This window comes from Cupriavidus taiwanensis (assembly GCF_900250115.1).
GTDB classification, from domain to species: Bacteria; Pseudomonadota; Gammaproteobacteria; order Burkholderiales; family Burkholderiaceae; genus Cupriavidus; species Cupriavidus taiwanensis_B.
On record NZ_LT984803.1, the window covers coordinates 220,233 to 444,667 of the forward strand.

205 protein-coding genes, 2 tRNA genes and 1 pseudogene (2 of these 208 cut by a window edge) are annotated in these 224,435 nt (G+C 68.0%); 125 read left to right on the forward strand and 83 right to left on the reverse strand.

Annotated features, from left to right (window positions below):
* Positions 1-1,208: the 3' portion of a multifunctional CCA addition/repair protein gene (locus CBM2586_RS01100; protein WP_115688590.1), read on the forward strand. 43 nt of this gene lie to the left of the window's left edge; only the last 1,208 of its 1,251 coding nucleotides appear in the window; the start codon falls outside the window, past its left edge; its stop codon occupies positions 1,206-1,208.
* A gap of 38 nt (positions 1,209-1,246) precedes the next feature.
* Here CBM2586_RS01100 and CBM2586_RS01105 read toward each other — a convergent pair whose 3' ends face one another.
* Both CBM2586_RS01105 and CBM2586_RS01110 read right to left on the reverse strand, forming a co-directional pair.
* A complete protein-coding gene (locus CBM2586_RS01105; RefSeq protein WP_012351539.1) occupies positions 1,247-1,441 on the reverse strand; it encodes a DUF2905 domain-containing protein in 195 nt (64 codons plus the stop codon).
* A gap of 16 nt (positions 1,442-1,457) precedes the next feature.
* Positions 1,458-2,654, reverse strand: a complete 1,197-nt coding sequence (locus tag CBM2586_RS01110) for a class I SAM-dependent methyltransferase (RefSeq protein ID WP_115686654.1) — start codon at positions 2,652-2,654, stop codon at positions 1,458-1,460.
* Between the two features lie 15 nt (positions 2,655-2,669).
* Between CBM2586_RS01110 and CBM2586_RS01115 the strand changes: the two genes are divergently transcribed.
* The 3 genes from CBM2586_RS01115 (at position 2,670) to ttcA (ending at position 5,028) form a co-directional block, all read left to right on the forward strand.
* Positions 2,670-3,509 carry an SDR family oxidoreductase gene (locus CBM2586_RS01115; protein ID WP_115686655.1) on the forward strand — a complete coding sequence of 280 codons (840 nt, stop codon included), beginning with the start codon at positions 2,670-2,672 and terminating at the stop codon, positions 3,507-3,509.
* A 69-nt stretch (positions 3,510-3,578) separates the two neighbouring features.
* Complete coding sequence (locus tag CBM2586_RS01120; RefSeq protein WP_082818824.1) at positions 3,579-3,980, forward strand: dihydroneopterin aldolase; 402 nt, start codon at positions 3,579-3,581, stop codon at positions 3,978-3,980.
* A gap of 109 nt (positions 3,981-4,089) precedes the next feature.
* Positions 4,090-5,028: a tRNA 2-thiocytidine(32) synthetase TtcA gene (gene ttcA / locus CBM2586_RS01125; RefSeq protein WP_115686656.1), complete on the forward strand. Its 939-nt coding sequence runs from the start codon at positions 4,090-4,092 to the stop codon at positions 5,026-5,028.
* Positions 5,029-5,095: 67 nt separating this feature from the next.
* Here ttcA and CBM2586_RS01130 read toward each other — a convergent pair whose 3' ends face one another.
* Complete coding sequence (locus tag CBM2586_RS01130; protein WP_115663848.1) at positions 5,096-5,923, reverse strand: DUF6279 family lipoprotein; 828 nt, start codon at positions 5,921-5,923, stop codon at positions 5,096-5,098.
* A 302-nt stretch (positions 5,924-6,225) separates the two neighbouring features.
* On the opposite strand from CBM2586_RS01130, the gene glmU reads away from it, so the two are divergent.
* Together glmU and glmS are read left to right on the forward strand one after the other, a co-directional pair.
* Positions 6,226-7,590, forward strand: coding sequence for a bifunctional UDP-N-acetylglucosamine diphosphorylase/glucosamine-1-phosphate N-acetyltransferase GlmU (gene glmU, locus CBM2586_RS01135; RefSeq protein ID WP_115686657.1), 1,365 nt, complete (start codon positions 6,226-6,228; stop codon positions 7,588-7,590).
* Between the two features lie 89 nt (positions 7,591-7,679).
* The gene (glmS, locus tag CBM2586_RS01140) at positions 7,680-9,518 is read left to right on the forward strand and encodes a glutamine--fructose-6-phosphate transaminase (isomerizing) (RefSeq protein ID WP_115663238.1); all 1,839 of its coding nucleotides are present in this window, start codon (positions 7,680-7,682) and stop codon (positions 9,516-9,518) included.
* 89 nt (positions 9,519-9,607) lie between these two features.
* On the opposite strand, the gene CBM2586_RS01145 is transcribed toward glmS, so the two are convergent.
* Positions 9,608-10,243, reverse strand: a complete 636-nt coding sequence (locus CBM2586_RS01145) for a TetR/AcrR family transcriptional regulator (protein ID WP_115663237.1) — start codon at positions 10,241-10,243, stop codon at positions 9,608-9,610.
* 156 nt (positions 10,244-10,399) lie between these two features.
* On the opposite strand from CBM2586_RS01145, the gene CBM2586_RS01150 reads away from it, so the two are divergent.
* Genes CBM2586_RS01150 through CBM2586_RS01165 form a run of 4 tightly spaced genes read left to right on the forward strand, consistent with a single transcriptional unit; the run spans position 10,400 to position 14,503 of the window.
* The gene (locus CBM2586_RS01150; protein ID WP_115663847.1) at positions 10,400-11,455 is read left to right on the forward strand and encodes a phosphotransferase family protein; all 1,056 of its coding nucleotides are present in this window, start codon (positions 10,400-10,402) and stop codon (positions 11,453-11,455) included.
* A 2-nt stretch (positions 11,456-11,457) separates the two neighbouring features.
* Positions 11,458-11,844, forward strand: a complete 387-nt coding sequence (locus CBM2586_RS01155) for a DUF6285 domain-containing protein (RefSeq protein ID WP_115663236.1) — start codon at positions 11,458-11,460, stop codon at positions 11,842-11,844.
* Positions 11,841-13,142: an acyl-CoA dehydrogenase family protein gene (locus tag CBM2586_RS01160; protein ID WP_115663235.1), complete on the forward strand. Its 1,302-nt coding sequence runs from the start codon at positions 11,841-11,843 to the stop codon at positions 13,140-13,142. Before CBM2586_RS01155 ends, CBM2586_RS01160 begins: the two co-directional genes overlap by 4 nt.
* A 50-nt stretch (positions 13,143-13,192) precedes the next feature.
* The gene (locus CBM2586_RS01165) at positions 13,193-14,503 is read left to right on the forward strand and encodes an MFS transporter (protein ID WP_115686658.1); all 1,311 of its coding nucleotides are present in this window, start codon (positions 13,193-13,195) and stop codon (positions 14,501-14,503) included.
* A gap of 54 nt (positions 14,504-14,557) precedes the next feature.
* On the opposite strand, the gene CBM2586_RS01170 is transcribed toward CBM2586_RS01165, so the two are convergent.
* Entirely contained in the window at positions 14,558-15,487 is a 930-nt protein-coding gene (locus CBM2586_RS01170; protein WP_115686659.1) for a LysR family transcriptional regulator, read from the reverse strand.
* 104 nt (positions 15,488-15,591) lie between these two features.
* On the opposite strand from CBM2586_RS01170, the gene CBM2586_RS01175 reads away from it, so the two are divergent.
* From CBM2586_RS01175 to CBM2586_RS01190, 4 genes are all read left to right on the forward strand, one after another.
* Positions 15,592-16,584, forward strand: coding sequence for a Bug family tripartite tricarboxylate transporter substrate binding protein (locus CBM2586_RS01175; RefSeq protein WP_115686660.1), 993 nt, complete (start codon positions 15,592-15,594; stop codon positions 16,582-16,584).
* A gap of 307 nt (positions 16,585-16,891) precedes the next feature.
* Positions 16,892-17,371: a bacterioferritin gene (gene bfr / locus CBM2586_RS01180; protein WP_115663231.1), complete on the forward strand. Its 480-nt coding sequence runs from the start codon at positions 16,892-16,894 to the stop codon at positions 17,369-17,371.
* A 95-nt stretch (positions 17,372-17,466) separates the two neighbouring features.
* Positions 17,467-17,541 (forward strand) — tRNA-Cys (locus tag CBM2586_RS01185).
* Between the two features lie 316 nt (positions 17,542-17,857).
* The gene (locus CBM2586_RS01190; RefSeq protein ID WP_115663230.1) at positions 17,858-18,301 is read left to right on the forward strand and encodes a GNAT family N-acetyltransferase; all 444 of its coding nucleotides are present in this window, start codon (positions 17,858-17,860) and stop codon (positions 18,299-18,301) included.
* A gap of 58 nt (positions 18,302-18,359) precedes the next feature.
* Here CBM2586_RS01190 and dmeF read toward each other — a convergent pair whose 3' ends face one another.
* Both dmeF and CBM2586_RS01200 read right to left on the reverse strand, forming a co-directional pair.
* Positions 18,360-19,346, reverse strand: coding sequence for a CDF family Co(II)/Ni(II) efflux transporter DmeF (gene dmeF / locus CBM2586_RS01195; protein WP_115686661.1), 987 nt, complete (start codon positions 19,344-19,346; stop codon positions 18,360-18,362).
* A gap of 430 nt (positions 19,347-19,776) precedes the next feature.
* Complete coding sequence (locus tag CBM2586_RS01200) at positions 19,777-21,237, reverse strand: PLP-dependent aminotransferase family protein (protein ID WP_115686662.1); 1,461 nt, start codon at positions 21,235-21,237, stop codon at positions 19,777-19,779.
* 321 nt (positions 21,238-21,558) lie between these two features.
* On the opposite strand from CBM2586_RS01200, the gene CBM2586_RS01205 reads away from it, so the two are divergent.
* The 4 genes from CBM2586_RS01205 (at position 21,559) to CBM2586_RS01220 (ending at position 26,458) form a co-directional block, all read left to right on the forward strand.
* The gene (locus tag CBM2586_RS01205) at positions 21,559-22,890 is read left to right on the forward strand and encodes an aspartate aminotransferase family protein (protein WP_115663227.1); all 1,332 of its coding nucleotides are present in this window, start codon (positions 21,559-21,561) and stop codon (positions 22,888-22,890) included.
* Positions 22,891-23,001: 111 nt separating this feature from the next.
* Complete coding sequence (locus CBM2586_RS01210; RefSeq protein ID WP_115663226.1) at positions 23,002-24,519, forward strand: CoA-acylating methylmalonate-semialdehyde dehydrogenase; 1,518 nt, start codon at positions 23,002-23,004, stop codon at positions 24,517-24,519.
* Positions 24,520-24,535: 16 nt separating this feature from the next.
* Positions 24,536-24,886 carry a VOC family protein gene (locus tag CBM2586_RS01215; RefSeq protein ID WP_115663225.1) on the forward strand — a complete coding sequence of 117 codons (351 nt, stop codon included), beginning with the start codon at positions 24,536-24,538 and terminating at the stop codon, positions 24,884-24,886.
* 174 nt (positions 24,887-25,060) lie between these two features.
* The gene (locus CBM2586_RS01220; protein ID WP_115686663.1) at positions 25,061-26,458 is read left to right on the forward strand and encodes an amino acid permease; all 1,398 of its coding nucleotides are present in this window, start codon (positions 25,061-25,063) and stop codon (positions 26,456-26,458) included.
* A 3-nt stretch (positions 26,459-26,461) separates the two neighbouring features.
* On the opposite strand, the gene CBM2586_RS01225 is transcribed toward CBM2586_RS01220, so the two are convergent.
* On the reverse strand, positions 26,462-27,871 hold the full coding sequence (locus tag CBM2586_RS01225) for a PLP-dependent aminotransferase family protein (protein WP_115663223.1): 1,410 nt from the start codon (positions 27,869-27,871) through the stop codon (positions 26,462-26,464).
* Positions 27,872-28,072: 201 nt separating this feature from the next.
* Between CBM2586_RS01225 and CBM2586_RS01230 the strand changes: the two genes are divergently transcribed.
* The 5 genes from CBM2586_RS01230 to CBM2586_RS01250 all read left to right on the forward strand — a co-directional run bounded on the left by CBM2586_RS01230 (position 28,073) and on the right by CBM2586_RS01250 (position 33,965).
* On the forward strand, positions 28,073-28,420 hold the full coding sequence (locus CBM2586_RS01230) for a DUF2917 domain-containing protein (RefSeq protein WP_115663222.1): 348 nt from the start codon (positions 28,073-28,075) through the stop codon (positions 28,418-28,420).
* 270 nt (positions 28,421-28,690) lie between these two features.
* The gene (icmF, locus tag CBM2586_RS01235; protein WP_172587048.1) at positions 28,691-31,990 is read left to right on the forward strand and encodes a fused isobutyryl-CoA mutase/GTPase IcmF; all 3,300 of its coding nucleotides are present in this window, start codon (positions 28,691-28,693) and stop codon (positions 31,988-31,990) included.
* A gap of 133 nt (positions 31,991-32,123) precedes the next feature.
* Complete coding sequence (locus tag CBM2586_RS01240; RefSeq protein ID WP_115663221.1) at positions 32,124-32,561, forward strand: HIT family protein; 438 nt, start codon at positions 32,124-32,126, stop codon at positions 32,559-32,561.
* A gap of 41 nt (positions 32,562-32,602) precedes the next feature.
* Positions 32,603-33,457 (forward strand): 3-hydroxybutyryl-CoA dehydrogenase, encoded by an 855-nt coding sequence (locus CBM2586_RS01245; protein ID WP_115686664.1) that lies wholly within the window; start codon positions 32,603-32,605, stop codon positions 33,455-33,457.
* A gap of 181 nt (positions 33,458-33,638) precedes the next feature.
* Positions 33,639-33,965: a hypothetical protein gene (locus CBM2586_RS01250; RefSeq protein WP_115663219.1), complete on the forward strand. Its 327-nt coding sequence runs from the start codon at positions 33,639-33,641 to the stop codon at positions 33,963-33,965.
* Between the two features lie 37 nt (positions 33,966-34,002).
* Here the strand turns inward: CBM2586_RS01250 and CBM2586_RS01255 are convergent, their stop codons facing one another.
* Together CBM2586_RS01255 and CBM2586_RS01260 are read right to left on the reverse strand one after the other, a co-directional pair.
* Positions 34,003-34,425 (reverse strand): DUF3293 domain-containing protein, encoded by a 423-nt coding sequence (locus CBM2586_RS01255; RefSeq protein WP_115663218.1) that lies wholly within the window; start codon positions 34,423-34,425, stop codon positions 34,003-34,005.
* Between the two features lies 1 nt (position 34,426).
* Entirely contained in the window at positions 34,427-35,095 is a 669-nt protein-coding gene (locus CBM2586_RS01260) for a Crp/Fnr family transcriptional regulator (RefSeq protein ID WP_012351564.1), read from the reverse strand.
* Positions 35,096-35,375: 280 nt separating this feature from the next.
* Between CBM2586_RS01260 and CBM2586_RS01265 the strand changes: the two genes are divergently transcribed.
* The 7 genes from CBM2586_RS01265 (at position 35,376) to CBM2586_RS01295 (ending at position 44,110) form a co-directional block, all read left to right on the forward strand.
* Positions 35,376-37,334, forward strand: a complete 1,959-nt coding sequence (locus CBM2586_RS01265) for an AMP-dependent synthetase/ligase (RefSeq protein ID WP_115663217.1) — start codon at positions 35,376-35,378, stop codon at positions 37,332-37,334.
* Between the two features lie 22 nt (positions 37,335-37,356).
* Positions 37,357-38,316 carry an ABC transporter ATP-binding protein gene (locus tag CBM2586_RS01270; protein ID WP_115663216.1) on the forward strand — a complete coding sequence of 320 codons (960 nt, stop codon included), beginning with the start codon at positions 37,357-37,359 and terminating at the stop codon, positions 38,314-38,316.
* An 84-nt stretch (positions 38,317-38,400) separates the two neighbouring features.
* Positions 38,401-39,315, forward strand: coding sequence for a branched-chain amino acid ABC transporter permease (locus CBM2586_RS01275; protein ID WP_029046687.1), 915 nt, complete (start codon positions 38,401-38,403; stop codon positions 39,313-39,315).
* A 24-nt stretch (positions 39,316-39,339) separates the two neighbouring features.
* The gene (locus tag CBM2586_RS01280) at positions 39,340-40,416 is read left to right on the forward strand and encodes a branched-chain amino acid ABC transporter permease (protein WP_115663215.1); all 1,077 of its coding nucleotides are present in this window, start codon (positions 39,340-39,342) and stop codon (positions 40,414-40,416) included.
* A gap of 92 nt (positions 40,417-40,508) precedes the next feature.
* Positions 40,509-41,846 (forward strand): ABC transporter substrate-binding protein, encoded by a 1,338-nt coding sequence (locus CBM2586_RS01285; RefSeq protein WP_115663214.1) that lies wholly within the window; start codon positions 40,509-40,511, stop codon positions 41,844-41,846.
* 112 nt (positions 41,847-41,958) lie between these two features.
* Positions 41,959-42,774, forward strand: a complete 816-nt coding sequence (locus CBM2586_RS01290) for an ABC transporter ATP-binding protein (protein ID WP_115686665.1) — start codon at positions 41,959-41,961, stop codon at positions 42,772-42,774.
* An 85-nt stretch (positions 42,775-42,859) separates the two neighbouring features.
* Entirely contained in the window at positions 42,860-44,110 is a 1,251-nt protein-coding gene (locus tag CBM2586_RS01295) for a phenylacetate--CoA ligase family protein (RefSeq protein WP_115663213.1), read from the forward strand.
* 218 nt (positions 44,111-44,328) lie between these two features.
* Here the strand turns inward: CBM2586_RS01295 and CBM2586_RS01300 are convergent, their stop codons facing one another.
* From CBM2586_RS01300 to CBM2586_RS01335, 8 genes are all read right to left on the reverse strand, one after another.
* Entirely contained in the window at positions 44,329-44,733 is a 405-nt protein-coding gene (locus CBM2586_RS01300) for a YbaN family protein (protein WP_115663212.1), read from the reverse strand.
* Positions 44,734-44,819: 86 nt separating this feature from the next.
* Positions 44,820-45,797: an NAD(P)H-dependent flavin oxidoreductase gene (locus CBM2586_RS01305; protein ID WP_115663211.1), complete on the reverse strand. Its 978-nt coding sequence runs from the start codon at positions 45,795-45,797 to the stop codon at positions 44,820-44,822.
* Positions 45,798-45,923: 126 nt separating this feature from the next.
* A complete protein-coding gene (gene creC, locus CBM2586_RS01310) occupies positions 45,924-47,366 on the reverse strand; it encodes a two-component system sensor histidine kinase CreC (RefSeq protein ID WP_115686666.1) in 1,443 nt (480 codons plus the stop codon).
* Between the two features lie 9 nt (positions 47,367-47,375).
* Positions 47,376-48,062, reverse strand: coding sequence for a two-component system response regulator CreB (creB, locus tag CBM2586_RS01315; RefSeq protein WP_115686667.1), 687 nt, complete (start codon positions 48,060-48,062; stop codon positions 47,376-47,378).
* 18 nt (positions 48,063-48,080) lie between these two features.
* Positions 48,081-49,211, reverse strand: a complete 1,131-nt coding sequence (locus tag CBM2586_RS01320) for an NAD(P)/FAD-dependent oxidoreductase (RefSeq protein ID WP_115686668.1) — start codon at positions 49,209-49,211, stop codon at positions 48,081-48,083.
* A gap of 235 nt (positions 49,212-49,446) precedes the next feature.
* A complete protein-coding gene (locus CBM2586_RS01325) occupies positions 49,447-50,772 on the reverse strand; it encodes a sigma-54-dependent transcriptional regulator (protein WP_115663207.1) in 1,326 nt (441 codons plus the stop codon).
* 8 nt (positions 50,773-50,780) lie between these two features.
* Positions 50,781-52,778, reverse strand: a complete 1,998-nt coding sequence (locus CBM2586_RS01330; protein ID WP_115663842.1) for a sensor histidine kinase — start codon at positions 52,776-52,778, stop codon at positions 50,781-50,783.
* Positions 52,779-52,866: 88 nt separating this feature from the next.
* Complete coding sequence (locus tag CBM2586_RS01335; protein ID WP_115686669.1) at positions 52,867-54,168, reverse strand: dicarboxylate/amino acid:cation symporter; 1,302 nt, start codon at positions 54,166-54,168, stop codon at positions 52,867-52,869.
* A 389-nt stretch (positions 54,169-54,557) separates the two neighbouring features.
* On the opposite strand from CBM2586_RS01335, the gene CBM2586_RS01340 reads away from it, so the two are divergent.
* The 5 genes from CBM2586_RS01340 to CBM2586_RS01360 all read left to right on the forward strand — a co-directional run bounded on the left by CBM2586_RS01340 (position 54,558) and on the right by CBM2586_RS01360 (position 58,711).
* Positions 54,558-54,878 carry a (2Fe-2S) ferredoxin domain-containing protein gene (locus CBM2586_RS01340; protein ID WP_012351580.1) on the forward strand — a complete coding sequence of 107 codons (321 nt, stop codon included), beginning with the start codon at positions 54,558-54,560 and terminating at the stop codon, positions 54,876-54,878.
* A gap of 141 nt (positions 54,879-55,019) precedes the next feature.
* On the forward strand, positions 55,020-55,661 hold the full coding sequence (locus CBM2586_RS01345) for an alpha/beta hydrolase (protein WP_115663164.1): 642 nt from the start codon (positions 55,020-55,022) through the stop codon (positions 55,659-55,661).
* A gap of 63 nt (positions 55,662-55,724) precedes the next feature.
* Positions 55,725-56,924 carry a D-alanyl-D-alanine carboxypeptidase family protein gene (locus tag CBM2586_RS01350; RefSeq protein WP_115663163.1) on the forward strand — a complete coding sequence of 400 codons (1,200 nt, stop codon included), beginning with the start codon at positions 55,725-55,727 and terminating at the stop codon, positions 56,922-56,924.
* A gap of 61 nt (positions 56,925-56,985) precedes the next feature.
* A complete protein-coding gene (locus CBM2586_RS01355; protein WP_115663162.1) occupies positions 56,986-57,294 on the forward strand; it encodes an HP0495 family protein in 309 nt (102 codons plus the stop codon).
* Between the two features lie 220 nt (positions 57,295-57,514).
* A complete protein-coding gene (locus CBM2586_RS01360) occupies positions 57,515-58,711 on the forward strand; it encodes a class I SAM-dependent rRNA methyltransferase (protein ID WP_115663161.1) in 1,197 nt (398 codons plus the stop codon).
* Positions 58,712-58,810: 99 nt separating this feature from the next.
* On the opposite strand, the gene CBM2586_RS01365 is transcribed toward CBM2586_RS01360, so the two are convergent.
* The 3 genes from CBM2586_RS01365 to CBM2586_RS01375 all read right to left on the reverse strand — a co-directional run bounded on the left by CBM2586_RS01365 (position 58,811) and on the right by CBM2586_RS01375 (position 62,259).
* Entirely contained in the window at positions 58,811-60,919 is a 2,109-nt protein-coding gene (locus CBM2586_RS01365; protein ID WP_115686670.1) for an ATP-dependent helicase, read from the reverse strand.
* A gap of 157 nt (positions 60,920-61,076) precedes the next feature.
* On the reverse strand, positions 61,077-61,613 hold the full coding sequence (locus CBM2586_RS01370) for a TlpA disulfide reductase family protein (RefSeq protein WP_115663159.1): 537 nt from the start codon (positions 61,611-61,613) through the stop codon (positions 61,077-61,079).
* Between the two features lie 133 nt (positions 61,614-61,746).
* Positions 61,747-62,259 (reverse strand): thioredoxin fold domain-containing protein, encoded by a 513-nt coding sequence (locus CBM2586_RS01375; protein ID WP_115686671.1) that lies wholly within the window; start codon positions 62,257-62,259, stop codon positions 61,747-61,749.
* 134 nt (positions 62,260-62,393) lie between these two features.
* Between CBM2586_RS01375 and CBM2586_RS01380 the strand changes: the two genes are divergently transcribed.
* From CBM2586_RS01380 to CBM2586_RS01390, 3 genes are all read left to right on the forward strand, one after another.
* Positions 62,394-62,996 (forward strand): hypothetical protein, encoded by a 603-nt coding sequence (locus CBM2586_RS01380; RefSeq protein WP_115686672.1) that lies wholly within the window; start codon positions 62,394-62,396, stop codon positions 62,994-62,996.
* 81 nt (positions 62,997-63,077) lie between these two features.
* Entirely contained in the window at positions 63,078-63,719 is a 642-nt protein-coding gene (locus CBM2586_RS01385; RefSeq protein ID WP_115686673.1) for a LysE family transporter, read from the forward strand.
* Between the two features lie 77 nt (positions 63,720-63,796).
* Positions 63,797-63,985, forward strand: coding sequence for a hypothetical protein (locus CBM2586_RS01390; RefSeq protein ID WP_115663155.1), 189 nt, complete (start codon positions 63,797-63,799; stop codon positions 63,983-63,985).
* Here the strand turns inward: CBM2586_RS01390 and CBM2586_RS01395 are convergent.
* Complete coding sequence (locus CBM2586_RS01395; protein ID WP_115663154.1) at positions 63,967-64,689, reverse strand: GntR family transcriptional regulator; 723 nt, start codon at positions 64,687-64,689, stop codon at positions 63,967-63,969. The two genes, CBM2586_RS01390 and CBM2586_RS01395, sit on opposite strands and share 19 nt — an antisense overlap.
* A gap of 467 nt (positions 64,690-65,156) precedes the next feature.
* Between CBM2586_RS01395 and zwf the strand changes: the two genes are divergently transcribed.
* Positions 65,157-66,644 carry a glucose-6-phosphate dehydrogenase gene (gene zwf, locus CBM2586_RS01400; protein ID WP_115686674.1) on the forward strand — a complete coding sequence of 496 codons (1,488 nt, stop codon included), beginning with the start codon at positions 65,157-65,159 and terminating at the stop codon, positions 66,642-66,644.
* A gap of 13 nt (positions 66,645-66,657) precedes the next feature.
* Here the strand turns inward: zwf and CBM2586_RS01405 are convergent, their stop codons facing one another.
* Together CBM2586_RS01405 and CBM2586_RS01410 are read right to left on the reverse strand one after the other, a co-directional pair.
* Positions 66,658-68,199, reverse strand: coding sequence for a YifB family Mg chelatase-like AAA ATPase (locus CBM2586_RS01405; protein ID WP_115663152.1), 1,542 nt, complete (start codon positions 68,197-68,199; stop codon positions 66,658-66,660).
* A 91-nt stretch (positions 68,200-68,290) separates the two neighbouring features.
* The gene (locus CBM2586_RS01410) at positions 68,291-68,569 is read right to left on the reverse strand and encodes an accessory factor UbiK family protein (RefSeq protein ID WP_012351595.1); all 279 of its coding nucleotides are present in this window, start codon (positions 68,567-68,569) and stop codon (positions 68,291-68,293) included.
* Between the two features lie 389 nt (positions 68,570-68,958).
* Between CBM2586_RS01410 and CBM2586_RS01415 the strand changes: the two genes are divergently transcribed.
* The 12 genes from CBM2586_RS01415 to mnmH all read left to right on the forward strand — a co-directional run bounded on the left by CBM2586_RS01415 (position 68,959) and on the right by mnmH (position 80,590).
* Positions 68,959-69,741: a TorF family putative porin gene (locus tag CBM2586_RS01415; RefSeq protein WP_115686675.1), complete on the forward strand. Its 783-nt coding sequence runs from the start codon at positions 68,959-68,961 to the stop codon at positions 69,739-69,741.
* 52 nt (positions 69,742-69,793) lie between these two features.
* Positions 69,794-70,132, forward strand: coding sequence for a P-II family nitrogen regulator (locus tag CBM2586_RS01420; RefSeq protein WP_010814843.1), 339 nt, complete (start codon positions 69,794-69,796; stop codon positions 70,130-70,132).
* A 32-nt stretch (positions 70,133-70,164) separates the two neighbouring features.
* Positions 70,165-71,712: an ammonium transporter gene (gene amt, locus CBM2586_RS01425; RefSeq protein ID WP_115686676.1), complete on the forward strand. Its 1,548-nt coding sequence runs from the start codon at positions 70,165-70,167 to the stop codon at positions 71,710-71,712.
* Positions 71,713-72,270: 558 nt separating this feature from the next.
* Positions 72,271-73,566, forward strand: a complete 1,296-nt coding sequence (gshA, locus tag CBM2586_RS01430; RefSeq protein WP_062802025.1) for a glutamate--cysteine ligase — start codon at positions 72,271-72,273, stop codon at positions 73,564-73,566.
* A gap of 8 nt (positions 73,567-73,574) precedes the next feature.
* Entirely contained in the window at positions 73,575-74,540 is a 966-nt protein-coding gene (gene gshB, locus CBM2586_RS01435; protein WP_115663149.1) for a glutathione synthase, read from the forward strand.
* A gap of 78 nt (positions 74,541-74,618) precedes the next feature.
* On the forward strand, positions 74,619-75,074 hold the full coding sequence (locus CBM2586_RS01440) for a PTS sugar transporter subunit IIA (protein ID WP_062796549.1): 456 nt from the start codon (positions 74,619-74,621) through the stop codon (positions 75,072-75,074).
* Positions 75,043-75,312, forward strand: a complete 270-nt coding sequence (locus tag CBM2586_RS01445) for an HPr family phosphocarrier protein (protein WP_018008656.1) — start codon at positions 75,043-75,045, stop codon at positions 75,310-75,312. Before CBM2586_RS01440 ends, CBM2586_RS01445 begins: the two co-directional genes overlap by 32 nt.
* Positions 75,313-75,361: 49 nt before the next feature.
* Positions 75,362-77,134 (forward strand): phosphoenolpyruvate--protein phosphotransferase, encoded by a 1,773-nt coding sequence (gene ptsP, locus CBM2586_RS01450; RefSeq protein WP_115663148.1) that lies wholly within the window; start codon positions 75,362-75,364, stop codon positions 77,132-77,134.
* Positions 77,135-77,348: 214 nt separating this feature from the next.
* Positions 77,349-77,654: a (2Fe-2S)-binding protein gene (locus tag CBM2586_RS01455; protein ID WP_172587049.1), complete on the forward strand. Its 306-nt coding sequence runs from the start codon at positions 77,349-77,351 to the stop codon at positions 77,652-77,654.
* 122 nt (positions 77,655-77,776) lie between these two features.
* On the forward strand, positions 77,777-78,256 hold the full coding sequence (gene bfr / locus CBM2586_RS01460) for a bacterioferritin (protein WP_115686677.1): 480 nt from the start codon (positions 77,777-77,779) through the stop codon (positions 78,254-78,256).
* Between the two features lie 184 nt (positions 78,257-78,440).
* Entirely contained in the window at positions 78,441-79,484 is a 1,044-nt protein-coding gene (selD, locus tag CBM2586_RS01465) for a selenide, water dikinase SelD (RefSeq protein ID WP_115686678.1), read from the forward strand.
* Positions 79,484-80,590 (forward strand): tRNA 2-selenouridine(34) synthase MnmH, encoded by a 1,107-nt coding sequence (mnmH, locus tag CBM2586_RS01470; protein WP_115686679.1) that lies wholly within the window; start codon positions 79,484-79,486, stop codon positions 80,588-80,590. The genes selD and mnmH overlap by 1 nt, the downstream gene beginning before the upstream one ends.
* 7 nt (positions 80,591-80,597) lie before the next feature.
* Here mnmH and CBM2586_RS01475 read toward each other — a convergent pair whose 3' ends face one another.
* From CBM2586_RS01475 to gpmA, 6 genes and pseudogenes are all read right to left on the reverse strand, one after another.
* Positions 80,598-81,608, reverse strand: coding sequence for a T6SS immunity protein Tli4 family protein (locus tag CBM2586_RS01475; RefSeq protein ID WP_172583280.1), 1,011 nt, complete (start codon positions 81,606-81,608; stop codon positions 80,598-80,600).
* An 897-nt stretch (positions 81,609-82,505) separates the two neighbouring features.
* A complete protein-coding gene (locus tag CBM2586_RS01480) occupies positions 82,506-84,062 on the reverse strand; it encodes a hypothetical protein (RefSeq protein WP_145987378.1) in 1,557 nt (518 codons plus the stop codon).
* Between the two features lie 412 nt (positions 84,063-84,474).
* A pseudogene (locus CBM2586_RS01485) lies at positions 84,475-86,926 on the reverse strand (type VI secretion system Vgr family protein).
* 258 nt (positions 86,927-87,184) lie between these two features.
* Entirely contained in the window at positions 87,185-87,949 is a 765-nt protein-coding gene (locus CBM2586_RS01490; RefSeq protein WP_115663142.1) for a HesA/MoeB/ThiF family protein, read from the reverse strand.
* 265 nt (positions 87,950-88,214) lie between these two features.
* Positions 88,215-89,822 carry a S41 family peptidase gene (locus tag CBM2586_RS01495; protein WP_115686680.1) on the reverse strand — a complete coding sequence of 536 codons (1,608 nt, stop codon included), beginning with the start codon at positions 89,820-89,822 and terminating at the stop codon, positions 88,215-88,217.
* A gap of 178 nt (positions 89,823-90,000) precedes the next feature.
* The gene (gene gpmA / locus CBM2586_RS01500; RefSeq protein WP_115686681.1) at positions 90,001-90,747 is read right to left on the reverse strand and encodes a 2,3-diphosphoglycerate-dependent phosphoglycerate mutase; all 747 of its coding nucleotides are present in this window, start codon (positions 90,745-90,747) and stop codon (positions 90,001-90,003) included.
* Positions 90,748-90,936: 189 nt separating this feature from the next.
* Between gpmA and CBM2586_RS01505 the strand changes: the two genes are divergently transcribed.
* From CBM2586_RS01505 to CBM2586_RS01525, 5 genes are all read left to right on the forward strand, one after another.
* Positions 90,937-91,350: a rhodanese-like domain-containing protein gene (locus tag CBM2586_RS01505; protein WP_111518143.1), complete on the forward strand. Its 414-nt coding sequence runs from the start codon at positions 90,937-90,939 to the stop codon at positions 91,348-91,350.
* Positions 91,351-91,428: 78 nt separating this feature from the next.
* A complete protein-coding gene (gene grxC, locus CBM2586_RS01510) occupies positions 91,429-91,686 on the forward strand; it encodes a glutaredoxin 3 (RefSeq protein ID WP_012351615.1) in 258 nt (85 codons plus the stop codon).
* Positions 91,687-91,886: 200 nt separating this feature from the next.
* A complete protein-coding gene (gene secB / locus CBM2586_RS01515) occupies positions 91,887-92,405 on the forward strand; it encodes a protein-export chaperone SecB (protein ID WP_012351616.1) in 519 nt (172 codons plus the stop codon).
* Positions 92,406-92,519: 114 nt separating this feature from the next.
* Positions 92,520-93,536 (forward strand): NAD(P)H-dependent glycerol-3-phosphate dehydrogenase, encoded by a 1,017-nt coding sequence (locus CBM2586_RS01520; protein WP_115663137.1) that lies wholly within the window; start codon positions 92,520-92,522, stop codon positions 93,534-93,536.
* A 40-nt stretch (positions 93,537-93,576) separates the two neighbouring features.
* The gene (locus CBM2586_RS01525; protein WP_115663136.1) at positions 93,577-94,554 is read left to right on the forward strand and encodes a Bug family tripartite tricarboxylate transporter substrate binding protein; all 978 of its coding nucleotides are present in this window, start codon (positions 93,577-93,579) and stop codon (positions 94,552-94,554) included.
* A gap of 15 nt (positions 94,555-94,569) precedes the next feature.
* Here CBM2586_RS01525 and trmL read toward each other — a convergent pair whose 3' ends face one another.
* Entirely contained in the window at positions 94,570-95,040 is a 471-nt protein-coding gene (gene trmL / locus CBM2586_RS01530) for a tRNA (uridine(34)/cytosine(34)/5-carboxymethylaminomethyluridine(34)-2'-O)-methyltransferase TrmL (protein WP_115663135.1), read from the reverse strand.
* 98 nt (positions 95,041-95,138) lie between these two features.
* Positions 95,139-95,996: a ComF family protein gene (locus CBM2586_RS01535; protein WP_231942517.1), complete on the reverse strand. Its 858-nt coding sequence runs from the start codon at positions 95,994-95,996 to the stop codon at positions 95,139-95,141.
* Between CBM2586_RS01535 and CBM2586_RS01540 the strand changes: the two genes are divergently transcribed.
* The 8 genes from CBM2586_RS01540 (at position 95,985) to CBM2586_RS01570 (ending at position 102,794) form a co-directional block, all read left to right on the forward strand.
* Positions 95,985-96,938: a methyltransferase domain-containing protein gene (locus CBM2586_RS01540; RefSeq protein ID WP_172583279.1), complete on the forward strand. Its 954-nt coding sequence runs from the start codon at positions 95,985-95,987 to the stop codon at positions 96,936-96,938. The genes CBM2586_RS01535 and CBM2586_RS01540 overlap by 12 nt on opposite strands.
* Before the next feature lie 269 nt (positions 96,939-97,207).
* Positions 97,208-97,717 carry a DUF2244 domain-containing protein gene (locus tag CBM2586_RS01545; protein ID WP_115686682.1) on the forward strand — a complete coding sequence of 170 codons (510 nt, stop codon included), beginning with the start codon at positions 97,208-97,210 and terminating at the stop codon, positions 97,715-97,717.
* 58 nt (positions 97,718-97,775) lie between these two features.
* Entirely contained in the window at positions 97,776-99,038 is a 1,263-nt protein-coding gene (coxB, locus tag CBM2586_RS01550; protein ID WP_115686683.1) for a cytochrome c oxidase subunit II, read from the forward strand.
* Between the two features lie 38 nt (positions 99,039-99,076).
* Positions 99,077-100,684: a cytochrome c oxidase subunit I gene (gene ctaD, locus CBM2586_RS01555; protein WP_115663131.1), complete on the forward strand. Its 1,608-nt coding sequence runs from the start codon at positions 99,077-99,079 to the stop codon at positions 100,682-100,684.
* Positions 100,685-100,759: 75 nt separating this feature from the next.
* On the forward strand, positions 100,760-100,891 hold the full coding sequence (locus CBM2586_RS31945; protein WP_217449847.1) for a cytochrome oxidase small assembly protein: 132 nt from the start codon (positions 100,760-100,762) through the stop codon (positions 100,889-100,891).
* 17 nt (positions 100,892-100,908) lie between these two features.
* A complete protein-coding gene (locus CBM2586_RS01560) occupies positions 100,909-101,520 on the forward strand; it encodes a cytochrome c oxidase assembly protein (protein WP_115663130.1) in 612 nt (203 codons plus the stop codon).
* A 43-nt stretch (positions 101,521-101,563) separates the two neighbouring features.
* Entirely contained in the window at positions 101,564-101,788 is a 225-nt protein-coding gene (locus CBM2586_RS01565; protein ID WP_111518157.1) for a DUF2970 domain-containing protein, read from the forward strand.
* A 145-nt stretch (positions 101,789-101,933) separates the two neighbouring features.
* Entirely contained in the window at positions 101,934-102,794 is an 861-nt protein-coding gene (locus tag CBM2586_RS01570) for a cytochrome c oxidase subunit 3 (protein WP_115663129.1), read from the forward strand.
* 142 nt (positions 102,795-102,936) lie between these two features.
* Here CBM2586_RS01570 and CBM2586_RS01575 read toward each other — a convergent pair whose 3' ends face one another.
* Entirely contained in the window at positions 102,937-103,146 is a 210-nt protein-coding gene (locus tag CBM2586_RS01575) for a twin transmembrane helix small protein (protein WP_012351630.1), read from the reverse strand.
* A gap of 93 nt (positions 103,147-103,239) precedes the next feature.
* Between CBM2586_RS01575 and CBM2586_RS01580 the strand changes: the two genes are divergently transcribed.
* The 5 genes from CBM2586_RS01580 (at position 103,240) to CBM2586_RS01600 (ending at position 107,506) form a co-directional block, all read left to right on the forward strand.
* Positions 103,240-103,995: an SURF1 family protein gene (locus CBM2586_RS01580; RefSeq protein ID WP_115686684.1), complete on the forward strand. Its 756-nt coding sequence runs from the start codon at positions 103,240-103,242 to the stop codon at positions 103,993-103,995.
* 73 nt (positions 103,996-104,068) lie between these two features.
* The gene (locus CBM2586_RS01585; RefSeq protein WP_115663127.1) at positions 104,069-104,719 is read left to right on the forward strand and encodes an SCO family protein; all 651 of its coding nucleotides are present in this window, start codon (positions 104,069-104,071) and stop codon (positions 104,717-104,719) included.
* A gap of 10 nt (positions 104,720-104,729) precedes the next feature.
* Positions 104,730-105,833: a COX15/CtaA family protein gene (locus CBM2586_RS01590; protein ID WP_115686685.1), complete on the forward strand. Its 1,104-nt coding sequence runs from the start codon at positions 104,730-104,732 to the stop codon at positions 105,831-105,833.
* A complete protein-coding gene (gene cyoE, locus CBM2586_RS01595; protein ID WP_115663125.1) occupies positions 105,830-106,774 on the forward strand; it encodes a heme o synthase in 945 nt (314 codons plus the stop codon). The genes CBM2586_RS01590 and cyoE overlap by 4 nt, the downstream gene beginning before the upstream one ends.
* A 111-nt stretch (positions 106,775-106,885) precedes the next feature.
* Positions 106,886-107,506, forward strand: coding sequence for an SCO family protein (locus CBM2586_RS01600; protein ID WP_115686686.1), 621 nt, complete (start codon positions 106,886-106,888; stop codon positions 107,504-107,506).
* Between the two features lie 113 nt (positions 107,507-107,619).
* On the opposite strand, the gene rpoH is transcribed toward CBM2586_RS01600, so the two are convergent.
* Positions 107,620-108,549, reverse strand: a complete 930-nt coding sequence (rpoH, locus tag CBM2586_RS01605; protein WP_115686687.1) for an RNA polymerase sigma factor RpoH — start codon at positions 108,547-108,549, stop codon at positions 107,620-107,622.
* Between the two features lie 343 nt (positions 108,550-108,892).
* Between rpoH and CBM2586_RS01610 the strand changes: the two genes are divergently transcribed.
* On the forward strand, positions 108,893-109,768 hold the full coding sequence (locus CBM2586_RS01610; protein WP_115663122.1) for a pirin family protein: 876 nt from the start codon (positions 108,893-108,895) through the stop codon (positions 109,766-109,768).
* A gap of 18 nt (positions 109,769-109,786) precedes the next feature.
* On the opposite strand, the gene ybiB is transcribed toward CBM2586_RS01610, so the two are convergent.
* From ybiB to CBM2586_RS01635, 5 genes are all read right to left on the reverse strand, one after another.
* Entirely contained in the window at positions 109,787-110,779 is a 993-nt protein-coding gene (gene ybiB / locus CBM2586_RS01615; RefSeq protein ID WP_115686688.1) for a DNA-binding protein YbiB, read from the reverse strand.
* Between the two features lie 91 nt (positions 110,780-110,870).
* Complete coding sequence (locus CBM2586_RS01620; protein WP_115663120.1) at positions 110,871-111,674, reverse strand: ABC transporter ATP-binding protein; 804 nt, start codon at positions 111,672-111,674, stop codon at positions 110,871-110,873.
* Positions 111,675-111,693: 19 nt separating this feature from the next.
* Complete coding sequence (gene ntrB / locus CBM2586_RS01625) at positions 111,694-112,584, reverse strand: nitrate ABC transporter permease (RefSeq protein WP_115663119.1); 891 nt, start codon at positions 112,582-112,584, stop codon at positions 111,694-111,696.
* Positions 112,585-112,615: 31 nt separating this feature from the next.
* Positions 112,616-113,950 carry a CmpA/NrtA family ABC transporter substrate-binding protein gene (locus CBM2586_RS01630; RefSeq protein WP_115686689.1) on the reverse strand — a complete coding sequence of 445 codons (1,335 nt, stop codon included), beginning with the start codon at positions 113,948-113,950 and terminating at the stop codon, positions 112,616-112,618.
* 387 nt (positions 113,951-114,337) lie between these two features.
* Positions 114,338-114,976 carry an ANTAR domain-containing response regulator gene (locus CBM2586_RS01635; protein ID WP_115663117.1) on the reverse strand — a complete coding sequence of 213 codons (639 nt, stop codon included), beginning with the start codon at positions 114,974-114,976 and terminating at the stop codon, positions 114,338-114,340.
* 206 nt (positions 114,977-115,182) lie between these two features.
* Here CBM2586_RS01635 and CBM2586_RS01640 point away from each other — a divergent pair, with 206 nt between their 5' ends.
* Both CBM2586_RS01640 and maiA read left to right on the forward strand, forming a co-directional pair.
* Positions 115,183-115,884, forward strand: a complete 702-nt coding sequence (locus tag CBM2586_RS01640) for a fumarylacetoacetate hydrolase family protein (RefSeq protein WP_115663116.1) — start codon at positions 115,183-115,185, stop codon at positions 115,882-115,884.
* A gap of 4 nt (positions 115,885-115,888) precedes the next feature.
* Positions 115,889-116,536, forward strand: a complete 648-nt coding sequence (gene maiA, locus CBM2586_RS01645) for a maleylacetoacetate isomerase (RefSeq protein WP_115663115.1) — start codon at positions 115,889-115,891, stop codon at positions 116,534-116,536.
* Between the two features lie 66 nt (positions 116,537-116,602).
* On the opposite strand, the gene ftsY is transcribed toward maiA, so the two are convergent.
* The gene (gene ftsY / locus CBM2586_RS01650) at positions 116,603-117,820 is read right to left on the reverse strand and encodes a signal recognition particle-docking protein FtsY (RefSeq protein ID WP_115686690.1); all 1,218 of its coding nucleotides are present in this window, start codon (positions 117,818-117,820) and stop codon (positions 116,603-116,605) included.
* A gap of 228 nt (positions 117,821-118,048) precedes the next feature.
* On the opposite strand from ftsY, the gene CBM2586_RS01655 reads away from it, so the two are divergent.
* The 5 genes from CBM2586_RS01655 (at position 118,049) to CBM2586_RS01675 (ending at position 122,724) form a co-directional block, all read left to right on the forward strand.
* Entirely contained in the window at positions 118,049-119,596 is a 1,548-nt protein-coding gene (locus tag CBM2586_RS01655) for a M16 family metallopeptidase (RefSeq protein WP_115663113.1), read from the forward strand.
* Between the two features lie 10 nt (positions 119,597-119,606).
* On the forward strand, positions 119,607-120,989 hold the full coding sequence (locus CBM2586_RS01660) for a M16 family metallopeptidase (protein WP_115663112.1): 1,383 nt from the start codon (positions 119,607-119,609) through the stop codon (positions 120,987-120,989).
* 40 nt (positions 120,990-121,029) lie between these two features.
* On the forward strand, positions 121,030-121,677 hold the full coding sequence (gene rsmD, locus CBM2586_RS01665) for a 16S rRNA (guanine(966)-N(2))-methyltransferase RsmD (protein WP_172583278.1): 648 nt from the start codon (positions 121,030-121,032) through the stop codon (positions 121,675-121,677).
* A 233-nt stretch (positions 121,678-121,910) separates the two neighbouring features.
* Positions 121,911-122,396, forward strand: coding sequence for a pantetheine-phosphate adenylyltransferase (gene coaD, locus CBM2586_RS01670; RefSeq protein ID WP_012351649.1), 486 nt, complete (start codon positions 121,911-121,913; stop codon positions 122,394-122,396).
* Between the two features lie 67 nt (positions 122,397-122,463).
* Entirely contained in the window at positions 122,464-122,724 is a 261-nt protein-coding gene (locus CBM2586_RS01675; RefSeq protein WP_115663110.1) for a YfhL family 4Fe-4S dicluster ferredoxin, read from the forward strand.
* A 137-nt stretch (positions 122,725-122,861) separates the two neighbouring features.
* Here CBM2586_RS01675 and CBM2586_RS01680 read toward each other — a convergent pair whose 3' ends face one another.
* The 8 genes from CBM2586_RS01680 to CBM2586_RS01715 form a co-directional block, all read right to left on the reverse strand.
* Positions 122,862-124,721, reverse strand: coding sequence for a PhoX family protein (locus tag CBM2586_RS01680; RefSeq protein WP_115686691.1), 1,860 nt, complete (start codon positions 124,719-124,721; stop codon positions 122,862-122,864).
* A 206-nt stretch (positions 124,722-124,927) separates the two neighbouring features.
* Positions 124,928-125,524, reverse strand: coding sequence for an aminoacyl-tRNA hydrolase (pth, locus tag CBM2586_RS01685; RefSeq protein WP_115663108.1), 597 nt, complete (start codon positions 125,522-125,524; stop codon positions 124,928-124,930).
* A 150-nt stretch (positions 125,525-125,674) separates the two neighbouring features.
* Positions 125,675-126,292, reverse strand: coding sequence for a 50S ribosomal protein L25/general stress protein Ctc (locus CBM2586_RS01690; protein ID WP_012351653.1), 618 nt, complete (start codon positions 126,290-126,292; stop codon positions 125,675-125,677).
* 134 nt (positions 126,293-126,426) lie between these two features.
* The gene (locus CBM2586_RS01695; protein ID WP_115663107.1) at positions 126,427-127,380 is read right to left on the reverse strand and encodes a ribose-phosphate pyrophosphokinase; all 954 of its coding nucleotides are present in this window, start codon (positions 127,378-127,380) and stop codon (positions 126,427-126,429) included.
* Between the two features lie 96 nt (positions 127,381-127,476).
* A tRNA-Gln gene (locus CBM2586_RS01700) sits at positions 127,477-127,553 on the reverse strand.
* A gap of 59 nt (positions 127,554-127,612) precedes the next feature.
* Positions 127,613-128,491, reverse strand: coding sequence for a 4-(cytidine 5'-diphospho)-2-C-methyl-D-erythritol kinase (gene ispE / locus CBM2586_RS01705; protein ID WP_115663106.1), 879 nt, complete (start codon positions 128,489-128,491; stop codon positions 127,613-127,615).
* A gap of 11 nt (positions 128,492-128,502) precedes the next feature.
* Complete coding sequence (lolB, locus tag CBM2586_RS01710) at positions 128,503-129,114, reverse strand: lipoprotein insertase outer membrane protein LolB (RefSeq protein WP_115686692.1); 612 nt, start codon at positions 129,112-129,114, stop codon at positions 128,503-128,505.
* A 90-nt stretch (positions 129,115-129,204) separates the two neighbouring features.
* Positions 129,205-131,148, reverse strand: coding sequence for a tetratricopeptide repeat protein (locus CBM2586_RS01715; protein ID WP_115686693.1), 1,944 nt, complete (start codon positions 131,146-131,148; stop codon positions 129,205-129,207).
* A gap of 153 nt (positions 131,149-131,301) precedes the next feature.
* Here CBM2586_RS01715 and mutM point away from each other — a divergent pair, with 153 nt between their 5' ends.
* From mutM to mutY, 3 genes are all read left to right on the forward strand, one after another.
* Positions 131,302-132,192, forward strand: a complete 891-nt coding sequence (gene mutM / locus CBM2586_RS01720; RefSeq protein WP_115663103.1) for a bifunctional DNA-formamidopyrimidine glycosylase/DNA-(apurinic or apyrimidinic site) lyase — start codon at positions 131,302-131,304, stop codon at positions 132,190-132,192.
* 259 nt (positions 132,193-132,451) lie between these two features.
* The gene (locus tag CBM2586_RS01725; protein ID WP_115686695.1) at positions 132,452-134,404 is read left to right on the forward strand and encodes a dynamin family protein; all 1,953 of its coding nucleotides are present in this window, start codon (positions 132,452-132,454) and stop codon (positions 134,402-134,404) included.
* Between the two features lie 151 nt (positions 134,405-134,555).
* On the forward strand, positions 134,556-135,731 hold the full coding sequence (gene mutY / locus CBM2586_RS01730) for an A/G-specific adenine glycosylase (protein WP_115686696.1): 1,176 nt from the start codon (positions 134,556-134,558) through the stop codon (positions 135,729-135,731).
* A 33-nt stretch (positions 135,732-135,764) separates the two neighbouring features.
* Here the strand turns inward: mutY and CBM2586_RS01735 are convergent, their stop codons facing one another.
* From CBM2586_RS01735 to CBM2586_RS01755, 5 genes are all read right to left on the reverse strand, one after another.
* Positions 135,765-136,424, reverse strand: a complete 660-nt coding sequence (locus CBM2586_RS01735; RefSeq protein WP_115663100.1) for an LON peptidase substrate-binding domain-containing protein — start codon at positions 136,422-136,424, stop codon at positions 135,765-135,767.
* 92 nt (positions 136,425-136,516) lie between these two features.
* Positions 136,517-137,392, reverse strand: coding sequence for an RNase adapter RapZ (rapZ, locus tag CBM2586_RS01740; RefSeq protein WP_115663099.1), 876 nt, complete (start codon positions 137,390-137,392; stop codon positions 136,517-136,519).
* Between the two features lie 108 nt (positions 137,393-137,500).
* Positions 137,501-137,893 carry a PsiF family protein gene (locus CBM2586_RS01745; protein ID WP_115663098.1) on the reverse strand — a complete coding sequence of 131 codons (393 nt, stop codon included), beginning with the start codon at positions 137,891-137,893 and terminating at the stop codon, positions 137,501-137,503.
* A gap of 170 nt (positions 137,894-138,063) precedes the next feature.
* The gene (hprK, locus tag CBM2586_RS01750; protein ID WP_012351664.1) at positions 138,064-139,035 is read right to left on the reverse strand and encodes an HPr(Ser) kinase/phosphatase; all 972 of its coding nucleotides are present in this window, start codon (positions 139,033-139,035) and stop codon (positions 138,064-138,066) included.
* Positions 139,036-139,116: 81 nt separating this feature from the next.
* Positions 139,117-139,572 carry a PTS sugar transporter subunit IIA gene (locus CBM2586_RS01755; RefSeq protein WP_018008706.1) on the reverse strand — a complete coding sequence of 152 codons (456 nt, stop codon included), beginning with the start codon at positions 139,570-139,572 and terminating at the stop codon, positions 139,117-139,119.
* Between the two features lie 360 nt (positions 139,573-139,932).
* Between CBM2586_RS01755 and CBM2586_RS01760 the strand changes: the two genes are divergently transcribed.
* Complete coding sequence (locus CBM2586_RS01760; RefSeq protein ID WP_012353615.1) at positions 139,933-141,153, forward strand: ISL3-like element ISRta1 family transposase; 1,221 nt, start codon at positions 139,933-139,935, stop codon at positions 141,151-141,153.
* Positions 141,154-141,237: 84 nt separating this feature from the next.
* Here CBM2586_RS01760 and hpf read toward each other — a convergent pair whose 3' ends face one another.
* The 6 genes from hpf to CBM2586_RS01790 all read right to left on the reverse strand — a co-directional run bounded on the left by hpf (position 141,238) and on the right by CBM2586_RS01790 (position 146,471).
* The gene (gene hpf, locus CBM2586_RS01765) at positions 141,238-141,588 is read right to left on the reverse strand and encodes a ribosome hibernation-promoting factor, HPF/YfiA family (protein ID WP_010814386.1); all 351 of its coding nucleotides are present in this window, start codon (positions 141,586-141,588) and stop codon (positions 141,238-141,240) included.
* Positions 141,589-141,636: 48 nt separating this feature from the next.
* Positions 141,637-143,115, reverse strand: a complete 1,479-nt coding sequence (locus CBM2586_RS01770; protein ID WP_115663097.1) for an RNA polymerase factor sigma-54 — start codon at positions 143,113-143,115, stop codon at positions 141,637-141,639.
* A 124-nt stretch (positions 143,116-143,239) separates the two neighbouring features.
* Complete coding sequence (gene lptB, locus CBM2586_RS01775; protein ID WP_115663096.1) at positions 143,240-144,040, reverse strand: LPS export ABC transporter ATP-binding protein; 801 nt, start codon at positions 144,038-144,040, stop codon at positions 143,240-143,242.
* Between the two features lie 8 nt (positions 144,041-144,048).
* On the reverse strand, positions 144,049-144,693 hold the full coding sequence (gene lptA / locus CBM2586_RS01780) for a lipopolysaccharide transport periplasmic protein LptA (RefSeq protein ID WP_115663095.1): 645 nt from the start codon (positions 144,691-144,693) through the stop codon (positions 144,049-144,051).
* Between the two features lie 118 nt (positions 144,694-144,811).
* A complete protein-coding gene (gene lptC, locus CBM2586_RS01785) occupies positions 144,812-145,441 on the reverse strand; it encodes an LPS export ABC transporter periplasmic protein LptC (protein ID WP_115663094.1) in 630 nt (209 codons plus the stop codon).
* A gap of 46 nt (positions 145,442-145,487) precedes the next feature.
* Positions 145,488-146,471, reverse strand: a complete 984-nt coding sequence (locus CBM2586_RS01790; protein WP_115688596.1) for a KpsF/GutQ family sugar-phosphate isomerase — start codon at positions 146,469-146,471, stop codon at positions 145,488-145,490.
* A 143-nt stretch (positions 146,472-146,614) separates the two neighbouring features.
* On the opposite strand from CBM2586_RS01790, the gene CBM2586_RS01795 reads away from it, so the two are divergent.
* The gene (locus tag CBM2586_RS01795) at positions 146,615-148,594 is read left to right on the forward strand and encodes a cation:proton antiporter (RefSeq protein ID WP_115663093.1); all 1,980 of its coding nucleotides are present in this window, start codon (positions 146,615-146,617) and stop codon (positions 148,592-148,594) included.
* 24 nt (positions 148,595-148,618) lie between these two features.
* Here the strand turns inward: CBM2586_RS01795 and CBM2586_RS01800 are convergent, their stop codons facing one another.
* Both CBM2586_RS01800 and CBM2586_RS01805 read right to left on the reverse strand, forming a co-directional pair.
* Positions 148,619-148,993, reverse strand: coding sequence for a ribbon-helix-helix domain-containing protein (locus CBM2586_RS01800; protein WP_115663838.1), 375 nt, complete (start codon positions 148,991-148,993; stop codon positions 148,619-148,621).
* Between the two features lie 97 nt (positions 148,994-149,090).
* On the reverse strand, positions 149,091-149,669 hold the full coding sequence (locus CBM2586_RS01805; RefSeq protein ID WP_115663092.1) for a DJ-1/PfpI family protein: 579 nt from the start codon (positions 149,667-149,669) through the stop codon (positions 149,091-149,093).
* 206 nt (positions 149,670-149,875) lie between these two features.
* Here CBM2586_RS01805 and CBM2586_RS01810 point away from each other — a divergent pair, with 206 nt between their 5' ends.
* The 3 genes from CBM2586_RS01810 (at position 149,876) to CBM2586_RS01820 (ending at position 152,976) form a co-directional block, all read left to right on the forward strand.
* Entirely contained in the window at positions 149,876-150,448 is a 573-nt protein-coding gene (locus CBM2586_RS01810; RefSeq protein ID WP_115686697.1) for an adenine phosphoribosyltransferase, read from the forward strand.
* A 40-nt stretch (positions 150,449-150,488) separates the two neighbouring features.
* Positions 150,489-151,100, forward strand: coding sequence for a LysE family translocator (locus CBM2586_RS01815; RefSeq protein WP_115663090.1), 612 nt, complete (start codon positions 150,489-150,491; stop codon positions 151,098-151,100).
* Between the two features lie 196 nt (positions 151,101-151,296).
* The gene (locus tag CBM2586_RS01820) at positions 151,297-152,976 is read left to right on the forward strand and encodes a Na/Pi cotransporter family protein (RefSeq protein WP_115663089.1); all 1,680 of its coding nucleotides are present in this window, start codon (positions 151,297-151,299) and stop codon (positions 152,974-152,976) included.
* Between the two features lie 9 nt (positions 152,977-152,985).
* On the opposite strand, the gene CBM2586_RS01825 is transcribed toward CBM2586_RS01820, so the two are convergent.
* Positions 152,986-153,471 (reverse strand): adenosine-specific kinase, encoded by a 486-nt coding sequence (locus tag CBM2586_RS01825; protein WP_115663088.1) that lies wholly within the window; start codon positions 153,469-153,471, stop codon positions 152,986-152,988.
* A 115-nt stretch (positions 153,472-153,586) separates the two neighbouring features.
* On the opposite strand from CBM2586_RS01825, the gene CBM2586_RS01830 reads away from it, so the two are divergent.
* On the forward strand, positions 153,587-154,180 hold the full coding sequence (locus CBM2586_RS01830) for a histidine phosphatase family protein (protein ID WP_115686698.1): 594 nt from the start codon (positions 153,587-153,589) through the stop codon (positions 154,178-154,180).
* A 354-nt stretch (positions 154,181-154,534) separates the two neighbouring features.
* Here the strand turns inward: CBM2586_RS01830 and CBM2586_RS01835 are convergent, their stop codons facing one another.
* Positions 154,535-154,954 (reverse strand): hypothetical protein, encoded by a 420-nt coding sequence (locus tag CBM2586_RS01835; RefSeq protein ID WP_115686699.1) that lies wholly within the window; start codon positions 154,952-154,954, stop codon positions 154,535-154,537.
* A 194-nt stretch (positions 154,955-155,148) separates the two neighbouring features.
* Positions 155,149-158,010, reverse strand: a complete 2,862-nt coding sequence (uvrA, locus tag CBM2586_RS01840) for an excinuclease ABC subunit UvrA (protein ID WP_115663085.1) — start codon at positions 158,008-158,010, stop codon at positions 155,149-155,151.
* A gap of 224 nt (positions 158,011-158,234) precedes the next feature.
* Between uvrA and CBM2586_RS01845 the strand changes: the two genes are divergently transcribed.
* Together CBM2586_RS01845 and CBM2586_RS01850 are read left to right on the forward strand one after the other, a co-directional pair.
* Positions 158,235-159,485: an MFS transporter gene (locus CBM2586_RS01845; RefSeq protein WP_115663084.1), complete on the forward strand. Its 1,251-nt coding sequence runs from the start codon at positions 158,235-158,237 to the stop codon at positions 159,483-159,485.
* 216 nt (positions 159,486-159,701) lie between these two features.
* Positions 159,702-160,241, forward strand: a complete 540-nt coding sequence (locus tag CBM2586_RS01850) for a single-stranded DNA-binding protein (RefSeq protein WP_115663083.1) — start codon at positions 159,702-159,704, stop codon at positions 160,239-160,241.
* A gap of 101 nt (positions 160,242-160,342) precedes the next feature.
* Here the strand turns inward: CBM2586_RS01850 and CBM2586_RS01855 are convergent, their stop codons facing one another.
* Positions 160,343-161,515 carry a GGDEF domain-containing protein gene (locus CBM2586_RS01855; RefSeq protein WP_115663082.1) on the reverse strand — a complete coding sequence of 391 codons (1,173 nt, stop codon included), beginning with the start codon at positions 161,513-161,515 and terminating at the stop codon, positions 160,343-160,345.
* 390 nt (positions 161,516-161,905) lie between these two features.
* Between CBM2586_RS01855 and CBM2586_RS01860 the strand changes: the two genes are divergently transcribed.
* Positions 161,906-162,244, forward strand: a complete 339-nt coding sequence (locus CBM2586_RS01860) for an RcnB family protein (protein ID WP_115663081.1) — start codon at positions 161,906-161,908, stop codon at positions 162,242-162,244.
* An 81-nt stretch (positions 162,245-162,325) separates the two neighbouring features.
* Here CBM2586_RS01860 and CBM2586_RS01865 read toward each other — a convergent pair whose 3' ends face one another.
* Entirely contained in the window at positions 162,326-162,574 is a 249-nt protein-coding gene (locus CBM2586_RS01865) for a hypothetical protein (protein ID WP_115663080.1), read from the reverse strand.
* Positions 162,575-163,030: 456 nt separating this feature from the next.
* On the opposite strand from CBM2586_RS01865, the gene CBM2586_RS01870 reads away from it, so the two are divergent.
* The 3 genes from CBM2586_RS01870 to CBM2586_RS01880 all read left to right on the forward strand — a co-directional run bounded on the left by CBM2586_RS01870 (position 163,031) and on the right by CBM2586_RS01880 (position 165,370).
* A complete protein-coding gene (locus CBM2586_RS01870) occupies positions 163,031-164,008 on the forward strand; it encodes a collagen-like protein (RefSeq protein ID WP_115686700.1) in 978 nt (325 codons plus the stop codon).
* A gap of 217 nt (positions 164,009-164,225) precedes the next feature.
* The gene (locus CBM2586_RS01875) at positions 164,226-164,726 is read left to right on the forward strand and encodes a two pore domain potassium channel family protein (protein WP_115686701.1); all 501 of its coding nucleotides are present in this window, start codon (positions 164,226-164,228) and stop codon (positions 164,724-164,726) included.
* A 296-nt stretch (positions 164,727-165,022) separates the two neighbouring features.
* The gene (locus CBM2586_RS01880) at positions 165,023-165,370 is read left to right on the forward strand and encodes a hypothetical protein (RefSeq protein WP_115663077.1); all 348 of its coding nucleotides are present in this window, start codon (positions 165,023-165,025) and stop codon (positions 165,368-165,370) included.
* 34 nt (positions 165,371-165,404) lie between these two features.
* Here the strand turns inward: CBM2586_RS01880 and CBM2586_RS01885 are convergent, their stop codons facing one another.
* Entirely contained in the window at positions 165,405-166,337 is a 933-nt protein-coding gene (locus CBM2586_RS01885; protein ID WP_115663076.1) for a MurR/RpiR family transcriptional regulator, read from the reverse strand.
* A 398-nt stretch (positions 166,338-166,735) separates the two neighbouring features.
* Between CBM2586_RS01885 and CBM2586_RS01890 the strand changes: the two genes are divergently transcribed.
* The 6 genes from CBM2586_RS01890 to CBM2586_RS01915 are packed head-to-tail and all read left to right on the forward strand — an operon-like array spanning position 166,736 to position 173,229.
* Positions 166,736-167,152, forward strand: a complete 417-nt coding sequence (locus CBM2586_RS01890; RefSeq protein ID WP_231942516.1) for a type IV pilin protein — start codon at positions 166,736-166,738, stop codon at positions 167,150-167,152.
* 2 nt (positions 167,153-167,154) lie between these two features.
* Positions 167,155-167,649 (forward strand): GspH/FimT family pseudopilin, encoded by a 495-nt coding sequence (locus CBM2586_RS01895; protein WP_115663074.1) that lies wholly within the window; start codon positions 167,155-167,157, stop codon positions 167,647-167,649.
* The gene (gene pilV / locus CBM2586_RS01900; RefSeq protein WP_115663073.1) at positions 167,646-168,266 is read left to right on the forward strand and encodes a type IV pilus modification protein PilV; all 621 of its coding nucleotides are present in this window, start codon (positions 167,646-167,648) and stop codon (positions 168,264-168,266) included. Before CBM2586_RS01895 ends, pilV begins: the two co-directional genes overlap by 4 nt.
* Positions 168,263-169,327: a PilW family protein gene (locus CBM2586_RS01905; protein WP_115686702.1), complete on the forward strand. Its 1,065-nt coding sequence runs from the start codon at positions 168,263-168,265 to the stop codon at positions 169,325-169,327. Before pilV ends, CBM2586_RS01905 begins: the two co-directional genes overlap by 4 nt.
* 32 nt (positions 169,328-169,359) lie before the next feature.
* On the forward strand, positions 169,360-169,914 hold the full coding sequence (locus CBM2586_RS01910; protein WP_115663071.1) for a pilus assembly PilX family protein: 555 nt from the start codon (positions 169,360-169,362) through the stop codon (positions 169,912-169,914).
* Positions 169,915-169,956: 42 nt separating this feature from the next.
* Positions 169,957-173,229 carry a pilus assembly protein gene (locus CBM2586_RS01915; protein WP_115686703.1) on the forward strand — a complete coding sequence of 1,091 codons (3,273 nt, stop codon included), beginning with the start codon at positions 169,957-169,959 and terminating at the stop codon, positions 173,227-173,229.
* Between the two features lie 20 nt (positions 173,230-173,249).
* Here the strand turns inward: CBM2586_RS01915 and CBM2586_RS01920 are convergent, their stop codons facing one another.
* The 7 genes from CBM2586_RS01920 to ilvA form a co-directional block, all read right to left on the reverse strand.
* Positions 173,250-174,737, reverse strand: coding sequence for an efflux transporter outer membrane subunit (locus CBM2586_RS01920; RefSeq protein ID WP_115663069.1), 1,488 nt, complete (start codon positions 174,735-174,737; stop codon positions 173,250-173,252).
* 11 nt (positions 174,738-174,748) lie between these two features.
* Positions 174,749-175,894 carry an ABC transporter permease gene (locus CBM2586_RS01925; protein WP_115663068.1) on the reverse strand — a complete coding sequence of 382 codons (1,146 nt, stop codon included), beginning with the start codon at positions 175,892-175,894 and terminating at the stop codon, positions 174,749-174,751.
* Positions 175,891-176,850 carry an ABC transporter ATP-binding protein gene (locus CBM2586_RS01930; protein ID WP_115663067.1) on the reverse strand — a complete coding sequence of 320 codons (960 nt, stop codon included), beginning with the start codon at positions 176,848-176,850 and terminating at the stop codon, positions 175,891-175,893. The genes CBM2586_RS01925 and CBM2586_RS01930 overlap by 4 nt, the downstream gene beginning before the upstream one ends.
* Entirely contained in the window at positions 176,847-177,830 is a 984-nt protein-coding gene (locus CBM2586_RS01935; protein WP_115686704.1) for an HlyD family secretion protein, read from the reverse strand. The genes CBM2586_RS01930 and CBM2586_RS01935 overlap by 4 nt, the downstream gene beginning before the upstream one ends.
* A complete protein-coding gene (locus CBM2586_RS01940; protein WP_115663065.1) occupies positions 177,827-178,564 on the reverse strand; it encodes a TetR/AcrR family transcriptional regulator in 738 nt (245 codons plus the stop codon). The genes CBM2586_RS01935 and CBM2586_RS01940 overlap by 4 nt, the downstream gene beginning before the upstream one ends.
* Before the next feature lie 319 nt (positions 178,565-178,883).
* Positions 178,884-179,717 carry an NADPH-dependent 7-cyano-7-deazaguanine reductase QueF gene (queF, locus tag CBM2586_RS01945; protein ID WP_115663064.1) on the reverse strand — a complete coding sequence of 278 codons (834 nt, stop codon included), beginning with the start codon at positions 179,715-179,717 and terminating at the stop codon, positions 178,884-178,886.
* A gap of 16 nt (positions 179,718-179,733) precedes the next feature.
* Positions 179,734-181,272, reverse strand: coding sequence for a threonine ammonia-lyase, biosynthetic (ilvA, locus tag CBM2586_RS01950; RefSeq protein WP_115663063.1), 1,539 nt, complete (start codon positions 181,270-181,272; stop codon positions 179,734-179,736).
* A 301-nt stretch (positions 181,273-181,573) separates the two neighbouring features.
* Between ilvA and otsB the strand changes: the two genes are divergently transcribed.
* The 4 genes from otsB to CBM2586_RS01970 all read left to right on the forward strand — a co-directional run bounded on the left by otsB (position 181,574) and on the right by CBM2586_RS01970 (position 186,135).
* The gene (gene otsB / locus CBM2586_RS01955; protein WP_115663062.1) at positions 181,574-182,380 is read left to right on the forward strand and encodes a trehalose-phosphatase; all 807 of its coding nucleotides are present in this window, start codon (positions 181,574-181,576) and stop codon (positions 182,378-182,380) included.
* Between the two features lie 13 nt (positions 182,381-182,393).
* Positions 182,394-184,259 carry a glycoside hydrolase family 15 protein gene (locus CBM2586_RS01960; protein ID WP_115686705.1) on the forward strand — a complete coding sequence of 622 codons (1,866 nt, stop codon included), beginning with the start codon at positions 182,394-182,396 and terminating at the stop codon, positions 184,257-184,259.
* Between the two features lie 76 nt (positions 184,260-184,335).
* A complete protein-coding gene (gene otsA, locus CBM2586_RS01965) occupies positions 184,336-185,727 on the forward strand; it encodes an alpha,alpha-trehalose-phosphate synthase (UDP-forming) (RefSeq protein ID WP_018008747.1) in 1,392 nt (463 codons plus the stop codon).
* Positions 185,728-185,781: 54 nt separating this feature from the next.
* Positions 185,782-186,135, forward strand: a complete 354-nt coding sequence (locus CBM2586_RS01970) for a 4a-hydroxytetrahydrobiopterin dehydratase (RefSeq protein WP_115686706.1) — start codon at positions 185,782-185,784, stop codon at positions 186,133-186,135.
* 217 nt (positions 186,136-186,352) lie between these two features.
* On the opposite strand, the gene CBM2586_RS01975 is transcribed toward CBM2586_RS01970, so the two are convergent.
* From CBM2586_RS01975 to CBM2586_RS02010, 8 genes are all read right to left on the reverse strand, one after another.
* Positions 186,353-186,958 (reverse strand): nucleotidyltransferase family protein, encoded by a 606-nt coding sequence (locus CBM2586_RS01975; protein WP_115663059.1) that lies wholly within the window; start codon positions 186,956-186,958, stop codon positions 186,353-186,355.
* Between the two features lie 19 nt (positions 186,959-186,977).
* Entirely contained in the window at positions 186,978-188,015 is a 1,038-nt protein-coding gene (locus tag CBM2586_RS01980; protein ID WP_115686707.1) for an XdhC family protein, read from the reverse strand.
* The gene (locus CBM2586_RS01985; protein ID WP_092307626.1) at positions 187,988-188,545 is read right to left on the reverse strand and encodes a CoxG family protein; all 558 of its coding nucleotides are present in this window, start codon (positions 188,543-188,545) and stop codon (positions 187,988-187,990) included. The genes CBM2586_RS01980 and CBM2586_RS01985 overlap by 28 nt, the downstream gene beginning before the upstream one ends.
* A complete protein-coding gene (locus CBM2586_RS01990; RefSeq protein WP_115686708.1) occupies positions 188,536-189,795 on the reverse strand; it encodes a vWA domain-containing protein in 1,260 nt (419 codons plus the stop codon). The genes CBM2586_RS01985 and CBM2586_RS01990 overlap by 10 nt, the downstream gene beginning before the upstream one ends.
* A 9-nt stretch (positions 189,796-189,804) precedes the next feature.
* Positions 189,805-190,701 (reverse strand): AAA family ATPase, encoded by an 897-nt coding sequence (locus tag CBM2586_RS01995; protein ID WP_115686709.1) that lies wholly within the window; start codon positions 190,699-190,701, stop codon positions 189,805-189,807.
* A gap of 199 nt (positions 190,702-190,900) precedes the next feature.
* Complete coding sequence (locus CBM2586_RS02000) at positions 190,901-191,701, reverse strand: FAD binding domain-containing protein (protein ID WP_115663055.1); 801 nt, start codon at positions 191,699-191,701, stop codon at positions 190,901-190,903.
* 26 nt (positions 191,702-191,727) lie between these two features.
* Positions 191,728-194,109 (reverse strand): xanthine dehydrogenase family protein molybdopterin-binding subunit, encoded by a 2,382-nt coding sequence (locus CBM2586_RS02005; protein ID WP_115686710.1) that lies wholly within the window; start codon positions 194,107-194,109, stop codon positions 191,728-191,730.
* An 11-nt stretch (positions 194,110-194,120) separates the two neighbouring features.
* Positions 194,121-194,609, reverse strand: coding sequence for a (2Fe-2S)-binding protein (locus CBM2586_RS02010; protein WP_115663053.1), 489 nt, complete (start codon positions 194,607-194,609; stop codon positions 194,121-194,123).
* A 319-nt stretch (positions 194,610-194,928) separates the two neighbouring features.
* On the opposite strand from CBM2586_RS02010, the gene CBM2586_RS02015 reads away from it, so the two are divergent.
* From CBM2586_RS02015 to CBM2586_RS02095, 17 genes are all read left to right on the forward strand, one after another.
* A complete protein-coding gene (locus CBM2586_RS02015; protein WP_115663052.1) occupies positions 194,929-195,507 on the forward strand; it encodes a YqaA family protein in 579 nt (192 codons plus the stop codon).
* 180 nt (positions 195,508-195,687) lie between these two features.
* Positions 195,688-199,662, forward strand: coding sequence for a DUF3683 domain-containing protein (locus tag CBM2586_RS02020; RefSeq protein WP_115686711.1), 3,975 nt, complete (start codon positions 195,688-195,690; stop codon positions 199,660-199,662).
* 189 nt (positions 199,663-199,851) lie between these two features.
* A complete protein-coding gene (locus CBM2586_RS02025; RefSeq protein WP_115686712.1) occupies positions 199,852-200,289 on the forward strand; it encodes an HIT family protein in 438 nt (145 codons plus the stop codon).
* A gap of 129 nt (positions 200,290-200,418) precedes the next feature.
* Positions 200,419-202,284, forward strand: a complete 1,866-nt coding sequence (locus tag CBM2586_RS02030) for an ABC transporter ATP-binding protein/permease (RefSeq protein ID WP_115686713.1) — start codon at positions 200,419-200,421, stop codon at positions 202,282-202,284.
* Between the two features lie 88 nt (positions 202,285-202,372).
* Positions 202,373-202,789 carry a gamma-butyrobetaine hydroxylase-like domain-containing protein gene (locus CBM2586_RS02035; protein ID WP_012351720.1) on the forward strand — a complete coding sequence of 139 codons (417 nt, stop codon included), beginning with the start codon at positions 202,373-202,375 and terminating at the stop codon, positions 202,787-202,789.
* Positions 202,790-202,820: 31 nt separating this feature from the next.
* Complete coding sequence (gene ubiE / locus CBM2586_RS02040; protein ID WP_115663048.1) at positions 202,821-203,552, forward strand: bifunctional demethylmenaquinone methyltransferase/2-methoxy-6-polyprenyl-1,4-benzoquinol methylase UbiE; 732 nt, start codon at positions 202,821-202,823, stop codon at positions 203,550-203,552.
* 62 nt (positions 203,553-203,614) lie between these two features.
* The gene (locus tag CBM2586_RS02045; protein ID WP_115686714.1) at positions 203,615-204,595 is read left to right on the forward strand and encodes a Tim44 domain-containing protein; all 981 of its coding nucleotides are present in this window, start codon (positions 203,615-203,617) and stop codon (positions 204,593-204,595) included.
* Between the two features lie 127 nt (positions 204,596-204,722).
* A complete protein-coding gene (locus CBM2586_RS02050) occupies positions 204,723-205,412 on the forward strand; it encodes a ubiquinone biosynthesis accessory factor UbiJ (protein WP_115686715.1) in 690 nt (229 codons plus the stop codon).
* Between the two features lie 67 nt (positions 205,413-205,479).
* On the forward strand, positions 205,480-207,057 hold the full coding sequence (ubiB, locus tag CBM2586_RS02055) for a ubiquinone biosynthesis regulatory protein kinase UbiB (RefSeq protein WP_115663045.1): 1,578 nt from the start codon (positions 205,480-205,482) through the stop codon (positions 207,055-207,057).
* Between the two features lie 30 nt (positions 207,058-207,087).
* A complete protein-coding gene (locus CBM2586_RS02060) occupies positions 207,088-207,708 on the forward strand; it encodes a methyltransferase domain-containing protein (RefSeq protein WP_115663044.1) in 621 nt (206 codons plus the stop codon).
* A gap of 288 nt (positions 207,709-207,996) precedes the next feature.
* Positions 207,997-209,433: a sodium:solute symporter family protein gene (locus tag CBM2586_RS02065; protein WP_115663043.1), complete on the forward strand. Its 1,437-nt coding sequence runs from the start codon at positions 207,997-207,999 to the stop codon at positions 209,431-209,433.
* Positions 209,434-209,598: 165 nt separating this feature from the next.
* Positions 209,599-209,937 carry an FmdB family zinc ribbon protein gene (locus tag CBM2586_RS02070; protein ID WP_115663042.1) on the forward strand — a complete coding sequence of 113 codons (339 nt, stop codon included), beginning with the start codon at positions 209,599-209,601 and terminating at the stop codon, positions 209,935-209,937.
* A gap of 14 nt (positions 209,938-209,951) precedes the next feature.
* Positions 209,952-210,662 (forward strand): DUF502 domain-containing protein, encoded by a 711-nt coding sequence (locus CBM2586_RS02075; RefSeq protein WP_115663837.1) that lies wholly within the window; start codon positions 209,952-209,954, stop codon positions 210,660-210,662.
* Between the two features lie 65 nt (positions 210,663-210,727).
* Positions 210,728-212,536 carry an aspartate--tRNA ligase gene (gene aspS / locus CBM2586_RS02080; protein WP_115686716.1) on the forward strand — a complete coding sequence of 603 codons (1,809 nt, stop codon included), beginning with the start codon at positions 210,728-210,730 and terminating at the stop codon, positions 212,534-212,536.
* A gap of 221 nt (positions 212,537-212,757) precedes the next feature.
* Positions 212,758-213,669 carry a hypothetical protein gene (locus CBM2586_RS02085; protein WP_115688598.1) on the forward strand — a complete coding sequence of 304 codons (912 nt, stop codon included), beginning with the start codon at positions 212,758-212,760 and terminating at the stop codon, positions 213,667-213,669.
* A gap of 103 nt (positions 213,670-213,772) precedes the next feature.
* Positions 213,773-214,276 (forward strand): dihydroneopterin triphosphate diphosphatase, encoded by a 504-nt coding sequence (gene nudB, locus CBM2586_RS02090; RefSeq protein WP_115663040.1) that lies wholly within the window; start codon positions 213,773-213,775, stop codon positions 214,274-214,276.
* Positions 214,273-215,055, forward strand: a complete 783-nt coding sequence (locus tag CBM2586_RS02095) for an endonuclease/exonuclease/phosphatase family protein (RefSeq protein ID WP_018008770.1) — start codon at positions 214,273-214,275, stop codon at positions 215,053-215,055. Before nudB ends, CBM2586_RS02095 begins: the two co-directional genes overlap by 4 nt.
* Positions 215,056-215,067: 12 nt before the next feature.
* On the opposite strand, the gene mobB is transcribed toward CBM2586_RS02095, so the two are convergent.
* The gene (mobB, locus tag CBM2586_RS02100) at positions 215,068-215,598 is read right to left on the reverse strand and encodes a molybdopterin-guanine dinucleotide biosynthesis protein B (protein ID WP_115663835.1); all 531 of its coding nucleotides are present in this window, start codon (positions 215,596-215,598) and stop codon (positions 215,068-215,070) included.
* Between the two features lie 92 nt (positions 215,599-215,690).
* Here mobB and clsB point away from each other — a divergent pair, with 92 nt between their 5' ends.
* The 6 genes from clsB to CBM2586_RS02130 form a co-directional block, all read left to right on the forward strand.
* The gene (gene clsB / locus CBM2586_RS02105) at positions 215,691-217,037 is read left to right on the forward strand and encodes a cardiolipin synthase ClsB (protein WP_115663039.1); all 1,347 of its coding nucleotides are present in this window, start codon (positions 215,691-215,693) and stop codon (positions 217,035-217,037) included.
* A 348-nt stretch (positions 217,038-217,385) separates the two neighbouring features.
* A complete protein-coding gene (locus CBM2586_RS02110; RefSeq protein WP_062796770.1) occupies positions 217,386-217,976 on the forward strand; it encodes a TetR/AcrR family transcriptional regulator in 591 nt (196 codons plus the stop codon).
* A 75-nt stretch (positions 217,977-218,051) separates the two neighbouring features.
* On the forward strand, positions 218,052-219,839 hold the full coding sequence (locus tag CBM2586_RS02115; protein ID WP_115686717.1) for an acyl-CoA dehydrogenase C-terminal domain-containing protein: 1,788 nt from the start codon (positions 218,052-218,054) through the stop codon (positions 219,837-219,839).
* 57 nt (positions 219,840-219,896) lie between these two features.
* Complete coding sequence (locus CBM2586_RS02120; protein ID WP_115686718.1) at positions 219,897-222,320, forward strand: 3-hydroxyacyl-CoA dehydrogenase/enoyl-CoA hydratase family protein; 2,424 nt, start codon at positions 219,897-219,899, stop codon at positions 222,318-222,320.
* Between the two features lie 21 nt (positions 222,321-222,341).
* On the forward strand, positions 222,342-223,541 hold the full coding sequence (locus CBM2586_RS02125) for an acetyl-CoA C-acyltransferase (RefSeq protein WP_115663036.1): 1,200 nt from the start codon (positions 222,342-222,344) through the stop codon (positions 223,539-223,541).
* 117 nt (positions 223,542-223,658) lie between these two features.
* Positions 223,659-224,435: the 5' portion of a DegV family protein gene (locus CBM2586_RS02130; protein WP_115663035.1), read on the forward strand. 180 nt of this gene lie beyond the right edge of the window; only the first 777 of its 957 coding nucleotides appear in the window; it begins with the start codon at positions 223,659-223,661; the stop codon falls past the right edge of the window.

Below are 224,435 nucleotides of genomic sequence, written 5' to 3' on the forward strand. Positions count from 1 at the left end.
TGGGCAAGCCCAGCCAGGACCGCGACTACGTGGTGGTCGGCGCGACCCCGGCCGAGATGGAGACCGCCGGCTATCGCCCGGTCGGCAAGGATTTCCCGGTGTTCCTGCATCCGCGCACGCAGGAGGAATACGCGCTGGCCCGCACCGAGCGCAAGACCGCGATGGGCTACAAGGGCTTTGCCTTCTACTGCGAGCCCGATGTCACGCTCGAGGACGACCTGGTCCGGCGCGACCTGACCATCAACGCGATGGCGCGCGCGGTCGATGCCGACGGCAACCTGACCGGCCCCGTGATCGATCCGCACGGCGGCCAGCGCGACCTCGCCGCGCGCCTGTTCCGCCATGTCTCCGACGCCTTTGCCGAAGACCCGGTGCGCATCCTGCGGCTGGCGCGCTTCGCCGCGCGTTTCCACGACTTCAACGTCGCCGCCGAGACCATGCGCCTGATGCGCGAGATGGTCGCCGCGGGCGAGGTCGATGCGCTGGTGCCCGAGCGCGTGTGGCAGGAGCTGGCGCGCGGACTGATGGAGGCACGGCCGTCGCGCATGTTCGAGGTGCTGCGCGAATGCGGCGCGCTGGCGCGGCTGCTGCCAGAGCTGGAGCGGCTGTGGGGCGTGCCGCAGCGCGCCGACTTCCACCCCGAGGTCGATACCGGCGTGCATGTGATGATGGTGATCGACTGCGCCGCGGCACTGGAGGCACCGCTGCCGGTGCGCTTTGCCGCGCTGGTGCATGACCTGGGCAAGGGCACCACGCCCGCGGACGTGCTGCCGCGCCATATCGGCCACGAGCTGCGCAGCGTCAGGCTGCTGGAAGAGGTCTGCGCGCGCTTGCGCGTGCCCAACGAGTGCCGCGACCTGGCGGTCGTGGTGGCGCGCGAGCACGGCACCATCCACCGCTCGCTGGAGCTCAGCGCCGCAGCGGTGGTGCGGCTGCTGGAGCGCTGCGACGCGCTGCGCAAGCCCACGCGCTTCGCCCAGGCGCTGCAGGCCTGCGAGGCCGACAAGCGCGGGCGCAAGGGGTTCGAGCACCACGCCTACCCGCAGGCCGCGCGCCTGCTGGCGGCGCGCGAGGCTGCGGCGTCGGTCGATGCGGGGGCGATCGCGCGCGCCTGCGCGGATGACGTGGCGCAGATCAAGGACCGGGTCCATGCCGCGCGGGTCGCGGCGGTGGCGCAGCGGCTCGGGGCGCAGCCGGGCGGCGCCTGAGCCGGCCCCCGAGCCGGTCCCGCAGGCTGCCGAAATCCCTACAGCAGCTTGCCGATTACCAGCGCGATCAGCGAGATCAGGATCGTCGACGCGAACGGCAGCACGAACTCGCGCCCGAACACGCGGAAGCGCACGTCGCCGGGCAGCCGGCCCAGCCCGACCTTCTGCAGCCACGGCAGCGCCGCGGACAGGATGATCACGCTGAGGAAGATGGTCAGGGTCCAGCGCAGCATGGCAGCTCCGGTGCCGTTACAGGGCGTGGCAGCGGTCGCCGCGGGCAAAGCCGGCCAGCGGCTCGGTGTCGTCGAGCCCGCGCGTGAGCGCGATCACCTTGAACAGTTCGCCCATCTCGGCTTCGGACAGCAGCTTCTGCACCGCATTGGCCTGCGGCAGGAAGGCGCGCGCGTCGGATGGGTCCAGCGCCATCAGCAGGTCGGTGATGCCGGCATTCATCAGGAAGCGCGCCTGCGAGGCAAAGCCCGCGACGGTCAGCCCCGCTTCGACCGCGGCCTGCGCGATGCCGCTGAAGTCGACGTGCGCGGTGATGTCCTGGAGGCCGGGATACAGGAACGGTTCCGGGTGCGCATGATGGCGGTAGTGGCACATCAGCGTGCCGCCGGCGCGCTGCGGATGGTAGTACTCGCTGCCAGGAAAGCCGTAGTCGATGAAGAAGGCCGCGCCGCGCGCCAGCATGGCGCCGACCGCGCGCGTGAAGCCCTGGGCCTCGACGTGGGTCTCGGTGACGAGTTCGTGGTCGCCGGGGATGGCGCGCAGCGCCGCGGGCACGTCGGCATCGACCAGCGCGCGGTCCTCGAAGCGGAACGCGGTCGCGCCGCCATCCTGCGCGCCGGCGCGCGCCACGCCGCGTTCATGCCAGTGGCCGCCGCGGCGCGCATACAGCTGCACCGGCATCGCATCCAGCACTTCATTGCCGACGATCACGCCTTCGAAGGCGGCGGGCAGGGTATCGAGCCAGGTGACGCGCTCCGCCAGGTGCGGCGCGCGCCGGGCCAGCGTGTCCTGCTGGCGCGCGCGCAGCTCGCCCGACAGCTCGACGATGGCGTAGGTGTCGGGCAACTGGCCTTCCTGTTCGAGCCCGAGCAGCAGGTCCGCCGCCAGCCGGCCGGTGCCGGCGCCGAATTCGAGCAGGCGCGGCAGCCCCTGTGCCAGCAGCGGCGCGAACTGGCGCGCCAGCGTGCGTGCGAAGAACGGGCTGAGCTCGGGCGCGGTGATGAAGTCGCTGCCGTCGCGGGCATCGCGCCCGAACTTGGCCGAGCCGCCGCTGTAATAGCCCAGGCCGGGCGCGTACAGCGCCAGCGCCATGTAGCGGTCAAAGCCGATCCAGCCGCCGGCGGCATCGATCGATTCGCCAATACGGGCCGTAAGGGTATCCGAAGCGGCCTGCGCGTCGGCGGGGGGAAGGGGTAAACTAGCGGCTTTCTGCATCCTGCGATTGTAGCAATGCCCGCATCCAAGATTTCCGCCGGCGCGACCGGTGCCCAGCCTGCCGTGGCCCGCGGCGTGGCGCTCGTGACCGGCGGCGCGCGCCGCCTGGGCCGCGCCATCGCGCTGGAACTGGCGGCGCATGGCTGGGACGTGGCCGTGCACTGCCATCGCTCGGTCGACGAGGCCGAGGCCCTCGCCACGCAAATCCGCGCGCTCGGCCGCCGCGCCGCGGTGCTGCGCGCCGACCTTGCCGACGAGGCCGCGACCAGCCGGCTGGTGGCCGACTGCAGCGCCGCGCTGGGCGTGCCGGGCTGCCTGGTCAACAATGCCTCGCTGTTCCAGTACGACGTCGCCACCAGCTTCTCGTATGCGTCGCTGGATACGCATATGCGCACCAACGTGGCCGCGCCGCTGCTGCTGGCGCGCGAACTGCACAAGGCGCTGGCCGCGGCCGCGGGCCCGGACGGCGCGAACAAGGCCGCCGAGCCACGCGGCGTGGTGATCAACCTGCTCGACCAGAAGCTCGACAACCTGAATCCGGATTTCCTCTCGTACACGCTCTCCAAGGCCGCGCTGCAGACTGCCACGGTGCAGCTGGCGCAGGCGCTGGCGCCGCGCCTGCGCGTGGTGGGCGTGGCCCCGGGCATCACGCTGGTATCGGGCGAGCAGTCGGAGCAGAGCTTCCGCCGCGCGCATCGCGTGACGCCGCTGGGCCAGTCTTCCACCCCCGAGGACATCGCCCAGGCGGTGGCCTACCTGGCGCAGGCACGCGCCGTGACCGGCACCACGCTGTACGTCGACGGCGGCCAGCACCTGATGCCGCTGGCGCGCGACGTGATGTTCCTGACCGAATGACCTGCATCATCCGCCGCGCCTGACCGGCGCGGCATCCCTGCCTTACACTGCCCCTTTCGTTTCCCGCCCATGACCATGCTCGCCGCCCTTTCCCACCCCAGCCTGCAGGACTGCCGACGCATGTTCCTGCGCAACTACGAAGTGCAGATCAATATCGGCGTGCACGAATTCGAGAAGAAGGGCGAGCAGCGCGTGCTGATCAATATCGACCTGTTCGTGCCGCTGGAGGAATGCACGCCGCAGGCCGACAAGCTCGACGAAGTGGTCGACTACGACTTCATGCGCAACACCGTGGCCGCGCGCATGGCGCAGGGCCACGTGCACCTGCAGGAAACGCTGTGCGACGACGTCGCGCGCGCCATGCTCAAGCACCCCAAGGTGCGCGCGGTGCGCGTGTCGACCGAGAAGCCCGACGTGTACCCGGACTGCGATTCGGTCGGGGTCGAGGTCTTCCATATCAAGCAGGCCTGAGCAGTCCCGCCGGCGCCCGCTGCAGCGCGCGGGCGCCTAAAGTAAAATGTTGCCCCTCCGCGCCGCGCCGGCCATTCCATCCGGCGGGCGCCACGCAACAGGATGCTCCATGAGCCACTCGAACAACTTCTATCGCCTCGAGACGAGGCTGCAATCGCAAACCGGCAAGGCCATCGGCGACTTCGGCATGATCGAGGACGGCGACACCGTGCTGGTCTGCATGAGTGGCGGCAAGGACTCGTACACCATGCTGTCGGTCCTGATGGCGCTGCAGAAGCGGGCGCCGATCCAGTTCAAGCTGATCGCGATGAACCTGGACCAGAAGCAACCTGGCTTCCCGGAACATATCCTGCCGGAATACCTGAAGTCGGTCGGCGTGGAATATGTGATCGTCGAGGCGGACACCTACTCGATCGTCAAGGAGAAGGTGCCCGAGGGCAAGACCACCTGCTCGCTGTGCTCGCGCCTGCGCCGGGGCGTGATCTACCGCACCGCCAAGGAGCTGGGCGCCAACAAGATCGCGCTGGGCCACCATCGCGACGACATCGTCAACACCTTCTTCCTGAACATGTTCTTCGGCGGCAAGATGAAGGCGATGCCGCCCAAGCTGGCCACCGACGACGGCGCGCATATCGTGATCCGCCCGCTGGCGTACTGCTCGGAGAAAGACATCGCATCGTACGCGCGCGCCATGGAATTCCCGATCATCCCGTGCAACCTGTGCGGCTCGCAGGAAAACCTGCAGCGCAAGAAGGTCAGCGAGATGCTGCAGGAGTGGGAGCGGCAGAACCCGGGCCGCATCGACAATATCTTCTCGGCGCTGCGCAACGTCGTGCCGTCGCACCTGGCGGATACCGCGCTGTTCCCGTTCACCGGGCTGGCGACCGGCCTGGCCAAGGTCGACGAGGCCTCGCTGTTCGGTGAAACCACGTTCCAGCAGCAGCCGCTGACGTTCGCCGGCAGCCTGGACGAAAACCGCATGGAGTTCGTGCGCTTCGAGCGCGCGCCCGCGGCGACCGCGGCGGCGGAGCCGGCCGGCACGCAGTAAGTCCTGCGGCGGCCGGATGGCAAAATGCCCGCTTGCGCGGGGGGTTTTGCGTCTGGGCAGGATGGGTTCAGTTCGCCGCGGCCGACTGCACCGGCGCATTCGCCTTCTCGCGCATCAGCGCATGCGTGTCGTCGATCCACTTCTGGAAGCGTTCCTGCGCGTGCGCCTTCTGCTGCGGCGTGGTCAGGTTTGCGATCGCCACGGTCAGCGCGATGCCGGCGTTGTTGCTGGCTTCGTGGCTGGCGGCGTGCCGGGCGGGCGGGTTCTGCCAGTACTCGCGGAAGCGCCGCAGCAGGTCGATCACCTGCGTCTTGGGCGGCTGCGTGGCCTGCACGTAGCGCACCATCCTGATCCATTCCTGCTGGCGCGCGACGCGCTCGGCATAGCGCGCCTCGGCATTCTGCACCACCGGCCCCACCTTGACGCGGATCGCCTTTTCCTGCTCGGCAGAGAAGCCGCCGTAGACCAGGCGCGCGTACTCCATCACCTTGTCGAAGCGCGCTTCCTCGCGCTCGGCCGGATCCGCGTTGAGGAACTTCTTGCGGTATTTGGCGTTGCCCTCGGCAAACTTCTTTTCCATGCGCGCGATCTGGTCGGGCGTCAGCGTCAGCAGGAAGTCGGCCATGTCAGGCATGGCCTGCTCGAAGGAGCGGCGCGCCAGGTCCTGCGAGGCGTCCTGGAAGTGCGCGACCATCGCCGGCGTCACCGGCTGGCGCACGTCGGCCTTGGCCTCCTGCAGCAGGGTGGCGATTTCCGGCAGCTGCGCCTTGCGGTGCCAGGCAAAGAAGCGCGCGATCGCCTCGCGCGTGAGCGGCTCCTGGGCCGTGGTGACGTCGACATAATTGTCGATCCACCAGTACGCCAGCCGGTCGCCCTGCTGGTAACCCAGCTTCATCGCGCTGCAGGCGCACAGGGCCGCGGCGCCCACCATCGCCAAAATGCGCCGGCCCCAGCAATTGTGAAATTCGGAAACCTCGGCCGGTTGGGCAGAAAGCGCCATGTTAAAATCGCCGCGCATTGGAACCGGGCTCGCTCGCTGCCCGCCAGCCAAGTCCTGGCAAGGGTTTGCGGGAAGATGCGCGGGCCTGGCGACAAGCTTTTGCCAGCCCCGGCGGCGCCCCTTGCCAAACACCGCGCCAAATATCCGGCCGGCGTTTTCCAGAATATTTTTGGACACACTCACTTAGGGGTCTCCTTGTGAATATCGTCATTCTCGCCGCGGGCATGGGCAAGCGGATGTATTCCGATTTGCCCAAGGTGCTGCACCCGGTAGCCGGGCGGCCCATGCTCGCGCACGTCCTGGATACGGCCCGTGCCCTGTCGCCGTCGCGGCTGGTGGTCGTGGTTGGCCACGGGGCCGCGCGCGTGCGCGAGGCGGTGGCCGCTGACGATGTCGCCTTTGCCGAGCAGGCCCAGCAACTGGGCACGGGCCATGCGGTGATGCAGGCACTTCCCTTGTTGGACGACAACCAGCCTACGTTGGTTCTCTACGGTGACGTGCCGCTCACCAGCGCGGCGACGCTGCAGGCACTGGTGGCCGAGGCCGGCGCGCAGCGCTTTGGCGTGCTCACCGTGGAAATGCCCGATCCGACCGGCTACGGCCGCATCGTCCGCGACGCGGCGGGCAGTATCGTCCGCATCGTCGAGCAAAAGGACGCGAGCGAAGCCGAGAAGGCCATCCGCGAAATCAACACCGGCATCATCGTGTGCCCGACCGGCCACCTGCGCAAGTGGCTGTCGACGCTGCGCAACGACAATGCCCAGGGCGAGTACTACCTGACCGACACCGTCGAGCGCGCCGTCGCCGACGGCGTCGAGACGGTCTCGGCGCAGCCCGCCGCGGTGTGGGAGACGCTGGGTGTCAACAGCAAGCTGCAGCTGGCCGAGGTCGAGCGCATCCACCAGGGCAACCAGGCCCGGCGCCTGCTCGAGGCCGGCGTGACGCTGCTCGACCCGGCCCGCATCGACGTGCGCGGCGAGCTCACCTGCGGGCGCGATGTCACCATCGACGTCGGCTGCGTGTTCGAGGGCCGCGTGCACCTCGAAGACGGCGTGCGCATCGGCGCGCATTGCGTGGTCCGCAACAGCACCGTCGGCGCGGGCGCGCAGCTGCACCCGTTCTGCCATATCGACGACGCCAGGATCGGGCCCGCCGGGCGCATCGGGCCATACGCGCGCCTGCGCCCCGGCACCGAGCTGGGCGAGGATGTGCATATCGGCAACTTCGTCGAGGTCAAGAATGCACAGGTGGCGGCACACAGCAAAGCCAACCACCTGGCTTATGTGGGCGACGCCACGGTGGGGTCGCGCGTCAATATTGGCGCGGGTACCATCACCTGCAACTATGACGGGGTGAACAAGCACCGCACCGTGATCGAGGACGATGTCTTCATCGGCTCCGACACGCAGCTGGTGGCGCCGGTGACGGTGCGCCGCGGCGCCACGCTGGGCGCCGGCACCACGCTCACCAAGGAGGCCCCGGCCGACAAGCTGACGCTGTCGCGGGCCAAGCAGCTGACCATCGACGCCTGGCAGCGTCCGGTCAAGCCGCCTAAGCAGTAAGCACCAGGGGCCGCCTGCACCGGGCGGCGCCAGGGGATTCATACCGGCGCCAGGGCCTCGCGGCAGGCGCCAGCAAACGGGGGTTCAGCATGTGTGGCATCGTCGGCGCGGTTTCCACGCGCAACATCGTTCCGGTCCTGATCGAAGGGCTGCGCCGCCTCGAGTATCGCGGCTATGACTCGTGCGGCGTCGCGGTCGTGCGCGACGATGCGGTCGAGCGCGCGCGCACCGTGTCGCGCGTCGCCGATCTCGACGCGCAGACGCAGGCATCCGGCCTGTCCGGCTTCACCGGCGTGGCGCATACGCGCTGGGCCACGCACGGCAAGCCCGACACCGTCAACGCCCACCCGCACCTGTCGGGCGAGACCATCGCGCTGGTGCACAACGGCATCATCGAGAACTACGAGCCGCTGCGCGAAGAGCTGCGCGCGGTCGGCTACGGCTTCGAGTCGCAGACCGATACCGAGGTGGTCGCCCACCTGATCCATCAGGCCTACAGCTATCCCAGCAGCGCCACCCGCGGCGACCTGTTCGCCTCGGTGCGTGCGGTCACCAAGCGCCTGCACGGCGCCTACGCCATCGCGGTATTCGCCAAGGACCAGCCGGGCCGCGTGGTCGGCGCGCGCGCCGGCTCGCCGCTGGTGGTGGCGCTGGGCGAGAACGAGTCCTTCCTGGCGTCCGACGCGCTGGCCGTGGCCGGCACCGCCAACCGCATCATCTACCTGGAAGAGGGCGATGTGGTCGAGATCACGCTGGACGGCGTGACCATCCACGACGCCAACGACCATGCGGTCGAGCGCGAAGCGCGCTTGGTCGAAGCCCACGCCGCCTCGGTGGACCTGGGCCCGTACCGCCATTTCATGCAGAAGGAAATCTTCGAGCAACCGCGCGCGCTGGGCGACACGCTCGAGGGCGTCGAAGGCCTGTCGCCGGACCTGTTCGGCGACAACGCCGCCGAGGTCTTCGCCGGCATCGACAGCGTGCTGATCCTGGCCTGCGGCACCAGCTACTATTCCGGCTGCACCGCCAAGTACTGGCTCGAAAGCATCGCCAAGATCCCGACCCAGGTCGAGGTTGCCAGCGAATACCGCTACCGCGACACCGTGCCCAACCCGCGCGCGCTGGTGGTGGTGATCTCGCAATCGGGCGAGACCGCCGACACCATGGCCGCGCTGCGCCATGCGCGCGCGCTCGGCCACGTCCATACGCTGGCAGTGTGCAACGTCGCCACCAGCGCGATGGTGCGCGAGACCGAGCTGCGCTTCCTGACCCGCGCCGGCACCGAGATCGGCGTGGCTTCGACCAAGGCCTTCACCACGCAGCTGGCCGCGCTCTACATGCTGACGCTCTCGCTGGCCAAGACCCGCGGCCTGCTGACCGAAGAGGCCGAGGCCCAGGCGCTGACCAACCTGCGCCACCTGCCGGCCGCGCTGCACGGCGTGCTGGCGCTGGAGCCGCAGATCATCGCCTGGTCCGAGGACTTCGCCCGCCGCGAGAACGCGCTGTTCCTCGGCCGCGGCCTGCATTACCCGATCGCGCTGGAGGGTGCGCTCAAGCTCAAGGAGATCTCGTATATCCACGCCGAGGCCTACCCGGCCGGCGAGCTCAAGCACGGCCCGCTGGCGCTGGTCACCGAAGCCATGCCGGTGGTCACGGTCGCGCCCAACGACGCGCTGCTGGAGAAGCTCAAGTCCAATATCCAGGAAGTGCGCGCGCGCGGCGGCCGCCTCTACGTGTTCGCCGACAGCGATACGCAGATCCAGTCGTCCGACGGCATCCAGGTGATCCGCATGCCCGAGCACTACGGCGACCTCTCGCCGATCCTGCACGTGGTGCCGCTGCAGCTGCTGGCGTACCACACCGCGTGCGCGCGCGGCACCGACGTGGACAAACCGCGCAACCTGGCGAAGTCGGTGACGGTGGAGTAAGGCAGGCGCGTGCCGGCGCGACGCCGGCTGCATCCTGCAATAAAGAGAGGCCCTGCGGGGCCTCTTTGCATTGGGGCGCGCGCGTGCCGCTATGCCACCGTCAGCAGGAACGAACGCGCCATTTCCAGATCGAGCCGCCGGTCCGACAGCGCGAAGGTGCTCTCGCGGTTGATCAGCGCATACAGCAGCGTGCCGGCCAGCGCCTGGTGCGCGAAGCGGATGCGCAATTCCAGTTGCGGCGACGGCCCCGCCGGGTGCAGCCGCGCCAGGCGGGCTGCCAGGTCGATCATGTACTGGCGGTTGAGCTGGCGGATCGGGTCCTCGCCGGTGGTCGCGCGGGCCACCAGCGAGGCGCGCAGCACGCCTTCGTTGCGGTAGGCCCAGATCCGGCTGCCGCGGGCCAGCGTGCGCACCGCGTCTTCCAGCGTGCCGGGCGTGTGGTCCAGCTGTGCCAGGCGCGCCGCCATGGCGCGCCGCAGCGTGGCCAGCGCCAGCGTCTGCAGCGCCTTGAAATAGCTGTCCTTGCCGTCGAAGCGGCTGTAGAAGGCGCCGGTGGTGACGCCGGCGTAGGCGCAGATCTCATGGATCGAGACCTGCTCGAGCGTGCGCTCGCGCAGCAGCCGCCGGCCCGCCGCGAGCAGCGCCTGGGTGGTGCGAAGGCCGCGGGAATAACGCGGCACGGCATAGCCGGCGTGGCCTTCCAGCGCGATCAGCTTTTCTTTCATGACGACCCCGATTCCGCGCGGAGGTGGTTCCGCGTCCCCTGCTTGTCCGTGTTTTTACCGATGTCATGAACTGTATCAGCCCACCATACTCGGCCAAAACATAATCAAGATTATCAATTGAGCGGTACCGCGGCCATGCGGGACTGCACCGAGACGATGCCCACAGCCACACCCTCCGACACGGAAGCCAGCTTGCTGGCCGGCCTTCGCCGTGTCATTGCCCGCGAACTTCCCGGCGCCGATGCCCAGGCCGGCATCACCGGCCTGCGCCGCCTCTCCGGCGGTGCCAGCCAGGAGACCTGGTCCTTTACGCTTGCCGGGCCGCACGGGCCGGCGCCGATGATCCTGCGGCGCGATCCGGGCGCGGAGGAGCGGCCGGCGGCGGGGGTGTCGGCGATGCAGGCGGGCATGGCGGCCGAGGCCGCGCTGCTGCGGCTGGCCGGCGCGGCCGGGGTGCCGGTGCCGGTGGTGCGGGCCATGCTGATGCCGCAAGACGGCATCGGCGAGGGCTTCGTGATGGATTGCATCGAGGGCGAGACGCTGGGCGGCCGCATCGTGCGCGAGCCGCGGCTGGCGCGGGCGCGTGAACGTCTGGCCTACCAGTGCGGCCAGGCGCTGGCCGCGATCCACGGTATCGACCGCGCCACGCTGCCGCCGCTGCGCGAGAGCAATGCCGCCGAGGAGGTCGAGGGCTACCTGCGGCGCTATCGGGCGGCGCGCGAGCAGCGCCCGGTGTTCGAGCTGGCTTTCCGCTGGCTGCGGCGCCATGCGCCGGCAACGGGGCGCGCCACGCTGGTCCATGGCGACTTCCGCAACGGCAACCTGATGGTCGACGAGGCCGGCCTGCGCGCGGTGCTGGATTGGGAACTGGCCCATGTGGGCGACCCCATGACCGACCTCGGCTGGCTGTGCGTGAACTCCTGGCGCTTCGGCCGCACCGGCTTGCCGGTGGGCGGCTTCGGCACGCGCGCGCAGCTGTTTGCCGGCTATGCCGACGCGGGCGGCATGGTCGATGCCGAACGCGTGCGGTTCTGGGAGATCTTCGGCGTGCTCAAGTGGGGCGTGGCGTGCCAGACCATGTCGCGCGCGCCCCAAGGCGGCGGGGCGCGCAGCGTCGAGCGCGCCGCCATCGGCCGGCGCAGCTCCGAAACCGAGATCGACCTGCTCAACCTGCTGCTGCCGCGCGCCGCGGCGTCGGCCTGCGCAAGCTGACCATGCAAGACACTCCTCATGCGGCGGAACTGATCGACGCCGTGACCGCCTTCCTGCGCGGCACGGCGATCCCCAACCTGAGCGGCCGCGCGGCCTTCGACGCGCGCGTGGCCGCCAATGTGCTCGACATCGTCGCGCGCGAGCTGCGCCTCGCGCCCGCGGCGCAGGCTGACGAGCACGAACGCCTGCGCGCGCTGCTGGGCACCGACGGCACGCTTGCCGAACTGAACCAGCGCCTGTGCGAGGCCATTGCCGGCGGCCGCATCGATACCGCCACGCCCGGGCTTGGCGGCCACCTGTGGGCGGTCACGCTGGCCAAGCTTGCCGTCGACCAGCCCGGATACAGCAGCTATCGCCAGATTATCGATCCTGAGGAGACGCTTCCATGAATTTCCAGCTGCCGGACGGGCTGACGGCCTACCTGGCCGAGCTCGATGCCTTTATCGAGGCCGAGATCGCGCCGTTGCAGGCCGAGCACGACAACCAGCGGTTCTTCGACCACCGCCGCGAATGGGCCCGCACCGACTTCGACAACCACGGCCTGCCGCGCCCCGAATGGGAGGCGCTGCTGGCCGAAGCGCGTCGCCGCGCCGACCGCGCCGGCCACCTGCGCTTCGCGCTGCCCGCGGAGTACGGCGGCCGCGATGGCGGCAACCTGTGGATGGCCGTGATCCGCGAACACCTGGCGGCCAAGGGGCTGGGTTTGCACAATGACCTGCAGAACGAGCATTCGATCGTCGGCAACAAGCCGTTCGTGCTGGTGCTGCGCGACTTTGGCAGCGAGGCGCAACGCGCCACGCTGATCCCGGGCATGCTGGACGAGACCGTCAAGCTGAGCTTCGGCCTGACCGAGCCGGAGCACGGCTCCGACGCGACGCACATGGCCACGCGCGCGCGTCCGGAACCGCGCGGCGGGCGCGGCGGCTGGCGCATCGACGGCGAGAAGATGTGGACCACCGGCCTGCACACCGCCACGCACGTGGTGCTGTTCGCGCGCACCAGCGGCAAGGACGGCGATGCCGGCGGCATCACCGCGTTCCTGGTGCCGGCGCACAGCGCAGGCGTGCGCGTGGAAGAGTACCTGTGGACCTTCAACATGCCCACCGACCATCCGCGCGTGAGTTTCAGCGGGGTCTGGGTGCCGGACGACGCCGTGCTCGGGCAACCCGGCGCGGGTCTCGCCATCGCCCAGCATTTCGTGCACGAGAACCGCATCCGCCAGGCCGCCGCGAGCCTGGGCGCGGCCGACTACTGCATCCGCGAGAGCGTGAAGTACGCGCGCCAGCGCAAGCCCTTCGGGCAGGAGCTGGCGCGCAACCAGGGCATCCAGTTCCCCCTGGTGGAGCTGGCCACGCGCGCCGAGATGCTGCGCGCCTTTATCCGCCAGACCGCCTGGGAAATGGACCAGATGCCCAGGCGCGAGGTGGAGAAACGCCTGTCGGACAAGGTTTCGATGTGCAACTACACCGCCAACCGCCTGTGCTGCGAGGCCGCCGACACCGCGATGCAGGTCCATGGCGGGCTGGGGTATTCGCGCCACAAGCCGTTCGAGCACATCTACCGCCACCATCGCCGCTACCGCATCACCGAGGGCTCGGACGAGATCCAGATGCGCAAGGTCGGCGCCTACCTGTTCGGCTATATCGGCCGCGACCGCGGCGACGGCGGCGCGCCGGCGCATCACTGAACCAACCCCGATGCCGGCGGCGGGCATCCCATTCCTTGCGGGAGACACGCATGAATCCAACCTACCAGCCGCGCCGCGCGTGGCTGACCGCAGTGCTGTTGTTCTTCTTCCTGGTGGTCAACGCCATGGACAAGATGGTGGTGGGCCTGCTGGCAGCGCCGATGATGGCGGAGCTGGAGCTCACGCCGGCGCAGTTCGGGCTGGTGGGCAGCAGCTTTTTCTGGCTGTTCGCGGTGTCCGGCGTGCTGGGCGGCTTCCTGGCCAACCGCACGCCGGCTTCGCGGCTGCTGATCCTGATGGCGCTGGCGTGGTCGCTGTGCCAGATCCCGATCGCGCTGTCGTCGAGCCTGGCGGTGCTGATCGTGTCGCGCGTGCTGCTCGGCTTCATGGAAGGGCCGGCCGCGCCGGTGGCGATCCACGCCTGCTACAAGTGGTTCCCGAACAACCGGCGCAACCTGCCGGTGGCAGGGCTGACGCAGGGTGCCGGCATCGGCATCGTGCTGGCCGGGCTGCTGATCCCGGCGGTGGCCGCGCACTGGGGCTGGCGCGCCAACTTCTACCTGCTGGCGGTGCTGGGCGTGCTGTGGGCGCTGGCGTGGCTCGCGCTCGGGCGCGAAGGCACGCTCGACCAGCCACCGGCCGCGCATGGCGCTACCGGCACCAGCGCGCCGCAGCGGCTGCCGTATCGCGTGCTGCTGAGCGATCCCACCGTGCTGGGCTGCTTTGCCCTGCGGCTGGCGGCGTACTGGGGCCTGGCGCTGTGCCTGACCTGGATCCCCGCGTACCTGCAGAGCGGGCTGGGCTTCGACCATGCCGTCAGCGGCAAGCTGTTCGCGCTGATCGTCGGCACCAACCTGCCGCTGACGATCGCGATCGCGTGGTGCTCGGAACGCCTGCTGGCGCGCGGGGTGTCGTCGCGGCTCGCGCGTGGCCGGGTCTCGGCCGGCATGCTGCTGCTGGCGGGCGGCTTCTTCCTGTTGCTGCTGTGGCCGGATACCACGCCGGCCACGCGCGTGGCGCTGCTGGTGCTGGCCTGTGTGTGCGCGCCGGCGATCTATTCGCTCGGCCCGGCGATGCTGGCCGAGGTGGTGCCGGCCGGGCAGCGCGGCGCGGTGCTGGCGATCGATGCCTCGGTGTCGTCGGTGGCCGGCGTGCTGGCGCCGCTGGTGACGGGCGTGCTGGTGCAGAACACCCCCGGCGCGCGCGGCTTCGAACTGGGGCTGGCGCTGTGCGGTGCGCTGATGGTGGTGGCGGCCCTGGCCGGGCTGTGCGTGGTCAACCCCGAGCGCTCGCGCCAGCGCCTGGCCGCGCAGTTGCCAGCGGACGTCCAGGCCGGACAGCCCGCGGTGGCCGCGGGCTGAACACCGCGCATCGCGCCGGGCCGATGCCGCCGGCCCGGCCCGCACCCGGCGGGACTAGGCGCCGGTCTGCGCCACCGCTTCATGCACCAGCGCCGCGAACACACGCATGGCCGGCGACGGCGTGCGCCCGGCCAGCGTGACGATGCCGTACTGCGCCTTCAGCGCGGTGGGCGGGTGCATCGGCAGGGCCACCGCCAGGCGCTGCGCGCAGGCCTCGGCCATCATCGCCACCGGCACCAGCGCCACGGCATCGACCGCCAGCAGCAGTGCGCGCAGCGCATGCATGTCGTTGCAGCTGACGCTCATCAGCCCGGGCTCATCCTCCGGCAGCGGGCCGCTGCCGCCGCTGGCCTCGTGCAGGGCCTGGCGGAAGTAGCGCACGATATGCGGCGGCAGCCGGGTCCCGGCCACCGGGTAGGCGCGCAGGTCGGCCAGGGTGACCTGACGCTGCCGTGTCAGCGGATGGCCGCTGCGCACGAAGAACGCCGTTTCCAGTGCCGGCAGCCGGTCGATCTGCAGGTGTGCCAGTTCCGCCAGGCTGCGGCTTTCGCCGACAAAGATGTCGAGCTGCTCGGCTTCGAGCGAGCGCCGCATCGCGGGCGTGTCGGCGGTCTCGAGGTCGATGCGCAGCCGCGGATAGCGGCGCACCAGCGCCTCCAGCACCGGGTCCAGCAGGAACGAGGCCGCGAACGGCCCGAAGCCGGCGCGGATCGTGCCGATTTCCACGTCTTCCAGCAACTGCAGGTCGCGCCGCAGTTCGCGCTGCTCGCGCAGCATGCTGCGCGCGCGTGCCAGCGCCAGCATGCCGGCGGCGGTGGGCCGCACCTTGCCGTAGCCGCGGTCGATCAGCGTGCCCAGCTCGGCTTCCAGCGCCTGGATGCTGCGCGTCAGCGCCGGCTGTGACAGGTGAAGCGCGGCCGCGGCGCGCGCGAAGCTGCCTTGCTCGACCAGCGTGACGAAGTGATGCAGCTGCCTCAGTCCCATGAATTAACCATTTATGCATCAAAAACTGAAAAATATTGCATTGGACGTAAGTTCTCAAGCCCACTAAGGTTGTCCTCCAAAACCAAAACCCATCTGGAGACAACATGAACCGACGCGCATGGCTGACGCTGGCCACTGGCGGCCTGGTCGCCGGGCTTTCGCTCGGCGTGGCCCTGCCGGCCGCGGCCCAGGCCTATCCCGCCAGGCCGATCCGCATCGTCGTGCCCTATGTGGCCGGCGGCGGCACCGATACCATTGCCCGCGCCATGGGCGAAAAGCTGAGCAAGCGGCTGGGCCAGCCGGTGGTGGTCGACAACAAGGCCGGCGCCTCCGGCATCATCGGCACCGATGCCGTGGCCAAGGCCGCGCCCGATGGCTACACGCTGCTGATGACGCTGACGCAGTCGGTGCTGACCAATCAGTTCCTGTTCCAGAAGCTGCCTTACGACCCGCGCAAGGACCTGAGCATGATCAGCGTGCTGGCCGACGCGCAACTGGTGCTGGTGACCCATCCCTCGGTGCCGGCGCGCACCGTGCGCGAGCTGGGCGAATATGCACGCAGCCGGCCGGGCAAGCTGAGCTATGCCTCGTGGGGCGTGGGTTCGCTGTCGCATTTGAGCGGCGCCTACTACAGCAAGCTGGTGCACGGCCAGGCCACGCACGTGCCCTACAAGGGCGAGGCGCCGATGCTGCAGGACCTGCTCGGCGGCCAGGTGCAGTTCGGCTTCGCCAGCATCCTCACCGCCAGGCCCTACATCCAGAGCGGCAAGCTCAAGGCGCTGGCGGTGACCGGCAGGCAGCGCAGCAGCGCGTTGCCCGAGATGCCCACCTTCGCCGAGGCCGGCATGCAGGACGGCGCCTTCAAGACCGTCGGCTGGATCGGGCTGGTGGCCCCGGTAGGCGTGCCGGCACCGATCCTGGCCCGGCTCGAGAGCGAGGTGCGCGCGATCCTGCAGACTGCCGAGATGCAGGAGCGCATGGTCGCGCTGGGGCTGCGCACCGTGGGCAGTACACCGGCCGAGGCGCAGGCGCTGTACGCACGCGACTGGCCGGTGCTGAAGACGCTGGTGGCGGATTCGGGCGCGAAGCAGGACTGAACTGCAACGATCGCAACCCCTATCGGCGGGCACCGCGGCAAACCACGCGGCGCCCGCTTTTTTTATTTTCATGATGCCGTGCAGGGCGCTTATGAAAACCGAATAAAAACCATTGGCATTCGCATCCGCAAGCAGGCGAGAAAATAAAGAATCCGTGCGGCAAGAACGCCGCGGCGCGGGTCCGGATGGCTTGATGTCCGCCCATGCGGGACTACCATGAAGTCACGGCGGCGGATTCGCCGTGGCGTTGCCGTGGTCGTGCAATCGCGATATCGCATGTCCTGTCACTGGGGCATTGGGGGCTGCCATGAAGACTGACAAGAAGGTAATCCAGTTGCTGAACGCGCAGCTGCGGCATGAGCTCACCGCCATCAACCAGTATTTCCTGCATGCCCGCATGTACCGGCACTGGGGCCTGCGCGCGTTGGGCAAGCATGAGTACGACGAATCGATCGAGGAAATGAAGCACGCCGACAAGCTGATCGAGCGCATCCTGCTGCTCGACGGCTTGCCCAATTTGCAGGACCTCGACAAGCTGCTGGTCGGCGAGAACACCGAGGAGATGCTCGGCTGCGACCTGAAGCTGGAACTGGTGTCGCAGGCCAGCTGCAAGGACGCGATCAAGTATTTCGAGTCGGTCGGCGATTATGTCTCGCGCCAGCTGGTGGTCGATATCCTCGAAGACACCGAGGAACATATCGACTGGCTCGAGGCGCAGCTGGAGCTGGTGCGCAAGGTCGGCTTGCAGAACTACATCCAGTCCGCCATGGGCCAGATCGAGGACTGAGCGGCGCGCCGCGCGGCGCGGTCTCCTGCAAAGATTTCCATTTCCCGCTACACTGCGGCCCGCAGCACGTCGCGCCGCTCCGGCGCGATGTCAGCGGCGGGGTGGCAGAGTGGTTATGCAACGGCCTGCAAAGCCGTGTACGACGGTTCGATTCCGGATCCCCGCCTCCAAATTCCCGCTCGGGCGCATTGCGCCCGGCGCACCTGCGCGTTCGCGCACGATCTCTTTCTTTGCTTTGCTTTTTCACGCGCCTGTCATCGGCTGGCCCATGACTGCGGCGGGCTGTGCCGCGCGCCCTGACCGGTATGCCATCACGGTTCCGGACACCCGTTTATCCCCAATGGATCAACGGCAGCGAATCGGGTAATGTTACCCGACAGGCCCACCGGCCTGCATGCAACCCGTGCCGCCAGTTGGCGGCACCGCCATGTCCGGGCTTCCATGGCGTTTCCCTTAGCGAGGCAGTGTGAAAAACAGAGGCTCCAGATGATGAAAGACCTGCGCATCCGCGCGGCCGTGCCGACAGACGCTGCCGCCGTGGGCGAGGTGCTGGAACGGTGCGGACTTCCGGTGGACGGCGTGCCGCGGCTGCTCGAGCATTTCCACGTCGCTATCCTTGACGCGCAGATCATCGGCTGCGCTGCCGGCGAGCGCTGCGGCGAAACCGTGGTGATCCGTTCCGTGGCCGTGCTGCCCGAACACCGCGACCGGGGCGTGGCCACCCACGTGGTGCGTGCCGCGCTGATGCGCGCCCGCGCCAACGGCGCGCGGCGCGCGGTGCTGCTGGCTTCCAGCTGCCCCAGCTACTTCGCGCGCTACGGCTTTACGCTGGTGCCGGCGGCGAAGCTGCCGCCCGAGGTCATGGCATCGAGCGAATTCCACCGCGCCGCGGACACGCCGCCGCTATGCATGTGGTGCGAGCTGAGCTGATCCCGGGCAAGCCGCTGGCGAGCCGCCGTGCTCGCCTCAGTAATCGCTCAGTGATCATTCAGTGAGCGTTGTCGCAGCGGCTGATTTCCACCGTCACGTGCACCAGTTCCTCGTGTACCGACAGCGCCTCGCGCACGCGCTGCGGCGTCAGCGCGGCATCATGCGTGACCAGGCAGACGATGCAGGCAAAGTGCTGCCGGCCCACGCGCCACACATGCAGGTCGGACACGCGGGTGCTTGCGTCGGCGTGATCAAGGCCGGCCAGCACCTCGCGCACCTCATCCACAACCGGATGGTCCATCTCGCGGTCCAGCAGCACGGTGCCGCTCTGGCGCATCAGGCCGATGGCCCAGCGGCCGACCAGCAGCGCGCCCACCAGCCCCATCACCGGATCCAGCCACGACCAGCCCAGCCACCAGCCGCCGGCGAGCGCGACGATCGCCAGCACTGAGGTGGCGGCATCGGCCAGCACGTGTACATAGGCGGCGCGCAGGTTGAGGTCGTGATGATGATGGCCATGACCGTGGTGGCCATGCTCGTGCCCGTGATGGTGGCCATGGCCATGGGCGTGGTCGTTGTCGTGGCCATGCGCATGGCCGCCGAGGATCAGCGCGCAGCCGAGGTTGACCAGCAGCCCGAGCGCAGTCACGCCCATTGCTTCGCGATAGTGGATGGCCTGCGGCGCGAACAGCCGTTCGACCGACCCCGCCGCCATCAGCGCGGCAATGCCCAGCAAGAACACCGCGCTGGCAAAGCCCGCCAGCACTTCGATCTTCCAGGTGCCGAAGGCAAAGCGCCGGTCGCTGGCGTAGCGCCGGGCGGCGGCATAGGCGAAGGCGGACAGGCCGATCGCCAGCGCGTGCGAGCTCATATGCCAGCCGTCGGCCAGCAGCGCCATCGAGTTGAACCAGAGCCCGGCGGCGATCTCAGCCACCATGGTGATGGCGGTGATCACCATGACCAGGCGCGTGCCGCGTTCGGCGGCGCGATTGCCGGCGTCGAAGGCGTGGCTGTGGGTCCAGGCGGACAGGTCTTGGGTATGCATGGGGAATACGTGCGTTGCGCTTGAAATTCTGGTGAATCGTCTGGCATGGGGCCGGGCAGGTCCAAGGTTAGCAGAGACCCGTGCGCGTGCCGCGGCATTCCCCGATGGCATCAGGGGCGGGTTTGGCTGGGTCGGGGAAAGGCCAGGCGGTATGGCGGGTGTGCCTTATACACAACAAGATACCCGCGAGAGTCGTAAGGAATCTTTTCTTTCGCATACATACATTCATGAATGGATGTATGATCCAGCAAAAATTCACACCGCCGTCATATCCCTGTTGACCGTACCAAGATGAGCTATCGCTTTATTGCCACCTGCCTTGCCGCCTGGGTAGGCGTTTGCGCCACCGCCGGCTGGCTGGTCGAGCGTCTCTGGAGCTGAGCGCCGGCCGGGCCGCGGCCCGGTCCGCCTCCCTCCATCCCCCTCCACCTCAAGCCGCCTGCCGCGCCTGCCCCAGGCTGTCAAAGAACTGCCACAACTGCGGCGCATCGCCGGTGGCCACATTGAAGCGGATCCAGGGCGAGTCGGTTTCATCCGGCTCGAAATACGATCCGGGCGCGAGCCAGATGCCATGCTCCAGCGCCAGCGTGGCGAGCCGGTTGCCGAGCAGCGGGCCGCCGCGCCGGCTGGCCAGCCAGCGCGCCTGCACCGCCTCGTTCAGGCGCGCCCACGCGAACATCCCGCCGTCCGGGCGCAGCAGCACCTCCAGCCCGTGGGCTTCCATCTTTTCCGTGACGCGGTCCTGCTGCGCGCGCAGACGCTCCGACAATGCCGCCACATGGCGGCCGTAGTGGCCGCTGGTCAGCACCGAATACACCAGCCGCTCCGTCACCTCCGATGAGGTCAGGCCGACCGCCATCTTGGTGCGCGCGAAGGCCTTGGCCAGGTCCGGGCTCGCCGCCAGGTAGCCGACCCTCAGCGACGGGGTGATGGTCTTGGAAAATCCGTTGACATAGACCACCTGCGACAACCCGTCCATGGCCGCCAGCATCGGCGAGCCGGCCGGCGCCAGCTCGCGGTAGATGTCGTCCTCAACCACCAGCAGCCGGTGTTGCTCGGCCAGTTGCAGCACGCGGAAGGCGTTCATGCTGGTCAGGCTGGCGCCGGTCGGGTTCTGCAGCACGGTGTTGATGAACAGCGCGCGCGGCGCGTGGGCGCGCAGCGCATCCTCGAGCGCGTCGGTGTCCAGCCCCGCCGCCGTGCGCGGCACGCCGACCACGCGCAGCCCGGCCAGCCGCAGGATCTGCAGCAGGTTGCAGTAGCAGGGCGATTCCACCAGCACGGTATCGCCGCTGCGCAGCAGCGTGCGCACCACCAGGTCCAGCGCCTGCGTCGCGCCCTGGGTCAGCACCACCTGCTGCGCCTGCAGCGGGATGCCGTACTGGCCCAGGCCCGCGGCAATGTGCTCGCGCAGCGGCGCAAAGCCATAGGGATGGCCGTAGCCCGACAGCTGCGCCGCCGGCACGCGCGCCGACGCGCGCATGGCCTGGTGGAGGCCTTCCTCGTTGAGCCAGTCGCCCGGCAGCCAGCCGGCGCCGGCCTTGATCGGCACCGAATGGTCGGCAAATACGTCCGACAGCAGCCAGGCCGCGTTCAGCCCCGGCGCTTCCCATTGCGGCGCGCGCCCATTGCCGGCCGGGGCATGGCGGTGCGCCACGGTGTAGCCCGAGCCGGCCCGCGCGGCCAGGTAGCCGAGCGCGGTCAGCCGCCCGTAGGCCTCGGCCACGGTGAAGGTGCTGACATGGTGGTGCTGGGCAAAGCGCCGCACCGACGGCAGCGCCGCCCCGGCGCGCAGCGCGCGCTGTTCCACCAGCGCGGCGATGCCGGCGACGATCTGCTCGGTCAGGGTGTCGCCGTCGCGGCGGCTGCGGGTCAGGTTCAGGGTCAGCATCGGTCACTCGGGCGGGCGTGGACCTGTACAGTTTAACGGCTGCCGGCCGACGCGCGGACCCGGGCATTCCGTCACGCGAACCTTGCCGCAGTGCAGCGTGCAATGCCGCGCCGCGGCAGGGGCGGGGCGCGGCGACGTCGTCCGGAGCGGTGCGGTTCGAGCGCTTGCCTGTACGGTCTGGCGTGATCAAACTGTACGGTAAGGCGCGCTTGTCCGGACTGTATATTTTGTCGGCCAGTCGCCGCCGGTAGAGTGGCCTTCATCGCCGCCGCTGCCCCTGGCGCGGCGCCGCCCACTGACCCGATTCCCCCAGGAGAACGTATGGACGCCGCCAAGACCGTGATTCCCGATCTCGATGCGCTGTGGATGCCCTTCACCGCCAACCGCCAGTACAAGGCGGCGCCGCGCCTGCTGGCGTCGGCCAGCGGCATGTACTACACCACCCACGACGGCCGCCAGATCCTGGACGGTTGCGCCGGCCTGTGGTGCGTGGCGGCCGGCCACTGCCGCAAGGAAATCGCCGAGGCGGTGGCACGCCAGGCGGCCACGCTGGACTATGCGCCGCCGTTCCAGATGGGCCATCCGCTCTCGTTCGAGGCCGCCACCAAGGTGGCGGCGATCATGCCGCAGGGGCTGGATCGCATCTTCTTCACCAACTCGGGCTCGGAGTCGGTCGACACCGCGCTGAAGATCGCGCTGGCGTACCACCGCGCGCGCGGCGAAGGCCAGCGCACGCGCTTTATCGGCCGCGAGCGCGGCTACCACGGCGTTGGCTTCGGCGGCATGGCGGTGGGCGGCATCGGGCCGAACCGCAAGGCCTTCTCGGCCAACCTGATGCCGGGCACCGACCACCTGCCGGCCACGCTCAACCTTGCCGAGGCCGCCTTCTCCAAGGGTCAGCCGCAATGGGGGGCGCATCTGGCCGACGAGCTCGAGCGCATCCTGGCGCTGCATGACCCGGCCAACGTTGCCGCGGTCATCGTCGAGCCGCTGGCGGGCTCCGCCGGCGTGCTGGTGCCGCCGGTCGGCTACCTCGAAAAGCTGCGCGAGATCACCAGCCGCCACGGCATCCTGCTGATCTTCGATGAGGTCATCACCGCCTTCGGCCGCCTCGGCGCGGCCACCGCGGCCGAGCGCTTCAAGGTGACGCCGGACCTGATCACCATGGCCAAGGCCATCAACAACGCCGCAGTGCCGATGGGCGCCGTCGCCGTGCGCCGCGAAGTGCATGACGCCGTGGTCAACTCGGCCGCGCCGGGAACGATCGAACTGCTGCACGGCTATACCTACTCGGGCCACCCGGTTGCCGCGGCGGCGACGATCGCCACGCTGGACCTGTACCAGCGCGAGAACCTGTTCGGCCGCGCCGCCGAACTGGCGCCGGTGTTTGAAGCGGCGGCGCACGGCGTGCGCGGCGCGCCGCACGTCAAGGACATCCGCAACTACGGGCTGGTGGCCGGCATCGAGCTGGAATCGCGTCCGGGCCAGCCGGGCGCGCGCGCCTACGAGGCCTTCCTCAAGTGCCTGGAGCTAGGCGTGCTGGTGCGCTACACCGGCGACATCCTGGCGTTCTCGCCGCCACTGATCATCTCCGAAGCGCAGATCGGCGAGATGTTCGATACGGTGAAGAAAGTGCTGCAGGACATCAAGTAAGCGGCGCGCGCCGCATCGCCTTGCCGCCGGGCCCACGGGCCCGGCCTCTCTCTCTGATTGCACGCCGGGGTGCGCTGTACTGCGTGCCGCGGCTCTCGAAGGAAGTCCCAAGTGAGCATCGCAGAAAACCGGCAACTGGCCGAAATCCATCATTTCATCGGCGGCGCCGTGCGCCGCGCCGGCGGCCAGCGCCAGGCCGACGTATTCAACCCCGCCACCGGCGAGGTTTCCGCGCGCGTGGCGCTGGGCACCGCGCAGGACGTGGCCGACGCCGTCGCCGCCGCCAGGGCCGCCTTCCCGGCCTGGGCCGACACCCCGCCGCTGCGCCGCGCGCGCATCCTGTTCAAGTTCAAGGAGCTGCTGGACCAGCACCACGACGACCTCGCCGCGCTGATCACGCGCGAGCACGGCAAGGTGTTCTCGGACGCGAAGGGCGAAGTCACGCGCGGCATCGAGGTGGTGGAGTTCGCCTGCGGCATTCCCAACCTGCTCAAGACCGATTTCACCGACAACATCGGCGGCGGCATCGACAACTGGAACCTGCGCCAGCCGCTGGGCGTGGTGGCCGGCATCACGCCGTTCAACTTCCCGGTGATGGTGCCGATGTGGATGTTCCCGGTGGCGCTGGCGTGCGGCAATACCTTCGTGCTCAAGCCCTCGGAGCGCGACCCGTCGCCGAGCCTGCTGATCGCCGACCTGCTGCGCCAGGCCGGGCTGCCCGACGGCGTGTTCAACGTGGTGCAGGGCGACAAGGAGGCGGTCGACGCGCTGCTGGCGCACCCGGACGTGCAGGCGCTGTCGTTCGTCGGCTCGACGCCGATCGCCGAATACATCTACACGGAAGGGACCAGGCACGGCAAGCGCGTGCAGGCGCTGGGCGGCGCCAAGAACCACCTGGTGGTGATGCCCGATGCGGACCTGGACCAGGCCGTCGATGCGCTGATCGGCGCCGCCTATGGCTCGGCCGGCGAGCGCTGCATGGCGATCTCGGTGGCGGTGGCGGTGGGCGACGTCGCCGACCAGCTGGTGCCGCGCCTGGCCGAACGCGCGCGCGCGCTGAAGATCCGCAACGGCATGGAGAGCGATGCCGAGATGGGCCCGCTGGTGACCGGCGCGCACAAGGCCAAGGTCGAGGGCTATATCGCCCGGGGCGTGGAAGAGGGCGCGACGCTGGTGACCGATGGCCGCGGCCACCAGGTCGATGGGCACGAGCACGGCTTCTACGTCGGCGGCACGCTGTTCGACCACGTCACGCCGGAGATGACGATCTACAAGGAAGAGATCTTCGGCCCGGTGCTGTCGGTGGTGCGCGTGCACGACTTTGCCGAGGCGGTGGCGCTGATCAACGCGCACGAGTACGGCAACGGCGTGTCTTGCTACACCAGCGACGGCGGCATCGCGCGCGCGTTCGCGCGGCAGATCCAGGTGGGCATGGTCGGCATCAACGTGCCGATCCCGGTGCCGATGGCGTGGCATTCGTTCGGCGGCTGGAAGCGCTCGCTGTTCGGCGACCACCATGCCTATGGCGAAGAGGGCGTGCGCTTCTACACGCGCTACAAGAGCGTGATGCAGCGCTGGCCGGACTCGATCGCCAAGGGCGCCGAGTTCACCATGCCGGTGGCGAAATGACCAGCGGAGCGCCGGCGTGAAGGTAAACCGCATCGTCGCCAACATCGTCACCGCCGATCCCGGCCTGGCCCGCGCCTTCTACCAGGAGGTGCTGGGCCTGGACCTGCTGATGGACCACGGCTGGATCCGCACCTACGGCAGCGATGGCACGGCGCGGACCCAGGTCAGCTTTGCCGTGGAAGGCGGCAACGGCACTCCCGTGCCCGCGCTGTCGATCGAGGTCGACGATGTCGACGAGGCCCACCGCCGCATGTTGGCCGCCGGCTTTGCCGTGGAATACGGCCCGGCCGACGAGCCGTGGGGTGTGCGCCGCTTCTTCGTGCGCGACCCGTTCGGGCAACTGGTCAACATCCTCGCGCACGCCTGAGCGCGGGGTTTGCCTGCCGTCAGTGCCGGCCTGGCCGGGCTTTCCTATCATTCCTGCAACGCGGTGGCCGGGCGCAAGTGATGTATGCGTCCGGCCAGCGGCGTACACTAGCGCCCTTTTTCCCGGGCCCGCGCGTTGCCGCGGCGGGCCCGGCCACCGTTGCAGGGAGTCTGAATGAGCTTGTTCCGCACCAAGGACATCGACGCGATGCTGGCCGTCGCGCGCGATGACGGCCTGAAAAAAGTGCTGGGTCCGGTCGACCTGGTGCTGATGGGCATCGGCGCCATCATCGGCACCGGCATTTTCGTGCTGACCGGCACCGGCGCGCTGACCGCCGGGCCGGCGCTGACGGTGTCGTTCGTGATCGCAGCGCTGGCGTGCGGCTTTGCCGCGCTGTGCTACGCGGAATTCGCCTCGGCGATCCCGGTGTCGGGCTCGATCTACACCTACAGCTACGCCACGCTGGGCGAAATCGTCGCGTGGATGATCGGCTGGGACCTGTTGCTGGAATACGGGCTGGCCACCTCGGCGGTGTCGGTGGGCTGGTCGGGCTATTTCCAGTCGCTGATGGCGGGCTTCGGCATCAAGCTGCCGGCGGCGCTGAGCGCGGCGCCGGGCTCGGTGCCAGGCGTGCACACCGTGCTGAACCTGCCGGCGTGCCTGATCATGCTGGCCATCACCTGGGTGGTGTCCTACGGCGTGCGCGAGTCCGCGCGCGTCAACAACCTGATGGTGGCGGTAAAGATCGGCGTGGTGCTGCTGTTTATCGCGGTGGGCGTGTGGCACGTGCAGCCGGCCAACTGGCAGCCGTTCGCGCCGTTCGGCTTTACCGGCATCTTCAATGCGGCGGCGCTGGTGTTCTTCGCCTTTATCGGCTTCGATGCCGTGACCTCGGCCGCGGAAGAAGTGCGCAACCCGCGCCGCGACCTGCCGATCGGCATCATCGGCTCGCTCGCGGTCTGCACCGTGCTGTACGTGGTGGTGGCGGCGATCATGACCGGCATCGTGCCGTTCGCGAAGTTCGCCGGCGTGGACCACCCGGTCTCGCTGGCGCTGCAGTTCGCCGGGCAGAACTGGGTGGCGGGCTTTGTCGACCTCGGCGCGATCCTCGGCATGACCACGGTGATCCTGGTGATGACCTACGGCCAGACCCGCGTGATCTTCGCCATGTCGCGCGACGGCCTGCTGCCCGAGCGGCTGTCGTCGGTGCATCCGGTGCATGCCACGCCGTATTTCGCCACCTGGACCGTCGGCCTGGTGTTTGCCGCGATTGCCGCATTCGTGCCGCTGAACGTGCTGGCCGAGCTGATCAACATCGGCACGCTGGCGGCCTTTACGCTGATCTCGGTGGCGGTGCTGGTGCTGCGCAAGACCCGGCCAGAGCTGCCGCGCGCGTTCCGCTGCCCGGGCGTGCCGGTGGTGCCGCTGCTGTCGATCGGCTTCTGCCTGTTCCTGATGGCACACCTGCAGGCGCTGACCTGGGCCGCCTTCCTGGTGTGGCTGGTGCTGGGGCTGGTGATCTACTTCGCCTATGCGCGGCGCAATGCCGTGCTGCATAACCACGGCGGCTGAGCCTCAGCGCGCGCCGCGCTCCGCGGCCGCCTTCATGAAGGCCACCGCGCGCGGCTCATTGGCATAGGCGGCGTTGATGCGGATCCACGCCGAGGTCTCGCCGCCCGGGCGGAAGTAGTTGCCCGGCGCCAGTGTCACGCCAAACTGCTCGCCCAGCGTCACCAGCTCGCGCGAATCCTCGATACCCGGCGGGCGCGCCCACAGGAAGTTGCCGCCGGAAGGCTGGCAGAACACCTCCCAGCCGTTGCCGTGCAACTGGCGCACCGCGTTGGCGACGGCCTCGCGCACGCGCAGTCGCAGCCGCTCCACGTACTTGCGGTAGCCGCCGCGCTCCAGCAGCGCCGCGGTCACCGCTTCGGCAAAGTGCGAGCCGGCCACGCTGGTCAGCACCTTCACGTCGACCAGGTCCTTGACCAGCGCCTTGTCGGCCACCAGGTAGCCGATCCGCAGCGATGCCGACACCGTCTTGGAAAAGCCGCCGATGTAGATCACGTGCTCGAGCTGGTCGAGCGTGGCCAGCCGGTCGGTGAAGTGGGTCTGGAAGTCCGAGAAGATATCGTCCTCGACGAAGCGGAAGCCATGGCGGCGCGCCAGCTCGAGCAGCCGGAACGCCACCGGCGGCGCCAGGGTCGAGCCGGTCGGGTTCTGCAACACGCTGTTGGTGAAGAACAGCTTGGGCTTGTGCTGGCGCAGCAGCGCCTCGGTGGCGTCCGGATCGGGGCCGTCGGGCGTGTGCGGCACGCCCACCAGTTGCACCCCGTGCAGGCGCAGCAGCCCGAACAGGTTGTAGTAGCCGGGATCTTCGACGAACACCGTGTCGCCTGGCTTGAGCAGGTGGCGCACCACCAGGTCGAGCGCCTGGCTGGCGCCGGTGGTGATCAGCACCTGCGGCAGCTCCGCCGCAATGCCCAGCTGGCGCACCCGCAGCAGCACCTGACGGCGCAGCTCCGGATGGCCCATCGGCGTGGCGTAGTGGATCACGCTGTCGATCTCGTTGCGCGAGATCGCGCGGATCGCCTGGGTCAGGCCCTCCACGTCGCGCCAGTTCTCGGGGACGAAGCCGCCCGCCAGCTTGAGCGTGCCGCTGGGGTGGTTGAACTGCTCCAGGATATGGTCGGACAGGTCCTCGGCCAGGCTGGGGTCCGACCAGCCGCGCGCCGAGCGTCCCGCCAGCGGACTGTCCGCCACATAGAAACCTGAGCCCTGCCGCGAATCGAGCAGCCCCTGCGACACCAGCCGGTCATAGGCTTCGATCACCGGGAAGCGGCTGATGCCGTTCTCGGCCGCCAGCTGCCGGATCGACGGCAGCCGCGCGCCGGGGCGCGCCTCGCGGTTGCCGATCCACGCCTTCACGCCTTCGACGATCTGCTCGGTCAGTGGAATTCCGGTGGAAGCATCTAAGATGAGTTTCATGGGCGATACCGCCGGGGAGGGGCGCGGGCAGGCAACTGTCAGGAAAAACTACTGAACAGTTCATCGAAAACTGTTCACAACTGTACATGGGATTGTAGTGAGGGATGCGAATAATGGAAGCGTGGCGGAGAAGGGCGCCGGCATCCCCGTCCAGGGTGTTGCGGCAGCCGCGATGACCGCCGGGCTGACAAGGAGTGCAACATGCGCGAACTACGGACTTTCGAACTGGACCAACCCGGACTGCCGGTGAGCTGGCGCGCCGGTCACGGGCAGACCGTCTGCGCGGTGGCGGGCAAGCTGTGGGTGACGGTGGAAGGCCATCCCAACGATATCTGGCTGGAACCGGGCCAGGAACTGGCGCTGCCGGAGGGCTATCGCGTCTGGCTGTCCGGCGATGGCGCGGGGGCACGCTTCACGCTGGCGCAGACCCCGGCGCCGTGGTCGATGCAGCGGCTGGCCGCGTGGCTGCGCGCGCTGCGGCATCGGGTGGACGAGCACAGCACCGATGCATTCGGCGAATGCCCGCGGATATGGGCGCTGTGCCGGTGAGTCGGCCGGCGCCGGCAGTCAGCCAGGATGCGATGCAAAGGCCACCGGCAAGGTGGCCTTTTGTTTGTCCGCGGCCCGCGGACACCTACTCTATAAGGACGCCGGCACCCCGCCGTCCGGGTTCCGCCCCATTGATTTACGTTAACGTCAACGTCATACAATCGATCCGCCCCGACCCCGGGGCGCAGCCCGCGCGTTGGCAGCCAAGCCGGCACAGAACGGCGCCGGCGCACGCCGCGGTCGCAGCCAAGACCCGACACGGTGGAGACAATGACCGACCTTTCCGATGTCCATGATGTGCGCCGCGGCGCGCCCCAGCCCAAGCCGGTGCAGCCAGGCACCGGCCCGGCCAACAAGGTGCGCTTCGTCACTGCGGCGTCGCTGTTCGACGGCCACGATGCCTCGATCAACATCATGCGCCGCATCCTCCAGTCGCACGGCTGCGAGGTGGTCCACCTCGGCCACAACCGTTCGGTCGAGGAGATCGTGACCGCGGCGCTGCAGGAAGACGCGCAGGGGATTGCGATTTCCAGCTACCAGGGCGGCCATGTCGAGTACTTCAAGTACATGGTGGACCTGCTGCGCGACAAGGGCGGCGCGCACGTGCAGGTCTTCGGCGGTGGCGGCGGCGTGATCGTGCCCGACGAGATCTGCGAGCTGCAGGCCTACGGCGTGGCTCGCATCTACAGCCCCGAGGACGGCCAGCGCATGGGCCTGGCCGGCATGATTGCCGACATGGTGCAGCGCTGCGACATCGACCTGTCGCGTTACGCGCCCGCCTCGCTCGATGCGGTTGCCGCCGGCGACCGCCGCGCGCTGGCGCAGCTGATCACCGCGCTCGAGAACGGCAAGGCCGATGCGGCGCTGGTGGCGGCGATGCATGCGCAGGCGCAGCAGGCATCGATTCCCGTGCTCGGCATCACCGGCACCGGCGGCGCCGGAAAATCGTCATTGACCGACGAACTGATCCGCCGCTTCCGGCTGGACCAGCAGGATGCGCTGTCGATCGCCGTGATCTCGATCGACCCGTCGCGGCGCAAGTCCGGCGGCGCGCTGCTGGGCGACCGCATCCGCATGAACGCGATCAACCATCCGCGCATCTTCATGCGCTCGATGGCAACGCGCGAGGCGGGCTCCGAGATCTCGCAGGCGCTGCCCGACGCGATTGCCGCGTGCAAGGTGGCGGGCTTCGACCTGGTGATCGTCGAGACCTCCGGCATCGGCCAGGGCGACGCCGCGATCGTGCCGCACGTGGACCTGTCGCTGTACGTGATGACGCCCGAGTTCGGCGCCGCCAGCCAGCTCGAGAAGATCGACATGCTCGACTTCGCCGACTTCGTCGCCATCAACAAGTTCGACCGCAAGGGCGCGCAGGATGCCTGGCGCGACGTGGCCAAGCAGGTCCAGCGCAACCGCGAGCAATGGCACGGCAAGCCGGAGGACATGCCGGTGTATGGCACGCAGGCGTCGCGCTTTAACGACGACGGCGTCACCATGCTGTACCAGGGCCTGCGTGAGGCGCTGGCCCGACACGGCCTGAAGGTGAAGGCGGGCGCGCTGCCGGTCCTGGCAGGGCGCATCTCCACCGGCCAGAACGTGATCGTGCCGCCGGCACGCAGCCGCTACCTCGCCGAGCTGGCCGACACCGTGCGCGGCTACCACCGCCGCGTCGCCGAGCAGAGCCGCATCGCGCGCGAGCGCCAGCAGCTGCGCGAATCCGGCCGCATGCTGCGCGCCGCGCAGGGCCAGGGCGATGTCGGCGCCGCGCTCGACGCACTGGCCGCGGAGCGCGACAGCGCGCTGGGCCAGGTCGAGCGCAAGCTGCTGGCGATGTGGCCGCAGATGCGCGAAGCCTACAGCGGCGACGAATACGTGGTGAAGATCCGCGACCGCGAGATCCGCACCGGGCTGGTCACCACCACGCTGTCGGGCACCAAGGTGCGCAAGGTAGTGCTGCCGCGCTTCGAGGACGACGGCGAGGTGCTGAAGTGGCTGATGCGCGAGAACGTGCCCGGCAGCTTCCCGTACACCGCCGGGGTGTTCGCCTTCAAGCGCGAGAACGAAGACCCCACCCGCATGTTCGCCGGCGAGGGCGATGCCTTCCGCACCAACCGGCGCTTCAAGCTGGTGTCCGAGGGCATGGACGCCAAGCGCCTGTCGACCGCGTTCGACTCGGTCACGCTGTATGGCGAAGACCCGCATGTGCGCCCCGACATCTACGGCAAGGTGGGCAACTCGGGCGTGTCGATCGCCACGCTCGATGACATGAAGGTGCTGTACGACGGCTTCGACCTGACCAGCCCGAGCACCTCGGTGTCGATGACCATCAACGGCCCGGCGCCGACCATCCTGGCGATGTTCATGAACACCGCCATCGACCAGCAGCTCGACAAGTTCCGCGCCGACAACGGCCGCGACCCGAGCGCCGACGAAGAGGCCAAGATCCGCGCGTGGGTGCTGCAGAACGTGCGCGGCACGGTGCAGGCCGATATCCTCAAAGAAGACCAGGGCCAGAACACCTGCATCTTCTCCACCGAGTTTTCGCTCAAGGTGATGGGCGATATCCAGGAGTACTTCGTGCACCACCAGGTGCGCAACTTCTACTCGGTGTCGATCTCGGGCTACCACATCGCCGAGGCCGGCGCCAACCCGATCTCGCAGCTCGCCTTCACGTTGTCCAATGGCTTCACCTATGTGGAGGCCTACCTGGCGCGCGGCATGCACATCGACGACTTCGCGCCCAACCTGTCGTTCTTCTTCTCCAACGGCATGGACCCCGAGTACAGCGTGCTGGGCCGCGTCGCGCGCCGCATCTGGGCCGTGACCATGCGCGACAAGTACGGCGCCAACGAGCGCAGCCAGAAGCTCAAGTACCACATCCAGACCTCGGGCCGCTCGCTGCACGCGCAGGAGATCGACTTCAACGACATCCGTACCACGCTGCAGGCGCTGATCGCGATCTACGACAACTGCAACTCGCTGCACACCAATGCCTACGACGAGGCCATCACCACGCCCACCGGCGAATCGGTGCGCCGCGCCTTGGCCATCCAGCTGATCATCAACCGCGAATGGGGCGTGGCGAAGTGCGAGAACCCCAACCAGGGCAGCTTCCTGATCGAGGAGCTGACCGACCTGGTGGAAGAAGCGGTGCTGCAGGAGTTCGAGCGCATCGCGGAGCGCGGCGGCGTGCTCGGCGCGATGGAGACCGGCTACCAGCGCGGCAAGATCCAGGAGGAATCGCTTTACTACGAGCAGCTCAAGCACGACGGCACGCTGCCGCTGATAGGCGTGAACACCTTCCGCAATCCCGAAGGCGATCCGGTGCCGCAGAAGCTGGAGCTGGCGCGCTCCAGCGAGGCCGAGAAGCAGAGCCAGCTCGACCGCCTGCAGTCATTCCAGCAGGCGCATGCCGGCGAAGCGCCGGCGATGCTACAGCGGATGCGCCAGGCGGTGATCGACAACCAGAACGTGTTCGCGGTGCTGATGGATGCGGTGCGGGTCTGCTCGCTGGGGCAGATCACGCATGCGCTGTTCGAGGTGGGCGGGCAATACCGGCGCAATATGTAGACCCGGATCCACGCGCTGACCGGTAATCGCGCAGGGCGGCCGCAGTAAGGGCCGCCCTGCGTTACACTCGAATGCTGCGCCGCACCGTAGCGCCTGGCGGCAACAAAACCCGAGACAACCGCAACACAAGACCATGGATACCCAGTACAGCCCGAACAACATCTTTGCCAAGATCCTGCGCGGCGAAATGCCATGCATCAAGGTGTACGAGGACGACGACACCATCGCCTTCATGGATATCATGCCGCAGGCCGACGGCCATACGCTGGTGGTGCCCAAGGAAGCCGCGGTCAACCTGTTCGACCTGTCGGAGCGCGGCGCCCAGGCAGCCATCGTCGCCACCCAGCGCGTGGCGCGCGCGGTGCGCGCGGCCTTCAGCCCGGACGGCATCTCGATCGGCCAGTTCAACGGCGCCGCGGCGGGCCAGACCGTGCCGCACGTCCATTTCCACATCGTGCCGCGCTACAACGACCAGGCGCTGCGCGGGCACGCGCGCGACATGCAGGAGCCGGAAGTGCTCAAGGGCCATGCCGAACGCATCATCGCCGCGCTGGCCAAGCAGCCAGGCTGACACCACACATCGATAAACAACACCAGACAGAGGAAGAGAAGATGGCAATCAGGACAGTAGGCATCGTCGGTGCGGGCACCATGGGCAATGGCATCGCCCAGGCCTGCGCGGTCGTGGGACTGAATGTGGTGATGGTCGACATCAGCGACGCCGCCGTGCAGAAGGGCGTGGCCACGGTGTCCGGCAGCCTGGACCGGCTGATCAAGAAAGAAAAGCTGACCGAGGCGCAGAAGGCCGACGCGCTGGCGCGGATCCAGGGCAGCACGTCGTATGACGATCTCAAGGCTGCCGACATCGTGATCGAGGCCGCCACCGAGAACTACGACCTCAAGATCAAGATCCTCAAGCAGATCGACGGCATCGTCGGCGACAACGTGATCATCGCGTCGAACACCTCGTCGATCTCGATCACCAAGCTCGCCGCCATGACCGCGCGCGCCGACCGCTTCATCGGCATGCACTTCTTCAACCCGGTGCCGGTGATGGCCCTGGTCGAACTGATCCGCGGCCTGCAGACCAGCGACGCCACCCACGCCGCGGTCGAAGCGCTGGCCAGGGAACTGGGCAAGTACCCGATCACGGTCAAGAACAGCCCGGGCTTCGTCGTCAACCGCATCCTGTGCCCGATGATCAACGAAGCCTTCTGCGTGCTGGGCGAAGGCCTGGCCTCGCCGGAAGAGATCGACGAGGGCATGAAACTGGGCTGCAACCACCCGATCGGGCCGCTGGCGCTGGCCGACATGATCGGCCTGGACACCATGCTGGCGGTGATGGAAGTGCTGTACACCGAGTTCGCCGATCCGAAGTACCGCCCGGCGATGCTGATGCGCGAGATGGTGGCCGCGGGCTACCTGGGGCGCAAGACGGGGCGGGGGGTGTACGTGTATAGCAAGTAAATCAGACCGGTACTGCCGCGTGCACCGGCGGCCGCCTTCGGGCGGCCGCTGTCTTTTTTGTCGCCGGCGCTGGTTCCGTTCAATCCCGCTTACACCGCGTTATATGCCGAAACAATCCGCCGCATCTGGTAACAGGAATGCGCGGTAGAGTGCACCCATTCCGTTTACGACAACACCGCATATGGCTCACCCGGTTCTTTTTGCAGCGCTGCTCGCTGGCATCATGTCCCTGTTGGCTGCGCGTTCGGCGATGGCGCATGTGGATGTAGGCGTGCATATCGGCGCACCGGTCTATGTCGCGCCGGCGCCGGTCTATGTGGCGCCACCGCCTCCCGTGGTGTATGCGCCGCGCTATCACGGCTGGCATGGCGACCGCTATTGGGATGGCCGGCGCTGGTATGGGCGCCACGAATGGCGCGGCCGGCACCATCACCACCGCCATCACCACTATCGCCACCACGGCCATGGGTATCGTGGTCATCACGGCCATCGCGGCCACGGGCACTGATCCTGGCGACGGCGCTGGCGGGGCCGGGTCGGCCCGGTCAGCGCAACAGTACCAGTCGCGGCACCGCGTCGGCGCCGCTCCAGACCACGGCGTTCTGCTGGTAGGCCTGGCCGAGGGCGCGAGCATCGGCCAGCGACAGCCCGGGCACCAGGAAGCTTGGTTCGGCGGGCCAGCCATTATCGGGATGTTCGCCGGCGGCTTCGATCGTGCGCCGTCCCAGCGCACCCAGTTCCTGAGCCAGTGCCTGTTGCCGGCGCAGGTTGGCGGCATCGTCGCAGCGCTGGCTGAACGGGTTGGCCGCCGTGATGAAGGCGCTGCAGTCCACCCCCAGCGCGCGCTGCAGCGCGGCCAGCGCGGCGCTGGGCTGGTCGATGCGCAAGGTCATGGGCGTGTCGCCCAGCACCCGGTAGTGCGTTTCGCGATACGCCCGCAGGGTCTCGGCGTCGATGGCGCTGGCCACCTTACTCTCCGTACTGCCGCAGTCCGTCGAGGTCCAGCACCTCGATCACGCCGTAGTCCACCCGCACCAGCCCCTGCTGTTCCAGCACCTTCAGCGCCTGGTTGGCGCGCTGGCGCGAGATGCCGGCGAGCAGGCCGATTTCTTCCTGCGAGATTTCCAGCGTCTTGCCGATGCCCGGATACAGGTGCTCGTTGAATAGTGACGACACCGCGCGCGCCACGCGCGAGTCGATGTCGAGCAGCCGCTCATATTCCACCGCCGCGATGAACTGCCCCAGGCGCTCGTTGAACTGCGTCAGCAGGAAGCGCGTGAACGGCAGGCTGGTATCCAGCAGCCACTGAAAAGTGTCGCGCGGCAGGAAGGCGATGGTCGAGCGGCGCAGCGCCATCACGTCGTACTTGCGGATCTCCGACTTCAGCACCGCGCCTTCGCCGAACCAGCCGCCGGTGGGCACGCCGGTGAAGGTGACCGACTTGCCCGACGGCGACACCGTGGTGATCTTGACGATCCCTTCAAGCACGCCCAGCCAGTGCTCGGCCTTGTCGCCCTTGTGGCAGACGTAGTCGCCCTGGCTGTACTCGTGCACGAACATGGCGCGGCGCACGCGCTCGCGCTGCTCGGGGCTCAGGTCTGCGGCCCACACGCAGCGGTCGACAAAATCGTTCAGCATGGCCTCGCGGAAGCTCCGGTAGGGATTAACCCGGAATTGTCACCGGCGTGACAACCGGGGTTGTTGGCATGGGCTATCGTACGATCACAACGGAACCGCGGGTGCCACAAGGGACACGCCGGGAAGGCAGCAGACGCTTCTCCCGGCCCCTGAACACAAGGCACAGACGGGCTTGATGCGATGCGGCAGATGCCGCCGGGCAAAGCAAGCCAAGTATAACGACCGGACCGGCGCTTGACACCGGGCGTGGACCCCCACGCCGGAGGGACAGGAGACAGCGATGCAGGAATCGTCGGCGACGACCTTCCCGCGATGGCTGCTGGCGCACGCCCAGCAGCGGCCGGAGCATCCGGCCTATCGCGAGAAGGATCTCGGCATCTGGCAGACATACAGCTGGGCCCAGGCGGCACAGCAGGTGAGGGCGCTGGCATGTGGTCTGGCCGCGCTCGGCTTCAAGCGTGGCATGAACCTGGCGGTGGTGGGCGACAACCGTCCGCGCCTGTACTGGGCCATGACCGCGGCGCAGGCGTTGGGCGGCGTGCCGGTGCCGCTGTACCAGGACGCCATCGCCAACGAGATGGTCTACGTGCTCAATGATGCGGAAATCGAGTTCGCCATCGTCGAGGACCAGGAGCAGGTCGACAAGCTGCTCGAAGTCGAGGCGCAGCTGGCAGAATCGGGCCGCACCGTGCGCCACGTCATCTTCGAAGACCCGCGCGGGCTGCTCGACTACGACCATCCCTCGCTGATGTCGTACCAGCGCCTGCAGGAACTGGGGCGCGAGTTCGACCAGGCCCATCCTGGCTTCTATGACGAGGCCATCGCTGCCGGGCAGCCCGACGACACCGCCATCATCCTCTATACCTCGGGCACCACCGGCAAGCCCAAGGGCGTGTGCCATTCGCACCATGGCCTGATCGGCTCGGCGCGCAACGGCTGCGCCTTCGACAAGCTCGACGCCGATGACGACGTGCTGTCCTACCTGCCGATGGCGTGGGTCGGCGACAACCTGTTCTCGTATGCGCAGGCGATGGTGGCGGGCTTTACGGTGAACTGCCCGGAATCGCGCGAAACGGTGATGACCGACCTGCGCGAGATCGGCCCCACCTACTACTTCGCGCCGCCGCGCATCTACGAAGGCCTGCTGACGCAGGTGATGATCCGCATGGAGGATGCCGGCTGGATCAAGCGCAAGCTGTTCCACTGGGCCATGGACGTGGCGCGCCGCTGCGGCACTGACATCCTCGACGGCCAGCCGGTGTCGGCGGTGGAGCGCGCGCGCTATGCGCTGGGCGAAGCGCTGGTCTACGGCCCGCTGCGCAACGTGCTGGGCATGAGCCGCATCCGCGTGGCCTATACCGCGGGCGAGGCCATCGGCCCGGACCTGTTCCGCTTCTACCGCTCGATCGGCGTGAACCTGAAGCAGTTCTACGGCCAGACCGAGACCTGCGCCTATGTGTGCCTGCAGCCCGACGGCAAGGTCAAGTTCGATTCCGTCGGACCCGCCGCGCCGGGCATGGAAATCCGCATCGCCGACAACGGCGAGGTGCTGGTGCGCGGCGTGGGCCTGCTCAAGTCCTACTACAAGCGCGAGGATGCCACGCGCGAGGCCATCAACGACGAGGGCTACTTCATGACCGGCGACGCCGGCGTGATCGACGCCGACGGCCACCTGAAGATCATCGACCGCGCCAAGGACGTGGGCAAGCTGGCCGATGGCTCGATGTTCGCGCCCAAGTACATCGAGAACAAGCTCAAGTTTTTCCCGTACATCAAGGAAGCGGTGGCCTTCGGCAGCGGCCGCGACCAGGTCTGCGCCTTCATCAATATCGACTTCGAGGCAGTGGGCAACTGGGCCGAGCGCCGCCACCTGCCGTACGCGGGCTATGTCGACCTGGCCGCGCAGCCGGACGTGCTCGAGATGATCGGCGAATGCGTGAACCAGGTGAATGCGGACCTTGCCAACGACCCGATGCTGGCGGGATCGCAGATCGCGCGCTTCCTGGTGCTGCACAAGGAGCTGGATCCGGACGACGACGAGCTGACCCGCACGCGCAAGGTACGGCGCGGCTTTATCGCGGAGAAGTACGGCGTGCTGGTCGACGCGCTCTATGCGGGCAAGTCCGAGCAGTTCATCGAGACGCGCGTCAAGTTTGAAGACGGGCGCGAGGGCAGCGTGTCGGCCACGCTGAAGCTGGTCGATGCCAGGCGGCTGCCGGTAGCGGCGCGCGCGGCATAAGAGCACAGGTGGAGGCAGCAAGATGACACAAGTGGCCTGGCAAGGCGCCGGCAAGCGCGAATGGGCGGCGGCACGCACCGATGCGAGCGGCGCCGGCAGTGGCGGTGCGATGGCGCCGGCAGGACCGTTGCCCCCGGCGGGGCTGGTGGATGACAGCGGGATGCATCCCGGCATCCGCCATGAACAGCGCACCGGCGCGCAGGCGCGCACCGGCGGCGAGGTGATCCTGGACCTGCAGCACATCTCGCTGTCGTTCGGCGGGGTCAAGGCGCTGACCGATATCTCGTTCGACGTGTGCGAGCACGAGGTGCGCGCCATCATCGGCCCGAACGGAGCCGGCAAGAGTTCGATGCTGAACGTGATCAACGGCGTCTACCACCCGCAGCAGGGGCGCATCGTGTTCCGCGGCGAGGAACGCAAGCAGATGCACCCGACCGCCGCGGCGCGCCAGGGCATTGCGCGCACGTTCCAGAACATCGCGCTGTTCAAGGGCATGACGGTGCTGGACAACATCATGACCGGTCGCAACACGCAGTTCCGCACCTCGTGGTTTGCGCACGCGCTGTGGTGGGGCCCGGCCCGCAACGAGGAAATGCGGCACCGGCAGAAGGTGGAGGAGGTGATCGACTTCCTCGAAATCCAGTCGATCCGCAAGACTCCGGTGGGGCGCCTGCCGTACGGCCTGCAGAAGCGCGTCGAGCTGGCGCGCGCGCTCGCCGCCGAGCCGTCGATGCTGCTGCTCGATGAGCCGATGGCCGGCATGAACGTGGAAGAGAAGCAGGACATGTGCCGCTTCATCCTCGATGTGAACCGGCAGTTCGGCACCACCATCGTGCTGATCGAGCACGACATGGGCGTGGTGATGGATATCTCCGACCGCGTGGTGGTGCTGGACTATGGCAAGAAGATCGGGGATGGCACGCCGGAGGAGGTGAAGGGCAATCCGGACGTGATCAAGGCGTATTTGGGAACATCGCACTGATTGTTTGCTCCCCTCTCCCGCGCGCGGGAGAGGGGAGCCGGACAGCGGTATTGGTAGACCAACAGATGCAAGCAAAGGCAAACCATGACGTTCTTCTTTGAAATCCTGCTCGGCGGCCTGCTGTCGGGACTGATGTACTCGCTGGTGGCGCTGGGCTTCGTGCTGATCTACAAGGCCTCGGGCGTGTTCAACTTTGCCCAGGGCGCGATGGTCTACTTTGCCGCGCTGGCGGTGGTGGGGCTGATGGACAAGGGCATGCCGATGTGGGCGGCGGTGATCGGCGCCTTCGTGGTGATGATCCTGGTCGGCATGAGCACTGAGCGCTTCGTGTTGCGCAAGCTGGTCAACCAGCCGCCGATCACGCTGTTCATGGCCACCATCGGGCTGTCGTTCTTCCTCGAAGGTCTGGGGCCGCTCTTGTTCGGCAATGAAGTGCGCCCGATCAACCTGGGCATCGTCGACGAGCCGATCGAATCGATCCTGACCAATTTCAACATCGTTATCTCCAAGTTCGACCTTGCCGCCGCGGCCATCGCTGGCGCGCTGGTGGGATCGCTGGCGCTGTTCTTCCAGTACACCAAGGTCGGCCGCGCGCTGCGCGCGGTGGCCGACGACCACCAGGCCGCGCTGTCGCTGGGCATCCCGCTGCAGAACATCTGGGCCATCGTATGGGGCGTGGCGGGCTTCGTCGCGCTGGTGGCGGGCATGCTGTGGGGCTCGCGCAATGGCGTGCAGTTCGCGCTGACGCTGACCGCGCTGAAGGCGCTGCCGGTGCTGATCCTGGGCGGTTTCACTTCGGTGCCCGGCGCCATCGTCGGCGGGCTGATCATCGGCGCCTCGGAGAAGCTGGCCGAGATCTATATCCCGCCGGTGTTCCAGTCGGTGTTTGGTGGCAATTTCGGCGGCATCGAAGGGTGGTTCCCGTACGTGTTTGCCTTGCTGTTCCTGCTGGTGCGGCCCGAGGGGCTGTTCGGCGAGAAACATATCGATCGCGTCTGACCGACTTCGCACAGGAGAGTTGCCATGTTCTATCGTGAGGCCGGCCAGTTCAAGACCAGCTACGTCACCGACAGCCAGATCTTCCCGATCCGCCAGGACCGCATCGGCTTTGCCGTGCTGATGGCGATCGCCTTCGTGGCGGTCCCGTTCATCGGGTCGGAATACTGGTTCTCGGCGATCCTGATCCCGTTCCTGATCTTCTCGCTGGCGGCGCTGGGGCTGAATATCCTGACCGGCTATGCCGGCCAGCTGTCGCTGGGCACCGCGGCCTTCATGGCGGTGGGCGCGTATGCGGCCTACAACTTCCAGCTGCGCATCGAAGGCATGCCGGTGCTGCTGACGTTTATCCTGGCGGGCCTGTCGGCGGCGATGGTGGGCGTGGCGTTCGGCCTGCCGTCGCTGCGCATCAAGGGCTTCTACCTGGCGGTGGCGACGCTGGCGGCGCAGTTCTTCGTGGTGTGGGCGCTGACCAAGTTTCCCTGGTTCTCCAACAACAGCTCGTCGGGCGTGATCACGGCGCAGCGGCTGGACCTGTTCGGCTTCGCCATCGACACCCCGGTGAAGAAGTACCTGTTCGTGCTGGCGATCGTCACGGTGCTGGCGCTGGCGGCCAAGAACATGGTGCGCTCGGCCACCGGCCGCGCCTGGATGTCGGTGCGCGACATGGACGTGGCGGCGGAGGTCATCGGCATTCCGCTGATGCGCACCAAGCTGCTGGCATTCGCGGTCAGCTCGTTCTACTGCGGCGTGGCCGGCGCGCTGTACGCGTTCTGCTACCTGGGCTCGGTCGAGCCGGACGGATTCTCGCTGGACCTGTCGTTCCGCGTGCTGTTCATGATCATCATCGGCGGCGTGGGCAGCATCATGGGCTCGTTCCTGGGCGCGGCCTTCATCCTGCTGTTGCCGATCTTCCTGGACAACGTGCTGCCGCCGCTGGCATCGCTGCTGCACCTGCCCTTTACCAATGCCACCGTGTCGCACATCCAGCTGATGGTGTTCGGCGGGCTGATCATCTTCTTCCTGATCGTCGAGCCGCACGGACTGGCCCGTCTGTGGCAGATCGCCAAGGAGAAGCTGAGGCTGTGGCCGTTCCCGCACTGACGGAGCGGGGTTCCCGATTCACCGCAGTTCCTGTGTGAAGTACTGAAGCTTACGCATAACGAAACGCTCCACCGAGGGCGAAGGAGACTGTCATGACCAACCTGATCCGCAACGTGCAACGCGCCGCCCTGGTGGTCAGCGCCGCGGCTGCACTGCTGGCGCCGGCGGTGCCGGCACTGGCGCAAAGCAACGAGCAGTTCATCGCGCTGCCGAGCTATCGCGTGGGGCCCTATGGCGCCAACGGGCAGTCCTGGTATGGCGGCTTCATCGACTACCTCAACTACGTCAACCTCAAGGACGGCGGTGTCAACGGCGTCAAGCTGAGCTGGGAAGAGTGCGAGACCGAGTACAACAACGCCAAGGGCGTGGAGTGCTACGAGCGCCTGAAGGCCAAGAACGCCACCACCAAGGGCACCGCCTACCACGCCATGTCGACCGGCATCTCGTACGCGCTGGTCGACAAGACCGCGGCCGACAAGGTGCCGCTGGTGATGATGGGCTACGGCCGCACCGACGCGGTCGACGGCTCGGTGTTTCCGTATGCGTTCCCGCTGGTGACCACGTACCAGATGCAGGTCTCGGCCATCGTCAAGTACCTGGCCAGCAAGAGCGGCGGCTCGCTGGCCGGCAAGAAGATCGTCTACCTGTACCACGACTCTGCCTATGGCAAGGAGCCGATCGTGGCGCTGCAGGCCGAGGCGCGGCTGGGCAAGTTCAACCTGGTCGAGATCCCGGTGGCGCACCCCGGCAACGAGCAGGGCGCGCAGTGGCTGAAGATCCGCCAGGAGAACCCCGACTACGTGATTTTCTGGGGCTGGGGCGTGATGAACCAGACCGCGCTGAAGGCGGCGCAGAAGGTCGGCTTCTCGCGCGACAAGATGATCGGCTCCTGGTGGGCGGGCTCCGAGGAAGACACGGTTCCGGCCGGTGATGCCTCGAAGGGCTACATGAGCGCGACCTGGAACGTTGCCGGCAAGAGCGTGCCGCTGATCGCCGATATCGAGAAGGTGGTGTACGGCGCCGGCAAGGGCAATATGCAGGACAAGAACAAGGTCGGTTCGGTGCTGTACAACCGCGGCGTGTCGGCGGCGGTGGTAACGGTGGAAGCGGTGCGCGTGGCGCAGGCCAAGTTCGGCAAGGGCAAGCCCATGACCGGCGAACAGATGCGCTGGGCCTTCGAGAACCTGAACCTGACCAACGCCCGCCTGCAGCAGCTGGGCGCCACCGGCCTGCTGCCGGAGATCAAGACCAGCTGCGAGAACCACGAAGGCTCGGGCAAGGTGAAGATCCAGCAGTGGGACGGCAGCAAGTGGGTGGTGGTGTCGGACTGGATCGAGGGCAACAAGGGCCTGATCCACCCGCTGTTCAAGGCCACCGCGGCGCAGTACGCCAAGGAGAAGGGGATTACGCCGGGGTGCTCGAAGAGCTGATGGCCCTCGACTCCCGACGGCTTGCTCCCCTCTCCCGTCAGCGGGAGAGGGAGTACACCGGCAGCAAGCTGAAAGTCCACCGCAACATCGCCACACCACCACGAGCCGCACCATGAGCCTCCTGTCCGTCAACAACATCGAAGTCATCTACGATCATGTGATCCTGGTGCTCAAGGGCGTTTCGCTCGAGGTGCCGGAGGGCAAGATCGTGGCGCTGCTGGGCGCCAACGGCGCGGGCAAGACCACCACGCTCAAGGCCATCTCCAACCTGCTGCAGGCCGAGCGCGGCGATGTCACCAAGGGCTCGATCGAGTACCGCGGCGACCGCGTCGACCAGCTCACCCCCAACGACCTGGTGCGCCGCGGCGTGATCCAGGTGATGGAAGGGCGCCACTGCTTCGCGCACCTGACCATCGAGGAAAACCTGCTCACCGGCGCCTACACGCGCGGCCTGTCGCGCGGCCAGACCCGCGACGAGCTGGAGAAGATCTACGAATACTTCCCGCGCCTGAAGACGCGCCGCAAGTCGCAGGCGGGCTACACCTCCGGCGGCGAGCAGCAGATGTGCGCGATCGGCCGGGCCATGATGGCCAAGCCCGCGATGATCCTGCTGGACGAGCCCTCGATGGGACTGGCGCCGCAGATCGTCGAGGAGATCTTCGAGATCGTGCGCGGCCTGAACTCGCGCGAGAACGTCAGCTTCCTGCTGGCCGAGCAGAACACCATGGTGGCGCTGCGCTACGCCGACTATGGCTACATCCTCGAGAACGGCCGCGTGGTGATGGACGGCGACGCCGAGTCGCTGCGCACCAACGAGGACGTCAAGGAGTTTTACCTGGGCGTGGCCGCCAACGACTCCGACGGCCCCGGCCGCAAATCGTTCCGCGACGTCAAGAGTTACCGCCGCCGCAAGCGCTGGCTGGCCTAGCAAGCGCCTGTTTTTCACCCGGCCTTGCCACCACGCGCCCGGCGGCGCGCGGCAGGCTGCATTCCATTCCCTGACGCACAGCATCATGCCCGAATACTTCGATCCGCTCGAAACCCGCGCGCCGGAAGTCCGCGAGCAGGCGCTCCTTGCCGCCGTGGCACGCCAGGTGGCCCACGCGCGCGAACACGCGCCTTACTTTGCCGACCTGCTGGCTGGCGTCGATCCGCGCCTGCTGACCTCGCGCGCGGCGCTGGCCGAACTGCCGGTGACGCGCAAGTCTGATCTGAGCGCACGCCAGCGCGCGCTGCCGCCGCTGGGCGGGCTCAACGCGACGCCGCTGGGCAAGCTGCGCCACGTGTTCCAGTCGCCCGGCCCGATCCACGAACCCGACGGCCACGACGCCGACTGGTGGCGCACCGCGCGCGCCATGCACGCCGCCGGCTTTCGCGCCGGGGACCTGGTCTACAACACCTTCTCCTACCACTTCACGCCGGCCGGCATGATGATGGAAAGCGGCGCCCACCGTCTGGGCTGCTGCGTGTTCCCGGCCGGCGTCGGCCAGACCGATTCGCAGGTGCAGGCGCTGGCCAGCCTGCAGCCGGCGGCCTATGCCGGCACGCCGTCGTTCCTCAAGCTGCTGCTCGAGCGCGGCGATGAACTCGGCACGCCCTGCACCAGCCTGGCCAAAGCGCTGGTTTCGGGCGAGGCCCTGCCGCCGTCGCTGCGCAACTGGTTCCGCGATCGCGGGGTGCGCGTGCAGCAGATGTACGGCACCGCCGATGTCGGCCTGATCGCGTATGAAACCGAAGGCGGCGACGGCTGGGTGGTGGACGAGGGCGTGCTGGTCGAGATCGTCGAGCCCGGCGGCTCGCGCCCCATGCCCGAGGGCGAGACCGGCGAGGTGGTGGTGACGGTGCTGGGCAATGGCGACTATCCGCTGATCCGCTTCGGCACCGGTGACCTGTCGGCGGTGGTGCCGGCGTCGTCGCAGCGGCCCAGCCCGTGCGGCCGCACCAATGTCCGCCTCAAGGGCTGGCTCGGGCGCGCCGACCAGGCCACCAAGGTCAAGGGCATGTTCGTGCATCCCGGGCAGGTGGCCGAGGTGCTGCGGCGCCATCCGGAAATCCGCGCGGCGCGGCTGGTGGTGACAGGCGACCCGGGCGCCGACGTGATGACGCTGCACTGCGAGGCGACGCGTGAAGACGCCGACCTGCAGCGCGCGGTGGCCGAGTCGCTGCGCGAGGTGATGCGGCTGCGAGGCGAGGTGGCGTTCGTGGCGGCGGGATCGTTGCCGCAGGACGGGAGGTTGATCGAGGACGCGCGCCGCTACGATTGAGCCGGGGCCCGGCTGGCAGCTTCAGACTTCGTTGACCCGCCGGCCCTCTCCCCCGGCCCCTCTCCCGCAGGCGGGAGAGGGGAGCAAACCGTCCGCCTGCTAGGGCGTTAGAGCTTGCCAGCGCCCCGTGCATTCGCTCCCCTCTCCCGCGCGCGGGAGAGGGGTGGGGGAGAGGGCCGGAGCCTCCACGAAGTAAAGACCGTCGACAGACCCCAACCTCAAGACTCCCGCCCGCCTTCCCCCGGCCGCGTCGGCAACCGCACCATCCACACACTCACCCCCACCGCGCAAGCCAGCAACGCCGCCGATACCAGCGGCCGCCCGCGCAGCAGCCACGCCGTGGTCCCCATCGACAGCCACATCATCGACAGCGCCAGGCATTTCGCCTTGAACGGGATGCTGCGATGCCGCTGCCAGTCGCTGACCAGCGGACCGAAGCGCGGATGCCCCAGCAGCCAGTCATGGAAGCGCCGCGAGCCCCGCGCGAAGCAGGCCGCGGCCAGCAGCACGAAGGGCGTGGTCGGCAGCACCGGCAGGAAGATGCCGATCACGCCGAGCAGCAGGCAAAGCCCGCCCAGCGTTACCCAGACGGCGCGCAGCACGCGCTGCCGGTGGCTTGGCACGGCTTCAGGATCGGGCGAAAGGTCAGTGTCGGAAGGCCGCAATGGTCGGACAAAGGGCCGCTAAGCGGCCCCTGGTAATGGATCGGTCAGCGCGAAATCCCCAGCCGCGCCTTGGCGGCATCGTACTCCGCCTTCATGCGCGCGACGATCTCGCCGGCGCCGGGGATGTCGTGGATCTGGCCCACGCCCTGGCCGGCACCCCAGATATCCTTCCACGCCTTGGCCTTGGAGCTGCCGCTGGAAAAGTCCATCTTGCTCTTGTCGGCCATCGGCAGGTTGTCCGGGTCCAGGCCCGCGTTGCTGATGCTTTCGCGGATGTAGTTGCCGTGCACGCCGGTGAACAGGTTGGTGTAGACGATATCGGCGGCGGCCGAGCTGGTGATCGACTGCTTGTACGTTTCGGCCGCGTGGGCCTCCTGCGAGGCGATGAAGCGCGTGCCCACGTAGGCAAAGTCGGCGCCCATGGCCTGGGCCGCCAGCACCGCCTCGCCGGTGGCGATCGAGCCCGACAGCGCGATCGGGCCGTCGAAGATCTTGCGCACCTCGCCCACCAGCGCGAACGGCGACAGCATGCCGGCATGGCCGCCGGCGCCCGCGGCGACCAGGATCAGGCCGTCGACGCCGGCCTCGATCGCCTTCTCGGCATGGCGCAGGCTGATCACGTCGTGCAGCACGATGCCGCCGTAGCCGTGCACCGCGTCGATCAACTCCCTGGGCGGCGCGCGCAGCGAGGTGATGAAGATCGGCACCTTGTGTTCGACGCAGACCCTGATGTCATGCTCCAGGCGCGCGTTGGAGGCGTGCACGATCTGGTTGACCGCGACCGGGCCTACCGGTGCGCCGGGATTGGCGGCCTTGAAGGCGGCCAGTTCGTCCCCGATCCGGGTCAGCCACTCGTCGAGCAGCTCGGCCGGGCGCGCATTGAGCGCGGGGAACGAGCCGACGATGCCGGCCTTGCACTGCGCCAGCACCAGTTCCGGGTAGCTGACGATGAACATGGGCGAGGCGATCACGGGCAGGGCCAGGTTCTGCAGGGCCTGGGGCAGTTGCTTGGCGGCGGGCATGGTGTCTCCTGAACTACTGGCGGGCACGCGGAACGCGCCCTAAATGAACGGTCGTTCGATTATAGGGAGTTTCCGCGCGGTCACGTTAGAAGCCCAAGTCTATGCCGGTCCTGCCGGCGTGTGGCGCTAGGCCGCCGGCAGGACCAGCTCGGCCAGCGCGCCGCCGCCCGGGCGGTTGGCCAGCGTCACGTCGCCATGATGCAACGTGGCCACCTCGCGCGCAAAGCACAGGCCCAGGCCGGTGCTCTTGTCCGCACCGTGCGGGCGCGGCAGCGAGTAGAAGCGCTCGAATACGCGCGGCAGCGCGTAGTCGGGAATGCCGGGCCCCTGGTCGGCCACGGCAATGGCCAGCGCGTCGCCGCGGCGCTGCAGCCGCACCGCGACCGTGGTGCCCGGCGGGGCGAAGTCGATGGCGTTGTCGAGCAGGTTGGCGATGGCCTGACGCAGCAGGAACGGGTCGCCGGCGACGTGGCTTGAATCGGCCCCGGACCCGGCTCCGGCATCGCACTGCAGCGCCACGCCGCGCCGGCGCGCGCGCGGCTCCAGTTCGGCGCACAGCTGCGCCAGCAGCGGCGCCAGCGGCACCGGCTCGCGCACCTCCAGGCGCTGGCGCTGTTCCACCTCGGCCAGCGCCAGCAGCTTGCGGATCATGGTCTCCAGCCGTCCGGACTGGGTCCGGATATTGGCGACGAAGCGCTGGCGGTCGGCCGCCGGCATCTCCTCCTGCAGCAACTCCGCCGCGCCGCCGATGGCGGCCAGGGGGCTCTTCATCTCGTGGGTCAGCGTGTGGATGTAGTGCTCGACGTACTGTTTGTCTTCCAGCCGCTCGCGCATGCCCTGCACCGCGCGCCCCAGCTCGGCCAGCTCGCCCGCGCCGCGCAGCGGCATCTCGGCGCGCTCGCCGGCCGCGACCGCGCGCGCGTAGCCGCGCAGCCGGCTCAATCCATGCGCCAGCCACAGCGTGCAGGCCAGCCCGATCACGCAGGCGGTGCCGATCAGCAGGCCACCGTAGAGCAGGATCTTGTGCTGGCTGCGCGCGATGAACGGCGCCATCGCCGCATTGGGCTTGGCCACGGTCAGCACGCCGATGATGCGCTCGCCATCGCGCACCGGCGCGGCCACGTGCATCACCGTGCTGGCCTCGTCGGCGGGGTCGGCGCGCGTGCTGCGCGCGCCGTACTGGCCACGCAGCGTCAGGTAGACGTCGTTCCAGCGCGAGTAGTCGCGGCCCACGTCGGTGCCGGTGGAGTCGAAGCGCACGATGCCGCTGGCATCGGTCACGTAGACGCGGTAGCCGATGCTGTCCTTGTGCAGCCCCGAGACCTCGGCATTGACCGGCACCTCGCGCAGCGCCGCCATCTGCCGGGCGAAAGCGCCGTCGGCGATGCGGCCGGCCTTGAGGTCGTCGGCGGCCAGCGCGGCCAGCACGTGCGCGGTATCGATCAGCGTGTCTTCCATGGCCTGGCGCACGCCCGGCTTGACCTCCTGCACGAACACGCGCAGCGTCAGCACCGTGGCCAGGCCCACGATCAGGAAGAAACCGAAGAAGATGCGCAGGCCGATATGCATGGCGCGCGCTCAGGGCTCAAGCGAATAGCCCATGCCGCGATGGGTGCGGATGCGCTCGGCGCCCTCGGCAGACACCTCGCGCAGCTTGGCGCGCAGGGTCTTGATATGGGTGTCGATGGTGCGGTCGCTGGTGTCGAGCGCGCCGGCCCACACGCCATCCATCAGCTGCGCGCGCGAATAGATGCGGCCCGGATGCGCCACCAGCCACGCCAGCAGCAGGTATTCGTAGCGCGTCAGCGCCAGCCACTGGCCGTGGTACGCCAGGCGGGCGCCGTCCTGGTCGTGGGTGAAGCCGGTGGCCGCGCCGGGCCTGGCCGTGGCGGGGCCGCCGCGCGCCCGGCGCAGGATGGCCCGCACGCGCGCGGCCAGCTCGCGCGGCGAGAACGGCTTGACCACGTAGTCGTCGGCGCCGATCTCCAGCCCGACGATGCGGTCGATCTCTTCATGGCGCGCGGTCAGGAAGATCACCGGCGCATTGCTGAAGGTGCGCAGCGTGCGGCAGACCTCGAAGCCGCTCAGGTCCGGCAGCCCGACGTCCAGGATCACCAGGTCGGCCCGCGCGGCGCGCAGGCACGCGAGCGCGTCGCCGCCCAGCGTGCAGTGCTCGGCCAGCATGCCGTCGGTGCGCAGGGCATAGAGGATGGTGTCAGCGATGGCCTGCTCGTCTTCCACCACCAGGATCCGCGGTTGTTCCATGCCAGGAATTCTAGCCGTTCAGGCGCTGGACGCCGCCCGCGCCCGCGCCGGCGGTGCCGGTTCCGCGCCGCGCCGGTGGAAATAGACCTGCTCCGCGGCCCGGCGCAGCGGCGGCGAATACAGCAGCAGGTCGAACGGCCAGTCGCACTGGAAGCGCTCGAACATCCATCTCAGCGCGCGCTTGGCGCGAAAGCGCGGTGCGCTGGCGTTGGCCACGGCTTCCGGTGCCGGCCCCCCGCGCAGCAGGTGCGCGGCCACCGCGTGGCCGACCGACTCGCCGTGGGCAAAGGCATAGTGGATGCCGCCCGCAGTGAGCGGCGACACGATGCCCGCGGCATCGCCGGTCAGGATTACGCCGTCGCGCGCCAGCGGCAACACCGGGCCGCCGCACGGGATCAGCCCGGCGCGCGTAGCGGCCGGCTGCGACAGCTGCGGCAGGCCGGCGCGCTCGCGCACGTGCGCCAGCAGCCCGTCCAGGTCCGGCGCGCGGCCGCGCCGCGGCAGGTAGCGCAGCGCCAGCCCGGCCTGCACGCCGGTGGGGTTCTGCGCGATCCAGCCGATATAGCCGGGCGCGAAGCGGCGCGTGATGAAGCAGTGCAGCGCGCCGGGCTGCGGCAGCGCCAGTCCCGGGAACTCGTACTCCACGCCATACAGGAAGCTGTGCGCGCGCCCCAGCCCGGCACATTGCGCCACGCGCGACTGCGCGCCATCGGCGCCGACCAGATAGCGCGTATGGCCCACGCCCGTCACATGCCAGCCGCCGGGGCGCGGCACCGCGCCGACGAAGGCCTGGCCCAGGCGCAGCTCGACCCGGTGGCGCACCAGCTCCGCGGCCAGCCAGCGCATCAGCCGCGGCGTATCGGTGGTGTGGAAATAGTAGCCCGGCGCGCTCAGGTCGATGCTGCGCAGCCGGGGCGAGTACAGCCGCACCTGCTCGACCCGATGCACGCAAGCTGCCGGCGCCTGCCCCAGCCAGGTCTGTTCGATCGCTTCCCTGACCAGGATGCCGGTGGTATGGAGCTTGTCGCCGGGATCGGTCTTGCGTTCCAGCACCAGCACGCGCAGGCCGGCGCGCGCGGCGGCCAGGGCGCAGGCGGCGCCGGCAAAGCTGGCGCCGGCGATGACGAGGTCGTAGTCGAAGGAGGACATGGCAGTTTCCGGAGGGCGAAGGACTCCAGTCTGGCCAGCCGGGGTGAGGTCAATGTGTGGCGGGTGTGAAGCGGCGCGGCGGCGCCTGGCCAAAAAAACGCCCCGCATGCGCGGGGCCGTCAATTACCACGAAGACTGATACACACGGCGGGCACCTGCCAATGCCGCAGCCGCACACCAAGCATAGGCCGCCAATGTGACGGTGCCGTGGCAGCGCGATGAAGCGCGCATGACCTCACAGCCCGTAGCGCTTGATCTTGTCGTACAGCGTGGCCTTGCCGACCTGCAGCAGGTCCGCGGCCTGGCTGACCGCGCCGCCGGTGCGCGCCAGCGCGTCGGCGATCACGGCGCGCTCGAAGTGCTCCATGCGCTCGCGCAGCGGCGCGCTCTCGTCGGGGCCCGCCGCCTGGGCGCCGGCCTGGCCACCCTCGGGCACGCCCAGCACCATGCGGTCGGCGGCGTTGCGCAGCTCGCGCACGTTGCCCGGCCACGGGCGCTGGGCCAGCGCCTGGCGCTGCGCCTCGGACAGGATCGGCGCGGGCCGCTGGTAGCGCACCGCCGACACCAGCGAGAAATGCTCGAACAGCGGCACGATGTCCTCGCGCCGCTCGCGCAGCGGCGGCAGCGCGATGGTGACGACATTGAGCCGGTAATACAGGTCTTCGCGGAAGGTGCCTTGCGCCACCAGCGCGTCCATGTCGCCCTTGGCCGCGGCGACGATGCGCACGTCGATCTGCACCGACGCGTTCGAGCCCAGCCGCTCCAGCGAGCCTTCCTGCAGCACGCGCAGCAGCTTGACCTGCAGCGCCAGCGGCATGCTTTCGATCTCGTCGAGGAACAGCGTGCCGCCCGAGGCGTGCTCGAGCTTGCCGATGCGGCGCTTGCCGGCACCGGTGAAGGCGCCGGCCTCATGCCCGAACATCTCGCTCTCGAAGATGGCCTCGGGCACGGCCCCGCAGTTCAGCGCGATGAACGGCCCCTCGGCGCGCCCGGACAGCGCGTGCAGGCTGCGCGCCACCAGTTCCTTGCCGGTGCCGGTCTCGCCGTTGATCATCACCGGCACGTCGGTGGGCGCGACATTGGCCACCAGCGCGCGCACCTGCTCGATCGCGGGCGAGCGGCCGATGATGCGCGTGCCGGCGGCGGGGCCGGCCAGTTCGCGCCGCAGCGCCTGGTTTTCGAGTTCCAGCGCGCGGCGTTCCAGTGCGCGGCGCACGGTGTCGGTAAGGCGGTCGGCGCCAAACGGCTTTTCGATAAAGTCATAGGCGCCTTCGCGCATCGCCTGCACGGCCATGGTGATGTCGCCGTGGCCGGTCACCAGAATGACCGGCACCCCAGGCGCGGCATTGCGGCAGTGCTGCAGCAACTCCAGCCCGCTGGCGCCGGGCAGGCGCACGTCGGTCACCACCACGCCGGCAAAGGCGCCGTGCAGGTGCGGCAGCGCGGCCTCGGCCGAGGGCAGCGCCAGCACGCGGAAGCCGGCCAGCTCCAGGCTTTGCGCCGTGGCCTGCCGCACCAGCGGCTCGTCTTCGACAAACAGGACCCGCAGACCGTCTTGCATGGCAGTACTCATGATGACGCGGAAACCGATGGCGCCGGATCGATGGCGGGCGCGCGCGCCAGCACCAGCGTGAACTGCGCGCCGCCGCCGGGGACGTTGGCGACGCTGAGCTGGCCGCCGAACTCGCGTACGATCGACGACGAGATCGCCAGTCCCAGGCCCAGTCCCTGGCCGGTTTCCTTGGTGGTGAAAAAGGGTTCGAACAGGCGCGGCAGCGCTTCCGGCGCGATGCCGGTGCCGTTGTCGCGCACGACGATGGTGACGGCGTGCTCGCCGGCCTGCACGTCCAGGTCGATGCGACCCTGCGCCGGCGCGGCCGCGGCAATGGCATCGAGCGCATTGCCGAGCAGGTTCAGCAGCACCTGTTCCAGCTTCAGCTCGTCGGCGCGCACGGCGAGGCCCGGCACCGCGTCCAGGCCAGCCAGGTGGAGCGTGACCGCGCCCAGCCGCGGCGCCAGCAGCGCCAGCACGTGGTCGACCGCCGCGCGCAGCGCCACCGGCCGCTGCACCGGGCGCGCCTTGCCGGCAAACAGCTTGAGCTGGCCGGTGATCTTGCCCATGCGCTCGGTCAGGTCGGCAATTGCCGTCAGGTTGCCTTCGGCCGCGTCCAGCTGGCCGCGTGCCAGCAGCACGCGGGTGTTGTCCGAGAACGTGCGCAGCGCCGCCAGCGGCTGGTTCAGCTCATGCGTGATGCCGGCCGCCATCTGTCCCAGCGCGGCCAGCTTGCTGGCCTGAACCAGCTCGTCCTGGGCCGCGCGCAGCTCGCTTTCGGCGCGGGTGCGCTCGGCCACTTCGTCTTCCAGCTTCTCGTTGATCGCCATCAGGTCGGCGGTGCGGGCCTCGACGCGACGCTCCAGCTGGTCATAGGCGGCCTCCAGCAAACGGCGGCTGTACTGCATGTCGCGCGCGCGCTGGCGGCGCTGGCGCCAGTTGACCAGCAGCAGGCAGATGCAGGCATAGGCCAGCGCCGCGGCCACGGTGGCGTTGCGCGCGTTGGCCAGCACCGGCTCCAGCGGCGCCATCACCTGCATGGTCCAGCCGGCCGGCCCCACGGTGCGGTTCAGCTCCAGGTAGCGGTCGGCGCGTGCGGCGCCGTCCGGGGCAAAGGTGGTACGGCCGGCGGCGGCCTCGTCGCGCACGCGCACCAGGCGCGCGCCGTGCGCCAGCGTGGTGTCGGCCAGCCAGCGCGTGACCGGCGACGCCAGCGGTTCCAGCGGCAGCGGCGTCACCGCGCGGCCGTGGTACTGGCGGGTCCGCTCGATCTCCGCGCGCAGCGCCGGCGGCAGCGGGCGCAAGGTGCGGTACTGCCACGCCGACACCGACGACAGGAAGATCACGCCGTGGTCGTCGCTGACCATCAGCGGCTCGGCGCCGCTGCCGGCGCGCTGGAACCACTCCAGGTTGAGCTTGACCACGGTCACGCCGATGACCTTGCCGCCGGCCTCGATCGGCTGGGCAATGTAATAGCCGGGCTCGTCGCTGGTGATGCCGATGGCGTAGAAGCGCCCCATCTGGCCGCCCGCGGCGGTCTGGAAGTAGGGGCGGAAGCGGTAGTCGGTGCCGACGAAGCTGCCCGGCTGGCCGTGGTTGCTGGCCGCCAGCGCGATGCCGTTGGCGGCGATCACATAGGTGGCCGACGCATGCGCGCGGCGGTTGACCTCGGCCAGGTACTGGTTGGCGGCGGCGACGCGCTGCGCATCGTCGGGAGCGGCGAGCAGCCCGCGCACGAAGGGGTGCAGCGAGACCAGCGCGGGCAGGAACTCGTAGCGGTCGAGGGTGCTTTCGAGCGTGGCGGCGTAGCGGTCGGCGCGCGTCGCGGTGCCTTGCTGCAGGCTGGCCAGGCCGCGCTGGACCGAGACCAGCCAGGTCAGCGCGCACAGCAGCAGCAGGCCCGCGGCCAGCGCGACGGCAAAGCCCCACCAGCGCCCGCTGCCGGCCGCCGGCGCGTGCACCGGGCGGGTGGCGGCGGGGTCATGCACGGCGAGAAAGTCGTCGGAGTGTGGCATCGGCGCGCGAGGGTGTCGCGCCGATGATACCCGCAGGCGCGCGCCCGGGGCAGGCGCGCGCGCGGGAGCGGCCGCAGTCGCGACCGTTTCAGGCGGCGCGCTGGCCGGCTTCGCCAAGCGCGTCGGCATCGTCGCCGGCACCGTGCTGCAGCACGCGCGCCAGGCGCTTGCGGTCCAGCTCGCGTTCCCATGCCGACACCACCACCGTGGCCACGCCATTGCCGATGATGTTGGTCAGCGCGCGGCATTCGCTCATGAAGCGGTCGATGCCCAGGATCAGCACCATGCCCGCGACCGGGATGGTCGGCACCACCGCCAGCGTCGCCGCCAGCGTGATGAAGCCCGAGCCGGTCACGCCGCTGGCGCCCTTGGAGGTGATCATCGCCACCGCCAGGATGGTCAGCTGCTGCATCAGCGTCAGTTCGATGCCGGTCGCCTGCGCGATGAAAATCACCGCCATGGTCATGTAGATGTTGGTGCCATCGAGGTTGAACGAGTAGCCGGTCGGCACCACCAGGCCCACCACCGACTTGGAGCAGCCCAGTTTCTCGAGCTTTTCCATCATGTGCGGCAGCGCCGCTTCGGACGAGCTGGTGCCGAGCACGATCAGCAGCTCTTCCTTGATGTACGAGATAAAGCGCACGATGCTGAAGCCGGTCATGCGCGCGATCGTGCCCAGCACCACCAGCACGAACACGATGGCGGTGAAGTAGAAGGTGCCGATCAGCTTGAGCAGCGGCACCAGCGAGCCCAGGCCGTACTTGCCGATGGTGAACGCCATCGCGCCGAAGGCGCCGATCGGGGCGACCTTGGTGATTACGTGGACGATGTGGAAGAAGACCTTGGAGACCTGCTCGATCAGCTGCACCACGATGCGGGCGCGCTCGCCCAGCACCGCCAGCGCGGCGCCGAAGAACAGCGACACCAGCAGGATCTGCAGGATGTCGCCGTTGGCGAAGGCGCTGAACACGGTGTCGGGGATGATGTGCATCAGGAACTCGACCGTGCTCTGGCCGTGCGCCTTCGACACGTACTGGGCGATGGCCTTGGTGTCGAGCGTGGCCGGGTCGATATTGAAGCCCACGCCCGGCTTGAGCAGGTGCGCGGCGCCCAGCCCGATCAGCAGCGCGAAGGTCGACACCACCTCGAAGTACAGCAGCGCCTTGCCGCCGACGCGGCCGACCTTCTTCATGTCGCTCATGCCGGCGATGCCGGTCACGACGGTACAGAAGATGATCGGGCCGATGATCATCTTGATCAGCTTGATGAAGCCATCGCCCAGCGGTTTCATGGCGACGCCCGTGTCGGGCCAGAAGTGGCCGAGCAGGATGCCGATGCAGATGGCGAACAGGACCTGCACGTACAGGATCTTGTAGAAGGGTTTCCTCATGATGTCGTCCTCGGTGTTGACCGTACCCGGGCGGGTCCGCGCGGGCGCGCGCCGTCACGCTTGCGGCGCGTTCAGGGTCGGGAATTCGCAACCGGCATGCCAGTCCAACCGATATCGCTAACTGGTTGATTCACAACGAAAGGCTGGCCGCGGGGCGGTGCCGGGCCTCCGGGATTCCGGAATCCCGGACGACGCGGCTCCGGCGAACCGGAATGGCCGGCGGGCACAGGGTGCGCGAGGCGCCACCTGCGGCGGGCGGTGGCGAACGGCGGCGTGCCCAAGGCTGCCGTATATCGCGGCCTGGCGCTCGCAACGCCGTATAATTCCGAGCTTCCGTTCAATGCCGTCCGGGCCGTGCCGCCGTCCGGGGCCGTCTTCACACCGTACGCATGCGCAGCTACTACCAGCACCACGTCTTTTTCTGCCTGAACCAGCGCGAGGCCGGCGAGAACTGCTGTGCCAACTACAACGCCAAGGCCATGCAGGAATACGCCAAGAAGCGCTGCAAGGAACTGGGCATCGCCGGCGGCGAAGGCCGCGTGCGCATCAACAAGGCCGGCTGCCTGAACCGCTGTGAACTCGGCCCGGTGCTGGTGGTCTACCCCGAGGCCATCTGGTACACCTATGTCGACGAGCATGACATCGATGAAATCATCGACAGCCACCTGCTCAAGGGCAAGCCGGTCGAGCGGCTGATGGTGGACCGCTGAACCAGGACGAAGTCCGCGGCGCTGCCGATGCCGCAGCGCCAATGCCAGACCCCGCCGCCCGCACGCCGGACGGTTTTTTCATTTTTCGACCCGGGATTTCCCGCCTGAGCCAGCCGGCCTCGTGATTGCCCAGACCGCCCTATGAACGCGCATACCCAGGTACTTTCCATCGCCGGCCCCGTCGGCGCGATCGACGTTTCGGTGGACCTGCCGCAAGGCGAGCCGCGAGGCCTGGCGCTGGTGGCGCATCCGCATCCGCTGTTTGGCGGCACCAAGGACAACAAGGTCGCGCAGACGCTGGCGCGCGCCTTCGTGCAGCTGGGCTATGCCACCGTGCGCCCCAACTTCCGCGGCGTCGGCGCGACCGCCGGCGAGCATGACAACGGCATCGGCGAACAGGACGACCTGCTCGCCGTGGCGGCCTGGATGCGCGGGCAGACCGCGTGGTCGGCGCAGGCCGCGACGCTGCCGCTGGCGCTGGGCGGGTTCTCGTTCGGCAGCTTCGTCAGCACCCATGTGGCGCGCCGCCTGGCCGAAGCCGGCACCCCGGTGCAGCGCCTGGTGCTGGTGGGCACCGCCGCCAGCCGCTGGGAGGTGGCGCAGGTGCCGGCCGACACCATCGTGATCCATGGCGAACAGGACGACACCGTGCCGCTGGCCAGCGTATTCGACTGGGCCCGCCCGCAGGAGTTGCCGGTGATCGTGATCCCCGGCGCCGACCATTTCTTTCACCGCAAGCTGCACCTGATCAAGCAGCTCGTCGTCAATGCGTGGGACCGGTAAGGCCGGCACGCCCGCCATCCCGGAACTTCCCGCGCCACCTTCTTACTGTCGGAAAACAGAAACATGCTGAATCGAGCCACGACACGCCTTTCGTTCGCCTTTGCTCCCGCTGCCATCGCTACCGCCATCGTGCTGGCGACCGCGCCCGCCGCCGTGCTGGCGCAGGGCGTGCCGACGCCGCAGGTCGCAGCCAAGTCGTGGATGCTGTATGACGTCACCAGCGGCCAGGCCCTGGCCTCGCAGAACGCCGACGCGCGCATCGAGCCGGCCTCGCTGACCAAGCTGATGACCGCCTACCTGGCGTTCGAGGCACTCAAGGAAAAGCGCCTGACGCTGGACCAGGCGGTGGTGCCGACCAACCTGGTGCTCAAGGTCAAAAGCGACGAGTCGCGCATGTTCATCGAGCCCAACAAGCCGGTCACGGTGCAGGACCTGCTGCTGGGCCTGATCGTGCAGTCGGGCAACGACGCCGCGCTGGCGCTGGCCGAGGCCGTCGGCGGCTCGGAAGAGGGCTTCGTCGCGATGATGAACCGCGAGGCCCAGCGCATGGGCATGAAGAACACCCACTTCACCAATACCGACGGCATCCCCGACCCCAACCACTACACCACCGCGGTCGACCTGGCGACGCTGACCACGCGCCTGATCAAGGACTTCCCCGAGTACTACAGCATGTACTCGCAGAAGGAGTTCACCTATAACAAGATCAGGCAGCCCAACCGCAACCGCCTGCTGTACATCGACTCGACCGTCGACGGCGTCAAGACCGGCCACACCAAGTCCGCCGGCTATTGCCTGATCTCGTCGGCCAAGCGGCCGCTGGCCAACGTGCCGGACGGCTCGCGCCGCCTGATCTCGATCGTGATCGGCACCACCACCGAACAGGTGCGCACCCAGGAAAGCCTGAAGATCCTCAACTATGGCTTCCAGTTCTTCGACACCCTGCGCCTGTATGACAAGGGCCAGGTGCTGGCCACGCCGGACATCTACAAGGGCAAGAGCGGCACGGTCAAGATCGGCGTGCAGAACGAGACCTTCGTCACCGTGCCGAAGGGCACCGGCGGGCGCCTGAAGCCGGTGCTGGAGCGCCAGGAACTGCTGATCGCGCCGATCTCGGCGGGCCAGCAGGTGGGCATGGTCAAGCTGATGGACGGCAACAACAAGGTGGCCGAATTCCCGGTGGTGGCGCTGGAAGAAGTGCCCGAGGCCGGCTTCTTCGGCCGCCTGTGGGACACCATCCGCCTGTGGTTCAAGCGCAAGTGACCTGAATGCGCGCGAGCCGGTGCGCCCCGCCGCGCGCCGGCCTTGCGCCGGAGAATCCGAGATGACGACCGACAACCAAGGCAGCGGCAACAAGCCCGGCGAGATCCCGCCGGAGCAGTCGCTGATCGAATACCCGAGCCATTTCCCGATCAAGGTGATGGGCGCGATGCAGGACGGCTTCGCCGAAGCCATCGTCACGCTGGTGCAGCAGTTCGATCCGGACTTCCACGCCGGCAAGATGGAAATGCGCCCGTCGAGCAAGGGCAACTACCTGGGCCTGACCGTGACGGTATGGGTGACCAGCCGCGAGCAGCTCGATGACCTGTACCGGGCGCTGACTTCGCATCCGATGGTGAAGGTGGTGCTGTAAGCAGCAATGCTGTAGGACTTTCTCACCCGTATTGTTTGCTCCCCTCTCCCGCATGCGGGAGAGGGGCCGGGGAGAGGGCAGGCGCTGGCATACCGACACGCGTCACTTCGTCTGAAATTCCGGCCCTCTCCCCCAACCCCTCGCCCGCCAGCGGGAGAGGGGAGCTTCGCCGCAGCGTGCAAAACACCGCGGCTTCGGCAAGTTTCTTCCCCATACCAACATGAACACCATCACCCTGAAACCCGGCAAGGAAAAATCCCTGCTGCGCCGCCACCCGTGGATCTATGCCACCGGCATCGCCACCACCGAAGGCCGCTGCGAGCCGGGTGCCACCGTGATCGTGCGCGCCGCCGACGGCCGTTTCCTGGCCAAGGCCGCCTACAGCCCCGAATCGCAGATCCGCGCGCGGGTGTGGACCTTCGACGAGAACGAGCCGGTCGACCACGCCCTGTTCAAGCGCCGCGTGGCCGCAGCCATTGCCTACCGGCGCCAGTGGGTGCGCGACAGCGACGCGCTGCGGCTGATCTTCGGCGAATCGGACCGGCTGCCCGGCCTGATCGTCGACTACTACGGCAACGGCGCCGCCGGCCAGCTGGTGTGCCAGTTCAACTCGGCCGGCGTCGAGCACTGGAAGGCCGCGATCGTGCAGGCGCTGGTCAAGGAGACCGGCTGCCCCAACGTCTATGAGCGTTCCGACGCCGCGGTGCGCCAGCGCGAGGGGCTCGAGCTGGTGACCGGCGTGCTCGCCGGCGCCGAGCCCGATCCGGCGCTGTCGGTGACCGAGCATGGCGTGCGCTATTACGTCGACGTGCGCAACGGCCACAAGACCGGCTTCTATGTCGACCAGCGCGACAACCGCAAGCTGGTCGGCGACCTCGCCGAAGGGCGCGAGGTGCTGAACTGCTTCTGCTATACCGGCGGCTTCTCGCTGGCCGCGCTGCGCGGTGGCGCCAAGGCTGTGACGTCGATCGATTCGTCGGGCGAGGCGCTGAAGATCGCCGCGGGCAACGTCACGCTGAACGGCTTCGATGCGCAGCGCGCGAGCTGGCTCGACGCCGACGTGTTCAAGTCGCTGCGCGAATTCCGCGCCGAGGGCCGCCAGTTCGACCTGATCGTGCTGGACCCGCCCAAGTTCGCGCCGTCGGCCCAGCATATCGACCGCGCCGCGCGCGCCTACAAGGAGATCAACCTGGTCGGCACGCAGCTGCTGCGGCCGGGCGGGCTGCTGTTCACGTACTCGTGCTCGGGCGCGATCAGCATGGAGCTGTTCCAGAAGATCGTCGCCGGCGCGGTGACCGATGCGCGGGCGGACGCGCGCATCCTGCGCAGGCTGTCGGCCGGCACGGATCATCCGATGCTGGCGGCGTTCCCGGAAGGGGAATACCTGAAGGGCTTGCTGCTGGAAAAGGTGGCCTGACGCCAAGGCCGACGAACGGCGATGTCCTATGCAGACCGCTTGTTTTCTCCCCTCTCCCGCTTCGCGGGAGAGGGGAGCCAGCCAGCGCCCGTCTGACATTCACCGCCACATATTCCGCATCCGACTGGCCAGATCCACCGGCGCCAGCGCGGGCCTGACCGGCCCTTCCCCCGGCATCGGCGGCGGCGGCCACGAGCGGCTGTAGAAGTTCGGCATCACCCGGTTCGGCAAAAACCGCGTGCGCGACGCATACACATGCCGGTCGCCGAAGCCCACCTGCTGGTGCACGTAGAACCGCTGCGGCACGATCACGTCGAGGTGGTCCCTGGCCCGCGTCATCGCCACGTACAGCAGCCGCCGCTCTTCCTCGATCTCTTCGGTGGTGCCCGTGGCCAGGTCGCTCGGCATGCAGCCGTCGACGGCATTCAGCACGTACACCGCCTTCCACTCCTGGCCCTTGGCCGAATGGATGGTCGACAGGATCAGGTAGTCCTCGTCGCGCGACGGCACGCCGGATTCATCGCTGGAGGCACTGGGCGGGTCCAGCGTCAGCTCGGTCAGGAAGCGCTCGCGCGCGCCATAGGTGGCGGCGATGCGCTCCAGCTGCTGCAGGTCGGCCTGGCGCGCGGGCGCATCGTCATGCAGGCGCTCGAGGTGCGGCGTGTACCAGGCCAGCACCTGCTCGAATTCCGACGGCCACGGCGAGGCCGGCGACATCAGCACGCGGGCCAGCCCCAGCAGGTCTGCCCACGCAGGCGCCGCGGCCGGCGGCGGCTCGAATTCCTGCAGCGAGAACAGCGGCTCGGTCGCCAGCGCCATGGCATCGAGCACGCGCGCCGCGGTCTTGGGGCCGATGCCGGGCAGCAGCTGCAGCGTGCGGAAGCCGGCAATGCGGTCGCGCGGGTTTTCCAGCCAGCGCACCACCGCCAGCACGTCCTTGACGTGGGTCGATTCCAGGAACTTGAGGCCGCCGAACTTCACGAACGGGATATTGCGCCGCGCCAGCTCGATCTCGACCTGCGCGCTGTGGTCGGCGGCGCGGAACAGCACCGCCTGCGCCATCAGCGTGAGGCCGGCCTCGCGCCGCGCCAGCACCTGTTCGACCACGAAGCGGGCCTGGTCGGCCTCATCGTTGACCACGATCACGCCCGGTTTCTCGGCCGACTGGCGCTCGGACCACAGGTCCTTGGTGTAGCGCTCGGCCGCGAGCCCGATCACCGCGTTGGCGGCCTGCAGGATCGGCTGGGTCGAGCGGTAGTTCTGCGACAACGTGACCTGCTGCGCCGGCGGCGTGAACTGCGCGGGGAAATCGAGGATATTGCGCACGGTGGCGCCGCGGAAGGCGTAGATCGACTGGGCGTCGTCGCCGACCACGGTCAGGCCGCGGCCGTCGGGCCGCAGCGCCAGCAGGATCGACGCCTGCAGCGCGTTGGTGTCCTGGTATTCGTCTACCAGGATATGGTCGAAGCGCGCGCCCATGTCGTGCGCGATGGCGGGCTCGGCCATGGCCTGCGCCCAGTACAGCAGCAGGTCGTCGTAGTCGAGCACGTGCTGCTTCTGCTTGGCCTCGACATAGCCGGCGAACAGCGTGCGCAGCGCGTCGGCCCACATCGCATAGCGGGGGAACTGCTGCCTGAGCACGTCTTCCAGCGGCGCCTGGGTGTTGACCACGCGCGAATAGATCGACAGGCAGGTTTCTTTCTTCGGGAAGCGGCTGGCGGTCTCGGACAGGCCCAGGTCGTGGCGCACCACGTGCATCAGGTCGGCGGCATCGCCGCGGTCGCTGATGGTGAAGGCGGGCGCCAGGCCCAGGGTCTCGGCATATTCGCGCAGCAGCCGCGCGCCGATGGCGTGGAAGGTGCCGGACCACTGCAGCGCCGCGCGCCCCGCGCCGGTGCTGGTGCCGAGCGCCTGGTCGACGATGCGCTCGACGCGCCGGCCCATCTCGGCGGCGGCGCGCCGCGAGAACGTGAGCAGCAGGATGCGGCGCGGATCGGCGCCGCCCAGCACCAGGCGCGCGACCCGGTGCGCCAGCGTGTTGGTCTTGCCCGAGCCGGCGCCGGCAATGATCAGCAGCGGCGCCTCGCTGCCGTGCTCGACCGCGGCGCGCTGCTCAGGATTGAGCCGGGACAGGTAGGCGGGGAGCGCTTCGGCGTCGGGTGCGGTGGCTGCGGCGGCTGCGGCAGCGGGGGCAAGGTCCAGGGTCACGGGCGGGGCGGGCGGAAGCGCTTGGAAAAGACTGGCGCCAACTGTATATCCATACAGCCCGCGGGCGCAACCCGCCGCGCGCAGGATCGCGCCGTCCAACGACAAAAGGTGCTCGATGAGCACCTTTTGTCGTCAGATCGCGGCGGCGGCCGCGGCGTTATGCGGCCGACTTTGCCAGCGCGCCGTCGAGCAGCTTGTGCAGCGCGTCCCACTCGGGCTCGCCGACGTAGCGCTTGAGGATGCGACCTTCCTTGTCGATCACGAAGGTGGTCGGCGTCAGTCCCACATTGCCGAAGGCCTTGGCCGCGCTGCCGTCGGAGTCCATCGCCACCTTGAACGGCAGCGCGCGGGTCTTGGCGAAGTTCATCACGTACATGGGCGGGTCGTAGTTCATCGCCACCGCGACGAACTCCAGCCCCTTGCCCTTGAACTGCTCGTAGGTCTTGACCATGTCCGGCATCTCCTTGATGCAGGTGGCGCAGCTGGTGGCCCAGAAGTTGACCAGGTAGACCTTGCCCTTGAGGTCGGCGGTGCTGACCTTTTCGCCGGACAGCAGCGTGAAGGTGGCGGCCGGCGCGGTACCGGACGGCGACAGCGCGCGGTAGCCGAACCAGCCCAGCAGCGCCAGCACCACCACGGCGGCGACGATGGGCCAGGGCTTGCGGGAGGGCTTGGAGGCGGGAGTAGTGGTCATGGGAATCCGGCTGGGCCGCTTCGTTAGTGCAGGGAGGGACCGGCAGGTCCGGTCAGCAGTGGGACATTCTAATGCGGCAGGCGTTCGCGCGCTGTGCGCCACCGCCTTGCGCGCCTGCGCTGGAACCGTTCCGTCACTTGCGCGCGGCGACGGCGGCGCGCGCCTGCGCCAGCGCCTGTTCCAGGTAGGCGCCATAGAAGTCGGGCTGCATGCCGCGCAGCGGGCTGGCGGCGGCGCGGCCCTGGCGATCCAGGAACAGCACCGTCGGCGCCACCCTGATCTGGTGCGCGCGGGCCCAGGCGCGCGCGGTGGTGTGGCTGCCATCGGCATCGCGCAGCGGCGTGTCGGCGCTCATGTCGAGTTCGCGCACGGCGATCTCGCCGGCGGCGGCCTGCGGGCCCAGGTAGTTGCGGCGCACCGCATCGCAATAGCCGCAGCCCGGCATCGACACCAGCACCACCAGCGGCTCGCCGCGGCGCGCGGCGTCGGCGCCGTGGGCGGCGAGGTCAGTCGCCGGCGGCAGGTGCGGCGAGCTGGCGGCGAACACCTTGGCCATGGCGGCCATGGCGGTCAGCAGCGCGCCCGCGGCCAGCCCCTGCAGGCAGGTGCGGGCGGCGGCGGCGCAGTCGAGGCGGGAGGCGGGCATGGCGGATGTGGGGGCAGCGGAGGCGGCGCGGCAAGCACTGGCGCGCCGCTTCCGGGATAATACCGGTTTCCGCGCGCCGGCGACTCGCGCCCGCGCGCGCCGATCCCGGCCTGTCCTTCCGCCCCGTTTCGCCCATGCGCCACGTGCCGCCCCCGCCGAGCCCTGTTGCCGCGCCCCGCTGGTCCCTGAAATGCTGCGCCGTGCTGCTCGCGCTGGCCCTGTGCGCCTGTTCGCCGCGCTATGACTGGCGCACCATCCAGTCGGGCGAGGGCGGCTACGCCGCGCTCTATCCCGGCAAGCCCACCAGCGCCGCGCGCGACGTGGCCATCGCCGGGCGCAAGCTGCCGATGACGATGGAGGCCGCGCGCATCGACGACACGCTTTTCGCCGTGGGCGTGGTGACCCTGCCCGCCGACGACGAAGCGCTGCGGCGCGAGGCCCTGGCGGCGATGCAGGCCGGCCTGCTGGCCAACCTGGGCACGCTGTCGGGGGAGGCGCGCACGCGGCCGGTCACGATCATGAGCGCCGACCGGCCGGGCCGTGCGCTCGCCGGCCTGGAACTGCAGGCCAGCGGCGTGTCGCCGCGGGACCAGTCGCCGCGCCGGCTCAGCGCGCGGCTGGTGGCGGTGGGCACGCGCGCGTTCCAGGCGGTGGTGCTGGAGTCCGGCGCGGCCGCGCGCGACGCGCGCCAGGCCGAGCAGGTGGAGCAGTTCCTGGACGGGTTCCACCCGTTCTGAGCGCCGCGGCGCCTGAGCGAAGTACAGATGCCGGCGGGGCGATGCGCCGCCCGGCATGGTTGCAGTCAAAGGAGAATCGAAATGCGTTGGGAAGTCTGGTTGGCCTATTTCGCCGCGTGCTGGGTGATCGCCGTGTCGCCGGGATCGGGCGCGGTGCTGTCGATGAGCCATGGCCTGTCGTACGGGTTGCGCAGGACCACCACCACCATCTTCGGCCTGCAGGCCGGCCTGGTGATCGTGCTGCTGGTGGCCGGCGGCGGGCTCGGCGCGCTGTTGCTGGCCTCGGAGCAGGCCTTCCTGGCGGTCAAGACCATCGGCGCGCTGTACCTGATCTATCTCGGCATCCAGCAATGGCGCGCACGCGTGGAAGTGGATGCCGCGCACGACGGCGGCCCGGCGCGCGTGGCCGTGATGAGCCGGCGCCGGCGCTTCGCCACCGGCTTGCTGACCAACGTGACCAATCCCAAGGGCATCATCTTCATGGTCGCGGTGCTGCCGCAGTTCATCGACCCGAACCGGCCGCTGGCGCCGCAGCTGGCGATCCTGGCAGTCACCATGTGTGGCGTCGACCTGGTGGTGATGCATGGCTACGCGCTGCTGGCGTCGCGCATGCAGGGCCTGTTCCGCAATGCCCGCGCGGTGCTGTGGCAGAACCGGTTTTTCGGCAGCGTGCTGATGGCGGTGGGCGCGGCGCTGTTCTTCGTGCGCCGGCAGCACGCCTGACCGGCGCGGCATCCGCACTGGCGTGCGCGGGCGGGGTTTGCTTCAATGAGGAGGAAGCCACGCCTTGGAGACCGCGCATGCCCGCCTCGCTGAACCCCATCGCCGGTGCGCGCCCGCGGCCGCGCCATACCGTGCCCCCGGTGGAAGAGCCCGCGCCGCCGGGCGTGCCGCCCGACCTGCCGCTGTCGCCCGAGGACGATCCGCCCCCGCCGCCGGTGGAACCGCCGGTGGCCGGTGCCGGCGGGCGCTATTGCTTCAGCTCGTAGAAGTCGTTCAGGCAGTACGCGTCGGTCAGTTCGACCGGCTTGTCGCCATGGGTGTAGCCGGTGCGGCGGATATGCAGCAACGGCTCGCCCGGCGCGATGCCCAGGCGCGCGGCCAGTTCCGCGTTGGCGACGACCGCGCGCAGGGTCTCGGTGACACGCAGCACCGGCTTGCCGATGCGCTCCAGGTAGGCGTAGAGCGATTCGCCGATGGCGCTGGCATCGGGCAGCACGGCCAGCGCCAGCGTGGTCACATCCATCCAGTAGATCTGTCCGTCGGCCTTGCGCAGCCGCGTCAGCCTGACGATCTCGTCGCCCTCGGGCAGGGCCAGTTCCGCGCTTTCCTGCGCGGTGGCGCGGCGGCGCTCGAACCCCACCAGCTCGCTCGCCGGCGTCATGCCGCGCCGGCGCGCCAGCTCGCTGAAGTTGTCCAGCCGCGCCGGCCGCGGCTCGGCGCGCTGGGCGATAAAGGTGCCTGCGCCACGGCTGCGCGTGATGGTGCCTTCGTCGGCCAGCACCTGCAGCGCGTGCCGCGCGGTGACACGCGAAATCCGCAGCGAATCGACCAGCGTGCGCTCCGACGGCAGCGCATCGCCCACCCGCCATTGTCCCGCCTGGATGGCGGCGGTGAGCTTGCGCGCCACCTGCAGGTAGATCGGCGTGGCGTCCGCCTCATCCGGCTTGAGGGACTGCAGCCGTTGATCCATGCGACTCCTCGTAGCTACCAAGGCCGATGTAGTTAATACCAATCTAGGACGTTTACGGCCGTGCGGGAAACATCGGCGGGAGCAGGTGATGCAGGCACCATGCGCAGGTATTCGCCAACTGGTACTGCATAGGTTGGGCGCGCCGGACCGCAGGCCCACGGTTGCATGGTTGCGTAAAAGTCCATGCTCGCGGCTGTATGTGTGGCACCGAACTTCCGTTCACGGTGCGCCTGTGATACTGCCATTCGGCGCTGGCTCAATGCCAATGGAGTACATCATGGTCGGGATGGCCTGCATTGGTATTTTTATGGTCGCGAACCGTTGTTCCGCTCGATCCGGCGCCATCGCATTGCATAACCGGTCGCACGCATCTGGAAGCAGAATGGATGGGATGAGGTACCGCCGCGGGGCGCCGGCTTGCCCGCCCCCGGCCAACCCCACCCCCATCGGCACGCAAGGAGCCCGTCATGCCAACCACCCGCACCGTGTCTGCCTTCGGCACTGCCGACGACCGGCCGCTCGACCTCGTCATCTTCGGCGGCGCCGGCGACCTGTCGGCGCGCAAGCTGCTGCCGTCGCTCTACATGTGCCACCGCGACGGCAATCTGCCTGACGGCACCCGCATCATCGGCGTGGGGCGGCACCGCTGGGATCGCGAGGCCTTCGTCGATTTTGCCGACGAAAGCGCACAACCGTTTGTCGATGCGCGCTATCTCGACACCGCCAAATGGCAGGCCTTCCTGCAGCGGCTGGACTTCGTGCATCTCGATGCCGCGCAGGCGGCGGACTACCCGGCGCTGGCCGCGCAGCTGCGCAGCGACGCGCTGCGGATCTACTACATGGCGATGCCACCGGGGCTGTTCGCCGCCACCTGCGACAACCTCGCCAGCCATGGCCTGATTGCCGACGACACCCGGCTGGTGCTGGAAAAACCGCTGGGGGTGGACCTGGCGTCGGCCATCGACATCGGCGAGGTGGTGAGCCGCTATTTCAGCGAGGACCGTACCTACCGGATCGACCACTACCTGGGCAAGGAGACGGTGCAGAACCTGATGGCGCTGCGCTTCGGCAACTCGATCTTCGAGCCGCTGTGGCGCACACCGTTCGTGCGCAGCGTGCAGATTACCGTGGCCGAGACCGTCGGCGTGGGCACCCGCGGCGGCTTCTACGACGAGGCCGGCGCCATGCGCGACATGGTGCAGAACCACCTGCTGCAGCTGGTCAGCATCCTGGCGATGGAACCGCCGGCATCGCTCAACTCGGACGCGGTGCGCGATGAAAAGCTCAAGGTGTTGCGCTCGCTGCGGCCGATGTCGCCCGAAGACGTGCGCCGCAACACCGTGCGCGGCCAGTACACCGCCGGCGCCATCGGCGGCGAGCTGGTGCGCGGCTACCTGCAGGAAGACGGGATTCCGCCCGACAGCCGCACCGAGACCTTTGTCGCGATGCGCGCCGAGCTTGGCACCTGGCGCTGGAACCAGGTGCCGTTCTACCTGCGCACCGGCAAGCGCATGCAGGAGCGCGTGACCGAGGTGGTGATCCACTTCGCCGACGTGCCGCATTCGATCTTCGACCCGGGCAGCACGCTGCAGCCCAACCGCATGGTGATCCGGCTGCAGCCGGAAGAGTCGGTGCGGCTCACGCTGATGGTGAAGCAGCCGGGCGAGGGCATGAAGCTCAAGCCGCTGAGCCTGGCGCTGAACCTCGATTCCGCCTTCACCACGCGCCGCGCCGAGGCCTACGAGCGCCTGCTGCTCGACGTGATCCGCGGACGGCTGGCGCTGTTCGTGCGGCGCGACGAACTGCAGGCCGCCTGGACCTGGGTCGACCCGATCCTGGAGGCGTGGCGCGCGCAGGACGAGGGCCCGCGGCCCTATACCGCCGGCACCTGGGGGCCGGCGGCATCGTCGGCGTTCATGGCGCGCGAAGGCGTGCAATGGTCGGAAGAGGCCTGAGGCGCGGATCGCCCTAGCCGGCCATCCTCAGCGCGCGCCGGTACTGGATGGCCTCGCCCACGTGCGCGGCGTTCAGCAAGTCCGCGCCGGCCAGGTCCGCAATCGTGCGCGCCACCTTCAGCACGCGGAAGTACGAGCGCGCCGACCATGCCAGCCGCGTCATCGCGCCGCGCAGCAAAGCCTGCGCCTGCGGGTCCATGGCGCAGTGCTGCTCGATCTCGCGTCCGCCCAGTTCATTGTTGGGTTTGCCCTGCCGCGCCAGTTGCCGTTCGCGCGCAGCGAGCACGCGCACGCGCACCGCGGCGCTGGCTTCGCCGGGCGGGCCGTCGAGCATTTCGCCCTGGTCCTGCGCGGGCACCTCGACCTGCAGGTCGATGCGGTCGAGCATGGGGCCGGAGATGCGCGACTGGTAGCGGCGCACCTGGTCGGGCGTGCAGCGGCACGGCCGGTCGGGATGGCCGAGGTAGCCGCACGGGCACGGGTTCATCGCCGCCACGAACTGGAAGCAGGCGGGAAAGTCGGCGTGGCCGTTGGCGCGGGCGATGGTGATGCGGCCCGACTCCAGCGGCTCGCGCAGGACTTCGAGCACGCGGCGGTCGAACTCGGGCAATTCGTCCAGGAACAGCACGCCGTGGTGCGCGAGCGAGATCTCGCCGGGGCGCGGATTGCCGCCGCCGCCGACCATGGCCGGGCCCGACGCGGTGTGGTGCGGCGCGCGGCAGGGGCGCACGCCCCAGGCCTCGGCGCGAAAGCCGCCCGGGGTCAGGCTCATCACGGCGGCGGCTTCCAGCGCCTGCTGCAGCGACATCGGCGGCAGCAGGCCGGGCAGGCGCTGCGCCAGCATCGACTTGCCGGTGCCGGGCGGGCCCACCAGCAGCACCGAGTGCTGGCCCGCGGCGGCCACCTCCATGGCCCGGCGCGACTGCGCCTGGCCGCGCACTTCGCACATGTCGGGGCCGCGCCCGGTGGCGGCGGGCAGCAGCGGAGGCATGGCGCGGGGCAGGCGCGCCTCGGTCCCGGGGCCGAGGTGGTCGCAGGCCTGGCGCAGCGTGGCGGCGGCGTGCACGGCCAGGTCTTCGATCAGAGCGGCTTCGCCGCCGTTGCCCGCGGCCACCAGGAAGGCGCGCGGCGCCTCGCCTGAGCCGGCGCGGGCGGCATTGTCGCGCGCCAGCCCCATCGCCATGGCCAGCGCGCCGCGCACCGGACGCAGTTCGCCGGAGAGCGACAGCTCGGCGGCGAATTCATGCGCGTCCAGCGCGTCGGCCGGGATCTGCCCGCTGGCGGCCAGGATGCCCAGCGCGATGGCGAGGTCGAAGCGGCCGGATTCCTTGGGCAGGTCGGCCGGAGCCAGGTTGACGGTGATGCGGCGGTTGGGAAACTCGTAGCCGCTGTTGAGGATGGCGGCCCGCACGCGCTCGCGGCTTTCGCGCACGCCGGTGTCGGCCAGGCCGACGATGGTGAAGGCCGGCAGGCCGTTGGCCAGGTGGGTCTCGACCCGCACCGGCGGCGCGGCGATGCCGGTCAGGGCCCGGCTGCGCAGGACGGCAAGGCTCATGGCATCGCACCGCACGGAACTGTTAACGAAAAAGGCCGCCAGGAACGGCGGCCTTCAGGCAGGCGGGAGGATCGGGGCGGGGCCGGCGTGTTCACGCGCCCCCGGTCGAGTCCACCGAGCCGGCGCCGGGCGGGATGCCGGCGCGGCGCTCCAGCTCGGCCACGCGGCTTTCCAGTTCCTCGAGGCGGGCACGGGTGCGCGCCAGCACCTGCGACTGGACGTCGAACTCCTCGCGCGTGACCAGGTCCAGCCGGGCAAAGCCCTGGGTCATCATGCTGCGCACGTTTTTCTCGATGTCCCTTGCCGGCGAATTGCGCAGCGCCTCGCTGACCTTGTTCTGCAGGTCGTTGAAGAGGTCGGTCGGTTTCATGGTTTCTCCTTTGCGCACCTGACTGGTGCCGATCCCGGTGAGCATCTGGCGTATGGCGCGCTTTCGCACTGGAATTGGGCGCCCTGAATGCGGGCGAGTCCCGTGCATGCGCGCCGTGCGCAGCTACCGTCAGGCCTCGATTATCGCCCCAGCGGCACGCCGGCGAAAGCACCGGCGCCGCCCCGTTCACACCTTTTAACCCGATATGGCGTCGCCGCGGGGCGGATTCAAGGCTCCCCTGGACCGTGGCCGACCCGAGGCGTGGCGCACGGATCGCCGCTTTTCGCAGGGTGGCACGGCAGTTGCAGTAGTGATGCCGAGCTGCCTCAAAGCTTTACCGCAATCCAACTAAACGAAATCCGAGCCATCAGGAAAAGGAGAAAAACCCCATGAAGAAGTTGGCCCTTGCAGTCAGCGCGGTGGTCCTGGCCAGTGCCGCCGGCGGCGCCCTGGCGCAGAGCACCGACGCCGCGGCCCCGGCTGCCGCACCGGCCTCGCCGCATACGTTCACGGCCAACGTGTCGCTGGTCACGGACTACCGCTATCGCGGCATCAGCCAGACCAACCTGCGCCCGGCGATCCAGGGTGGTTTCGACTACGCGCATGAAAGCGGCTTCTACGTGGGCAACTGGAACTCCAGCATCAGCTGGCTGGAAGACGCCAACCCGGCGGTCTCGGCGCCGGTCGAGATGGACTTCTACGGCGGCTTCAAGAACACCTTCAAGGTGGCCGGCACCGAGTTCGCCTATGACCTGGGCGTGCTCGAGTACTACTACCCCGGCGGCTACAACAACCCGCGGCCGTACACCACCGAACTGTATGCCGGGGTCGGCTGGGGCCCGGTGTTCCTGAAGTACTCGCACTCGGTCACCAACCTGTTTGGCTGGGCCGACAGCAAGAACAGCTACTACGTCGACCTGAGCGCCAACGTGCCGCTGAACTTCTGGGACCTGACGCTGAACGCGCACGTCGGCTACCAGGGGGTCAAGCACAACAGCGATGCCTCGTACACCGACTGGAAGATCGGCCTGACCAAGGACCTGGGCAAGGGCTTTGCGCTGGCGGTCGCCTATGTCGACACCAACGCCAAGGAAGTGGCCTACACCAGCGCCAACCGCGGCCGCTACCTGGGCAAGGCCGCGGCGTGGGCCTCGATCACCAAGACTTTTTAACTCTGACTCAGCCCGGGCGGGCTGATGCCGGTCCGCTCCCAGGAGAATCCTGATGAAACTCATCATCGCAGTCATCAAGCCGTTCAAGCTCGACGAGGTGCGCGAAGCGCTGTCGGACGTGGGCGTGTCCGGCATCACCGTGACCGAAGTGAAAGGCTTCGGCCGCCAGAAGGGCCATACCGAGTTGTACCGCGGCGCCGAATACATCGTCGACTTCCTGCCCAAGGTGAAGATCGAGGTGGCGGTGCCCGACGACGTGGTCGAGCGCGCCATCGAGGCGGTCGAGAAATCGGCCCGCACCGGCAAGATCGGCGACGGCAAGATCTTCGTGGCCCCGATCGAGCAGGTCATCCGCATCCGCACCGGCGAGACCGGCGGCGATGCCCTGTGACCCAAGACAGCATAGAGACAAAGGTGAATTCCATGAATACCTGGATCAAGCGATTCCTGGCGGCGGGCGCGGTGGCGCTGACCGTCGGCATGGCCGGCGTCGGCATGTCGAGCCCGGCCGCCGCGCAGGACAAGCCGGCCGCCGAGGCTTCGGCCGCCGCCACTTCCACGCCGGCCGCCGCCGCGGCTGCCGCAGCCCCCGCCGCGGCGCCTGCGGCAGCTCCCGCCGCGGCCGCACCGGCTGAAGCCGCCGCCGCGCCGGCCGCGCCCGTGCCCAACAAGGGCGACACCGCCTGGCTGCTGGTCTCGACCGCGTTCGTGATCCTGATGACGCTGCCTGGCCTGGCGCTGTTCTATGGCGGCCTGGTGCGCTCCAAGAACATGCTGTCGGTGCTGATGCAGTGCCTGGTGATCTTCTCGCTGGTGGCGCTGCTGTGGGCCATCTACGGCTACAGCTTCGCCTTTACCGAGGGCAATGCCTTCTTCGGCGGCACCGACCGGCTGTTCATGAAGGGGCTGACGGTCGACGCCGTGGCCGCCACCTTCAGCAAGGGCGTGGTGCTGCCGGAACTGGGCTACTTTGCCTTCCAGTGCGCCTTCGCCTGCATCACCTGCGGCCTGATCATCGGCGCCTTTGCCGAGCGCGCGCGCTTCTCGGCGGTGCTGGTGTTCGTGGTGCTGTGGTTCAGCTTCGCCTACCTGCCGATCGCCCACATGGTGTGGTTCTGGCCGGGCCCTGACGCCTACACCGACGCCGCCGCCGGCACCGCCGCGACGGCCAAGGCCGGATGGCTGTTCCAGAAGGGCGCGCTGGACTTTGCCGGCGGCACCGTGGTGCACATCAATGCCGCCGTGGCCGGCCTGGTGGGCGCCTTCATGTTCGGCAAGCGCATCGGCTTCGGCCGCGAGGCGATCCGTCCGCACAGCCTGACCTTCACCATGGTGGGTGCCTCGCTGCTGTGGTTCGGCTGGTTCGGCTTCAACGCAGGTTCGGCGCTGGAAGCCAACGGCTCGGCCGCGCTGGCCTTCGTCAACACGCTGCTGGCGACCTGCGCCGCGGTGCTGTCGTGGACCTTCGGCGAGTGGATCGGCAAGGGCAAGCCGTCGATGCTGGGCGGCGCCTCGGGCGCGGTCGCCGGCCTGGTGGCGATCACCCCGGCCGCGGGCTTCGTCGGCCCGATGGGCTCGATCGTGATGGGCCTGGTGGCCGGCCTGCTGTGCCTGTGGGGCGTGACCGGACTGAAGCGCATGCTGGGCATGGACGACTCGCTGGATGTGTTCGGCGTGCACGGCGTGGGCGGCATCGTCGGCGCGCTGCTGACCGGCGTGTTCGCCGCGCCCAGCCTGGGCGGCACCGGCATCTACGACTACGTCGCCAACAAGGTGGCGGACGACTACTCGATCGCCGGCCAGCTGTGGGTGCAGTTCGAAGGCGTGCTGACCACCGTGGTGTGGTCCGGCGTGGTGGCCTTCGTCGCCTACAAGCTGGTCGACATGCTGATCGGGCTGCGCGTGCCGGAAGACGAAGAGCGCGAAGGCCTGGATATCACCTCGCACGGCGAGACCGCCTACGAAGGCTGAGCCCCAAGGTGTTGTGCTGGAGAGCTGATTGGGAATCTGCTCTCAGGAGTTTTGCCCGGCTGCGCGCCGGGCTTTTTTCTTGTCGCGTTGACCGGGGTTGCAGACATTGAAGCCGCTGCGATCACGCGCGTTGCCGCCGACAAGACCATCGCGCGGCCTGCCCGGATCGCCCGCGAAACCAGCCAAGCCAATGCCGGTGCGGGCAAGCGGGCAATCCCCCGCGCCGCGCGCGGGCTTTTCGCAAGGTGCTTAACTCCGATCTTAAAAAGCTTCAATTGTCTTTAATGTGCGGCGCACATACATTGCCATTGAGGCAGTTTCCTCCACCTGCAGAACGCTCCCCGTATCTGTCAGGCCATTTGAAAGCGCGGCATCGCCGCGCTTTTTTTTTGCCCCCGCGGTGGCGCGCGGGCGCGGCCTCTTTATTTCGCGCCGCCCATCCCCATATGGTTATCCCTTATGCCAGGCGCTGCATATCCTTATAAAGGGTGTGCCAGCGCCTGGTTGGCCGTTCCTCTACAATCGGGGCGAACGATTAAGACGATCTATAGGATGGATATGGTCCCGCATCTCATCACCGCGCTGAACGGTCCGCTGCTCGAACTGGAAAAGAAGATCCTGGACGCGACGCCGTCCATCGAGCGCTGGTTCAGGCTGGAATGGCAGGAGCATACGCCCCCGTTCTATTGCTCGGTGGACCTGCGCAACGCCGGCTTCAAGCTGGCGCCGGTCGATACCAACCTGTTCCCGGGCGGTTTCAACAACCTCGCTCCCGAGATGCTGCCGCTGGCGGTGCAGGCGGCGATGGCCGCGATCGAGAAGATCTGCCCGGATGCCAAGAACCTGCTGCTGATCCCGGAGCGCCACACCCGCAATATGTTCTACCTGCAGAACGTGGCGCGGCTGTCGCTGATCATGCGCCAGGCGGGACTGAACGTGCGCCTGGGCTCGCTTTCCGAGGAAATCACCGAACCGACCCCGATCGAATTGCCCGACGGCCAGACCCTGGTGGTCGAGCCGCTGGCGCGCCTGGGCACCAAGGGCCGCCGGTTGGGGCTGAAGGACTTCGACCCCTGTTCGATCCTGCTCAACAACGACCTGTCGGCCGGCATTCCGCCGATCCTGGAGAACATCAACGAGCAGTACCTGCTGCCGCCGCTGCACGCCGGCTGGTCCACCCGCCGCAAGAGCAGCCACTTTTCCGCCTATGACGAGGTGGCGAAGAAGTTCGCCAAGCTGATCGACATCGACCCGTGGATGGTCAACCCGTACTTCGCCCGTACCACCGGCGTGAATTTCCACGAGCGCGTGGGCGAGGAGGAACTGGCCGACGCGGTCGAGGGCGTGCTGAAGAAGATCGCCAAGAAGTACCGCGAGTACGGCATCAAGGAGACCCCGTACGTGGTGGTCAAGGCCGATGCAGGCACCTATGGCATGGGCATCATGACCGTGCGCGACCCGTCCGAGATCAAGGGCCTGAACCGGAAAGAGCGCAACAAGATGAGCGTGGTCAAGGAGGGCCTGGAGGTCAGCGACGTCATCATCCAGGAGGGCGTGCACACCTTCGAGAAGGTCAACGAGGCGGTGGCCGAGCCGGTGGTCTACATGATCGACCGCTATGTGGTGGGCGGCTTCTACCGCGTGCACACCGGCCGCGGCAACGACGAGAACCTGAACGCGCCGGGCATGCATTTCGTGCCGCTGGCGTTTGCGCCCAACGGCATCCCGGACAGCCACGCCAAGCCTGGCGCGGCGGTGCCCAACCGCTTCTACATGTATGGCGTGGTGGCGCGGCTGGCCTTGCTGGCGGCGTCGCTGGAGCTCGAGAAGACCGACCCGAACCCGATCATCTGAACGCCACCATGCGCATCCTCTTCATCACCGATCCGCTGGAGACCTTCAAGACCTACAAGGACTCCACCTACGCCATGATGGCCGAGGCCGCCGCGCGCGGCCACGAGCTGTACTGGTGCCTGCAGCCGCAGCTGGCGCTGTCCGGGCGCACGGTCGAGACCGTCGCCACGCGCCTGCACCTGACCGGCGACGATGGCGCGGAGCCCGGCGCGTGGTACCGCGAGGGCAACAGCGCGCTCGAGCCGCTGTCGGCCTTCGACGCGGTGCTGATGCGCAAGGACCCTCCCTTCGACATGGAATACGTGACCAGCACCTGGCTGCTGGAGCTGGCCGAGACACAGGGCGCGCGCGTATTCAACAAGCCGCGCGCGATCCGCGACCATTCCGAGAAGCTGGCGATTGCCCAGTACCCGGAATTCATCACGCCGACGCTGGTCACGCGCGATCTGGCGCGGATACGCGATTTCCACGCCGAGCACCGCGACATCATCGTCAAGCCGCTCGACGGCATGGGCGGCATGGGCGTGTTCCGCGTCGGCGCCGACGGCATGAACCTGGCCGCGATCGTCGAGACGCTGGGCCAGGACGGCGCCCGCTCGCTGATGGTGCAGCGCTATATCCCGGCGATCAAGGACGGCGACAAGCGCGTGCTGCTGATCGGCGGCGTGCCCGTGCCGTATTCGCTGGCGCGCGTGCCGATGGCAGGCGAAGTGCGCGGCAACCTCGCCGCGGGCGGCACCGGCCGCGCCCAGGAGCTGAGCCGGCGCGACCGCGAGATCGCGGAGGCGCTGGCGCCGGGGCTGTGGGAGCAGGGCCTGCTGCTGGTCGGCCTGGACGTCATCGGCGACTACCTGACCGAGGTCAATGTGACGAGCCCGACCTGTTTCCAGGAGATCACCCAGCAGACCGGCTTCCATGTCGCGGCGATGTTCATCGACGCGCTGGAACACGCCGTCGGCGCTGCCGGCAGCTAAGGCGCCAGCGGTCCGGACAGGCAGCGGGAGCGCGGGGGGCGCCTGCTACAATCGGGGCAATCCAACGGATTCACCATCATGGCAGGCATCCTGATCATCGCGCACACCCCGCTGGCCTCAGCCCTGCGCGATTGCGCCGCCCACGTCTACTGTGGCCAGCCGCAGCGGCTGGAAGCCATCGACGTCCTTCCCGATGCCGATCCCGCCGCGGTGCTGGCCGAGGCCAGGCGCCGCCTGGATGCGATCTGCGAAGACAACGGCGCGCTGGTCCTGACCGACATCTTCGGCGCCACCCCGGCCAATATCGCCGCGCGCCTGGCCGAACCCGGGCGCGTGCGCGTGCTGGCCGGCGTCAACCTTCCCATGCTGGTCCGCGCCATCTGCTACCGGGCCGAAAAGCTGGACCAGCTCGCCACCAAGGCGCTGGCCGGCGGCTCGCAGGGCGTGCTGCAGGTCGGCACCACCACTGTCCAGAATCAAACCGCCAATCATCCCGACAAATATGCTGCAGAGGGACACCACCATCATCAATAAGCTCGGACTGCATGCACGCGCGTCCGCCAAGCTGACCCAGCTCGCCGGCAGCTTCGTCAGCCAGGTCAAGATGTCCCGCAACGGACGCCAGGTCGATGCCAAGAGCATCATGGGCGTGATGATGCTGGCCGCCGGGATCGGTTCCACCATCACCATTGAAACCGAGGGTCCCGACGAGCAGGAGGCGATGGACGCGCTGCTGGCACTGATCGCCAACCGCTTTGGTGAAGGGGAGTGAGGCCGGCGGCCTTGACCCGAATTGATAAACGTTCCTGACGGAGCGGTACATGCCTTTCGCCTTGCACGGCATCCCGGTCTCGCGCGGCGTCGCCATCGGCCGCGCCCACCTGCTCGCGCCCGCGGCGCTGGACGTGTCGCACTACCTGGTCGATGAGGAGCAGCTCGACGCCGAGGTGGAACGGCTGCGCGCCGCGCGCGCCGCGGTGCGTGCCGAGCTGGCCGCGCTCAAGCGCGACCTGCCGCGCGATGCGCCCGAAGAGATGGGCGCCTTCCTCGACGTGCACGCGATGATCCTCGACGACGAGGCGCTGGCGCGCGAGCCCGAGGCACTGATCCGGGGCCGGCGCTACAACGCAGAGTGGGCCCTGACCACGCGCCTCGAAGAGCTGATGCGCCAGTTCGACGAGATCGAGGACGAATACCTGCGCGAGCGCAAGGCCGACATCCAGCAGGTGGTGGAGCGCATCCTCAAGGCGCTCGCCGGCGCGCCGGTGCTGGTGCCGGCGCCGGTGCCCGCGCTGGCCGCCGACGGCGAGCCCGCGCCCGGCGTGATCGTGGTGGCCCACGACATCGCGCCGGCCGACATGCTGCAGTTCCGCCACACCGTGTTCCACGGCTTCGTCACCGACCTCGGCGGGCGCACCTCGCATACCGCCATCGTCGCGCGCAGCCTCGATATCCCGGCCGCGGTCGGCGTTCAGAGCGCGAGCGAGCTGATCCGCCAGGATGACTGGATCATTATCGACGGCGACGCCGGCCTGGTGATCGTCGATCCCACCGCCATCATCCTAGAGGAATACCGCCATCGGCAGAGCGAGCGCGTGCTGGAGAGGAAGCGCCTGCAGCGCCTGCGGCATACGCCGGCGGTGACGCTCGACGGCATCGAGATCGAGCTGCTGGCCAATATCGAAATGGCCGAGGACGCCGGCGCCGCGCTGGCCGCCGGCGCGGTTGGGGTCGGCCTGTTCCGCTCCGAATTCCTGTTCATGAACCGGCGCGACCAGCTGCCGGGCGAGGAAGAGCAGTTCCACGCGTACCGCGGCGCGGTCGATGCCATGCACGGGCTGCCGGTGACCATCCGCACCATCGATATCGGCGCCGACAAGCCGCTGGACGCCCGCGGCGACGGCCGCGCCGATGACTTCGAGACCGCGCTGAACCCGGCGCTGGGCCTGCGCGCGATCCGCTGGTCGCTGTCGGAGCCCGGCATGTTCCTGACCCAGCTGCGGGCGCTGCTGCGCGCCTCGGCCTTCGGCCCGGTGCGGCTGCTGGTGCCGATGCTGGCGCATGCCAGCGAGATCGACCAGACCCTCGCGCTGATCGCCAAGGCCAAGCGCCAGCTCGACGAACGCGGCGAGCCCTACGATCCGGGCATGAAGGTCGGCGCCATGATCGAGATTCCGGCGGCGGTGCTGCTGCTGCCGCTGTTCCTGCGCAAGATGGATTTCCTGTCCATCGGCACCAACGACCTGATCCAGTACACGCTGGCGATCGACCGCGCCGACAACGCCGTGGCGCACCTGTTCGACCCGCTGCATCCGGCGGTGCTGCAGCTGGTGGCGCGCACCATCCGCGAAGCCAACCGCGCCGGCGTGCCGGTGGCGGTGTGCGGCGAGATGGCGGGTGATCCGTCCATGACCCGGCTGCTGCTCGGCATGGGACTGCGCGAATTCTCCATGCACCCGGCGCAGTTGCTGCGGGTCAAGCAGGAAATCCTGCACGCCAACTGCGAACGGCTGGAACCGCTGGTCGATCAGCTGCTGCAGGCCTACGATCCGGAGGAGCAGGCGGCGGTGCTGAGGCAGATCACACGACCCTGAAGCCATCAGGGTTTTCTGACGCCAAAAGGCGGCTGGCGCGGCACTTCCATGATCCGGAAAGTGCTGCGCCAGCCGCCTTTTTTTCAAGGGCTGTGACGCTTTCCCGACCTTCGTCTATGTGGCTTAATGGGAATTGTTATCATTATTGATCTCTGATATTCTGACGTTCATTCGCAGGGACATGCCGGTGTCCCGCGCCTCAACGGAGGGACTTGTGTACGTCTGCATCTGCAACCAGATCACCGATCGTGAGATCCACGGTGCCGCGCACCTGGGCGTCGAAACCCTCGACGAACTGGCTCAAACGCTCGGCGTCGGCACGTGCTGCGGCCGCTGCCGCGAGTGCGCGCAGCAGGTGTTGCAGGAAGGCGTGGCCGCGGTACGCAATGTCACGGTGGCGACCCTCGCCAGCGTCCAGGTTGTGGAGATTTCTTCCTGTTCCGCTTCGGGCCCATGTACCATAATGGACACTCGGGACCCGGCAGTCGCGAACGACCAGCGCAAGGCGCTGGTGGCCTGAACGCGCCCATGAACTGAATTTCAGTTCACGGCGCGTTTTTGCGCATTCCTTTTTTGTGACTGCACGGCGCCATTGGCGCCGTTTCGTATTTTTGCGCGGGCCCGATGCAACAGGAGCCGCCAATGAAAGGTGACAAGAAGGTCATCCAGCATCTCAACGCCCAGCTCAAGAACGAGCTGACCGCGATCAACCAGTATTTCCTGCACGCCCGCATGTATCGCCACTGGGGCCTGAAGAAGCTCGGCGAGGTGGAGTACAAGGAATCGATCGGCGAAATGAAGCACGCCGACCGCCTGATCGAGCGCATCCTGATGCTGGACGGCCTGCCCAACCTGCAGGACCTGCACAAGCTGCTGCTCGGCGAGGATACCCCCGAGATGCTCAAGTGCGACCTGAAGCTGGAACAGACCGCGCACACCACCGTCAAGGAAGGCATCGCCTATTGCGAATCGGTCGGGGATTACGTCAGCCGCGAAATTCTGGTCGATATCCTCACCGATACCGAGGAACATATCGAGTACCTGGAAACGCAGCTGGACCTGATCGACAAGGTCGGGCTGCAGAACTACCTGCAGTCGCAGATGGAGCCGGGCGAGCAATAAGCCGCCGTCTTCGGCGAGGCCGCTCCGACGGGCGGCCCGCCCCAGCGCGCGGCGCCGATCGGTGCCGCCTGGTTGCTCGCCTGCAGGCAGTAACCCTTCTCATTCCAATTCCTCTCTTCATCCAGGCGTTGCCGGCGGGGCCAAGGCTCCTGACCCGCCGGCGCGCCGCGCGGAGTCCACGCTCATGACCAGTCCCATCCGCCTGACGCAGTACAGCCACGGTGCCGGCTGCGGCTGCAAGATTTCTCCGAAGGTGCTCGACGTGATCCTGGCCGGCAGCGGCGCGCAGCACCTGGACCCGCGCCTGTGGGTCGGCAATGCCTCGCGCGATGACGCGGCGGTGTATGCGCTGGACGGCGCCGACGGCCAGCGCGGCGTGGTTTCGACCACCGACTTCTTCATGCCCATCGTCGACGATCCGTTCGATTTCGGCCGCATCGCCGCAACCAATGCGATCAGCGACATCTACGCCATGGGCGGCGACCCGCTGATGGCCATCGCCATCCTGGGCTGGCCGGTGAACGTGCTGCCGCCCGAGGTGGCGCGCGAAGTGGTGGCGGGCGGGCGCCGCGCCTGCGATGACGCCGGCATTCCGCTGGCGGGCGGCCATTCGATCGACGCGCCCGAGCCCATCTTCGGCCTGGCGGTGACCGGGCTGGTCGAGCGCGCGCACATGAAGCGCAACGACACCGCCACGCCCGGCTGCCGGCTGTACCTGACCAAGCCGCTCGGCATCGGCGTGCTGACCACGGCGGAGAAGAAGGGCCTGCTGCGCGCCGACAACCGCCACCTGGCACGCGACTGGATGTGCGTGCTGAACCGGCCCGGCAGTGCCTTCGGGCGCCTGTCCGGCGTGCGCGCGATGACCGACGTGACCGGCTTCGGCCTGCTCGGCCACCTGGTCGAGATGGCCGACGGCAGCGGCCTGACCGCGCGTATCGACTATGCCGCGGTGCCGGTGCTGGATGACGTGGCTGACTATATCGGCCAGGGCTGCGTGCCGGGCGGCACCCAGCGCAACTTCGACAGCTACGGCCACCGCATCGCGCCGCTCACCGAGGCGCAGCGCGCGCTGCTGTGCGATCCCCAGACCAGCGGCGGCCTGCTGGTCGCGGTCGAGCCCGCGGGCGAAGCCGGGTTCCTGGCCGAATGCCAGCGCCTCGGTCTGACGCTCGCTCCGATCGGCGAGATGGTGGCCCGCGCCGCGCTGGCCGTAGAGATCCGCTGATGCGCCCGGATACCGTCGATTTCCGCACCCTGTTCCTCAGTGGCGTCGCCATGCTGGATGTGCGCGCGCCGCTGGAGTTTGCGCGCGGGGCCTTTCCCGGCGCGGTCAACCTGCCGCTGATGGACGACGCCGAGCGCCACGAGGTCGGCCTTTGCTATGCCCAGAAGGGCCAGCAGGCGGCGATCGAACTCGGCCACCAGCTGGTGTCCGGCCCGCGCAAGGCGGCGCGCGTCGCCGCCTGGGCAGAGTTTGCGCGCGCGCATCCGGACGGCTACCTGTATTGCTTCCGCGGCGGCCTGCGTTCGCAGTTGGTGCAGCAGTGGCTGCGCGACGCGGGTATCGACTATCCGCGCGTGAGCGGCGGCTACAAGGCCATGCGCGGCTACCTGATCGAAACCATCGATACCGCGGCGGCTACGCAGCCGTGGTTCGTGGTCGGCGGGCTGACCGGCAGCGGCAAGACCGACGTGCTGGCCGACGTGCCGGCGTCAATCGACCTGGAAGGCCATGCGCGCCACCGCGGCTCAGCGTTCGGCCGACGCGCGCAGCCGCAACCGCCGCAGATCGACTTTGAAAACGCCCTCGCCATCGACGTGCTGCGGCATCTCGAGGCGGGCTGGAGTGCGCTGGTGGTGGAGGACGAAGGCCGCTTCATCGGCAGCCGCGACGTGCCGCAGGCCTTGTCGCAGCGCATGCAGGCCAGTCCGCTGGTATGGCTGGAAGCGTCGTTCGACCAGCGTGTCGAGCGCGTGCTACGCGACTATGTGCAGGGCCTGGCGGCGGAATTTATCGACACACAGGGCAGTGCGGAAGGCTTCGCCGCCTACGCCACGCGCCTGCGCGACGCGATGGCCGCGATCTCACCGCGGCTTGGCGGCGCACGCTACGGCAAGCTGTCGACGCTGCTGGACCAGGCGCTGGCGCGGCAGGCCGAATCCGGCGAGGTGGCGCTGCACCGCGGCTGGATCGAAGTGCTGCTGCGCGACTACTACGACCCGATGTATGACTTCCAGCGCGACCAGCGCGCGGCGCGCATCGTCTTCCGCGGCGACCGCGATGCCGTGACGGACTGGCTGCTGGCACACACGGCGCGGCAAGAGGAATAGAGCGTCGCTAGACTGCGCCGGGTCGCAGCCGAATGGAGTTGATGATGGCATCCCATAGTTGCAGCGCCTCATCGTCTGACTGGAATGCCGGCTGATACGGTGTCTGCGGACTGTCCACCGGCTGCTCGAGCACGCGCAGGCCGGCCGAAACGTTTTGCTCGGATAGGGACTTGTTTTTCCCCTGAGACTCCCACGCAAAAACATAGACACGCTGGCCATTGCCGGTCGCGGCGGTTGCATACTCTTCGGCTGGAATGGCACCGACATTGCGTTCGCGCTTGCGCAACACCTTCAGGCCGGCGATTGGCCCGGCGACTGCTGCAGCAAGAAACTTGTCGACGCGTTCAAGCAACCGGTCTTCCTCAGCGCCGGTACTGGCGTCAAAACTGATGAAGACATTGGGATGCTGCGGCAGCGTGATGCCGACCTGCACGCTTTCGGAACGGTAGTCGTTGCCGGCGATAAAGCCCTTGTCGATACAGAAGCCGGGACCGTTGGGAATTTCGTTGTCGGCGCGGGAGTGGATGTTGGTGGCGAGCGTGTCCAGGAACGCGACCGCCATGGCTTGCCTGCTCGCCGAAATATCCCCGCTGTACTTGAACGCTTGCCATGGGTTGGTAGTTGTCAGATACGCTTCCTCATACATCAGGATGGTCCGCCGTGGGCTGCTCCACGAGAGCAGGCTTGTCGAGCCATTTCCGTGATCGATACGGCGCACCAGCATGCTCCCTGCTGTGTCATGGCTCATTGCCCGCAATGCAGTGGCTTGTTTCTCTACTTTGCCTTGCAGCGATGTGGCGCTGACATTTGGTAAGCGCTCGATTTCGGCACCCCACAGCTTGTAAGCGGCACTGATTTTTGCTTGTGATGGCAAGTCGACAAGGTAGCGCCCAAAGCAGTGAGTTTTCCATCCCGATTTATCCATCAGAATATTCCTTGGCGTTTTTGCATGGCCGGTGCTGGCAATTACCGTTGCTATACATGCAGCCATTGCCGTTGGAAAAATGCGGTGCATCATGATTGTTCGCTAGGGTGCCAATTTTCCAGTTAGGCGATTGTCACGATGCCAAACAACCTAGCCCATTGGGATCTTGAAATTTTGCCTGGTAAGCGCGAAAGCAAACAATGGGTCGCGCAGCACAGGGATTCGCGACGTCGGCTATTGCGGCTTGCAACCTTTATCAATGATCTCGATGAGCTGAAGTTTATTTCGAAGCAATAGCAATCTTATGTCCATTTGCTGCCACGACCCGGATTCCTCAATATTTTCTATTTCCCTCCGAAATGCATCAGCTTTCCTCGAGACTTCGTCTATCTTTCTTTTGCATTCCGAACTGAGCTGTTTCTTGCCTATCTTTAAGATCTCATCCTCATACCCTTCGGACGCTTCGTCATAGCAGCGCTTCAATATAAGCCCACACCCAGAAGTGCATGATGCGAGACTTTTTTTTTCTCGCTTTGTGCAGGCATTGAATATTCTGTTGGCCTGATCAATTGAAGGGCTAGCCGAGACCGCCCCAGTTGCACATGCCGACACCAGCATTACGGAAGCCACAAAATAGTTAATTGGGCTCATCATAATCAACCCGAACTGTTACATTGTTGCGAGGAGTCAGATAATCCTGTGTCGCACCGACTTCAGTAGTATCAAGCAAAATTCGCCTCGCATATTGCGCATAGGCTTGCCTTTCATAATACCCATTTCCACCCCCATTTACGAGCACGCTTACCCTCCCAATTGTTCGAGGACTAAAATCATCATCCGCTGCCCGGTTTATGTTAATTTCGGCACCTGACTTGCTCAGGTATTTTCTAACCCAGTAGAATCCCCCGCTATCACAAGCCATGAACGCATCAGTTTCAACTACATTGGGGTCGAAGCGGGGCGCCCAACGCTTCGGGATACCGGCTACTTTCAAAATACGCGCATCAGCATCCCGGACAGTCGGATCCCACCAGTAATGATTCGAGTCGACCCCGATTCTCCGACATAGGCACCTCGGTGCAAGGGGAGGTTCCGAAACTGCCCGTAGCTTTCGTAGTTTCCAGCCCACGTTAGCTGCATGATTCCGCGACCATAGAAGGCGGCATAGTACTCCGCCATCGGAATCCTACGATCGGGCGCTCCTCTGCCATACTCGTATACCACTTGCCAGCGATCCGTCTCAATGATCGTCTGGGCAAAGAAATGTGCAAATCTATGGCGCGCAGAGCTGATTCCGTATTTCCTCGCTACTAGGTTCAAATGCAGTGCATAAGCTTGTAGACGAGTTGTAGCAGCGGCACGGCTGACCTGCCCGACGTTTGAGGCAGTCCTAAGCTGGCCGTGCTGCGTGTAAGAAATACGTCTGGGGATCAGTCGCGCCAGTTCCGGAAGGGATAGCCACCCGCACTTTCGAAACGCTCTAATAAACTCGCGTGGATTGAAGTGCCAATGTGTGTTCGGCAATGCCCGCTCTCCGACTGGCTGGCCCTCTGCGTTATATTGCGGAAGGTGCAAGTTAGCTTGCTGCCAAAACGCAAGGGCTTCGATATGACTTCGCAAGCGGGCAAACTGTTCTTCTTGCAACGGCTTGGGGTTACTTGGGCTCGGCGTCTTCAACCAGCCCCGTCGACCTTCTATCGTGGCAGCCTCCCATTCGGTGGGTAGTTTGCAGATCAGGGTCTTTAGGAATGACTGAATGGCAGGCGCATCAAGGCGTGCATGCACCTCATCCGCAGTAATGGTGCCATCACGATTTACGTCCACGGCCCGCATGATAGTCGCATCGTTGCATAGACTGTCTCCGTCGATGTCAGTGATGAGAAGCCATCCGCGCCAGTGCGGGAAGTCAGCGTCGCTGAATTTGTGTACGCCTTGAGCGTTGAGATTGACCCAGCCCGTACCAGCCGGCGTACGAATCAGCCTCCAGTGCGGTACGTCCACCGGGACAAGAGGATCAGGACCGACTACCCTTCCAAAGCGCAGCAGTTCGAACACGGCACTGGGTGCAGGTCGCGCATTCGCTGGGTATGCTTCGCTGATTTCGGTGGCATGCCGGTAGATGTCGTACTCAGCATCTGGGATGGGCAAGGCTTCTCCCAGCGGTGCGCCTGCCAGCCGATACGTCGTCACATACGCGTGGCCGCGAGTACTTTCTGTTCCTTCGCCTTCCGCATACCGCAATCCTACAATCAGTTCCTCCCCAAGCGGAGCACCTCCTGGTGGCCTGGACTGAATCCGTGGAGGACATTGAGCATATACCGGTGTGGTTTCAGCGAGGTGAAAGTAAAGCTCGCCAAAGATTGCGTCGCTGCGGCCGTCTGCCGTCAATTGAACAATGCCGCTGTCTCGCCCAATGAGTTGTCTCAGGTTCGCATCGTCGCAAATAATCTCAAAATGGATTTGATGCGGCTGTCCCCGGATATATCCCGCTTGGCCCAACTCATCCTTGCGGTGAATCCTCCGGCCCGGTTGCACGGTGGCGCGCAATGTGTGCATATGCATATACACGGACAAGAACACTACTCGCGTGGGTATGCTGCTCTGGCGTGCAGCGCCGGTTTCCGTCTCGTGCCGGATGACTACCACACCATCACTTGTCCTGCCTTGATAGCCCAGTGGTGCTTCAGGAGTTGGTGCTGCGGGTGGCTCCGTCGACCCGCGCCGATATACAACTATCCCATCTGCAATGGCGCGAACGGGCTCTACTCCTCCATCGCTGCGGGCCGGTGCGCGGAGGTGCAGCCCACCATGCCAGCTGAGTTTATAACTGACAGGATAGGCACCGTTGCCGGGCTCACCACCGGGCATGGCCGTATCGATCCATTGATTCTCAGTCTGGCTGGATACTCGTGGTGGCAGGAAAGGAGGGCTTATCAGCATTGGGCACCTTATTTCTCGATCAAATGGAGAACGGATAGTCGTCGTCGAGAGAAAACGGCGCATCGGGAAACTGCGGAAGGGCCTGATCGATGTGCACCGGTCCCTCAAACGTTCTCTGCGCCGCCTTATAGGTAATCGGCCCCGGACATTCAAAGGTGATATTGCCGCCCTCAATCGTGATGGCCGCCCCGCCAGCGGTCGCAATACGAATGCGTTTGGCCGCGGCAAAGTCCACATTCATATTCGCCGACACGATCGTCAGGTCCTCTCGCGCTGCCAGTCTCAGCAGATGATGCTGCGCCTGGAGATCGATATCATCCTGGCCCGCAGTCAATTGCAGGCCGACGTTGCCCTCGCCGGGACCGGACAGCCCGGCCGCAATGCCGATCGCCTGTCCCGCATGAATGCGACCCTGCCCCGCGACGGCGACATTGTTGTCCTGCCCGCTGGCCAGCACGACGCTCTCGCCACTGGCGATCTGCAGGTCCTGTCCCGCCACCACGGCCACGCCAGCCCTGCCGTTGAGGTGAACCATCGGCTCGCCCTGGTGCGGCACCTTGCCTGGTGTGCTGGTATTGCCCTCGGCGGCATCACCCTGGGCCGCTTCTAGCGATTGCCCATCGACCATGCCGGCTGCGGCCCTGGCGTGTTTCGTCAATGGTGACTCATCGTCCTTGCCTGTCGACAGCGCCTGGCTTTGATGGGTGGTCGCGCCATCGCTCAGCGTCCTGACCAGATCACCCGCCTGCCGCAACAGCGCAATGCCCGCAGCGTTGTCGCCGGTCGGCAGCACGCGGCCCGTGACCGCATCGCGATAGGTCGTCAGCAATAGCCCAGCCCGGCTGCGTACCGCGGCATAGCCGTCGGTGCGCAGCTCGAATCCTTGCCCCCGGAAGCTGCCGCGGCGATTGTCCTGCTGGTGAATCACATGACCGAGATTGAGCTGGGTGGCCTGTTCGCTCGTGGCCAGTTGCGTGCGCAGTTGCGCATCGGTGTCGTCGAACACCAGCTGGTTGTAGCCCTTGCCGCCATGCTCCTGGCTCTTGAACCCGGTCAGCGCGGCGTCGTTGCGGTGCCCATCCGGATCGGCACCCATGCCGTGCCACGCCGGGCTGTTGCCGCCGGCAAGGTTGCCTTGTGCGCTCGGCTGGCTGTCGGAGCTCATCGCATAGAGGCCGCTGGCGTCATACGGCTGGGAGAACGTGGTGGCGGCCATTGACTTGCCGCCCGGCGTGGGCGCGATGCCGGCTTCGCCCTGGCCGTTGTACAGCGCGCCGATCACGAACGGCTGGTCGATATCGTTGTCGGCAAACTTGACCAGCACCTCCTGGCCGATGCGCGGCAGCCATTGCCAGCCCATGCCGGCCCCCGCCTGGCGCTGTGCCACGCGCAGCCAGCGGCTGCTGCGATCGTCGGCGCGCGCGCCGCGCTGCCACGGGAAGCGCACGCGGATCTGCCCGCGCGGGCTGGCGTGGTGTTCGGCGCTGCCGTCCGGCTGCGTCTGACCGTCCGGTCCGACCACGATTGCGGTATGCACGCCCAGCGGGGTAGCTCGGCTGTACAGGCGCGGGCAATCGCCCTCCAGCACGGCGGCGCGCCACGGCCGACGCGCATCGAAGGCACGGAAGAGCGCCGCATGGCCGTGTTCCCGAGCTGCCGCCAGCAGGGCTGGGGTCGGCAACAGCCGCTCGGCCGCGTCGTCGAAGAAGCTGCGCATCAGCCCGGCGGTGATTGCTGCCACCGACTGCGGCACGGGTTTCACAGATCAACTGCTGGATGGCGTCGGCCGATTTCTGGCTATGCGCGCGGTGGTAGCGGATACCGCCGCCAACCGCCGATTCGGAGTCTTCTGGCAATTGCGCGCTGTCGGCAAAGATCACTACGGCATGGCCGAAGGGCGCTTCGTCGTCTTCCACCACGGTATATCCGAGACCGGCTTCGGCCAGCAGGCGCGACAAGAATTGGTAGTCGGTCTCGCGGAATTGCGCGATGTGGTCGCGTTCACCGAACGCGGCGATGCGGGCTTCGGCTCCGGCGGCGTAACGCCAATGCGCATACGGCGCATAGTCCTGCAGAACGGCTTCGATGATGCTGTCGAGCGTGCGGTTCTGGAACACCTGACTGTCGCGCTGCTGCGTGGTCAGCCACAGCCAGGGGATCACGGTCAGGCGATAGCGCGCGAGGCTGCCGTCGGCACCAAGCTTCTCGGCCTGCCGGATCAGGCCGGTGCGGCGTGACTGGCCACCGCCGGCGAGCGTAGTCAGCAACGTGACGCGCTGCCCCATCAGACTGTCCAGCGCGATATCGACATTGGCGCTGACCGCAACGATGCGCCATTCGAACAGCGCCGAGATGGCTTCACGGCCGATCCAGGCTTCGACCGCTAGTTCGCGGATAACACCCTCGCCTTCGAGTGCAAACAAGCGATGGGCCGCGCTGAAGAGCTGCTGGTAAAGGGTAGCTGCATCCATTCGCTTTCCGAACTCCCTGCGTCCATCGCAACACATCGTGCCATCAGAATAAATGGCAAATATGTCAAAAATAGTTCGCAGTATTCTAGAGCCGTGCGTTAATGCCGGGCAGCGGAAAATTCTGCGTATGCAGCAGCCGCGCCTGCCGCATGCAGGACGGCCGTGCGGGCAGCGCGATAGGGAGAAGCGGGAGAGCGGCCGCGGCCACGCTGGCGCCTGGCAGCGCCGGCCGCATCGTTCAGCGGCGAAGTGCGGGGCTCAGTGGCCGCCGCACACCGGACAATCCGGCGTGCGCGCCAGCCGCATGGTGGTCCATTCCATCGATAGCGCATTGACCATCAGCAGTCGGCCGGCGAGGCTGTCGCCCACGTCGGCAAGCAGCTTGAGGGCCTCGGCTGCCTGCACCGTGCCGACCATGCCGACCAGCGGCGCGAACACGCCCATGGTGGCGCAGGCGACTTCCGGCGCGGGTTCGGCCGGCGGGAACAGGCAGGCGTAGCAAGGCGCGTCGGGCTGGCGGCGGTCGAACACGCTGATCTGGCCGTCGAAGCGCAGCGCGGCGCCGGAGACCAGCGGGACCTTGTGACGCACGCAGGCGCGGTTGACGGCCTGGCGCGTGGCGAAGTTGTCGCAGCAGTCCAGCACCACGCTGGCCGATGCCACCAGCTGGTCCAGTTCGGCATCGCCCACGCGTGCCGGCACCGTGACGATGTCCAGGCCGGGGTTGATGCGCAGCATGCCTTCGCGGGCGGAGTCGACCTTGGGCCGGCCCACGTTGGCGGTGGTGTGGATGATCTGGCGCTGCAGGTTGGTCAGGTCGACCTCGTCGTTGTCGACCACGGTGATGCGGCCGACGCCGGCCGAGGCCAGGAAGGGCAGGGCGGCGGCGCCGAGGCCGCCGGCGCCGATCACCACGGCATGACCAGCCAGCAGGCGCCGCTGGCCTTCGATGCCCAGCTCGTCGAGCAGGATGTGGCGCGAATAGCGCAGCAGTTGTTCGTCGTCGAGGCCGTCGTCACTCATGATGGGATCCTTGCGCGAGTGCGAAGAGGAGGGCGGTGTTGGGTGCGCCAAAGCCGCCCGAGCTACCCCAAGAAAGGTGTTCTCCCTCTCCCCTCATGGGGAGAGGGCCGGGGTGAGGGGTGGTTTAGCGAGGAGTCTCATCAGGCAGGGCCAACGGTGTAAACGCACTGGCCCGGCCGTTGACGCGCCTGCCCTCACCCCCTGCCCCTCGCCCGCACGCGGGAGAGGGGAGCAAACCGACGGCCTGTCTAAGGCTGCAAGCGTGTCACGGTGCCTTGCCGGTCGGCGTGCCCAGCGGCTCGCCGATCGGCGCGCTGGCCGGCGGCTGCTTGCCGGGGGCCGGCGCGGCCGGCTTGGCGGCCGGTGCGCTGGCGCCCCTGGCGCCGCTCTTGCCCGAAGGCTTTGCCGCCTTGCCGTTGTCGGCCGGCGGGTTCGTTTCCAGCCTGGACTTGGAGCGCTTGACCGGCTGCCCGTTGAGCTGGGCGATGGCCTGCTGCAGCATGAAGTCGTCGGCCGAGCCGAATTCCACCGGCTTCTTGCGGCGCTCTTTTTCGCGCTCTTCCGGCGTCTTCTTCGCGTTCTCTTCTTCCAGGCGGCGCAGTTCCTCGACGCGGCGCTGCTCGCGCTCGGTCATCTCCGGTTCTTCCGATTCCTGCTTGTTGTGCAGGTGGCGCTCGGTGTCGATCTCGCGCGTGATCAGTGCGTCGTCCGGATCGCCTTCGGGGTTCTGGTCGACCGGGATATCCGGGCGGATGCCCTTGGCCTGGATCGACTTGCCGCTCGGCGTGTAGTAGTACGCGATGGTCAGCTTGATCCCGGTGTCGTTGGTGAGCGGGCGCACGGTCTGCACCGAGCCCTTGCCGAAGGTGGTCTTGCCCATGATCTGGGCGCGATGGTGGTCCTGCAGCGCGCCGGCCACGATCTCGGAGGCCGAGGCCGAGTAGGCGTTGGTCAGCACCACCATCGGGATCTTCTTGTAGAGCGCTGGCAGGTCCTTGAGCGGATCGTCTTCCAGCGACGACAGGCGGTAATTGTTGTACGAAGCCTTGTACACGCGCTTGGCGTCGGGAACCTGGCCGTTGGTCGACACCACCGTGGCGTCTTCCGGCAGGAACGCCGCGGCCACGCCGACCGCGCCCTGCAGCACGCCGCCGCCGTTGTTGCGCAGGTCCAGCACCAGGCCCTTCATGTTGGGGTTCTTCTGCGCCAGCTCGGTGAGCTTGCGCGCCAGGTCGGAAATGGTGCGTTCCTGGAAGCTGGTCAGGCGGATCCAGCCGATATTGTTGTCCAGCATCTTGGCCTTGACCGACTGCACGCGGATTTCGGCGCGCGTGATCGAGACCGGGAAGGTGCGTTCCTCGCTCTTGCGGTAGATCGTCAGCGTGACCTTGGTGCCGGGCTCGCCGCGCATGCGCTTGACCGCCTGCTCGAGCGGCAGGCCGCGCACGGGCTTGTCATCGATGCGGGTGATCAGGTCGCCGGGCTGGATGCCGGCGCGGAAGGCGGGCGTGTCCTCGATCGGGTTGATCACCTTGACCAGCCCTTCTTCCTGCGAGATCTCGATGCCAAGGCCGGCAAAGCGGCCGCGCGTGCCTTCCTGCAGTTCCTTGAAATCCTTCTCGTCGAGGTAGGACGAATGCGGATCCAGGCTGGCGACCATGCCCTTGATGGCTTCGGTCAGCAGCTTCTTGTCATCGACCGGCTCCACGTACTCGCGCTTGATCTGCCCGAAGATATCGGCCATCAGCCGCAGTTGGTCCAGCGGCAGGGGCCCCGATGAATTCTGCGCGGTCGCCGAAATCTGCAGCGTGGCGAGCACGCCGGCGACGAGGCCGACAGAAACTAGGCTGATGTTCTTGAGCGTCTTGCGCATGAGGGCTGCCTGAACTTGTACGCGAAGTACGGGTGTACGGTATGGGGATTATGCCGGCTGCGGCCGCCCGGCGCCGGGCGGTTTGCCGACAGTATAAGTGCGAGTGGAGAAATGGGCCTGTCCCGTCCCGGCTCAGGGTGGGCGGCCGCACATCCGTGCGCGGCCGCCCGGACGGACCTCAGCGTGCCTTGCCCTGGCTGGCCACGGCCGCGAGCGAGGCGGCGATGGCTTCCTGGTCACCCAGGTAGTAGTGGCGCAGGGGGCGCAGGTCGGCGTCGAGCTCGTAGACGAGGGGGGTGCCGTTGGGGATATTGAGGCCGACGATGTCGTCATCCGAAATCTGGTCCAGGTATTTCACCAGCGCGCGGATGCTGTTGCCATGGGCGGCGATGACCACGCGCTTGCCGGATTGGATGTCGGGGGCGATGGATTCGTTCCACAACGGCATCACGCGGGCCACGGTGTCCTTCAGGCACTCGGTCAGCGGGATTTCGTTGCGCGGCACGCCGGCGTAGCGCGGATCGTCGTACGACGCGCGCGGATCGGTCGGCTCGAGCGCGGGCGGCGGCGTGTCGTAGCTGCGGCGCCATACCAGCACCTGCTCGTCGCCGAACTTGGCCGCGGTCTCGGCCTTGTTCAGGCCGGCCAGCGCGCCGTAATGGCGCTCGTTCAGGCGCCATTCGTTGCGCACCGGAATCCACATCAGGTCCATTTCATCCTGCACGTGCCACAGCGTGCGAATGGCGCGCTTGAGCACCGAGGTGTAGGCCACGTCGAAGCCCATCCCGGCCTCCTTGAGCAGCTTGCCGGCCTGGCGCGCCTGAGCGGCGCCGGTCTCGGTCAGGTCGACGTCGACCCAGCCGGTAAAGCGGTTTTCGAGGTTCCACGTGGATTCGCCGTGGCGGATGAGGACGAGCTTGTACATGCTGCTGCTTCCAGAGAGTAGGTAACCTGCATGCGTCCGCGCCGTCACCTGGAGGGGCTTGATGGGGATTCACTTGTGACCCCAATGTCTCAGGCAGGCGACAATGGCGGATGGCCGTGCAACGGCAGGGCCTGGACGCCAAACCGCGTATTTTATAATGCCGCCGACCCAACCTACCGGAAAGCCAACGTGAATTTCTTCGCCGACTATAACAACCTCGCCCTGATCGCCCTCGCCGTGGTGTCGGGCGGCCTGCTGGCCTGGCCCGCGATCTCGCGCAGCGCGGGCGGCAAGTCGGTCAATACGGCCACCGCGACCCAGCTGATCAACAAGCGCGGAGCCGTCGTGGTGGACATCCGCGAGCCCGCCGAGTACGCCAAGGGCCACCTGCCGCAGGCCAAGAGCGCGCCGCTGGCCGACCTGCCTTCGCGCGCGGCCGGGCTTGCAAAGGACAAGGCTGCCCCCATCATCGTGGTATGCCAGACCGGCCAGCGCTCGGGCAAGGCCCAGGCAGCGCTGAAGGAAGCCGGTTACAGTGAGATCTACGCGCTCGAGGGCGGCATTGCCGCCTGGCAGCAGGCGGGCCTGCCGCTGGTGAAGTAAGCGCGGCAACCTGTCGTAACCGTCACGGCGTGTCCCGGCCCGGCCAGGGCACGCCCATTGCATTCAAGGAGAACCCACATGGCCCGCGTCGTCATGTACAGCACCGTGGTGTGTCCGTATTGCGTCATGGCTGAACGCCTGCTCAAGTCCCGCGGCGTGGAAACGATCGAGAAAATCCTGATCGACCGCGAACCGGGCAAGCGTGAAGAGATGATGAGCCGCACCGGGCGCCGCACCGTGCCGCAGATCTACATCGACGACACCCACGTGGGCGGCTTCGACGACCTCTCGGCGCTCGACCGCCAGGGCGGCCTGGTGCCGCTGCTGGCCGCCTGAGCCGTATCGCGACAGGCCTTGCGCGGAATCGTCTGATTTCCGGCAAGCAGGGTCCAGGCATCCCCCGGCGCGGGTGAATTCGCCACTCGCGTCATGTACCATATGCGTTTTCCAGCCGGGAACGGGCCGGCCCCGCACCATGCGGGTGCCGCCGCCGCCGTCCCCGACACGCATCCAGCCCATCCTCCCGGAAGCCTTTCATGAGCGACCAGCAAAACACCCAGCAGGACGATCAACCTTTCTTCAACATCCAGCGTGTCTACCTGAAGGACATGTCGCTGGAGCAGCCCAACTCGCCGGCCATCTTCCTGGAATCGGAAGCCCCGTCGGTGGAAGTGCAGGTCAACGTCGGCGCTTCGCAGCTGCAGGAAGGCATCTTCGAAGTGGTGGTGACCGGCACCGTGACGACCAAGGTGCAGGACAAGGTCGCCTTCCTGGTCGAAGCGCACCAGGCCGGTATCTTCGATATCCGCAATGTGCCGGTCGAGCAACTGGATCCGTTGCTGGGCATTGCCTGCCCCACCATTCTCTATCCGTACCTGCGCGGCAATATCGCCGACGTGATCACGCGCGCCGGCTTCCAGGCCATCCACCTGTCGGAAATCAACTTCCAGGCGCTGTACGAGCAGCGCCTGCAGGCCGCCATGGAGGAAGCCCAGGGTGCCGAAGGCGGCAACAGCGGCATCGTCATGCCCGACGGCAGCCAGGCTCGCCACTGATCCCGGCGTCCTGCGCCATCTACTGAAACGGGGCTGCGGCCCCGTTTTGCCTTTGGGCTACCATCGTTGGCGCAAGCGGCCCAAGCGCTTGTGCCAACTACTGTTCGAGCTGCCATGAAACTGACCTTCCTGGGTGCCGGGGCGTGGGGCACCGCCCTCGCCAGCCATGCCGCGGCCACCAATGACGTGGTGTTGTGGGGGCGCGACCCGGCGCAGCTCGCGGCGCTTGCGGCCACGCGCGAGAACGCTGCCTACCTGCCTGGCGTGACCCTGTCCGAGCGGCTGGCGGTGCAGGCGAATTTCGAGCAGGCGGTCGCGCACGCCGCCGACGATGCCGACGGCATCGTGGTGGTGGCGACGCCGGTGGCGGGCCTGCGCGAGATGACGCGCCGGCTGGCCGCGCGCAGCGCGAAGCCGGTGTCGATGCTGTGGCTGTGCAAGGGCTTCGAGGCCGGCACCCACCTGCTGCCGCACCAGATGGTGCGGGCCGAACTCGACGCCGCCGGGCGCACCGAGGGCTTTGCCTATGGCGTGCTGACCGGCCCCAGCTTTGCCCGCGAGGTGGCGCTGGGGCTGCCGTGCGCGCTCACCGTGGCGGGCACCGAGCCGTCGCTGGCGGACCGCGCGCAGGCGGCCTTCCACCATCACGCCATGCGCATCTATGGCAGCGATGACCTGACCGGCGTGGAAGTCGGCGGCGCGGTCAAGAACGTGCTGGCGATCGCCACCGGCGCCAGCGACGGGCTGGGGCTGGGGCTGAACGCCCGCGCCGCGCTGGTGACGCGCGGGCTGGCCGAGATGACGCGGCTGGGCCTGGCGCTGGGCGGCCGGGTCGAGACCTTCATGGGCCTGGCCGGCGTCGGCGACCTCATCCTGACCGCCACCGGCGACCTGTCGCGCAACCGCAAGGTCGGCCAGCAGCTGGCGGCGGGGCAGAGCCTGGAGCAGATCCTGGCCGGCCTGGGCCATGTTGCCGAAGGCGTGCGCTGCGCGCAGGCGGTGGCCGCGCTGGCCGCCGCGCATGGCATCGAGATGCCGATCGCGCGCGCCGTCTGCGCGGTGCTGTTCGACGGGCTCAGCGCCGCCGACGCGGTGGCGCAACTGCTGCAGCGCGACGCTCGCGACGAATGACCCACCGTGTTTTCCCCTTGTTCCTGAGCTTTCGCCTCGCATGTCCACACGACGCCAAGCACTGATCGCGCTCGCTGCCGCCTGCGCCGCCGGGGCTTCCGGCAACGCTTTCGCCCAACCGTGGCCGGCGCGGCCGCTGCGCATGGTGGTGCCGTTCCCGCCGGGATCGTCCCCCGACCTGATCGCGCGCATCCTGACCGAAAAGCTCGCCGCCGCGCTGGGCCAGCCGGTGGTGGTGGAAAACCGCCCCGGCGCCGGCGGCAATATCGGCACCGGCATGGTGGCGCGCGCCGCGCCGGACGGCTACACGCTGCTGTTCACCATCAACGGTCCGCTGGTGACAGCGCCGACGCTGTCGCGCAACCTCAACTACGACCCGTTCCGCCAGCTGGCCCCGGTCACGCTGGTGGCGACCTCGCCCAACGTGCTGGTGGTCGATGCGCGGCTGCCGGTGCACAACCTGCGCGAGTTCGTCGCGCTGGCGCGGTCCCGGCCGGGTGAACTGAACTATGGCTCGCCCGGCAACGGCAGCGCCTCGCACCTGGCGATGGAGCAGTTGAAGGCGATGGCGGGTGTCGACCTGCAGCACGTGCCGTATCCCGGCTTCCCGCAGATCACCACGGCGATGGTCGGCGGGCAGGTGCAGGCGGCCTTCATGGTGCCGGCGATCGCGATGCCGCAGGTCAATGCCGGCAAGCTGCGCGTGCTGGCCGTCACCACCAGCGGGCGCACCGCGGTGCTGCCGTCGGTGCCGACCGTGGCGGAATCCGGCTACGCGGGCTTCGAGGCGATTTCCTGGCAGGCCGTGCTGGCGCCCGCGGGTACGCCGCAGGCGGTGATCGATCGGCTCTACCGCGAACTGGTGGCGATCATCGGTAGCGCCGACGTGCGCGACAAGATGCGCGCGCAGTATTTCGTGCCGGCCGGCACCGCGCCGGCTTCGCTGCGGCAGACCATGGCGAGCGAGAAGGCGCGCTGGGACAAGGTGATCCGCGCCGCGGGCGTGCAGCCCGAGTAAGCCGCAGCGGCAGCTTCAGCTGCCGCCCTCGAAGCCGTTCTGCCGCCAGGCCTCGAACACCACCACGGCGACCGTGTTGGACAGGTTCAGGCTGCGGTTGTCCGGTCGCATCGGCAGCCGGATACGCTGCGCGGGCGGGAACCACTCGCGGCGCTCGGGTGACAGTCCGCGCGTTTCCGAGCCAAAAACGAACCAGTCGCCCGGCCGGAATGCCACCTGGCCGAACGGCGTGGAGCCGCGCGTGGTCAGGGCGAACATGCGCGTCGGGTCGGGTCGTTCGCTGGCCATGAGCGCGTCCCAGCTGTCATGCACGCGCATGGTGGCGTACTCGTGGTAGTCCAGTCCCGCGCGGCGCATGCGCGCGTCTTCCAGCGGAAATCCCAGCGGTTTGACCAGATGCAGTTGCGCGCCGGTGTTGGCGCACAGGCGGATCACATTGCCGGTATTGGGCGGGATTTCCGGTTCGACCAGGACGACGTGGAACATGATGCGGGGCGATGGCGGGCGCTCGGGCGCCCTTCGTCAGAACGGTGCGCAGCTTACCGCGCGCCTGTGCCCGTGTCATCCCGCCCGGTGTTATGCCACTACGGCGTGCGCAGCGCGACGATCACGCTGACCCGGGCTGCGCCCTGTGCCTTCAGCACGGCGGCGGCCTCGTGCAGGGTCGCGCCGGAGGTCATGACATCGTCCACCAGCGCCACGTGCAGGCCGTCCAGCCGCGTGTCGCGCGCGGCGGCAAAGGCGCCACGCAGGTTGACCTGGCGCGCGGCCAGGTCCAGCGCGCGCTGGCTGCCGGTGTCGCGCTGGCGTTGCAGCAGCACCGGGTCGGCGCGCAGGCCCAGGCGGCGCGCCAGCGGCCGCGCGATTTCCCAGGCCTGGTTGAAGCCGCGCGCGGCCAGCCGTTGCGGTGACAGTGGCACCGGGGCGATCAAGTCCGGCGCGCCTTGACCGGCCCGGGTCCAGGCCGCCGGCAGGCGCTCGGCCAGCCTGGTGGCGAGCCAGGCCGCCAGCGGCAGGGCATGGCCGAACTTGAGCGCCAGCACCAGCTGGTCCTGTGGCGAGGCGTAGTCGCCCAGCGTATCGGCATGGTCGAAGGCGCGGGGCGAGGCGCCGCAGGCCGGGCAGTGGAAATGCCGCCCCAGCGCCAGCGCGCACACCGGGCAGCGCCGCACCGGGCGCAGCAGGTCGGCCGCGCAGGGCGCACACACCACGTGCCGCTGCACCGCCCCGCACAGCGCGCAGGCGCTGGGCAACAACTGCTCGCACGCGCGCGACAACACGCGGCCGGCGGCGCCGGCAGCCCGCGCGGTGCGCGCGTATACTTGCCGTCCGGCCGCGGCCCATCGCGCGCGGCGGCCGGGTTCGTCCGGCGCCTGGGGCAGATCCCGCCCGCGCGCCGGTTCCTGGTTTCCTTGCTGCCCTGTCTGCCCGTGTCCCTGCATGCCGCCGATTCTCCCGATGCCTTCCTGCCGCCCGCGCGCCTGACCCGGCTTGCCTTCGATCGGCGCAGCCGCGGCTTCGGCCAGCTCGACTTCCTGCTGGGCGAGATCGGACGCCGCATGCAGGAACGCATGGAGGTGATCCGCCTGGCGCCGCAGCGCGCGCTGGATCTCGGCTGCGGCCACGGCCAGGGCCTGGCCGGGCTGCGCGCGCGCTTTCCGGATGCGCAGATCGCCGGCCTGGACATCTCCGGCGCGATGCTGGCCGAGGCCGGCCAGCGCGATCCGCAGCGCCGGCCCGGCTGGATCGGCCGCATGCTGGGCAAGCGGCCGCTGTTCGACCTGGTCCAGGGCGATCTTGCCACACTGCCTTTTGCGCCCGCGAGCTTCGACCTGCTGTGGTCCAACCTGGCCCTGCACTGGCATCCGGAGCCTCACCGCGTGTTCCCGGAGTGGCACCGGGTGGCGCGCGACGAAGGCCTGGTGCTGTTCTCGCTGTTTGGCCCGGACACGCTGAAGGAGCTGCGCGCGGCCTTCGCCGAGGTCGACGACGCGCCCCATACGTTGCGCTTTGTCGACATGCACGACATCGGCGACATGCTGGTGCACAGCGGCTGGTCGACGCCGGTGATGGACATGGAAACCCTGACCGTGACCTACGAGTCGCCCGCCACGCTGCTGCGCGAGGTGCAGGCCTTCGGCGGCCTGCGCGTGCCCGCCGGGGCGCCGCCGCGGGGCCTGCGCGGCCGCCGCTGGTATCAGGCGCTGACGCAGGCGCTGGAGCGGCGCCGCAACGCCGACGGCGTGATCGCGCTGAGCTTCGAGATCGTCTACGGCCATGCCTGGAAACTGGCCCCGCGCGGCGCCCAGGCTCGCGACGGCGAAGGCCGCGCGGTGGTGCCACTGGACCAGATCGGCCGTGCAAAACCGCGTCGCGCAGGTTAAAACTGAGTTAACTTGCGCCGGGGGCGGATTGCCGCAAACATAGTGCAGGCGCGGCGGGCGGGGCGATGGCGGCATTTCGGCCCATGCACAGAATCAGGTAGCGCGCAAGCCTTGCGGTCAAGGCGCGCCCTTGTCCGTGTATGGGAAGCGCCCTATAATGCGCCAGTTTGTCGCAGTGGTCCCCTGGCACAAGAACGTCCTGGTTTGCACGCACTGTGCGGTCCGGACGCCATCGTCCCGGGTGTGCATCCGATGCAGAGTGGTTGGCGATGCAAGACTTGGGTATCGCATTCCAGACGGCAGGTGGTGACTCCGGCGGAAATCTCGACGGACCTTCCTCCTCGCCCCCCGACTGGCTGATGAAGCGGAACTGCTCGCTGAGTCCACGCCAGGTCGGCTGGTTTTACCTCTCGATCCTCACGGTTTCGCTTGCCATCGCGTTGTTTTTCGCCTGGCAAGGGTCGTGGCTCGTGCTGCCCTTTGCCAGCATCGAGCTGATCGGGCTGGGCATCGCCCTGCTTGTGTATGCGCGCCATGCGACAGACTATGAGCGCGTCAGCATCACCGACGGCACGCTGGTCGTGGAGACAGCCAGCGCCGGGCGGGTGACGCGCCAGGAATTCAATCCGTGCTGGGTGCGGATCGAACTGGGTGAATCGTTCCGCGCGCTGGTGACGCTGCGCTCGGGCAGGCGTGCGGTACAGGTGGGGTGTTACGTGGACCCGTACCGGCGACGCAAGTTCGCGCAGGAGCTCGCAGTGGCCTTGCGCCGCCTCTGAGAGGCGGTGCAAGCGGCGGCGGGGACAGATTTGAATCTGTAAATTGGGTAGATAACAAATGAAAATGTGGAAGAAGGCATCCGCAGTTTGTCTGGCCGGCGCGTCCCTGCTTGCCAGCCAGGCGGCGTCCGCGGTCAGCGACATGCCGGGCGGCCCCGCCGTGCGCCAGCTCAACCTGACCGAGCCGGTTACCAAGATCGCCGAACAGATTCACTGGCTGAACTGGATGATGCTGATCATCTGCACGGTGATCTTCATCGCGGTGTTCAGCGTGATGTTCTATTCCATCTTCACGCACCGCAAGGCCAAGGGCGCCAAGCCCGCCTCTTTCCACGAGAGCATCACCGTCGAGGTGGTGTGGACCATCGTCCCGTTCCTGATCGTGATCGCGATGGCCCTGCCGGCCACCAAGACCGTGGTCGCGATGAAGGACACCACCAACTCGGACGTCACCATCAAGGCCACGGGTTACCAGTGGAAGTGGGGCTATGACTACCTGAAGGGCGAAGGCGAGGGCATCTCCTTCGTGTCGACCCTGACCACTCCGCGCGAGCAGATCAACAACGAGCAGGCCAAGTCGAACACCTACCTGATGGAGGTCGACAACGAGCTGGTGGTGCCGGTCAACAAGAAGATCCGCATCGTCACCACTGCCAACGACGTGATCCACGCCTGGATGATCCCGGCCTTCGGCGTCAAGCAGGATGCGATTCCGGGCTTCGTGCGCGACACCTGGTTCAAGGCCGAGAAGATCGGCGTGTACCGCGGCCAGTGCGCCGAGCTGTGCGGCAAGGAACACGCCTTCATGCCGATCGTGGTGCGCGTGGTCTCCGACGCCGACTACACCAAGTGGGTCGACGGCAAGAAGAAGGAGCTGGCGGCCAAGGCCGACGATCCCAACAAGACCTGGACCCTGGACGAAGCCAAGGTGCGCGGCGAGAAGATCTACGCGGCCAACTGCGCGGTCTGCCACCAGCCCAACGGCAAGGGCGCCGGCGCGTTCCCGGCGCTGGACGGCTCCAAGATCGTGAACGGCCCGAAGGCCGGCCAGATGCACATCCTGCTCGAAGGCAAGGGCGGCATGCCGTCGTGGAAGCAGCTCTCGGACACCGAGCTGGCCACGGTCATGACCTATACGCGCAACGCCTGGAGCAACAAGACGGGTGAAGTGATCCAGCCGGGCGAATTCGTGGGTGCCCGCTTGGGCAAGTTCCCCGAAGGCGGCGGTGCGGCCGGCGGCGAAGCGCCGAAGGCCGAGGCCAAGCCGGCCGCCCAGGCTGACAAGCAGGCCAGTCTCGCGGGCAACCGCGTCGCGGGCTGACCCGCTGAAGAAAGAACAGGATTAGAGGAGCATTTGCGATGAGTACTGCTACCCCGGACGCACTCGCCCATCCGCACGATCACGCGCATGACGACCACGCGCACGATCACCCGCATGGCTGGCGCCGCTGGCTGTTCGCCACCAACCACAAGGACATCGGTACGCTGTACCTGCTGTTCTCGTTCATCATGCTGCTGTCGGGCGGCGTGCTGGCGCTGCTGATCCGCCTGGAGCTGTTCGAGCCGGGCCTGCAGTTCTTCCGCCCCGAGTTGTTCAACCAGTTCACCACCATGCATGGCCTGGTGATGGTGTTCGGCGCGATCATGCCGGCCTTCGTCGGCTTCGCCAACTGGATGATCCCGCTGCAGATCGGCGCCTCCGACATGGCGTTCGCGCGCATGAACAACTTCAGCTTCTGGCTGATGCCGCCGGCCGCGCTGCTGCTGGCCGGCTCGTTCTTCGCCCCGGGCGGCGCCACGGCCGCCGGCTGGACCCTGTACGCGCCGCTGTCGGTGCAGATGGGCCCGGGCATGGACATGGCCATCTTCGCCATGCACATCATGGGCGCGTCGTCGATCATGGGCTCGATCAACATCATCGTGACCATCCTCAACATGCGCGCCCCCGGCATGACGCTGATGAAGATGCCGATGTTCTGCTGGACCTGGCTGATCACCGCCTATCTGCTGATCGCCGTGATGCCGGTGCTGGCCGGCGCCATCACCATGGTGCTGACCGACCGCCACTTCGGTACCAGCTTCTTCTCGGCCGCCGGCGGCGGCGACCCGGTGATGTACCAGCATATCTTCTGGTTCTTCGGCCATCCCGAGGTCTACATCATGATCCTGCCGGCATTCGGGATCATCTCGCACGTGGTGCCGGCGTTCGCGCGCAAGCGCCTGTTCGGCTACAGCTCGATGGTGTACGCCACGGCTTCCATCGCCATCCTGTCGTTCATCGTGTGGGCCCACCACATGTTCACGACCGGCATGCCGGTGACCGGCCAGCTGTTCTTCATGTACGCGACCATGCTGATCGCGGTGCCGACGGCGGTGAAGATCTTCAACTGGATCGCCACCATGTGGCGCGGCTCGATGACCTTCGAGACCCCGATGCTGTTCGCGATCGGCTTTATCTTCGTGTTCACCATCGGCGGCTTCACCGGCCTGATGCCGGCGGTGGCGCCGATCGACATCCAGCTGCAGGACACCTACTTCATCGTCGCGCACTTCCACTACGTGCTGGTGGCCGGCTCGCTGTTCGCGCTGTTCGCGGGCTTCTACTACTGGGGTCCGAAGTGGAGCGGCTTCATGTACAACGAGGCTCGCGGCCAGATCCACTTCTGGGGTTCGCTGATCTTCTTCAACGTGACCTTCTTCCCGATGCACTTCCTGGGGCTGGCCGGTATGCCGCGCCGCTATGCCGACTACCCGACCCAGTTCGCCGATTTCAACGCGATCGCGTCGATCGGTGCGCTCGGCTTCGGCCTGATGCAGGTGTATTTCTTCTTCTTCGTGGTGCTGCCGTCGTACCGTGGCGGCCAGCAGGCCACGGACAAGCCCTGGGATGGCGCCGAGGGCCTGGAGTGGACCGTGCCGTCGCCGGCGCCGTTCCACACCTTTGAAGTTCCGCCGCAGGTCCGCTAAGGCGGTACCCGCGTAACCAGGCCGCGGAGGGGCGGCAGCGACCGCCCCTCCGCGCCGGCAGGTATCAAGACCGTTATGCAGTCTCCAGACAAAAGCCCGTCACGCCCGGACCACAAGGCCGCCAACCGGCGCCTTGGCCTGATCCTGTTGTCGATCGTGGTGGTTTTCTTTCTGGGGTTCTTCGCCAAGATGAAGTTCCTTGGCTGAGGCGGCAGGGTAGCGAGATGAGCATCGAGCAGCAGTCGGGCAGGGAAGCGGACAGGCGGTTCAACCGCGGCATGATGCTGCGGCTGGTCGTGATCGTTGCCGTGATGTTCGGCTTCGGCTACGCGCTGGTGCCGCTGTACAAGAAGATCTGCGAAATCACCGGCATCAACGTGATCACCACGCGCGAGCTGCATGGCGCGGTGAAGAACACGCAGGTCGACAAGAGCCGCACCATCACGGTGGAGTTCGACTCCAACGCGCGCGGGCCCTTCGCCTTCCGGCCGGTGAAGAACAGCATGGAAGTGCATCCCGGCGAGATGGCGACGATCGTCTACGAGGTGGCCAACGGGCAGCCGCGCGACATCTCGGCGCAGGCCATCCCGAGCTACGCGCCCAAGCAGGCGACCCAGTATTTCATGAAGCTGGAGTGCTTCTGCTTCAAGCAGCAGACGCTCAAGGCGAACGAGGCGCGCGAGATGCCGGTGGTATTCGTGATCGATCCCGCGCTGCCCAAGGATGTGAAGAGCATCACGCTGTCGTACACCTTCTTCGAGGTGGGCACGCCGGTGGCGCAGGCACCCGAAGGCCAGCTGGCGCCGCAGCCGGCGCCGGCCGGTAAGGGCATCTGAAGCGAGCGGCGGGCCGCAGGCCGGCCAAGCGGAGGACGGGGCGATGGATGAGATGAAGGACGCGGTCAAGCGCAAGCTGTCGTTTGCGCAGACCATGCGCGCGGTGCTGTGGTCGTTCATCGGCCTGCGCAAGGGCGCCGAGCACGAGCGCGACATGGCGCGGCTGAACCCGGTCCATGTGGTGATCGCCGGGCTGATCGCGGCGGCAGTGTTCATCGCGATCCTGGTCGTGATCGTGCGCATGGTGGTGAGCCAGGCGGCGGCGTAGCAGGGCAGGAAGGGTAGACAACAAAAGCAGTCGCAGAACAAAGCAACCGCGGCGGCGGGGCCGGCCCAGAGGAGGCGGGTGGCCTGCAGTGCCAAGGCGGGGACAACGAATACTGAATCAAAGACTCTGAGCTGGAGATAAAAGAATGAGTGCGAATCGCGCAAACGCTCCGTACTACTTCGTACCGGGCCCGTCGCGCCACCCGATCACGGCAAGCTTCGGCCTGCTGATGACGGGCGCCGGCGCCGCCGGTTGGGTAAACGGGCAGCCCTGGGCGCCGTACCTGTGCGGCTTCGGCCTGCTGTGGTTCCTGTTCGTGCTCAAGAGCTGGTTTGGCGACGCCATCAGCGAGTCCGAAGGCGGCATGTACGGCAAGAACATCGACCTGTCGTTCCGCTGGTCGATGGGCTGGTTCATCTTCTCCGAGGTGATGTTCTTCGCCGCGTTCTTCGGCGCGCTGTTCTATGCCCGCGCCATCGCCATGCCGTGGCTGGGCGACCTGAACAACAAGATCCTGTGGCCCGACTTCGCCGCGGTATGGCCCAACACCGGCCCGGCCGGCGTGGTGGAAAACTTCCGGACCATGGGCCCGTGGCCGATCCCGACCATCAACACCGCGCTGCTGCTGATGTCGGGCGTGACGCTGACCTGGGCGCACCACGCGCTGCTGGCCGGCAAGCGCAGCCAGCTGATCCAGGGGCTGGCGCTGACCATCCTGCTGGGCGCGATCTTCATGGGCTTCCAGGTGTACGAGTACATGCACGCCTACTCGGACCTGAACCTGAAGCTGAGCTCGGGCATCTACGGCTCGACCTTCTTCCTGCTGACCGGCTTCCACGGCTTCCACGTGACCATGGGCGCGATCATGCTGGCGGTGGTGCTGATCCGCGTGCTGAAGGGCCACTTCACCCCCGAGCACCACTTCGCCTTCGAAGGCGCGGCCTGGTACTGGCACTTCGTTGACGTGGTGTGGCTGTTCCTCTACGTCGTGGTGTACTGGCTGTAAATCCGGCTGCCGTACCGGCCGGCGGGCCCCGGACAGAACGGGACCGCCGGCGCCAACGCAAAAGAGAAACGCCGCAGGGGCCTGGTCAGCCTGCGGCGTTTGTCTTTTGCGGGCCCGCTTGGGGTTGCCGTGGCGCGCGGATTCAGGGCGCCATGCGGATGCCGGTGCTGTGGATCCAGCCCATCCAGCTCGAGAACAGGATGAACAGGAACAGCGCCACCGAGAAGCCCACGCGCAGCATCAGCGAGCGCATCATGTTGGGCGTCTTGCCGCGGTCGCGCATCATGAAGAACAAGGCCGAGGCCAGGCTGGCGATGATCAGGATGAAGGCGATGATGATGACAAAGCGCATGGCGGGGCAGTCTGGGGGCTGGCGCGGCGCGACGTGCGGCGCACAGGCCCATTATCGCACCGGGGCGCGCTTCGCAGCAGTGCCGCAGGGACGATGAGCTGGCGCCGCTTCGCCAGCCCGTTGCCGCTGGCCGCCGCGCTGGTCGTGATCGCGGTGACTTGTGCGCTGGGCAACTGGCAGCTCGATCGCGCGCACGAGAAGGAAGCGCGCGCCGCGCGGCTGCAGGCGCTCGCAACCCAGCCGCCGGTGGTGCTGGGCACGGCGCCGCTGTCACAAGTTGTGACCGACCGCGCGGTGCGCGCGAGCGGGCGCTTCGACGCAGCGCGCACCGTATTGCTGGATAATCGCCCCCACGGCACCGGTGGCCGCAGCGGCGACAGCCGCGCGGGCTTCCTGGTGGTGACGCCGCTGGTGATCGGCGCGGCGCCGGGTGAGACCGGTGGCGCGCGCGCGGTGCTGGTGCTGCGCGGCTGGCTGCCGCGCGATGCCCAGGACCGCACCCGGATCAAGCCGTTCCCGACACCCGCGGGCGAAGTGACCATCACCGGCACCGCACTGGCCGGCGTGCCGCGGGTCTATAGCCTGGGCCAGGAGGCGGCCGGCAGCAGGATCCGCCAGAACCTCGAGATCGCGCCATATGCCGCCGAAACCGGGCTGGACCTGCACCCGCTGGTGATCGAGCAGCGCAACGACAGCGGCGACGGCCTGGCGCGAGACTGGGCGCCTGTCGACGCCGGCGCCGAGCGCCACTATGGCTACGCCTTCCAGTGGTTTGGGCTGGCCGCGCTGACGTTGGTGCTGGTGGTCGTGCTGGGCTGGCGCCGTGCGCGCCGGCTGGCCGCGCCCTGATCGAATGAATTGACCGCCCCTGCGCCGCATACCGCCGCATGGGCTTGCCGAAGACAAAGGACAGACGTACTCCATGGCACAGCAAGACTCCGCTCCGGCCGCCGCGGCCTCGCCGCGCGACCCCCGCATCGATGCGCGCACGCGCCGTGGCCGCCTGCAGATGCTGATGCTGCTGCTGGTGTGCGCGTCGCCGGTGATCGCCTCCTACTTCACCTACTACGTGATCAAGCCGCGCGGCGGCGCCACCAACTATGGGGCGCTGGTCGACCCGCAGCGGCCGATGCCGCCGGTGCGCGTCACCGACGAGCAGGGCCAGGCCGTGCCGCTGGAGCAGTTCCGCGGCAAGTGGCTGCTGGTCAGCGCCGATCCGTCGGCCTGTGACGAGGCCTGCGCCAGGAAGCTGTTCACCATCCGCCAGATCCGCGCCGGGCAGGGGCAGGACCGCCTGCGCATCGTGCCGGTGTGGCTGGTCACCGACGATGGCAAGATCGACGAGCGCCTGGTCGCCGCGTACAACGAGCCCTACGCGGGAGTGCGCTTTTTGCGCATCGACCGCCAGGCCGCGCAGCAGTGGCTGCCGGCCGAGCCGGGCAAGCGCGCCGAGGACACGCTGTTCCTGGTCGACCCGCTGGGCAACCTGATGATGCGTTTCCCGCAGGACCCGGACCCGAAGAAGATGAGCGGCGACCTGAAGAAGCTGCTCAAGGTCTCCCGCATCGGTTGAGGGAACGGGCATGCTGCTGCAACTGGCCATCATCGGCGTCCTGATCGCACTGTTCCCGCTGTCCTACGTGATGGTGAAGGGCGACCGCAACAAGTACCGCAAGCTCGCCTGGATCACGGCGTTCCTGACGCTGGACCTGATCATGTTCGGCAGCTTCACGCGCCTGACCGACTCCGGGCTGGGCTGTCCGGACTGGCCCGGCTGCTACGGGCATTCCAATCCGCATGCGGCGATGGAGCCGATCCGCGCCGCCGAGACCGCGATGCCCAGCGGGCCGGTGACGCTGGCCAAGGCGTGGATCGAGATGATCCACCGCTACTTCGCCATGGCCGTCGGCGTGCTGATCATCACCCTGATGGTGCTGGCGTGGGTCAAGCGGCGCGAGCTGAAACAGTCGCCCTGGTTCGCCAGCGGCGTGCTGCTGCTGGTGTGTGTGCAGGGCGCATTCGGTGCCTTCACCGTGACCCTGAAGCTGCAGCCCATCATCGTCGTCACGCACCTGATGCTGGGCATGGCGCTGCTGGCGGTACTGATCCAGCTGGGCTCGCGCAATGACCCGCCGCACCTGGTCGCGCCGCAGGCGGCGCGGCTGCGCTGGCCGGTGCGCATCGGCCTGCTGCTGCTGGTGATCCAGATATTCCTGGGCGGCTGGGTCAGCACCAACTACGCGGTGCTGGCCTGCACCGACTTCCCGCTGTGCAATGGCCAGCTGGTGCCGGAAATGGACTTCCGCCATGGCTTCACGCTGTGGCGCCAGCTGGGCATGACCGCCGACGGCGACTACATCCCGCACGCGGCGCTGGTGGCGATCCACTGGGTGCATCGCGGCTTTGCCGTGATCGTGCTGGGCTACCTGGCGTGGTTCGGCCTGCGCGCGCGCCGGCTTGAAGGACTCGGCCGCGCCGCCGGCTGGCTGCTGGCGACGCTGGTGCTGCAACTGGCCACCGGGCTGTCCAATATCGTGTTCGACTGGCCGCTGGTGGCGGCGGTCGCGCACAACGGCGGCGCCGCGGTGCTGCTGCTGCTGTTGGTCCGTCTCCACTACAATATCGGTCTGACGACCCGGGCCGCCGGCGCCCCCGCTGCCGTGCCGACTGCCGCCCGCGCCACATGAAAGACAAGACCCCTTCCGTGGTTACCGCTACCCACCCCCATTCCCTGGGCAAGTTGAGCCGCATGCGGCACCTGGCCCGGCAATATGCCGCCCTGACCAAGCCGCGCGTGACGCAGCTGGCCGTGTTCTGCGCCATCATCGGCATGTTCCTCGCCACGCCCGGCATGGTGCCGTGGCCGGTGCTGATCGGCGGCGCCGCCGGCATCTGGCTGCTGGCCGGCGCGGCCTTTGCCATCAATTGCCTGGTCGAGCAGAAGATCGATGCGCTGATGCGCCGCACCGCCTGGCGCCCGTCGGCCACCGGCGAGATCACCACGCGCCAGACGCTGGTGTTCTCGGCCATCCTGGGCGGCGCGGGGATGTGGCTGCTGCACGTCTACGCCAACGACCTGACCATGTGGCTGACCTTTGCCACCTTCCTGGGCTATGCGGTGGTCTACACCATCCTGCTCAAGCCGGCCACGCCGCAGAACATCGTCATCGGCGGCCTCTCCGGGGCGATGCCGCCGGCGCTGGGGTGGGCCGCGGTCGCCGGCGAGGTGCCGGCCGAGGCCTGGTTCCTGGTGCTGATCATCTTCACCTGGACCCCGCCGCATTTCTGGGCGCTGGCGCTGTACCGCCGCGCCGACTACGCCAAGTCTGGCCTGCCGATGCTGCCGGTCACGCACGGCGAGCGCTACACGCTGCTGCATATCCTGCTGTACACGCTGATCATGATCGCGGCGACGCTGCTGCCCTTCGTCTACGGCATGAGCGGCTATATCTACCTGGCGGCCGCGCTGGCGCTGGGCGCGGGCTTCCTGGCCTATGCCTGGAAGCTGTACCGCAACTATTCGGACGAACTGGCGCAGCGCACCTTCCGCTTCTCGATCCTGTACCTGTCGCTGCTGTTCGCGGCGCTGCTGGTCGACCACTACTTCAAGTTCGTGCCGCAGGTCTGATCCGCGCCAGCGCGCCCCCGGCTGCGGCATCTTGCCGCGCCGGCGCGAGCGCAGCAGCATGATCGGCGATACTGCATGCTGTTTCCTTCTCATCCCTGACCCGTCCCCCGCATGCCACGCTTCAGCTCCGCTTCCGGCCTGTTCGCCGCCTTCCGCCGCTTTTCCCTGCTGGCCGCGCTGGCCCTGGCCGTCGCCGCCTGCGGGCAACCGAAGGCATCGTTCCGCAATGTCGATATCACCGGCGCCGCCGACTTCGGCAAGGACTTCAAGCTGACCGACCACACCGGCAAGGTGCGGACCCTGGCCGACTACAAGGGCAAGGCAGTGGTGATGTTCTTTGGCTACACCCACTGCCCGGACGTGTGTCCCACCACCATGGCCGAACTGAAGGCGGTGATGGAGCAGCTGGGGCCGGACGCGGACCGCGTGCAGGTGCTGTTCGTCACGGTCGATCCGGAACGCGATACGCAGGCGCTGCTGGCCCAGTACGTGCCGGCCTTCGATCCGCGCTTCGTCGGGCTGCGCCCCGCCGACGAGGCCGCGCTGCAGAAGCTGGCCAAGGACTTCAAGGTGTTCTACGCCAAGGTGCCGGGCAGCTCACCCAGCAACTACACCGTGGATCACTCGGCCGGCAGCTATATCTTCGATCCGCAGGGCAAGCTGCGGCTGTTTATCCGCCATGGCCAGGGTCCGGAGCCGATCGCGCACGACCTGAAACAGCTGTTGTCCTGACGCGAGCAGGGCGCAAGGGTATGGCAAGGGTGCGGCATAACGTCGCACCATCGCTTCGCGGGCAACAAAAAGGCCGGTCCATGGACCGGCCTTTTGCATGTTGGCGGTGACGATCAGGCAAAGGCCTGCAGCGCGCCCTTCATCTTCTTCATCGCCGCCGCCTCGATCTGGCGGATGCGCTCGGCCGACACGCCGAACTCGTCGGCCAGCTCGTGCAGCGTGGCGCCACCCGAGCCGTCGTCCTCGACGTTGAGCCAGCGCGCCTCGATGATGCGACGGCTGCGCTCGTCGAGCTTGCCCAGTGCTTCTTCCAGCCCCTCGACCTGCATGCGGTCGTGGCGCCTGGCTTCCATCACGCGGGTCGGCTCGTTGTGGTTGTCGGCCAGATAGGCGATGGGGGCGAACTCCTCTTCGCCGTCGTCGACCTGGCCTTCGAGCGCCAGGTCGCCGCCCGACAGGCGGGTTTCCATCTCCATCACTTCGTCGGGCTTGACGTTCAGCTCGCGCGCGACGGCCTCGACCTGCTCCGGCGTGAAGGTGTGCCCGCCCTGCTTGTGGCTGCGCAGGTTGAAGAACAGCTTGCGCTGGGCCTTGGTGGTGGCCACCTTGACCATGCGCCAGTTCTTCAGCACGTATTCATGGATTTCGGCCTTGATCCAGTGCATCGCGTACGACACCAGGCGCACGCCCTGGTCCGGATCGAAACGCTTCACCGCCTTCATCAGGCCGATATTGCCTTCCTGGATCAGGTCGGCATGAGGCAGGCCGTAGCCGAGGTACTGCCGGGCAATCGACACCACCAGGCGCAGGTGCGACATCACCAGCCGGCGCGCCGCGTCGACGGAGTCGTGGTCGCGCAGCTCGCGCGCGAGGCGTTGCTCTTCTTCCGCGGTCAGCAGCGGAATGCGGTGGACAGCCTGGATATAGCTGTCGAGGTTGCCCACGGTCGCCGGAAAGGTCAGCGCAAAGCTGCCCGTGTTCCGGGGCACCGTCGGCAGACGGTTGTTCGTCAGGGTTTGGTCGGCAGACAAGACTGCGTTCACTCAATGGCTCCTTTCGCGTCCGGCGGTTTGGTTGCCGGTGCGCCGCGGCCCTTGGGGGATCGGCGGCACTGCAACACATCTTAGCACTCTGGCCGGGTGAGTGCTAATTGGAGTTCCGATGCCTCCGATAGTTCCCGCGTATCGCCCGGTCCGTTCGGATAGTCAGACGAGCCTTAAAGAGACGGCAACGATACCGGGCACGTCGCGCACTGGTAATTAGAGCGCGGGGTGGCAACGGGGTTCTGCCGGCCGCCGCAATGCTGTGTTCCACCACCGGCTACACTCGACCGGCGGGCAGCGCACTGGCATGCTTGCGAGCCTCTTTTATCGGATCGGAGGAGTTATGTCTGCTATCGAACACTTGCTCAAGCCGCATGTGCGCGACCTGGGCGATTTCACCGTGCGTCGGCTGTTGCCGGCCGCGGCGACCCAGACCGTCGGGCCGTTTATCTTCTTCGACCATATGGGGCCGGTGCAGCTGCCACCGGGCCAGGGCGCCGACGTGCGCCCGCATCCGCATATCGGATTGGCCACGGTCACCTACCTGTTCGAGGGCGAGATCATCCATCGCGACAGCCTGGGCAGCGACCAGGCGATCCGCCCCGGCGACGTCAACTGGATGACCGCTGGCCACGGCATCGTCCACTCCGAGCGTTCGCCCGAGCATGTGCGCCCGGAAGGCGCGCGCCTGCACGGCATCCAGACCTGGGTGGCGCTGCCGCAGCAGCATGAGGGCGCCGAGCCGTCGTTCTTCCACCATCCGGCCGCAACGCTGCCGCGCATCGAGCGGCCCGGCCTGCGCATGGTGGTGATCGCCGGCGATGCGTTCGGGCAGACTTCGCCAGTCAAGGTCTTCAGCCGCACCCTGTACGTGGCGATCGAGCTGGATGCGGGTGCCAGTGTGGAGATTCCCGCCGAACACGCCGAGCGCGGCATCTATCCGGTCGACGGCGCGGTCTCGCTCGACGGAGAGCCGTTGCCGGCCGAGCACATGGTGGTGCTGACGCCGGGCCAGCCGGCGACGCTGACGGCCACGGCGCCGTCGCGGGTGATGCTGCTCGGCGGCGACCCGACCGACGGGCACCGCTTTATCTACTGGAACTTCGTTGCCAGCAGCAAGCTGGCGATCGAGGCCGCGGCGCAGCGCTGGGAGGACGACCAGTTCCCGCGCGTGCCGGGCGAGACCGAGCGCATTCCGCTGCCCCCGCGCAAGCCCTGACGGTTGTGCCGGGTCGGCTCAGACCGGGCTGGCCCAGGTCACGCGCGTGCCCTGGCGCAGGCATTCGCGGATGGCCTCGATCTGGATCGTGATCGGCGCCGGCACCGGCACCGCGCCGTCGAGCACGCGACGGATCCAGGCCACGGTCAGGCCGGCATCGCTGCCGGGCGGCAGCTCCGGCACGTCGCCGAGCGAGCCGCCGGCCTGGCCCACCAGCGTCTGCTGATGGCCTTCATGCAGCCAGTCGATGCGGCCGGTGCGCCGCGCATCGGCCACCACCTCGCCCTCGGTGCCGCGCGCCAGCAGCACGTTGGCGGGCTCGTGCGAGAAGTAGTCGGTCAGCGTTTCGCGGTATTCGGGGTGCGTGTAGCTGTACAGCCGCAGGCCTTCGGCGGGCGTGTGCTCGCCCACGGGTTGCAGCATCTTGGCCACCGTATGCGACGAATTGCGCAGGCCGATCACGGTGCGGCGCTCCAGCAGCCGCGACAGCCCGGACGACAGCACGTCCACCGGCAGCACCGCCAGCGGGCCATTGGCATCGCCATCGCGCAGCATTGCCGAGGCTTCGGCGGTGCTCGCGCACAAGGGCACGCCCAGCGCCTCGAACAGCGCCATGCTGGTCACGCGGCCCTCGAACTCGCGCGTGCCGTGCACCAGGACGGGGATGCCTTCGCGCGCCAGCAGCAGCGCCAGCAGCGGCACCAGGTTGGGCTGCTTGCGCGCGCCGTTGTAGCTGGGAATCACCACTACCTGCCGGTCCGGCGGCGCCGGCAGCGGCTGGCAGTGCGCATGGGCGGCCTCGAGCATGCCGGCCAGCTCGTGCGGCGCCTCGCCCTTGATGCGATAGGCCATCAGGATGGCGCCCAGTTCCAGGTCGGACACCCGGCCTGCCAGCATGGCGTCGAACAGGGCCTGCGCGTCCTCGCGCGGCAGTGCGCGCGCGCCGTTGACGCCGCGGCCGATCTCCTTGATGTAGCGGGCGGCGGGAAATGGGGCGGCGGTGGTGGTCATGGCGGCGTGGGGTAGTCTGTTCTGGGTTCATGATAGCGGAGCGCGGCGGCCGCGCCCATGGCCGCCGCGCGCGCCCCTGCCCCGCCTCGCCCTAGGCCGCTTCCTGCAGCGCCGGATCGCGCTGCTTGCGGTAGAGGAAGTCCAGCACCGCGGTGCGGCAGCCATGGTAGGCCGGATCGTCCGCGAGGGCCACGCGGTCGCGCGGGCGCGGCAGGTCCACCTTCAGGATCTCGCCGATGGTGGCGGCCGGGCCGTTGGTCATCATCACGATGCGGTCAGCCAGCAGCACGGCCTCGTCGACATCGTGCGTCACCATCACCACGGTGCTGCGCGTGCGCGCCACGATCTTGATCAGCTCGTCCTGCAGGTGCGCACGCGTGAGCGCATCCAGCGCGCCGAAGGGCTCGTCCATCAGCAGCACCTTGGGCGCCATCGCCAGCGCGCGGGCAATGCCCACGCGCTGCTTCATGCCGCCGGAGATCTCGTGCGGATATTTGCCCTCGGCGTGGCTCAGGCCCACCAGCGCGAGCGTGTCGTGCGTGCGCGCCCTGAGCCGGGCCCTGTCCTCGCTGGCCGCGAACACACGCTCGACGCCCAGGTAGACGTTCTCGAAGCAAGTCAGCCAAGGCAACAGCGAATGGTTCTGGAACACCACCGCGCGCTCCGGCCCAGGGCCGGCGATTTCGCGCCCGGCGCAGATCAGCGTGCCGGAGGTGGGCGTGGCCAGTCCCGCCAGCAGGTTCAGCAGCGTGGACTTGCCGCAGCCGGAATGGCCGATCAGCGTGATGAACTCGCCCTCGGCGATGTGTAGCCGGATGTCGCGCAGCGCGACGAACGGGCCCTTGCGGGTCTTGAAGGTCTGGCCGACGTTTTCGATGCTGACGAATTTGTCCATGGCGTCTCTCCCGTAGCGGTCAATGGGTGCCGTAGCTGAAGCGCCGGGCCAGCGCCAGCAGCGCATGCTCCAGCAGCAGTCCGATCAGGCCGATCACGAAGATCGCGATCACGATGTGCTCGACCTTCAGGTTGTTCCACTCGTCCCACAGCCAGAAGCCGATGCCGGTGCCGCCGGTCAGCATCTCGGCCGCGACGATCACCAGCCAGGCCGTGCCGATCGACAGCCGCACGCCGGTCAGCATGTAGGGCAGCACCGCGGGGAACAGCACGCGCGTGAATACCTTCCACTCGGACAGGTCGAGCACGCGCGCCACGTTCAGGTAGTCCTGCGGCACGCGCGTGACCCCCACCGCGGTGTTGATCACCATCGGCCAGATCGAGCAGATGAAGATCGCCCAGATCGCCGCGGGATTGGCCGCCTTGAACAGCAGCAGCCCGATCGGCAGCCATGCCAGCGGCGAGACCGGCCGCAGCAGGCTGATCACCGGGGCGGTCATGGCGTTCAGAAAGGCGAAGCGCCCGATCACGAAGCCGGCGGGGATGCCGACCAGCGCGGCCAGGCCGAAGCCCGCCGCCACGCGCGCCAGCGACGCCAGCACGTTCCAGCCGATGCCCTGGTCATTGGGCCCGTTGCGGTAGAACGGGTCGGCAAACAGCGGCACCGCGGCGTTCCACGTCGCGCCAGGGGTGGGGATGGCAGGAATCATGGTGGCGATGCCGTGCCAGGCCAGCACGAACAGGGCGAAGCCGAGCAGCGGCGGCACGGCCTTGAGCACCAGCGCGGCGGCGGCGTCGCGGCGTGCCGCGCGCCGGGCCTGCGCGGCGAGTTCCTGTTCGCGCCGGCGTGTCCTTTCCTTGGTGTCGGGATCGGCTGCGGCATCGGCTGTGGTGTGGGCAATGGCATTCACATCGGGCTCCTTGGGTCAGGGGCACTGCGGATCAGGCGGCAAGCGCGCTGGCGGCCTTGATCTTGAAACCGTCGGCGTAGGCTTTCGGGTCCTTGCCGTCCCAGACCACGCCGTCGATGAGCTTCGAGCTGCGCATGTCGCTCCTGGGCAGCGGCACCTGCGCGGCGGTGGCGGCCTGCTTGTAGATGTCGATGCGGTTGACCTGCCTGGCCACCGCGAGGTAGTCCGGATGAGCCTTGAGCAGGCCCCAGCGCTTGTGCTGCGTCAGGAACCACATGCCGTCGGACAGGAACGGGAAGTTTGCGTTGCCGTCCTGGTAGAACTTCATCGCGTCGGGGTCGTCCCAGGTCTTGCCCAGGCCGTTGGTGTAGCGGCCCAGCATGCGGTCGAGGATGATTTCCATGTCGGTGTTGACGTAGGACTTGGCGGCGATGGTCTCGGCGGTCTTGCGGCGGTTGGAAGCCGACGCGTCGATGAACTTCGATGCCTCCAGCACCGCGGCCACCATCGCGCGCGCCGTGTTCGGATGCTTCTGCACGAACTCCGCGGTGGTGCCCAGGGTCTTTTCCGGATGGTTCTTCCAGATCGCCTGCGTGGTCTCGGCGGTGAAGCCAATCTTGTCCGCGATCGCGCGCGCGCCCCACGGCTCGCCCACGCAGAAGCCGTCCATATTGCCCACGCGCATGTTGGCCACCATCTGCGGCGGCGGCACCGTGATGGCCTTGGCGTCCCGCATCGGATCGATGCCGTTGGCCGCCAGCCAGTAGTACAGCCACATCGCGTGCGTGCCGGTGGGGAAGGTCTGGGCGAAGGTGTAGTCGCGCTTTTCCTTCGTCATCAGCGCCTTCAGGCTGGCGCCGTCGCGCACGCCTTTCTCGGCCAGCTTGGAGGACAGGGTGATGGCCTGGCCGTTGTGGTTCAGGCTCATCAGCACGGCCATGTCCTTCTTCGGCCCGCCGATGCCGAGCTGCACGCCATAGACCAGGCCGTAGAGCACGTGGGCCGCGTCCAGCTCGCCATTGACCAGCTTGTCGCGCACGCCCGCCCACGAGGCTTCCTTGGTCGGCGTGATCTTGATGCCGTACTTCTTGTCGAGCCCGAGCGTGGCCGCCATCACCACCGAGGCGCAGTCGGTCAGCGGGATAAAGCCAATGCGCACCTCGGTCTTCTCCGGCGCGTCGGAGCCCGCGGCCCAGGCGCCGGCGCGCACCAGCGGATCGACCAGCGTCATCACGCTGGCTCCGGCGATGGTGGCCAGCGCGCGGCGCCGGCCGCTGCTGGCCGGTACCGCGTCGGCAGCGGCAGCGGCGTCGGAGTTCTGGACGGCTGCGTGCAGCGGCCTGGCATGGCTGAGACGAGAGGGCATTGCATGGCTCCAAGAAAAAAAGCGCCCCCTGGCGCGGCCGGCTTCGCCAGAAGACCGGTGCGCTGCGGGGACGCCGTTGTCCGTGGCGTGACGCGGCCCGCGTTGGCCATGTCCGCCTGAATTGTCGATCGGCCGCCGTTGGCCGATGCCTGCATGACGCAAGGCGTATGCCAGCATCGTGCGGTGCAACATTTCGGGGAACGTTGGGCCGGAAAGGGGCGAAATGGTCGAAGCCGGTGCGTGCGGGGACGCGGCCGGTGGTGGCGTGGAGCCACCGCCGCTTGGCAGCGGTACCGGACGGTCCAGTCCGGGGCGGAGCCTAGCGCCACGACCGTGCAGCGCACCGGCCGCGTGCGGCTTCGCACCCCGGTGGCAAATGCGCGGCGTTCAGCCCATCACGTCGATCACGCGCTGCGCGGCATCGACAAGCTTCAGCCCGCGTTCCATCGCCATGCTGCGCAGGCGCTTGTAGGCGTCTTCCTCGCTGAGCCCGCGCGCCTGCATCAGCAGTCCCTTGGCGCGCTCCACCACCTTGCGCTCGGCCAGCTTCAGCCGCGTGGCGTCGAGTTCGGCGCGCAGTTGCTGGTCCAGTTCAAAGCGCGCATAGGCGACGTCGAGCACGGTCTTGACGCGCTCCGCGCGCAGGCCGTCGACGATATAGGCGGTAATGCCCGCGCTGAGGGCGGCCTTGATGCGCTGGCTGTCGTCGTTGTCGGTGAACAGCACGATCGGGCGCGGTGCATGCTGGGTCGAGACGCACACGTGCTCGATGGTGTCGCGCGCGGCCGACTCGGACGCGATGATCAGCATGTCGGGCTGGCTGGCGGTGATCACGTCGGGCAGCCGCAGGTCGGCGTCGACGATCTGGATCTCGGTAAAGCCCGCGTTCACCAGCCCGCTGCGGATGGTCTCGACGTTGAGGGGATCGGCGTCGAGCGGGTCGCGCACGAGCAGGATGCGCAGCACCCGGCTGGTGGGGGCGGCGGTCGCCGGCGTGGGCGTGGGGGGCGGATGGCGTCGTGTCATGGCTGGCTCTGTTGCAGTGCGCCATGCAAGATTCGCGCCGGGCACGGCCAGGATGGCGCGCCAGTTCGGTGCGGCGGCGCTGCGAGCGTGCCTGGATTCATTGTATGCGGCGGTACGCAAGGCCAGCCCGCGGTGTATCCTGTTGCCCTGCTGCGCCCGGCACCGGGCCCCGTCGCAGCACCGATCAGAACTATCTGGAGAGATGCATGACCGAATTCGTGTTCGCCCCGCCCGCACCCGTTGGCGTGCCTGTGCGCGGCAGCCACGCCAGCTTTCCGGTCCGGCGCGTGTACTGCGTCGGCCGCAACTATGCCGCCCATGCCCGGGAAATGGGTTCGGACCCCGACCGCGAGCCGCCGTTCTTCTTCTGCAAGCCGTCCGATGCGGTCAGCTATGTCGCCGACGGCACCGAGGGCGCCTTCCCGTACCCGCCGGGCACCAGCAACTGCCACTATGAGGTGGAACTGGTGGTGGCGATCGGCAAGGGCGGCCGCGACATCCCGGTCGAGCAGGCCGCCGGTCATGTGTTCGGCTATGCCGTGGGCCTCGACATGACGCGCCGCGACCTGCAGAACGAATCGAAGAAGACCGGCCGCCCGTGGGAAACCGGCAAGGCCTTCGACCGCTCCGCGCCGATCGGCCCGATCGTGCCGGTCGCGGCCATCGGCCATCCGGAAAAGGGCGAGGTCACGCTGTCGGTCAACGGAGTGGAAAAGCAGCGCGGCGATCTCTCGGACCTGATCTGGTCGGTGCCAGAAATGGTGTCGTACCTGTCGAAGCTGTTCGAGCTGCAGCCCGGCGACCTGATCTTCAGCGGCACGCCCGAGGGCGTGGGGCCGGTGGTCAAGGGCGATGTCATGCAGTGTCACGTCGGCGGCGTGGGCGATCTCACCATCAAGGTAGTCTGAACCGATGCTCAAGCTTTACAGCTATTTCCGCAGTTCGGCCTCGTTCCGCGTCCGTATCGCGCTGGAACTGAAGGGCCTGTCCTATGACTACGTGCCGGTGCACCTGCTCAAGGAAGGCGGCCAGCAGCTCAAGCCGGAGTTCCGCGCGGTGAACCCCGACGGCCTGGTGCCGGCGCTGGTCGACGGCGAACACGTGCTGCAGCAGTCGCTGGCGATCGTCGAGTACCTGGATGAAGTCCATCCCGAGCCCAAGCTGCTGCCCGGCACGGCGCTGGACCGCGCCTATGTGCGCGGCCTGGCGCAGGAGATTGCCTGCGAGATCCATCCACTGAACAACCTGCGCGTGCTCAAGTACCTGAAGCACACGGTGGGCGTGACCGACGAGGTCAAGGACGCGTGGTACCGCCACTGGATCGAGCTGGGCTTCGCCTCGCTGCAAGCCAACCTGGAGCGCAGCGGCAAGGCCGGGCGTTACTGCTTTGGCGACACGCCCACGCTGGCCGACCTGTGCCTGGTGCCGCAGGTGTTCAACGCGCAGCGCTTCCATATCGACGTGGCGCGCTATCCCGCGATCGCGAAGATCTATGAAACCTGCATGGCGCTGCCGGCGTTCCAGCAGGCGGAGCCGAAGTCGCAGCCTGACGCGGAATAGTACTACCGTGCACAGCGCAAACGCCCCGGCACTGCCGGGGCGTTTGGTCTGGCAGGACGGCGGGATTTAACCCAGCAGCGCCTCGGCGAATTCCTCCGCCTTGAACGGCTGCAGGTCTTCCACCTTCTCGCCCACGCCGATGAAGTAGACCGGCACCGGGCGCTGGCGCGCGATCGCGGCCAGGATGCCGCCCTTGGCGGTGCCGTCGAGCTTGGTCACGATCAGGCCGGTAAGCCCCAGCGCGTCGTCGAAGGCGCGCGTTTGCTGCAGGGCGTTCTGGCCGGTATTGGCATCGATCACCAGCAGCACCTCGTGCGGCGCGCTCGGCATGGCCTTGCTGATCACGCGCTTGACCTTCTTCAGCTCTTCCATCAGGTGCAGCTGCGTCGGCAGGCGCCCGGCGGTGTCGGCCATGACGATGTCGATGCCGCGCGCCTTGGCGGCATTGACCGCGTCGAAGATCACCGCCGCCGGGTCGCCGCTTTCCTGCGCCACCACGGTGACGTTGTTGCGTTCGCCCCAGATCGCCAGCTGTTCGCGCGCGGCGGCGCGGAAGGTGTCGCCGGCGGCCAGCAGCACCTTCTGGTCATAGCGCTGGAAGTGCTTGCACAGCTTGCCGATGCTGGTGGTCTTGCCGGCGCCGTTGACGCCCGCGATCATCATCACCAGCGGCTGCTCGCGGCCCAGCGCCATGGTCTTTTCAAGCGGGCGCAGCAGCTGCGTCAGCAGCTCGCGCAGCGCCGCCTTGACGCCCTCCGCGTTTTCGATGCGCTCGGACCTGACGCGCTTGCGCAGTTCGCCCAGCAGGTACTCGGTGGCCTCGACGCCGGCATCGGCCATCAGCAGTGCGGTTTCCAGTTCTTCGAACAGGTCTTCGTCGACCTTGACGCCGACGAACAGCGTGCCGAGGTTGCGGCTGGTCTTGGACAGGCCAGTGCGCAGGCGCTGCATCCAGCCCTGCCTGGCCTCGGCGCTGGGCGCGGGCGGCGGCACCAGCTCCAGCGCCTCGGCCGCCACTGGCGCCGGCGCGGGCGGAGGCACTTGCGCCGGCACGGGCACGGGAACCGGCACGGGCGCTGGGGCTGGCGAGGGCGAGGGCGTTGGCGTTGGCGTTGGCGTTGGCGTCGGGGACGGTGCCGGGGACGGTGCCGGGGACGGTGCCGGGGACGGTGCCGGGGCTGGCTCGGGCACCTCCGGCACGGGGGCCAGGGCTGGCGCGGGCGCCTCGGTGGGCGCCTCGACGGGCGCCGGCTCGGCCTTGCGCTTCTTCCAGAAACTAAACATTGGGGAACGGGGTCAATACCGGGGCCAATACCCTGGCGGCAGCCAATGCCAGCAGGCAACCGGTGATTAATCAATGGGTTACGCAGGCTTCGCGAAGGCTGGGGAGAAACCGTTGTGGTCCCGGCCGGCGATTGCGTATAGTTCGCTACATGAGTTCACTACATGGCAGATTCGCGCGCAGCGTCGTGCACGCGAATCGATCGGCAAAATTTTAGCAGACGGGGTCGCATGAACCATCGCGCTGTCATGACCGCAACGGGCGCAGCAGGCAACATGGCCGCCGCCCACACGCGCATCCAACGCCACGCACCACCCTTGCAGGCGCCACCCGTCCGCGCCGAGCGACTGGCGCGGCGGCTCATCCCCGCGCTGCTGCTGGCGCTGCTGCCGTGGTCGCTGCCCGCTGCGGCGCAGGGCGTGGTGGCCTCGCCGATGCCGGCGGCGCAGACCGCGCCGGCGGGCGCCACCGCCCACGGCACGACCGAATACCGGCTGTCCAACGGACTGCGGCTGATCGTCAAGGAAGACCACCGCGCCCCGACGGTGGCACACCAGGTCTGGTACCGCGTGGGCGGCATCGACGAGGTCAGCGGCACCACCGGCGTGGCCCACATGCTGGAACACATGATGTTCAAGGGCACGCCCAAGGTCGGCGTGGGCGAATTCTCCAAGCAGGTGGCGGCCCTGGGCGGGCGCGAGAACGCCATGACCAACCGCGACTTCACCATGTACTACCAGCAGATCGGCAAGCAGTACCTGCCGAAGATGATGGAGCTGGAAGCCGACCGCATGGCCAACCTCGTCATCACCAAGGACGAGTTCGAGCGCGAGATGAAGGTGGTGATGGAAGAACGCCGCCTGCGCACCGATGACTCCGCGCGCGGCACGGTGTATGAGCAGCTGCTGGCCACGGTCTATACCGCCGCCGCCTACCGCCACCCGGTGATCGGCTGGATGGACGACCTGGTCAACATGCGCGTCGACGACGTCAAGGACTGGTATCGCCACTGGTATGTGCCCAACAACGCCACCGTGATCGTCACCGGCGACGTCAGGGCCGACGAGGTGCGCGCGCTGGCCGAGCGCTATTACGGCAAGCTCAAGCCGCGCGCGCTGCCGGCGCGCAAGGACCAGGAAGAGCCGGGGCAGAAGGGCATCAAGCGCATCTGGGTCAAGGCGCCCGCCGAGAACCAGTACATGGTGATGGCGTACAAGGTGCCGCGCCTGCGCGACGTCGAGAAAGACGTCGACCCCTATGCGCTCGAGGTGCTGGCGGCGGTGCTCAACGGCTACGACAACGCGCGCCTGACCCGCGAGCTGGTGCGCGAGCAGCGCCTGGCCGACGACGTCAATGTCGGCTACGACAGCATCAACCGCGGCGAGTCGCTGTTCGTGCTCGACGGCACGCCGGCAACGGGCCACAACACCGACGAGATCGAACGCGCGCTGCGCGCCGAGATCCAGCGCATTGCCAGGGAAGGGGTCTCGCCGGAAGAGCTCAAGCGCGTCAAGGCGCAGGTGGTGGCCGGCCAGATCTACAAGCGCGATTCGGTGTTCGGGCAGGGCATGGAGATCGGCGTGTCCGAGATCTCCGAGATCTCGTGGCGCCAGATCGACCGCATGCTCGACAAGATCAAGGCCGTCACGCCGGCGCAGGTGCAGGCCGTCGCCGCGAAGTATTTCAATGACGACAACCTGACCGTGGCCACCCTGGTGCCGCAGCCGATCGATCCGAACAAGCCCAAGTCCCAGGCCCCGTCGGGCCTGCGCCATTGAGAAAAAGGCGATGACCCAGTCCGTCACTTCCGCGCCGCGCCCGCTGCGCAAACTGGCCGGCGCCGCCCTGGGCGCCGTGGTGCTGCTGGCCGCGCAGCTGGCACAGGCAGCGATTCCGATCGAGCACTGGACCGCGTCCACCGGCGCGCGCGTGTTCTTCGTGCACAGCCCGTCGATCCCGATGCTCGACATCAATATCGACTTCGACGCCGGCAGCCGCTATGACCCGCCGGGCAAGGCCGGGCTGGCCACGCTGAGTGCGGCCCTGCTGGACAAGGGCGCCGCCGCGCAGGACGGCCAGCCGGCGCGCGACGAGGCAAAGATTGCCGATGCCTTTGCCGATACCGGTGCCGCCTTTGGCGGTGCGGCCGGCGGCGACCGCGGCGGCATCGGGCTGCGTACCCTGACCGCGCAGCCGGAGCTGGACCAGTCGGTCGCGCTGGCAGCGCAGCTGATCAAGGCGCCGACCTATCCGGATGCCGTGGTCGGGCGCGAGAAGCAGCGGCTGATCACCGCCATCCGCGAAGCCGACACCAAGCCCGGCGTGATCGCCGACAAGGCGCTGGCCCGGGCCATGTATCCCGACCATCCCTACGGCGTTGCCGCGACCCCGGACAGCGTGGCGTCGATCACGCGCGACGACCTCGTCGGCTTCTGGCGCGACAACTATGGCGCCCAGCGCGCGGTGGTGACGCTGATCGGCGCGGTCGACCGCAAGCAGGCCGAGGCCATCGCCGAGCAGCTGACGCGCGGGCTGCCGCCCGGCCGTGCCGCGCCCACGCTGCCGCAGGTGCGGCTAAAGATCGCCCCCAGCGAGCAGCGCCTGCCGCACCCGGCGCAGCAGTCCAGCGTGGCGCTGGGCCAGCCGGCGATCGCGCGCGGCGACCCGGATTATTTCGCGCTGCTGGTGGGCAACTACGTGCTGGGCGGCGGCGGTTTCAGCTCGCGCCTGACTGACGAAGTTCGCGAGAAGCGCGGCCTGACCTACGGCGTGGACAGCTACTTCGCGCCGTCCAAGCAGCCGGGGCCGTTCGGCATCAGCCTGCAGACCAAGAAGGCGCAGACCGACGAGGCGCTGGCCCTGGTGCGCCAGGTGCTGGCGCGCTTTGTCGCCGAGGGACCGAGCGACAAGGAACTGCGCGCAGCCAAGGACAACCTGGTCAACGGCTTTCCGCTGCGCATCGACAACAACCGCAAGTTGCTGACCAACGTGGCCAATATCGGCTGGTACGGGCTGCCGCTCGATTACCTCGATACCTGGACCGCGCAGATCGGCAAGGTCACGCGCGAACAGGTCAGGGCGGCGTTCCAGCGCCATGTGCACCCGGACAACATGGCCACGGTGATCGTCGGCGGGCCGGTGGGCGCGGCGCCCACGGCCTCCCGCCAGTGAGGTCCGCGGTGGATCCCGCCGCAGGCTCTACAATCACGGCATGAATTCGCGTTCCCGATTGCCCTCGCCCGCGCCTCGCGGGCGATCTCCCGTATCTCCCGTGCCGCGCCAGGCACCCGCGCAGGTCCGCATCATTGGCGGACGCTGGAAGCGCACGCTGCTGCCGGTGCCCGACGCCCAGGGTCTGCGCCCGACGCCCGACCGCGTGCGCGAGACCCTCTTCAACTGGCTGGGCCAGGACCTGTCCGGGCTGGAGTGCCTGGACCTGTTCGCCGGCTCCGGCGCGCTCGGCTTCGAGGCCGCCTCGCGCGGCGCGGCCGCGGTGACGCTGGTCGAATCCAATGCGCGCGTGGCCAGGCAATTGCGCGACAACCAGGCTCGCCTCGATGCGTCGCAGGTGCGCGTGATCCAGGGCGACGCCTTCGCCATTGCCGCGCAGCTGCCCGATGCCAGCTTCGACGTGGTGTTCCTGGACCCGCCGTTCGCCGAGGACTGGATCGGCCCGTCGCTGGCGCACGCCGCGCGGCTGTCGCGGCCGGGCGGGGCGGTCTATGTCGAGACCGACCACCCGCTAACCGGCGCCGATGCGCCGGTGCCGGCCTCGCTCGAGATCGTGCGGCACGCGCGCGCCGGAGCGGTGCATTTCCACCTGCTGCAGCATCGCGTGCCGGGCAACGGCGCTGGCTGATCCGTCGTGTTTGTGGCGCATCGGTTCCGGAGCGGGGAAGGGACCCTTCCTGATTGCGGAACCGGTTCTTAGCTGCACTGCCGCAAAACGGTGCCTCCGGCGACTTCCAAGCGGGGCATTTAGGGTTACACTACGCCGCTGTCACAACGCTCGCGACGCAGCACCCACGCTGGCCCGGCCGGCGCAAGAGGCGGCCCTTCCACGGCCGGCAGCGGGCAGATCAAGGAGGAAGTATGGTCAGCGCGGTCTATCCCGGCACCTTCGATCCAATGACCCGGGGACACGAGGATCTGGTCCGCCGTGCGTCGAATATCTTCGACGAACTGGTGGTCGGCGTGGCGCACAGCCCCAACAAGCGCCCGTTCTTTTCGCTCGAAGAGCGCATCAGCATTGCCCGCGAAGTGCTCGGGCACTATCCCAATGTGCGGGTCGAGGGCTTTTCCGGACTGCTCAAGGACTTCGTGCGCAAGAACAATGCGCGCGTGATCGTGCGCGGCCTGCGCGCGGTGTCCGACTTCGAGTATGAATTCCAGATGGCGGGCATGAACCGCTACCTGCTGCCCGACGTGGAGACCATGTTCCTGACCCCGTCGGACCAGTACCAGTTCATCTCCGGCACCTTCGTGCGCGAGATCGCGGTGCTGGGCGGCGACGTCAGCAAGTTCGTGTTCCCCTCGGTGGAACGCTGGCTGCAAGAGAAAATCGCCAAACCGGAATAAAATACGGCTTCAGACACGTCTGATCGCGGCCAGTCGGGCGCGGGCGTGTCCGCAGGAAGGAAACACCATGGCGCTGATGATCACCGACGACTGCATCAACTGCGACGTTTGTGAACCCGAGTGCCCGAACGAAGCCATTTCGATGGGGCCCGAGATCTATGAAATCGACCCCAACAAGTGCACCGAGTGCGTCGGACACTTCGACGAGCCGCAATGCCAGCAGGTCTGCCCGGTCGCGTGCATTCCCAAGGACCCCAACCGCGCCGAGACCCACGAGGTCCTGCTGCAGCGGTACCGGCTGCTGACCGCGGCCCGGCACGCGGCCTGACCCCGGCCACGCCTGGCCTGGGTTGTTGTCCTGGCTTTAGTCGCCCTTAGCCGTGAAAAAAAAGCCCCCGGCACCGCAAGGTGACGGGGGCTTAACCTTTCCCCAATTACTACGTTACTGCCTACTGCACTGCGCGGTCAGGCACCGATCGGCTTGCCGTCGGCACGGCGCACCACGATGGTGGACGAGCGCGGCGGCTTGGCCGCGTCCGGCCACTTGCCGGTCGGGTGCTGGATGTTGATGAAGCAGGTGGTCAGGTCCGGCGTGTAGGCGATGCCGGTGATCTCGCAACCGGTCGGGCCCGCCAGGAAGCGCTTCGACTGGCCCGTCGGCGAGATGTAGTACATGCTGTTGTTGCCGAAGGTGCCGGTGTAGGTGGCGCTGGTGCTCGAATCGGTCTGCACCCACAGGCGGCCCTTGGGATCGACGCGCAGGCCGTCCGGGCTGGAGAAGGTGTCGCCGTTGATATTGCCCTTGAGGTTGTCCGTGGCCAGCGACGGGTCGCCGGCCTGCAGCAGGATGCTCCAGGTGAAGGTGGTGGCCAGCGGCGAATTGCCGGCTTCATTCCACTTGACGATATGGCCGTGCAGGTTGTTCTTGCGCGGGTTGGCGGCGTCGGTCTGCTGGCGGCCGCTGTTGTTGGTCAGCGTGCAGTAGAGGGTGTTGTCCGGCGCGGCGGTGATCCACTCGGGGCGGTCCATCAGCGTGCCGCCAGCCACGCGCGCGGCGGACTTGGTGTTGATCAGCACGTCGGCCTGGGTGGCGAAGTCGACCGTGGTCGGCGCCGGCGACACCGCCGACTGAGTCCAGTTGCCCGGGTCCGAGGCACCGACGGTCAGGCCGTTCTTGCCCTGCGCCAGTTCGATCCACTGGCCGCTGCCATCGGCATTGAACCTGGCCACGTATAGCGTGCCGGTGTCCAGCAGGTTGGCGTTGGCGGCGCGGTTGTTCGGATCGAAGGCTTTGCTCGGCACGAACTTGTAGATGCAGCCCGGGGTGCCGTCGTCGCCCATGTAGAAGGCCACGTTGTTGCTGGCATCGGTGATGTAGGCGACGTTCTCGTGGTCGAAGCGGCCCATCGCGGTGCGCTTGGCCGGCGCGCCCAGCGTGCCGTACGGGTCGATCTCCACCACCCAGCCGTAGCCGTTGTCGGCCTGGGTCGGGTCGATGTAGTTGTCGGTGCTTTCCTCGCAGGTCAGGTAAGTGCCCCACGGGGTATGGCCGCTCGAGCAGTTGTTGAGCATGCCGACCACGGTCGCGCCGATCACCGATGCCGCCGGGCCGCCCACGCGATACAGCGTGTTGCCGGTGTAGCGCTTGTTGTAGATCGAGTCGCGCTTGACCTGCCACTTGCCGCCGGCGGCCAGTTCCACTTCGATCACCGAAATGCCCACCGCCGACAGGGCGATACGCTTCTGCTCCGGGCTCGCGGTGGCGGCATCGTAAGCGGTCGGGAACAGGATGTTGTAGTCCGGCAGTTCGTGGTTGATCGCCAGCAGGCCGCCCTTTTGCGGATCGACGCCCGGCAGCGCGAAGTAATGCATGCCGTCGTGGTTGCCGCCGGCCTGGCGCTCGGTTTCGGCCGACGACTGGAAGGCGCCGGCATAGCCGGTGGCGCCGGCTTCGACCGGGTCACCGGCGGAGAACAGCACGTCGACGCTGTAGCCGCTGGGCACCACCACGGTATCGGCGGTGGACTTGGCGATCGGCTCGAACGTGACCTCGTAGCTCGGCGTGGCCGGGGACGGCGCCGGGGCGGGTGCCGGCGCTGGGGCGGGAGCCGGCGCGGGTGCCGGAGCGGGATCGTCGTCGCCGCCGCAGGCGGCCAGCAGGCCGCTGCCGAAGGCCGACACCATCGACAGGCCCAGGCCGCCGCGCAGCACCCGGCGGCGGGCCGGGTTGGCGGCGACGATGTCCTCGAGCATCTGGCCGGGCACGTCAACGTCGGGCTTGGCGGCGCGGCTTGCGGCGCGCGCTTCGTCGGTCAGGTACGACATGGGCTTTCCTCCTGTGGGATGTCATGCGCATCGGCAACCATGCGATACCGACGCGATTGGAAACCCCGCAATGTAGGTGGTGCCCATGGCACTTTGATGACACTATGTCTGCAACAGCAGACCGGTGCGCCCAAACGACGACGGGCCGCAAATGCGGCCCGTTTTCATGCTGCTGTCGCAGAAATATGCTGGCTGGCGTGCGGCGCTCAGCGCGCGGTGTGCAGCTGCGCCATGGCGCGCTCGGCATCGCCGCGGGCCAGCAGGCCGAGCGGCTCGACGCAGCGGTCGATCGCGGCATCGATGGCTTCCTGCTCCTCGCGCCGCGGCGGCTTGAGCACGAAGTTGACCACGTCCTCGCGGCCCGCGCCGGCGCCGCCGGGGGCATTGCGCGGGTGGCCCACGCCCAGGCGCAGGCGCCAGTAGTCCTGCGTGCCGAGGTGGGCCGAGATGTCCTTCAGGCCATTGTGGCCGCCCGCGCCGCCGCCGCGCTTGAGCTTGGCGGCGCCCGCCGGCAGGTCCATCTCGTCATGCACGACCACGATCTCGCCGGGCAGGATCTTGTAGAAGCGCGCCAGCGACACCACCGCCAGGCCCGAGCGGTTCATGAAGGTCGACGGCTTGAGCAGCCAGACCTCCTGGTCCCAGAGCCGCGCGCGCGCGGCCAGCCCGTGGAAGCGGCCCTCGACGCGCAGCGTGGCGCCGCCCATGCGGGCCAGCTGGTCGACCAGCCAGAAGCCGGCGTTGTGTCGGGTGGCCTCGTATTCCGCACCGGGATTGCCGAGGCCGACGATAAGCTTGATCATGCGTGTGACTGTGTCATTGGCGCGCGGGACTGCGCCACAGGCGCCAAGGATACCGAAAAACCGGCAGTCCGCTGCCGGACGAAAAAAAACCGCCGCGGGAGCGGCGGTTTCTTCGTGGCGCGGCCCGTGGGCCGCCACCGCTGCGGCAGCTTAGGCAGCCGGGGTTTCGCCAGCGGCTTCGCCGCCTTCGGCAGCTTCCGACACGGCGCCAGCCGGTTGCGAGATGCTGGCGATGGCCGGATTGTCGTCACCGTGGGTGATCACGGTCACGCCCTTCGGCAGCTTCAGGTCGGACAGGTGCAGGGTCTGGCCCAGTTCCATGGCGCCGACGTCCACCTCGATGAACTCGGGCAGGTCGGCCGGCAGGCACGACACTTCCAGGTCGTTGACGATGTGGTTGACCAGGCCATGGCCCAGCTTCACGCCAGGAGCGGTTTCCTGGTTCATGAAGTGCAGCGGCACCTTGACGTGGATCTTGTCGTTGGCCGACACGCGCTGGAAATCGACGTGCAGCACCAGCGGCTTGAACGGGTGCATCTGGAATGCGCGCAGCAGCGCCTTTTCCGACTTGCCAGCGACTTCCAGGTCGAGGATCGACGAGTGGAACGCTTCCTTCTTCAGGGCGTGCCACAGGGCGTTGTGATCCAGTTCGATCATCTTCGGCTCGGCGGCGCCGCCGTAGATGATGCCGGGGGTCTTGCCCGAATTGCGCAGGCGGCGGCTCGCACCCGTTCCCTGTACGCTACGCTCGAAAGCGACAACTTTCATGATGACTCCAAAATGTAAGAAGGCTGTCCGCGACCAGACAGCCTCGTTGCGGCGCAAATCCAGAGCACTTGCGCCGATCAGGTCACGTTGACCGCCAGATCATGGCGATCAACGCAGCAAAGCCAGAGATTCTATCAGGAACCCGCGAACAGCGACATGATCGAGTCGCCCTTGACGATGCGGGTGAAGGTCTCGGCCAGCAACGGCGCGGTCGAGAGCTGGCGGATCTTGGCGCACTTGGCGGCTTCCTCGGACAGCGGGATGGTGTCGCACACCACCACTTCGTCCAGCGCCGAATCGGCGATGCGGGCCGCCGCGCCGCCCGACAGCACGGGGTGCGTGCAGTAGGCGAACACCTTCAGCGCGCCACGCTCCTTCAGCACCTGGGCGGCCTTGCACAGCGTGCCGCCGGTGTCGATCATGTCATCCATGATGACGCAGTTGCGGCCTTCGACTTCACCGATGATGTTCATCACCTCGGCCACGTTGGCCTTGGGACGACGCTTGTCGATGATGGCCAGGTCGCAGTTCAGTTCCTTGGCCAGCGCGCGGGCACGTACCACGCCGCCGACGTCCGGCGAGACCACCAGCAGGTCGCCGTAGTTCTTCTCGCGCAGGTCGCCCAGCAGTACCGGCGAAGCGTAGATGTTGTCGACGGGAATATCGAAAAAGCCCTGGATCTGGTCGGCGTGCAGGTCCATCGTCAGCACGCGCTCGACGCCGGCGACTTCCAGCATGTTGGCCACCACCTTGGCCGAGATCGCCACGCGCGCCGAACGCGGGCGGCGGTCCTGGCGGGCATAGCCGAAGTAGGGCATGGCGGCGGTGATGCTGCGTGCCGAGGCGCGCTTGAGCGCATCGACCATCACCATCAGTTCCATCAGGTTGTCGTTGGTCGGCGCGCAGGTGGACTGCAGCACGATGACGTGCTTGCCGCGAACATTTTCCTGGATTTCGACCTGTACTTCACCGTCGGAGAAACGGCCAACCTGAGCCTTGCCCAGCGGAATGCCGAGGTGCTGTACGACAGCCTCCGCGAGTTTGGGGTTGGCGTTGCCGGTAAATACCATCAAGCCTTCGCTGCTCATTCGGGGCACCTGTCTTGCTGCTGGGGGAGCTTGGTGTCACCGGCGAAGCCGGTGACTTGGAGATATCGTGTTCCGTTAGGACACTATAGGAAGTAATGGCAGGGGAAGAAGGATTCGAACCTTCGAATGCCGGAATCAAAATCCGGTGCCTTGACCAACTTGGCGACTCCCCTACACAACCGGGCCGCTCTTCGTGGTACCAAACTGCCGTACCGCGCCGAACGATAACTTGCTATGCGAACGTCGCGAGCGGATGATGTGCCAGACTTCTCACACACCTGCCATCCCATTCGGGAGGCAACCTTTCCAAAACCTGCTGCGCTGTTCTTGCGTCTGAAAAACGCGCAAACACGCAGGCTCCGGAACCGGTCATCCGGGCATGCTGGTTATGTTGCTTCAGCCATGCCAGGGCTCGGGCGACTTCGCCGAACTTCGCTGTTGCTATCGGTTCCAGGTCGTTGCGACCGAAATCGAATTTGTTTGTGCGAGCAGCGAAGACCGCAATTATGGAGATTGGTGTATCCCTTGTCAAGCACTCGTCCGAAAAAATTTCAGCGGTGGGCACGTGCTGCTTGGGGTGGATGATCACGAACCAGCTGTCGGGCAGCTCGACCGGCGTGAGATCTTCGCCGATGCCCTGCGCAAAGGCGTTCTGCCCGAGCACGAACACCGGCACGTCGGCGCCCAGCGTCAGCCCGATCCGCATCAGCTCGGCGCGCGCCAGACCCAGGCCCCACAGGTGGTTCAGCGCCAGCAGCGTGGTGGCGGCGTCGGAAGAGCCGCCGCCGATGCCGCCGCCCATCGGAAGCACCTTGTCGATGGCGATCTCGGCGCCGAAGGTGGTGCCGGTGGCGGCCTGGAGCGCGCGCGCCGCCCGCACCACCAGGTCGGTCTCGGCCGGCACGCCGGGCACCTCGGTGACGCGCACGACCACGCCGTCGTCGCGGCGGCGGAAATGCAGCGTGTCGCACCAGTCGACCAGCTGGAACACGGTCTGCAGCGTGTGGTAGCCGTCGGCGCGGCGGCCGGTCACGTGCAGGAACAGATTGAGCTTGGCCGGCGCCGGACAGTCGCGCAGTTCGGGCGGGGGCAGGGGATGGCTGCTTGGCATGACGGAGGCCGTTATGGCGTCTGGGGATCGATGACCAGGCGCACCGACAGCGGATTGCTGCCGGCGTCGCGCGCCAGGTCGATACGGCGGGGCACCTGGGTGGCGGCAGTGCCGGCGGCGGGCGGGTCCTGCCACGCGACGTAGCGCACGGTCCAGCCGTTCTGCGCCAGCGTCGCCAGCCGGCCCTGCTCGTCGCGCGTGGCGCGCGCCGGCGTGCCAAGCGTGGGACGCCCGTGCAGCCAGTCGCGCATGCCGGCGACCGGCAGCGCAAAGCCCAGCGCTTCCTCCATCAGCGTATCGACCTCGGGCGCGTTGCGCGGCGGCTGGTTGGGCAGGTCGAGGGTGGCGCCCGATGGCGTGGCGGTGACCACGGCCAGGGTCTGGCCAAGCGGCGAGACCAGGTCGAGCCGCACGTTGCGGCCCTGCTCCTCCCAGCGGAAGCTGCCCTGCACGCCCTCGTCGCGCCCGTAGCGCACGTAATTGGCGGAAAAGCGGCCGGTGTACTGCTGGCTGGCGGCGTCCTGGTCGAGATCGAAGCTGCGCGATGGCGCCACGCTGGCGCACGCCTGCAGCAGCAGGGGCGCGCCAAGGCAAAGCAGCGCCAGGCGTCGGGATCGGTTCATGGGCATGGTGGTAAGGACGGCGGCGCGGGGGCCGCCGGGCTGACGGGAATCCGGCGCCGCGGGCGGGCGTGCCGGCCGCGGCGCACGGGCTTACCTGGAGGGCTGGACGTTGACCTTGTAGCGGCGCAGCGTGTCGATCAGGGTCTCGTTCTCGGGATCGATACGCACGGCCTCGGTCCAGGTCTTGCGGGCCTCGTCGTGTTCGCCGAGCTGCCACAGCACCTCGCCGAGATGCGCGCCGATTTCAGCCTCGGGGGCCTTGGCATAGGCGTTGCGCAGCAGCGCGGCCGCGGGCTGCAGGTCGCCCATGCGGAATTTGACCCAGGCCAGGCTGTCCATGATGTACGGATCGTCCGGGCCCAGCTCGGCGGCACGCTCCAGCAGCTTGAGCGCCTCGGGCAGGCGCTCGTTGCGGTCCGCCAGCGAATAGCCGAGGGCGTTGTAGCCCTGCTTCTGTTGCGGCTGCAGCGCAATCACGCGGCGCAGGCCGGTTTCCATGCTGGCGAAGCGCTTCTGGCGCTCGTCGAGCATGGCCAGTTCATAGATCCAGTCGGCGTTGTCGGGCTCGGCCACGATGCGGTCGTTCAGCACCTTGCGGGCACGGTCGTAGGCCTTGCTCTCCATCAGCGTGGCCACTTCGGCCTGGCGGATGGCGGTCACGCGCTGCGCGCGCTGGCCGGGATCGGGGATGTCCTCGGCGTCGCTGAGCATCTCGCCGAACAGCGCCTGGGCGTCGTCGAGCTTGCCCATGCGCGCCAGCAGCTGGGCGCGCTTGGCAGTGGCCGCCGGCGCCAGCCGGATGTCCTCGATGCGGTCGAGCCAGCGGATCGCGCCGGCGTAGTCCTTGCGCTCCTCGGCGATCTGCGCCAGGTATTGATAGGCGATATCGGGATTGGCGCTGGGTTGTTTTTCGACCAGCTGCAGGTATTCCTGCAGGTACTGTTCGGCCTCGCCGTAGTTCTTGGCCTGCAGGCTGGTCAGGCCCAGCGCCAGCGGCACGCGCGGGTCGGCGGGGGCCACCTTGCGCAGCGTCTCGAACTCCTGGCGGGCCGCCGGCATGTCGTTCTTCAGCAGGTATAGCCGCGCCAGCGTGATATGGCCGTTGACCGATTCGGGCGACTTTTCCAGGAAGCGCTTGAGCACCGCCACGGCTTCGTCGGGCTGCTTCTCGGCGCGCAGTTCGGCCGACATCAACGCGGCCGCTTCATAGCCGGGCCGCAGCCGCAGGGCCTGGTCGAGCGCGGCCAGCGCGCCCGCCTCGTCGCCGGCAACTTCGCGCGCGCGCGCCAGTGCCAGCTGGGTCTCGGGCAGCTTGATGTCGTTGCGGGTCAGTTCCTGCAGCAGCGCGGCCGCGCCGGCCGGATCGCTGGTGCGCGACAGCTGCTGCTGCAGCTGCAGGATGGCTTCGCCGCGCTGGCCGGCCGGCACCGCGGCAAGTTGTTGCTGCAGCAGGGGGCGGGCGTCATCCCAGCGACCGTTGAGCACCAGCAGGGTCGACAGCACCTGGCCGGCCGCGGGCGAGGATGGAGTGATCTCCTTCCATAGCCGCGCGGCGTCGAGCGCCTGCTGCGGGATGCGCGCGTTGAAGGCGATCTCGGTGGCACGCTGCGCGAAGCGCGGGTCGCGGGTCTGGCGCGCCAGTTCCAGGTAGGTGCGGTAGGCCGGGCCGATCAGTCCGCGCTGGATGGAAATCTCGGCGGCGAGCACCATATAGACGATATCGTCGGTCAGCTCCAGCGACGGCAGTGCCGGACGCGCTGGCTTGGCCGCCGGGGCGTCAGCCGCGGCCAGTTGCAGCATGGGCAGCGAAGCGGCGCCGACGGGCGGCGCGGCGTGGCTGGCGCCAGCCGCCGCCGCCAGCAGCGCGCTGGCGGCCAGAGCGCGCACATGGCGCCGCGGGGCGTGCCACCAGCGGGCCGGGGTGCCGGCACGGCGCGCCGTGCGCGAACCGGCGCCCGGCGATGTGGTCAGGCCGCCGCCCGCGGTGGCTTGCAACGTGGAGTCCGGCATCAGGTCCGGCATCAGGTCCGACATGTATTGAGTGCTCCGGCGCGCGCTGGCGAAGGATAGGAGATTGCGCAGTGATAAGGGCATTGTAGCCTGCCGCTACAATGCGCTGCTTGGCGCCGCAGGCCGGCGCCAGCAGGCGCTGCAGGAGTTTTGAGCGGTAACCAACGGAGAGGTTCGATGCCTGAATTGCCCGAGGTCGAGGTGACCCGGCGCGGCTTGCTGCCGCATGTGGTGGGGCGGCGCATCGCCGCGGTCACGGTGCGCCACCGCGGCCTGCGCTGGCCGGTCGACCCGGACCTCGAAACCCGCCTGGCCCAGCGCCTGGTGCGCCGCATCGAGCGCCGCGGCAAGTATCTGCTGCTGGAATGCGTCAGCGCCGACGCGGCGCAGCCGCCCGGCTGGCTGCTGGTGCATCTCGGCATGACGGGCACACTGAGGGTGCTACCCGAGGCACCACCGCCGGGCGTGCATGATCACTTCGACCTGGTGCTCAACGCCGAGCCCGACGCGGCGTCAGCAGCAACATCCGGCCCGCAGCCAGACACCATCGTGCTGCGCTTCCGCGATCCACGCCGCTTCGGCGCCATCCTCTGGACTACGCTGCCGGAGGCGGAACTGCCGTCGCATCCGCTGCTGAGCACCCTCGGCATCGAGCCGTTCGATCCGGCCTTCGACGGCGCCTGGCTGCACCGCCATACGCGCGGTCGCAGTGCGGCGATCAAGACCGTGCTGCTGTCCGGCGCGATCGTGGTGGGCGTGGGCAACATCTACGCCTCCGAAAGCCTGTTCCGCGCCGGTATCCACCCGACCACGCCGGCCGGACGCCTGAGCCGCGCGCGTTGCGACCGGCTGGCGCAAGCCGTGCGCGACACCCTGGCGCAGGCGATCGAGCGCGGCGGCAGCACACTGCGCGACTTTGTCGGCAGCGACGGCGCCAGCGGCTACTTCCAGCTCGATTGCTTTGTCTATGACCGCGCTGGCCTGCCATGCCGGGTGTGCGCCAAACCGGTGCGCCAGATCGTCCAGGGCCAGCGTTCCACCTTCTATTGCACCAACTGCCAGCACTGATCGGCGCGCGGAGTGCTTCACGGACGGCCCGCTGCCGCGGGCCGATGGATCGGCGCAACACTGGCGGGGTCACCGCCATCCAAGGGGCGGGAATTCCACAAAAGCGCCCTGGAAACCTGTATCGTGTGCGCAGTCATAAAAAGTTACAAAATGGCCGGCCGCGTCCATGGCAGGGTTGCGGACCGGCATCGCGAACACGGGCATGCCGCCAGGGAGGGTGGCGGGCCCCGAGGCAAAACCACGCCAGCCCAACAGCTCCATGACAACGCTCGCCCACCAATTCGAACAATACGGCGCCTGGAGAACCGGGGTCCTCCAGTCACTGGCCGAATTCCAGTCCTGGCTGCAGCAGCACGACCTCTACGATGCGCAGGCCGACGACCGCGTGCAGCGCATCCAGAGCGTGCTGCGCAGCGACCGCCTCAAGGTCGCCTTCATCGCCGAGTTCTCGCGTGGCAAGAGCGAGCTGATCAACGCCATCTTCTTTGCCGACTACGGGCGCCGCATCCTGCCGTCGTCGGCGGGGCGCACCACCATGTGCCCGACCGAGTTGCGCTACGACGAGGCCGAGCCACCCAGCATCCGCCTGCTGCCGATCGAGACGCGCCTGCAGGACGCCTCGACCGCCGACTTCATCGAGGCCGGCACCTCGGCATCGCACTGGCATTCGGTGCCGCTGGATCCATCGTCGCCCGAGGGCATGCTCGAGGCGTTCCAGCACGTGGTGCAGACCATGCGCGTCCCGCCCGAACAGGCCGAGGCACTGGGGTTGTACCACGAGAACGACCCGGATGCCGCCTATGCGGTCGATGCCGAAGGCATGGTCGAGATCTCGCGCTGGCGCCACGCCGTCATTAATTTTCCGCATCCGCTGCTGCGCCAGGGCCTGGTGATCCTTGACACGCCGGGCCTGAACGCGATTGGCACCGAACCCGAGCTGACGCTGCGGCTGATCCCGGACGCGCATGTGGTGGTGTTCGTGCTGGCCGCCGACGCGGGCGTGACCAAGAGCGACCTGGAACTGTGGCGCAGCCATGTCGGCGCCGGACACCGGCGCGGCTGCCTGGCGGTGCTCAACAAGATCGACGGACTGTGGGATCCGCTGCGCCAGCCCGGCGAGATCGCGCACGAAATCGCGCGGCAGGTGTCGACCACCGCGCAGGTGCTGGGCATCGAGCAGTCGCGCGTGTATCCGGTGTCGGCGCAGAAGGGGCTGGTGGCCAAGGTCACGCACGACGACCCCCTGCTCGCGCGCAGCGGCTTGCCCGAGTTCGAGCACGTGCTGTCGGACCAGCTGATTCCGCGCCGGCGCGAGATCGTCTCGGACCAGGTGTACCGGCTGGTGCAGGACATGGCGCGCGCCGCGCAGCAGCTGCTGCAGAGCCGCCGCCGCGATATCGTCGAGCAGTTGTTCGAGCTGCGCGGACTGCGCGGCAAGAACCATGCGATGGTCAAGCACATGCTGATGCGGGTGCAAAGCGAGAAGGAAGAGTTCGAGCAGAGCATCAGCAAGTTCCAGGCGCTGCGCCTGGTCTTTGGCCGGCACAGCGCCGACATCATCAAGAGCCTGCAATTGCGCGACGTTCGCCGCACCATGCGCGGCGCGCGCGAGCAGATGAAGGAGCGCTTCTTCTCGCGCGGCCTGCGCGAGGACATGGAAGCGTTGTTCGGGCAGCTGAGCGGGCTGGTGAGCGATGCCGACAACAAGATCGGCCAGCTGCACCAGTTGATCGACAGCATGTACCGGCGCTTCAATGCCGAGCACGGCTTCACGCTGCCGGCGCCGATGCAGTTCACCGCCGAGCGCTACCTGGCCGAGCTGAAGGAGACGCTGCGACTGGTGCAGGCGCATTTCGGCACGGTCAGCATGCTGACGCGTTCGCGCCCGCAGCTGGTGCAAAGCGCGTTCAACACCATGGCCAGCCGCGTGCTGGACAATTTCCGCGGCCTCAACCGCGATATCGAAGTGTGGCTCAAGTCGGTGATGACGCCGCTGGAAGCGCAGGTGCGCGAACACCAGAAGCAGCTGCGCCGGCGTGTCGATTCGATCGAGCGCATCCATGAGGCCACCGACACGCTGGAAAGCCGCATCGCCCAGCTGGAGGAAGTGCTGAATGGGCTGGACGAGCGCAGCGGGCGCATCGAGGGCTTTGCGCAGCGGCTGATGCGGCCGGGGGCCGATGCAGGCAGCGCCAGCCTGGCGGTGGCCTAGCCAGTTCCTGAAGCCGGTATATCATGTGGCGCCGCTCTCCCGCGGCGCTTTTTTTGCTGACCAGCTTCGCACGCTGCCGGTTTGCTCCCCTCTCCCGCGTGCGGGAGAGGGGGCGCCCAACTGGCGACAAGTTCTACACAAGCTTTACCCAATGCCCCGCAAGCCCGTTCCCCGCATCGCTCCCGCCCTTCCCGACGATCTCCACGTGCCGCCGGATTTCGGCGCGCGGGTCGTCAACTGGCAACGCGTCCACGGCCGGCACGACCTGCCGTGGCAGAACACCCGCGATCCGTACCGCATCTGGCTGTCCGAGATCATGCTGCAGCAGACCCAGGTCAGCGCGGTGATCGACTACTTCCAGCGCTTCGTCGCGCAGCTGCCCACGGTGCAGGACCTGGCGGCCGCGCCTGCCGACCAGGTGATGGCGCTGTGGGCCGGGCTCGGCTATTACTCGCGCGCGCGCAACCTGCACCGCTGCGCCATGCAAGTGGTCGGCGAGCACGGCGGCCGCTTCCCCACCGACCCCGCGGTGCTGGTCACGTTGCCGGGCATCGGCCGCTCCACCGCGGCGGCCATCGCCGCCTTCAGCGCGGGGGTGCGCTCGCCGATCCTGGACGGCAACGTCAAGCGCGTGTTCGCGCGCTGCTTCGGCATCCATGGCCATCCGGGCGAGCGCGCGGTGGAAACGCGCATGTGGCAGCTGGCGGAACTGGCCTTGCCGGCGCCCGGACCGCGCCAGGGCGAAGACATGGTTGCCTATACGCAGGGGCTGATGGACCTGGGCGCGACCGTGTGCTCGCGGGGCAAGCCCGCCTGCCTGGCCGAAGCCGAAGCATGTCCGCTGTCCGCCGATTGCGTCGCGCGCCGTGACGGCCTGACCGCCGTGCTGCCTGCGCCCAGGCCGCGCGCCGCGATCCCGGAGCGCAGCACGGTGATGCTGCTGGTGCGGCGCGAGCGTGAAGTGCTGCTGCGCCTGCGTCCGCACAGCGGCATCTGGGGCGGCCTGTGGAGCCTGCCGGAAATACCGGTCGACACCGTGCCCTTCGACGCGGAAGCCGCCGAGGCCCGCGCGCTCGACTACGCGCGCGCGTTCGGCACGCCCGCGCGCGCCGCGCTGGCCGGCGAGCTGACCCATGTGTTCACGCACTTCCGGCTGCTGATCCGCGCCATCCGGGTCGACCTCAACGCGGAGGAGAACATGCTGCGGCAGGACAGTGCGACGCCGGCCGGGCAGCGCTGGCTGTCGCTCGACGATCTCGATGCGCTGGGCACGCCCGCGCCGGTGCGCCGGCTGCTGGAGGACCAGGCGCGGGTGGGCTTGTTCTGAAGCTGGGGCAGGGCGGGGGCGGTGCGAAAGGCCCTAGAGCATGTGGTTCTGCCGCATGTAGCGGTGCACGATCTCGATGCGCATGCCCGCGTCGGGCAAGGCCATCAGCATCTGCTTTGCTTTCAGCGGCACTGGCAGCAGTTCGCACAGCCGGTTGGCGACCCAGCTCGGGTCGTCCCACAGGTAGGGCTCGTCGAAGGGCATGCGGTCGGGCTGCTCGGCGTGCAGCCGCGTGACGATGCGGCGCAGCGCATCCAGGCATTCGCCCAGCAGTTCCAGCTTGCAGTCGATGATGTCGGGAGGGAGCACCTCGGCGCGCGCCACCAGCAGGCCGTCGTCGCGGATTTCGTGGCTAATGATATGGAAGCGCTCGCGCCCGCGCGTGCGGATCAGCAGCACGCCCAGCTGCTCCATGTTGCAGTCGACGATTTCGGCGAGGCAGCCGACCAGTTCTGGCACGGTGGGCTGGTTGGGCCGGGCCACCTCCTCGCCGCTGGCGATCAGGCAGACGCCGAATGGCGCGCTGTCGCGCAGGCAGTTGCGCACCATGTCGACATAGCGCGCCTCGAACACGCGCAACGGCAGCCGTCCACCGGGAAACAGCACCGTGTGCAAGGGGAACAGCGGCAGGTTGTCGAGCGTCCGTGGCGGATCTTCGGATCCTGCCGGACGGTAGAGGTCGGTCGAGGACATGCGGTGCAGGCTTGGGGTCGCGCAGCATTGGGCCGCCAGGCCGACGCCGCGCTCAGATGCCCCGTGCAGCCCGGGGTGCCATGCCGCGTGCGTCAGCCCGCCGGTGCGAGCTCTCGGTGTCTGACCAGCACATTACCATGTGCCCGGAAATAGTTGGCGAGCCTTTCGGCAATATAGACCGAGCGATGCTGCCCGCCGGTGCAGCCGATTGCCACGGTCAGGTAGCTGCGATTGTCGGCGATGAAGCTTGGCAGCCACTTTTCCACGTAGGCGCGGATATCCTCGGCCATTGCCAGCACCATCGGCTGCGCCTGCAGGAAGTCGATCACCGGCGTGTCGCGGCCGGTCAGCGGCCGCAGCGCCAGGTCGTAGTACGGGTTGGGCAGCGAGCGCACGTCGAACACCATGTCGGCATCGCTGGGCACGCCGTGCTTGAAGCCGAACGATTCGAACAGCAGCGTCAGGCGCTGGCTGTCGTCGCGGATCAGTTCCTTGATCCAGCTGCGCAGCGTATTGGTGCGCACATTGCTGGTGTCGATGCGGTGCGCGGCCTCGGCCAGCGGGCTCAGCAGCGCGCGCTCCATCTCGATCGCTTCCATCAGCGCCGTCTCGTTGAAGGCGCCGCCGCCGGCCGCGCCGTCGGTGCGCGCCGACAGTGGATGGCGGCGGCGTGTTTCGGAATAGCGCTGCACCAGGGCATCGGTGCTGGCGGTCAGGAAAATGACCTCGACCTGGTGCTCGGCAGCCAGCGCGCGCACGGTGTCGGGCAGCTGGTCGAGCGACTCGCGGCTGCGGATGTCGGTAGCCACGCCCAGGTGCGTGTAGCCCTGGCCGTCGAGGTAGCGGGTCAGTTCAGGAATGAACTGCGCGGGCAGGTTGTCCACGCAGTAATAGCCTGCATCTTCGAGGACGTTCAGTGCGACGGACTTGCCGGAACCGGATATGCCGGTGATGAGGATGATGCGCATAGCAACTGAAGCATAGCATCAGGTGCCGGCTGCGTCATGACAGCTCGCTGATACCAGCAAAAATGGCGAACCTTCCGGTTCGCCATGCTGCTGCGCGAGCAAGGACGCTCAGGCTGCCTTGGACAGGCACTCCTTCATGTGGGCCTTGTATTCGTCGCCCTTCTTGCCCTTGCCGGACTTGCTGCAGGAAGCCATCTTGTCCTGCTGGGTCTTGGACACGCCCGCCTTCGACAGGCATTCCTTCATGAACGCCTTGCGTTCGTCGCCCTTCTTGCCGGAGGCCTGCGCGTTGCAGGCCTTCATCTTGTCCTGCTGGGTGTTGGCCGCGGGCTTGTCAGGATTGGCCGGAGTAGCAGGCGTAGCGGGCACGGCGGGAGTTGCCGGAGCCGCGGCCGACGGCTTGGCCGGCGTAGCGGGGGTGGCCGGGGTGGCGGTCTGCGCAAAGGCGCTGGCCGCGAACAACGGGGTGACCAGCGCGCACACTGCAATCAGGGTCTTCATGCTTGCTCTCCTCGGGGGTGGACAACCTATCGCCGCGCGCCTGGGTCGGCGTTGCAGCTTCCGTAACGGGCGTGATGCCCATTACAGCACAAAACGGGGCATCCCCGAGAAACGTTGACGGTAGGTTGCTACGCCGTTGTAAGCAATTGAAAACCCCGGGACGTCGAGGCTTACAGCAGCCGCCCCTGTCCGCGCGAGACGGCATCGGCTTGCATCGCGGCGCGCTGCCGGTCCATGAAGTCGCGCAGCGTGTCGATGCCGCGCAGGCGCAGGATGGTGTTGCGCACGGCCGCTTCGACCAGCACGGCAAGGTTGCGGCCGGCCGCCACCTGGATCTTGACCATGTGGATCGGCAGCCCGAGCACGTCCAGGTACTGCGAATCCAGCGGCAGGCGCTCGAATTCGCCGTCGTTGCGCCGCACCAGCTGCACCACCAGCTTGATCTTCATCTTCCGCCGCACCGCGGTCTCGCCGAAGATGGTCTTGATGTCGAGCAGCCCCAGGCCGCGCACTTCCAGCAGGTTCTGCAGCAGCGGCGGGCAGCGGCCCTCGATGAAATCCGGCCCCAGCCGGACAAAATCGACAGCGTCGTCGGCCACCAGCCCATGGCCGCGCGAGATCAGTTCCAGGCCGAGTTCGCTCTTGCCCAGGCCCGATTCGCCCATGATCAGCACGCCCATGCCCAGGATGTCGAGAAACACGCCGTGCATGGTCACGCGCGGCGCCGAGATCCGCGACAGGTACAGGCGCAGGTGGTCGATCACCGCGGCGGATGACACCGGCGTGGTGAACAGCGGCGTTGACGAGCGCGTGCAGCGCAGTTCCAGGTCCGGCGGCGGCTCCATGCCGTCGGCGATCACCAGGAAGGGCGGTTCAAGCAGGATCAGTTCGCCCATCTGGCGCTTGCGGGTCTCGTCGTCCAGGCGCTGGTAGTACGTGATCTCGGGCTTGCCAAGGACCTGGATCCGGTTCGGGTGGATCAGGTTGAGGTGGCCCACCAGGTCTGCGGCGGACGTCGCTTCGCGAGCGAATTCCACGTCAAAGGCGCGGTCAGCGCCCTCCAGGCCAGCGACCCACGAGAGTTTGAGGTCGGCTGCGTTGTCGTCGAAGATGGACTGGGAGGTGACGCCGGTGAGTTCCATGCGGGTTGACTGGTAAGGCGGTGTTCGAAGCGCGTGGCGCCTGCCCGGTCTGGTGCCGGCCCGCTGCGGGGAATCAGTGGATCAGGGATGCCATGCGATCAGCAGTTCGTGCACGGCATCGGGCGTGGGCAGGGTCGCCAGGCCCTCGCGCATGTCGCGATCCGACAGCAGTTGCGCGATCTCGGACAAGATTTCCAAATGCTGCTGCGTGGCCTGTTCCGGCACCAGCAAAAAGATCAGCAGCGAAACCGGCTTGCCGTCCGGCGATTCGAACGGGATCGGCTCGGCCAGGCGCATGAAGGCGGCGAGGGGCTGCTTCAGCCCCTTGATGCGCCCGTGCGGAATCGCCACGCCGGCGCCCAGTCCGGTCGAGCCCAGCGACTCGCGCGCGAACAGGTTGTCGGTCACGATGGCGCGCGCCACGCCGTGGTTGTTCTCGAAGAGGAGCCCGGCCTGCTCGAACACACGTTTCTTGCTGGTGACGCTGACGTCGAGGGTGATGTTGCCGGGTGGCAGCAATTTGGCCAAACGATTCATGGGCGATGCGCAGGATTTCAGTTAGCGGGCGGACCGTTCCGCCGGGCAGCGGCTGGCTCCCTGACCGCAACCGGCGCAGCGGGGAGGCGTCCGGCCCATTATAGAGCAGCGATTACCCTTGCATTGTGCGGTGCAGCGCGAGCCCGCGCGGCCACGATTTTCTCTCTCTTTGTATGGCGCAGCATACACCTTGGCGCTGCGCTTGCGAACACCTCGGGCTTCCATGCGTGGCAAGGTTTTGCTCCGCTGCCACAGCCGGCACCGCGCCAGGGCGCAAAAAAGGTTCTTCGCAGAAAACCGTGGCCCGAAAGAGCACATTTTGTATGCTGATGTCTGTTTCTTCAGGTATCAGGGGGATGTGTGCTGGATCGCAAGACGCTGCAAGCACTGGGTTGCTGGAAGGGCTACCGGCTGGAGCGCGTGGAATGGCCGGAGGGAGAGAGCCGTACGCTGTCGTTGTACTTGAAGCCGGTCAGCAAGGTCATGCATTGCGAGGAGTGTGGCGCGCGCTGCCATCAGGTGCATGAGACAGTGGTCAGGCGAGTCCGGGACCTTCCGCTGTTCGAGTATCGGGTCGTACTGCACGTGCCGCGCCGGCGCGTTTGGTGCGACCGTTGCGGCGGTCCGAGGCTGGAGCGGCTGGAATGGCTTGGGCGCTACCAACGCGTGACGGCCCGCTTGGCCCAGGCTTGCGGCCACTTGTTGCGCCACTGTACGGTGCAGGCGGTGGCGGCCTTCTACGATCTGGGCTGGCACACAGTTAAATCGATCGATAAGGCTCGCTTGCGTGAGGCAGTGGCCGAGCCGGACTGGTCCAATATCCGCTACCTGGCCATGGATGAGTTCGCGCTACACAAGGGGCATCGATATGCCACGGTGGTAGTCGACCCCATTGGGCGGCAGGTGCTCTGGATCGGACAGGGGCGCTCACGCGAGACCGCCCGAGCCTTCTTTGAGCAGCTCCCCGCCGGCGTTGCGCAGCGCATCGAGGCCGTCGCCATCGACATGACGACCGCGTATGAGTTGGAGATCCGGGCGCATTGCCCGCAAGCAGAGGTGGTCTTCGACCTGTTCCACGTGGTAGCTAAGTACGGGCGTGAGGTCATCGACCGAGTACGGGTGGATCAGGCCAATCAGCTGCGGCACGATCGGCCGGCCAGACGGGTGCTCAAGTCCACACGCTGGCTACTGCTGCGGAATCGGGAGAACTTGAGCGTCCCCCAGGCGGTTCATCTGGATGAGGTCCTGGAGGCGAACCGGCCATTGCTGACAGTCTATCTGTTGCGCGACGAGCTAAAGCGGCTATGGTTCTACCGCCGCCCGGCGTGGGCGCAAAAAGCTTGGGAGCAATGGTGCGAGCAGGCTCGGCAGAGCCGAATACCTGCCCTGGAGTTGTTTGCGAAGCGCCTGCAAGGCTACTGGCATGGCATCTTGGCCCGCTGCCGCCACCCATTGAACACCAGCGTGGTCGAAGGCATCAACAACACCATCAAGGTCATCAAGCGCCGCGCGTACGGCTATCGCGACGAGGAATACTTCTTCCTCAAAATCCGCGCAGCCTTCCCCGGAATTCCTCGATGAACCGCAAAAAAGCCGCGCTTCGCGGCGCGGCTTGCCTGTGGAATCCTGGTTCAGCAGCCCGCTGCGGAGCTGCCGGGCACGGGTTTATTGCTGCATTTGCGCTGCGGCCATCTGGTACTTGACCGCTTCGCGGTCGTGGCCTTGCACGCGATCCTTGTAGCGAATCACCTGACGGTCCAGCTTGTCGACGAGTGCGTCGATCGCCGCATACAGGTCTTCGTGATGCGCCTCGACAAAGATGTCCTTGCCCTTGAGATGCAGATTGATTTCCGCGTACTGGCGCCGGTCCTTTTCCTTGTGATTGTCGACAGAGAGCAGCACGCTAACGCCAATGACTTGATCGAAATGCCTGACGATTCGCTCCAGCTTCGTTTCCACGTACTCACGCAGAGGGGGCGTGATGTCCAGGTGGTGTCCACTGATCTTGAAGTTCATAGCGCTTCTCCTTCTGAAAGAGCCTCACCAGGCAGGCGGTGGGCTCGGCTACAAAGACTTGCGGAGATTCACTGCGGGGATCTTCAGGGCTTCGCGATATTTGGCAACGGTGCGGCGTGCGACAACGAAGCCTTGCTCACCCAGCAGTTCGGCGATGCGACTGTCGGAAAGGGGATTCCTCGGGTCTTCGGCTCCTATCAGTTGCTTGATCAAGGCGCGGATGGCCGTTGATGAAGCCGCGCCACCGGTTTCGGTGGACACGTGGCTGCCGAAGAAGTACTTCAGTTCGAAAGTACCCATCGGCGTGGCCATGTATTTATTGGTCGTCACCCGGGAGATGGTTGACTCGTGTAAACCCAGTGTATCGGCAATCTCCCGCAAAACCAAGGGGCGCATGGCGATTTCACCGTGGGTGAAAAAGTTCTTTTGACGCTCGACAATGGCCTGCGAGACACGCAGGATGGTGTCGAACCTTTGCTGGATGTTCTTGATCAGCCAGCGCGCCTCCTGCAGCTTCTGCTGCAGCCCCGCGGTGCCGGTTTCGCCTTTGGCGCCGCGCAGGATCTGCGCATACATATCGTTGATGCGCAGCCTCGGCATCACGTCCGGATTGAGCTGCGCGATCCAGCCGCCGCCACTCTTGCGCACGAACACGTCGGGCACGACGAAATCGGCCTCGGGGCGGCTGTACGCGTGACCAGGGTAGGGCGCCAGCGAGCGGATCAGGTCGTGGGCGGACTTCAGCGCGACTTCATCGACCTGCAGGGCCTTTTTCAGCCGGGTGTAGTCGCGTACCGCCAGCAGTTCCAGGTGATGGGTGACGATGGTCAGCGCCAGTTCGCGTTGCGGGTGCGTCAGGCGGCGCAATTGCAGCGCCAGGCATTCGGCGGCATTGCGCGCGCCCACGCCGGGCGGATCGAAGCTCTGCAGCAGCGTCAGGATGGCGTGGACTTCGTCGGGATCGAATTCGAGTTCTTCGGGCAGTTCCGCGCAGATCTCTTCGAGCGAGGCGCTCAGGTAGCCATCGTCATCGAGCGACTCGATCAGAAAGATGGCGAGCCCCTTGTCGCGCGCCGAGATCTTCAGCGGCGTCAGCTGCTCCATCAGGTATTCGCGCAGCGTGGGCTCGGCATCGCGCAGCTGCATTGGCGTCTTTTCGTCCTCGTCGCCTTGCGGGCGGCGGGCGAAGTCGTCCAGGCTCCAGTCGCCGTTGCTGTAGTCATCGCCGCTGCTGTTGTCGCCGTAGCTGTCATCGGCCGCGCCTTCGGCATGGGCCTCGCCATTGCCCTGCGGCTCGGCCGGAGCGGGCGCGGGCGCGCTCTGTACGTTGACCGAGCCATCGGCCGCCACGCGCAGCGGGCTTTCGATCCAGTCGTTCTCCCGCTCGAGCAGCGGGTTTTCCGTCAGCGCCTGTTCGACTTCCTGCTGCAGTTCCAGCGTGGAAAGCTGCAGCAGCCGGATCGACTGTTGCAGCTGCGGAGTCAGGGCCAGGTGCTGGGAGAGGCGGAGCTGTAGCGACGGTTTCATGCGACCTATTTTATGCGCATCTTTCCGATGTTGGAACGGAAATTGCTATCGCTGATGCGCTGTGATCGCCGCTGGCTCTCCCCGCCCAAGGGGTCATGACTGCCCACGGCGGGCAGCCTCCATGTCACATGCGGAAGTTCTCGCCCAGATAGACGCGCCGCACGGCGTCATTGGCGATGATTTCTTCCGGCTGGCCAGCGGCCAGCACCGTGCCCTCGCTGATGATGTAGGCGTGGTCGCAGATGCCCAGCGTCTCGCGCACGTTGTGGTCGGTGATCAGCACGCCGATATTGCGTGCCTTGAGGAAGCTGACGATGCGCTGGATCTCGCCCACGGCGATCGGGTCCACGCCGGCGAACGGTTCGTCCAGCAGGATAAAGCGCGGCGACGACGCCAGCGCGCGCGCGATTTCAACGCGGCGGCGCTCGCCGCCGGACAGCGACAGCGCCGGGTTGTTGCGCAGATGCGCGATCTGCAGGTCGTCGAGCAGGGCATCGAGGCGGCGCTCGATCTCGGCCCTGGCCAGCGGCTTGCCCTTGTCAAGCTGCAGCTCCAGCACCGCGCGGATGTTTTCCTCGACATTGAGCTTGCGGAACACCGAGGCTTCCTGCGGCAGGTACGACAGCCCCATGCGCGCGCGCTCGTGGATCGGCAGGCCGCTGATGTGGTCGCCGTCGAGCACGATGTCGCCTTCGTCCAGCGCCACCAGGCCGACGATCATGTAGAACGACGTGGTCTTGCCCGCGCCGTTGGGGCCGAGCAGCCCGACCACCTCGCCGCTCTTGACGTCGAGCGAGACGTCCTTGACCACCGTGCGCGAGCCATAGCGCTTCTTCAGGTGGCGCACGACCAGCGTGCTGCCGCCGGGCAGGACGGTGTTGGCTTCGACGGAAGGCTTGTCGGCGAGAGTGGCGGTATCGGTCATGGGTACGATCAGGGTTTGTTGGCGGGCGCGGGCGCCGACTTGAGGTCCAGCGGCGAGCCGCCCGCGGTGCCGGACTTCTGGTCCTGGCGCGGCGACAGCACCGCACGCACGCGGCCTGACGGGTTGGCGGCGGCGGCATCGCCGCTGCCGCCGCCCGCCGCGGTATAGAGTTCCTTGCGGCTGTCGTAGGTCAGCACCGCGCCGCGGATCTCGTCGACCAGCTTGGCCCCCTGCAGCCGCGCCATGCGGGCATTGCCGATCAGCTTGGAGAATTCCTGCTTGCCGTCGTACTCGATGCGGTCGCCCCAGCCATCAATGTATTCGTCGACGCCTTCGCGCTTCTGCCGGATATAAGCCTGCTTGCCCGGCTTGGCGGTCGCCACGGCGAACTGGTAGCCCTCGGGGTCGGTGCGCAGCTCGGCGGCGTCGGACTTCAGGATCATGGTGCCCTTGGTCAGCACCACGTTGCCGGACAGCGTGTAGATCTGCTTGACGTCGTCATAGCTGGCGTTGTCCGCTTCGAGCACCATCGGCTTGTCGCGGTCCGCGCGTTCGGCAAGGGCAGGCTGGGCCAGCAGGCCGAAGGCCAGGGCCAGCGCGAGCAGGGCCGGGGCGGTGCGTCGACGGGACGATGTCGTCAGGGAAGCGGTCATGTTGGCAGGGTTGCTTGAGGACGTCTGGATGCGTGATGGTGCGGTCTGCGCGGACTTCGGCGCGCGCTGCAGGGCCGTGCCGGCCGGCGACGCGTGCGCGGCTGCGCCGGAGCGGGAGTCAGGACCCTGGCGCACGTCCCGGGGACGGGCCGGTGATGATGGTGCCGCGTACATTGCCGAGCAATTGTACTTCGCGGGTGACGTTGTTGAAGATGAGGCCGTTGGCAGTCATGACCGACGGGCCGCGCGTCAGCTTGACGGGCTTGTCGGTCTTGACGATGTCGTCATTGACCAGCAGCTGGAAATAGCTCGAGGCCGCGGTCAGCTGCGGATCCTTCGACGGATCCTTGCCTTGCTGGCGCAGCACGTAGCCATTGCCGTACAGGTCGATCACCGTGCCTTCGGCGTTCATGCGGCCGATGTCGGCGCGCGCGGTCACCGGCGGCCGGTCCGGCTCGTAGGCGCGCATGGCGGGGCGCGTGACCTCGTAGGTCTGGTCGTCCTCGAAATGGACCATGCGCTCGCCGGTGAAACGGATCTTGGTGCTGCCGTCGGGCGCCAGCTCGGTGGCCGAGAAGCGGTCCATGAAGTAATCCGGCTCGTGCTTCTTGGTGGCCTGCGCGGCCTGGTCTTCCTTGGGGGAGTTGATCTGGACCAGCCAGAACGTGCTGCCCGCCACGATGGCCATCAGCAGCAGCGGCAGCAGCCGCATGACGATGCCGCTGAGGGAGGCGAGGAGTGCCTGCATGGTGTCCTTGGCGTTGTGCTGCTGGTGCCGTCAGTGGCGGGCCCGCTCAGATGACCTTGGCGCGGGTCAGGTCGTGGATATGCAGCGCGCCGGTCAGGCGCCCGTCGTCGTCCACCACCAGCAGCTGGTTGATGCGGTTGGCTTCCATCACCTGCACGGCTTCCACTGCCAGCTGGTCCTGGTTGATTACGTGCGGGTTGCGGTGCATGACCTCGGCGATCGGCACGGTCTTCCAGTCGCGCGGGGTTTCCAGCAGGCGGCGCAGGTCGCCGTCGGTGAACACGCCGATGGCGCGTCCGTCGGTATCCACCACCGCGGTCATGGCCATGCCCTTGCGCGTGATTTCCATCAGCGCCTGCGCCAGCGGCGTGCTTTCGCGCACCTCGGGCACCGCGTTGCCGGTGCGCATGACGTCGCGCACGTGGGTAAGCAGCTTGCGCCCGAGCGCGCCGCCGGGGTGCGAGCGGGCGAAGTCTTCCTCGCCGAAGCCGCGCGCATCCAGCACCGCCACCGCGAGCGCATCGCCCAGCGCCAGCGCGGCGGTGGTGCTGGCGGTCGGCGCCAGGTTGAGCGGACAGGCTTCCTTCTCGACCGCCGCGTCCAGGTGGACATCGGCCAGCTTGGCGAGGTTGGAGTCCGGATTGCCGGTGACCGAGATCAGGCGTGCGCCGATGCGCTTGACGATCGGGATGATCGACAGCAGCTCGCCGGTCTCGCCGGAATTGGAGAAGGCGATCAGCACGTCGTCGCGCGTGACCATGCCGAGGTCGCCGTGGCTGGCTTCGGCCGGGTGCACGAAGAACGCGGGGGTGCCGGTCGAGGCCAGCGTGGCCGCGACCTTGCGGCCGATATGGCCGGACTTGCCGATGCCGGAGACGACCACGCGCCCGGTGCATTGCATGATCAGCTGCACGGCACGGGCAAAGTCGCCGTTCAGGCGGCCGGAAAGTGCGGAAACCGCATCGGCTTCGGTCTGGAGCGTGTCGCGGGCGAGCCTGAGTGCTCGATCCGCATCGAAATTGGCTATCATGGCGACGAAGTATACCAACGAATGCGACCGCACCCGGGCCGATCCATGGCGCGCGTCGTGCTCGCCCGTGCTCGCCGTATTTCCGCCGGCAGGGTGCCCGTGCCGGGTCGGCCGCGCGCCTCGCCGGTCACCCTGACCGCCTGATGCATTCTCCGCTGGAACTGACCCTGGTGCTGCTGGCCGCCGCCGTGTTCGGCGTGGTCGGGTTCCGCATGCTGCAGCTGCCGCCGATGCTGGGCTACCTGGCCGTCGGCATCCTGATCGGGCCACATGCGCTGGGGCTGGCCAGCGACACCGCGCAGACCAAGTACCTGGCCGAATTCGGCGTGGTCTTCCTGATGTTCTCGATCGGGCTGGAATTCAGCCTGGCCAAGCTGCGCGCGATGAAGCGGCTGGTGTTCGGGCTGGGCGGTTCGCAGGTAGTGCTGTCGATGCTGGCGGTGGTGCCGGCCAGCTGGGCCTTCAACTGGCTGTTCCCGCTGTCGTGGCAGGCCTCGGTGGCGCTGGGCGGGGCCCTGGCCATGTCCTCCACCGCGATCGTGTCCAAGATGCTGTCCGAGCGCATGGAGCTGGAGAGCGAGCATGGGCGCAACATCATCAGCATCCTGCTGTTCCAGGACCTGGCGGTGGTGCCGCTGCTGATCGTGATTCCGGCGCTGTCGCGCGATCCAGGCGACCTGGTGATGGCGCTCGGCCTGGCCACGCTCAAGATCGTGGTGGCGCTGGGCGCGATCTTCTTCCTGGGCCAGCGCCTGATGAGCCGCTGGTTCCATGTGGTGGCGGCGCGCCGCTCGCAGGAGCTGTTCATGCTGAACCTGCTGCTGGTCACGCTGGGCATGGCGGCGCTGACCGAGCGGCTGGGCCTGTCGATGGCGCTGGGCGCCTTCATGGCGGGCATGCTGATTTCCGAGACGCCCTACCGCCACCAGGTGGAGGAAGACATCAAGCCGTTCCGCGACGTGCTGCTGGGGCTGTTCTTCGTCACCATCGGCATGCTGCTCAATATCCGCGTGGTGCTGGACCATATCTGGCTGGTGCTGGCGTTGCTGGTGGTGCCGGTGCTGTTCAAGCTGGTGCTGATCGCGGCGCTGGCGCGCGTGTTCGGCTCGCGCCAGGGCGTGGCCATCCGCACCGGACTGGGGCTGGCGCAGGCGGGCGAGTTCGGCTTCGTGCTGCTGAACCAGATCGACGGCCTGAACCTGGTCGACCCGGTGCTGATCCAGGTGATCCTGGCGTCGATGCTGCTGTCGATGCTGGCGGCACCGTTCCTGATCCAGTACAGCGACGCCATCGTGCTGCGCTTTGCCGCCAACGAATGGCTGATGCAGTCGCTCAACATGACCCGCATCGCCGCGCAGAGCCTGCAGACGGAAAAACACGCCATCATCTGCGGCTTCGGCCGCAGCGGCCAGAACCTGGCGCACATGCTGGAGCGCGAGGGCATCAACTACGTGGCGCTGGACCTGGACCCCGACCGCGTGCGCGAGGCCGCCGCCGCGGGCGATACCGTGGTCTACGGCGACGCGGGCCGACGCGAGGCGCTGATCGCCGCCGGCCTGCACCGCGCCGCCGCGGTGATCGTGACCTATGCCAACACGCCGTCGGCGCTGAAGGTGCTGCACCATGTGCAGGAGCTGGCGCCGGCGCTGCCGGTGATCGTGCGCACGGTCGATGATTCCGAGCTCGACACCCTGCAGAAGGCCGGCGCCACCGAGGTGGTGCCCGAGATCATCGAAGGCAGCCTGATGCTGGCGTCGCACGCGCTGGTGCTGCTCGGCGTGCCGATGCGCCGCGTGGTGCGCGGCGTGCAGCAGGCGCGCGACGCGCGTTACAGCCTGCTGCGCGGCTATTTCCACGGGCGCGACGACGAAGAGGACATGGTCGAGCGCGACTCGGTGCGGCTGCATTCGGTGTCGCTCGGGCCGCAATCCACCGCGGTGGGCAGGCGCCTGGGCATGCTCGGGCTGGAGCGCATCGGGGTCGAGGTGACCGCGGTGCGCCGGCGCGGCATCCGCGCCTTCGATCCCCAGCCAGAGACCGTGCTGGAGCCCGGCGATATCGTCGTGCTGCGCGGCCCGCCCGAGGCGCTGGAGGCTGCCGAGACGCGCATCCTGAACGGGTGAACATCTGACCCGCCGCCGCTGGCCTCAGTGCGGCCGCGGCTCGACCCAGGATTCCGGCAGGTTGTCGAGCACCGCGCGCGGATCCAGCGAGCGGATCGGCACGTCGCGATCGGCCGGGATGCGGCCCTCGCCCTGCAGCATCAGGTAGCGCAGGCAGCACACTCGCAGGAAGGACGAGAAATTGCCCGCCACCGCCTCGCTGCCGCGGTATTCGGTCAGTTCGTCGTGCAGGCGCGTAATCAGCTGGTTGACGGTCATGCCGTCGCGCTGCGCCAGTTCTTCCAGCACTTCCCAGAACAGGCTTTCCAGGCGGATGCTGGTGGCCGCCCCGTGCAGGCGCAGCGAGCGCGACTGGCTCTGGTAAGACGCCGGATTGGCGCGGATGAAGATTTCACACATCAAGGGCTCCCTGGCGGGCGGCGCGGCCAGCAGGCTGTGCATGGCCGGCTTCGGCAAGCCATGCATCCCGCGTGGGGGGCGCCGCGTGCGGAAAGCACTAATGTACGATCCGCGTGCCCAGCACCGCAAGAAACTGCGCCAGCCAGGCCGGATGCGCCGGCCAGGCCGGGGCGGTGACGAGGTTGCCGTCGGTATGGGCCTGGTCGACCGGGATCTCGGCGTAGGTGCCGCCGGCCAGCTTCACTTCCGGCGCGCAGGCCGGGTAGGCGGAGCAGGTCTTGCCTTCCAGCACGCCCGCTGCCGCCAGCAGCTGGGCGCCATGGCACACCGCGGCAATCGGCTTGCCCGCCTGGGCGAAGTGCCGCACGATCTCCAGCACGCGCGCGTTCAGGCGCAGGTATTCGGGGGCGCGCCCGCCCGGGATGACCAGCGCGTCGTAGCCGGCCGGGTTGATCTCGGCAAAGGTGGCGTTGAGGGTGAAGTTGTGGCCGCGCTTCTCGCTGTAGGTCTGGTCGCCCTCGAAATCATGGATCGCGGTGGCGCACGCGTCGCCTGCCCGCTTGTCGGGGCACACGGCATCGACGCTGTGGCCCACCATCTGCAGCGCCTGGAACGGCACCATGGTTTCGTAGTCTTCGGCATAGTCGCCCACCAGCATCAGAATCTTTTTTGCCATCGTGGTCTCCTGTATGGTTACGGGTGTCCGGCGGGTGCCGGACGCGGCAAGCCGGCCCGGCAGCCCGTCCGGCCGGCAGGGCCATTGTGCTGGGCACCCCGGTGGCGCGGGTGGTAATGGGTTACCACGCCGGGTTGCCGCGCCGCCCGCATGCCGCTGCCACCGCTTTCTGACCGGCGCGCCGCGCGCCCATCCTCCCGATCCCTATGGCAGATTCCATCATCCAGTCCCCCGACCTCGGCGACGTCACCGGCTACCTGCGCGACCGCATCCGTACGGTGCCGGACTGGCCCCAGCCCGGCGTGATGTTCCGCGACATCACGCCGCTGCTGCAGAACCCCAAGACCCTGCGCGTGCTGATCGACGTGTTCGTGCACCGCTATATGGACGCGCGGCTCGACCTGGTCGCGGGCATCGACGCGCGCGGCTTTATCCTGGGCGCGATCGTCGCGTACGAGCTGAACCTGGGCTTCGTGCCGATCCGCAAGAAGGGCAAGCTGCCGTTCCAGACCGTGGCCGAGGAATACGAACTGGAATACGGCAGCGCCACGGTCGAGATCCATGCCGATGCCTGCCAGGCCGGCGACCGCGTGCTGCTGGTCGACGACCTGATCGCCACCGGCGGCACCATGATGGCCGGGCGCAAGCTGCTGGAGCGCCTGGGCGCGACCGTGGTGGAGGGCGCCGCCATCGTCGACCTGCCCGAGCTGGGCGGATCGAAGCTGCTGCACGGCGCCGGGTTGCCGTTGTTTACCGTGTGCAAGTTCGAGGGGCACTGAGCGATGCGCGCCCACTTAAAGATCCACGCAAGGAGTCTCCATGCCTGACTTGCTTCTGTTCCTGCTGACCTCCGTCGCCGTGACCGTGGCCCCCGGGCCGGACAACCTGCAGGTGCTGGCGCGCGGCATGGCGCAGGGACGGCGCGCGGGGCTGGTGGCGGCGCTGGGGTTTTCGGTCGGCTGCCTGTTCCATACCGTGGTCGCCGCGGTGGGGCTGGCAGCGGTGCTGCGCTCGTCGCCGCTGGCGTTCCAGCTGATCAAGTACGCCGGCGCCGCCTACCTGATCTGGATCGGCATCCAGGCGCTGCGGGCGAAGGGCGGGCTGGCGCAGGCCAGCGCCGTCGATGCCGTGCCGCTGGCGCGCGTGTTCCGCCAGAGCGTGCTGGGCAACATGCTGAACCCCAAGGTAACGCTGTTCTTCCTGGTGTTCCTGCCGCAGTTCGTGCGCGCCGATGCCGCGCATCCCGGCCTGCAGTTCCTGTTGCTGGGCGTGGTCTTCATGCTGCAGACCGCGGTGGTGTTCTCGCTGTTCGGGCTGTGCGCGGGCTGGCTGGGCGCCTGGTTGCGCCGGCGGCCGGCCACCGGGCGCTGGCTGGACCGCGCCGCGGGGGCCGTCTTCGTCGGGCTCGGCATCAAGGTCGCGCTGCCCTGACCCGGACCCTTGCAGCGCCGCCGCTTCGTCGCAACGGCTTGCGAGGGCGGCGTTGCCAGGTTGCCCGTGCCCCGCAGCGCGGGCCCATGCCGTTGCCGGTGCCGGGGGCCGGGCGCATAATGAGCCCTTGACAACGACACGATGATCGGGCGGAGCCTCCAGTCAGTATTCGGCACCGGTCACACAAAGGCGCACCATGGGCGTTCTCCTTCACCTGCTATCGGGCGTTGCCCTGCTCGTCTGGGGCACCAACATCGTCAAGGTCGGCATCCTGCGCGTCTATGGCGCCAACCTGCGCCACGTACTGTCGACCAGCGTCTCCAACCGCTTCACCGCCTTCCTGGCGGGCCTGGGCGTCACCGGGCTGGTCCAGAGCAGCAACGCCACAGCGGTCATCGTCAGTTCCTTCGTCGGCCAGGGCCTGATCGCCGTGGCGCCGGCGCTGGCGATCATGCTGGGCGCCAACGTCGGCACCGCGCTGATGGTGCAGGTGTTTTCGCTGGACCTGTCGTGGCTGTCGCCGCTGCTGATCTTCGTCGGCGTGATCTGCCACCTGACCTGGAAGGGCAGCAAGCCCGGCCACGTCGGGCGCGTGCTGATCGGCCTGGGCCTGATCACGCTGGCGCTGGAACTGATCTCGATCGCGACCCGCCCGGTGGTGCAGGCCGCCGGCGTCAAGGTGCTGTTCGCCTCGCTGACCGGCGATGCGGGCCTGGACATGCTGGTCGGCGCGTTCCTGACCATCCTGTGCTATTCGAGCCTGGCCGTGGTGCTGTTCTGCGGCGCGCTGGCCTCGGCCGGGGTGGTGTCGATCCACGTGGCGCTGGCGCTGGTGCTGGGCGCCAACCTGGGCTCGGGGGTGTCGGCGCTGCTGACCACCTCGGGCAACAACCAGCCGGGCAAGCGCGTGACGCTGGGCAACCTGCTGTCGCGCCTGCTGGGCTGCCTGATCGCGCTGCCGCTGCTGGGCCAGGCCGAGGAACTGCTGGGGCTGGTCGACCATGAGCCGCAACGGCTGATCGTCAACTTCCACCTGCTGTTCAACGTTGCGCTGGCGGTGCTGCTGCTCGGCGCCACCGCGCCGCTGGCGCGTTTGTGCGAAAAGGTGCTGCCCGGGCGCAATACCGGCGACAGCCAGGTCACGCCGCGCCATCTCGACACCGCGGCGCTGTCCACGCCCACGCTGGCGCTGTCCAATGCCGCGCGCGAGGTGCTGCGCATCGGTGACCGCATCGAGCAGATGCTGGACAACATGCTGCGCGTGCTGCGCACCAACGATGCCAAGCTGGCCACCGCCACCTGCCGCATCGACAACGAGGTCGACGACCTCTACACCGCGATCAAGCTCTACCTGACCCGCATCAGCCTGGAAGCGCTGGACGAGCGCGACGGCCAGCGCTGGACCGAAATCATCTCGCTGACGATCAACCTGGAGCATGCGGGCGATATCATCGAGCGCATCCTGCTCGATACCAAGGACAAGAAGATCGCCCACAACCTGATGTTCTCCGAGGCCGGCATGCAGGAGATCGCCGAAATGCATGCGCGCCTGGTGGCCAACCTGCGGCTGGGCTTGTCGGTGTTTCTCAATGGCGACCTCAAGAGCGCGCAGGCGCTGATGGCGGAGAAGGCGAACTTCCGCGAGCTGGAGCGCAAGTACGCGCGTACCCATCTGCAGCGTGTCGCGGTGCAGACCGCGGAAAGCATCGAGACCAGTTCGCTGCATCTCGACGTGATCAGCGAGCTGAAGCGGCTGAACTCGCTGTTCTGCGCCACCGCCTATCCGGTGCTGGAGCAGGCCGGCGTGCTCAACCGCAGCCGTATGAAGGAAGATGATGTGCCGCCCGTATCGACCGTAGAGGCAGCGCGGCCCTGAGCGGATCGGCTACAGCTTGTAGCCGAACTTGCGCAATAGCTCTTTTCGTTCCGCCACATCTGCCTCGGTCTCGATACCCAGCGGCGAGGCGCCGTCGATCACCCCCACCACGCCGCGCCCGGCATCGGTTTGCGCCACGATCACCTGCGTCGGGTTCGCGGTCGCGCAGTAGATCCGGCACACCTCCGGCACGGCTCGCACCGCGCCCAGCACGTTTACCGGGAAGAAGCCGTCGCCCAGGAAGATCAGGAAGCTGTGGCCCGCGCCGATGGCGCGCGCGTTCTCGCAGGCCATGTCGATCAGCTGCTCGTCGGTGCCCGACCAGCGCACCAGTCGCTTGCCCGAGGCCTCGCAGAACGCCAGCCCGAAACGGATGCGGGGCACGGTGCCCACCAGCGCTTCGTGCAGGTCTTCCACGGTCTTGATGAAATGCGAATGGCCGAAGATAAAGTTGGTGGCTTCCGGCTTGGTGACCGGTACGACCGTCAGTTCCATGGCGGGGCTCCTGTGCGATGCGTGTCGACGTCCGCTTCATGGTAGGGCGCGAAGTAGCGAAAGCAAGCCGGCGCCTGCTATACCGAAAAGGGTTGGCCCATCAACGGAGCTGCCGATGCCCGCCTTTTGCCGATTGCTTGCCCTGCTTGCCATCGTCCCGACGCTTGCCGCCGCGCAGGTCGCTCCGGCATCACAGCGCGAGATCGCGGTGAGTGAGTTGCGGCACCCGAATGTCGTGGTGGTGCTGCGCCATGCCAGCGCGCCGGGCGTGGGCGATCCGCCCGGGTTCCGGCTGGCGGATTGCGCCACCCAGCGCAACCTCGACACGCGCGGACGCGAGCAGGCGGCGCGGCTGGGAGCGAGCTGGAAGGCGGCCGGCTTCCGGCCGACGCAGGTATGGAGCAGCGCCTGGTGCCGCTGCCAGGACACCGCGCGGCTGATCGGGCTGGGACCGGTGCAGGTGCAGCCGCTGCTCAATTCATTCTTCGGCGCGGATGCGCAGCGCCGCGACGCGCAGGTCGCGCAACTGTCGCGGCTGATCGACGGTCTCCACTCCCGCGGCGGGCCTTACCTGATGGTCACGCACCAGGTGGTGATCACCGCGCTGACAGGCCATGGCGCCGACAGCGGCGGGGGTGTGGTGATCGAATTGCCGCAGGGTGGCACGGCGCGGCGCACGCGCGTGCTGCCGGCCGCCGGGCTGGATTGACCGCGGGCTGCGAAGGCTAGTACAGCAGCCGCTGGCCCTCGATGCGGTACGGCTATTCAACGACAAAAGACCCTTCACCGCGCGCGCACAAGAATCCCACACATGCTTCGATATTGGTTCCAACCACTGCTTGAAACGATGGGGCCATACAGGCGGTAAAGCCGTCGACCTGGTGCGGATTCCATTGGATCAGGCCCTCCCAGCTCCATTGGCATCCCAACAAAGGAATTCTCGATACGACGCGTCCTTTGGGGCTGCCTGTGAAATCATGAAAGATTGCGTAGGAAGCGGGATAGAAGAGGGTGTCTCTCTTAGTGATATAGCCGTTGTTCGGGTAGACGCTGATGGTAGGAATCACAGTCGATGAATGGGAGCCAAGCGGCCGTCCTGTTCGGGCGACAACATCCGCGGAGACTGCGGAATGAGGAAGGGCGCCTTCTCCATCTCGGTGTCGGGCGAAATGACATTCTGGTCGGGGCTCTTTGGGATATAGGCGCCCGAGAATCCCGGCGCGGAAGGACCGAGCCGCCGGCAGACCACTGCGTCAAACGTCTTCGGCCCTAGCGTCACGTCGCGGTCATTGGTGATGTCCACGCCGCCGTGCAGCTGGCACCAGCGCGCGTGGCGCTCATTGGCTTCAGGCAATTGTTGCGACCGCAGGATGGTGCGAGAGCCATCGGCATTGCGCATCGCGTTGTCGGGCGCATTCTGCGCAAGGGCAGGGATCATGCATGCCGCAGCCCCGAGCGCGGCGATCGTGAGCGCATGCTGCATTCGACTTCGCATCGGCATCTCCTCGTTGTCCAGTAAAGGAAGGACGTGGACGCGTCCATGCCTTCACGTTAGGAGATGAGCGGGCGCCTAGGCCATCAATGTCGGCACATCTTGATGCAAGGCAACTAACGACTGCCGATGCGAGAAAGTCCAGAAGATTCTTGCACCGCGCCTCACCGAAAATTCCGAAGGCCCTACCGCGCCAACAACGGCTTCAGATACTTCCCCGTAAAGCTGGCCTTGCTCTTCGCCACCGCCTCCGGCGTGCCGCGCGCAATCACCTGCCCGCCGCCCGCGCCGCCCTCCGGGCCCATGTCGATCAGCCAGTCGGCGGTCTTGATGACGTCGAGGTTGTGCTCGATGATGACGACGGTATTGCCCTGGTCGCGCAGCTTGTGGATGACCTTGAGCAGCAGCTCGATATCGTGGAAGTGCAGGCCCGTGGTGGGCTCGTCCAGGATATAGAGCGTGCGTCCGGTGTCGCGCTTGGACAGTTCCAGCGACAGCTTGACGCGCTGCGCCTCGCCGCCCGACAGCGTGGTCGCCGACTGCCCCAGCCGGATATAGCCCAGGCCCACGTCGAGCAGCGTCTGCAGCTTGCGCCGCACCACCGGCACCGCGCTGAAGAACTCGTGCGCCTGCTCGACGGTCAGCTCGAGCACCTCGGAGATGTTCCTGCCCTTGTACAGCACCTCCAGCGTCTCGCGGTTGTAGCGCTTGCCGTGGCAGACGTCGCAGGGCACGTACACGTCGGGCAGGAAGTGCATCTCGACCTTGAGCACGCCATCGCCCTGGCAAGACTCGCAGCGCCCGCCCTTGACGTTGAACGAGAACCGGCCCGGATCGTACCCGCGCTCCTTGGCCGACGGCACGCCTGCGAACAGCTCGCGGATCGGCGTGAACAGGCCGGTGTAGGTGGCCGGGTTCGAGCGCGGGGTGCGGCCGATCGGGCTCTGGTCGACGTTGATGACCTTGTCGAAGTGCTCCAGCCCGTCGATGCGGTCGTGCGCCGCCGGCTCCGGGGTCGAGCCGTACAGGTGGCGCGCCACCGCGTGGTAGAGCGTGTCGTTGATCAGGGTCGACTTGCCCGAGCCGGACACGCCGGTAATGCAGGTCAGCAGGCCCACCGGCACCTCGGCGGTGACGTTGCGCAGGTTGTTGCCGCTGGCGTTGACGATGCGCAGCAGCCGCTCTTCGTCCGGGGCGGCACGCTGCTTCGGCACTTCGATGCGGCGCTGCCCGGACAGGTACTGTCCGGTCAGCGATGCCGGCGACGCCTCGATCTGACGCGGCGTGCCCTCGGCCACGATCATGCCGCCGTGCACGCCCGCGCCGGGGCCGATATCGACCACGTAGTCGCAGGCGCGGATCATGTCCTCGTCGTGCTCGACCACCAGCACCGAGTTGCCGATGTCGCGCAGATGCTTGAGCGTGCCGATCAGGCGGTCGTTGTCGCGCTGGTGCAGGCCGATCGAGGGCTCGTCGAGCACGTACATCACGCCGGTCAGGCCCGAGCCGATCTGCGACGCCAGCCGGATGCGCTGGGCCTCGCCGCCCGACAGCGTATCGGCGCTGCGCTCCAGCGACAGGTAGTCCAGCCCGACGTTGTTGAGGAAGTTCAGCCGCGCGGTGATCTCCTTGACGATCTTGTCGGCGATCTCGCGCTTGGCGCCGTGCATGTCAAGCGTCAGGAAGTAGGTGAGCGCATCGCGCAGCGGCCAGCCGTTGATCTCGAAGATGGCGCGCGCCTGCTCGCCCTCGCCCAGCTTGACGTGGCGCGCCTCGGTGCGCAGCCGGGTGCCGTGGCAGGCCGGGCAGGGCTGGTTGTTCTGGTACTTGGCCAGTTCCTCGCGCACCGCGACGGAGTCGGTCTCGCGGTAGCGGCGTTCCAGGTTGGGGATGATGCCTTCGAACACATGCTCGCGCACCGTGGTGCGGCCGCGTTCGTTGATATAGGTGAACGGGATTTCCAGCTCGCCCGAGCCGTGCAGCACCACCTGCTGCACCTTTTCCGGCAGATCCTCGAACGGCGTCTCGGTGTCGAAGTCGTAGTAGGCCGCCAGGCTTTGCAGCATCTGGAAGTAGAACTGGTTGCGCCGGTCCCAGCCCTTGATCGCGCCCGAAGACAGCGACAGGTTGGGGAAGGCCACCACGCGCTTCGGATCGAAGAAGGTGATCTGCCCCAGCCCGTCGCAGCTGGGGCAGGCGCCCATCGGGTTGTTGAACGAGAACAGCCGCGGCTCCAGCTCCTGCAGCGAGTACGAGCAGATCGGGCAGGCAAAGCGCGAGCTGAAGGTGTGCTCCTTGCCGCTGTCCATCTCCAGCGCCAGCGCGCGGCCGTCGGCCAGGCGCAGTGCGGTCTCGAACGATTCGGCCAGGCGCTGCTTGATGTCGGCGCGGACCTTCACGCGGTCGACCACCACGTCGATGCTGTGCTTCTCGGTCTTCTTCAGCTTGGGCAGCTGGTCGACCTCATACACCCTGGCCTCGGCCTCATGCGCGGTGCCGCCGCCCGAGCGGATGCGGAAGCGCACGAAGCCCTGCGCCTGCATGCTGTCGAACAGGTCCGAGTGCTCGCCCTTGCGGTCGACCACCACCGGCGCCAGGATCATCAGCCTGGTGTCTTCCGGCAGCGCCAGCGCCGCGTCCACCATCTGCGACACGCTCTGCGCCTGCAGCGGCAGGTTGTGGTCGGGGCAGTAGGGGGTGCCGGCGCGCGCGTACAGCAGGCGCAGGTAGTCGTGGATCTCGGTGACGGTGCCGACGGTCGAGCGCGGGTTGTGGCTGGTCGCCTTCTGCTCGATCGAAATCGCCGGCGACAGCCCCTCGATCAGGTCGACATCGGGCTTCTCCATCAGCTGCAGGAACTGGCGGGCGTAGGCGGAGAGCGACTCCACATAGCGGCGCTGGCCCTCGGCATAGAGCGTGTCGAAGGCCAGCGAGGACTTGCCCGAACCGGACAGACCCGTGATCACGATCAGCCGGTTGCGCGGCAGGTCGAGATTGATGTTCTTCAGGTTGTGGGTACGCGCCCCACGGATCTTGATTTCTTCCATATGCCGAAAAGTCGTCGCCAGGCGGGCCGCCCCGGCCGGAATGCGCGCCCGGGCGCACCTCTCGGGGGCAGCCGGCATGGCCAGGTGACCCGGGAAGCGCGAAGGAGCAAACCTGTTAATATACCCAACTTCGGTTTCCGGGGTTGTCCGGCCACCAGCGGACCGACCATTGCCGCCCACCGGCATCCAGCCCGACCCCGAATTCACACGATCCCACGATCGCCATGCCGTCGATCCCTTCTTCTTCCCCGGAAACGGGTGCCGCCGACGCATCCCAGGCCCCCGCGCGCGAACGCATGACGCGCGCCGAGCTGCGCGCCGCGGTGTCGCTGGCCAGCATTTTTGCGCTGCGCATGCTGGGCCTGTTCCTGATCCTGCCGGTCTTCGCCGAATACGCCCGGACCCTGCCCGACGGGCAGGACGCGCAGCGCGTGGGCCTGGCCATGGGCATCTACGGCCTGATGCAGGCGTTCCTGCATATCCCGCTGGGCTGGCTGTCCGACCGCGTCGGGCGCAAGCCGGTGATGGTGGGCGGGCTGCTGCTGTTTATCGCCGGCGGCCTGGTGGCCGCGTTCTCCGACACGCTGTCCGGCATCATCGCCGGGCGCGCGCTGCAGGGCATGGGGGCGATCTCCGCCGCCATCACCGCCTGCATCGCCGACCTGACCCGCGAGCGCCATCGCACCAAGGCGATGGCGATGGTGGGCGGCAGCATCGGGCTGACCTTTGCGCTGTCGCTGGTGATCGCCTCGCCGCTGCTGCACGGCATCGGCATGTCCGGCATCTTCGGGCTGATGTCGGTGCTGGGCCTGGTCGCCATCGGCGTGACCGTGTTCCTGGTGCCGACTCCGCCGCCGCCGCACCCGGTGCGGCTGCCGTTGCGCAAGGTGCTGCTCAACGGCGACCTGGCGCGGCTCAATGTCGGCGTGCTGGCGCTGCACGCGTCGCAAGTGGCGATGTTCATGGTGGTGCCGGCGATGCTGGCCGATGCCGGCATGCCGCTGGACCAGCACTGGAAGGTCTACCTGCCGGTGGTGCTGGTGTCCTTCGTGCTGATGCTGGGCCCGATGATGGCGGCCGAGCGCTATGGCCGGGTGCGCCCGGTGCTGCTGGGCGCGGTCGCGCTGATGACCGCGGTGCAGCTGCTGTTTGCCGCGGTGCACGGGCTGTGGGCGATCGTCGGGGTCTTGCTGCTGTTCTTCGTCGCCTTCAACGTGCTGGAGGCGATGCAGCCGTCGCTGGTGTCGCGCTACGCCGCGGGCGCGCGCGGCGCCGCGCTCGGCGTCTACAACACCACCCAGGCGCTGGGCCTGTTCCTGGGCGGTGCCGCGGGCGGCTGGCTGCTCAAGCACGAGGGCCGCAATGCCGTGTTCGTCGGCTGCGCGGCGGTGCTGTTGCTGTGGCTTATAATCGCCTGGAGCATGAAGGCGCCGCCGGCGCGCGGTCAGGAAGCCGCACCGGCGACCGCGGCCTGAGCCGGCGCCTGGGTTCGCATCATTTCGTAAAGCATTGGGGCCTGAAAGAGGCCTAGCATCATCGCGCCACCCGGCATTCTGGCGGGGGCGCGATGTTCGTTTACGTCGCGGTACTATCTACGTCGCGGTACTATCGCGTCAAACCACAACCCGCTTTCACCGTCATCGTATTGCCACGCTTTTCAACACCGCGCGTGGCTTTTGGAGAACATTCACATGGCATCGGTCAACAAAGTCATTCTCGTCGGCAACCTCGGCGCAGACCCGGAAACGCGCTACATGCCCAGCGGCGACGCCGTCACCAACCTGCGCCTGGCCACCACCGACCGCTACAAGGACAAGCAGTCCGGCGAGATGAAGGAAGCCACCGAATGGCATCGCGTCGCGATGTTCGGCAAGCTGGCCGAAATCGCCGCGCAGTACCTGCGCAAGGGCTCGTCGGTCTATATCGAGGGCCGCATCCGAACCCGCAAGTGGCAGGACCAGTCCGGCCAGGACAAGTATTCCACCGAGATCGTCGCCGACCAGATGCAGATGCTGGGTTCGCGCCAGGGCGGTGGCGGCGGTGGCGGCGAGGAAGGCGGCTACGGCGGCGGCGGTGGTGGCGGCGGTTATAGCCGCGAATCGTCGGGCGGCGGCTATGGCGGTGGCCGTGGCGCGCAGGGTGGTGGCGGCCAGCAGGGCGGCGCCGCGCGCCGTCCGCAACAGCCGGCCTCGAATGGCTTCGAGGACATGGACGACGATATTCCGTTCTGAGGATCGCGACAGAAGCTCGCCATCATTGGCAAGAAACCCCCGCCCTGCGGGGGTTTTGTTTTTTGTTCGGCGCGTGCAGGCGTGCCGCGCGAAGCCAGGCTTTACGCCAACGCCGGCAAGCCGGCCTCCCGCTCCCACTCGACGCAGTTGCGGCCGTTGCTCTTGGCAGCGTACAGCACGTGGTCCGCGCGCATCAGCAGCGCTTCCAGGTCTTCGCCGGGCCGCAGCGTGGCCACGCCAAAGCTGGCGGTCACGTTGCGCATGCCCGGCAGGGCCTCCATGCTGGTCTGCTCCAGCGTCTCGCGCAGCCGCCCGGCCAGCTGCAGCGCCGCTTCGTGCGGGGTGTCGGGCAACAGCACGACGAATTCCTCGCCGCCCAGGCGCGCGGCGATATCGCGGCGGCGGATGCCCGCGGCGATGACGCGTCCGACCTGCGCCAGCACCGCATCGCCGGCGCTGTGGCCGTAGTTGTCGTTGATGAACTTGAAGAAGTCCAGGTCGCACAGCAGCATGCTCAGCGACTCGCCGGGGCGCGGCGGGATCTGGCGCGCGGCGAGGGCCTCGAGGCTGCGGCGCGAGTGCAGCTGGGTCAGCGGGTCGGTATCGCGTTCATGGCGCAGGTCGTCGATCACGTCCTGCGCGGTCGCCGCCAGCAGCGCCAGCCCGAGCGCCAGCAGCAGCAAGGCCAGCGTGGCCTGCAGCCATAGCCAGCAGGCGGCGGGCGGCAGCACGATGGCATCGTGCGCGGCGGCCGGCGCCAGCGCCAGCAGCGTGCGCGGCAGGAACTGGAGCGTGAACACCAGGTACACCCAGAACAGCACCCGGTCCACGGTGCGGCCGGTGCGCAGCCGGGCCAGCGACGCGACCCCCGTCAGCAGGATCAGTGCGACGCCGACATTCAGGATGCAGATGCGCGCGACCAGGCTCGGGTGCGCGAGGTCGAACCACGCCACCATGCCGAACAGGGCGAGCGGCAGCGCCACCGCCGCGCAGCGGTCGGGGCGCGCGCCGATGCGGGCCAGCATGCCGCGCAACATCAGCACGGCGCTGCCCAGGTAGAGCGCGCCGGCGACGGTGGCAGTCCCGCCGCCAGCGCGCGGCGGCCACGCGATCTGCAGGCCGATTGCCGCGGCGGCCAGCAGATAGCAGGCGCCCAGCTGCAGCAGATGGGGCCGCGTACGCTCATGGTGCCACGCAAACAGGAAGCACAGGGCAAGCAGCGAGGCAATGGCGGGATTGACCAGTGCCAGGAATAGACCGGCATCGTGCAACACGGAAAGTCCCCTGTCTTGGTGAGTTCTCTGGCAGGGAAGCCCGCGTGCGCAGCGCGTCCGGGCGCGCAAGCCAGGGAACATGGAAAGCGGTAGGCGCCCGCGCGTGCGCAGTGTCGCGCCGGCGAAGCCCGCAGTGCGGCCGCGGTCAATGAGCCGGGCGGCAACGGCTGGTAACAAATTGTTTCTTTGCCAGCATTCTAGACATGGGTGACGCCGGCGGCGCTCCCCCGAATGGGGGCGTGACCGGCAAACAATTGTGAACACGCGGGGGCTCGCGCGGGCCCAGGCGCCGCGGCCCCCGGATGCCCCTTTGCCGGCATTTGTGACTAATCTGGTAGATGCTGTCGGATCCTCCGGCAGTTCGGTTTTCCCGTACGCAAGGAGATCACGATGAAGACCAAGAAAGCGATGCCAGTGTTGTTGCTGGCGGCAAGCGTGCTGGCGGTGCCGTTCGCGATGGCGCAGGGCGGTGCCAGGTCCAGGCCGATGACCGAACCCATGGCCGCGTCCGCGCCGATGGCGCAAAGCTCGCCCTATATGCAGGTGCAGCAGTGGAAGAAAGGGGACCGGCTGCCCACCGAGTTCCGGGACCGCCAGTATGTGATCGAGGACTACAAGCAGTACAACCTGCCTGCGCCGCGCAAGGGCACGCGCTGGGTCGGGGTCGGCGCCGAGTATTACCTGGTGGCGCCCAACGGCGTGATCCAGCAGGTCGGCTCAGGCTCCTGACGCCGCCCCCCGCATCCGCAGCAAACATGGCGAACCGCCACGCTGACGCGTGGCGGTTTTGTTTGTGGCCGGCATCGGCTGTCAGATGCCCAGGATCTTCTTCGCCTCGAGCAGCGACTTCATCGATTCATCGTGCTTGCCGGCCTTGTGATAGGCCTCGCCGTCGGCGCGCAGCTTGGCGACCTTGGCGGCGTCCTCGGTCGAGAGCTTGGGGTTGGTCGACAGCTTGGCATCGATGGCCTTCATCTCGTTGGGGCAGTTATGGGCGAATGCCATGCCGGCCGCGCCGCACAGCACGATTGCCGTCGCCAGGGGAAGGAACTTGTGCACAGTGGCCTCCACGCAGGACTGTTGGAGTCTTCAGCATAGTGCATGGCACTCCCAGCGGCGGCAGGCCGGCCGGCGGCGCCCAACATACCCTCTCGAAGGGGTAAATCGCGCTCTTTCGTTTCTGATTTGAACGCTGCCGCGCCGGCCCTTTACCGCCCCTTGGCCCGCCGTCCCATGCGCAGTTCATCCGATTCTCAGCCATTTGGGCGAAGCCGGCGCCGGGGCCCGATATGGCCATTCCGGTGGTCAAGTCCCGCATTTTTACCGGCCCTTTTGCAGGCTGACGCAACTGGCGGCCATGGCCATGGCCACGGCATTTGTTGGGATTTGATGCGCGCTTCAGCGTTGAAACAGCCCATGCGAATGCACGATTTATCGCAGGCGCTTCCTTTCTTAGATTGGAGCTATCCGGCATCGCACCGGGACTTCGATCCATGAAAACGGGGGGCTTTCACCATGCAACAGATCGACCTGAAACGCGCGGCGATTCCACTCGCCTGCCTCGCCATCCTGCTTGCGGGTTGCGGCGGCGGCGGTGGCGATTCCACCACCGCCGGGGCTGGCCCGGCCGCGAGCGTGCCCGGCCCAGCCGGCGCCGATGGCAAGACGATCCTGTCCGGCACCAATGCGCCGACCGCCGACGTGGGCGCCGATGGCGATTTTTACCTCAATGTCTCGAGCTCGACGCTGTACGGCCCGAAGGCCGGCGGCGAGTGGCCCGCCGGCGTGTCGCTGATCGGCCCGCAAGGCGTGGCCGGGGCGCCCGGCGCCACGCTGCTGCATGGCGCGGCCGATCCCACCGCGGCCGACGGCACGGTGGGCAGCTTCTACCTGAATACCAGCACCAACACACTGTTCGGGCCGAAGACCGCCGACGGATGGCCGGCCGGGATCTCGGTGGTCGGCCTGACCGGCCCGGTCGGGCCCGCCGGCCCCGCCGGTGCGCCCGGTCCTGCCGGAGAGAAGGGCGAGCAGGGAGACAAGGGCGACCCCGGCGAGCCCGGCGCGGGCGGCACTGTCTACAGCGCCAACTTTGCCGTGACGGCGCCGCCGGGCGGTGTCGGCACCTTTGTCATGACCGGTACCGGCCTGACCCTGCAGAGCAGCGACCCGTACTTCGGCGCGGTGATGCCGGTGGCCTGCGGGGGCGGCTTCACCCTGACCGCGATCCTGGCGGGCCAGGTGCCGGCCAAGGCCGAGTACACGGTCACGGCGCACCGTGTCGCCAGCGGCACGGCGCTGGACCAGGTCGACGTGCTGCCCATCACCGACGCGTCGCAATGCGTGCTCGACAACAGCGAGCGCGCCTGCTCGACGCCGGCCACCACGCCGGTGGCCGCCAACGACGTAGTCCAGGTTCAGGTCAGCGGCAACACCGCCTTCAACTGGGGCGGCGGGCTGTACGTGAACCTGTCGTGCAAGTCCGGCAACTGAACCATGGCACCGCATCGCGCCTTGCAAGACAGCGGCCGCCAGGCCGCCTCCTGACCCTCTGCCAGGGCCGCCGGCGGACGCCCCCGCGCGAGCCACGCAGCGCGCCCTGGTTTTCCCCCACGCCCTCCGGTGTTATTTTGGAGGGCGTCATTTTTCTTGCCCGGCCTGATCGGTGCCATCCCGATTGCACTGACGCCATACGGGAGCGCCCCTGCGCATGGAAACCTCCGCCGAACACTATTCGCTGGCCCTGCTGTGCGCCGCCGTGCTGACCGTGGCGGTGGTCGGCATTCATTACGAAGCGCTGCGCCTGTTGTCGGCGATGCATCCGCGGCGCTGGAGCGGGCGCATGAATATCGGCGTGCTGATCGTCTGCATCATCCTGGTCCATTGCCTCGAGTCGCTGGTGTTCGCCGCGGGCTTCTGGTTTGCCGACCAGGTGCTGGGGCTGGGCGGGCTGGCCAGCGTGGCGATGCCCGGGGTCGAGGCCGCGCGCGCGCAGCCGGGCGCGCTGGTCTACGCCTACTTCGCGCTGGAAACCTTTACCACGCAAAGCCTGGGCGATATCGTGCCGGTGGGCGCCAGCCGCCTGATTGCCAGCATCGAGCCGCTGGTCGGCCTGATCCTGATCGGCTGGTCTACCTCGTTCACCTACGTCATGATGCGCCGCGACTGGGAACTGGAGCGCGACGAAGGCGGCGAGCATCGCCGCGGCTAGCGTGTGACGGCATCGTTCCGGCTTGCTCCGCGCATTGCATCGATGCGCTCAGCATGCTGACCGATCCGCGGCCGGCCGGGTGGGCAACATGACGCGCATGGTGCTGGGACAGATGCGGCGCCAGCGCCAGCACTGGCGTGAGCGCGGGCACGCTCGCGGGCCGCGCGCCGATCCGGGGAGGGCTCGGCGGCTGGCAATGTCGCAAGTGCCGCAAACTCCGGTAGTGCCAGGCCGCGCGGGAACGATTAAGCTCGCGGTATTTGCTGAAACCGTCGAGCCAGAGGAGATCCCGCATCATGCCAAGACGCCAGCGCAGCCTGACCCGCATTGCCGCCGTCGCCGCCCTGGCGGCGTGCGGTGCGCATGCGCAGGGGCAGGACCAGGGCGGCGCCGCCGCCGCCATCAATGAAGCCGTGCAGCAAGGCACCACTCCTTACCGGCCCGACCCTGCGGCGACGCCGGCCAGCATCCAGTCGGACGAGTGCCGGGCACTGGCCGAACAGATCGCGCAGGCGCCCAAGCGCGAGTACCGCGCCACCGCGCCGGCCATCGAGACCGCCCAGGGTCGCATGGTGCCGGAGCTGGAACGGGAGCGGCCGAAGCAATCGCTGCAGCAGGCGTACCGGGAGAAGTGCACGCAGTAAGCCGCCCGGCCGCGATCTCGGGCTGGCCGCGCGCTCAGCCGTGCCCGGACGTCACGTAGGCGCCGGTGCGGTGCAATTCGCCCTCGGCCTGCTCCAGCGCGCGGATGGCGCCCTTGCCCTTGCGCGCCAGCAGTTGCTCGACCAGTGCCTCGACCACGGCCACGCCGGCCGTGATCGACGGGAAGAACGACGGGCTTTCGACCGAGAACAGCAGCGTGCAGTCCGCGGCCAGCGCGATCGGCGCCACCGTGCTGTCGGTCAGCGCGATCACCTTGCAGCCGCACTCGCGCGCGGCCTCGGCCACGCGGATGCTTTCCTGCGAATACGGGGCGAAGCTGACCACCACCACCGCATCCTTGGGCGCCAGGCCGCGCAGCTCCATCTCCAGCGTGCCGGCGTCGGCGCGGATCAGGTGCACGGTGCTGCGGAACAGCCGGTAGACATAGTGGAAGGTAAACGCGATCGGGAAGCATGAGCGGAAGCCCGCCACATGCACGCAGGCCGCGTGCGAGAGCAACTCCGCGGCTTGCGGCAGGGTCTTCTCGTTGCTGGCCGCGATCCGGTCCAGGTTGTGGTGCTGCGCCTCCAGCATCTCGCCCAGCATGCGGCTGGCGCTGCTTTCGCGCACCACCTTGCGCGCGCGCCGCGCATACGGCTGGGTGCCGCCGCGCAGCGCTTCGACAAACAGCTCGCGCATGGCCTGCCAGCCCTCGAAGCCCAGATGCTGCGACAGCCGCACCAGGGTGGCAGGCTGGACCCCGGCGCTTGCCGCGATCTTGCGCATCGACAGCACCGGCACGTCCTGCGGGTGGTCGAGCAGGTAGCGGGCACCGCCCTGGAACTGCGTGCTGAGGCTGGGGAAGCCGCGGCGCAGCAGTTCCAGCAATGCCTCCAGGTCATGGGGCGGCGCCGCCGGCGTCGGCGTGGGCGGCCCGGGCCGGGAGGAGGCGAGGGAATCGGACGGCATGGTGGCTCCGGCTTCAAGGATGTAACGATTGTTGCACAGGTGCGGCCACCTACGCACTGCGTCGGGCGATGGCGGGCGGATTAACGTCCGCCCGCGCCGGAATCTTTATCCAGGAGACAGGGGGACCACGCCACTGTCACTTCGCTACAACGCCGGCCCACCCGCATCGTATTTTCCTTACCCGCTTAGCCGATCGTGACTTACACTCCGCGCCATAACCTCCGGCATTCGGTCGTCCGGAACATAATGAGTAGCGGAGCGCGAGCATGGGACACAGAAGCCCGGCAGTGCGACACGGTGGGAGGGTCAACCCGCCGTTTCGGGTCATATTCAGGGTCATCCCGGGGGTCGGATCCTACACAGGAATCCGGGCTGGCGGGACTCAGGGGGCTGCCGGCATGTCATGCCGGGGCAGGCCGCCGCATGGCTTCACGCTGATCGAAGTGATGATCACCGTGGCGGTCATCGCCATTCTGGCCGCCGTCGCCATTCCCAACTACAGCCGTTACGTGGTGCGCTCGAACCGGGCCGCGATCGAGTCCTTCATGCTCGAGGTCGCGGGCGCGCAGGAGCGCTTCCTGGTCGACAACCGCGCCTATGCCGCCAGCCTCGGCGCGCTCGGCATGTCGGTGCCCGCCGGGCTGGCTACCCGCTACGACGTCACGGTGACACCGGGCGCGGCGCCGCCGCCGCGCTACAGCATCGTCGCCACGCCCCGCGGCAGCCAGCTTGCCGACTCCGATTGCGGCACGCTGACGCTGACCAGCGCCGGCGCCAAATCCGCGTCGGGCGCCGGCACCGACTGCTGGAACTGACCATGCGGCCCAGCCTGTCCCGCGGGAATGAGCGCCGGCGGCCAGCCGGCCGCGGCTTTACGCTGATCGAGCTGCTGTGCGCCTTGTCGGTGCTGGCGATCCTGGCGGTCGCGGCGGCGCCTTCCTTTGCCACGCTGATCGCCAGCCAGCGCGTGCGCAGCGCCTCGCTCGACCTGGCTTCGGCGCTGGTGCTGGCGCGCAGCGAAGCGGTCAAGCGCAATGCCATGGTCTCGCTGGCACCGTCCGGCGCCGCCTGGACCGCCGGCTGGACGGTCAGCGCGGGCGCCGAGACGGTACGTTCGTTCGGGCCCTATGGCGGCCTGACCATCACGCCCAGTGCCGCCGGCGGCCTGGCGCTCGGCAACGACGGCCGGCTCACCGGCGCGGCGATGAGCTTCGAATTCGCGCCCGGTGGCGAGACCTCGGCCAGCCTGCGCGTATGCGTTCAGGTCAGCGAGACCGGCCGCATTGCTTCCACCAACGGAGCCTGCACATGACGCGCATCGCGAAGTCGCGGCGGCGCCCGCCGGCGCGCCGAGCGCAGGCCGGCTTCCTGCTGATCGAAGTGCTGGTGGCGGTGGTAATCCTGCTGGTCGCGCTGCTCGGCACCGCCGGACTGGTGGCGCGCTCGGGGCAGACCGAGATGGAGTCCTACCAGCGCGTGCAGGCGCTGGCGCTGCTGCAGGACATGGCCGCGCGCCTGAACGCCAACCGCCAGGTGGCCGCCTGCTATGCCAACGGCGCCGCCGGCATGCAGCTGGGCAGCGCGGCCGCGCCGCCGGCGGCATGCACGCAGGGCAGCGCCGCGCAGAACGCCACCGCCGACGCCGACCTGCAGGCCTGGAACGCGGCCTTGCTCGGCAGCGCCGAGATGCGGCCCGGCGCCAGCGCGGTCGATCCCGCGCAAGCCGTGGGCGCGATGATCGGCGCGCGCGGCTGCATCGAGACCGTCGACGCGGTCGACCAGGTCTACCGCATCACCGTGGCGTGGCAGGGCCTGGCTGCCACGGCCGCGCCGGCGCTCGGCTGCGGCAAGGACCAGTACGGCAACGACGCCAATCGCCGCGCGGTCAGCACGCAGATCCGCATCGGCACCCTCGGGACCGTATCATGACCGCGCCGCGTTTGCCTGTGCCTTCATCGCGGCCCCGCGCCACGCGCCTGCGCCGCCAGCGCGGCATCTCGCTGATCGAGCTGATGATCGGCATCACCATCGGCCTGGTGCTGCTGACCGCGCTGGCCAGCCTGTATTACGCCAACAGCCTGTCGCGCACCGAATTCGCCAAGTCGGCCGAACAGGTGGAAAACGGGCGCTATGCGCTGGAGCAGATCCGGCGCGAGGTGGAGCTGGCGGGGTTCTTCGGCGTGGGCAATATCGCGCGCGGCAACAACGCCGCGGAGCCGGCGCTGTGCGCGACCGATGCGGCCGTGCTGGGCTTCTCGCCCACCGCCGAGACCGTGCCGTTGGCGCTGACCGGCTATGCGCCGGGGGTGGCGGCCCCGTGCCTGCCGGACCTCGCGGCGACCTCCGAGGTACTGGTGGTGCGGCGTGTGTCGACCACCCCGGTGGCGGCACCGGCGCCGGGGTCGGCTTACCTGCAGGTCTCGGCCTGTTCGCTGGACGCGCACAGCTTCGTCTTCGACGCCAGCGGCGCGGCGGCCTTCGGGCTGCGCACCAAGGCCTGCGATGCGGCACAGCCGGCCGAATTGCGCCGGGCCATGGTGCGCATCTTCTACCTGGCCGGCTGCGACCGCTGCAGCAACGGCGGCGACGGCATTCCCACGTTGAAGATGGCCGAGCTGGTCAACGGCGCGTTCGAGTCGCGCTCGGTGGCCCAGGGCATCCAGGACATGCATGTGCAGTACGGCGTCGACCAGGACAGCAACGGCTCGGCCGACTGCTATGTGACCGACCCGCGTGCCAACAACAGCGCGGTGTGCACTGCCGTGCCGGGCTACGACTGGGACGTGGCGATCAACAACCTGGCCAATGTCACCACCGTGCGCGTGCACCTGCTGGCGCGCACGCTCAAGCCCTCCGGCGGCCATACCGACAACCGCACCTATGGACTCGGCCGCGCCGCGGCCGCGGGTCCGTTCAACGACGGCTACAAGCGCCACGTTTACGCCCAGGTGGCGCGGCTGGTCAACGTGGCCGGCCTGCGCGAGCAATGACGCCGCACCGGCACCACACTGCGATGAGAGCCATGATCAAGTCAACGGGCGGCGCGCTGCGCCGCGGTCAATCCGGGGTCACGCTGGTGGTGACGCTGGTGTTCATGGTGATGTTCCTGCTGATCGCGGTGGCCATGGTCAACTCGGGCCTGATCAACGTCAAGGTGGCGTCAAACCAGCAGCACAGCGCCGAAGCGCGCGACGTGGCGCAGCAGGCGATCGAGCAGGTGATCAGCGACGATTTCACCAAGGCGCCGGTGGCGGTGGACGTGCCGGTGGACGTGACCGGCGACGGCCAGCCAGACTACGTGGCGCAGGTGGCCGCGCCGACCTGCGTCACCAGCAAGCCGGTGGCCAAGGTGATCGATCCGGAGAAGCACCCCGAGGACGCCGAATGCACGCTCGGCAGCAGCACCGGCAACGGCAACCTGGTGGTGGGGCCAGGCGGAGCCAACGTGGTCAGCTCGCTTTGCAACGATACGCAGTGGGACCTGGCCGCCACCGTCAATGACGCCAACACCGGCACGGTCGCGACGGTGCACCAGGGCGTGGCCGTGCGCACGCTGTATGGCTCCACCTGCCCCTGATTGCCACGGGTGCGCCGCAGATCTTTAAAAGGAAGAACCAGCATGTCCATGCCCGCCCGCCGGCTTCGCGCCTATGCCGCCTGTGCCACGGCCCTGTTCGGGCTGGCCGCCGCGCCCGCGGCGCAGGCCGAAGACATCGACCTGTTCACCGGCCTGCAGAGCAATGCCGGCGCGCGGCCCAACGTGCTGCTGATCCTGGACAACGCCTCCGCATGGAATGCTAATGCGCAGGTCGATTGCGAGACGCCGGGCGTGGTCGGCCCCAACAACCAGAACAATAACGTCGGCGCCGAGCAGTGCGCGTTGTACAAGGCGGTGTCGGACCTGATCAACGACGACAATACCAACGGCAAGATCAACCTTGGCGTGATGATGTTCGGCGGCAGCAATAACTCCGGCGCCCAGTTCCGCTTCCCCAGCGTCACGCCACCGACCGCGCCGTCAGGGCTGGTGCTGCTGGACCGGACCACTGGTGGCCCGGCGATGCTCGAATTCATCAAAAGCATCGACCGCACCAAGGACAGCTCCAACAACTCGCAGGTCGGCGGCGCCATGCAGGAAGCCTGGGCGTTCTTTTCCGGCAAGACGGGACTGTCAGGAACCACCTACAAGTCGCCGATCACCAATCCGTGCCAGAAGAACTTCATCATCTACATCGCCAACGCGCTCAACAACGGCAAGCCGCAGGACACGGGGCAGGATGCCTACAACAAGCTCAGGGAGGCCGGCGCCACCGCCGCGCAGCTGACGCCGATCCCGCTGTCCAAGGCCAACAACATCGACAACTGGGGCGATGAATGGGCGCGCTTCCTTAACGGCATGGACCTCAACGCCACCAACAACGCGGGTTCGGCCACGGCGACGCGCCAGAACATCATCACCTACACCATTGGCGTCACTGACGGCAGCAAGCAGAGCCTGGACTACCTCGAGTTCGTCAACAGCATGGCCAGCAAGGGCGGTGGCGGCAACTTCACGGTCCGCGCCGGCGACGACGACGCGCTGGCCAAGGCGCTGAAGGACATCTTCAACGAGATGCAGGCGGTCAACAACGTGTTCGCCTCGGTCAGCCTTCCGGTCAGCGTGAACGGGCAGGGCTCGTACCTGAACCAGGTCTATATCGGCATGTTCCGCCCGGACGGCAAGGCCCGCCCGCGCTGGGTCGGCAACCTGAAGCAGTACAAGCTGGGCTACGACACCAATGGCAACCTGGTGATGCTCGACGCCGGCTTGCCCGGCGGCAGCGAGCAGACCTCGAAGAGCGCGATCAGCAATGCCGGCACCGGGTTTATCTCGCCCAACGCGCGCAGCTACTGGACCGAGGACCCACCCACGCAGGTGGCCAGTTCCAGCATCGTGACCGACTGGCCGGCCGACGGCTTCTGGAAGAACGCCTCGGCGCAGCTGCGCAATGCCAAGGACGCGCCCGACGGCGAGATCGTCGAAAAGGGCGGCGCCGGCGAAATGCTGCGCGCAGACTACCTGACCAGCCAGAGCGGGCGCCGGCTGCTGACCTGTGCCAATGCCAAGTGCAGCAAGGGCACGGCGCTGGCCGGCTTCAATGCCGCCAACAAGGCCCTGACCGAGGGCAACGGCCCGTCGCTGCTGAAGACCACGGCGGCGGACGTGGCCAACATGATCGACTGGGTGCGCGGCAAGGACGTCTTTGCCGCGTTGACCGGCACCGACCCGAAGAAGGAAGCCGAGCCCGGCCCCGGTGGCAACGTCACGGTGCGCGGCTCGATCCACGGCGACGTGCTGCATTCGCGCCCGGTGGTGGTCGACTACGGCGGCAGCACCGGCGTGGTGGTGTTCTACGGCGCCAATGACGGCGTGTTCCACGCCGTCAACGGCAACCGCACGGGCGCGATTTCCACCAGCACCGGCACCGTGCGCGCCGGCGGCGAACTGTGGGGCTTTATCCCGCCCGAGTTCTACGGCAAGCTGGCGCGGCTCTACAACAATGCGCCCGAGGTGCGGCTGACCGGCAGCCCGGAGGACACCGCCGAGATCCAGTTCACGCCGCGCGACTATTTCTTCGACGGCACCACCACGGTCTACCAGAATCTGAGCAACCCTGCCGCGCCCGAGGTGACCATCTACCTGACCGCGCGGCGCGGTGGCCGCCTGGTGTATGCGCTCGACGTCAGCGACCCGGCGCAGCCGAAGTACCTGTGGAGCAAGACCAGTGCCGACATCCCGGAACTGGGCCAGACCTGGTCGCAGCCGCGCGTGATGCGCGTGCGCGGCTACCGCTCGCCGGTGCTGATCATGGGCGCGGGCTACGACCCGGACGGCGAAGACAGCGATCCGGCGCTCGGTGGCGAGCCCACGGCGACCAACCAGCAGGGCCGCGGCGTGCTCGTGCTCGACGCCGGCACGGGCGATGTGGTGTGGGCCGCCCTGGCGAACTGCAGCGGCATCACCACCGGCACCTGCGTCACCATCGGCAGCCGCGCGATTCCGTCGGACGTGGCCGTGGTCGATCGCAACGGCGATGGCTATGCCGACAAGGCCTATGTCGGCGACCTGGGCGGCAATGTCTGGCGCATCGACTTCGGCGCGCTGGAAACCGACGTGCCGTCGACATGGAGCATCGGCAAGCTGGCCCAGCTGGGCGGCGCGGTGAATAGCAACGACGCGCGCAAGTTCCTCTATCCGCCCGATGTGGTCGCCACCGGCAAGTACGACGCCGTGATGATCGCCTCAGGCGACCGCGAAAAGCCGCTCTATTCGCTGAGCCAGACCCCGGGCGCGGCGCAGAACGTGCGCAACCGCTTCTACATGGTCAAGGACCCGAATGTCGACGGCAAGCCGCCGGCAACGTGGGCCGCGGTCAAGGAGGCCGATCTGGTCGATGCAACCAGCGTGGCCTACCGCGATACCGCGACGGCGAGCGGTTTCTACCTGGCGCTCGAAGCCGGCGAGAAGGCGGTCAATGCGCCGCTGACGGTGGCCGGCTACACCTACTTCGGCACCAACACGCCTTCCAAGGTCCTGCCCGGCGCCTGCTACCCCGACCTGGGCGTGGCGCGTGGCTATGCGGTGTCGTTCCTGACCGGGCTGGGCATGAACAACGGGCCGCGCTATGTCACCTTCGACAACGGCGGGCTGCCGCCGTCGCCGGTGTTCGGCATGGTGTCGGTCACGCAGACCGATGGCTCGACCCGGCTGGTGCCGGTGCTGATCGGTGGCGGCAAGGCGGGCGGCGGCGGCGGCGACGACAAGTCTTCGCTGGGCGGGCAGGAAGTGAAGCCCGCCAGCGCCGGCAAGCGCAAGCGCACCTACTGGTACACGCAGAGCGACAAGACCTGAGCGCCGGCCCTTGCGCGCGGCTACTGCGGCGCCGCCACCGTCGTCCCGCCTTCCTCCTGCCACCATCCACCTCCGAGCGCCTGCAGCAGCGCCGCCGAATCCGCCAGCCGGTCGGCGCGCGCCTGCGCCAGGTCCAGCGCGGCCTGGCGCGACTGCCGCTCGGCATCCAGCAGCGCCAGCTGGCTGACGCCGCCGAGGCGATACTGCTCCGACACCACCGCCAGCGTATCGCGCGCCTGCCGCGCGCTGTCGGCGCGTTCGCGCAGCGCGGCGGCGTCGGCCTCGAGCGCGCGCAGCGAGTCGGCCACGTCTTGCAGGCCCTGCAGCACGGCTTGCCGATACGCGGCCAGCGACTGCTCATACGCAGCTTCCGCCGCGCGCTTGCGGGCCTGCAGCTCGCCGCCCCGGAACACCGGCTGCACCAGCCCCGCGGCCAGGCTCCACACGTTGAGGCTGCTGAACAGGTCGCGCGCCGCGGTGGCCTGCGTGCCGCCGCTGGCGCTCAGCGTGAGCTGCGGATAGAGGTTGGCGGTGGCCACGCCGATATTGGCCGAGGCCTGGTGCAGCAGCGCCTCGGCCGCGCGGATATCGGGCCGGCGCCGCGCCAGCGTGGCGGGCAGGCTGAGCGGCAGCGTGTCGGGCAGTTGCAGACCATCGAGATGGAATTCGGGCAGCGAGGCCGAGGCCGGGGTCTGGCCCGCGTAGACCGCCAGCTGGTGCCGGGTGGCATCGAGCCGGCGCTGCAGCGCCGGCACCAGCGCCTGGGTTTGCGCCAGTTCCGCGCGCCGGCGCTGCACCTCGACAGGCGCGACGCCGCCCGCGCGCAGGCGGGCCTCGGTGATGCCGAGCTGGCGCTGCTGCGCCGCGACCATCGCGGCGGTATCGGCCAGTTGCGCGCGCAGGCCGGCTTCGCGGATGGCGGCGGTGGCGACGTTGGCGGCCAGCGCCAGGCGCGCGGCCTCGAGTTCGTAGCGCTGGTAGTCAACCACCGCCTGCAGGCCTTCCAGCTCGCGCCGCTGGCCGCCGAACAGGTCCAGCGCGTATGACACCTGCACCGTCGCGCCGTACAGCGTGAACGGGCCAGGGCTTGGGATCGCAGTGATGCCCAGCGACTGGAAATCGACCTGCTGGCGCGCGGTGTCCAGCCTTGCATCGATCGCCGGCCAGCGCGTCGCGCCGGTGCGGGCGGCCAGGTTCTGCTGCGCTTCCAGCAGCCGTGCGCGCGCCTGCGCCAGCGTCGGGCTGGCGGCTAGTGCGGCGCGGATGGTGGCGTCCAGCGTGGGGCTGCGGAACAGCATCCACCATTGCGCCGGGACATCTGCGCCGGCGGCCAGCGCCTGCGCGTGGGACTGGGCCGACGCCTCGGCGCGGTCCGCCGCAACGGTCGCCACCGGCTGCGGACCCGGCACGTAGCCGGCGTCGTCCGGCGGCGCGGGCACGCGGAAATCGGGCCCGACCGCGCAGCCGCACAGCAGCGCGGCGGCGAGCAGGGAGATGCGACGTTGCATGGCCAACCCCTTCAATCCAGCGTGCGCCGGTAGAAGCGCACCGCGATCGCCATCACCACCACGATAAACAGCGCCATCGGCCACACATTGGGCCACAGCTCGAACCAGCCGTTGCCCTTGAGCAGGATGCCGCGCACCATGCGGTGGAAATAGGTCATCGGCAGGATGTTGCCGATCGCCTGCGCCCAGCCCGGCATGCCGGCAAACGGGAACATGAAGCCGGACAGCAGGATGTTGGGCAGGAAGTAGAAGAACGTCAGCTGCATCGCCTGCAGCTGGTTCTGCGCCAGCGAAGACAGCGTGATGCCCACGGTCAGGTTGGCCGCGATGAACAGCAGCGCCGCCAGGTACACCGCCAGCACCGAGCCGACGAAGGGCACGCTGAAGATCCAGCGCGCCGCCAGCAGCACGATGGTCGACTGGATCAGGCCGATGAAGATGTACGGCACGATCTTGCCGGTCATCACCTCGATCGGCCGCACCGGTGTGGCCAGCAGGTTCTCCATGGTGCCGCGCTCGCGTTCGCGTGTCATTGCCAGCCCGGTCATCATCACCATGGTCATCGACAGGATCACGCCCATTAGCCCGGGGATGATGTTGTACTGCGTGATGCCCTCGGGGTTGTAGAGCCGCTGCACCTGCACCTCGAACGGCGGCTTGCCGCCGGCCAGCGGCGCCAGCGCTCCCTTCAGGTCGTGCGCGGCAACGCGGTAGGGCAGCTGCGCCAGCGCGGCGATGGCCTGGCCGGTGGCGCCCGGATCGGTGGCGTCGGCCTCGACCAGCAGCGCGGGCCGCTCGCCGCGCAGCAGCCGGCGCGTGAAGTCGGGCGGGATGGTCAGCACGAACTGCACCTCGCCCTTCATCAGCGCCTCGCGTCCGGCGCGCTCGTCCGGCAGCGTGCCGACCAGCCGGAAGTAGGTCGACTGCGCCATGCTGGCGACGAACGAGCGCGTGAACTCGCTCTGGTCGGCGGCGATCACCGCGGTCGGCAACTGGCGCGGATCGGTGTTGATGGCAAAGCCGAACAGCAGCAGCTGCATGATCGGCAGGCCGACGATCATGCCGAAGGTGACACGGTCGCGCCGCAGCTGCAGGAATTCCTTCAGCACGATGCTCCACCAGCGCTGCAACGAGAAGCGTGCCGAGGCGGGCGTCATGACGCCTCCTTGGTCTTGCGCGCCATATTGTCCTCGGCGCCGCTCATCATGTGGATGAACACGTCTTCGAGGCTGGTCTGGGTCTGTTCGAGGCGCCGGCCCGGGCCGGCCAGGCGCGCGAGGGTGTCGGCCAGCGCCTGGGCATCGCGCCCGGTCACGTGCAGCGCGGTGCCGAAGGCGACGGTCTGCTCCACGCCCGGCGCGCCCTGCAGCTGCGCCGACAGCGCCGCGAGGTCGTCGCCTTCCACGCTCCAGGTCGACAGGTTCTGGCTTGCCACCACTTCATCGGCCGTGCCCTGCGCGAGCAGCCTGCCATAGGCGATATAGGCCAGCTTGTGGCAACGCTCGGCCTCGTCCATGTAGTGCGTGCTGACCAGCACCGAGATGCCGCGCGCGGCCAGCTGGTGCAGCTGCTCCCAGAAGTCGCGCCGCGCCTTGGGGTCGACCCCGGCGGTAGGCTCGTCGAGCAACAGCAGCTCGGGCTGGTGCAGCAGGCACGCCGCCAGCGCCAGGCGCTGCTTCCAGCCGCCCGACAGCGCGCCGGCCAGCTGCGCCGAGCGCGTCGCCAGGCCCAGCTCTTCGAGCGCGCGCTCGACCGCCTCGCGCCGGTTGGGCATGCCGTACACGCGCGCGACGAAGTCCAGGTTCTCGCGGATCGACAGGTCGTCCCAGTACGAGAATTTCTGCGTCATATAGCCGACGCGGCGCTTGATCTGGTCGGACTCGGTCAGGATGTCGTAGCCCAGGCAGGTGCCCGCCCCGGAATCTGGCGTCAGCAGCCCGCACATCATGCGAATCGAGGTGGTCTTGCCGCTGCCGTTGGGGCCGAGGAAGCCGAAGATCTCGCCGCGCGCGACCTGCATGCTGAGGTCGTTGACGACATGCTTGTCGCCGAAGCGCTTGTTCAGGCCGCGCACGTCGATGGCGAGGCCGTTGCCGTTGGCGGGAGTGTTCATTGCCGCACCACTTCCACCGGCTGGCCCGGCCGCAGCTTGGGCGCATCGGCGGCCGACGGGCGCGCCTCGACCAGGAACACCAGCTTGCGCCGGGTCTCGTTGCTGTAGATCACCGGCGGCGTGTACTCGGCCTCGTTGGCGACATAGCTGATGGTGGCGGCCACCGGCGCGGCGCAGCCGTCGCAGCGCACCTGCACCGCCTGGCCGTTGCGCAGCGCGCCGACCAGGGTCTCCGGCACATAGAAGCGCACCTTGACGTTGCCCGGCGGCAGCATGCGCACCACCGGGCTGCCCGCCGGCACCCATTCGCCCAGGCGGTAGGGCACGTCATAGACCAGCCCCGCTTGCGTGGCCGCCACGGTCTTGCGCGACAGCTTCCACTGCGCCTGTGCCAGCGCGGCGCGCGCGGCCGCCACCTGCGCGGCCTGCGCCGCCTGCTGCGCTTCGCGTCCCGGCAGGCGCGCCACGTCGATATCGCGCTGCAGCTCGCGCACGCGCGCGGCATCGCTGCTGGCCTGCGCGCGCGATTCGTCGAGCTGCGCCTGGGCGATGCCGCCGATCTCGTACTGGCGCTGGTCGCGCCGCAACGCCGCGGCGCTGCGTTGTGCCTGGGCCTGTGCCTGCGCCAGCTGGGCCCGGCTGACCTCGACCTCGACCGGGCGCTTGCCGGTCTTCATGTCCTGCAGCGTGGCTTCGGCGGCGCGCAGCTGGTCCTCGGCCTGCTGGCGCGCGGCGCGCTCGTCGTCGGCTTCGAGCGCGAACAGCGCGGCGCCCTGGCCGACCTGCTGGCCGCGTTGCACCGAGAGCGCGTCGAGGCGCCCGGCAAAGGGCGAGGCCACGCTGACGAATTCGCCTTCGACGTAGCCTTGCCAGCTGTCGGTGCGCGCGTTGCCGCAGGCGGCGGCAAGCAGCGCGGCGCCGAGCAGGGCAGTGCTGCGCAGCGCCGTGCGCGGGCGAGGGTTGGAAGCAGCGTGGTTCATGCGGACTCCGGGGAATGCCTGGCCGTGCGGCCCTTCCGTCTGGCGGCGCCTGCGGGCGTCTTCGGGTTCTCCGTCGCCGGGGTCGCCGACAGCCCATGGGTCAGCAGCGCCGTGACATGGCGCACCAGCGCGTCGGTATCGACCGCTTCCGCGCCGGGCAGCCGGCGCCAGATATGCGTGGTGGCCAGCGGCAGCAGCGTCAGGCCGATCAGCGACGGCACCACCAGCGCCGGCTCCAGTGCGGGGTTGAGCTGCCCGCGCGCGATGGCGGCCGCCAGCGGCGCCATCAGCGCGCCGGCGCGTTCCAGCGCAAAGCGCTTGAGCACGCGCTCGCGCAGCGCGCCGTCGTCGCTTGCCACTTCGCGGATCCACAAGCCCGGAAACCACGGCGCCTCCGTGACCGCGCGGATCAGCCGGGTGGCGATGCCGACCAGCATCGCCAGCGGCTGGTCGTCGGGCTGGCTGCCGGCAAAGAAGCGGGCCACCAGCGGCTGCACTTTCTCCTCGATCACGGCATCGAGCAGCAGCTCGCGCTCGCCGAAGTAGTAATGCACCAGCGCCGGCGTGACGCCGGCCAGCGTCGCGATGGCCTTGACCGGCGTGCCGGCCACGCCCTGCCGGGAGAACAGGTCGGTGGCCGCGTCAAGGATGCGCTCCCGCTGGCCCGGCTGGCCCGCTACCGGGCGGCCCGGGCTGCGACGGGGCGTCTTGGAGGTAGTGGGTTTGCGGGGCATGTGGCTGGCTTGGCGCGGCAGGGCAGGTTCAGATCATATTAATTTTTGCGTTAATTAATTCAAGGACGGTTACAACTCGGGCGCGGGTCGTGGGCGCCAGGCGGCAATGTGGTGTCAGGGGATACGAACGGAAGGCCGGCAACCAACGTTGCCGCCCCACGTGGTGAAGAACAGTCCCCTCTCCCGCGGGCTGGAGAGGGTTAGGGTGAGGGCGGGCGCATCGCAGTCTGGTGCCGCTCATCGCCAGGTACGCGCCTGCCCTCACCCCCGGCCCCTCTCCCGCGAGCGGGAGAGGGGAGCAAACAAGCGTAGTTCAAGGCTACTGCCGCGCATTCCTCTTGTTATCCGGCCACGCCGTATTGAAGTTGGTGCGGAACGGATTGATATCCAGCCCCCCACGCCGCGTATAGCGCGCATACACCGCCAGCTTGACCGGCTTGCACTGGCGCATCACGTCCATGAAGATGCGCTCGACGCATTGCTCGTGGAATTCGTTGTGGTTGCGGAACGAGATCAGGTACTTGAGCAGGCCTTCCTGGTTGATCGGCGCGCCGACGTAGCGGATCTGCACGCTGCCCCAGTCCGGCTGGCCGGTCACCAGGCAGTTGGACTTGAGCAGGTGCGACACCAGCGTTTCTTCCACCGGCGTTTCTTCCTGGTCGGCGCCGAGCAGCTCCGGCGCGGGCTCGTAGCGGTCCACCTCGATGTCGAGGCGGTCCAGCAGCAGGCCGTCGAGCTCGCCCATCTTCTGCGTGCCGAGCTCCGCCTCGGTCACCAGCCGCACCTGCACGGTGCCGCCGGTGGCTTCGGAAAGGTCGTGGTGCAGCAGTTGCTGCAGCGCTTCGGGCGACGCGATCCGGGTCTGGTTGAACGAGTTCAGGTAGAGCTTGAACGACTTGGACTCGATGATGCTGGGCGTGTCCGACGGGATGATGAAGGTGGCCAGCGCCACCTGCGGCTTGCCCTTCAGGTTCAGCCACGACAGCTCGTACGCGTTCCAGATGTCGACGCCGAAGAACGGCACCGACCGGCCCTCGGGCAGCCCGATCTCGGTGCGCTTGGGTTGGCGCGGGATCGGGAACAGCAGGGTGGCGTCGTATTCGGTCTTGTAGGCCGCGGGCTTGCCCAGCGGCGAGTGTTCTGGAAGGCTCATGGGGCGCTCGGCGGCATCAGGACAGGAACAGCTTGTACACCGGGTTGTCGGTCTCGTCCCAGTGTACGTAACCCAACGTCGAAAGGAAGGCGCGGAAGGCGCGCTTCTCGTTCTTCGGCACCTGGATGCCGACCAGGATGTTGGAGGTGTCGGCGCCCTGGTTGCGGTAGTGGAACAGGCTGATGTTCCAGTTCGGGCTCATGCTCGACAGGAACTTCATCAGCGCGCCCGGGCGCTCCGGGAACTCGAAGCGGTACAGCAGTTCATCGTGCGCCAGCGCCGAGCGCCCGCCCACCATGTAGCGGATATGCTGCTTGGCGAGCTCGTCGTTGGACAGGTCGAGCGTGTCGAAGCCATGCTTGCGGAAGCTGGCGGCGATCTTGTCGTTCTCGGCGCGGCTGGCGATCTGCACGCCAACGAAGATATGCGCCATGCTGGTGTCGGCGATGCGGTAGTTGAACTCGGTCACGTTGCGCGTGCCGACCAGCTCGCAGAAGCGCTTGAAGCTGCCGCGCTCTTCCGGGATGGTCACGGCGAACACGCCTTCGCGGGCCTCGCCCACCTCGGCGCGCTCGGCGACAAAGCGCAGGCGGTCGAAATTCATGTTGGCGCCGCAGGCGATCGCCACCAGGTGCTCGCCCTTGAGCTTCTCGCGCTCGGCGTACGCCTTCAGGCCTGCCACCGCCAGCGCGCCGGCCGGCTCGAGGATGCTGCGGGTGTCCTGGAACACGTCCTTGACGCCCGCGCAGATCGCGTCGGTATCGCACAGGATGATGTCGTCGACCAGTTCGCGCGTGATGCGGAAGGTCTCCTTGCCGACCAGCCGGACCGCGGTGCCGTCCGAGAACAGGCCAACTTCCTTCAGCTCGATGCGCTTGCCGGCATCGACCGAGCGCTTCATCGCATCCGAATCTACCGTCTGCACGCCGATGACCTTGATCTCCGGGCGCACCGCCTTGATGTACGCGGCGACGCCGGAGATCAGCCCGCCGCCGCCGATGGCGACGAACACGGCATGGATCGGGCCCGGGTGCTGGCGCAGGATTTCCATGGCGATGGTGCCCTGGCCGGCGATCACCTCGGGGTCGTCGAACGGGTGGATGAAGGTCAGCTTGTGCTTTTTCTCCAGCACCGCGGCGTGGTTGTAGGCATCGCTGTAGGACTCGCCGTGCAGCACGATCTCGACCCACTGCCCGCCGCGCTCGCGCACGGCGTCGATCTTCACCTGCGGCGTGGTCACCGGCATGGCAATGATGGCCTTGCATTGCAGCCTGGCCGCCGCCAGCGCCACGCCCTGGGCATGGTTGCCCGCAGACGCGGCGATCACGCCGCGCTTGAGTTCCTCGGGCGCCAGCGAGGCCATCTTGTTGTACGCGCCGCGCAGCTTGAAGGAGAAGACCGGCTGGGTGTCCTCGCGCTTGAACCAGACCGAATTGCCGGTGCGGGCCGACAGCTGGTGCGCATAGGTCAGTTCGGTCTCCTGCGCCACGTCATAGACCTTGGCGGTCAGGATCTTCTTCAGGTAATCGGGTCGGGCTGCGGACTGGCGGGTCATGGTCTCGGGGCTGGCCGGCGCACGCGCGGCAGGCGCGCAAAAAAGCCGGGAAATTCTGGCGGAAACCGTCAATGATAAAGGATGCCGGCCTGGCGCACCCGGTCGGGGCGGCGCAGCCGCCGCCTGGCCGCGCTGCCCGCCACGCGTGGGCCGTGGCGGCGGAGTGGATCGGCATTCACCCGGGGCATGGCGCGCCCGCCCGGCCGGGAGCCGGGCTTGCCTCGGCCCCGGGTTGCGCTTGCGCCATGTAGGACGGCGCCCGGTGGACGCAGGCCAAAACGACGTGTTACGGTGTAACGCGATGCCACAGCTACCGCTTATCGAACCCAATACCGCCCTGTTTCTCGACTTCGACGGCACGCTGGCCGACCTGGCCCCGCGGCCCGAACTGGTGCAGGTCGAACCAGAACTGGTCGGCACGCTGCGCACGCTGTACCAGCGGCTGGACGGCGCGCTGGCCGTCATCTCGGGGCGGCCGATCATCGAACTCGATCACTTCCTGCAGCCGCTGCAACTGCCCGCGGCCGGCATCCACGGCGCCGAATTCCGCACCGACGGCGGCATGGTGACCAAGACCCCGGCGCCCGGGCTCGAACCCCTGATCCCCCACCTGGAAGCGCTGGTGCACGCCTATCCGGCCCTGCGGCTCGAGCGCAAGTCGGTCGCGGTCGCGATCCACTACCGCCAGGCGCCCGAGCTGGCCGGCATCGTCGATGCCGCGGTCACTGACGTATTGCGCCATGCCGTCGGGCTGGAGGCGCTGCCGGGCAAGATGGTGGTCGAGATCAAGCCCGCCGGCGTCGATAAGGGCGATGCCATCGCGGCCTTCATGAAGGCCGCGCCGTTTGCCGAGCGCGTGCCGCTCTTTGCCGGCGACGACATGACCGACGAACCCGGCTTCGCCGCGGTGCGCAAGCTGGGTGGCCTGGGCGTGCTGGTGGGCCAGCGCGAGACCGTCGCCACGGTAACCGTGCCCGGGCCGGCGGCGCTGCGCAGCTGGCTGCACCGCTCGGCGCATGCGCTGGCGTCGGCGGCCAGCGCCGGCGCAGCGCGCGCCGTGCCCCACGAGGCCGGGCCGGGCCGGGGCCGGCGCCCAACCACATCGTAACGGAGAACCTGCCGTGACCAACCCGAGCAGCCCGGCCGAGCTGGGCAAGCCGCCGACCGAAGGCGTGAATCGAACCGTCGACGGCGGCACGCGCTTTGCCAACCCGTCGCTGTCGCTTGGCATGATCGGCAATTGCGCCATCTCGGCGCTGGTCGATTGCCGCGGGCGCATCGTCTGGTCCTGCCTGCCGCGCTTCGACGGCGACCCGGTGTTCAATGCCTTGCTCGACCCGAGCGAGAACGCCGGCCATTTCTCGATCGAGATCGAGGACTTCCATTCGTCGCGGCAGTGGTACGAGCCCAATACCGCGGTGCTGCGCACGCGGCTGACCGACATCCACGGCAACTGCCTGGAGATCACCGACTTTGTTCCGCGCTTTTTCCGGCTCGGGCGCTATTTCCGCCCGACCACGCTGATTCGCCGCATCCGCCCGGTGCGCGGCGCGCCGCGCGTGCGCGTGGTGGTGGCGCCGCGCTTCGAATGGGGCCGCAAGGCGCCGCACATCACGCGCGGCAGCAGCCACGTGCGCTACATCGGCGACGACATGACCCTGCGCATGACCACCGACGCGCCGCTGGCCTACGTGCTGTCGCACACGCCGTTCCTGGTCACGCGCGGGCACAACTTCATCCTGGGCCCGGACGAGACCCTGGCGCACGGGGTGGAGGAAACCGCGCGCGACTTCGAGCAGGAAACCACCGCCTACTGGCGCCTGTGGAGCCGCCGCCTGGCGGTGCCGCGCGAATGGCAGGACGCAGTGATCCGCGCCGCCATCACGCTGAAGATGTCGCTGTACGAAGAGACCGGCGCCATCGTCGCCGCCATGACCACCAGCATTCCGGAAGCGCCGGGCAGCGGCCGCAACTGGGACTACCGCTTCTGCTGGCTGCGCGATGCCTTCTTCGTGGTGCGCGCGCTCAACAGCCTGTCCGAGGTCGGCACCATGGAGGACTACCTGCGCTGGCTCTCCAACGTGGTGATGCAGTCGCAGGACGGCCATATCCAGCCGCTGTACGGCATCGGCCTGGAGCGCGAGCTGCCCGAAAGCATGCTCGACCACCTGCCCGGCTACCGCGGCATGGGGCCGGTGCGCGTCGGCAACCAGGCGCAGGAGCATTTCCAGCACGACGTCTATGGCAACGTGGTGCTGGGCGCGGCGCAGGCCTTCCATGACCACCGCCTGCTGCATCGCGGCGGCGCGGCCGAGTTCGGCCGCCTCGAAGCGGTGGGCGAGCAGGCGGTGCGGGTGTTCGGCACGCCCGACGCCGGCATGTGGGAGCTGCGCACGCGGGCGCGCGTGCATACCTCGTCGGCGCTGATGAGCTGGGCCGCCTGCGACCGGCTCGCCAAGGTGGCCGAGAAACTGGTGCTGCCCGAGCGCGCCGCATACTGGCACGGCCACGCCAGCCGCATGAAGGAACGCATCCTGGCCGAGTCGTGGAGCGAATCGCGCCAGGCCTTTGCCGAGAGCTTCGGCGGGCGCGAGCTCGACGCCAGCGTGCTGCTGATGGCCGAGGTCAACTTCATCGACCCGCGCGACCCGCGCTTCATCGCCACCGTCAAGGCGCTGGAGACCTCGCTGTGCGACGGCCCCTACATGCGCCGCTACGAGGCCCCGGACGATTTCGGCAAGCCCGAAACCGCGTTCAATATCTGCACCTTCTGGCGCATCGACGCGCTCGCGCGCATCGGCCGCCGCGACGAGGCGCGCGAGATCTTCGAGGCCATGCTGGCCGCGCGCAACCCGCTCGGGCTGCTGTCCGAGGATACCCATCCGGTGACCGGCGAGATGTGGGGCAATTTCCCGCAGACCTATTCGATGGTGGGCCTGATCAATGGCGCCATGCGGCTGTCGGCGCCGTGGGATACGGTGATCTGAGCGGCGAAGCGGCGGCGGCACCCGCGCACGGCAGGCAGTGCCGGCACCCAGGACAAGGAACTGAAGAAAAACATCTATGCCAAGACTTGTAGCTGTATCCAACCGGGTCGCAGATCCACGCAACGTCGCCGCGGGCGGCCTGGCCGTCGCGCTGTCCGAGGCCCTGCGCCAGACCGGCGGCCTGTGGTTCGGCTGGAGCGGCAAGGCGCTGGAAACCGCCCAGGGTGGCACGCCCGGCGAAGGCGACCTGCACCTCCAGCAGGCCGGCAACGTCACGCTGGCCACGGTCGACCTGAGCCGCGAGGACCATGATGCCTATTACCTCGGCTACAGCAACGGCGTGCTGTGGCCGGTGTTCCACTACCGTCTCGACCTGGCCGATTTCGATTCCAACTTCCTCAACGGCTACCGGCGCGTGAACCAGCTGTTCGCGCGCAAGCTGGCGCCGCTGCTGCAGCCCGACGACATCATCTGGATCCACGACTACCACCTGATCCCGCTCGCGTCCGAGCTGCGCGCGATCGGCTGCGGGCAGAAGATCGGCTTCTTCCTGCACGTGCCGCTGCCGCCGCCGCTGATCCTGGCCGCGATCCCGCAGCACGAGTGGCTGATGCGCGCGCTGTTCGCCTACGACCTGCTCGGTTTCCAGAGCCATGCCGACGTCGAGCATTTCTCGCGCTACGTGCAGGCCGAGGCGCAGGCCGAGCCGATGGGCGAGCACCGCTACCGCGCCTTCCACCGCACGGTGCGGGCGCAGGCGTTCCCGATCGGCATCGACGTCGACGAGTTCATGGAACTGGGCCGCGGCGAGGAAGCGCAGGAAACCTACGAGATGATGTGCGCGCAGTACGCGCGCCGCCGGCTGCTGCTGGGCATCGACCGGCTCGACTATTCCAAGGGCCTGCCGCAGCGGCTCAAGGCGTTCTACCGGCTGCTGGCCGAGTACCCCGAGAACCGCTCGAGCGCGACCCTGGTGCAGATCGCCGCGCCCTCGCGCGAATCGGTCGATGCCTATGTCGACCTGCGCCGCGAGATGGAGCAGCTGAGCGGCTCGATCAACGGCGAATTCGGCGAGCTCGACTGGATGCCGGTGCGCTATATCCACCGCACCACCGCGCGCAAGCGGCTGCCCGGGCTGTGCCGCGCCAGCCGCGTGGCGCTGGTGACGCCGCTGCGCGACGGCATGAACCTGGTGGCCAAGGAATTCATCGCGGCGCAGGACCCGGAGGATCCGGGCGTGCTGGTGCTGTCGCGCTTTGCCGGAGCGGCCGAGCAACTGCGCGAGGCGCTGCTGGTCAATCCCTACGACACGCGCGCCACCGCCCAGGCAATCCAGCAGGCGCTGCACATGCCGCTGGCCGAGCGCCAGCAGCGCCACCAGAAGCTGCTGGAGCGCATCCGCGCGCAGGATGTGCACTGGTGGAGCCGTGAGTACCTGCGCGCACTGACTGAGACCGAGGGCGCATAGCGCGCGGCGCGTTCCTGCATAGGGCAGGGCGCGTTGCGGTCGGGGAGCAAGACCATGAGCGAGAACCTGGCAGAGCAATCCTGCACGCCGTGCCGTGGCGGCGTGCCGCCGCTGACGCCCGACGAGGCCGAGGCGCTGTTGCAGCAGGCGCCCGGCTGGGAGCTGGCCGATGGCGCGACGCGGCTGGAACGGCGTTTCACCTTCGGCAATTTCGCGCAGGCGCTGGCATTCGTGAACGGCGTCGGCCAGCTGGCCGAGGCGCAGGGGCATCATCCCGACATCAGCTTTGGCTGGGGACATGCCACGGTGTCGTGGCGCACCAAGAAGATCAAGGGCCTGCACCGCAATGATTTCATCATGGCGGTGAAGACTACGGAGCTGGCCGAGGGGCAGGACGGGGGCGGCTGAGGCTGCTGCGGCGCCTCGCGGGCATGCCTAGCAGCGTTGTCGTTCGAACCACCGTAAGCCGGTCCCCTCTCCCGCCTGCGGGAGAGGGCCAGGGTGAGGGCGGGAGCATCAACGAAGTGAAGGCCGTCGCTATTGCCACCGCCCGCCCTCACCCCCGCCCCTCTCCCGCGCGCGGGAGAGGGGAGCACACCAGCGGGATGGGAAGGCATCCTCAGCCTCAGCGCAGATCCGCCGGCGTATCGATATCCCGGAACGCGCCCTCGTCCTCCGTCAGGATCCGCGTCACCGGCTTGTCCTTCAGCAGCGCGCGCGCGCCTTCGTCGCCATCCAGTTCCAGCAGGGCGTCGCGCCAGGCCGCGCCAAAGCCGACCGGATGTCCGCGCTGGCCGTTGCGCCACGGGGCCGCGATGGTATCGGGCGAGGTGATCGTCAGCGCCACGGCGCGGATCAGCTCCATCGGCAGCCACGGCATGTCGGCCAGCGCCACCACCCAGCCGCGCGCCTCGGGCGTGGCCGCGACCGCGGCGCGCAGCGCCGCGCCCATGCCGGCTTCGGCCTCGGGCGCTTCCAGCACGCGGCAGCCGCCGCGGCGCAGTTCCTCCGCCAGCGCGGGGTTGCCGGGGCGGATCACGGCGATCGATTCCGGCAGCGCCGCGGCCAGCGTGCGGGCGCTGCGCCAGGCCACAGTGCGTCCGCCGGGCAGGGCCTCGAGCAGCTTGTTGCGCTGGCCGGCGGCATCGAAGCGGCGGCCGAAGCCCGCGGCCAGCAGGATGCCGGTGGGCAGGTCGGTGCGGAGCAGGGGAGCGTTGGGGGCGGCGGTCATGGCGGCACTCGCGGGGACGTCAGGCGGGATCGGGCGCCACGTCGCAACTGCTGCCGGTGCTGGCAGCCATTTCGCGCGCGGCCTTGGCGCCTTCCACCTGCAGGATGTCGGGCAGCGACACGTGATTCTTGGCCGCGATGACCTCGGCCAGGATCGAGATCGCTATCTCCGGCGGCGTGCGGCTGCCGATATAGATGCCCACCGGGCCGTGCAGCCGCGCCAGCTGCAGCTCGGTCAGGTCGAATTCCTTGAGCCGTTCGCGGCGCGCCTGGTTGTTGCGGCGCGAGCCCAGCGCGCCCACATAGAAGGCGCGGGTGCGCAGCGCTTCCATCAGCGCCAGGTCGTCCAGCTTGGGGTCGTGGGTCAGCGCGATCACCGCGCAGCGCTCGTCCAGCTTCATGTCGGTGACGGTGTCGTCTGGCATGGTGCGCACCATGGTGACGCCGGCAATGTCCCAGGTCTCGGTGTACTCCTCGCGCGGGTCGCAGACGGTGACCTGGAAGCCCAGGCCGACGGCGATCTGGCACAGGTACTTGGACAGCTGCCCGGCGCCGATCACCAGCATGCGATAGCGCGGGCCGTGGATGGTGAGGAGGGACTTGCCGTCGAACGCCAGCCCGTCGGTGGCGTTGGCCGGGCCCAGCGTGGCCACGCCCGTAGTCATGTCCAGCGTGCGCGCGACCAGCCGGCCGTTCTCAACGGCATCGAGCAGTTCGGCAATGCCGCTGGCCGGCTTGAGCGGCTCGGCGACCAGCTCGATGGTGCCGCCGCACGGCAGGCCAAAGCGGTGCGCCTCCTCGGCGCTGATGCCGTACTTGATCGCTTCGGGGCGGTCCGAAGTGATGCCTTGCCGGCGCACGCGGTCGATGATGTCGTCCTCGATGCAGCCGCCCGAGACCGAGCCCACCACCAGGCCGTCGTCGCGCACCGCCAGCATCGCGCCCTCGGGACGGGGCGACGAGCCCCAGGTCCGCACTACCGTCACCAGCAGCACGCGATGGCCCTGCTGCTGCCACTGCACGCTGTTCTTCAGGACTTCGAGATCCACGCTGTCCATGATCGTTTCCGCTTCGCTTGCTCTGTCGGTTCGTTATCGCCGGCGGCTGCGGCGGGGGCGCCCTCGGCCGCTGGCGTGCTGTCTGTGGCGTCAGGGGTGACGGCCTCGGTGAAGCGCGCAAAGAAGGTGTCAGCCATCTTGCGTGCCGCGGCGTCCACCAGCCGCGAGCCGATCTGTGCGATCTTGCCCCCCACCTGGGCGTTGACGGTATAGGTCAGGACAGTTTCGTCGCCGTCTGGTTCCAGCCGGACCCGGGCACTGCCCTTGCCGAAGCCCGCCGCGCCACCCTGGCCGTCGAAACGGATGGTGTAGCTGTCGGGCGCCTGGATGTCTTCGAGCGCCATGCGGCCCTTGAAGCGCGCCTTGACCGGGCCCACCGCGGCCGTCATGGCCAGCAGGTAGGCGTGGTCGCCGTCGGGCTCGATACTCTCACATCCCGGGATGCATTGCTTGAGCAACTCGGTGTCGTTGAGCGCTTCCCATGCCACCTGCTGCGGGACCGGCAGGCGCTGGCTCTGGTTCATTTCCATGGCGGGGCTTCCTTGTGGGGCGGGGCGGGAATGGCGGTAGTGGCGGCGCGGGCCGGGCCGCCGTGTTCGGACAGCAGCGTCTCGAGCGCCAGCAGGCTGTCCAGGTTATGGGCCGGCCGCAGCGCGTCGACGTGCGGCAGGATGGCCTGCACGCCACGCGCCTGCGGCGTGAAGCCGGGGTAGCGCAGCAGCGGGTTGAGCCAGACGATGCGGTGGGCAAAGCGGCGCAGCCGCGCCATCTCTTCGCCCAGCAGCTCGATCTGCTCGTGATCCAGGCCGTCGGTGACGAGCAGCACGGTGGCGCGCCCGGACAGCGTGCGCCGCGCCCAGTGGCGGTTGAAGCTCGCCAGCGCCGCGCCGATGCGGGTGCCGCCGGCCCAGTCGCGCACCTGGCCTGTGATCACGGCGACGGCTTCGTCGGGATCGCGTTCGCGCAGCGAGCGGGTGATGTTGGTCAGCCGCGTGCCGAACAGGAACACCGCCAGCCGCTCGCGCGACTGCATCAGCGCATGGCAGAAGTACAGCACCGCGCGCGAGTACTGGCTCATCGAGCCGGAGATGTCGAGCAGCAGCACCAGCGGCGGCTTGCGCTCGGCGTGCTTGCGCAATTTCCAGCGCAGCCACTCGCCGTGCTGGCGCACCGCCAGGCGCGCGCTGGCGCGCAGGTCGGCGTGGCTGCCGCAGGTGGCGGCGCGCAGCCGGCGCGTGCGCTGCAGGGCCAGATGGGTGCGGCGGGTGCGCACCAGGTGCTGCAGCGCGCGCCATTCCTGCGCGCTCAGGGTTTCGAAGTCACGTTGCGCCAGGCGCTCCTGATCGGAGAAGGTCAGCGGCACGTGGATGCGTTCCGCCTCGGTCTGCGCCGGGCGCGACGGCATTTCCGGCTGGCGCGCGGCGAGCGCATCGGCAAGACGGTTGCTGCGCCTGGGGGGCGGCGCGCCCGCGTCGACACGCGGCAGCAGCAGAGCGCGCAGCTTGCCTTCCCAGTCGGGATCGCGCCAGAACAGGTCGAAGGCGGCGTCGAACAGGGGGCGTTGGTCGGGACCGGACAGCACCAGCGCCGCCAGCGCGGCGCGCACCTCGTCGCGCTGGCCGATATCGACCAGGCGTAGCGCGGCCAGGGCATCGACCGCGTGCGCCGGCGACAGGGCGAAGCCGCCATCGCGCAGCAGCCGCATGAAGTGGGTGACGTTGCGCGCCAGCACCGGCAGTCCCCCCTGCGGACCGCGGCTGCGCGCGCCGGCGTGCAGCATCGGCACGGCTCAGCCTCCCGGCGTGGCGCGCGCCAGCAATTCCGCCACGGTGGGGCCGTCGACGCGTGCCAGGTCGTCCTGGTATTTGAGCAGCACGCCCAGGGTATCGCGCACCGATTGCGGATCGAGCTCGGTGGTGCCCAGCGCCGCCAGCGCGCGGCACCAGTCGATGGCCTCGGCGATGCCGGGCGCCTTGAACAGGTCGATGCCGCGCAGCCGGTGCACGAAGTCGATCGCCTGCACCTGCAGCGCGGCCGCGGCCTCGGGTGCGCGCGCGGCGACGATCTGCAGCTCGCGGTCGCGTTCGGGATAGCCCACCCACTGGTACAGGCAACGGCGCTTGAGCGCGTCGTGGACCTCGCGTGTGCGGTTGGAGGTGATCACGATCAGAGGGGGCCGCTCGGCGCGGATCACGCCGATTTCGGGAATCGAAACCTGGAATTCGGACAGCACCTCGAGCAGGAAGGCCTCGAACGGTTCGTCGGCGCGGTCGATCTCGTCGATCAGCAGCACGCGCGGCACGCCCGGTGCGGCGGGATCGGGCAGCAGCGACTCCAGCAGGGGGCGCTTGAGCAGGTAGTCGTCGTGGTACAGCGACTGCGCCTCGGGCCGCTCGCCACGGGCTTCGGCCAGGCGCAGCGCCATGATCTGGCGGGGGTAGTCCCATTCATACAGCGCGCTGGCGGCGTCGAGTCCTTCATAGCACTGAAGCCGCAGCAGACGCGTGCCGAGCACGCCGGCCATCGCCTGCGCCAGTGCGGTCTTGCCGACGCCGGGCTCGCCTTCGAGGAACAGCGGCCGCTGCATGCGCATGGCAAGGTAGAGCACCGTGGCGGTTTCGCGGTCGGCGAAGTATTGCTGGTGTTCGAGCTGGGCGAGGGTGTCGTCGATGGAAGTGGGGAGCATGAAGAGATCTATATTGCCGACGCGTCTCGCACGCCAGCGGTTTGCTCCCCTCTCCCACTTGTGGGAGAGGGGCGGGGGGTGAGGGCGGGCGCTGGCAACTGCGACGGCGCTCACTTCGTGGAGGCGCCGGCCCCCACCCCCGGCCCCTCTCCCGCGTTGCGGGAGAGGGGAGACCACAACGGGGGGACGCGAAGCGCTATCAGCCTTTGGTCGCCGCCTCCACCGCCCTGGCCGCCAGCACCGGAATCAGATGCGCCCGGTACTCCGCCGACGCATGCAGGTCGGTATTCAGCTTCCCCGCATCGACCTTCACCCCACGCGCCGCCTGCGCGCTGAAGTCGGCCGACAACGCCTGCTCCAGCGGCTGGCACCGGAACACGCTGTCGGCAGCTCCGGTGACCGCCACGCGCACCGTATTCTTTGAGCGCGCCACCATCACCCCCACCAGCGCAAAGCGCGATGCGGGATTGTGGAACTTCACATATGCCGCCTGATCCGGGATCGGGAAGCGCACCGCGGTGATCAGTTCGTCCGGCTCCAGCGCGGTCTCATACAGACCCTTGAAAAAATCATCCGCCGCGATGCTGCGCCGGTCGGTGACCACCGTAGCGCCCAGCCCCAGCACCGCCGCCGGATAGCAGGCCGCCGGATCATCATTGGCCAGCGCGCCGCCGATGGTGCCCATCGCGCGCACCTGGCGGTCGCCGATGCCGCCTGCCAGCGCCGCCAGCGCCGCGATGCGCTGGCGCACCTCGGCGTTGGCTTCGACGTCGGCATGACGCGCCGCGGCGCCGATGACGATCTCCTTGCCTTCGACGCGGATCGCGGCCATGCCGGGGATGCGCGCGACGTCGACCAGCGTCGACGGCGATGCCAGCCGCAGCTTCATCGCCGCCAGCAGGCTCTGGCCGCCGCCCAGGAACTTGGCGTCGGGATCGGCCTTGAGTTTGGCCACTGCCGCCTTGGCATCCGCGGCGCGTTCAAAGTTGAATGCGTACATGTCGGTTTCCTTTGCGGTGCGGTGGCTCAGGGCTGGGGCTGGGCCGCCTGGATCGCCTGCCACACGCGATGCGGCGTGGCGGGCATCTGCACGTCCTTCACGCCCAGCGGCGACAGCGCATCGACCAGCGCGTTGATGAACGCCGGCGGCGAGCCGATGGCGCCGGCCTCGCCGCAGCCTTTCACGCCCAGCGGGTTGTGCGTGCACGGCGTGCCGCTGGCGGTCTCGACGGTGAAGTCGGGCAGGTCGCCGGCGCGCGGCATGGCGTAGTCCATGTACGAGCCGGTCAGCAGCTGGCCGCTGTCGTGGTCGTAGACGCACTGCTCCAGCATGGCCTGGCCAAGCCCCTGGCCTATGCCGCCATGCACCTGGCCCTCGACGATCATCGGGTTGATGATGTTGCCGAAGTCGTCGACCGCGGTGAACTTGACCACCTGCGACGCGCCGGTGTCGGGATCGACTTCCACCTCGCACACATAGGCGCCGGATGGGTAGGTGAAATTGGTCGGGTCGTAGAACGCGTTTTCGTTCAGGCCCGGCTCGAGCTTGTCGAGCGGGTAGTTGTGCGGCACGTAGGCGCTCAGCGCGACCTCGCCGAAGGTCTTGGTGCGGTCGGTGCCGGCCACGCGGAACACGCCGTTGCTGAACTCGATGTCGCTGTCCGATGCCTCCAGCAGGTGCGCGGCGATCTTCTTGGCCTTGGCCTCGATCTTGTCGAGCGCCTTGACGATGGCCGAGCCGCCCACCGCCAGCGAGCGCGAGCCGTAGGTGCCCATGCCGAACGGCACGCGCCCGGTGTCGCCGTGCACGATCTCGACCTGGTCGAGCTGCAGCCCGAGGCGGTCGGCCACTACCTGCGCGAAGGTGGTCTCGTGCCCCTGGCCGTGGCTGTGCGAGCCGGTGAAGACCGTCACCGTGCCGGTCGGATGCACGCGGATCTCGCCGACTTCGAACAGGCCCGCGCGTGCGCCGAGCGCGCCGGCGATGTTCGACGGTGCCAGCCCGCACGCTTCGATGTAGCAGGAATAGCCGAGGCCGCGCAGCTTGCCGCGTTGTTTGGCTTCAACGCGCCGGGCCGGGAAGCCCTTGACGTCGGCCAGCTCCTGCGCGCGCGCCAGGCAGGGCTCGTAGTCGCCGGTGTCGTAGGTCAGGCCCACCGGGGTCGCGTACGGGAACTGGCGGATGAAGTTCTTGCGGCGCAGCTCGGCCGGATCGATGTTCAGTTCGCGCGCGGCGGTCTCGACCAGGCGCTCGACCACGAAGGTCGCTTCGGGCCGTCCCGCGCCGCGGTATGCATCGACCGGCGCGGTATTGGTGAACACCGCCTTGACCTCCGCATAGATCGCCGGCGTGGCGTACTGGCCGGCCAGCAGCGTCGCGTACAGGATGGTCGGCACGCTGCTGGCGAAGGTCGACAGGTAGGCGCCCATATTGGCCACCGTATGCACCCGCATCGCCAGGAACTTGCCGTCGGCGTCGAGCGCCAGCTCGGCCCGGGTCACGTGGTCGCGGCCGTGCGCATCGGTCAGGAAGGACTCGCTACGATCCGCGGTCCACTTGACCGGCCGGCCGACTTTCTTCGACGCCCAGGTCAGCGCCACGTCCTCGGGATACAGGAAGATCTTCGAGCCGAACCCGCCGCCGACATCGGGCGCGATGATGCGCAGCCGCGATTCGGGCAGGCCCAGCACGAACGCGCCCATCAGCAGGCGTTCGACATGCGGGTTCTGGCTGGCGACGTAGACGGTGTAGCTGTCGTCCTGGCGCGCATAGCTGGCGTTGACCGCGCGCGGCTCGATCGCGTTGGGAATCAGCCGGTTGTTGACGATCTCCAGCGTGGTCACGTGCGCGGCCTTGGCGAAGGCGGCGTCGGTGGCGGCCTTGTCGCCATGGCCCCAGGTGTAGCAGGTGTTGGCCGGCACGTCGTCATGCACCAGCGTCGACGCCGACGCGGCATCGGCGGCGCCGACCACGGCCGGCAGCTCTTCGTAGTCGACCTCGATCTGCTCGGCGGCGTCGCGCGCCTGCTGCAGAGTCTCGGCAATCACCAGCGCCACCTGGTCGCCGACGTGGCGCACCTTGTCGTGGGCGATCACCGGGTGCGGCGGCTCTTTCATCGGCGTGCCATCGATGCTGTGGATCAGCCAGCCGCAGGGCAGGCCGCCGACCTTGTCGGTGGCAAGCTCGGCGCCGGTCAGCACGGCGATCACGCCGGGCGCGGCCTGCGCCGCGCTCTTGTCGATGGCGCGGATGCGCGCGTGCGCGTGCGGCGAGCGCAGGAAGTACCCGTAGCTCTGCTGCGGCAGCACGATGTCGTCGGTGTACTGGCCGTTGCCGGTCAGGTAGCGATAGTCTTCCTTGCGCTTGACCGAGGCCCCCACCAGGCGCTGGTTCTCAGGTGCGTTCATGGCGGTCTCCCTCATTCGGCGCTGGACTGCATGGCCGCCTGGCCCTGCTGCACCGCGCGCACGATATTGTGGTAGCCGGTGCAGCGGCACAGGTTGCCTTCCAGGTGCTTGCGGATGGTGGCGGCGTCGGCGCCGGGATGTTCCTGGACCAGTGCGGTCGCGCTCATCACCATGCCCGGCGTGCAGAAGCCGCATTGCAGCCCGTGGCATTCGCGGAAGGCCTCCTGCATCGGATGCAGGCCGTTGCCGACCTTGTCGCCGGCCAGTCCTTCGATGGTGGTCACGGTGGCGCCGTCCGCCTGCAGCGCCAGCAGGTTGCACGACTTGACCGCGCGGCCGTCGAGGTGCACCGTGCAGGCGCCGCACTGCGCGGTGTCGCAGCCGACGTGGGTGCCGGTCAGGCGCAGCTGTTCGCGCAGGAACTGGACCAGGAGGGTGTTGGGTTCTACCTGCGCGTCAACGGGCTTGCCGTTGACCGTCAGGCGGATCGGAATCGCCATGCTTGTCTCCATGTGGGGTGGACGCGCATGACCAATACCCAGATCCCCAAAGCAAAGCGCGGGACTGGCCACGACGCGGTACTGCCGCTTAAGACGGCTATAGGACGGCTAATTCGTGATATTGGTGCTGCCGCTGCAACTGCTGTTGGTGCGCCAGCGAACCTTGCGGCCGGCGCATCGGCACGGCCGGCGAACGTTTGGCCGCGACAGGCTCTAACAGTTAATCACAAATCCCGCACAGGTGCCATGTGGTTTGCCCGCGCCCCGTTTGGGGCACGGCCCGCTAGAATGAGCCGGGCCACCGGCCCTGTCCCCTTACATGGAAGCCTTCTTCGACTGGCTGTTCGAAACCGTTGCCTTGCCCAAGGTAGGCCTGCCCGCGATCTTCGTGGTCAGCCTGGTGTCGGCCACCTTGCTGCCGCTCGGCTCCGAGCCCGCCGTGTTCGGCTACGTCAAGCTCGATCCGCAGATGTTCTGGCCGGCGATCCTGGTGGCCACCGCCGGCAACACGGTCGGCGGCGCGATCGACTGGTGGCTGGGCTACGCCGCCAAGCTGGCGCTGGTGCGCTACCACAAGCGCCGCCGCGCGCGCGAGCACGAGGCCGAGCACCTGGAGCACCGCGCCCACGCGCGCAAGCCGCCCAAGCCCAAGCTCGATGTCCGCTACTTCCGCTGGATGCGCCGGCTGGGCCCGCCCACGCTGCTGCTGTCGTGGCTGCCTGCTGTTGGTGATCCGTTGTGCACTTTGGCGGGCTGGCTGCGCCTGTCATTCTGGCCCAGCCTGGCGTGGATGGCCGTGGGCAAGTTCCTGCGCTACCTGGTCATGACCGCAGGCCTGATGTGGATCCCGGACACTTTCTGGCAGAACATTGCGCACACGTTAAAGGCCTGGTTCTGATGGCCGGGCGGCTCCGGCGCCGTTTTCGCGGCCGGATACGGCCGCCACGCAGCGCTAATCCCTTGTTCCGACAAGGATTCCGTCATGCTGCGGTGCGGCGAAAGCAGGGCTTGCAGTACAATCGCCCTTTACTGAACGATTCGCGCACTGTCCCCGTGCGCAGCAGGAAGCGGTCCCCCCATGAACGCCCCACTCGTGCTCGACGCCAAGCTCGCCGCGCAGGACGCCCCGCCGCGCCTGCGTGAAATCCCCTATAACTACACGTCCTTCTCGGACCGCGAGATTGTCATCCGCCTGCTGGGCGAAGAGGCCTGGCGCATCCTGGACGAGCTGCGCAGCGAGCGCCGGACCGGCCGCTCGGCCCGCATGCTGTACGAGGTGCTGGGCGATATCTGGGTGGTGCGCCGCAACCCCTACCTGCAGGACGACCTGCTGGAAAATCCCAAGCGCCGCCAGATGCTGGTGAGCGCGCTGCACCACCGCCTCAACGAGATCGAGAAGCGCCGCGCCGCCGACCGTGCCGAGCACGCCGAGCCCGCCGCCGAGGACCGCTCGCACCGCGTGGAGCAGCTGGTCGCCTTCGCCAAGCAGGCGATCGAAGATTTCAAGAACGAATTCGCCGCCGCCTACGACCTGCGCAAGCGCGCGCAGCGCGTGCTGGGCCGCGTCACGCAGAAGGACAACATCAAGTTCGACGGCCTGTCGCGCGTGTCGCACGTGACCGACGCCACCGACTGGCGCGTGGAATACCCGTTCGTGGTGCTGACGCCGGATACCGAGGAAGAGATCGCCGGGCTGGTCAAGGGCTGCTTCGAACTCGGCCTGACCATCATCCCGCGCGGGGGCGGCACCGGCTACACCGGCGGCGCCGTGCCGCTGACGCCGATGAGCGCGGTGATCAATACCGAGAAGCTGGAACAGCTGGGGCCGGTCGAGCAGACCGACCTGCCGGGTGTGCCGCACCAGGTCGCGACCATCTTCTCCGGCGCCGGCGTGGTGACGCGCCGCGTCGCCGATGCCGCCGATCGCGCTGGCCTGGTGTTCGCGGTCGATCCGACTTCGATCGACGCTTCGTGCATCGGCGGCAATGTCGCCATGAACGCCGGCGGCAAGAAGGCCGTGCTGTGGGGCACCGCGCTCGACAACCTGGCCTGGTGGCGCATGGTGGATCCGGAGGGCAACTGGCTGGAAATCACCCGGCTGGACCACAACCTGGGCAAGATCCACGACGTGCCGGTGGCCACCTTCGAGCTGAAGTGGTCGGACGGCAATCGCGCCCCGGGCGAGAAGGTGCTGCGCACCGAGACGCTCGCCATCGAAGGCCGCAAGTTCCGCAAGGAAGGCCTGGGCAAGGACGTCACCGACAAGTTCCTGGCCGGCCTGCCCGGCGTGCAGAAGGAAGGCTGCGACGGCATCATCACCAGCGCGCGCTGGATCCTGCACCGCATGCCGAAGTTCATCCGCACCGTGTGCCTGGAGTTCTTCGGCCAGGCGCGCGACGCCATCCCCAGCATCGTCGAGATCAAGGACTTCCTCGATGCGGAGACCAAAAAGCCCGGCGGCGCCATCCTGGCCGGCCTGGAGCACCTGGACGAGCGCTACCTGCGCGCGGTCGGCTATGCCACCAAGAGCAAGCGCAACGCCTTCCCGAAGATGGTGCTGATCGGCGATATCGTCGGCGACGATGAAGACGCCGTGGCGCGCGCCACCTCGGAAGTGATCCGCATGGCCAACGGCAAGAGCGGCGAAGGCTTTATCGCCGTCAGCCCGGAGGCCCGCAAGAAGTTCTGGCTCGACCGCTCGCGCACTGCGGCGATCGCGAAGCACACCAACGCCTTCAAGATCAACGAAGACGTGGTGATCCCGCTCAACCGCATGGGCGAGTACACCGACGGCATCGAGCGCATCAATATCGAGCTGTCGATCAAGAGCAAGCTGCAGCTGGTCGACACGCTGGAAGCGTTCTTCGCGCGCGGCAACCTGCCGCTGGGCCGCAGCGACGACGCCAACGAGATTCCCAGCGCCGAGCTGCTGGAAGACCGCGTGCAGCACGCGCTGACGCTGCTGCGCGAGATCCGCGCGCGCTGGCGCTATCTGCAAGCCCATCTCGACACGCCGCTGGCGCAGGCCAGGGCCTCGCTGATCGGGCACGGGCTGGGACTGCTGGGCCAGGAGTTCGAGGCGCGGCTGCAGCAGCAGCCGGACGCGACCGTGTTCCACCTGCTGCAGGACCGCACCATCCGCGTGTCGTGGAAGACCGAGATCCGCGCCGAGCTGCGCAAGATCTTCAACGGCGGCGAGTTCAAGCCGATCCTGGACGAAGCCCAGAAGATCCACAAGCAGGTGCTGCGCGGCCGCGTCTTCGTCGCGCTGCACATGCACGCCGGCGACGGCAATGTGCACACTAACATCCCGGTCAACTCCGACGACTACGACATGCTGCAGGACGCGCACCGCGCGGTGGCCCGCATCATGGACCTGGCGCGTTCGCTGGACGGCGTGATTTCCGGCGAGCACGGCATCGGCATCACCAAGCTGGAGTTCCTGACCGAGGAAGAGATCGGCGACTTCCGCGCCTACAAGCAGAAGGTCGACCCGCAGGGCCGCTTCAACAAGGGCAAGCTCCTGCCTGGCGCCGACCTGCGCAATGCCTACACGCCGTCGTTCGGCCTGATGGGGCATGAGTCGATCATCATGCAGCAGAGCGACATCGGCGCGATTGCCGAGAGCGTCAAGGACTGCCTGCGCTGCGGCAAGTGCAAGCCGGTGTGCGCCACGCACGTGCCGCGTGCCAACCTGCTGTACAGCCCGCGCAACAAGATCCTGGCGACCTCGCTGCTGGTCGAGGCCTTCCTGTATGAAGAGCAGACCCGCCGCGGCATCTCGGTCAAGCACTGGGACGAGTTCTCCGACGTGGCCGACCACTGCACGGTTTGCCACAAGTGCGTGACGCCGTGCCCGGTCAAGATCGACTTCGGCGACGTGTCGATGAACATGCGCAACCTGCTGCGCAAGATGGGGCAGAAGAAGTTCAATCCCGGTACCGCGGCGTCGATGTTCTTCCTCAACGCCACCAACCCCGAGACCATCAACCTGACCCGCAAGGTCATGATCGACTGGGGCTACAAGGCGCAGCGCCTGGGCAACGAGGTGCTGAAGAAGCTGGCGAAGAAGCAGACCGCGCATCCGCCCGCGACGGTTGGCAAGCCGCCGGTGCGCGAGCAGGTGATCCACTTCATCAACAAGAAGATGCCGGGCAACCTGCCCAAGAAGACCGCGCGCGCGCTGCTCGACATCGAAGACAACGAGATCGTGCCGATCATCCGCGACCCCAAGGCGACCACGCCGGAAACGGAAGCGGTGTTCTACTTCCCGGGCTGCGGCTCGGAGCGGCTGTTCTCGCAGGTGGGGCTGGCGACGCAGGCGATGCTGTGGCATGTCGGCGTGCAGACCGTGCTGCCACCGGGCTACCTGTGCTGCGGCTATCCGCAGCGCGGCAATGGCCAGTACGACAAGGCCGAGAAGATCGTCACCGACAACCGCGTGCTGTTCCATCGCGTCGCCAACACGCTGAACTACCTCGACATCAAGACCGTGGTGGTCAGCTGCGGCACCTGCTACGACCAGCTCGCGGGCTATGAATTCGACAAGATCTTCCCGGGCTGCCGCATCATCGACATCCACGAGTACCTGCTCGAGAAGGGCGTCAGGCTGGAGGGCGTGACCGGTACGCGCTACATGTACCACGATCCCTGCCACACGCCGATCAAGACCGTCGATCCGACCAAGCTGGTCAACGACCTGATGGGCGGTAACGCCGGCCTGGGCAAGATCGAGAAGAACGAGCGCTGCTGCGGCGAGTCGGGCACGCTGGCGGTGACGCGTCCTGACATTTCGACCCAGGTCCGCTTCCGCAAGGAAGAGGAAATGACCAGGGGCGCCGACAAGCTGCGCGCCGACGGCTTCACCGGCGACGTCAAGATCCTGACCAGCTGCCCGTCGTGCCTGCAGGGCCTGTCGCGCTACAAGGAAGACGCGTCGGTGCAGGCGGATTACATCGTGATCGAGATGGCCAAGCACCTGCTGGGCGAGAACTGGATGCCCGAGTATGTGGCCAAGGCCAATGCGGGTGGCATTGAACGGGTGCTGGTGTAAGGCGGCTACCTTCCCGTTACCCGCGGGTTTGCTCCACTCTCCCGCGCGCGGGAGAGTGGCCGGGAGAGAGGGCCGGCGCCTCGCATGGCGACGTCGTTCACTTCGTGGAGCCTCTCGCCCTCTCCCCCAACCCCTCTCCCGCAAGCGGGAGAGGGGAGACCACACTCAGCAAGAAAGGTACGCACCACGATGCCCCGCACCCCCCACTGCCCCCTCTGCGAAACCGACGGCGGCGAACTGGTCTGGATGGGCGACCGTGCCCGCCTGATCCTGGTCGAGCATGACCGCTTCCCCGGCTTCTGCCGCATCGTCTGGAACGACCACGTCGCCGAGCTGAGCGATCTGGATGACGGCGACCAGGCCTGGCTGATGCGGCTGGTCGCGCGCGTCGAGCGCGTGGTGCGCGAGGTGATGGCGCCCGACAAGGTCAACCTGGCGGCGTTCGGCAACATGGTGCCGCACCTGCACTGGCACATCATCCCGCGCTACCGCTGGGACACGCATTTCCCCGAGGCGATCTGGGCCGCGCCGCAGCGCGCGGCCGACGCCGCGCGCGTGCAGGAACTGGCCGGCCGGCTGCCGGCGCTGCGTACCGCGCTTGCGCTGGTCCAGGCGGACGACGCCTGAAGCCGGGCGCGGAACCCGCGCCGGCCAGCGACCGTCTGAATGCTGATGCCGCCGCGGTCGCGCCTGCGCCGCGGCACCAGAACAACAGCCCGGCCAGGGAGCGCGCTGGCGGGCCAGAAAGCTGCCGCTATGTCCTCGACCCCGACTTCCGTCACCGTACCGGGCCCGGCCGTTCCCGCCCGGGCCCTCAAGATCCAGAGCCGGCTGCGCATGGCCGCGACCTGGGCGCTGATCAAGCCCTACTGGAAATCCGAAGACCGCCTCGCCGGGCTGGGGTTGCTGGCGCTGGTGGTGGTGCTCAACCTGGGCATCGTCTATATCAACGTGCTGCTCAACGAATGGAACCGCGTGTTCTACAACGCGCTGGAGCAGCGCGACTATGCCTCGTTCAAGGTGCTGCTGCTGCGCTTCTCGTGGATCGCGGCGTTCTTCATCGTCGCGGCGATCTCGCGCCAGTACTACACCATGATGCTGCAGATGCGCTGGCGTACCTGGATGACCGGACGCTTCATGGGCCACTGGCTCGGGCACCAGGCCTATTACCGCATCGAACAGACCCACGCCACCGACAACCCCGACCAGCGGATTGCCGATGACCTGCGCCTGTTCACCGACGGGGCGCTGTCGCTGTCGCTGGGGCTGCTCAACTCGGTGGTGACGCTGCTGTCCTTCGTCGGCATCCTCTGGACCGTGTCGGGGCCGATCAGCTTCGCGCTGGGCGGCACCGAGTGGACCATCCCCGGGTACATGGTGTGGTTCGCCGCCGGCTATGCGGTGATCGGCTCGCTGGTGGCGCACGTGGTCGGCCGGCCGCTGATCGGGCTGAACTTCCAGCAGGAACAGTACGAAGCTGACTTCCGTTTCACGCTGGTGCGCCTGCGCGAGAACAGCGAGCCGGTGGCGCTGTACCGCGGCGAGCCGACCGAGCAGGCAGGCCTGCACGCGCGCTTCGACCGCATCCGCGCCAACTGGAACCAGCTGATGCGCTATACGCGGCGGCTGACCTTCGTCAGTTCCGGCTACGCGCAGTTCGCCATCATCTTCCCGATCCTGGTGGCGGCGCCACGCTATTTCGCCGGCAAGATGACGCTGGGCGGGCTGATGCAGACCAGCTCGGCGTTCGGGCAGGTGCAGGGCGCGCTGTCGTGGTTCGTCGACAGCTATGCCACGCTGGTGGGCTGGAAGGCGGCGGCCAACCGCCTGATCGACTTCCAGGAGGCCATCCGCGTGGCCGAGCGGCAGGATGCGTCGCAGGACGGCAGCCGCGATATCGAGGTGGCGTACCACGGCGAGCCGCGGCACGGCATCGCCATCGACAGCCTGGCGCTGGCCTTGCCGGTGCGCGCCGCGCGCGGCGCGGCGCTGGGCCAGCGGCTGCTGGTGGCGCCGTTTTCCCTGACGGTGGCGCCGGGAGAGCGCTGGCTGGTCAGCGGTCCGTCGGGCTGCGGCAAGAGCGTGCTGTTCCGCGCGCTGGCCGGGATCTGGCCGTACGGCAGCGGCACCGTGACCATGCCGGAGGGCGCGCGCCGGCTGTTCCTGCCGCAGCGCAGCTACCTGCCGATCGGCACGCTGGCCGATGCGCTGGCCTATCCGGACGCCGGCACCGAACACAGCAAGGATGTGCTGCAGGCGGCGCTGCGCCAGACCCGCCTGGCCGCGCTGGCGGACCAGCTCGATGTGTTCGACAACTGGTCGCTACGGCTGTCGCCGGGCGAGCAGCAGCGCCTGGCCTTTGCCCGCGCGCTGCTGCAGCAGCCGGATTACCTGTTCCTCGACGAAGCCACCAGCGCGCTGGACGAGGATACCGAGCGCGCCATGTACCAGCTGATGGTGGAGCAGTTGCCACAAACGGCCATCGTCAGCATTGCGCACCGCAGCACCGTGGCGGCGTTCCACCAGCGCCGGCTGCGTTACGTGCCGCAGGACGGCGAGGCGGCCCGGGCTGCGCAAGCCGGCGAGCCTGGGGTAAGCTATCGGGTCGTATGCGAAGCGTGATGCGGGGCTGCCGTGGCAGCCGGCGCGGCCACGGCGGCATCATGCGGCAATCATCCTCACCGGCGCCCCTCAGCGGGCCGCGATCACCATGGCAGGCCTGGAAAAAGACACCCCCCATCCCACCGCGCTGACGGTGCACACGCAATCGCGCGTGCTCGAGATCGGCTTCGACAACGGCCGCAGCTTCCGGCTGCCGTTCGAGCTGCTGCGCGTGTACTCGCCCTCCGCCGAAGTCCAGGGCCACGGCCCGGGGCAGGAGGTGCTGCAGACCGGCAAGCGCGAGGTCGGCGTCGACGCGGTCGAGCCGGTCGGCAACTACGCCATCCAGATCCGCTTTTCCGACGGCCACGACACCGGCATCTATTCCTGGGACCTGCTGTACCGCCTGGGCGACAACCAGGACGCGTTGTGGCAGGACTACCTGCAGCGCCTGGAAGCGGCCGGCGCCGATCGCGACACCCCGATGCCCGCCGCCGGCGGCGGGCACGCCTGTGGCCATCACTGAGCCACCCCCGACAATCCTGGAGTCTTGAAAGATGAGTGAAACCCACTTCGGGTTCGAAAAGGTCGACGAAACGGAAAAGGCCGGCAAGGTGGCCGGCGTGTTCCATTCGGTGGCCACCAAGTACGACGTGATGAACGACCTGATGTCGGGCGGCATGCACCGTCTCTGGAAGATGTTCACCATCGCACAGGCCGGGGTGCGCCCGGGCCACAAGGTGCTGGACATTGCCGGCGGCACCGGTGACCTGGCCAAGGCGTTCGCGAAGCAGGCCGGGCCGACCGGGCAGGTCTGGCTGACCGACATCAACGAGTCGATGCTGCGCGTCGGCCGCGACCGGCTGCTCGACAAGGGCATCGTCACGCCGGTGGCGCTGTGCGACGCCGAGAAGATCCCCTTCCCCGACAACTACTTCGACCTGGTCACGGTCGCCTTCGGCCTGCGCAACATGACGCACAAGGACGCCGCGCTGGCCGAGATGCGCCGCGTGGTCAAGCCGGGCGGCAAGGTCATGGTGCTGGAGTTCTCCAAGGTGTGGAAACCGCTGGAGAAGGCCTACGACGTCTATTCTTTCAAGGTGCTGCCCTGGCTGGGTGAAAGGGTGGCAGGGGATGCCCCGAGCTATCGCTATCTCGCGGAATCGATCAGAATGCATCCAGACCAGGTTTCGCTTGTACGCTTAATGGAACATGCGGGCCTGGAGAATGTCGAATACTTCAATCTGACGGCCGGAGTGGTGGCGCTCCACGTCGGGCGCAAGTATTAGAAGCATTGAAATCGCCATGCCTCGCCCCAAGATGGGGTGAAACTGACAGGGGATAGCAGAATATGTCGTCAATTCGTGGAAAATTCCTGGTTGGGTCGCTGATTACCGCGATTGCCTTCGGGATGGTGTTCGACGCCAATGCCAAGCGCATGGGTGGCTCGCGCAGCATCGGCAAGCAATCGTCGACGGTCACGCAGCAGCGCCAGCAGGCGCCGCAGCCTACTTCGCCGACCCAGCAACCGGCGCAACAGCCCACCCAGGCAGCCCCTGCCACCGCCGGTGCCGCCGGCGCGGCGGCGGCCGCGGCGCCCAAGCGCAACTGGGGCGGGATCCTGGGCGGCATCGCCGCGGGCCTGGGCATTGGCTGGCTGCTGTCGCACCTTGGCCTGGGCGGCGCGGCACTGAGCTTCCTGTCCAACCTGATCCTGATCGCGCTCGTCGCGTTCGCCGCGATCTGGCTGATCCGCAAGTTCCGCGGCGGCAGCAAGCGCGGCGCGCAGCCGGCCTACGCCGGTGCCGGCCATGCGCCCGACCTCGGCCGCAATGCCGAGCCGATGTTCCGCGGCGAGCCGACGCCGCCCGCCTCCGGCAACGTGTCGGCCAGCCCGGTATTGCCCGCCGCCGCTGGCGCCGCCGCCGCCGGTGCCGTGGCGCAGCAGCCCTGGGGCGTGCCGGCCGACTTCGACGCCGAAGCCTTCCTGCGCAACGCCAAGGTCCACTTCGTGCGCCTGCAGGCCGCGTGGGATGCCGGCAACCTGGACGACATCCGCGAATTCACCACGCCGGAGATGTTCGCCGAGATCAAGATGGACCTGGCCGAGCGCGGTACCGAGGTCAACAAGACCGACGTGGTCACGCTCGAAGCCCAGCTGCTCGGCATCGAGTCGTCGCCGGCCCAGCACCTGGCCAGCGTGCGTTTCTCTGGCATGATCCGCGAAAAGGCGGGCGAGGCGGCGCAGCCGTTCGGCGAGGTCTGGAACCTGGCCAAGCCGGTCTCCGGCAGCGGCGGCTGGCTGCTGGCCGGGATCCAGCAAGAGTCCTGATGCCGCACCCCGCGGCGGTGATGCGCCGGGGGGAGTAGCTTAGAATGGAGGCCCACGCGAAAGCGTGGGCCTTTTTGTTTGCGACGCCGCTCCCGCGCGTCGCCGCCTGCCCGCCAACCGCGCTGTCATGAATACTCTGCCTTCCGCCCTGGCCACGCCTGCCGTCTCGGCACTGAACCACCTGCTCGAGCAGGAGCCGTGGGCCCGCAACCAACTGGCGCCGTTTGCCGGACGCGTGATCCGTTTCGATGCCGCCGCCTTCGAGCTGTCGCTCAAGGTGACCGAGCACGGCTGCACGGAACTGGCGCCCGCGGCCGAGGCGCCCGCGGTGACGCTGCGCGTGCCGGTGCAGCAGTGGCCGCTGGTGGCCGCCGACGTGGCCGAGGGCGGCCAGGCCGCCGCCATGCGCCATGTGCGCATCGAGGGCGACGCCGAGCTGGCCAACACGGTTTCGACGCTGGCGCGCAACCTGCGCTGGGATGCCGCCGAGGACCTGTCGCGCGCGCTGCGCGGCATCCTGGGCGGGCCGGTCAGCGACAGCGTGGCGCAGCGCGTGGTCGACGGCGCGCGCCAGGTCCACGAACAGGCCACGCGCGTGGGCCGTGCGCTGGTGGACAACGTCACCGAATACCTGCTCGACGAACGGCCGACCCTGGTGCGACACGCCGCGCTGGACGACTTCGGCGCCGACGTGGGCCGGCTGCGCGACCGCCTGGCGCGGCTGGAGAAGCGGCTGGAGCGGCTCGAGCGCGGCGCCGCGCCGCCCGCGCCGGGCGCTTCCGGCCCTTCCGGCAAGCTGCCGTCGCCGCACCGCTGAGCCGGCCCAGCCGCGCTTCCCCCCGACCATCCACCGACTGCCTGCCCGGCCCCGTGAAGACTCCCGAATGACCCGCCTCCTGCGCCTTGGCAAGATCCTTTTCGTCATCCTCTACTACGGCCTGGACGAGCTGGTGCTCTCGGGCTTCAGCAGCCGCAGGATCCGCTTCCTGGTACGGGTCATCACCATTGGCCGCAAGCTCGACATGCCGCGCGGCGTGCGGCTGCGGCTGGCGCTGACGCGGCTGGGCCCGATCTTCGTCAAGTTCGGCCAGGTGCTGTCGACCCGGCGTGACCTGATGCCGCCGGACATTGCCGACGAGCTTGCCAAGCTGCAGGACCAGGTGCCGCCGTTCGATTCGGCGGTGGCGGTCAGGATCATCGAGCGCTCGCTCGGGCGGCCGCTGGACCAGCTGTTCGAGACCTTCGAGCACCAGCCGGTGGCGAGCGCGTCGATCGCGCAGGTCCACTTCGCCACGCTCAAGGGCGGCCCCAGTCACGGCCGCGAGGTCGCGGTGAAGGTGCTGCGTCCCGGCATGCTGCCGGTGATCGACAGCGACCTGGCGCTGATGCGCGACATGGCCACCTGGCTCGAGCGCTTCTGGGCCGACGGCAAGCGCCTGAAGCCGCGCGAGGTGGTGGCCGAGTTCGACAAATACCTCCACGACGAGCTCGACCTGATGATCGAGGCGGCCAACGCCAGCCAGCTGCGCCGCAACTTTGCCGATACCAACCTGCTGCTGGTGCCCGAGGTGTTCTGGGACTGGTGCAGCAGCACGGTGTTCGTGATGGAGCGCATGCACGGCATCCCGATCTCGCGCACCGAGTCGCTCAAGGCCGCCGGCGTCGACATGCACCAGCTGGCGGAGGAGGGCGTCGAGATCTTCTTCACCCAGGTGTTCCGCGACGGCTTCTTCCATGCCGACATGCACCCGGGCAACATCCTGGTGTCGGTGCAGCCCGAGACCTTCGGCCGCTATATCGCGCTCGACTTCGGCATCGTCGGCGCGCTGTCCGAGTTCGACAAGAACTACCTGGCGCAGAACTTCATCGCCTTCTTCCGCCGTGACTACCACCGCGTGGCGTTGCTGCACGTGGAATCAGGCTGGGTCCCGCCCGAGACCCGCGTCGAGGAACTGGAAAGCGCGGTGCGCGCCTGCTGCGAGCCGTACTTCGACAAGCCGCTCAAGGAAATCTCGCTGGGCATGGTGCTGATGCGGCTGTTCCAGACCTCGCGCCGCTTCAACGTCGAAATCCAGCCGCAGCTGGTGCTGCTGCAGAAGACCCTGCTCAATATCGAGGGGCTGGGCCGCCAGCTCGATCCGGACCTGGACCTGTGGAAGACCGCGAAGCCGTTCCTGGAGCGCTGGATGCACGAGCAGGTGGGCTGGCAGGGCGCGTGGGAGCGGATCAAGGTGGAGGCGCCGCTGTGGGCCAAGATGCTGCCCGATTTCCCCCGCCTGGCGCACCAGTTCCTGGAGCGTCGCGCGCTCACCACCAATGGCGAGCAGGACAAGCTGCTGGCGCTGCTGGTGGTGGAGCAGCGCCGCACCAACCGGCTGCTCGGCACCGCGGTGCTGCTGGTGGGCGGCTTTGTCGCCGGCATCGTGCTCACGCACGTGCTGGGCTGGGCCGGCTACTGGTAGTGGCAGCCGGCAAGTAACCCAAGGAAACCGATGAGCGATACCACCAAGCCAGCGCCCAGCTTCACCACCCGCAACGCCGGCGACCCGGCGTTCTGGGACGAGCGCTTCAAGGAGGGCTTCACGCCCTGGGACCTGGGCGGCGTACCCGAGGAATTCCGCCGCTTTATCGAAGGCCGCCAGCCATGTCCGACGCTGGTGCCGGGCTGCGGCAACGGCTGGGAGGCGGCGTGGCTGTTCGAGCGCGGCTGGCCGGTGACGGCAATCGACTTCTCGGCGCAGGCGGTGGCGTCGGCGCGGCGCGCGCTCGGGCCGGCCGGGGCCGTGGTGCAGCAGGGCGATTTCTTCGCCTTTGCGCCGCAGCCGGCGTGCGAGCTGATCTACGAGCGCGCCTTCCTGTGCGCGCTGCCGCCGGCGCTGCGCGCGGCCTATGGCGCCCGCGTGGCCGAGCTGCTGCCCCCGGGCGGCTTGCTGGCGGGCTACTTCTACCTGGGCGAGAACCGCGGCGGACCGCCGTTCGCGATGCCGGAGGCGGAGCTCGACGCGCTGCTCGGGCCGGCCTTCGAGCGCATCGAAGACCGCGCCTCGGCCGCGCCGCTGCCGGTGTTCCAGGGGCAGGAGCGCTGGCAGGTATGGCGCCGGCGCGGCGCCTGAAGCCGCCTGCCCGGACGTCCTGTGGCGAAGCCGGGGCCCCGCGTGGCGCATTCGCGCCAGCGGGGAATTTTTTTCGCCCGCGCCGGTCTGCGTCGCTATAATCCGCGTTTTGATTCGGCTACGACCGCGGGCCCCCGCCGCGTTGCCCGCCACGCCGGGACAGCGCCAGGTACCCCGATATGCGGCCCCGACCGATGAATTGGACTCCGGGCCACCGCGCGCACCCGCGCCCGGCCGCCCGGCATTCGGTTTTTCGCCACAAGGGCACCTTCTGCATAGGGCAGCGGCATGCTGATCTGGTTTGTCATCATCTACTGGGTAATCTCGGTCGGCATCGGCCTGTGGGCGGCGCTGCGCGTGCGCAACACCACCGATTTCGCCGTCGCCGGGCGCAGCCTGCCGTTCCATATCGTCACTGCCACCGTCTTCGCCACCTGGTTCGGCTCGGAGACGGTGCTGGGCATTCCCGCCGTATTCCTGAAGGAAGGCCTGTCGGGCGTGGTTTCCGACCCGTTCGGGTCGTCGCTGTGCCTGATCCTGGTGGGCCTGTTCTTCGCCCGGCCGCTGTACCGGATGAACCTGCTGACCATCGGCGACTACTACCACAACCGCTATGGCCGGCTGGCCGAGGTGCTGACCACGCTGTGCATCGTGGTCTCCTACCTGGGCTGGGTCGCGGCGCAGATCAAGGCGCTGGGGCTGGTGTTCTATACCGTGTCGGACGGCGCGCTGTCGCAGGAGGCCGGCATGATGATCGGCGCCGCCAGCGTGCTGGTCTATACGCTGTTCGGCGGCATGTGGTCGGTGGCGATCACCGACTTCATCCAGATGATCATCATCGTGATCGGCATGATGTATATCGGCTACGAGGTCAGCGGCCAGGCCGGCGGCGTCAGCGCGGTGGTGTCGCATGCCGCCGCGGCCGGCAAGTTCGAGTTCTGGCCGGCGCTGGATTTCGTGCAGATCATCGGCTTCGCCGCGGCGCTGTTCACCATGATGCTGGGCTCGATCCCGCAGCAGGACGTGTTCCAGCGGGTGACCTCGTCGCGCACCGAGCAGATCGCCGGGCGCGCCTCGGTGCTGGGCGGCGTGCTGTACTTCGGCTTCGCCTTTATCCCGATGTTCCTGGCGTATTCGGCCACGCTGATCGATCCGGGCATGGTGGCCAGGTACATCGACACCGACTCGCAACTGATCCTGCCGCAACTGATCCTGCAGCACGCGCCGATGTTCGCGCAGGTGATGTTCTTCGGCGCGCTGCTGTCGGCGATCAAGAGCTGCGCCTCGGCGACGCTGCTGGCGCCGTCGGTGACCTTTGCCGAGAACATCCTGCGGCCGTACTTCCGCCACCTCGACGACAAGCAGTTCCTGCGCGTGATGCAGACGGTGGTGCTGGTGTTTACCGCGCTGGTGACGCTGTTCGCGCTGAACTCGCACCTGTCGATCTTCCATATGGTCGAAAATGCCTACAAGGTCACGCTGGTGTCGTCGTTCGTGCCGCTGGCCTTCGGCATGTTCTGGAAGCACGCTACCCGCCAGGGCGGGCTGGCCGCGATCCTGCTGGGACTGTCGTCGTGGCTCACCTGCGAGATCGCCTTTGCCGACGCCGTGGTGCCGCCGCAGATGGTGGGCCTGCTGTTCTCGGTCAGCGGCATGGTGATCGGTTCGCTGCTGCCGCAGTGGATTGCGGATCACGCGCCGGTCAAGGAAGTCCATATCGCCTGACGGCGCGGGCGCGCCCACCCCCTTATTTCCACCGATCAGGCAGCCCCGGAACGGTTTATAATTCAAGGCTTTGCATCGCCGCGCGGGCTATTCCCGCGGCTGCCCCGGCGGGCGGCGATGCCCGTCCTGGTACCGAATCCCCAAGTTTTCTCGCTAAATAACACCATGCCGATCTATGCCTACCGTTGCGACGCCTGCGGCCACGGGCGCGATGTGCTGCAGAAAATGAGCGATGCCCCGCTGACGGACTGCCCGTCGTGCGGCGCCGCCGGCGCGTTCAAGAAGCAGCTGACCGCTGCCGGCTTCCAGCTCAAGGGCTCGGGCTGGTACGTGACCGACTTCCGCGGCGGCAGCGGCGGAGCCAGCGCGCCCGCGGCCACCGGCGGCGCTGCCGCGGCCGCGGCGAGCGCGCCGGCGGCGGCTGAAGCGTCGTCGGGCGGCGCCGCCGCGGCGGCCCCGGCGCCGGCCGCCGGCGGTTGCGGCAGCGCCTGCGCCTGCCACTGAGCCGGACCCGCCCCGTGGTAGCCAAGAAGACTTCCGCCCTGAAAACCTGGTTCCTGACCGGGCTGCTGGTGCTGGTGCCGCTGGGCATCACGCTGTGGGTGCTGAGCCTGATCATCGGCACGATGGACCAGAGCCTGGCGCTGCTGCCCGAGGCCTGGCGGCCGGACCGGCTGATGTTCGGCAAGCGCGTCACCGGCCTCGGCGCGATCCTGACGCTGCTGTTCATCCTGCTGGTCGGGCTGCTGGCGCATAACTTCATCGGCCAGCGCCTGGTGCGCTGGTGGGAAGCGCTGCTGGGCCATATCCCGGTGGTGGGCCCGATCTACACCAGCGTCAAGCAGGTCTCGGACACGCTGCTGTCGTCGTCGGGCAATGCCTTCCGCAAGGCGCTGCTGGTGCAGTACCCGCGCGAGGGCTCGTGGACCATCGCCTTCCTGACCGGCCGCCCCGGCGGCGACGTGCAGAACCACCTGCAGGGCGAATACGTCAGCGTCTACGTGCCGACCACCCCCAATCCGACCTCGGGCTTCTTCCTGATGATGCCCAAGGCCGACACCATCGAACTCGACATGACCGTCGACGCCGCGCTCAAGTACATCGTCTCGATGGGCGTGGTGGCGCCGGCGGAATTGCCGCGCAAGAACGGCAGCGCGCCCCGGCCGGTAACCGCGAGTGCGGCCGGCAGGTCCAGCAGCGAGGAACCGGTCCAGACGACCGATCCTTGAGCCTCCAAACTGATCACGGGCTGCGCGCTGCAAGCGGGCAGCCGCGTTTTACCGGGAATCTCCTTATGTCCTCCATGCGTACTCACTACTGCGGTCTGGTGACCGAACAATTCTCGGGCCAGGAAGTGGCCCTGACCGGCTGGGTCCAGCGCCGCCGCGACCATGGCGGCGTGATCTTCATCGACCTGCGCGACCGCGAGGGCCTGGTGCAGGTAGTGTGCGATCCGGATCGCCCCGAGATGTTCAAGGCCGCGGAAGAGATCCGCAACGAGTTCTGCATCCGCATCACCGGCAAGGTGCGCCCGCGCCCGGCCGGCACCGAGAACGCCAACCTGACCTCGGGCAAGATCGAGGTGCTGTGCCACGAGCTGAACGTGCTGAACCCGTCGGTCACGCCCCCGTTCCAGCTCGACGACGACAACCTGTCGGAAACCACGCGCCTGACCCACCGCGTGCTGGACCTGCGCCGCCCGCAGATGCAGTACAACCTGCGCCTGCGCTACAAGGTGGCGATGGAAGTGCGCAAGTTCCTGGACGCGCAGGGCTTCATCGACATCGAGACCCCGATGCTGGGCAAGAGCACGCCCGAAGGCGCGCGCGACTACCTGGTGCCGTCGCGGGTGAACCCGGGCCACTTCTTCGCGCTGCCGCAATCGCCGCAGATCTTCAAGCAGATGCTGATGGTGTCGGGCTTCGACCGCTACTACCAGATCACCAAGTGCTTCCGCGACGAAGACCTGCGCGCCGACCGCCAGCCGGAATTCACGCAGATCGACTGCGAGACCTCGTTCCTGACCGAGCAGGAGATCCGCGACCTGTTCGAGGACATGATGCGCACGGTGTTCAAGAACGCCATCGATGTCGACCTCGACGCCAAGTTCCCGGTGATGGAGTTCCGCGAGGCCATGGCCCGCTTCGGCTCGGACAAGCCTGACCTGCGCGTCAAGCTGGAATTCACCGAACTGACCGAGGTGATGAAGGACGTCGACTTCAAGGTGTTCTCGGGCCCGGCCAACAGCGACAACGGCCGCGTGGTCGGCCTGCGCGTGCCGGGCGGCGGAGCCATCTCGCGCGGCGAGATCGACGCCTACACCCAGTTCGTCGGCATCTACGGCGCCAAGGGCCTGGCCTGGATCAAGGTCAACGAAGTCGCCAAGGGCCGCGACGGCCTGCAATCGCCGATCGTCAAGAACCTGCACGACGCCGCCATTGCCGAGATCCTGAAGCGCACCGGCGCCCAGGACGGCGACATCATCTTCTTCGGCGCCGACAAGGCCAAGGTGGTCAACGACTCGATCGGCGCGCTGCGCCTGAAGATCGGCCACTCGGACTTCGGCAAGGCCAACGGCCTGTTCGAGGATGCCTGGAAGCCGCTGTGGGTGGTGGACTTCCCGATGTTCGAGTACGACGAGGAAGACGCGCGCTGGGTGGCGATGCACCACCCGTTCACCAGCCCAAAGGACGAGCACCTGGAATACCTCGAGACCGATCCGGGCAAGTGCCTGGCCAAGGCCTACGACATGGTGCTGAACGGCTGGGAAATGGGCGGCGGCTCGGTGCGGATCTTCCGTTCCGACATCCAGAGCAAGGTGTTCCGCGCGCTCAAGATCAACGACGAGGAAGCCCGCGCCAAGTTCGGCTACCTGCTCGACGCGCTGCAGTACGGCGCGCCCCCGCACGGCGGCCTGGCGTTCGGCCTGGACCGCATCGTCACGATGATGGCCGGCGCCGACTCGATCCGCGACGTGATCGCCTTCCCCAAGACCCAGCGCGCCCAGGACCTGCTGACGCAGGCGCCGAGCTCGGTCGACGAGAAGCAGCTGCGCGAGCTGCATATCCGCCTGCGCACCGCCGAGCCCAAGCCCAACGCCTGACCGCTTCCGGATCGCTCGTTCTGCAAAAAAGCCGCGCAAATGCGCGGCTTTTTTTCTTTCTGCGCAACGCCGCTGCGCTGGGCGTATGGTTTCGATTTGTTACCGTCCGGAACGAAGGCGGCGGCGGGGCGGTCTTTTTTCTTTGATCCGCAATTCAACACGCAATTTGCCGAGGGGCCCTGTGATGAAGGTTCCCGGCACTCGGGAGGAAATTCGTGAACCTGAACCTGGATATTGAACTGATCCGCCAGTTCCTGCTGGCCCACCAGGAAACCATCCTGACCTGGCTGGCGGCCGGACTGATCATGATGCTGCTGGCCCGCTTCGAGCTGCGCCGCGCCCAGCGCCGCGCGGCGCAGGCCATGTCCGAATCGGTTGCCACCACCGTGGCCGCCTGCGTGCCGGATATCGCCCATGCGGTGCAGGCGGCGTCGCCCGAGGCGGCGGCCGAGCCGGTCGAGATGCAGCGCGCCGAGGCCCTGCGCCGGCTGGCGCTGGACACCGTCGGCGTGGTGATGACGCGCGGGCGCTGGCTCGACGAACTGGGCAACCTGCGCCTGGCCGACGATGCCTTGCTCGCCGGCCAGCGCGCCGAGGGCGCCGATCCGCTGCTGGTGGTGGCGCCGCAGCCGGTGGTGCAGGCCTACCTCGATGCGCAGCGCGTATTCGAGGACGAGGCCGCGCAGGTGCAGGCGCTGCGCCGCGACGCCCAGCGCGTGCAGGAGGCGCTGCAGGCGCTGGACGCCGAGGCCGCCCATATCGAGCAGGAAACCGGCAGCATCGTGCTGCGCTTCGAGCAGGTCAACGCGCAAGTGGCGCAGGGCATGGATGGCGGCGATTACCAGCGCTTCCTGATCCAGAAGTACAACACGCTGGGCCAGCGCGAGAAGGACATCGCGCAGGAGCGCACGCGGCTGCAGGGCGAAGCGCGGCAGCGCGCCGAGACCCTGGCCACCCACGCGCATGCCGCCTCAAAGCGCTACCGCCACGCGCTGGCGCCGCTGATGGAGCAGCTGCGCGCGGCCTGGGGCCATGGCGAATCGCCGCAGGTGTTCGACACCTGGCAGCGCCACGGCGGCACCGAGCCGTACCTGGCACCGCATTCCATGCACGGCGCGCGCAGCGCGGCCTGATCCGGCATGCGGGCGCAGCGCGCGCATGCCCGCGGCGCGGCGCTTTCCCGTGGCAAGCGCGCGCGCCTGCGCTATCCTTGGGTTTGTCCTTTGGCCCAGACCCATGTCCTACAAGATCCCGGAATCCGTGCTGGTGGTGATTTACACGCCAGATCTTCAAGTCTTGCTGCTGGAACGCGCCGATCGCCCGGGGTTCTGGCAGTCCGTCACCGGCAGCCTCGACACCCTGGACGAACCGCTGGGGCTGACCGCGGCGCGTGAAGTCGCCGAGGAAACCGGCATCGTCGCCGGCGAGCACCAGCTGACCGACTGGGGCCATGCCATCCAGTACGACATCTACCCGCAGTGGCGCCACCGCTACGCCGAAGGGGTGACGCGCAATACCGAGCACTGGTTCGGCCTGCGCGTGGCCGAGGCGCTGCCGGTGACGCTGGCGCCACGCGAACACCTGCAATACAAGTGGCTGCCCTGGCAACAGGCGGCGCAGCAATGCTTTTCCAGCAGCAATGCCGACGCCATCCGCCAGCTGGCGTGGCGCGCGGCCGGTGCCGGCGCGTCGGGCGCGTCGGGCATGACGGCAGCAGCGGCAGTCGGAGGGCAGCCATGAAGTTGCGCGTGGTCACCTACAACATCCACAAGGGAGTGACCGGCATCGCGCGGCGCCCGCGCATCCAGAACGTGCGTGCCGGCCTGCACGCGATGGACGCGGACATCGTGTTCCTGCAGGAAGTGCAGGACCGCAACGACCGCCTGGTGGCCGCCGCGCTGTTCGACCCGGAACACACCCAGCTCAACTATCTCGCCACCGACGCCTATCCGCATTCGGTCTATGGCCGCAATGCGGTCTACGACTACGGCCATCACGGCAACGCGATCCTGTCGCGCCATCCGATCCTGATGTCCGAGAACCTCGATATCTCCGACCACCGCTTCGAGCAGCGCGGGCTGCTGCATGCGGTGGCGGACGTGCACGGCGTCGAGACCCACCTGATCTGCGTGCATTTCGGCCTGTTCGCGCGCAGCCGCGCGCGCCAGGCCGAGGCGCTGGTGGAGCGGGTGCAGAACGTGGTGCCGGCCGGCGTGCCGCTGGTGATCGCCGGCGACTTCAATGACTGGAACCACCGGCTCGACGCCCAGATCTGCAATACGCTGGGCGCGGTCGAGGCCTCGCACGCGCGCGGCGCGCGCCTGCATACCTTCCCCAGCCACATGCCGTGGTGGCAGCTCGACCGCATCTATGTGCGCGGCTACGAGATCGAGCGCGCCCACGCGCTGACCGGCCGCGACTGGGCGCAACGCTCCGACCACGTGCCGCTGGTGGCGGAACTGGGCCATCCGCTCGGCGGGATGGTGGAGCGGGACACGCCCGCGGACAAGGCCGCGTGAGGCAGGCGGGGGTCAGCCCGCGCCGCCGTCGCGGCCGGGCAGGGGATAGTCGCGGATAAAGGCGAACACCGCCTGCGCATCGTTCAGGTCCAGCACCGGCAGCGTGGTCATGGCGGCGACGGCGGCGGGATCGTCGCTGGCGACCGCCACCACGCCCGGCACCTCGTCCCACAGCGGCGCGCGGCCCAGCGCGGGGCGGAACACCTCCAGCTTGGGAAAATCGCTGCGCTTGTATCCTTCCACCAGCACCAGGTCGGTGTCGGGCGGCAGCACCGCGAGCGCATCGTCGAGTTCGGGCGAAGGCGCGGCTTCGGGGTAATGCCGCATCAACGTCAGGTGGCGCGCGCCGACCAGCACGACGTTGGCGCAGCCGGCCGCGCGCATGCGCCACGAATCCTTGCCGGGCGTGTCGGGATCGAAGCCGTGGTGGGTGTGCTTGACGCCGGCCACGCGCAGGCCGGCGCCGACGAAGCAGGGGATGAGCTGGTCCAGCAGCGTGGTCTTGCCGCTGCCGGACGAACCGGTAATGCCGAATACCTTCACCATGGGTTCCGTAGGGCCATCGGGAGTCTGCCTGTACGCCGGAATCGGTGCGCAGCGCATCGGCATCGACGATAGCAGAGTTCCGCGCCCCAATGTGCAGGCCGCGCCTTGCCCGCCGCAAACTGTCCGATAATCACGGCATGTCACGGATCTCCCACTCCGCCCAGGCCGAGGACGCCCCGGTGCACGACACCGCCACCACCGGCGAGCCGACCTATCGCCACCACATGCTGCGCTGGGCCTGGCGCCGCGGCAAGCCTACCATCGGCAACACCGTGCGGCTGCTGCACGGCGGCCAGGATTTCTTTCCGGCGCTGATCGCCGCGATCGACCAGGCCGCGTTCCAGGTCATGCTGGAAACCTACATCTATGCCGACGACGAGGTCGGCCGCGCCGTCGCCGACGCGCTGATCCGTGCCGCCGCGCGCGGGGTCGCGGTGCGCGTGACCGTGGACGGCTTCGGCGCCGGCGACATGCCCGCCGAACTGGCCGAACGGCTGCGCGCGGGCGGCGTGCACCTGCGCGTCTACCGCGCCATGCGCGGTTTCCGCCTGGCGCGGCGCCACCTGCGCCGGCTGCACCGCAAGCTCGCCGTGATCGATCGCCATGTCGCCTTCGTCGGCGGCATCAACATCATCGACGACCACAACCACGGGCCCTTCGAAGGCGCCAACCTGGGGCCGCGCTACGACTTCGCGGTGCAGGTCAGCGGGCCGCTGGTGGACCGCATCGCGCTGTCGTCGGAACGGCTGTGGTGGCGGCTGTCGCTGCGCGAGGCGCGCGGGAGCGAGCGCGCCGCCGCGGTTGCCGACTACCCGCTGGTGACCGACTTGCCGCCGCGCCCGGAAGCGAGCGGCGGCATCCGTGCCGCGCTGCTGCTGCGCGACAACCTGCGCAACCGCCGCACCATCGAGCGCGAATACCTGCGCGCGCTGGGCGCCGCGCGCCACGACGTGATCCTCGCCAACGCCTACTTCCTGCCGGGGCACAAGATGCGGCGCGCCTTGCTGGCCTGCCGCGGGCGCGGCGTGCGCGTGCGGCTGCTGCTGCAGGGCATGGTCGAATACCGGCTGCAGCACTACGCCACCCATGCGCTCTATGCCTCGTTGCTCGAGGCCGGCGTCGAGATCTACGAGTATGCCGAGAGCTTCCTGCACGCCAAGGTCGGTGTGGTCGACGAGGCCTGGGCCACGGTCGGCTCCAGCAACATGGATCCGTTCAGCCTGCTGCTCGCGCGCGAAGCCAACGTTGCCGTTTATGATGCCGCCTTCGCCGCTGAACTGCGCGAAGCGCTGGAGCGGGCCATTGCGCACCGCAGCGTGCGGGTGCTGCCCGACGCGCATGCGCGGCGCTCGCCACTGCACCGCCTGGCCAACTGGGCGGCCTACATGCTGCTGCGCCTGGGCGTGATCATCGCCGGGGTCACGGGCCGCTACTGAAGGGCTGCGCCGGGCATTGTGCGTTTGTTGCCATGCGGCACGGCCGCTGCAGCAAGCGCTGGCAGCGCGGGCGCTGGCGGACATGCTGCAATGCAGTCCGTTTAGAAACAGCGGTCTAATTAAAAGCTTGATGGGCAGGTGCCGCGCCAGAATAATCTGAACGACCGTTCTTTTTTGGCTTAGACTGCGTGCATTCGCGGTATGCACCGGCAAATCCGCCGGCCGCCCGCAAGCAATGAATGCAACGTCAGGGTCATACGCGGAGCCGCAGCAGGCCCCGCAGAACGGAGAAAAAACATGCGACACCAGTCAGCCCGTCTCGAATCCGCCGCCTCGTCGCCCTCGCCCATGCGCAAGGGCGAGATGACGCGCGTGGCGATTCTGGATGCCGCACTGGAATTGTCGTCCCGCGACGGGCTCGAAGGTCTGACCATCGGCCTGCTCGCGGAACGCATGCAGATGAGCAAGAGCGGCGTGTTCGCGCATTTCGGTTCGCGCGAAGACCTGCAGGTCGAGGTGGTGCGGGAGTATCACCGCCGGTTCGAGCAGGAGGTGTTCTATCCCTCGCTGCAGGAGCCGCGCGGACTGCCGCGGCTGTGGTCGATGGTGCGGCGCTGGATGGAGAAGCGCATCCAGGAAGTGACGACGGGATGCATCTACATCAGCGGCGCGGTGGAGTACGACGACCGCGCCGGCAGCCTGGTGCGTGACGAGCTGGTCAAGAGCGTCACCATCTGGCGGGCAGCGCTGAACCGCGCCATCAACCAGGCCAAGGAAGAGGGGCACCTGCGCGCGGACTGCGATCCGCGCCTGATGCTGTTCGAGATGTACAGCCTTGAACTAGGCTTGCATCATGACGCCCGTTTCCTGCGCCTGCCCGACAGCGCCGAGCTTGCCATGGTCGCGCTCAACAAACTGATTCAGTCTTACCGTACCTGAGGCCGTCGGGTCGGGCCGGTTCGCGCGAGCGAGGCGGGCGGCATGGCGGCATCGTATAACTCCAAGGAGTCTCTGATGGGCCAGTACACCGCACCGTTGCGCGACATGCAGTTCGTGCTCCATGAACTGCTCGGCGCCGCAGCCGAACTGAAGGCGATGCCGCCGCACGCGGACATCGACGCGGACACCATCAACCAGGTCATCGAGGAAGCCGGCAAGTTCTGCGCGGACGTGGTGTTCCCGCTCAACCAGGTGGGCGACCGCGAGGGCTGCACCTACGCCGGCGATGGCGTGGTCAAGGCCCCCACCGGCTTCAAGGAAGCCTACCAGCAGTATGTCGAGGCCGGCTGGCCGGCACTGGCATGCGACCCGGCCTTCGGCGGCCAGGGCCTGCCGATCGTGGTCAACAACGTGGTCTACGAGATGCTGAACTCGGCCAACCAGGCCTGGACCATGTATCCCGGCCTGTCGCACGGCGCCTATGAGGCCCTGCACGCACACGGCACCCCCGAGCTGCAGCAGACCTACCTGCCCAAGCTGGTGTCCGGCGTCTGGACCGGCACCATGTGCCTGACCGAGCCGCATTGCGGCACCGACCTCGGCATCCTGCGCAGCAAGGCCGAGCCCCAGGCCGACGGCTCCTACCTGATCACCGGCACCAAGATCTTCATCTCCGCCGGCGAGCACGACCTGGCCGAGAACATCATCCACCTGGTGCTGGCGCGGCTGCCGGACGCGCCCGCCGGCACCAAGGGCATCTCGCTGTTCGTGGTGCCCAAGTTCATCCCCGATGCCAGCGGCAACCCGGGCCAGCGCAACGGCATCCAGTGCGGCTCGATCGAGCACAAGATGGGCATCCACGGCAACGCCACCTGCGTGATGAACCTGGACGGCGCGCGCGGCTGGATGGTGGGCGAGCCCAACAAGGGCCTCAACGCCATGTTCGTGATGATGAACGCCGCGCGCCTGGGCGTGGGCGCGCAAGGCCTGGGCCTGACCGAGGTGGCGTACCAGAACTCGGTCGCCTACGCCAAGGACCGCCTGCAGATGCGCGCGCTGACCGGCCCCAAGGCCCCCGAGAAGGCCGCGGATCCGATCATCGTGCACCCGGACGTGCGCCGCATGCTGCTGACCCAGCGCGCCTACGCGGAAGGCGGCCGCGCCTTCAGCTACTGGACCGCGCTGCAGATCGACCGCGAGCTGTCGCACCCGGACGAGGCGGTGCGCAAGCAGGCCGGCGAACTGGTCGCGCTGCTGACGCCGGTGATCAAGGCGTTCCTGACCGACAACGCCTTCACCGCCACCAACGAGGGCATGCAGGTGTTCGGCGGCCACGGCTACATCTCCGAATGGGGCATGGAGCAATACGTGCGCGACGCCCGCATCAACATGATCTACGAAGGCACCAACACGATCCAGGCACTGGACCTGCTGGGCCGCAAGATCCTCGGCGACATGGGCGCGAAGATGAAGGTCTTCGGCAAGATCGTGCAGGAATTCGTCGAGGCCGAAGGCACCAATGAAGCCATGCAGGAGTTCATCAACCCGCTGGCCGACCTGGGCGACAAGGTGCAGAAGCTGACCATGGAAATCGGCATGAAGGCGATGGGCAACGCCGACGAAGTCGGCGCCGCCGCGGTGCCGTACCTGCGCGTGGTGGGCCACCTGGTGTTCTCTTACTTCTGGGCACGGATGGCCAAGATCGCGCTGGAGAAGGAAGCCAGCGGCGACAAGTTCTACACCGCCAAGCTGGCCACCGCGCGCTTCTACTTCGCCAAGCTGCTGCCGGAAACGGCCGGCGAGATCCGCAAGGCGCGCGCTGGTTCGGCGTCGCTGATGGCGCTGGACGCGGATTTGTTCTGATTTTCCGCTGCGGCTGCAAAAACTCTCACTTCAACGCTCACTAATCCAGGAGCGCGCATGTCCAATTTCATCGTCAAGAAGGTCGCCGTGCTGGGTGCCGGCGTCATGGGCGCGCAGATCGCCGCCCACCTGATCAACGCGCGCGTGCCGGTGGTGCTGTTCGACCTTCCAGCCAAGGAAGGCCCGAAGAACGGCATCGCGCTGCGCGCCATCGAGAACCTGAAGAAGCTGTCGCCCGCGCCGCTGGGCCTGAAGGAAGAGGCCGGCCTGATCCAGGCCGCCAACTACGAAGACGATATCGCCCTGCTCAAGGAATGCGACCTGGTGATCGAGGCGATCGCCGAACGCATGGACTGGAAGCACGACCTGTACAAGAAGGTCGCGCCGCACCTGGCTTCGCACGCGATCTTCGCCACCAACACCTCGGGCCTGTCGATCACCGCGCTGTCCGACGGCTTCGATGCGGACCTGAAGTCGCGCTTCTGCGGCGTCCACTTCTTCAACCCGCCGCGCTACATGCACCTGGTCGAGCTGATCCCGACCGCGACCACGCAGCCGCAGATCCTCGACCAGCTCGAAGCCTTCCTGACCACCACGCTCGGCAAGGGCGTGGTGCGTGCCAAGGACACGCCCAACTTCATCGCCAACCGTGTCGGCATCTTCTCGATCCTGGCGGTGTTCGCCGAGGCCCAGAAGTTCGGCATCCCGTTCGACGTGGTCGACGACCTGACCGGGTCCAAGCTGGGGCGCGCCAAGTCCGCCACCTTCCGCACCGCGGACGTGGTCGGCCTGGATACCATGGCGCACGTGATCAAGACCATGCAGGACAACCTGCACGACGACCCGTTCGCGCCGGTCTACCAGACCCCGGCCGTGCTCAAGGGCCTGGTCGACGCGGGCGCGCTGGGCCAGAAGACCGGCGCCGGCTTCTACAAGAAGGAAGGCAAGGCGATCAAGGTGCTCGACGCCAGCACCGGCCAGTACGTCGATGCCGGCAAGAAGGCCGACGAGATCGTGGTGCGCATGCTGAAGAAGGAACCGGCCGAGCGCATCCGGCTGCTGCGCGAGTCGGGCAACCCGCAGGCGCAGTTCCTGTGGGCGGTGTTCCGCGACGTGTTCCACTACATCGCGGTGTACCTGGAGCAGATCGCCGGCTCCGCCGCCGATATCGACCTGGCGATCCGCTGGGGCTTCGGCTGGAATTCGGGTCCGTTCGAGGACTGGCAGGCGGCCGGCTGGAAGCAGGTAGCCGAGTGGGTCAAGGAAGACGTCGAGGGCGGCAAGGCGCTGTCGGGCGCGCCGCTGCCGGCGTGGGTGTTCTCCGGCCCGGTGGCCGACAACCAGGGCGTGCACGCGCAGTCCGGCTCGTGGTCGCCCGCGACGCAGTCGTTCGTCGCGCGCAGCACGCTGCCGGTGTACCAGCGCCAGGCCTTCCGCGCCGCGATCCAGGGCACCGCCGCGGCCGATCCGCGCAAGGCCGGCCGCACCGTCGAGGAGAACGATGCGGTGCGCATCTGGGTGGGCGAGGGGCAGGACGACGTGCTGGTGGTCTCGTTCAAGAGCAAGATGAACACCATCGGTCCCGACGTGATCGACGGCCTGACCCGCGCCATCGACCTGGCCGAGGCCGGCTACAAGGGCCTGGTGGTGTGGCAGCCGACCTCGCTGCAGCTCGGCGCGCCGGGCGGCCCGTTCTCGGCGGGCGCCAACCTGGAAGCGGCCATGCCCGCCTTCATGATGGGCGGCGCCAAGGGCATCGAGCCGTTCGTGAAGAAATTCCAGGACGGGATGATGCGCGTGAAGTACGCCGCGGTGCCGGTGGTGTCGGCGGCGTCGGGCATCGCGCTGGGCGGCGGCTGCGAGTTGATGCTGCATTCGGCTGCACGCGTGGCTGCGCTCGAAACCTATATCGGCCTGGTGGAGGTAGGCGTGGGCCTGGTCCCGGCCGGCGGCGGCCTGAAGGAAGCCGCGCTGGCCGCTGCACGCGCCGCGCAGGCGGCAGGCAGCACCAACTACCTGCAGTTCCTGACCAGCCGCTTCCAGAGCGCGGCCATGGCCAAGGTCTCCGGCTCGGCGCTCGAGGCGCGCCAGATGGGCTACCTGCAGCCGTCCGACCAGATCGTCTTCAACGTGCATGAACTGCTGTACGTGGCGCAGAACGCCGTGCGCGCGCTGGCCGACGCCGGCTACCGCGCGCCGCTGCCGACGCTGATCCCGGTTGCCGGCCGTTCCGGCGTGGCCACCATCAAGGCCTCGCTGGTCAACATGCGCGACGGCGGCTTTATCTCCGCGCACGATTTCCTGATCGCCACGCGCATTGCCGAAGTGGTGTGCGGCGGCGACGTCGACACCGGCGTGCTGGTCAGCGAGGACTGGCTGCTGGCGCTGGAGCGCAAGGCCTTCGTCGACCTGCTGGGCACCGGCAAGACACAGGAGCGCATCATGGGCATGCTGCAAACCGGCAAGCCGGTGCGCAACTAATCAGGCTAGCGAGGAACCGAGATCATGAAACAACTGCAAGACGCATATATCGTTGCGGCCACCCGCTCGCCGATCGGCAAGGCGCCCAAGGGCGCGTTCAGGCACACGCGCCCCGACGACCTGCTGGCCACCATCCTGAAGGCCGCGGTGGCACAGGTCCCTGACCTGGACCCGAAGCTGATCGAGGACGCCATCGTCGGCTGCGCCATCCCGGAGGCGCAGCAGGGCCTGAACGTGGCCCGCATCGGTGCGCTGCTGTCGGGGTTGCCGAACACGGTCGGCGGCATCACCGTCAACCGCTTCTGTGCCTCGGGCCTGAGCGCGGTGGCGATGGCGGCGGACCGCATCCGCGTGGGCGAGTCCGATGTGATGATCGCCGCCGGCGTGGAGTCGATGAGCATGGTGCCGATGATGGGCAACTCGCCGTCGATGTCGCCGGAGATCTTCACCCGCGACGAGAACGTCGGCATTGCCTACGGCATGGGCCTGACCGCCGAGAAGGTCGCGCAGCAGTGGCAGGTCAGCCGCGAGGACCAGGACGCGTTCTCGCTCGCGTCGCACCAGAAGGCCATCGCGGCGCAGCAGGCCGGCGAGTTCAAGGACGAAATCACGCCGGTCGAGACCGTCGAGCGCTTCCCGGACCTCGCCAGCGGCCAGGTCAGCATGAAGACGCGCACCATCGCGCTGGATGAAGGTCCGCGCCCGGATACCTCGATCGAAGGCCTGGCCAAGCTGCGCCCGGTGTTTGCCAGCAAGGGCAGCGTCACCGCCGGCAACAGCTCGCAGACCTCCGACGGCGCCGGCGCTTTGATCCTGGTCTCGGAAAAGGTCCTCAGGCAGTTCAACCTGGTGCCGCTGGCGCGCTTCGTTTCGTTCGCGGTGCGTGGCGTGCCGCCGGAAATCATGGGCATCGGTCCCAAGGAAGCGATCCCGGCGGCGCTGAAGGCGGCCGGCCTGAGCCAGGACCAACTGGACTGGATCGAGCTGAACGAAGCCTTCGCCGCGCAATCGCTGGCGGTGATGCGCGACCTGCAGCTCGATCCCGCGCGGGTCAACCGCATGGGCGGCGCGATCGCGCTGGGCCACCCGCTCGGCGCCACCGGAGCGGTCCGCTCGGCCACGGTGGTGCACGCGCTGCGCCGTCACAACCTGAAGTACGGCATGGTCACCATGTGCGTTGGCACGGGCATGGGTGCTGCAGGAATCTTCGAGCGCGTATAAACGCGCCTGCGGGACGGTTTCCCGTGGGGACCGTCCCGCCCTTCTGTCAGGTGAAGAGAGCAGTACCGGGGGCTGCCGCCCGCGAGCGCGGGTCACCAGCAGGGAGGAGACAACAATATGCAGGAGACAGCCATCCTGGCCGATGCCGCGTGCGACTTGCCGCGCGACATCATGGCCGCGCTGCAGGTCCACACCATTCCGTTCCGCATTCGCGCGGGCGAACGCTTTGTCGCCGACACGCGCGACGAAGACGCGCTGCCCACGCTCTACCGGCAATACCTGGTCGGGCGCCAGGATCACTACGCCGAATCCATTCCGCTGCTCGAACGCGAGCTGGAAGAGCACCTGCTGCGCAATGTGGTCACGCAGTGCGACCGCGCCATCCTGCTCACCATCGCCAGCGCCCGCAGCAAGCTGTACGCGCATGCGAGCGGCGCCGTGATCGGCACCGTGGCCCGCAGCGTGCGGTTGCGCAAGCAGGCTGGCCGCTCAGGGTTGTTCGACCTGACCGTGATCGACACCGGTGCCATTGGTCCAGGCCAGGCGCTGATCGTGCGAGAGGCCGCGCGCATGGCCATGGGCGGCGCCAGCCCGCAGGCAGTACGCGATGCTGTTGAAACGCGCCTGCGCGATGCCGCCCAGATGTTCCTGGTGCCGGACGAACTGCTTTACATGTACACCCGCGCGCGCCAGAAGGGCGAGGGCAGCATCACGTGGGGCCGCTACATGATGGGTAGTACATTCAATATCCGGCCGGTGGTGCGCATGCATCGCGGCCATACCGAAGCGATCGGCAGGGCGCGCGGCTCGGAAGAGGGCGCACGCCGCGTACTGGAGCATGCCGAGCAATGTATCCGCGCTGGCGACCTGCTGGTGCCGGCGATTTCGGTCTGC

Excerpts from the sequence above, each read along its gene's own strand:
- CBM2586_RS01105 (WP_012351539.1), bottom strand. The coding sequence starts at position 1,441 with ATGCTGCGCTGGACCCTGACCATCTTCCTCAGCGTGATCATCCTGTCC.
- CBM2586_RS01110 (WP_115686654.1), bottom strand. The coding sequence starts at position 2,654 with ATGCAGAAAGCCGCTAGTTTACCCCTTCCCCCCGCCGACGCGCAGGCC.
- CBM2586_RS01115 (WP_115686655.1), top strand. The coding sequence starts at position 2,670 with ATGCCCGCATCCAAGATTTCCGCCGGCGCGACCGGTGCCCAGCCTGCC.
- CBM2586_RS01120 (WP_082818824.1), top strand. The coding sequence starts at position 3,579 with ATGACCATGCTCGCCGCCCTTTCCCACCCCAGCCTGCAGGACTGCCGA.
- ttcA (WP_115686656.1), top strand. The coding sequence starts at position 4,090 with ATGAGCCACTCGAACAACTTCTATCGCCTCGAGACGAGGCTGCAATCG.
- CBM2586_RS01130 (WP_115663848.1), bottom strand. The coding sequence starts at position 5,923 with ATGAAGCTGGGTTACCAGCAGGGCGACCGGCTGGCGTACTGGTGGATC.
- glmS (WP_115663238.1), top strand. The coding sequence starts at position 7,680 with ATGTGTGGCATCGTCGGCGCGGTTTCCACGCGCAACATCGTTCCGGTC.
- CBM2586_RS01145 (WP_115663237.1), bottom strand. The coding sequence starts at position 10,243 with ATGAAAGAAAAGCTGATCGCGCTGGAAGGCCACGCCGGCTATGCCGTG.
- CBM2586_RS01150 (WP_115663847.1), top strand. The coding sequence starts at position 10,400 with ATGCCCACAGCCACACCCTCCGACACGGAAGCCAGCTTGCTGGCCGGC.
- CBM2586_RS01155 (WP_115663236.1), top strand. The coding sequence starts at position 11,458 with ATGCAAGACACTCCTCATGCGGCGGAACTGATCGACGCCGTGACCGCC.
- CBM2586_RS01160 (WP_115663235.1), top strand. The coding sequence starts at position 11,841 with ATGAATTTCCAGCTGCCGGACGGGCTGACGGCCTACCTGGCCGAGCTC.
- CBM2586_RS01165 (WP_115686658.1), top strand. The coding sequence starts at position 13,193 with ATGAATCCAACCTACCAGCCGCGCCGCGCGTGGCTGACCGCAGTGCTG.
- CBM2586_RS01170 (WP_115686659.1), bottom strand. The coding sequence starts at position 15,487 with ATGGGACTGAGGCAGCTGCATCACTTCGTCACGCTGGTCGAGCAAGGC.
- CBM2586_RS01175 (WP_115686660.1), top strand. The coding sequence starts at position 15,592 with ATGAACCGACGCGCATGGCTGACGCTGGCCACTGGCGGCCTGGTCGCC.
- bfr (WP_115663231.1), top strand. The coding sequence starts at position 16,892 with ATGAAGACTGACAAGAAGGTAATCCAGTTGCTGAACGCGCAGCTGCGG.
- CBM2586_RS01190 (WP_115663230.1), top strand. The coding sequence starts at position 17,858 with ATGATGAAAGACCTGCGCATCCGCGCGGCCGTGCCGACAGACGCTGCC.
- dmeF (WP_115686661.1), bottom strand. The coding sequence starts at position 19,346 with ATGCATACCCAAGACCTGTCCGCCTGGACCCACAGCCACGCCTTCGAC.
- CBM2586_RS01200 (WP_115686662.1), bottom strand. The coding sequence starts at position 21,237 with ATGCTGACCCTGAACCTGACCCGCAGCCGCCGCGACGGCGACACCCTG.
- CBM2586_RS01205 (WP_115663227.1), top strand. The coding sequence starts at position 21,559 with ATGGACGCCGCCAAGACCGTGATTCCCGATCTCGATGCGCTGTGGATG.
- CBM2586_RS01220 (WP_115686663.1), top strand. The coding sequence starts at position 25,061 with ATGAGCTTGTTCCGCACCAAGGACATCGACGCGATGCTGGCCGTCGCG.
- CBM2586_RS01225 (WP_115663223.1), bottom strand. The coding sequence starts at position 27,871 with ATGAAACTCATCTTAGATGCTTCCACCGGAATTCCACTGACCGAGCAG.
- CBM2586_RS01230 (WP_115663222.1), top strand. The coding sequence starts at position 28,073 with ATGCGCGAACTACGGACTTTCGAACTGGACCAACCCGGACTGCCGGTG.
- icmF (WP_172587048.1), top strand. The coding sequence starts at position 28,691 with ATGACCGACCTTTCCGATGTCCATGATGTGCGCCGCGGCGCGCCCCAG.
- CBM2586_RS01240 (WP_115663221.1), top strand. The coding sequence starts at position 32,124 with ATGGATACCCAGTACAGCCCGAACAACATCTTTGCCAAGATCCTGCGC.
- CBM2586_RS01245 (WP_115686664.1), top strand. The coding sequence starts at position 32,603 with ATGGCAATCAGGACAGTAGGCATCGTCGGTGCGGGCACCATGGGCAAT.
- CBM2586_RS01250 (WP_115663219.1), top strand. The coding sequence starts at position 33,639 with ATGGCTCACCCGGTTCTTTTTGCAGCGCTGCTCGCTGGCATCATGTCC.
- CBM2586_RS01260 (WP_012351564.1), bottom strand. The coding sequence starts at position 35,095 with ATGCTGAACGATTTTGTCGACCGCTGCGTGTGGGCCGCAGACCTGAGC.
- CBM2586_RS01265 (WP_115663217.1), top strand. The coding sequence starts at position 35,376 with ATGCAGGAATCGTCGGCGACGACCTTCCCGCGATGGCTGCTGGCGCAC.
- CBM2586_RS01270 (WP_115663216.1), top strand. The coding sequence starts at position 37,357 with ATGACACAAGTGGCCTGGCAAGGCGCCGGCAAGCGCGAATGGGCGGCG.
- CBM2586_RS01275 (WP_029046687.1), top strand. The coding sequence starts at position 38,401 with ATGACGTTCTTCTTTGAAATCCTGCTCGGCGGCCTGCTGTCGGGACTG.
- CBM2586_RS01280 (WP_115663215.1), top strand. The coding sequence starts at position 39,340 with ATGTTCTATCGTGAGGCCGGCCAGTTCAAGACCAGCTACGTCACCGAC.
- CBM2586_RS01285 (WP_115663214.1), top strand. The coding sequence starts at position 40,509 with ATGACCAACCTGATCCGCAACGTGCAACGCGCCGCCCTGGTGGTCAGC.
- CBM2586_RS01290 (WP_115686665.1), top strand. The coding sequence starts at position 41,959 with ATGAGCCTCCTGTCCGTCAACAACATCGAAGTCATCTACGATCATGTG.
- CBM2586_RS01295 (WP_115663213.1), top strand. The coding sequence starts at position 42,860 with ATGCCCGAATACTTCGATCCGCTCGAAACCCGCGCGCCGGAAGTCCGC.
- CBM2586_RS01305 (WP_115663211.1), bottom strand. The coding sequence starts at position 45,797 with ATGCCCGCCGCCAAGCAACTGCCCCAGGCCCTGCAGAACCTGGCCCTG.
- creC (WP_115686666.1), bottom strand. The coding sequence starts at position 47,366 with ATGCATATCGGCCTGCGCATCTTCTTCGGTTTCTTCCTGATCGTGGGC.
- creB (WP_115686667.1), bottom strand. The coding sequence starts at position 48,062 with ATGGAACAACCGCGGATCCTGGTGGTGGAAGACGAGCAGGCCATCGCT.
- CBM2586_RS01320 (WP_115686668.1), bottom strand. The coding sequence starts at position 49,211 with ATGTCCTCCTTCGACTACGACCTCGTCATCGCCGGCGCCAGCTTTGCC.
- CBM2586_RS01325 (WP_115663207.1), bottom strand. The coding sequence starts at position 50,772 with ATGCAAGACGGTCTGCGGGTCCTGTTTGTCGAAGACGAGCCGCTGGTG.
- CBM2586_RS01330 (WP_115663842.1), bottom strand. The coding sequence starts at position 52,778 with ATGCCACACTCCGACGACTTTCTCGCCGTGCATGACCCCGCCGCCACC.
- CBM2586_RS01335 (WP_115686669.1), bottom strand. The coding sequence starts at position 54,168 with ATGAGGAAACCCTTCTACAAGATCCTGTACGTGCAGGTCCTGTTCGCC.
- CBM2586_RS01340 (WP_012351580.1), top strand. The coding sequence starts at position 54,558 with ATGCGCAGCTACTACCAGCACCACGTCTTTTTCTGCCTGAACCAGCGC.
- CBM2586_RS01345 (WP_115663164.1), top strand. The coding sequence starts at position 55,020 with ATGAACGCGCATACCCAGGTACTTTCCATCGCCGGCCCCGTCGGCGCG.
- CBM2586_RS01350 (WP_115663163.1), top strand. The coding sequence starts at position 55,725 with ATGCTGAATCGAGCCACGACACGCCTTTCGTTCGCCTTTGCTCCCGCT.
- CBM2586_RS01355 (WP_115663162.1), top strand. The coding sequence starts at position 56,986 with ATGACGACCGACAACCAAGGCAGCGGCAACAAGCCCGGCGAGATCCCG.
- CBM2586_RS01360 (WP_115663161.1), top strand. The coding sequence starts at position 57,515 with ATGAACACCATCACCCTGAAACCCGGCAAGGAAAAATCCCTGCTGCGC.
- CBM2586_RS01370 (WP_115663159.1), bottom strand. The coding sequence starts at position 61,613 with ATGACCACTACTCCCGCCTCCAAGCCCTCCCGCAAGCCCTGGCCCATC.
- CBM2586_RS01375 (WP_115686671.1), bottom strand. The coding sequence starts at position 62,259 with ATGCCCGCCTCCCGCCTCGACTGCGCCGCCGCCGCCCGCACCTGCCTG.
- CBM2586_RS01380 (WP_115686672.1), top strand. The coding sequence starts at position 62,394 with ATGCGCCACGTGCCGCCCCCGCCGAGCCCTGTTGCCGCGCCCCGCTGG.
- CBM2586_RS01385 (WP_115686673.1), top strand. The coding sequence starts at position 63,078 with ATGCGTTGGGAAGTCTGGTTGGCCTATTTCGCCGCGTGCTGGGTGATC.
- CBM2586_RS01390 (WP_115663155.1), top strand. The coding sequence starts at position 63,797 with ATGCCCGCCTCGCTGAACCCCATCGCCGGTGCGCGCCCGCGGCCGCGC.
- CBM2586_RS01395 (WP_115663154.1), bottom strand. The coding sequence starts at position 64,689 with ATGGATCAACGGCTGCAGTCCCTCAAGCCGGATGAGGCGGACGCCACG.
- zwf (WP_115686674.1), top strand. The coding sequence starts at position 65,157 with ATGCCAACCACCCGCACCGTGTCTGCCTTCGGCACTGCCGACGACCGG.
- CBM2586_RS01405 (WP_115663152.1), bottom strand. The coding sequence starts at position 68,199 with ATGAGCCTTGCCGTCCTGCGCAGCCGGGCCCTGACCGGCATCGCCGCG.
- CBM2586_RS01410 (WP_012351595.1), bottom strand. The coding sequence starts at position 68,569 with ATGAAACCGACCGACCTCTTCAACGACCTGCAGAACAAGGTCAGCGAG.
- CBM2586_RS01415 (WP_115686675.1), top strand. The coding sequence starts at position 68,959 with ATGAAGAAGTTGGCCCTTGCAGTCAGCGCGGTGGTCCTGGCCAGTGCC.
- CBM2586_RS01420 (WP_010814843.1), top strand. The coding sequence starts at position 69,794 with ATGAAACTCATCATCGCAGTCATCAAGCCGTTCAAGCTCGACGAGGTG.
- amt (WP_115686676.1), top strand. The coding sequence starts at position 70,165 with ATGAATACCTGGATCAAGCGATTCCTGGCGGCGGGCGCGGTGGCGCTG.
- gshA (WP_062802025.1), top strand. The coding sequence starts at position 72,271 with ATGGTCCCGCATCTCATCACCGCGCTGAACGGTCCGCTGCTCGAACTG.
- gshB (WP_115663149.1), top strand. The coding sequence starts at position 73,575 with ATGCGCATCCTCTTCATCACCGATCCGCTGGAGACCTTCAAGACCTAC.
- CBM2586_RS01440 (WP_062796549.1), top strand. The coding sequence starts at position 74,619 with ATGGCAGGCATCCTGATCATCGCGCACACCCCGCTGGCCTCAGCCCTG.
- CBM2586_RS01445 (WP_018008656.1), top strand. The coding sequence starts at position 75,043 with ATGCTGCAGAGGGACACCACCATCATCAATAAGCTCGGACTGCATGCA.
- ptsP (WP_115663148.1), top strand. The coding sequence starts at position 75,362 with ATGCCTTTCGCCTTGCACGGCATCCCGGTCTCGCGCGGCGTCGCCATC.
- bfr (WP_115686677.1), top strand. The coding sequence starts at position 77,777 with ATGAAAGGTGACAAGAAGGTCATCCAGCATCTCAACGCCCAGCTCAAG.
- selD (WP_115686678.1), top strand. The coding sequence starts at position 78,441 with ATGACCAGTCCCATCCGCCTGACGCAGTACAGCCACGGTGCCGGCTGC.
- mnmH (WP_115686679.1), top strand. The coding sequence starts at position 79,484 with ATGCGCCCGGATACCGTCGATTTCCGCACCCTGTTCCTCAGTGGCGTC.
- CBM2586_RS01475 (WP_172583280.1), bottom strand. The coding sequence starts at position 81,608 with ATGATGCACCGCATTTTTCCAACGGCAATGGCTGCATGTATAGCAACG.
- CBM2586_RS01490 (WP_115663142.1), bottom strand. The coding sequence starts at position 87,949 with ATGAGTGACGACGGCCTCGACGACGAACAACTGCTGCGCTATTCGCGC.
- CBM2586_RS01495 (WP_115686680.1), bottom strand. The coding sequence starts at position 89,822 with ATGCGCAAGACGCTCAAGAACATCAGCCTAGTTTCTGTCGGCCTCGTC.
- gpmA (WP_115686681.1), bottom strand. The coding sequence starts at position 90,747 with ATGTACAAGCTCGTCCTCATCCGCCACGGCGAATCCACGTGGAACCTC.
- grxC (WP_012351615.1), top strand. The coding sequence starts at position 91,429 with ATGGCCCGCGTCGTCATGTACAGCACCGTGGTGTGTCCGTATTGCGTC.
- secB (WP_012351616.1), top strand. The coding sequence starts at position 91,887 with ATGAGCGACCAGCAAAACACCCAGCAGGACGATCAACCTTTCTTCAAC.
- CBM2586_RS01520 (WP_115663137.1), top strand. The coding sequence starts at position 92,520 with ATGAAACTGACCTTCCTGGGTGCCGGGGCGTGGGGCACCGCCCTCGCC.
- CBM2586_RS01525 (WP_115663136.1), top strand. The coding sequence starts at position 93,577 with ATGTCCACACGACGCCAAGCACTGATCGCGCTCGCTGCCGCCTGCGCC.
- trmL (WP_115663135.1), bottom strand. The coding sequence starts at position 95,040 with ATGTTCCACGTCGTCCTGGTCGAACCGGAAATCCCGCCCAATACCGGC.
- CBM2586_RS01535 (WP_231942517.1), bottom strand. The coding sequence starts at position 95,996 with ATGCAGGGACACGGGCAGACAGGGCAGCAAGGAAACCAGGAACCGGCG.
- CBM2586_RS01545 (WP_115686682.1), top strand. The coding sequence starts at position 97,208 with ATGCAAGACTTGGGTATCGCATTCCAGACGGCAGGTGGTGACTCCGGC.
- coxB (WP_115686683.1), top strand. The coding sequence starts at position 97,776 with ATGAAAATGTGGAAGAAGGCATCCGCAGTTTGTCTGGCCGGCGCGTCC.
- ctaD (WP_115663131.1), top strand. The coding sequence starts at position 99,077 with ATGAGTACTGCTACCCCGGACGCACTCGCCCATCCGCACGATCACGCG.
- CBM2586_RS31945 (WP_217449847.1), top strand. The coding sequence starts at position 100,760 with ATGCAGTCTCCAGACAAAAGCCCGTCACGCCCGGACCACAAGGCCGCC.
- CBM2586_RS01560 (WP_115663130.1), top strand. The coding sequence starts at position 100,909 with ATGAGCATCGAGCAGCAGTCGGGCAGGGAAGCGGACAGGCGGTTCAAC.
- CBM2586_RS01565 (WP_111518157.1), top strand. The coding sequence starts at position 101,564 with ATGGATGAGATGAAGGACGCGGTCAAGCGCAAGCTGTCGTTTGCGCAG.
- CBM2586_RS01570 (WP_115663129.1), top strand. The coding sequence starts at position 101,934 with ATGAGTGCGAATCGCGCAAACGCTCCGTACTACTTCGTACCGGGCCCG.
- CBM2586_RS01575 (WP_012351630.1), bottom strand. The coding sequence starts at position 103,146 with ATGCGCTTTGTCATCATCATCGCCTTCATCCTGATCATCGCCAGCCTG.
- CBM2586_RS01580 (WP_115686684.1), top strand. The coding sequence starts at position 103,240 with ATGAGCTGGCGCCGCTTCGCCAGCCCGTTGCCGCTGGCCGCCGCGCTG.
- CBM2586_RS01585 (WP_115663127.1), top strand. The coding sequence starts at position 104,069 with ATGGCACAGCAAGACTCCGCTCCGGCCGCCGCGGCCTCGCCGCGCGAC.
- CBM2586_RS01590 (WP_115686685.1), top strand. The coding sequence starts at position 104,730 with ATGCTGCTGCAACTGGCCATCATCGGCGTCCTGATCGCACTGTTCCCG.
- cyoE (WP_115663125.1), top strand. The coding sequence starts at position 105,830 with ATGAAAGACAAGACCCCTTCCGTGGTTACCGCTACCCACCCCCATTCC.
- CBM2586_RS01600 (WP_115686686.1), top strand. The coding sequence starts at position 106,886 with ATGCCACGCTTCAGCTCCGCTTCCGGCCTGTTCGCCGCCTTCCGCCGC.
- CBM2586_RS01610 (WP_115663122.1), top strand. The coding sequence starts at position 108,893 with ATGTCTGCTATCGAACACTTGCTCAAGCCGCATGTGCGCGACCTGGGC.
- ybiB (WP_115686688.1), bottom strand. The coding sequence starts at position 110,779 with ATGACCACCACCGCCGCCCCATTTCCCGCCGCCCGCTACATCAAGGAG.
- CBM2586_RS01620 (WP_115663120.1), bottom strand. The coding sequence starts at position 111,674 with ATGGACAAATTCGTCAGCATCGAAAACGTCGGCCAGACCTTCAAGACC.
- CBM2586_RS01630 (WP_115686689.1), bottom strand. The coding sequence starts at position 113,950 with ATGCCCTCTCGTCTCAGCCATGCCAGGCCGCTGCACGCAGCCGTCCAG.
- CBM2586_RS01635 (WP_115663117.1), bottom strand. The coding sequence starts at position 114,976 with ATGACACGACGCCATCCGCCCCCCACGCCCACGCCGGCGACCGCCGCC.
- CBM2586_RS01640 (WP_115663116.1), top strand. The coding sequence starts at position 115,183 with ATGACCGAATTCGTGTTCGCCCCGCCCGCACCCGTTGGCGTGCCTGTG.
- maiA (WP_115663115.1), top strand. The coding sequence starts at position 115,889 with ATGCTCAAGCTTTACAGCTATTTCCGCAGTTCGGCCTCGTTCCGCGTC.
- ftsY (WP_115686690.1), bottom strand. The coding sequence starts at position 117,820 with ATGTTTAGTTTCTGGAAGAAGCGCAAGGCCGAGCCGGCGCCCGTCGAG.
- CBM2586_RS01655 (WP_115663113.1), top strand. The coding sequence starts at position 118,049 with ATGAACCATCGCGCTGTCATGACCGCAACGGGCGCAGCAGGCAACATG.
- CBM2586_RS01660 (WP_115663112.1), top strand. The coding sequence starts at position 119,607 with ATGACCCAGTCCGTCACTTCCGCGCCGCGCCCGCTGCGCAAACTGGCC.
- rsmD (WP_172583278.1), top strand. The coding sequence starts at position 121,030 with ATGAATTCGCGTTCCCGATTGCCCTCGCCCGCGCCTCGCGGGCGATCT.
- coaD (WP_012351649.1), top strand. The coding sequence starts at position 121,911 with ATGGTCAGCGCGGTCTATCCCGGCACCTTCGATCCAATGACCCGGGGA.
- CBM2586_RS01675 (WP_115663110.1), top strand. The coding sequence starts at position 122,464 with ATGGCGCTGATGATCACCGACGACTGCATCAACTGCGACGTTTGTGAA.
- CBM2586_RS01680 (WP_115686691.1), bottom strand. The coding sequence starts at position 124,721 with ATGTCGTACCTGACCGACGAAGCGCGCGCCGCAAGCCGCGCCGCCAAG.
- pth (WP_115663108.1), bottom strand. The coding sequence starts at position 125,524 with ATGATCAAGCTTATCGTCGGCCTCGGCAATCCCGGTGCGGAATACGAG.
- CBM2586_RS01690 (WP_012351653.1), bottom strand. The coding sequence starts at position 126,292 with ATGAAAGTTGTCGCTTTCGAGCGTAGCGTACAGGGAACGGGTGCGAGC.
- CBM2586_RS01695 (WP_115663107.1), bottom strand. The coding sequence starts at position 127,380 with ATGAGCAGCGAAGGCTTGATGGTATTTACCGGCAACGCCAACCCCAAA.
- ispE (WP_115663106.1), bottom strand. The coding sequence starts at position 128,491 with ATGCCAAGCAGCCATCCCCTGCCCCCGCCCGAACTGCGCGACTGTCCG.
- lolB (WP_115686692.1), bottom strand. The coding sequence starts at position 129,114 with ATGAACCGATCCCGACGCCTGGCGCTGCTTTGCCTTGGCGCGCCCCTG.
- CBM2586_RS01715 (WP_115686693.1), bottom strand. The coding sequence starts at position 131,148 with ATGTCGGACCTGATGCCGGACCTGATGCCGGACTCCACGTTGCAAGCC.
- mutM (WP_115663103.1), top strand. The coding sequence starts at position 131,302 with ATGCCTGAATTGCCCGAGGTCGAGGTGACCCGGCGCGGCTTGCTGCCG.
- CBM2586_RS01725 (WP_115686695.1), top strand. The coding sequence starts at position 132,452 with ATGACAACGCTCGCCCACCAATTCGAACAATACGGCGCCTGGAGAACC.
- mutY (WP_115686696.1), top strand. The coding sequence starts at position 134,556 with ATGCCCCGCAAGCCCGTTCCCCGCATCGCTCCCGCCCTTCCCGACGAT.
- CBM2586_RS01735 (WP_115663100.1), bottom strand. The coding sequence starts at position 136,424 with ATGTCCTCGACCGACCTCTACCGTCCGGCAGGATCCGAAGATCCGCCA.
- rapZ (WP_115663099.1), bottom strand. The coding sequence starts at position 137,392 with ATGCGCATCATCCTCATCACCGGCATATCCGGTTCCGGCAAGTCCGTC.
- CBM2586_RS01745 (WP_115663098.1), bottom strand. The coding sequence starts at position 137,893 with ATGAAGACCCTGATTGCAGTGTGCGCGCTGGTCACCCCGTTGTTCGCG.
- hprK (WP_012351664.1), bottom strand. The coding sequence starts at position 139,035 with ATGGAACTCACCGGCGTCACCTCCCAGTCCATCTTCGACGACAACGCA.
- CBM2586_RS01755 (WP_018008706.1), bottom strand. The coding sequence starts at position 139,572 with ATGAATCGTTTGGCCAAATTGCTGCCACCCGGCAACATCACCCTCGAC.
- hpf (WP_010814386.1), bottom strand. The coding sequence starts at position 141,588 with ATGAACTTCAAGATCAGTGGACACCACCTGGACATCACGCCCCCTCTG.
- CBM2586_RS01770 (WP_115663097.1), bottom strand. The coding sequence starts at position 143,115 with ATGAAACCGTCGCTACAGCTCCGCCTCTCCCAGCACCTGGCCCTGACT.
- lptB (WP_115663096.1), bottom strand. The coding sequence starts at position 144,040 with ATGACCGATACCGCCACTCTCGCCGACAAGCCTTCCGTCGAAGCCAAC.
- lptA (WP_115663095.1), bottom strand. The coding sequence starts at position 144,693 with ATGACCGCTTCCCTGACGACATCGTCCCGTCGACGCACCGCCCCGGCC.
- lptC (WP_115663094.1), bottom strand. The coding sequence starts at position 145,441 with ATGCAGGCACTCCTCGCCTCCCTCAGCGGCATCGTCATGCGGCTGCTG.
- CBM2586_RS01790 (WP_115688596.1), bottom strand. The coding sequence starts at position 146,471 with ATGATAGCCAATTTCGATGCGGATCGAGCACTCAGGCTCGCCCGCGAC.
- CBM2586_RS01795 (WP_115663093.1), top strand. The coding sequence starts at position 146,615 with ATGCATTCTCCGCTGGAACTGACCCTGGTGCTGCTGGCCGCCGCCGTG.
- CBM2586_RS01800 (WP_115663838.1), bottom strand. The coding sequence starts at position 148,993 with ATGTGTGAAATCTTCATCCGCGCCAATCCGGCGTCTTACCAGAGCCAG.
- CBM2586_RS01805 (WP_115663092.1), bottom strand. The coding sequence starts at position 149,669 with ATGGCAAAAAAGATTCTGATGCTGGTGGGCGACTATGCCGAAGACTAC.
- CBM2586_RS01810 (WP_115686697.1), top strand. The coding sequence starts at position 149,876 with ATGGCAGATTCCATCATCCAGTCCCCCGACCTCGGCGACGTCACCGGC.
- CBM2586_RS01815 (WP_115663090.1), top strand. The coding sequence starts at position 150,489 with ATGCCTGACTTGCTTCTGTTCCTGCTGACCTCCGTCGCCGTGACCGTG.
- CBM2586_RS01820 (WP_115663089.1), top strand. The coding sequence starts at position 151,297 with ATGGGCGTTCTCCTTCACCTGCTATCGGGCGTTGCCCTGCTCGTCTGG.
- CBM2586_RS01825 (WP_115663088.1), bottom strand. The coding sequence starts at position 153,471 with ATGGAACTGACGGTCGTACCGGTCACCAAGCCGGAAGCCACCAACTTT.
- CBM2586_RS01830 (WP_115686698.1), top strand. The coding sequence starts at position 153,587 with ATGCCCGCCTTTTGCCGATTGCTTGCCCTGCTTGCCATCGTCCCGACG.
- CBM2586_RS01835 (WP_115686699.1), bottom strand. The coding sequence starts at position 154,954 with ATGCAGCATGCGCTCACGATCGCCGCGCTCGGGGCTGCGGCATGCATG.
- uvrA (WP_115663085.1), bottom strand. The coding sequence starts at position 158,010 with ATGGAAGAAATCAAGATCCGTGGGGCGCGTACCCACAACCTGAAGAAC.
- CBM2586_RS01845 (WP_115663084.1), top strand. The coding sequence starts at position 158,235 with ATGCCGTCGATCCCTTCTTCTTCCCCGGAAACGGGTGCCGCCGACGCA.
- CBM2586_RS01850 (WP_115663083.1), top strand. The coding sequence starts at position 159,702 with ATGGCATCGGTCAACAAAGTCATTCTCGTCGGCAACCTCGGCGCAGAC.
- CBM2586_RS01860 (WP_115663081.1), top strand. The coding sequence starts at position 161,906 with ATGAAGACCAAGAAAGCGATGCCAGTGTTGTTGCTGGCGGCAAGCGTG.
- CBM2586_RS01870 (WP_115686700.1), top strand. The coding sequence starts at position 163,031 with ATGCAACAGATCGACCTGAAACGCGCGGCGATTCCACTCGCCTGCCTC.
- CBM2586_RS01875 (WP_115686701.1), top strand. The coding sequence starts at position 164,226 with ATGGAAACCTCCGCCGAACACTATTCGCTGGCCCTGCTGTGCGCCGCC.
- CBM2586_RS01880 (WP_115663077.1), top strand. The coding sequence starts at position 165,023 with ATGCCAAGACGCCAGCGCAGCCTGACCCGCATTGCCGCCGTCGCCGCC.
- CBM2586_RS01885 (WP_115663076.1), bottom strand. The coding sequence starts at position 166,337 with ATGCCGTCCGATTCCCTCGCCTCCTCCCGGCCCGGGCCGCCCACGCCG.
- CBM2586_RS01890 (WP_231942516.1), top strand. The coding sequence starts at position 166,736 with ATGTCATGCCGGGGCAGGCCGCCGCATGGCTTCACGCTGATCGAAGTG.
- CBM2586_RS01895 (WP_115663074.1), top strand. The coding sequence starts at position 167,155 with ATGCGGCCCAGCCTGTCCCGCGGGAATGAGCGCCGGCGGCCAGCCGGC.
- pilV (WP_115663073.1), top strand. The coding sequence starts at position 167,646 with ATGACGCGCATCGCGAAGTCGCGGCGGCGCCCGCCGGCGCGCCGAGCG.
- CBM2586_RS01905 (WP_115686702.1), top strand. The coding sequence starts at position 168,263 with ATGACCGCGCCGCGTTTGCCTGTGCCTTCATCGCGGCCCCGCGCCACG.
- CBM2586_RS01910 (WP_115663071.1), top strand. The coding sequence starts at position 169,360 with ATGATCAAGTCAACGGGCGGCGCGCTGCGCCGCGGTCAATCCGGGGTC.
- CBM2586_RS01915 (WP_115686703.1), top strand. The coding sequence starts at position 169,957 with ATGTCCATGCCCGCCCGCCGGCTTCGCGCCTATGCCGCCTGTGCCACG.
- CBM2586_RS01920 (WP_115663069.1), bottom strand. The coding sequence starts at position 174,737 with ATGCAACGTCGCATCTCCCTGCTCGCCGCCGCGCTGCTGTGCGGCTGC.
- CBM2586_RS01925 (WP_115663068.1), bottom strand. The coding sequence starts at position 175,894 with ATGACGCCCGCCTCGGCACGCTTCTCGTTGCAGCGCTGGTGGAGCATC.
- CBM2586_RS01930 (WP_115663067.1), bottom strand. The coding sequence starts at position 176,850 with ATGAACACTCCCGCCAACGGCAACGGCCTCGCCATCGACGTGCGCGGC.
- CBM2586_RS01935 (WP_115686704.1), bottom strand. The coding sequence starts at position 177,830 with ATGAACCACGCTGCTTCCAACCCTCGCCCGCGCACGGCGCTGCGCAGC.
- CBM2586_RS01940 (WP_115663065.1), bottom strand. The coding sequence starts at position 178,564 with ATGCCCCGCAAACCCACTACCTCCAAGACGCCCCGTCGCAGCCCGGGC.
- queF (WP_115663064.1), bottom strand. The coding sequence starts at position 179,717 with ATGAGCCTTCCAGAACACTCGCCGCTGGGCAAGCCCGCGGCCTACAAG.
- ilvA (WP_115663063.1), bottom strand. The coding sequence starts at position 181,272 with ATGACCCGCCAGTCCGCAGCCCGACCCGATTACCTGAAGAAGATCCTG.
- otsB (WP_115663062.1), top strand. The coding sequence starts at position 181,574 with ATGCCACAGCTACCGCTTATCGAACCCAATACCGCCCTGTTTCTCGAC.
- otsA (WP_018008747.1), top strand. The coding sequence starts at position 184,336 with ATGCCAAGACTTGTAGCTGTATCCAACCGGGTCGCAGATCCACGCAAC.
- CBM2586_RS01970 (WP_115686706.1), top strand. The coding sequence starts at position 185,782 with ATGAGCGAGAACCTGGCAGAGCAATCCTGCACGCCGTGCCGTGGCGGC.
- CBM2586_RS01975 (WP_115663059.1), bottom strand. The coding sequence starts at position 186,958 with ATGACCGCCGCCCCCAACGCTCCCCTGCTCCGCACCGACCTGCCCACC.
- CBM2586_RS01980 (WP_115686707.1), bottom strand. The coding sequence starts at position 188,015 with ATGGACAGCGTGGATCTCGAAGTCCTGAAGAACAGCGTGCAGTGGCAG.
- CBM2586_RS01985 (WP_092307626.1), bottom strand. The coding sequence starts at position 188,545 with ATGGAAATGAACCAGAGCCAGCGCCTGCCGGTCCCGCAGCAGGTGGCA.
- CBM2586_RS01990 (WP_115686708.1), bottom strand. The coding sequence starts at position 189,795 with ATGCTGCACGCCGGCGCGCGCAGCCGCGGTCCGCAGGGGGGACTGCCG.
- CBM2586_RS01995 (WP_115686709.1), bottom strand. The coding sequence starts at position 190,701 with ATGCTCCCCACTTCCATCGACGACACCCTCGCCCAGCTCGAACACCAG.
- CBM2586_RS02000 (WP_115663055.1), bottom strand. The coding sequence starts at position 191,701 with ATGTACGCATTCAACTTTGAACGCGCCGCGGATGCCAAGGCGGCAGTG.
- CBM2586_RS02005 (WP_115686710.1), bottom strand. The coding sequence starts at position 194,109 with ATGAACGCACCTGAGAACCAGCGCCTGGTGGGGGCCTCGGTCAAGCGC.
- CBM2586_RS02010 (WP_115663053.1), bottom strand. The coding sequence starts at position 194,609 with ATGGCGATTCCGATCCGCCTGACGGTCAACGGCAAGCCCGTTGACGCG.
- CBM2586_RS02015 (WP_115663052.1), top strand. The coding sequence starts at position 194,929 with ATGGAAGCCTTCTTCGACTGGCTGTTCGAAACCGTTGCCTTGCCCAAG.
- CBM2586_RS02020 (WP_115686711.1), top strand. The coding sequence starts at position 195,688 with ATGAACGCCCCACTCGTGCTCGACGCCAAGCTCGCCGCGCAGGACGCC.
- CBM2586_RS02025 (WP_115686712.1), top strand. The coding sequence starts at position 199,852 with ATGCCCCGCACCCCCCACTGCCCCCTCTGCGAAACCGACGGCGGCGAA.
- CBM2586_RS02030 (WP_115686713.1), top strand. The coding sequence starts at position 200,419 with ATGTCCTCGACCCCGACTTCCGTCACCGTACCGGGCCCGGCCGTTCCC.
- CBM2586_RS02035 (WP_012351720.1), top strand. The coding sequence starts at position 202,373 with ATGGCAGGCCTGGAAAAAGACACCCCCCATCCCACCGCGCTGACGGTG.
- ubiE (WP_115663048.1), top strand. The coding sequence starts at position 202,821 with ATGAGTGAAACCCACTTCGGGTTCGAAAAGGTCGACGAAACGGAAAAG.
- CBM2586_RS02045 (WP_115686714.1), top strand. The coding sequence starts at position 203,615 with ATGTCGTCAATTCGTGGAAAATTCCTGGTTGGGTCGCTGATTACCGCG.
- CBM2586_RS02050 (WP_115686715.1), top strand. The coding sequence starts at position 204,723 with ATGAATACTCTGCCTTCCGCCCTGGCCACGCCTGCCGTCTCGGCACTG.
- ubiB (WP_115663045.1), top strand. The coding sequence starts at position 205,480 with ATGACCCGCCTCCTGCGCCTTGGCAAGATCCTTTTCGTCATCCTCTAC.
- CBM2586_RS02060 (WP_115663044.1), top strand. The coding sequence starts at position 207,088 with ATGAGCGATACCACCAAGCCAGCGCCCAGCTTCACCACCCGCAACGCC.
- CBM2586_RS02065 (WP_115663043.1), top strand. The coding sequence starts at position 207,997 with ATGCTGATCTGGTTTGTCATCATCTACTGGGTAATCTCGGTCGGCATC.
- CBM2586_RS02070 (WP_115663042.1), top strand. The coding sequence starts at position 209,599 with ATGCCGATCTATGCCTACCGTTGCGACGCCTGCGGCCACGGGCGCGAT.
- aspS (WP_115686716.1), top strand. The coding sequence starts at position 210,728 with ATGTCCTCCATGCGTACTCACTACTGCGGTCTGGTGACCGAACAATTC.
- nudB (WP_115663040.1), top strand. The coding sequence starts at position 213,773 with ATGTCCTACAAGATCCCGGAATCCGTGCTGGTGGTGATTTACACGCCA.
- CBM2586_RS02095 (WP_018008770.1), top strand. The coding sequence starts at position 214,273 with ATGAAGTTGCGCGTGGTCACCTACAACATCCACAAGGGAGTGACCGGC.
- clsB (WP_115663039.1), top strand. The coding sequence starts at position 215,691 with ATGTGCAGGCCGCGCCTTGCCCGCCGCAAACTGTCCGATAATCACGGC.
- CBM2586_RS02110 (WP_062796770.1), top strand. The coding sequence starts at position 217,386 with ATGCGCAAGGGCGAGATGACGCGCGTGGCGATTCTGGATGCCGCACTG.
- CBM2586_RS02115 (WP_115686717.1), top strand. The coding sequence starts at position 218,052 with ATGGGCCAGTACACCGCACCGTTGCGCGACATGCAGTTCGTGCTCCAT.
- CBM2586_RS02120 (WP_115686718.1), top strand. The coding sequence starts at position 219,897 with ATGTCCAATTTCATCGTCAAGAAGGTCGCCGTGCTGGGTGCCGGCGTC.